The organism is Pseudomonas mangrovi, assembly GCF_003052585.1.
GTDB lineage: Bacteria > Pseudomonadota > Gammaproteobacteria > Pseudomonadales > Pseudomonadaceae > Aquipseudomonas > Aquipseudomonas mangrovi.
Genome location: NZ_QASN01000020.1, coordinates 111,881 through 332,573 on the forward strand (window position 1 = coordinate 111,881; position 220,693 = coordinate 332,573).

A 220,693-nucleotide genomic window follows, 5' to 3' on the forward strand; every position below is an offset into this window, starting at 1 on the left:
CGAGTACAAGGACAGTGAGGGCAAGCCGGAGGTCAAGTCACGCATACGTCAGCTGCAGCGTGAAATGGCCGAACGGCGAATGATGGAATCGGTGCCTTCGGCGGACGTGGTGATTACCAACCCGACGCACTTTGCGGTGGCGCTCAAGTACGACCCGGAAAAGGGTGGGGCACCGTTGCTGCTTGCCAAGGGCGGCGATTTCCTTGCGCTGAAAATTCGCGAAATTGCCCAGGAGCACCGAGTGATACTGCTTGAGTCGCCGCAACTTGCGCGTGCGGTGTATTACTCCACCGAAGTGGATCACGAGATACCTGCTGGCCTCTATCTTGCGGTGGCGCAGGTCCTTGCCTATGTCTATCAATTGCGCCAGTACCAGGCTGGCAAAGGCAAGCGTCCGGGCGCTCTACCGGATCTGCCGATTCCGCCCGATCTGCGTCGCGACGAGTAATGTAACGCGGCGGGGTACGGGATATGCGCCCCCGCCGCGATGGCGCAGACTTGTTTACTCGATCACCCCACAGGCGATGCGCGCACCACCACCGCCCAGTGGCATCGGGTGGTCTGCGTGGTTGTCGCCGCCGGCGTGCAACATGATCGCGTGGCCACGGATCTCGTCCAGGCTTTTCAGGCGCGGCGCCAGCACCGGCTGCTGAGCACTGCCATCGGTGGCGACATGCAACGCCGGAAGGTCGCCCTTGTGGGCGTTGTCATCCCAGGGATGGCCATGCTTGCCGGTTTTCTCCGGGTCCCAGTGGCCGCCCGCACCCTCTGCGGCTGACGGCTTGCCGTCTTTCTCGGCTGGGGCGCAGCTCGGGTTGGTATGAACATGAAAGCCGTGCAGGCCGGGCTCCAGCCCTTTCAATGTCGGCGTAAAGAGCAGCCCGTATGCCGTCTGCTCGATCGTTACCCGCCCCAGCGAGCTACCAACGCCACTGGCGCTGACCTGATTGATTTCAATGCTGAGAGGGGCGGCCTGGAGAGACAGGCTGGTACAGCCTGCCAAAGCGACGAACAGCCACTTGCGCATGAGTTTTTCCTTTTCGCGGTGATTGGGGGTTGCAGGGGTTCAGTGTCTGCGACTGAGCCTTCGGGGAAAGGTTCAGCTACCGATCTGAACCCGCCAACCTAAGCCAAATCCTGCCGTATGCAAAGCTTGCCGGGCGTTGGCCGGGTTCTTGCTGTGCATCGATCACGCGGCGTGTGAACGTCAAAAGATTGAATCTGTGTAGTCGGGAGACATTGCGTGGATCGCGGACAAATGATCGGCAACGTGCGCAGCAATCTCGCGGGTCTGCGCCATGGCAACCTGGGGGTACCCATCCTGCTGCTGGTGATGCTCGGCATGATGATGCTGCCCGTCCCGCCCTTTCTGCTGGACGTGCTGTTCACCTTCAATATCGCGCTGTCCATCGTCGTTTTGCTGGTTTGCGTGTATGCAATGCGGCCGCTGGACTTCGCCGTGTTCCCCACCATTCTGCTGGTCGCCACTCTATTGCGGCTTGCCTTGAACGTCGCCTCGACCCGCGTGGTACTGCTCAATGGCCACGACGGCGGGGCCGCGGCAGGCAAGGTGATCCAGGCATTCGGCGAGGTGGTCATCGGCGGCAACTACGTGGTTGGCGCGGTGGTCTTCGCGATCCTGATGATCATCAACTTCGTGGTAGTGACCAAGGGTGCCGGGCGGATTTCCGAGGTCAGCGCGCGTTTCACCCTCGATGCCATGCCCGGCAAACAGATGGCAATCGATGCCGACCTGAACGCCGGACTCATCGACCAGAACGAAGCCAAGCGTCGGCGCAGCGAAGTTTCCCAGGAAGCCGATTTCTACGGTTCGATGGACGGTGCCAGCAAGTTCGTGCGAGGTGATGCTGTCGCCGGTCTGCTGATCCTGTTCATCAACCTGATCGGGGGTGTCGCTATCGGCATTGCCCAGCATTCAATGGGCTTTGCCGAGGCAGGCAAGGTCTACGCCCTGCTGACGATTGGTGACGGCCTGGTGGCGCAGATTCCTTCGCTGCTGCTGTCTACCGCGGCGGCGATCATGGTGACCCGTGTCTCGACCTCGGAGGACATGGGTGCCCAGGTCAACCGGCAGATGTTCGCCTCGCCCAAGGCCCTCGCCGTGGCTTCGGCGATTCTGATCGCCATGGGCCTGGTGCCGGGAATGCCACATGTTTCCTTCATCGGCCTCGGCATCCTGGCGGGTGCTGGCGCTTACTGGATCGTGATGCGCAAGCGCAAGGTCGCGGAGGAAGAAGCGGCCGAGGTACAGAAACAGCAGGACCTGCTGCCGGCGCAGAAGGTGCAGGAGGTCAAGGAGCTGGGCTGGGACGACGTGACGCCGGTGGATATGGTTGGCCTTGAGGTGGGCTATCGTCTGATTCCTCTGGTTGATCGCAATCAGGGTGGGCAACTGCTGGCGCGGATCAAGGGCGTACGCAAGAAACTGTCGCAAGAGATGGGATTTCTCATGCCGTCGGTGCACATTCGCGACAACCTCGACCTGCTGCCCAATGCCTATCGCCTGACCCTGATGGGGGTCAGCGTGGCCGAGGCCGAGGTCTATCCGGATCGCGAGCTGGCAATTAATCCCGGCCAGGTTTTCGGCTCGCTCAATGGCATCGCAGCCAAGGATCCCGCATTCGGTCTGGAGGCAGTGTGGATCGACGTCAACCAGCGCGATCAGGCGCAATCGCTGGGCTACACAGTGGTGGATGCAAGCACGGTGGTCGCCACTCATCTCAATCAGGTTCTGCACAAGCACGCTCATGAGTTGCTGGGGCATGAGGAGGTCCAGCAACTCATGCAGTTGCTGGCGAAAAGCTCGCCGAAACTGGCCGAGGAGCTGGTGCCGGGACTGATCTCGCTGTCGACCCTGCTCAAGGTTCTGCAGTCGCTGTTGCAGGAACAGGTCCCGGTCAGGGATATCCGCACCATTGCCGAAGCGATCGCGAACGTGGCACCCAAGAGTCAAGATTCCGCCGCGATGGTTGCGGCGGTGAGGGTGTCGTTGGCTCGCGCCATCGTCCAAGGCATTGTGGGACTAGAGCCCGAGCTGCCTGTGATAACCCTTGAGCCAAGGTTGGAACAGATATTGCTAAACAGTCTGCAGAAGGCCGGTCAGGGCGCCGAGGATGGAATCCTCCTTGAGCCCGGCATGGCCGAGAAGCTGCAGCGTTCTCTGGTTGAGGCGGCGCAGCGCCAGGAAATGCTCGGCAAGCCGGCGATTCTGCTGGTGGCCGGTCCGGTCAGGGCGATGCTCTCGCGCTTTGCGCGTCTGGCGGTGCCAAGCATGCATGTGCTGGCCTACCAGGAGATACCGGACAACAAGCAGGTCACCATCGTCGCCACCGTGGGACAGAACTGAGGTCCATAGGCCATGCAAGTCAAACGCTTTTTTGCCGCCGATATGCGCCAAGCCATGAAGTTGGTCCGTGATGAGTTGGGTGCCGACGCATCCATCATCGGTACGCGCCGGGTTGCCGGCGGTGTTGAGCTGACCGCTGCGCTGGACTACGAAATGCCTGCGTCCCCGGCACGCCAGCCGAATCCGGAGCTTGAGCTCGAATTGCGCAAGACTCAGGCGCGAATCGCTGCTGCGCACGCCGAAGTCGCCAGCCCGACGCTGGCCCAGTCGCTGCGCGAGCGCGAGCCGCAGCGTCCGGCCCAGCCCGCGCAGGCTGTTCAGGCATCTGTTGCTGGCGAATCCTCGACTGATCAGCGTGCCCTGGCTGCGATGCGTTCCGAGTTGCATGGCTTGCGCGAGCTGATCGAAGTGCAGTTGGGATCCATGGCCTGGGGGCAGATGCAGGATCGTCAGCCGCAGCAGGCAAATCTCTGGAAGCGCCTGCAACGGATGGGCTTCTCCGCGGAAATTTCCCAGGCCCTGCTGGCGCGCGTCTCCGGTGTTGCCGAACCGCGCCAGACGTGGCGGATGCTGCTGGCGCATCTGGCGCATGCGCTGAAGACTCCCGAGCAGGACCCGCTGGAGGAGGGCGGCTTGATCGCTCTGGTGGGCCCTGCTGGCATGGGCAAGACCACGACGCTGGCCAAGATGGCCGCGCGCTACGTGTTGCAGTACGGCGCGCAGAACGTTGCGCTGGTTAGCCTCGACAGTTTCCGCATCGGCGCCCAGGAGCAACTGAAGACGCTGGGGCGTATCCTCAATGTGTCGGTCACCCAGGTCGATCCGGGCCAGTCCCTGACCCAGGCGCTCGCTCCGCTGGCGCGCAAGCGTGTAGTGCTGATCGATACCGCCGGTCTTCCGACGAGCGACCCGGCACTGCGTCTGCAACTGGAGAGCCTGCGTGGGGTCAAGGCTCGCAATTATCTGGTTCTGGCTGCGACCAGCCAGGCTCAGGTGCTGAAGGCGGCCTATCATGGATACAAGCGTTGCGGCCTGGTGGGCTGTATCGTGACCAAGGTGGACGAGGCGGTTAATCTGGGAGAAGTGCTCGGACTGGCCATCAGCCAGCAGCTGCCGGTAGCCTATCTGGCGGATGGGCCGCGGATTCCAGAAGACCTGCATCGTCCTCGAAGCCATCAGTTGGTAAGCCGGGCGGTAAGTCTTCAGGCTGAAGAAGACCCGAGCGAGGAAACCATGGCGGACATGTTTGCCGGTCTGTATCAGGGTTCGACGCGTCGCGTCGGTTAGCCGGGTAATTCCCCGCGCTACGATTTTGCAAGGTGGTGGCGCAAGGTTTCGATCGCCTCCCGTTAGCAGTCAGAAGGTGTAGAGAACATGGGTATGCATCCCGTACAGGTGATCGCGGTGACCGGCGGCAAGGGTGGCGTCGGCAAGACCAACGTATCAGTCAATCTGGCGCTGGCCCTGGCAGACCTGGGGCGCCGGGTGATGCTCATGGATGCCGACCTTGGGCTGGCGAATGTTGACGTCCTGCTGGGTCTGACGCCCAAGAAGACGCTGGCCGACGTGATCAGCGGTGACTGCGACATGCGCGATGTGCTCATCCAGGGGCCGGGCGGCATTCGCGTCGTGCCGGCCGCATCGGGCACCCAGAGCATGGTGCAGTTGACCCCCATGCAGCATGCCGGCCTGATCCAGGCATTCAGTGACATCAGTGAAAACCTTGACGTGCTCATCGTCGACACTGCGGCCGGAATCGGCGATGCGGTGGTTAGCTTCGTGCGCGCAGCCCAGGAAGTGCTGGTGGTGGTCTGCGACGAACCCACCTCTATTACCGACGCCTATGCGCTGATCAAGCTGCTCAACCGGGACCATGGCATCACGCGGTTCCGGGTTCTGGCGAACATGGCGCACAGTCCCCAGGAGGGGCGCAACCTGTTTGCTAAGCTGACCAAGGTTACGGATCGCTTTCTGGATGTGGCCCTGCAGTACGTGGGTGCCATTCCATATGACGAGTCTGTACGCAAGGCAGTACAGAAACAGCGTGCGGTCTACGAGGCATTCCCTCGGTCCAAATGCTCGTTGGCGTTCAAGGCCATCGCGCAGAAGGTCGATACCTGGCCGTTGCCGGCCAACCCGCGCGGACATCTCGAATTCTTCGTCGAGCGTCTGGTGAAACAGCCTGCTGTGGAATCCGGCGCATGACACCAGCGAGTGGACTGCATATGTACAGCAAGGCACAGGCGCAGGACTCCCAGCACCAACTGATCGAGCGTTACGCGCCTCTGGTCAAGCGCATCGCCTACCATCTGCTGGCCCGTCTACCCGCCAGTGTTCAGGTCGAGGATCTGATGCAGGCCGGCATGATCGGCCTGCTCGAGGCTTCCAAGAAATACGACGCCAGCAAGGGGGCCAGCTTCGAGACCTTCGCCGGCATTCGCATACGCGGCTCAATGCTCGACGAGGTACGCAAGGGCGACTGGGCGCCGCGCTCGGTCCACCGCAATAGCCGGATGGTCAGTGAGGCGATCCGTCGAGTAGAGGCTCGAACTGGAAGAGACGCTAAAGATCAGGAGGTTGCGGCCGAACTCCAATTGAGTCTCGAAGATTACTACGGCATTCTGGGCGACACCTTGGGCAGCCGCTTGTTCAGTTTCGACGACCTCCTTCAGGATGGCGAACATGCAGGTCTGCATCAGGAACACGGCGTTACGCAGCTGGAACCATCCCGTGATCTGGAAACCGAGCGATTTCAGGCAGCCTTGGCTGACGCTATCTCCAATCTGCCTGAGCGCGAGCGGCTGGTTCTGGCGTTGTATTACGACGAAGAGCTGAATCTCAAGGAGATCGGCGAGGTACTAGGGGTCAGCGAGTCGCGGGTCAGCCAGTTGCATAGCCAGTGTGCTGCACGTCTGCGTGCACGTCTGGGCGAGTGGCGGGCACGCTGACGACAACGCCGTTTCCACGATTGAAAGGCGCGCTCGGAGAAGTAGCGCGCTTGGGACTGTATGGAGGTCGACTTGGACAAAAACATGAAAATTCTCATCGTTGACGATTTTTCGACGATGCGACGGATCATCAAGAACCTCTTGCGCGATCTGGGCTTTACCAACACTGCTGAGGCCGATGACGGCACCACGGCCTTGCCCATGCTGCAAAGCGGCAACTTCGATTTTCTGGTCACCGACTGGAACATGCCCGGGATGACCGGCATCGACCTGCTACGCGCTGTGCGGGCGGACGAGCGTCTGAAGCTGCTGCCGGTGCTGATGGTGACCGCAGAGGCCAAGCGCGATCAAATCATCGAGGCCGCACAGGCCGGCGTGAACGGCTACGTGGTCAAGCCCTTCACTGCCCAGGTGCTGAAGGAAAAGATCGAGAAGATCTTCGAGCGGGTTAACGGCTGATGTTCGCCGCGAGGGCGCTATGGATCACAAGGATTCACCAATGGACGAACTCGAGTCGTCCCTGAAGACCCACGCGCAAGCACTGCTCGCCAGCCTTGAACAAGGTAAATTCGGCGATGCGGTTCAGCTGATCCACGAGCTGAACAAGGCGCGTGACCGTGGCCTCTATCTGGAGGTCGGCAAGCTGACGCGCGAGCTGCACAACTCCATTGTCGACTTCAAGCTGGACCCGAGGGTCCCGCACGCGCAGGAAATATCCGAGATCGCCGACGCGACAGAGCGTCTCGACTATGTCGTGCAGATGACCGAGCGTGCAGCTAACCGCACCATGGACCTGGTCGAGCAGAGTGCTCCCATGGTCAATGATCTCAGCGGCGAGGCTCGTCAATTGAGTGTGGAGTGGGGGCGTTTCATGCGCCGCGAGATGAGCGCGGAGAGCTTTCGCGAGCTGGCCAAGCGAATCGAGCTGTTTCTCGCCCGCAGCGAGCGTGACAACGGCAAGTTGTCCGCCAATCTGAATGACATTCTCTTGGCGCAGGACTTCCAGGATCTTACGGGCCAGGTGATCAAACGCGTGACCAAACTGGTCACCGATGTCGAGAGCAATCTCCTCAAGCTGGTGCTGATGGCGAGCAACGTCGACCGCTTCGCTGGCATCGAGCACGACCTGAATTCCATCCATGCCGAGCGTGAAGAACAAAAACAGCCTTCCCGGGGTGAAGGTCCGCAGATCAATGCCGATAAACGGGAAGACGTGGTCGCTGGTCAGGACGATGTCGACGATCTGTTGTCCAGCCTTGGATTCTAGGGAGTACACGCATGAGCTTCGGCGCCGATGAAGAAATCCTCCAGGACTTCCTGGTTGAGGCCGGCGAGATTCTCGAACAGTTGTCCGAGCAGTTGGTCGAGCTGGAAAGCCGGCCTGACGACATGGATCTGCTCAACGCCATCTTTCGGGGCTTCCACACGGTCAAGGGCGGGGCAGGCTTCCTGCAGCTGAACGAGCTGGTAGAGTGCTGCCACATCGCCGAGAACGTCTTCGACATCCTGCGCAAGGGGGAGCGTCGGGTGGACTCGGAGCTCATGGATGTCGTGCTCGAGGCGCTGGATGCCGTCAACGGCATGTTCAGCCAGGTGCGTGAACGTGCCGAACCCACGCCCGCTTCCGCAGAGCTGCTGGCTGCCCTGGCGCGTCTCGCTGAGCCTGCCGGCGCCGCGGAACCAGTCGCCGAGCCCAAGCCTGAGCCTGAGCCTGCACCTGCACCCCAGAGCGCGCAGCCCCAGCAGCCGGTATCTGGTGATATCACCGACAGCGAGTTCGAGAAACTGCTGGATGCGCTCGATGAAGCTGAGCCTGCCGCGCCTGCCGCGGCGTCTGACGAGATCAGCGACGACGAGTTCGAAGCGCTGCTGGATCAGCTCCACGGCAAGGGTAAATTCGAAGCGCCTGCGGCGGGTACGCCTGCTTCAGCGCCTTCGGTTGAAGTCAGTCCGGCGGCCGCCGGCTCCGACGAGATAAGCGATGATGAATTCGAATCACTACTGGATCAGTTGCATGGAAAGGGCAAGTTCGCGGTAGCGGCGGAACCGCAGGCAACTTCGGCTCCCGCTGTGTCCGCTGCGCCTGCATCGTCCGACGAAATTACCGACGACGAGTTCGAAGCCTTGCTGGACCAGCTTCACGGCAAGGGCAAGTTCGTCGAGCCGCCTGCTGCGCCTGCCGCTGAGGTAACTGCCAAAAAAGCGGCACCGGCGAGCAAAGCGGTCGTGCCGCCTGCGACACCTGCCGCTGCGCCCGCAGCGCCTGCTGCAAAGAAAGACTCCGCACCGCGAGCACCTGCTGCCCCTCCCGCTGCAGGCGGCGGCGCGGCGGTCAGCGAGGCGGAAACCACCGTTCGGGTCGATACCGCGCGGCTGGATGAGATCATGAACATGGTTGGCGAGCTGGTGCTGGTACGCAACCGTCTGGTTCGTCTGGGCCTGAACAGCAGTGACGAAGCCATGGCCAAGGCGGTTTCCAATCTGGACGTGGTGACGGGTGATCTGCAAACGGCAGTAATGAAGACCCGCATGCAGCCGATCAAGAAGGTCTTCGGTCGCTTTCCGCGACTGGTGCGAGACCTTGCTCGGACGCTCAAGAAGGAAATCAACCTGGAGCTGGTCGGGGAAGAGACTGATCTCGACAAGAACCTGGTCGAGGCGTTAGCCGACCCGTTGGTCCACCTGGTACGCAATGCCGTTGACCACGGCATCGAGTCTCCCGAGGAGCGCGAAGCAGAAGGCAAGCAGCGTATCGGTCGCGTGGTGCTTTCGGCTGAGCAGGAAGGCGACCACATCCTGCTGATGATCACCGATGATGGCAAAGGCATGGACGCGGACGTCCTGCGGGCCAAGGCTGTGGAGAAGGGCCTGCTGGACAAGGACGCGGCGGATCGGTTGACCGATTTGGAGTGCTACAACCTGATCTTTGCCCCCGGTTTTTCCACCAAGACCGAAATTTCCGACGTGTCCGGCCGCGGCGTCGGGATGGACGTGGTCAAGACCAAGATTTCCCAGCTCAATGGCACCGTGAACGTCTTCTCCAACAAGGGGCAGGGGTCGCGTATCGTCATCAAGGTGCCGTTGACCCTGGCAATCATGCCGACGCTGATGGTGATGCTGGCCAATCAGGCTTTCGCTTTCCCGCTGGTCAGCGTCAACGAAATCTTCCATCTGGATCTGTCGCGCACCAATGTGGTGGACGGGCAGGAGGTGGTGATCGTGCGCGACAAGGCATTGCCGCTGTTCTATCTCAAGCGCTGGCTGATTCGCGAGGCGGCTCACGAAGAGCAGCGCGAGGGGCATGTGGTCATCCTCTCGGTGGGCAATCAGCGAATAGGTTTTGTCGTCGATCAACTGGTCGGGCAGGAAGAGGTGGTAATCAAGCCACTGGGCAAGATGTTGCAAGGCACTCCAGGCATGTCCGGTGCGACCATCACCGGTGACGGTCGCATCGCTTTGATCCTCGACGTTCCGAGCATGCTCAAACGTTACGCGCGACGGATCTGATTCAATTGCGAGCCGGCCCCAGAGCGGCCGGCTTCGTTTAGGAGTGTGTATGGCTGTCAAGGTCCTGGTCGTGGACGATTCCGGCTTCTTTCGCCGGCGAGTCTCGGAAATTCTGTCTGCCGACCCGAATATTCAGGTGGTTGGGACTGCGACCAATGGTCGTGAAGCCATCGATCAGGCGCTGGCTCTGAAGCCGGACGTCATCACCATGGATTACGAGATGCCGATGATGGACGGCATCACGGCAGTTCGGCACATCATGCAGCGCTGCCCGACTCCGGTATTGATGTTCTCCTCGCTGACACATGAAGGCGCCAGGGTGACGCTTGACGCACTCGACGCCGGGGCGGTCGACTACCTGCCGAAGAACTTCGAGGAAATTTCCCGCAACCCGGACAAGGTACGCCAGCTGCTCTGTGAGAAGGTCCATACCATTTCCCGCAGCAACCGGCGCTACAGCGGCTTCAGTGCTCCGGGCAATTCGCCCGCCGCCGCGCCGAGCGCCCACGCATCTTCCGCTCCGGTAGCCCCGAGTCGACCTGCCCATACGGCGGCAAGCGCTGCGCCCAAGCGCAAGAGCTACAAGCTGGTCGCGATCGGCACGTCCACGGGCGGTCCGGTTGCGTTGCAGCGGGTTCTCACCCAGCTGCCTGGGTCCTTCCCGGCGCCGCTGGTGCTCATTCAGCACATGCCCGCAGCCTTTACCAAGGCCTTTGCCGAGCGGCTCGACAAACTGTGCAAGATTCGCGTCAAGGAAGCCGAGGACGGCGACCTGCTGCGCCCCGGCCTTGCGCTACTGGCGCCAGGCGGCAAGCAGATGATGATCGACGGCCGTGGTAGCGTGAAGATCCTGCCGGGGGACGAACGGCTCAACTACAAGCCCTGTGTCGACATCACCTTCGGTTCAGCGGCCAAATCGTTCAACGACAAGGTGCTTGCCGTGGTTCTGACCGGCATGGGTGCTGATGGCCGCGAGGGCGCGCGCCTGCTCAAGCAGAGCGGAAGCCAGGTCTGGGCCCAGGACGAAGCCAGCTGTGTGATCTACGGAATGCCGATGGCGATCGTCAAGGCCAATCTGGCTGATGCGGTGTATGGCCTGGACGATATCGGCCGCCACTTGGTCGAGGCCTGCAGCTGATGGATGTACTCAGCCTCATCGGGATCATTCTCGCGTTCATCGCGATACTGGGCGGCAACTATCTCGAGGGCGGACATGCTGGCGCCCTGATGAATGGTCCGGCGGCACTGATCGTGATTGGCGGAACCCTGGGTGCGGCATTTCTGCAGACCCCCCTGAGCGTCTTCAAGCGAGCGCTGGCGGTGCTGCGCTGGATCTTCTTTCCGCCACGGATTGATCTGGCCGGTGGTATCGATCGGGTCGTCGGCTGGAGCATGACGGCGCGCAAGGAGGGGTTGCTGGGCCTTGAGCCGGTGGCTGAAGCCGAGCCGGACAGCTATGCGCGCAAGGGGCTGCAACTGCTGGTGGACGGCGCCGAGCCGGAGTCGATTCGCAGCATTCTCGAAGTCGATCTGCTGACTCAGGAAGGCCGCGATATCCAGGCGGCGAAGGTATTCGAGTGCATGGGCGGCTATGCCCCGACCATCGGCATCATCGGCGCGGTGATGGGGCTGATCCACGTGATGGGCAATCTCGCCGATCCGAGCATGCTGGGCAGCGGTATCGCCGTCGCGTTCGTCGCCACCATCTATGGCGTCGGTTTCGCGAATCTGCTGCTGCTGCCGGTGGGTGCCAAGCTCAAGAGCATCGCGATGCGCCAGTCGCGTTATCGGGAAATGCTGCTCGAAGGCATTCTGTCCATTGCCGAGGGTGAGAACCCTCGCTCCATCGAACTGAAGCTTCAGGGCTTCATGGACTGACCATGCGCCGGCGCCACCACGAAGAGCACGAGAACCACGAGCGTTGGCTGGTCTCGTACGCTGATTTCATCACGCTGCTGTTCGCGTTTTTCGTGGTGATGTATTCGATCTCCTCGATCAATGAAGGCAAGTATCGGATATTTTCCGAATCGCTCGATGGTGTTTTCAATCAGCCCGATCGCTCGTTCAAGCCGATCAATATCGGTGACGAACGCCCTCGGGCGCATGCTGCCGAAGGGGAGCTCAACCTGGATCAGAACAACCAGGCGTCCGATCTGGTAGTCGATCCCCTGGAACAGATTGCCGCCAGCGTGCGCGACAGCTTTGGTGATCTGATCGACTCCCAGCAGTTGACGGTCCGCGGCAACGAGATGTGGATCGAGATCGAATTGAAGTCCAGCCTCCTGTTTCCCAGTGGCGACGCGCTGCCGCAGGACTCCGCGTTCGCCATTATCGAAAAAATCGCCAAGATTCTGTCGCCGTATGAGAACCCGATCCAGGTCGAAGGGTTCACCGATAATCTCCCCATCAATACCGCCCAATACCCGACCAACTGGGAACTCTCATCTGCGCGTGCGGCGAGCATCGTGCGCATGCTGGCGATGGATGGCGTGAGCCCGCGGCGGCTGGCGGCGGTCGGTTATGGTGAGTTCCAGCCGATTGCCGATAACGCCAGCGCTGAAGGGCGAGCGACGAATCGCAGGGTGGTATTGGTCGTCTCGCGCAATCTTGACGTGCGCCGCAGTGCCAACCCTGCCTCGCGCGCGGCTAGCGGACAATGAGCATGGCGCTGGCATGCAACCTGCAGAGGCGCCTGTTCAGCAGACGCCGCCGTCAGGGATGCGTCGTTCACATTTCACGCGCCTCGAATTGCCGAGACGCGGCATCGGGCTGGTTGCGCAGCAGCGTACCGCGAGGATTGAGAGCATGAGAGTCTGGGCAGTCGCCAATCAGAAGGGCGGTGTCGGCAAGACCACCACGAGCATTGCACTGGCGGGTCTGTTGGCAGACGCTGGCAAACGTGTGCTGCTCGTCGATCTCGATCCGCATGGTTCGATGACCAGCTATTTCGGGCATGATCCCGACAGCCTCGAGCACGGTGTTTTCGACCTTTTTCAGCATCAGGGCGAGGTCCCTAGCGGGCTGCCCCGACAGCTGCTGGTCAAGACCAGTCACGAACGCATCCATCTGCTTCCTGCCAGTACGGTGCTGGCCACGCTGGAGCGGCAGTCGCCGGGCCAGAGTGGGTTGGGACTGGTCGTTGCCAAAGCGCTGGCGCAGCTCTGGCAGGATTTCGACCACGCGATAATCGACAGTCCGCCACTGCTTGGCGTGCTCATGGTCAACGCGCTGGCTGCCAGTCAGCATCTGGTCATCCCGGTGCAGACCGAGTTTCTCGCGGTCAAGGGACTTGAACGGATGGTCAGTACACTGGCGATGATCAACCGCTCCCGACGCCAGGCGTTGCCCTATACCATAGTGCCGACCCTGTTCGACCGTCGGACCCAGGCTTCCATGTCCACGCTGCGGCTGCTGCGCAGCAGCTATCCCGAGCATCTCTGGCCCGCCTACGTGCCGGTCGACACCCGTCTGCGCGATGCGAGTCGGGCAGGGCAGGTGCCGTCGCAGTTCGATGGCGGCAGTCGTGGTGTTCTGGCGTATCGTGCCCTGCTCAAGCACCTGCTCGGCCAGCAGGCCGCGCAGGTTGCCTGAGGATTCAAGTAGAGCGGCGCTGCTGCCGATAATTCACGCAATGCATTTCATCGAGTCAACCAAATGAGCCGCAGTACCCTCAGTGAAACCCGTCCGCAACAGGCGCTCCAGAGCTATCTGGACGCGCTGTTGCAGGACGCGTTCAGCGATCTGCAGGGTACTGTCGCCGCGGAGATGGACGAATTTCAGCGCGCGGTGCTCGAGGAGCAGCAGCGCGACGCGCGTAGCAGCGCGCGTCTGCTGCAGGAGTTGCCGACGGCGCAGCCGCGAGTTCTGAAGACCATCAGTGCGCCGATGCCGGTAGAGGCGCCGCCGGTGCAGCCGGTCGTTGCGCCGGCCCCTGTTGCCGCCGAGGTCCGCATTGCCGAAGTGGTGCCTGCCGAGCCCGTCGTGCCGGTGCAAGCACCGGTCCAGGCGCAACCGGACTGGTCCAGGCAGCCATTCGAGTGCCTGTTGTTCGATGTCGCCGGACTCACCCTCGCGGTACCGCTGGTCAGTCTGGGTACCATCTATCCGCTGGAGGGGCATGAGCTCACTCCGTTGTTCGGTCAGCCGGACTGGTTTCTCGGGCTTCTGCCTTGCCAGTCCGGCAATCTGCGCGTTCTGGATACCGCGCGCTGGGTTCTCGCCGACCGCTATCGGGAAGAGTTTCGCGAGGGGCTGCAGTACGTGATTTCGGTGGAAGGCTTCGAGTGGGGGCTGGCAGTGCATCAGGTCAATCGCTCGATCCGGCTTGATCCTTCCGAGGTCAAGTGGCGTGGAGAACGCAGTCAGCGCCCCTGGCTGGCTGGGACCGTGATAGAACACATGTGCGCATTGCTCGACGTCAGGGCGCTGGCCGAACTGATCGCCAAGGGTGCGCGCCGCGCCTGAGGTTGCATGCGCTGGCGCGAGCCGGCGCTATAGTGATAACGACGGGATATTCCCGCAAATGCCGCGCGTTGCGGTTTTATGACGAGGCTGGGACATGAAGAACAAGTCAGCACAGGGTGCCGAGGATCCGATCCTTCAGTGGGTCACCTTCCGACTCGACAATGAAACCTACGGGATCAATGTCATGCAGGTGCAGGAAGTCCTGCGCTACACCGAGATCGCGCCGGTGCCCGGAGCGCCCAGTTATGTTCTGGGAATCATCAATCTGCGCGGCAACGTGGTGACGGTGATCGACACGCGCCAGCGATTCGGTCTGGACTCGGCCGCCGTGACCGACAACACCCGCATCGTCATCATCGAGGCGGACAAGCAGGTGGTCGGGATCATGGTCGACAGCGTCGCTGAGGTCGTCTACTTGCGCCAGTCGGAAATCGAAACCGCGCCGAATGTCGGCAACGACGAGTCGGCCAAGTTCATCCAGGGCGTGTGCAACAAGAACGGCGAGCTGCTCATCCTGGTCGAGCTGGACAAGATGATGAGCGAAGAGGAATGGTCGGAGTTGGAGAGCATCTGAGTCATGCTCGATCTGGCAGCGATTCTGCTTGGAGTACTTTGCGTCCTCTGTCTGCTGCAGACGGCGTTCTGTTTCTGGCTGTCTTCCAATCAGCGCCGTCAGGCGCTGCTGCAGGCCGAGCGGGATGCCGCCAGGGATCAGCGTATTCGCGAGCTGGCCAAGCGTCTCGATGCCTATCTGACCGGCAGCATCCGCATGGGCGAAGAGCTGCAGGAAGTGCGGCGCACCGTGGCGCCGCTGCCGGACAAGCTTAGTCAGATGGAGCAGCGTGATCCTTCCAGTCTGTCGTTCACCCAGGCCGCGCGGCTGGTCGGAATGGGTGCCAGTGTCGACGATCTAACCCAGTCCTGCGGACTGAGTCGAGCCGAGGCGGAGCTGGTCGCCAAACTCAATCAGAGCAAGCAGCGTTCCTGAATCCGCTCTGCCGAGTCTTGCGGCTGTTCGAGACGGGGCTACTCCCGTGCTCTGCTCCTTCGCGGACTCTCGAGCAGGGGTAGCGGTGGCGCTACCTCCCGCTCTCCCTCCTGCTGCTCGAACCCTGCAGGCGCCTTGCCTTTGAGGTGCCAGGCAAAGGCGATGATCTCGGCGATGGTCCGGTAGAGCGCCTCGGGAATGGCATCCCCCAACTCCAGTCGCGCCAGCAGCTTGACCAGTTCGGCGTTCTCGTAGATCGGTACTTCGTATTCGCGGGCGATGGCCAGGATTGCCTCGGCCAGCTCGTCGTCACCCTTTGCTGTCACAGCTGGCGCGCTGCGGCCATCGTAGCTGAGCGCGATCGCCTGGCGTGGTGGTGCCTTTCTCTTCATGCGGTTTCGTCCACCCAGCGCTGTTCAAGTCCTGTGCGCGGGCCGCGTGGCGGCATCCCCTGACGGCAGGCCAGCTCGCCTACTTCCAGGCCGCTGGCCTGCAGTCGCTCGCGCAGGTGGGTCAGTTCGTGACTGATGAGCGCGGCGGTTTCGCCGCGTTCGGCCCAGAACTGGCTGGAGAGACTTCCGCGCAGCAACTGTGCCTGCACCTGCAGCGGTCCCAGAGGGTCCAGATCGAAGGCCAGGTCCACCCGCCAGAGCGTTTCGCTTTGTTCCCTGCGTTCCTTGTCCGGCTGTTCTTCCGACTGGACCTTGAGTTGCAGGGCAACCATCTGCTGCTGGTCGCGCATCGGGATTTCCATCTGCCAGGTCGTCAGCAGATTGCCTTCGGCGGTGGTCTGGGTCTGCGCCAGGCTCGACAACTGATGAGTCTGCAGTCTCGATATCGCCGCTGCGGCGAGCTTGAGCAGGGTTTCCAGATCAGCTTCGCCGTCGAGCGAGTTCAGCAGGCGTGACGGCAGAGGAAAGCTTGCCGCCTGCTGACGCTGCTGGCCGAGCGCTTCCCGTAGCAGAGCGGGCAGGGCGAGGGCGACGTTCTGAGCACTGGCACTGGCGGTTGGCAGCGCACCGGGCAGGTTGGGTAGCAACTGGCCGACCAGGCGCAGCAGATTGGCCTTGAGGTCGGTGGTCAGGGCCGCGGTCTGTCCTGCCAGTAGCTTGGCTTCGAGCAGGCCGCCGCTGTCGGACATGGCCTGGGCCAGCCCTTTTGCGGTGCTCAACTGGGTCGCCTCAGGGAGCCCGGCGAGCAGACGCTCGATGGCTCCGCGCAAGCCCTCGGGCAGATTGCCGCCGCCGCGTATGTTCTGCATCAGACCGAACAGCCCCTCAAGCGAGCCTTGGCGTGCGGACTGACCGGAAAGCTGATGATTGAGCTCCAGCAGGTCCAGGCGGTTGCCCAGCGGTATGAAGGACAGCGTCTGATGGCCCTGCACCTGAGCGCTGACCAGGCTGCCGGAGGGCAATTGCAGTGGTGTCTCGATGGTCAGCTGCTTGCCTGCCAGGGGCGTGTTCAGCAAGGTCAGAATTACCTGCTGGACAGTCTGGCCGGCCTTGAGCTGGGCAATGGTCTGACTCGACTCTACCTTGCCTTGCAGCAACGTACCGATAGGCACCTGCTGCAGGTCGATACTGGTCAGCGGCATACCGCCAGACTTGCCCTGGGGCTGCAGTGCGGCTAGCAGGCGGGTGTCGGAAAGAGCGGTGACTAGCAATGCGCTGCCCTGATCCACCGGCTTGTTGCTGCTTGCCGTGAGGCTGGCCTGGCGACCGTTGTCCAGGGTCAGGCGCAGGAGCAGCTGGAACTGCTGCGCCTGCTCGCGAATGGCGACCACTTCGGCGCGTGCGGTCTCTCCCGAGGACAACAGTCCGTCCAGCGGCTGGAGCAGTTTGAGTGCCATTTCCACGGGTGCGACAACCGGTCGCGCTGGCGCGGAAGGCGGTGTTGCGGGGCGCGCGCTGCTGATTTCGGCCATGCTTACAACCTGTCGAAAACGCCCCGCTTGAGGCGTGAACTGGGCATGTATAATGCCGCCCCAATCGGTTCGGCCCTGATTTCAACTGCGTCAGTATAGCGGCCAGCCACCTCCGGACTTGAACCTTCCCAGCAGGTAGCTTTTGATCAGCCCCGTCCTTGAAACCCAGGCGCTAAGTTGCGAAAGAGATTGGCGCATGCTCTTCGAGGGGCTCGATCTTCAGCTCTGTGCCGGCGAAATGTTGCAGGTCGCCGGGCCCAACGGCAGCGGCAAGACCAGCCTGTTGCGCCTTCTTTGCGGGCTGATGCAGCCGACCTCGGGCGAGATCCTGCTGCAGGGCGTCGCGCTGACGCGCCAGCGTGACGAGCTGGCCCGTCGTATGCTCTGGATCGGGCACGCGGCGGGCATCAAGGGGCTGCTGACTGCCGAGGAAAATCTCGCCTGGCTGTGCGCGCTGCATCGTCCGGCAAGCCTGGAAGACATACGTGCCGCGCTGGCCGCTGTCGGCCTGCGGGGGTTCGAGGATGTGCCCTGTCATACCCTGTCTGCCGGTCAGCAGCGGCGCGTGGCGCTGGCCCGCCTGCATCTCGACCCGCCGCCGTTGTGGATACTCGACGAGCCATTCACCGCCCTGGACAAGCAGGGCGTGGCGGAGCTGGAGCGACATCTGGCCGATCACTGCGAGGCCGGCGGCCTGGTGGTACTGACCACCCATCACAGCCTGGCGCACCTGCCGGCCGGTTATCGCGAACTTGATCTGGGGCAGCGCCGGGCATGAGCAACGTCTTTACTCTGCTGCTCGTGCGCGAGGCGCGTCTGCTGTTTCGCCGGCCTGCGGAACTGGCCAATCCACTGGTGTTCTTCGCCGTGGTGATCGCTCTGTTTCCGCTGGCCGTAGGTCCCGAGAGCCAGCAGTTGCGCAATCTCTCGCCGGGGTTGTTGTGGGTTGCCGCCTTGCTTGCGGTGCTGTTGTCGCTCGATGGTCTGTTCCGCAGCGACTTCGAGGATGGCTCGCTGGAACAATGGGTGGTTTCGCCTCATCCGTTGTCCCTGCTGGTCCTGGCCAAGGTGGTTGCGCACTGGCTGTTCAGCGGTCTGGCACTGGTGCTGCTGTCGCCCCTGCTGGCACTGATGCTGGGGCTGCCGGCGCACTGCGTGCCGGTCCTGCTGGTGTCGCTGCTGCTCGGTACGCCGGTGCTGAGCCTGCTCGGAGCAGTCGGGGCGGCGCTGACGGTAGGACTCAAGCGCGGCGGGTTGCTGCTGGCGCTGCTGATCCTGCCGCTGTACATACCGGTACTGATTCTGGGAACCGGCGCCCTGCAGGCCAGCCTGCAGGGGCTGCCTGCAGCGGGACAGCTGCTGTGGATGGCCAGTCTGACTGCCCTGGCAGTGACGCTGGCGCCCTTTGCGATTGCCGCCGGGCTGAAGATCAGCATCGGCGAATGACGGATCTGGAGCTCATGAGTAGCGAGAACACGATGAAGTCTGTAGGCGAGTGCCGCGTGCATCTCGGCCGGTTGTGGCGCTGCAGCGGAGACCTGGGCCTATGAACTGGACCTGGTTCCACAAGTGGGGTTCGCCCAAGTGGTTCTACGAGATGAGCGGCCGCTGGCTGCCCTGGCTTGGCGTGGCAGCCATTCTGCTGCTGGCGGTCGGCCTGGCCTGGGGTCTGGCGTTCGCGCCGCCGGAAAAATACCAGCTGGACAGCTACCGGATCATCTACATCCACGTGCCGGCAGCCTTCCTGGCGCAAAGCTGCTACCTGCTGATGGCGATTGCCGGGGTCGTCAGCCTGGTGTGGAAGATGAAACTGGCTGACGTCGCCCTGCAGCAGGCAGCGCCCATCGGCGCCTGGCTGTGCTTCGTCTCGCTGGTGTCGGGCGCGATCTGGGGCAAGCCGACCTGGGGCACCTACTGGATCTGGGATGCGCGGCTGACCTCGATGCTGATCCTGCTGTTTCTCTACTTCGGCGTCATTGCGCTGGGCAACGCGATCAGCAATCGCGACAGCGCCGCCAAGGCCTGTGCCGTGCTGGCGCTGGTTGGCGCGGTGAACATCCCGATCATCAAGTACTCGGTGGAGTTCTGGAACACATTGCACCAGCCCGCCACCTTCACCGTCACCGGCAAGGCCAGCATGAGCGCAGACATGTGGCTGCCGCTGCTGATTTCGGTGCTGGGATTCTACTGTTTCTTCGCCACGGTGCTGTTGATGCGCATGCGCCTGGAAGTGTTGCGTCGCGAGTCGCGGGCCAGCTGGGTCAAAGCTGAAGTGGCGCGCCTGAGCGGGGGTAATCGCTGATGTATTTCGAATCCTTCGCCGAGTTCGTCGCCATGGGCAAACACGGCGCCTATGTCTGGTCGGCCTATGGCATCACGCTGGCGGTACTCGCGTTGAATGTTGTCCTGCCGATCCTGGCGCGGCGGCGTTACCTGAAAGATGAGGCGCGTCGTTTGCGCCGGGAGGAAGTGAAGTGAATCCGGTCCGCAAGAAACGCCTGATGATTGTCCTGGCCATCCTGGCCGGCACCGGGATCGCTGTCGCCCTGGCGCTCACCGCGCTGCAGCAGAACATCAATCTGTTCTACACCCCGACCCAGATCGCCGCCGGCGAGGCGCCGCAGGACGCGCGCATTCGGGCGGGCGGGCTGGTCAAGGAAGGTTCGGTCAAGCGCTCGACGGATTCGCTGCTGGTCGACTTCGTCGTCACCGACGGTGCCGCCGAGGTGACGATTCGCTTCCAGGGCATTCTTCCGGACCTGTTCCGCGAAGGGCAGGGAATTGTTGCGCTGGGCAAGCTGGATGGCGAAGGCGTGCTGCTGGCGGACGAGGTGCTGGCCAAACATGACGAGAACTACATGCCGCCCGAGGTGACTCAGGCGCTGGAGCAGAGCGGCATGATGAAGCACTACGAGGACGGCAAGCAGGGGAGCAAGCAATGATTCCCGAACTTGGCCACCTGGCGCTGATACTGGCCTTCTGTATGGCGCTGATGCAGTCCAGCGTGCCGCTGATCGGTGCCTGGCGCGGCGACCGGCTGTGGATGAGCCTGGCAGTTCCGGCCGCCTGGGGGCAGTTCTTCCTGCTGGCTTTTTCCTTCGGCTGCCTGACCTGGGCATTCATGGTCGACGACTTCACCGTCGCCTACGTGGCGCATAACTCCAACAGCGCGCTGCCCTGGTACTACAAGTTCAGCGCCGTCTGGGGTGCCCACGAAGGCTCGCTGCTGCTCTGGGCGATGATCCTGGGCGGCTGGACCTTCGCCGTGTCGGTGTTCTCGCGACAGTTGCCGGAGGTGATGCTGGCGCGGGTGCTGGCGATCATGGGATTGATCAGCATCGGTTTCCTGCTGTTCCTGATCGTGACCTCCAACCCCTTCGAGCGCCTGCTGCCGAATGCACCGGCGGACGGTCGTGACCTCAATCCGCTGCTGCAGGACTTCGGCCTGATCGTCCATCCGCCGATGCTCTACATGGGGTATGTCGGTTTTTCGGTCGCCTTCGCCTTCGCCATTGCCGCGCTGCTCGGCGGCAAGCTGGATGCCGCCTGGGCGCGCTGGTCGCGGCCCTGGACCATCATCGCCTGGGCCTTTCTCGGCGTTGGTATCGCGCTGGGCTCCTGGTGGGCCTACTACGAGCTCGGTTGGGGTGGCTGGTGGTTCTGGGATCCGGTGGAGAACGCCTCCTTCATGCCCTGGCTGGTCGGCACCGCGTTGATCCACTCGCTGGCGGTGACCGAGAAACGCGGGGTGTTCAAGAGCTGGACGGTATTGCTGGCGATTGCCGCGTTCTCGCTCAGCCTGCTGGGCACCTTCCTGGTTCGCTCGGGGGTGCTGACCTCGGTGCATGCCTTTGCCAGCGATCCGGATCGTGGCCTGTTCATCCTGATCTTCCTGCTACTGGTGGTCGGCAGTTCGCTGGCGCTGTTCGCGGTGCGCGCGCCGGTAGTCAAGAGCAAGGTCGGCTTCGCACTGTTTTCCCGTGAAACGCTGCTGCTGTGCAACAACCTGGTGTTGGTGGTGGCGACCGCGATGATCCTGCTCGGCACCCTCTATCCGCTGATTCTCGACGCGCTGACCGGCGCCAAGTTGTCTGTCGGACCGCCGTATTTCAACGCGCTGTTCGTACCGCTGATGGGCGTGCTGATGGCGGTGCTCGGCGTAGGCGTACTGGTGCGCTGGAAGGGCACGCCCGGCAGGTGGCTGCTGGGCATGCTCGCGCCGGTACTGCTCGCCAGCGTGGTGCTGGCGGTGATTGCCGGGGTGGTCTACGCCGACTTCAATTGGGCGGTCCCTGCGGTGGTCCTGCTGTCTGCCTGGGTGATACTGGCCGGCGTGCGCGATCTGCTCGACAAGACCCGCAACAAGGGCCTGGTCAAGGGCATCCTGGGCCTCAACAGCAGCTACTGGGCCATGCAGCTGGCCCACGCCGGATTTGCTGTCTGCGCCATGGGTGTGGTCTTCACCAGTCTGGGCAGCGCCGAGCGCGACCTGCGTCTGGCTCCGGGCGAATCGATGGATCTGGCTGGCTACGTCTTCGTCTTCGAGGGCGCCGAACACTACGAAGGACCGAACTTCAGCTCCGACAAGGGCACCGTGCGGGTTCTCGACGAGGGTCGGGAAATCGCCGTGCTGCACCCGGAGAAGCGTCTGTATCGGGTACAGGGCACGGTGATGACCGAAGCCGGGATCGATGCCGGCTTCACCCGCGACCTCTATGTCGCGCTCGGTGAGTCGCTGGAGGACGGCGCCTGGGCGGTGCGGGTGCACGTCAAACCCTTCGTTCGCTGGATCTGGCTGGGCGGCCTGATGATGGGTTTTGGCGGCGTCCTCGCAGCACTCGATCGGCGCTACCGGGTCAAGGTCAAGACGCGGGTACGTGATGCCCTGAACATGAACGGAGCAAATGCATGAAGCGATTGCTGCTGCTGTTGCCGCTGGCGATCTTCCTTGGCGTTGCGGTGTTTCTCTACGCAGGCCTCTACCGTGACCCTGCGGAGCTGCCGTCGGCGCTGATCGGCAAGCCATTTCCGGCGTTCAGTCTGCCGGCGCTGGATGATCCGCAGCGCACCATCACCGAGGCCGATCTCAAGGGCAAGCCGGCGCTGGTCAACGTCTGGGCGACCTGGTGTCCGTCTTGCCGGTTCGAGCATCCGGTGTTGAACAAGCTGGCGGAAGCCGGGGTGAACATCCACGGCGTCAACTACAAGGACGAGCGTGCGCCGGCACGGCAATGGCTAAGTGACCTGCACAATCCCTACCAGCTGAACATCGAGGATGCCAAGGGCACCCTGGGGCTGGACCTGGGCGTCTACGGCGCGCCCGAGACCTTCTTCGTCGATGCCAACGGCATCATTCGGCACAAGTACGTCGGAACGATCGACGAGAAACTCTGGCGCGAAAAGCTGGCGCCCATCTACCAGCAACTGCTCGATGAGGCGACGCCATGAGACGACTCCTGCCTGCGCTGGTACTGGGCGTTGCGCTGAGCGGCAACCTGCAGGCCGCCATCGACACCTATGAGTTCGACAACGAGGCTGACCGCCAGCGCTATCGCACCCTGGTCGAGGAGCTGCGCTGTCCGAAGTGCCAGAACCAGAACATCGCCGATTCCAACGCCCCCATCGCCATGGATCTGCGCGCGGAGATCTACCGCATGCTGGAAGAGGGTCGCAGCAACGACGAAATCATCCAGCACCTGGTGCTGCGTTATGGCGACTTCGTTCGTTACAAGCCGCCCCTGGATGCGCGTACCTTCCTGCTCTGGTTCGGTCCGGCGGCGCTGCTGCTGGGCGGCATGGGGGCATTGCTGGTGATCGTGCGCCGGCGTCGGCGGATCGAGTCTTCGCCGGTTGCCACCGAGCTTTCCCCCGAGGAGCGCGAGCGCCTCGCCACTCTGCTGGATAGAAAAGACCCATGATCGATTTCTGGATCGGTGCCGGCCTGCTGCTGCTGGTTGCCCTGGCGTTCCTGCTGTTGCCGCTGCTGCGTGGCCGTGGCGAGCAGACCGAGGAAGACCGTACCGCGCTGAATGTCGCCCTGTATCAGGAGCGCCTGGCGGAAATGCAGGCGCAGCGCGCCGCTGGCGTGCTCAGCGAGGAGCAGTTCGAAGCTGGCCGTGCCGAAGCCGGGCGCGAGCTGATCGAGGATACCGAAGGCGACGCATCTGGCAGAACTCGCGCACCGCTGGGCCGCAAGGTGCCCATGGCCCTGGCGTTGCTGTTGCCCCTGCTGGGTTACGGGCTCTACCTGTACTGGGGGGCGAGCGACAAGGTGCAACTGGCCCGCGAATTCCAGTCCCAGCCGCGCAGTCTCGAGGAAATGGTGGCGCGCCTGGAGCGTACCGTCGAGGCTCAGCCGGACTCCGCCGAAGGCTGGTACTTCCTCGCCCGTGGCTACATGGGCATGGAGCGGCCGGCCGATTCGGCGCGGGCACTGGAACGTGCGATCGAGCTGGCCGGGCGCGAACCGGAACTGCTCGGTCTGCTGGCGCAGGCGCGTTTCTTCGCCAATGACAAACAATGGAACGACGAGCTGCAGACGCTGGCCGATGAAGCACTGGCCGGTGATCCGGACGAGGTGACCACGCTCGGCCTGCTTGGCATCGCGGCGTTCGAAAGCGGGCGCTTCGCCGACGCGGTGCGGCACTGGGAGCGCCTGGCCGCTTCGTTGCCGCCCGGCGATCCGACCCGCGAGGCGATCCAGAGCGGTATCGATGCGGCCCGCGAGCGCGGCAACCTTGCCGCCGAATCCCCGGCTACGCCGGCGGCGGCTGGCGAGCCGGGCGTGCGGGTGCGAGTCAGCCTGGCGCCGGAGCTGGCGGACAAGGTTGCGCCTGGCGACAGCGTATTCGTCTTCGCCCGCGCCGAGTCGGGCCCGGCGATGCCGCTGGCGGTGCGGCGTCTGACAGTCGCGGAGCTGCCGGCCGAAGTGCTGCTCAACGATGCCGACGCGATGATGCCGCAGCTCAAGCTGTCGGCCTACCCGAAGATCACTCTGGTGGCGCGCATCTCGCGCAGCGGCGATGCCACGGCGGGTGAGTGGCAGGGTCGCAGCGACGCGGTCGACAGCAGCGAGCGCTCGTTGCAGGAGCTGGTGATCGACCAGCCCGAGACGCGCTGATCGTCCTCCAGCGGAACGGATGGGGCCTTGCGCAGGTCCATTCCTGCCGCGCGCCAGGGCCACTGTGGCAGGACGGGCAATCCGTAACAGCGGCCGCAGGCCGGAGGAGAAGTCGATGAGTGTGAATGCGGTCCGCCACCTGCCTGCCAGGCTGCTTCTGCTGGCGAGCGTCCTGAGTCTGGCCGCCTGTGCCGGCCGCATCGAGCAGCCTCGGCCGCAGCCGACACCGCTGCCTCCGGTGGTCCAGCCTCCGGAAACCCGCGTGCCGGCCACGCGGATACCGATCCAGGCGCCGCCGACCAGGACGCCTGCGGCGGTCCAGCGCAGCCATCCGCGTTACGCACCGCCGCCCGGCGCGCCGGCCCACTGGAACAACCAGTTGGGCGTGTATGTGGTGGAAGGTTCCGATCTGTATTACCGCGAACGGCTCTACTACCGCTGGGATGGCGACTGGTACTGCGCCGGCCGCCCGGACGGCCCCTGGGAGCCGGTCGAGCTGCACAGCGTGCCTCCGGGGCTGCGCGGCCGCCACCGCTGAGCAAAACGCTGGAAGCTGGCGAGGGAGTGTCTGGCGGCAACGCCTCGTTTGGCGCGCCAGGCCGGGCATCTTTCCGGCCCCGCGGCAGGCTCGTTTACAGAGCTCCAGGGAGTTCTGCATAGGTTCCCGAGGTTCGTCTGCAACCCCTGCAAAGCCGGTTATTGCGCGCAATCAGTAGCGGCCTTGCCTCTGGCGCAACGCCCTGTGGTTCTTGCGCCCTACGGGTTCGTGCAGGGCAGGGCTCTCAGACGGTCCGCGAGAAGCGGCCTTTCTGCTCGCCGCCCAGGTAGGCATCGAAGGCCATGGCGACGTTGCGCATCATCAGCTGACCTTGAGGCAGCAACAGCACCGCGTCGTCGCTGATCTGCACCAGACCGTCGGCCACCGGCTCGGCGAGTTTTGCCAGCGCATCGGCGAAGTACTCGACAAAGACGATGCCGTGATTGCGCTCGATCTTGGCGAAGTCGATGCGGCCGTGGCACATCAGGTCGACGATCACTTCGCGACGCAGGCGATCATCGTCGTTCAGGCGGTAGCCGCGGTGCACCGGCAGCAGGCCCTGGTCGATCCGCGCGTAGTACTGCGACAGCTCCTTGACGTTCTGGCTGTAGCTGTCGGCGACCATGCCGATGGAGGAAACCCCCAGGCCGATCAGGTCGCACTGGGCGTGCGTCGAGTAGCCCTGGAAGTTGCGCTGCAGGGTGCCTTTCTCGCGGGCGATGACCAACTCGTCGTCGGGTAGGGCGAAGTGGTCCATGCCGATGTAGACGTAGCCTGCGGCGGTGAGCCGGGCGATGGTCAGCTCCAGCAGTTCCAGCTTGCGCTCCGGCGGCGGCATGTCCTCGCGCAGGATCAGCCGCTGGGCGCGTACCAGTTCCGGCAGATGCGCATAGCTGTAGGCGGCGATGCGGTCCGGGCGCAGCGCGATGATCTTGCTCAGGGTGGTGTCGAAGCTATCCACCGTCTGCAAAGGCAAGCCGTAGATCAGATCCACCGAGACCGACTTGAACTTGGCCGCGCGCGCGGCGGCGACCAGGTCATAGACCTGCTGCTCGCTCTGCAGGCGATTGACCGCGGCCTGGACCTTCTCGTCGAAGTCCTGCACGCCGAAACTCAGGCGGTTGAAACCCTGGGCGCGCAGCTCGGCAATGCGCGCGATATCGATGGTGCGTGGATCGACTTCGATGGAGAACTCGTGGTTGTCGCTCTCGTCGAGGTTGAACTGCTGGCGCAGCTGGTCCATCAGCTCACCGAGCTGCTCGCCGGTGAGGTAGGTCGGCGTGCCGCCGCCCAGGTGCAGCTGGGTCAGCTTGCGCGACGTGTCGAACAGCGCCGCCTGCATGGCGATCTCGCGCTTGAGGTAGTCGAGGTATTCGACGGCGCGGTGGGTCTTCTGGGTGATGATCTTGTTGCAGGCGCAGTAGTAGCAAAGGCTCTTGCAGAACGGGATATGGATATAGATCGACAGCGGCTTGGCCAGCGGCCCCTGGTTGCTGCGCGTGGCAGCAGCCTGGTAGTCGTCCATGGCGAAGGCGCTGTGGAACTGCGGCGCGGTCGGGTAGGAGGTGTAGCGCGGACCCGGACGGTCGTACTTCTCGACCAGAGCCCGGTCGAAGGTTGGCGCGTGACCCATGTGTGAACTCCCGGATGATCAATGCAGGGGGCAGCCTGCGGCTCAGGTGCGCTATTAAACCTTAACGCTCGACAAGTTTTGCTGGAATTGCGGCGCGGCGATCGGTTGCATTGATCTGCGTCGTCGGCGCTGCGAATTTTCCCTGCCGGCGATACTGCTGCGATGGGCGTGCGCGTGGCGACGCCGGGCGGCGTTGCTGGTAGATTGCCGCCCCTTGGGTGGATGCTCGGAACACAGTGGTATGTACAAGACAGCCAAGATTGCAGCGCGCGCCAGCGCCACGCTGAGGGACCCGCGCTGGAGCAGCGTGATGGCCCGCGATGTCAGCCAGGACGGGCTGTTCGTCTTCGCCGTGGCCACTACCGGCATCTACTGCAACCCCTCCTGCAGCTCGCGCCGCCCGCGTCCGGAGAACGTGCGCTTTCACACCAGCTGCAAGGACGCGGAGCTGGCCGGCTTTCGGCCCTGCCGGCGCTGTCGACCGGAGCAGCCGGCGCATCAGGCGCGGCAGGCCGAGCGCATCGTCGCCGCCTGTCGCCTGATCGAAGCGGCCAAGGTGCCGCTGACGTTGGAGACACTGGCGCGCGAGGTGGGTCTGAGCCGTTTCTACTTTCATCAGCTGTTCAAGAACCACACCGGGATGACGCCGCGCGCCTATGCGCTGGCGCATGGCGCCGGCGCCAACGTCGAGCGGGGCGATGACTTGCCACTTGCGCAGGCGACTCCCTTGCCCGAGCTGCCGGCAGGCTCGGAATGGTTCGCGCGAATCCCGGCCCGTCGCCGCGACGTGGCGGTTGGCTATCTGTGCGGGCAGTGCTCGCTGGGTGAGGTGCTGGTGGCGCGCAGCGAGTACGGCGTCTGCGCGATTCTGCTGGGGGACGATCCGGCAGTCCTGCGCGAGGAGTTGCTGGCGAGCTTTGCCGCTGCGCAGCCGGCGCAGGGAGCTGCCGCCGAGCAGGTCCTGGCGCGGGTGCTGGCGTTTCTCGAGGCGCCGGCCGAGGTTCTCGACCTGCCGCTGGACGTGCGTGGCACGGTGTTCCAGCAGCGCGTATGGCGCGCGTTGCAGCAGATTCCGCCGGGCGCCTTGCTGACTTATGCCCAGCTCGCCGAGCGGGTCGGCAAACCGGGCAGCGTGCGGGCGGTGGCCAACGCCTGCGCGGCCAACCTGCTGGCGGTGGCGATTCCCTGTCATCGCGCGGTGCGCGGCGATGGTGGTCGGTCCGCTTATCGCTGGGGGGCGGCGCGCAAAAAGGCGCTGCTGGAGCGAGAGGCGGGTGAGCCCGCCGCGCAGGCCAGGCTCGGCTGAACATCCTGGAACGGGTTGTTGGGCGCGCTGATGGCCCGCCCGTTGGGCTTCGCTTTGCTCTGCCCAACCTACGAACCTTGCCCAGACTGCAGACTGCGAATCAGCGGCTGACTGCGCTGCGACAAGCGGCCGCGCGGCATCGAACCACAGTTAATTTTCCGTGCGCTGCCCATAAGCTCGACGCATTGCATTGACCCAGATCAATCAATCAGGCCGTACCCGTGCGCTACGGGCATCGAACGCTGGAGGTCTCTCCAGGGTCGGATGCTCTGCTCGGGGCCCGGCGTCCTGTGCTGATCCATTTTTGACGAGGAGCGGGACATGTTCGGATTGGAGGCTCTAGACCTCGCGCGTATCCAGTTTGCCTTCACCATTTCCTTTCACATCGTGTTCCCGGCCATCACCATCGGCCTGGCCAGTTACCTGGCGGTGCTCGAGGGTCTCTGGCTGCGTACCGGCAACACGCTGTACCGCGATCTCTACCATTTCTGGGCGAAGATCTTCGCGGTCAACTTCGGTATGGGGGTGGTTTCCGGGTTGGTGATGGCCTACCAGTTCGGCACCAACTGGAGTGCCTTCTCCGATTTCGCCGGGGCGGTCACCGGGCCCTTGCTGGCCTATGAGGTGCTCACCGCATTCTTCCTCGAAGCGGGCTTTCTCGGCGTCATGCTGTTCGGCTGGAACCGTGTCGGGCCGGGGCTGCACTTCTTCTCGACGCTGATGGTGGCGATCGGCACGCTGATCTCGACCTTCTGGATCCTCGCCTCCAACAGCTGGATGCACACGCCTCAGGGCCACGAGATCATCGATGGCCGGGTGGTGCCGATGGACTGGCTGGCGGTGATCTTCAACCCGTCCTTCCCTTACCGCCTGGCGCACATGGCGGTTGCCGCGTTCCTCGCCACCGCCTTCTTCGTCGGTGCTTCGGCGGCCTGGCACCTGCTGCGCGGACGGGACAATCCGGCGCTGCGCAAGATGCTCTCGATGGCCATGTGGATGGCGCTGCTGGTCGCCCCGGTGCAGGCCTTCATCGGCGATCTGCATGGGCTCAACACCCTTGAGTATCAGCCGGCGAAGATCGCTGCGATGGAAGGGCACTGGGAAAATCGACCCGGTGAGCCGACGCCGCTGATTCTCTTCGGCTGGCCAGACATGGAACGCGAGGAGACCCGCTTCAAGCTCGAGATCCCGGCGCTCGGCAGCCTGATCCTGACCCACAGCCTGGACAAGCAGGTGCCGGCGCTGAAGGAGTTCGCGCCCGAGGACCGGCCCAACGCCACGGTGGTGTTCTGGACCTTCCGCCTCATGGTCGCGCTGGGGCTGCTGATGATCCTCACCGGGGTCATCGCGTCCTGGCTGCGCTGGCGCGGCCGGCTCTACCAGTCACGGCCGTTCCTGCATCTGGTGCTGTGGATGGGGCCGTCCGGGATCATCGCCATCCTGGCCGGCTGGTACACCACCGAGATCGGTCGCCAGCCCTGGGTGGTGTACGGCCTGATGCGCACTGCCGATGCGGTCTCTTCGCACAGCGCGACCCAGCTGGGGGTGACCCTGGCTCTGTTCGTGCTGGTCTACTTCGCGGTCTTTGGCGTCGGCATCGGCTACGTGCTGCGCCTGGTGCGCAAGGGCCCGCAACTGGGCGAAGGCGCCGAGACCGGCAGCGGCGGGCCGGGGCAGCAACGCACGCCGGCGCGGCCGATCTCGGCAGCCGACGAGCACCTGGAACACGAAGGTGGTGATCATCTGGGAGAGAGGAACTGACATGGGTATCGATCTTTCGCTGATCTGGGCCGTCATCATCATCTTCGGCATCATGATGTACGTGGTGATGGACGGCTTCGACCTGGGCATCGGTATCCTCTTCCCGTTCGTGCGCGACGCGGGCAGCCGTGACCTGATGATGAACACGGTGGCCCCGGTCTGGGACGGTAACGAGACCTGGCTGGTGCTCGGTGGGGCAGGGTTGTTCGCCGCCTTCCCGCTGGCCTATTCGGTGGTGCTCTCGGCGCTGTACCTGCCGATCATCCTGATGCTGATCGGGCTGGTGTTTCGCGGCGTGGCCTTCGAGTTTCGCTTCAAGGCGAGCAAGACGCGCCGGCATATCTGGGACAAGGCCTTCATCGGTGGCTCGCTGCTGGCCACCTTCACCCAGGGCGTGGCACTGGGGGCCTTCATCCACGGCTTTCCGGTGCAAGGGCGCGAGTTTGCCGGCGGCCCCTTCGATTGGCTGACGCCTTTCTCGCTGTTCTGCGGCCTTGGCCTGATCGTCGCCTATGCGCTGCTCGGCTGCACCTGGCTGATCATGAAAACCGAGGGCGAGTTGCAAAAGCGCATGCACGATATCGGTATACCGCTGGTGTGGGTGGTGCTGGCGGTGATCGGCATCGTCAGTATCTGGACGCCGCTGACGCATCCGGCGATCGCCGAGCGCTGGTTCAGCCTGCCCAACCTGTTCTGGTTCATGCCGGTGCCGATCCTGGTGCTGCTGTGTGCCTTCGCACTGATGCGCTCGATTCAACGCTATGCGCATTACAGCCCGTTCATCCTCACCCTCGTACTGGTGTTCCTTGGCTACAGCGGTCTTGGCATCAGCCTGTGGCCGAACATCATCCCGCCGAGCGTGAGCATCTGGGATGCCGCCGCGCCGCCGCAGAGCCAGGGTTTCACCCTGGTCGGTGCGCTGTTCATCATCCCGCTGATCCTGGTCTACACCGCCTGGAGCTACTACGTGTTCCGCGGCAAGGTGCGCCCGGGCGAGGCCTATCACTGATGGCCGCAGACAAGCGTGAGGAAGGGACACCAGCGGTTTCCTGGGTGCGCCGGATCGGCTGGCTGGTGGGGATCTGGCTGGCCAGCGTGGCCAGCCTCGGGCTGCTGGCCTGGCTGCTGCGTCAGTTCATGGCCGCGGCAGGTCTTGCAACACCGGGCTGACGCGCACTCCGTAGCCGGAACGCGCCCCGCGTGGGGCGCAATAACCGCAGGGCATTGCGCCAGGGCCTGGTGCGCGACGGTGTCTTCTGGGTACCGGTACCGCTCCCCGGCGGATTACGCCGCGTGGCGGCTAATCCGCCCTAGGCGCTGGAACGTCGGTGTCTGTCGCAGGGCGCAATAGCCAGAGAACATTGCGCCGTTGGCCGTTGGCCGTTCGCGGTTGTCGGCGGCTTGCGACGAACGGTTCCTCAATGCGACCAGATCCAGCCGATCAGCAGGTAACACAGGCCGGTGACCCAGACCACGCCGAACAGGTTGATCACGAAACCGGCGCGGATCATCGACTGGATATGCATCATCCCGGTGCCGAAGACGATGGCGTTCGGCGGCGTCGCCACCGGCATCATGAAGGCGCAGCTGGCGGCAATCGCGGCGGGGATCGCCAGCATCTCGGGCGGCAGGCCCTGGGCCACCGCCAGCGCGCCGAGCAGTGGCAGGAAGGCGGCGGCGGTGGCGGTGTTGGAGGTGACCTCGGTGAGGAAGGTGATCAGCAGGGCGACCAGGCCGATCATCAGGATCAGCGGCAACGTATCCAGCCCTTTGAGGCTGGCGGCGATCCACTGCGCAAGACCGGAACCGTCGATCGCCGCCGCCAGCGACAGGCCGGCGCCGAACAGCAGCAGCACGCCCCAGGGCAGCTTGCCGGCCCAGCTCCAGTCCATCAGGAAAGTGCGCTCGCGCAGGTTCACCGGGATCAGGAACAGGATCAGCGCAGCGGCGATGGCAATGCTGGTGTCGTTGACCCCATCGATCAGCTTGCTCAGCAGCGGCTGGAAGATCCAGGCCGCGGCGGCGCAAACGAATACCAGCGCCACCAGCTTTTCCTCACGGGACATCGGCCCAAGCGCTTCCTTCTCGCGCTCGAGCAGGGCATGGCTGTCGCCGGCGTGCAGGTTGAAGCCACCGCGGGTCAGCCACCACCAGATGAACACCAGCATGCCCAGTGCGACCGGTAGCCCCAGCAGCATCCACTGGCCAAAGCCGATATGCACGTCGTACTGCTTGCTCAGGAAGCCTGCGAGCAGGGCGTTGGGCGGGGTGCCGATCAGGGTGGCGATGCCGCCGACGCTGGCCGCGTAGGCGATGCCCAGCAGCAGTGCGGTGGCGAAGCGTTCGCGCTCGCCTTCCTCGCCATCGCCGGCCAGCAGGCCGATCACCGACAGGCCGATCGGCAGCATCATGATGCTGGTGGCGGTGTTGCTCACCCACATGCTGATGAAGGCAGTGGCCAGCATGAAGCCGGCTATCTGGCGAGCCGGGCTGCTGCCCATCGCGGCCAGGGTGACCAGGGCGATGCGTCGGTGCAGGTTCCAGCGCTGCATCGCCAGGCCGAGGACGAAGCCGCCGAGGAACAGGAAGATGGTCGGGTTGGCGTAGGGCGCGGTGGCCTTGGCCAGGGTATCGATGCCCAGTACCGGAATCAGCAGGATCGGCAGCAGCGCGGTGGCCGGGATCGGGATCGCCTCGGTGGACCACCAGGCGGCCATCAGCAGCGCCAGGCCAACGGTGCTCCAGGCGGCGCGGGACAGCTCGCCCGGCGGGTCGGTGAGCAGGCAGGCAAGCAGCAGCAGGGGGCCGACGGCCAGGCCGATCCAGGCCGCAAGACGCGCGCCGGGCGTGGGTTGCATTTCTTCCGACATCTCTCTTCTCCTTCTCGGGGCTACCTCGGCGGGAACAGGCAGCCCCGCGCATTCATCGAGATATCTGCTGCCTTGCCGCCCTGCGCCAGTGCCTGGACATCCAGCGCCAGCCGAGCCAGGCGGCGGCGGCCAGATAAACCAGGCCGCCGGGCACCCACATGATCAGCCCTGCCAGCTGCTGGTCTGCCAGGCTGCGTTCGGCGCCATAGAAGGACCTGCTGCCGAAGGTCAGCAGCGCACCGAGCAGGCCGGTGTGCATCAGCGTCAGCAGCAGGACCATCAGCGCCTGCGGCGTGCGCGCGGGACTTGCGCGCAGCACTGACCACCAGAATAGCCAGCCACTGAGCAGGAAGCAGGCGTGCTCGATCAGATGCCACCAGAGGTTGTCGAGGGCGAGCAGATAAAGGCGCGGAGTGTGCCATATCCAGATCAGGCTGCCATGCAGCATAGCCAGCGCCACCGGGTAGCGCGCACTGCGCAACAACGGTTGCCAGAGTGGCCGCAGCAGATCGCCGAGCACCGCGCGCCATTGCGGGAAGGGTCGTGCCAATGCCCACAGCGGGGCGATTACCAGCATGAACAGCATGTGCTGGGTCATGTGCCAGCTGCTGCTGGTCTCGGCCCAATCGTCCAATGGGCCGAAGCTTGCGAACACCGCGATCAGCATTGCCGCGTGCAGGCCGATGCGCTCCAGCGGCCGGGGCCTGACCCGGCGCGCGCCGAGCTCGTAGAGCAGCCAGAACAGGCCCAGCAGCAGCGCAGCCAGCAGCAGTGGCAGGCGCTCGCCGAGGTGACCATCGAACAGGCCGTGGGCGGCTGCCGGCATGGAGCAGGCCAGCAGTAGAGCGAGGCAGGTCAGACGCATGGCGGCAGTATCAGCAGCGGGAGGGCGACGAACAGCGTGGCGAGCATGCCGATCACATGGATGCCTGCCCCGGTGAGGGCGACAAAGCGCCGCGCCGACGACTGTTCGATATTGCTCGCGGCGCGCCAGCCACGCAGCGCCAGCCAGCCGCTGAAGGCGAACAGCGGCAGCGCCGAGGCGCCGAGCAGCAGGTTGGCGAGAGTCCACTGGCCCTGGGTGGCGGGCGGCGCGGCAAAGGCGCAGAGCACCGACAGGCCGCCGTAGATCAGCACGAACCACAGGCTCCAGAGCAGCAGCCCGAGTACCAGCTGCAGCGGATGACAGGGAGACAGCAGCGCGCGCATCAGCTTGCGCTCCAGCTGAGCGGGAACAGCAGCAGTGCCACATATCCGCTGGCCAGTACGCCGAGGTTGTACTGCCAGAGTGGCGCTACCACGAACGGCTCGTAGGGACATTCGGCGTTGACCAGGCCCAGACGTACCCGCCAGCTCTGCAGTGCCAGCAGCGCGCAGCCGAGGACGCAGTGCACCAGCAGGTAGATCACCGCGAACATCAGCAGGGCGTCATGCGCCGAGGCACGCGGCGCCAGGCCGGCGTCGAGCAGTGCCCACAGCAGCAGTGCCGATTGCGCCAGGCCGAGCCCGGTGACGGCCGTAAGGTTCCCGGCCAGTTGCGCATCGTCGCCGGCACGCAGGCGTTTCAGGCAGCGCCGCAACCAGAGCACCGCGGCGCTCAGCAGGCCGATGCCGAGTAGCAGCGGCCAGTGTTGCAGGCGCGCCTCGCCGGTCATGCCGCCAGGCGCGACCGTCCACAGGTAGAACCAGCCGAACAGCATCGACAGGTACAAAGAGCCGTTCGCCAGTAGCGTCACGCCCATGCCCCAACGGCCGGGGCCGTCGCAGGTGCGCGAGTGCAGGGGCAGATCGCCCGGCTGGGTCCTGGCGTCTGGCGCCGCGGCCGGATGGGCGCCGTTTTCCCAGGACCAGCGCAGCAGCACGCCGATCGAGGCGACAGTGGCGATCAGCGCGATCCAGTAACCCTTGGCCAGCAGACTGATGCAGACCACGCCGATGCACAGCGCGGCGATGAAGGGCAGCAGGCTGTTGCCGGGCAGGTGGATGATCTCGCTGGGGCGGCCGGTGAGTGCATCGGTGCCCCAGGTCTCGCGCCGGCCATGGTCGGCGGTGGCCAGGCTGTGCTCGCCGCGGGCGATGCTTTGCGGCAGGTCAGGTCGGGTCCAGAGCGGGTGACGATCCTCGATCCGCGGCAGGCTGGCGAAGTTGTACGGGCTGGGCGGCAGGCTGGTGGCCCATTCCAGGGTATCGGCCTGCCAGGGGTTCTGCGCTGCGCGGCGGCCGAAGCGAAAGTGCAGGACGAAGTCCAGCAGTAGCGTGGCGACGCCGATGGCCATGATGAAGCTGCCGACCGAGGAAATCAGGTTGGGCAAATCCCAGCCCAGCCCGGTCTCGTAGGTGTAGATGCGCCGCGGCATGCCGAGCAGGCCGGTCCAGTGCATGATCAGGAAGGTGATGTTGAAGCCGGCGAAGAACAGCCAGAAGCCCCAGCGGCCGAGACGCTCAGAGGGCATGCGGCCGGAGAAGTGCGGCATCCAGTAATAGAGCCCGGCCATCAGCGGGAAGAACATCCCGCCCACCAGCACGTAGTGCATGTGCGCGACCACGAAGTGGGTGTCGTGCACCTGCCAGTCGAACGGCACCAGCGCCAGCATTACCCCGGTCAGGCCGCCACAGACGAACACCAGCAGGAAACCCACCAGCCAGAGCATCGGCAGGCTGTAGCGCGGCTTGCCGAGCCAGAGCGTGGCCAGCCAGGAAAACACCTGCACCGCGGTGGGTATGGCCACCAGCATGCTCGCGGCGGAGAAGAACGCCTGGGCCAGTTGCGGGATGCCCACGGTGAACATGTGGTGGACCCACAGGCCGAAGCTGATGAAGCCGGTGCTGATCACGCCCAGCACCACCCAGCGGTAACCCACCAGCGGGCGGCCGCAGAACACCGGCAGAAGAGTCGAGACGATGCCGGCGGCGGGCAGGAAGATGATGTACACCTCGGGGTGGCCGAACAGCCAGAACAGGTGCTGCCAGAGGACCGGGTCACCGCCGCGGGATGGATCGAAGAACGGCATGCCGGCGGCACGCTCCAGCTCCAGCAGGATGCTGCCGAGGATCAGCGGCGGGAAGCCGACCACGATCATCATCGCCATCACCAGGATGTACCAGCCGTAGATCGGCATGCGGTTGAGCGCCATGCCCGGCGCGCGCGAACGCAGGATCGACACCACCAGCTCGACGCCGGCGGAGACCGCGGAGATTTCCACGAAGGTGATGCCCAGCAGCCAGAAGTCGGAGTGGGCGCCAGGGGTGTGTGCGGCACTCGAAAGCGGCGTGTACATGAACCAGCCGGCCTTGGGCGCCAGGTCCAGGAACAGGCTGGAGCAGAGGATGATGCCGCCGAACAGGTAGCACCAGTAGCCCAGCGACGAGAGACGCGGGAACACCAGGTCGCGCGCGCCGATCATCTTCGGAATCAGGTAGACCGCCAGGCCCTCCATCATCGGCACGGCGAAGAGGAACATCATCAGCGTGCCGTGCATGGTGAAGGCCTGGTTGTACAGGTCCGGCCCCACCACCTCCTGGCCGGGCAGCGCCAGCTGGGTGCGGATCAGCATCGCCAGCAGGCCGCCGATGAGGAAGAACACCAGCCCGGTGATCATGAAGCGCAGGCCGATGGTGGTGTGGTTGACGATGGTCAGCGCGCGCCAGCCGCGCGGGTTGCCCCAGACCGCGTCGAACTGGTCTTCCTGCGGATTGTCGGGCGTCGCTCCGGCTTGACGTTCGGTCATGGGGCGAGGGTCTCCAGCCACTCGGCGATGGCGTCCAGTTGGTTGTCGTCGATATCGTCGTGGGCAGGCATGCCGTTGCCCTGTTTGAGTCGACGGTGTTCATGCAGCCAGCGGGCGATGGCTCCCGGTTCGTTGCGCAGCACGCCAGCGCCCAGCGTCGGGCGGCTGCCGATATCGCTCAGGTCGGGCGCGCGCGCGCCGTCGCTGACCCCGGCGACGCGATGGCAGGTGCCGCAGTGCGTGGCGAAGATCTCACCGGCCGCGCCGGCCAGGGGTGTCACGCGGCGTTTGGCGCGCTCCTCGACCCAGGCCTGGTAGTCGGCCTCGGCGTGGGCGATCACCACGATCTGCATATGGGTGTGCTGGGTGCCGCAGAATTCGGCGCACTGGCCACGGTAGGTGCCGGGCTGGTCCGCCTGCAGGCGCAGCACGTTGGTACGGCCGGGAATCATGTCCAGCTTGCCGCCCAGACGAGGCACCCAGAACGAATGGATGACGTCGGCGCTGCCCAGGTGCAGATCCACCGGCCGGCCGGCCGGAATGTGCAGCTGGTTGGCGGTGACCACGCCGCTGTCCGGATAACGTACCTCCCACCACCACTGGTGCGCGGTGATGTCGATTCGCAGCGGCTGTTCCCCCTCCACCGGCAGCGGCAGCATGCGCTGGCCGACCGGGGTCCCGAGCAGCAGCAGGGCGAGGATGCTTACCCCGGGCAGAATCAGCCCGCCGCCGATCAGCCAGCACTTCTCGATACGTCGGGCCTCGACCACCGTCACTTCGCGCGGGGTCCGGCGCAGCGCGTGAATCCACAGTGCGCCGACCGCCAGCAGCACGAGGCTGAAGAAGATCGCCATCAGCCACCACAGCCAGGCGACACCCTGGGCCATGGGCCCGGCCGGGTCGAGAATCGACAGCGGCCCGCTGCAGCCACCGAGCAGGGGAACCGTCAGCGCCGCTGCGGTCAATGTAGGCAGGCGCCGGCATCCGCGGGCGCCGTTCACGAGAATCCTCCCCGGAGAACCCCATGGCCATAGAAGAGCGTCGTTCCATCATCAGCCGCGCAGCGATTGCCGGGCACCCGCTGCATCCGATGATGATCCACTTCCCGGTGGCGGCGCTGATCGGCCTGGTCGCGGCCGATGCCGCCTGGCTGCTGCTCGAGGACCCGTTCTGGCAACGTGCGGCGCTCTGGCTGTGCGGCACCGGCGCGGCCGGCGGCTGGCTGGCCAGTATTGCCGGGTTGGTCGACTTGCTGTCGGTGCAGCAGATCCGCGAGAAGGTCACTGCCTGGTGTCACGCGATCATCGCCGTGATGATGCTGTCGCTGGCGTCGCTGAACTGGGTATTGCGCTACAGCGCCGGCGACGAGGATCGCGCCCTGGTGTGCTTCTACCTGTCGCTGCTGACCGCGGCACTGATCGGCCTGGCAGCCTTCCTCGGCGGACGACTGGTGTATGAGCATGCCGTGGGGGTCGAGGTGGAATCCTGATCGTCTCATCGCGGTTCGCTCAGAAGGGCTTGGCCAGGACCAGCCAGAGAATGGCGGCCACCAGCAGGGTCAGCAGGCCGCCGAGTAGTGCGCTGGGCAAGGCCAGTGCGCGGCTGCCGGGTTGGCGCTCGGCGCGTAGCAGCAGCACGCCGCAGAAGGCATGTGCACAAACCAGCACGGCGACCAGCGTCAGCTTGGCCACCAGCCAGTTGCCGAAGCGCTGGTCCTGTAGAAAGAGTGCGCTGCCGGAACCGATCGCCAGCAGCGCGGCAGGTGTGGCGACCAGGGTAAAGAGGGTGCGGTTGAGGCGGTGTCCGGCCAGTGGCGCGCTCGGCCGGACGCTGGAGGCAATCAGCGCGGGCAGGTAGAGCAGGCTGCCGCACCAGCAGATCAGTGTGGCGAAATGCAGCAGCTTGAGCAGGATCATCCTCGGCGGCTTTCCTTCGACGCGGGTTACAGACTCTGGTCTGACCCTGGCACGCCTGAGGGGTTCGCCCGAATCAGTCTTCAAGCCGGCTCAGTGCCGCGGCCAGGTTTTCGCGCGCCGGCTTTTCCCAGCCGGCCGCCAGCTCATCGCGCTGATATAGCCGGGGCATCGCCAGGAACTCGCGCAGCAGGCGCGCGCGCCCGGCGCGAAACAGCGGCTCGGGGACCCAGGCGTATTCGGCGCGGACATCTGCCTCGTAACGCGCGTAGACCGCCGGCGCGCTGGCGAGGATGGCCAGGTCGATGTCCACCAGCAGCGCCTCGTCGGGGCTGGTCGCCGGAGCCTGGTGGCAGGTGGCGAGAATCAGTGCCTCGATCTTCGCCGCCAGCGCTTCAAGACCCGCCTGTTCGAGCCAGAGACGGGCCTGTGCGGCGCTGGCGGCCTCGTTATCCTGACGGCGGCTGTCGTAGACCAGGTCGTGCAGCCAGAGCGCCAGCTCGAGCAGATCCGGCTGGGCTGCCAGGGCGCGGTAGCGGTCAAGGTGAGCCAGGCAGGCGAGGATGTGCTGCTCGCCGTGATAGTGACGGGAGGGCTGCCGATAGGCGGCCTGCAGTTCGGCGAAGCTGTTTTCCGGTGCGCTGCCGCCAAGCCGCAGCCAGAGCTGCTGCCAGCGAATCGGATCGAGCTGTCGCGACGGGTGATTCGGCTCGTGCATGGGGGCTCCGCTGGGTGCTGGCGATCACACGGGCGAAAAGTAGCCGGATGTGAGCATTGAAAGTACGGCAATGGCTCAGTAGGGTGCCTGCACTTTCCCGCACCCTTCAAGGAATGCAGCATGGCCGGCAGCAGTCTTCTCGCGCTTCTCGACGATATCGCCACCGTTCTCGACGATGTAGCGGTAATGAGCAAACTCGCGGCGAAGAAGACCGCCGGCGTGCTCGGCGACGACCTGGCGCTGAACGCGCAGCAGGTCGCCGGCGTCAAGGCCGACCGCGAGCTGCCGGTGGTCTGGGCGGTGGCCAAGGGCTCGTTGCTGAACAAGGCGATCCTGGTGCCGGCGGCGTTGCTGATCAGCGCCTTCATCCCCTGGGCGATCGTGCCGCTGCTGATGGCCGGGGGTGCCTTTCTCTGCTTCGAGGGCTTCGAGAAGCTGGCGCATCGCTTCATGCATTCGGCGGAACAGGAAAAGGCCGAGCTGCTGGATGCGGTGGCCGATCCCACGGTGGATCTGGTGGCGTTCGAGAAGAGCAAGATCAAGGGCGCCATCCGCACCGACTTCATCCTTTCCGCCGAGATCATCGCCATCATTCTGGGCATAGTCGCGGAGGCGGAGTTCGTGCGCCAGGTCCTGGTGCTCTCCGGTCTGGCGCTGCTGATGACGGTGGGGGTCTACGGCTTCGTCGCGTTGATCGTCAAGCTCGATGATGCCGGCCTGTATCTGGCCGGGCGGCAAGGCGCTGGGCTAGGCGCACTGTGGCGCATGCTGGGCCGCGCGGTGCTGCGCCTGGCACCCTGGCTGATGAAGGCGCTGTCGGTGCTGGGTACCGCGGCAATGTTCCTGGTCGGTGGCGACATCATCGTCCACGGCCTGCCGCCGGTAGCGGCGTTCATCGAACAGCTGGCGCACGCCCTGCCGGTTGCGCTGCCCGGATTCAAGGCTATCTGCAACGGCCTGTTCGGCGTACTGGTGGGGGCGGCTGTGCTGGCGCTGGTGTTGCTGGGCAAGCGCCTTTTCCGCCGTGGTACTGCCAAGGTCAGCTGAGGCTGGATGAGCCTTCCATCAGTTCGCGCAGCGCTTCTGCAGGCTGCGGCCGTGCCAGCAGGAAACCCTGCGCTTCGGCGCAGTGGTCCAGCTCGAGCATGGCCAGTTGCTGGTCGTCCTCCACGCCTTCGGCGGTGACGCTCAGGCCGAGCGCCTGGGCCAGTCCGACAATCGCCTGGATGATCGAACGATCGCCGCTGGACTGCGTCATCTTGTCGATGAAGCTGCGATCGATCTTGATCCCGTCGAACGGATAGCGGCGCAGATAACTGAGTGACGAGTAGCCGGTGCCGAAGTCGTCCATGGTCAGGCGCAGGCCGAGCGCCTTCAGTTCGTTGAGGGTGGTCCAGGCGCCATCGGCGTCCTCCAGCATCACCCGTTCGGTCAGCTCCAGTTCCAGCCGTGCCGCCGGCAGGCCCGACTCGGCCAGGCAGTCGCGAACATCCTGCAGCAGGTTGCCGCGACTGAACTGCACCGGCGAGACGTTGACCGAGACGACCAGATCGTCCGGCCAGTGCCGGGCTTCCAGGCAGGCCTCGCGCAGCACCCACTGCCCCAGCGGCTGGATCAGCCCGGTTTCCTCGGCCAGTGCAATGAAATGCTCCGGCAGCAGCAGGCCGCGGGTCGGGTGCTGCCAGCGCACCAGCGCTTCGGCGCCGAGCAGCTGCCGGGCCTCGATGCGGTAACGCGGCTGGTAGTGCAGGCGTAGCTGGTTCTCCGCCAGCGCCTGGCGCAGATCGAGCTCGAGCTGGCGGCGCTGCAGCAGGCGTCGGTTCATCTCGGCGGCATAGAAGCGCCAGGTGGCGCGGCCGTCGGCCTTGGCCTGGTAGAGGGCGATATCGGAAAAGCGCAGCAGCTCCTGGGTGTCTTGCGAATCCTGTGGAGCCAGCGCGATGCCGATGCTGGCAGCAACGAAAATCTCCTGCTCCAGGTAGTAATAGGGTTCGGCCAGCTCTTCGAGCAGGCGTGCGCAGAAACGCTCGAGACCCTCCTGGGCGGTCAGGCCGCAGAGGATCAGGATGAACTCGTCGCCACCCAGGCGCGCCACCAGGTCCTCGTCGCGGGTGCGCGCGCACAGGCGTTGGGCCACCTCGCGCAGTACCAGGTCGCCGGCCGCGTGGCCGAGCGTATCGTTGACCGGTTTGAATCTGTCCAGGTCCAGGCTCAGCACCGCGAGCGGCTGCCGGCTCGCCAGGCGCTCGTCGAGAAAGGCGCAGAGCTGGCTGCGATTGGGCAGGTTGGTCAGGCTGTCGTGTTGGGAGAGGTGCTGTATGCGGCGATGGGCTTCGACTTCTTCGGTGATGTCACTGACCGTACCGCGATAGCCGCAGGCACCCCCGGCGCGCCGGGAAACCGGTCGCGAGACCAGACGACAGATGCGCAGATGCTGGTCGCTGGCGCGGTAGGTGCAGCGCAACTCGCCTGGGCGGGCGGCCTTGATCCAGTTTTCCAGGGACTGTTCGCTGCCGGCCAGCAGCTCGCTCAACGGGCGGCCGAGCCAGTTGTGTGCCGGGTATCCGGTGACACTCTCGAAGCGTCCGGACAGATAGCTCAGGCGCAGTTGCTCGTCGGTTTCCCAGAGCCAGTCGGAGGCGGCCTCGGCGATGTCGCGGAAGCGCACCTCGCTGGCCTGGAGGGCTTCGCGGCTACGTTGCAGCTGCCGATAGCTGGCGTCCATCTGCCGCGTACTGCGGATCGCGTTGCGCAGTACCGCCCAGGACAGCAGGGCGAGGACCCCCGCTGCCACTGCCATCCACGGCAGTACCTGTCGGAGCAGCAGAGTACCCGGCTCGGGTGCTCGCCAGGCCAGTTCAAGCGGGTTGCCATTGGCCAGTTGCAGCTGCAGCCTGGTCTGTCCGCGCAAGGGCTCGGGCGGAACGTGCAGGTTGTCCAGGGCATAGCTCTCGCCCAGCGCGCGCAGCTTGGCCGGTGTGAGTCGGTCGACGAATAGCAGCAGCGCCGACTCTTCGCGCAGCGAAACCGACGGATCTCCGCCGGGGCTGATCAGCGCTGCGGCGACCATCGCCGGCTCCCCATCGGCGAGCAGCAGGGCGACTGCGCCCTGGTCGTCCTCGCTGGCGCTTTGCGCCTGTTCCAGCAACTGCGTCAGGCCGCCCTGCAGCCAGAGCCTGGCGTCGGTTTGCGCAAGCTCACCTTCCACGACCGCATAACGCGTCCGCTGAGCGTCGTCGATGACCAGCACGGCTTCGTAGCCGAAGTCGGGGTACAGCGTGCTGCCGAGGTTCTGCCGCTGGTAAGCCCAGTCCAGATCGATGTCGCCGACCAGATGCCGGTAGGCGTCGCCCCAGAATGCGTAGTCGACAATGCTCCGCGCCAACGCTTCACGGCGATTCTCGATTGCCTTGGCGGCAAAGAATTCGCTCTGTTGCAGGGCTTGTGCATCCAGCTCACGAGCAATTTTGACCAGGCTGAGCAAGGCCAGCAGACTGGCCACGACCAGGAGCGCAACGATCGCCGGCAAGGTGCGCCGGGTGAACTGTCGACTCAGACGGGAAGCGGAGGTGACGGGGTGGGGCTCGACGGGCATGCGCTGGAGTCTCCTGCGGGATACTGCAGGATGGGCCGGCAAGCCTGTTATTGCCAATCGTACCCGCCGTGCCGCGACTGTCGGCAGTGGTCGACAGCCTGAGAACGAGGTGCTTGCCTGGTCCGGCCGCTACGCCTAAATTCCGTTCTAGCCCGCAGAGTTGCGCAAGCTAGTTCAGCCATTCACTCAGCAGTCGTCAGTGCTGCGCTAGGTGTAGTGGTGGCGTGCTAACGGATGGTGTTCTCGGCTCGAGCAGCCTGCTCGTCTGCCTGAGCGGCGTTCTTTCTGCTGTCGGTGTGCTGGAGAAATACGGTGAAGAGTGCTGCGAGGATCTGCTGTGCCCTGCTGTTCTGCGCGGCCCCGAGCTGGCTCGTGGCGGAGCCGGCGCAGGTGCGCGTCGGAGGCTACCACTTCCCGCCCTACGTGGTGCGGCCGGAGCAGGGGGGTGACGACGGACTGGTAGCGCCGCTGCTCACGGCGCTCAATCGGACGCAGGACGCGTACTTCTTCACCCTGGTGCCGACCTCTGCGACGCGCCGCTATCGAGATTTCGAACAGGCGCGTTTCGACGTCATCCTTTTCGAATCGCCTACCTGGGGCTGGCAGGAGATCGCCTTCGAAGGTGTGGACATGCTCCTCGAGGACGAAGAGCTGTTCGTGGCCGCGCGGGCGCCGGGCCGAGGTCAGGAGTATTTCGAAGACCTCAGGGGCAAGCGTCTGGCGCTGTATCAGGGCTACCACTATGCCTTCGCCGATTTCAATTCGGACCAGGACTACCTTGCCTCGAACTACAACGCGCTGCTGACCTATTCGCATGACAGCAACCTGCAGATGATCACCCGGGATCGCGCCGATATCGCCCTGGTCACGCGCTCGTTTCTCACCGGCTTCAGTGCCCTGAATCCGCAACATGCCAAGCAATTGCTGGTGTCCCGACGAGTCGACCAGATCTATCGCCACCACGCCCTGGTTCGTCCGGGCGCAACGATTTCCGCTGCGCAATTGCATCAGCTGCTGCAACAGCTGCGTGCTTCGGGGGAGCTTGCGCGTATCTTCGAGCCGTACGCCGTGCGACTCATCCCAGTTTCAGCGGGTAACTCAGCAACAGCAGATGCAGCAGATTGACCGTGCCATGCAGCAGCACCGCCATCCACAGCCTTGCACCCAGATGGAAGAGCAGTCCGTAACCCAGTCCTGCCAGCGCGGCGACCACTGCGAAGCCGCCCGAGAAGGGCAGATGCGCGGCGCCAAACAGGAGTGCGGCGAGGGTTATGCCGGTCGCTGCACCCCAGCGGCGGATCAGCGCTGACTGCAACCAGCCGCGGAAGATGAGCTCCTCGCTGAGCGAGGTAACACACAGGTTCAGGACCAGCCACAGCGGCAGGAAGGCTGGCCATTTCGGCTGCCAATCCACCACATCCAGTGCCAGGGCCAGTAGCGGTACGCTGAGCAGGGTCGAGAGGGCGCAAGCCACCAGAGCCGGCCAACGCCGTGTCTGTCGGCTGTCGTTGTCCCAGATGGCTAGCAGCGTGCTGGCGACCAGCAGGCTCTCCCAGGCCAGCCGCAAGCGATAAGGTGGCGCATCGCTGCTCAGTTGTAGCGCAGGCCACAGCACTCGAGGGGTAAAGCCGGGCAACAGCTGGGCGATCAGTACCAGGCTGGCCAGCAGAGAGAGCCACCACCATAGACGCGGCGCCGCCTTTCTTGGGCCGCACAAGACCCAGCCAGTGTAGGCAGCGCCGGCGAGCAGGGCGTGGGCTTGCAGGTCGCCGAGCAGGGCGCCGGCCAGCAGCACCAGAGCGGGCAGCGACAGGCGTAGTATCGAAAAATGAAGAGGGTGCATGCGCTGTGGTTCGGCAACGGAGGCGCTGATGATAGCGCCGCGACCGGCCGGCGCGGCATCTTGATAGCAGGGGACGGAGTGTCAGTCGGCTGCGGCCGGTCTGGCGGGTCTCGTCCTTACGAGGAGGGCGCTGCCGGGTTCAGCGACGTTCTTCCTTGGCGTCCTTGGCGTCCTGCTCGACGTTGCGTCGCTTGATGCGTTGCAACTGCTCTTCGCTCAACGGAAGTTTCTTCGCGGAGTTGCGCAACAGCAGCAGGCTGCCGATTACCGAACCAAAAACCAGTGCAATCATCAGCCAGACATACCAGGGCATCTTGAACCTCTTGCAAGTGAGTGAAGCGGTGCCATGGCGGCACCGTGATCACCATAGGCGGCCGGAGAGCGGTTGTCACCGGCCGTGGCCGGTTTAGGGCGCTTCGCTACGGCAGGCGGCCAGGCCGGTGTAGAGCCGCTCGCGCAGCTCGACCGGCGGCGCTGTCTGGCGGTCGTTGAGTTGGCGAATCTCTTCGGTGCTGAAATTCTTGCCGATCACGTCGGCGCCGCAGGCACAGTGCTTTTCCGCTTCCGCTGATTCGACGGTCTGACGGGCTGTCGCCAGGCATTCGTCCATGTAGGTTGCGCGGGCCCCGCTGGGCCATTCGGCGTAGGCGGTGCCGGATAGGCTGAGAGCGAACAGAGCGGTGAGTGGCAGGGTGCGCATGCGGAATTCCTCGTTTGAAATGGACCCTGCATAGGAGGGCGACAATCCAGACGGGTTCCCGACGTGATGGGCAGGGGAGGATGACTGGTGCATTTCTGCGTTACGCAGAAACGAAAAAACCGGCCAGTTTGGCCGGTTTTTTTGGGTTTCAGTGCGATCTGCACAGGCTGAAACCGGGATTGGTCGGAGAGACAGGATTCGAACCTGCGACCTTCTCGTCCCGAACGAGACGCGCTACCAAGCTGCGCTACACTCCGAAGTGGGCCAAATTGTACTGAAAAAGTTTTGCACCACAAGGGGTTAGGCCAAAAAAAATTCCATTCCCGGTTTGCCGCCCCTCTCTGGGATCAGAGCTCCTTGACGCCGCGTACCTGATCCTTGTTGATCCGCGCCCGCTTGCCGTCGAGCTGTTCGTATTCGTAGAAGCCGGAATCGTCGTCGTATTCGGGCTGATCCATGGTCTGGATCTCGCGGCCGTCGATCAGGGTGATGACCGACGGGGATGAGCAGCCGGCCAGCAGGCCAATGAAGATCAGAGCGGTCAGGTTCCGTGCAAACATGTTGGATATCCCTCCAAGACATAGATGAGTGCTGTTCAGAGGGCACCGCACCGCTACAAGTTCCGGATCAGGGCTGTCGCAGCAGCTGCGGCGTGTTGAGGTTGGCCAGGCGCGGGTCGCCGGCCGGGCAGTCCAGCGCCTGCGCGGCGTGGCGCAGGAAGAATCGCAACGGACTGCGTTCGCCGCTCTGCCAGGCTGTTTCCAGCTCGTCCGCCAGGGCACGTGGGATCAGGCTCACCAGTGGCTGCCACTGTCCGTCCTCGCGCGCCAGGCAGGGCTGCGCAGGGTGCTGCACGCCAAGCTGGCGCAGCTCGGTGAGCAGGACTGCATCCAGCCCAGGGGTATCGCAGGGCAGCACCAGTAGCCAGGGGTGTCGGGCGATCTGCAAGGCAGCGCGAATCCCCGCCAGCGGACCGGGAAAGCTCGTGTCGGCGTCGCTCACCAGTTGATCGGCGTAGGCGCGGTAGCGGTCGTGGTTGCGGTTGCAGGAGATGATCAGGTCATCGCTCAGCGGGCGTACCAGTGCGTGCAGGTGGGCGATCAGGGGCACGCCCTGCCAGTCGATCAGTCCCTTGTCCTGCCCGCCCATGCGGCTGCCGCGGCCACCGGCAAGCAGGAGGATCGAACAGGGTGGCAGGGTCGACTGGAGCATGGGCTGATCTCGATAAAGGCTGTGATATAACACCGGCCCCGCCCATCCTCAACCGGAACCCGCACCATGAGCCACCAGGCAGAGACCTCCTTCGTCGCGCTGAACATCGCCGTGCTGACGGTCAGCGATACCCGTTCGCTGGAAAACGACACCTCCGGCCAGTTGTTCGTTGATCGCCTGCAGGCGGCAGGGCATCGGCTGGCGGCGCGGGTGCTGCTCAAGGACGATCTCTACCGGATTCGCGCGCAGGTCGCCGCCTGGATTGCCGAAGATGAGGTACAGGTGGTGCTGATCACCGGAGGCACCGGCTTTACCGGTCGTGACAGCACTCCCGAGGCGGTCACCTGCCTGCTGGACAAACAGGTCGATGGTTTCGGCGAGCTGTTCCGGCATATCTCCCACGCCGACATCGGCACCTCGACTATTCAGTCGCGGGCATTGGCCGGGTTGGCCAATGGCACCCTGGTGTGCTGCCTGCCTGGGTCGACCAATGCCTGCCGCACGGCCTGGGACGGCATCCTTGCCGAACAGCTGGATGCGTGCCATCGGCCGTGCAATTTCGTCCCGCACCTCAAGCAGGCCGCACCCTGCGAGTCGCGGGGCTGAGTCATGGCCGCGCTGCTTTCGCTGGATCAGGCACTGGAGCTGTTGCTCCGGCTAGCCGATGAAGAGCCGATCGAGGAGGTCGAGTCGCTGAGTCTGGTCGAGGCCGAGGGTCGGGTACTGGCCGAAGACCTGATCGCCGGAGTCGATCTGCCGCCCTGGCCGAACAGTGCCATGGATGGCTATGCCCTGCGTCTGGCGGACTGGCAGGGGCAGCCGCTGCCGGTCAGCCAGAAGATCTTCGCCGGTCAGGCACCCGCGCCGCTGCAGCCGGGCAGCTGCGCGCGGATCTTCACCGGTGCGCCTCTGCCGGACGGCGCGGACTGCATCGAAATGCAGGAAAACTGCGAGCTGCTCGAAGACGGACGGGTGCGCTTCCTGCAACCGCTGATCGCGCAGCGGCACATTCGCCCGCAAGGCCAGGAAACCCGAGTCGGCCAGCGGGTGCTGGGTGCCGGTACTCGCCTAGGACCCGTGCAGCTGGCGCTGGCGGCGTCCCTTGGCCAGGCGCAACTGGGTGTCCGCCGGCGCTTGCGGGTCGCGCTGCTGTCGACCGGTGACGAGCTGGTCGAGCCCGGCCTGCCGCTGGGTCCCGGGCAGATCTACAACAGCAATCGGGTGCTGCTGGGTGGCTGGCTTCGTCGACTTGGCTGCAGCGTGCTCGACCTCGGTATTCTGCCGGACGACCTCCAGCAGACCCGCGCGCGGCTGCTGCAGGCGCAGGACGTCGACCTGATCCTGAGTAGTGGCGGGGTGTCGGTGGGCGAGGCCGATTTCCTTGGCCAGGTGCTGCGCGAGGAGGGCGCGCTCGAGCTGTGGAAGCTGGCGCTCAAGCCGGGCAAGCCGCTGACCTGTGGTCGCTATGCCGGGGTGCCGGTGATCGGCCTGCCGGGCAATCCGGCGTCGAGCCTGGTCACCTTCGCCCTGCTGGCGCGCCCCTATCTGCTGCGCCGGCTGGGCGTCGAGCGGGTGCAGCCGTTGCGGCTGCAGGTGCCGGCGGGCTTCGCCTGGCCCAAGGCGGGCGGTCGTCGTGAGTATCTGCGGGTGCGACTGGATGGCGGGCAGGCATTGGCGCACCCGAACCAGAGCTCGGGGCTGCTGATCAGCGCCGACTGGGCCGACGGGCTGCTGGAAGTGCCTGAAGGCGTCACCTTCGAGGTTGGCGAACGGGTTGGCTTCATTCCGTTCAGCGAACTCTTCGGTTGAAACATTCGCTCAACTTTCTGTCGCTTGCCGTGGTCTGAAGTCGGTCTTCCCCTTCCTGGTGATCCGCATGAGCGTACGAAAGGCGATGCTGATTCTGCATGGCAAACAGGCACAGAACGATCAGGTGCGCGCCGCGGTCGAGCAGCGTCGCGCGCTGGGCTGGCAACTGGATGTACGGGTGACCTGGGAAGCCGGCGATGCCGCGCGCCTGGTCGACGAGGCGTTGCAGGCCGGTTACCCGACGCTGATCGCCGGCGGCGGCGACGGTACCCTCGGCGAGGTGGCGGCGGCGCTGGCCGATCACCCGCACTCGGCCAGCCTTGCACTGCTGCCATTGGGCACCGCGAACGACTTTGCGACGGCTGCCGGTATCCCTGGCGATCCCATGGAAGCGCTGGTGCTGCTGGATCACGAACCGACTGCCATCGACCTGGGGCAGATGAATGAAGCCCTGTTCCTCAACATGGCCACCGGCGGCTTCGGTTCCAGCGTCACCGCAAACACCTCGGAAGACTTGAAGAAGATGCTCGGTGGCGCGGCCTACCTGATCACCGGGCTCACCCGGCTGGGCGAGGTGCATTCGGTGTCCGGACGCTTTCGCGGACCGGAGTTCGACTGGCAGGGCGAGTTCCTCGCATTCGGCATCGGCAATGGTCGTCAGGCCGGCGGCGGGCAGGTGCTCTGTCCCTCTGCGTGCATCGATGACGGTCTGCTCGATCTGTGCATCGTACCAGCGGCCGCCGACGCGGTAGGGACGCTGGGGACGGTGCTCTCTGGCGGATTGCGTGGTATCGATTCGGTCGCGGTAAGCGCGCGCTTGCCCTGGGTGGAGGTCGAGGTGGTGGAGGGAGTGGACATCAATCTGGACGGCGAGCCGCTGCTGCTGGAGCAGATGCGCTTCAGCGTGCGCCGTCAGGCCCTGAGCCTGCACCTCCCGCTCGCCTGTCCGATGCTCGAGGTGACCCCGGCGCTGGTCTGAGCGGCGCCGGGATCCCCTCGAGCATCAGTCATCGGTGTGGATCAGTCCCTCGCGCAAGGCATACAGAACCAGGCCGGGCAGGTCGTGGATGTCCAGGCGGTGCATGATCTGGGCGCGATGGGCTTCCACCGTCTTGACACTCAGGCCCAAGCCACTGGCGATGCTGCGAGCCGGAACGCCGCGAGTGATCAGGCGTAGAATCTCGATCTGGCGTGGCGTCAGCATGGGGCGAAGACGCGCGGCCGTCAGTGCCTGTTCGACCACGGGGGCGGCGATGGCCGAGCTCAGATAGCGTTCGCCGCGCACCACCGCCTGCAGCGCGGTGCGCAACTCGGTAGCCGCCGCGTCCTTGAGCAGGTAACCGTGGGCACCTCGACGCAGGGCGCTGCTGACGACTTCCGGGTCGCTGTGCATCGACAGCATCAGCACCTTGCTGCGTGGCGCGACTTCCATCAGTCGGTGCAGGGCCTGCAGGCCGTCGACACCCTTCATCGAGACGTCCAGCAGGATCACGTCAGGGTCCAGTCCCACGGCCAGATCAATGGCCTCGGCGCCGTCGGTTGCCTCGCCCACTACTTCGTAGCCGGGCGCGCCGCCGATCATGGCCCTGACCCCGGCGCGAATCAGCGCATGATCATCGGCCAGCAACAGCCGGCAATTCATCCGGCGCTGGCCAGGTCTAGGCCGGAACGGTCGGGTCGATATGGGTTCATGCGAGCTCCCTGCATGCAAAACGCCACGCCCCATGCGTGACGGTTATGAGTCTAGAGTGATTGCTCGAACAAAGGTTCTGCCCCTCGTCGGAAGCTCAGATTGACCGGTCAAGCCAGGCGCGACGGTCCCTGCAGGATTACCCTGGCAAGCGCATCCAGGGGTTCGCAGTACTGCGCCGCCTCCAGCGCCAGTGCTTCCTTGGGCATGCCGAAGACCACGCAGCTGGCTTCGTCCTGGGCAACGGTGCTGGCGCCGGCTTCGCGCATTGCCAGCAGGCCGCGGGCGCCGTCATCGCCCATCCCGGTCATGATGATGCCCAGGGCGTTGTGGCCGGCATGCTTGGCCACCGAACGGAACAGAACGTCCACCGACGGCTTGTGCCGATTGACCGGCGGGCCGTCGATCACCTCCACCAGATACTGGGCGCCGCTGCGCTTGAGCTGCATGTGTCGGCCGCCGGGGGCGATCAGCGCCAGGCCGTTGCGCACCCGGTCCATGTGCTGCGCCTCGCGAACCTCGATGCGACAGAGCCCGTCCAGGCGCCGGGCGAAGGCAGCGGTAAACTTCTCCGGCATGTGCTGGACGATGACCAGGCCCGGAGCATCGGCCGGCAACTGGCGCAGCACCAGTTCCAGCGCCTGGGTGCCGCCGGTGGATGTGCCCAGGGCAACCACCCGGTCCGTGGTGGTCAGGCGCGTACGTGCGCCGGGGTCGGCGTTTTTCGTCGGTCCCGGCGTTGCGGCTGCGGGCGGCGAGGGAGCCGGCGCGCGCGGGCGGCAGCGCGCGGCTGTTTCGATCTGCCGGATCAGGTCGGCGGAGAGTTGCAGCAGGCTTTCCTTCAGTCCCAGCCGGGCCTTGGTGAACACGCCTACCGCGCCGGCGGCCAGGGCTTCCAGGGTGATGCCGGCACCGGCCTCGGTCAGCGTCGAGCAGATGATGGTGGGCGTGGGGCGCTCGGCCATCAGTTTGCGCAGGAAGGTCAGGCCATCCATGCGCGGCATCTCGATGTCGAGCACCAGTACGTCCGGCCACTGCGCCTGCATCTTCTCCAGGGCGAACAGCGGATCGGCGGCCTGGCCGATCACGCGGATGCCGGGATGGCCGTCCAGGCAGGTGGTCAGTACCTGACGTACCAGCGCGGAGTCGTCGACGATGAAGACCTTGATCATGGCGGTGCCCCCCTCACGGACGGGATCGGCATCACTGACGCCTGAGAATGGATGGGGCAAGCGACTTCAGCGGCAGGTCGAAACCCTGCACCGATTCTGCGTGGCCGATGAACAGCAAGCCGCCGGGACGCAACCGCTCGATCAGGCGCGCGACGATGGCGCGCTTGTCCGCCGCGTTGAAGTAGATCAGTACGTTGCGCAGGAAGATCAGGTCGCAGACAGGTACGTCAGAAGGCAGCTCACGCATCAGGTTGAGCTCGCGCACGCTGATGCGCTGGCGCAGCGCGGTGCCGATGCGGAACAGTCCCTGCTGCTCGCCGACGCCCTTCAGACAGTGACGCTGCAACCAGCCGGGCGGGAAGGCGTGGCTGTCGGCGAGGGGGTAGATGGCGGCGCGGGCCTTTTCCAGCATGCGTTGGCTCAGGTCGGTGGCGAGGATACGCCAGTCATCGTGGCCGGCATGCTCGGCCAGCAGCATGGCCAGGCTGTAGGCTTCCTCTCCCGAGGAGCAGGCGGCGCTCCAGACGCGCAGCGGTCGTCGCTGCTCCTGCAGCCAGGTGGCGAGGAAGCGGAAGTGCTGCGGCTCACGAAAGAAGAAGGTCTCGTTGGTGGTCAGCAGATCGATGACCAGGCGCCGTTCGGTCTGCTGTTCCGGCTGATCCAGCAGGCGCAGATAGTCGCTGTAGCCCGACAGGTCCAGCGCGCGCAGGCGACGCAACAGGCGCCCGGCGACCAGGGTGCGCTTGTGCGCGTTCAGACGGATGCCCGAGGCATCCAGCATCAGCTGCTGCAGCCGGGCGAACTCCGCCTCGCCCAGTTGCGGCACCTGCAGCGGGACCTTTTCAGCCGACATCGCCCAGGGCTCGCTCCAGCTGCAGCAGATCATCCAGTGACAGCACATGGCGGACGTCGAGGATGATGGTGAAGCCCTGCTCGTCGCGGGCCATGCCGGCGATGAAGTCGGTACGGATGCCGGCACCGAACGGGGGCGCCGGCTCCACCTGCGCAGGCTCGATGTCGAGGACCGCGTCCACCGCGTCCACCACCAGGCCGATGCGTTGCGCCGTGCCCTCCTGGCTGGTCTCGATGATGATGATGCAGGTGCGCTTGCCCGGGACGGTCAGGCTCATGCCGAAACGCGCTGCCAGATCGAGTACCGGCACCACGTTGCCGCGCAGATTGATCACGCCGTGGATGCAGGGCGGCATCATCGGCACGCTGGTGATCTGCCCGTATTCGATGATCTCGCGGACCAGCTCAATCGGCAGGGCATAGCGTGCCTGGCGTACGCGAAACGACAGGTGCTGCCCGCTGGTGGTCTCCGCTCCGACGTCGGATGTGCTGTTCATGCGCCTTCTCCTAGCTGAAGCGGACGAACTGGCCATCATCGGACGACTCGTCGCCACGCGGCATGCTGCGCCGCGGGCTGGCCGCCTCGCGACGGGGCGCCTGGCGGGCATTATCGTCGAGGCGGAAGTAGCTGATCAGCTCGAGCAGCTGCCCGGCCTGGGCGTTCATCTCTTCGGAGGTGGCGGCCAGCTCTTCGGAGGCCGAGGCGTTCTGCTGGGTGATCTGGTTCATCTGGCCCATGGCGATGTTGATCTGCGCGGCGCCGCTGGTCTGCTCCTGGGACGCCGCCGTGATCTCCTGGACCAGGTCCGAGGTGCGCTGGATGTTCGGCACTATCTGGTCGAGCAGTGCGCCGGCCTGCTCCGCCAGCTGCACGCTGTTGCTCGCCACGCCGCCGATTTCCTGTGCGGCTACCTGGCTGCGCTCGGCCAGCTTGCGCACTTCGGCGGCGACCACCGCAAAGCCCTTGCCATGGTCGCCGGCACGGGCGGCCTCGATGGCGGCGTTCAGCGCCAGCAGATTGGTCTGGTAGGCAATGTCGTCGATGATGCCGATCTTGTCGGCGATCTGCTTCATCGCCACGACCATGTCGCGTACCGCCCGCCCGCCGTCAACCGCGTCATTGGCCGCCTTGCCGGCGATGCCGTCGGTGATCTTGGCGCTCTCGGTGTTCTGCGCGATGGAGGCCGACATCTGCTCGACCGAAGCGGTGGTTTGCTCGACGCTGGCGGCCTGCTCGCTGGCCGCCTGGCTGAGCGACTGCGAGGTGGCGCTGACTTCCTCGGAAGCCGAGGACAGCGAATCGGCGGCGCTGCGCACATCGCCCATCACGCTGCGCAGACGCTCGGTCATGTTCTTCATCGCCTGCAGCAGTTTGCCGGTCTCGTCCTTGCTGTCCACTTCGACCTGCACGTTCAGGTCGCCAGCGGCCAGGCTGTCCGCTACAGCGACGGCGCGGGCCAGCGGGCGACTGATGCTGCGCGTCACCAGCAGGCCGATCGCAAAACCCAGGCCGAGGGCAATGGCGATCAGTACGAACATCTGGGTCCGGGCGCCCAGGTAGATGGTGGTGATTTCATCATTGGCGATGCTGGCGCGCTCCTTCTTGTGGTGCACCAGATCACTCATCAGATCGTCGAAACGATTGCCGGAGGCGCGCATGGGCGCCATGGCCGCGCTGATCTCGTCGGCGCTGCGCAGCTCGTCGGAGCTTTCGCGCAGCTTGAGCACCCGTTCCAGATCGCCGATGTAGGTGAGCATGGGTTGCTCGATCGAGTTGAACTGCGCCTTGCCTTCGGGTGTGACGAAGCTGTCACGCGCCGCCTCCAGCAGTTCCTGCATGCGCTGAATCGCCAGGCGTGTGTCGCTGACCGCTGCGTCGCGTTCCTCGACGGTCGCCGCCAGCAGGCTGCTGCGCAGGGCGCGGCCGGCATAGATCATCTGCATGTTGGCGCTCTGGATCTGCTCCAGCGACACCAGCTCGCGCGAGTACATCAGCTCGGCCAGGTCGTTGACCTCGCCAAGCTTCATCACGCCCATCACGCCGATGACCAGGGTGAGCACGCCGACCAGCAGAAAGCCGGTGATCAGACGCGCGCCGATTTTCATGTTGCGGAGCATTTGCATGGGGGTTTCTCCTACCGACCTTTGACGTCGGGGTGGGGCAGGTTCTGGGTTGGATCGGCGGGGTGCGCGTCGACGGTCTGTTGCAGGTGCCGGAACAGGCTGGGGACGTCCAGGATCAGGGCGACCTGACCGGTTCCGAGGATGGTCGAGCCGCCGATTCCCTGCAGATGCTGGAACAGGCGGCCCAGGGGTTTGATCACGGTCTGCAGTTCGCCATGCAGGTGATCGACGATCAGCCCGGCCTGCTGTCGGCCCTGGCTGACCACGACGATGTTGCGTCTGCCTTCGGTGCTTTCCGGCAAGCCGAAGTGGCTGGCCAGGGACAGGCAGGGCAGGGGTCTGCCACGCAGGCTGATATAGCCGTAGGAAGCGCCGGTAAGTTGCTGACCGTCGACTTCCAGGCACTCGGTGACCATGTCCAGGGGGATCACGAAGTGATCCTCGCCAAGGCTGATCAGGAAGCCATCGATGATCGCCAGTGTCAGCGGCAGGCGGATGCGGAAGGTGCTGCCGAGGCCCGCTCGGGACTCGATTTCCACGGTGCCGCGCAGGGCATCGATGGCGCTGCGCACCACGTCCATGCCCACGCCACGGCCGGACAGGTCGGAAACCGTGTCGGCGGTGGAGAAGCCGGCGGCGAAGATCAGTCGATGAATCTCCGCTTCGGAAAGGTTGGCGGCCGGATCGATCAGCCCGCGTTCCACGGCCTTGGCGCGAATGCGCGCGCTGTTCAGCCCGCGGCCGTCGTCGCGGATCTCGATCACCACCATGCCCGACTCGTGAAAGGCGTCCAGAATCAGCCGGCCCTCGGCGGGTTTGCCGGCGGCCAGGCGCTCAGCGGCGGACTCGATGCCATGGTCCATGGCATTGCGCACCAGGTGGGTCAGCGGATCGCCCAGCTTGTCGATCACCGCCTTGTCCAGTTCGGTGTCGGCGCCGCGGATTTCCAGGCGGATGTTCTTGCCCAGTTGCTCGCTGACATCGCGGACCACGCGGTGAAAGCGGTTGAAGGTGTCGCCGATCTCGATCATGCGCAGCTTCAGCGCCGCCTCGCGGATCTGTTCGACATGCTGGTTGACCAGCCCGGTGGTTTCCATGCAGGCGCCATCGCCATTGGCCCGCGCCCGCAGGTGCGCCCCGGCGGCGCTGATCACCAGTTCGCCGACCAGGTTGATCAACTCGTCGAGCTTGTGCGCCGCGACGCGGATCTGCGCGCTTTCCTGCAGGCGTTTCTCGCGCACCGTCTGCTGCTTGTTCAGGGCTGCGTCCACCGCCTGGGCGACGACCATGCCCTGTTCCACCAGCAGGCTGCCCAGCGGCTGCGGTTGCTCGGGTTGCGCGCCCTGCAGGGCAAGCCCCTCGGCCAGTTCGGTGGCCGTCAGCAGGCCGGCGTTGACGAGAATCTCGCCGATACGCCCGTCGGTTTCCGGCAGTGCCTGGATCAGCTCGAGGTAGTCGGCCAGGGCGCTGTCGGGGGGCAGGATACGCAGCGTGCAGAAGTCGCGGATGAACTCGAAGACCTCCTCGATCTCGGCTTTGCTGGCGGCGCTGCAGAGGCCGATTTCCAGACCCAGGTAGCAGCTTTCCGGATCGAGCTCGGTCAGCGCCGGCAGTGCCTCGTCGATCAGCTGCAGATCGAGGATGTCACCCAGGCGCTGCAGGTAGCGCAGAAAAGCGGCCGGATCGAATCCGTTGCGCAGCAGGTCGGGATGGAAGCGCACCGAGATATGCCAGGCGCCGTCGGCCTCGCAGCTGGCGCAGCGCTGCAGCTGCCCTTTGCTGCTGCAGCCGCTGGCAGCCGCGACGACTGGAATCAGCGCCACTGGCGAGGGCTCGCCGCAATGTTCGGCAAGCGCCTGCAGCAGTTGTTGCTGGTGGGTGGTGTCGACCTCCAGCTGACCGCTGGCCGGGTCTATCAGCTCGATCATCGAGCCGACTTCGTCGACGCAGCGCAGCATGATCGAGATCAGCGTCGGGTCCAGCTGGCGCTGGCCGTCGCGCACCGCCATCAGCAGGTTTTCCAGACGGTGGGTGAAGTCCACCAACGGCGTCAGCGAAAACAGCCCCGCGGAACCCTTGAGGGTATGCATGGCGCGGAACAGGCCGTTGATCGCGTCCTCGTTGCCGGGCTGTGTATCGAGCAGCAGCAGATATTCCTCGGCTTGCCGCGCCAGATCGCGCGCTTCCTCGACGAAGCTTGCCAGCAGCTGGCTCCACTGATCGGCGTCTAGCATTGCGCCCTCGCATCGGCTTGCGCCACGTGCAGCAGATCGAGCAGTTCCAGTACCCCCGAGCCGGCCTCGACCAGCTGCAGGCTGCCGCCAGCGGCATGCAGGAAGTGTCGGGCCGACAACAGCAACTGCACGCCGGCGGTGTCCAGCTCGTCGAGCTGCGCCAGGCCCATCTGCCATTCCTGCACGGGAGCGCTGCCCAGCGCCTCCAGCAGCAGCGTGCGGGCGTCGTTCACTTCGTAGATGGTCAGACTGCCGCGCAGCTCGAGGCGGGGGGCAGCGATATCGCGTTCCAGTTGAAACATGCTCAGCCCACCAGCTTGTCGACGGCGCTGAGCAACTGCTGCGGCTGGAACGGCTTGACGATCCAGGCGCGGGCGCCGGCAGCCTGGCCTTCAGCCTTCTTCGACTGCTCGCTCTCGGTGGTGAGCATGACGATGGGCGTGAAGCGGTAGCTGGCATTCGCCTTGACCGCCTTCACCAGGCCGATGCCGTCCAGGTTGGGCATGTTCACGTCGCTGATGATCAGGTTGATCTTCTGCCCGTCGAGCTTGCTCAGCGCGTCACGCCCGTCCACCGCTTCGATCACCTGGTGGCCGGCCGCGGTCAGCGTCATCTTCACCAGTTGGCGCATGGACATGGAGTCGTCGACGATCAGGATGGTTTTGCCGGCCATGCTGGCCTCCTTGCGAGTCAGAAAAAGGTGATGTCGTCGGACGGCGCGGCATTTCGCTTGCCGTGGCGTTCCTCGTCGGTGGTGAACTGGCGGCGCAGGTCGCTCAGCCAGCGATTCGGTTCGGCGAGGATCGCGTCCTGGTCGGCAAGTGCCCTCTGCAGGCGCTGCAGGTCGTGCTGCAGGTGGTCGAGCATCTGGTCGGTACGGTCCTGGAACTGCAGGTTCACCACGATCTGTTCGATGCTGGCACGGGTCTGCCGGGTTTCCTGCTGCAGTTCGCCCGAGGTGGCGGAGAGGCGCTCCAGGTCACCTCCCAGATCGGTCATCACCTTGCCGGTGGCCTGGTCGAGATAGGCGAGGTTGTCCGCTTCGCTGCTGCCCAGTTCCTCGGCGGCGACCACGGTGGCGCGGATGGCCTGATTGATCTCCTTGACCTTCTCGCTCATGCGCTGGCCGGTTTCGGCCGAGAGGCTGGACAGCTTGCGTACCTCGTCGGCGACTACCGAGAAGCCGCGCCCGTACTCCCCGGCGCGGGCGGCCTCGATGGCGGCGTTGAGCGCCAGCAGGTTGGTCTGGCTGGCGATGTCCTGAACCAGCTTGGACATGCCCTGCAGTTCGCTGGCGTAGTTGTCGAGATGACCGATGGTGGCCAGCAGTCCCTGGCGCCGGGCGCTGGCGGCGTGGAAGGCGACGGTGACCTCGTTGAGACTGCTGCGAGCCTCCCGCAGGCTGCTTGCCAAGCCCTGATCGCCGATGGCAGCGCTGGACTGGTCGAGGGTCGCGGCCAGCCGCTGGTCGAGCGTGGCAAAGCGTTCGAACAGTGCCTGGATATTGTCCTGCACCGTGCGGCGTACCTGCCCGAGGCTGTGATCCCACTCCGGCGCCACCTGCATCAGCAGCGGCTCGAGGTCGATGCGCGAGGGCGGCAGGACCTGCGTCGGGGCGACTTCTGCAGCGACGACCGCGCGCCGTGGCAGCAGGAAGAAGGCCGCCACTGCGCAGATCAGCAGCGCGCCGATCATCAGCCAGGTCAGTTGCAGGCGGTAGGCGAGGGCAGCGAGGATCAGGCCGATCCAGAGAGAGCAGTAAGCGAGCACATTGGTGTCCCGTGGTTTTTTTCTAAAGCGGACGATAATGGGGGGGATGGTTCGCCGATATCGGGGAAACCCCTATGCGGTGAACAGCCCGGCAGGGCTGGTGTGGCGCCGGTCGGCGCGGCATGATGCGTTGACGCGGTTCAGTTCCGGCGCAACGCGCCGATATCCTGCTATTCGCTGCGAGGCTGGGACGCCGGGCAGTCTTTACTCGGAGGAATTCCCTCATGGCCGGCATTCTCGACTCGGTCGATCAGCGCACGCAGTTGGTGGGTGAAAACCGCCTGGAAATCCTGATGTTCCGCCTGACCGGCAGACAGCTTTTCGCGATCAACGTGTTCAAGGTTCAGGAGGTACTACAGCTGCCTCGGCTGACGCTGATGCCGCAGCGTCATCCGTGCGTCTGCGGCGTGATCAACCTGCGCGGCCAGACCATTCCGGTGATCGATCTGTCCCAGGCGATCGGCATGCGCTCGATCAAGCCTGACCAGAACAGCACCATCATCGTCACCGAATACAACCGTAGCGTGCAGGCCTTCCTGGTCGGCAGCGTGGACCGCATCGTCAACCTCAACTGGGAGTCGATCCTGCCGCCGCCGGGTGGTTCGGGTCGCCAGCACTACCTCACTGCCATCACCCGGGTCGATGACAACCTGGTCGAGGTGATCGATGTCGAGAAAGTGCTCGCGGAGATCGTCCCCTACGACGCACGCATCGCTCCCGAACGTCTCGCCGATCCGGTGCTCGCCCGCGCCCGCGGTCGGGAAGTGCTGCTGGTCGACGACTCCAGTGTCGCCATCAGTCAGTTGCGCGACACCCTGGTGCAGTTCGGCGTCAAGCTGCACACCGCCAGCGACGGCCTGAAGGGCTTGCGCATGCTGCAGAAGTGGGCGGACGCCGGTGAGGTCGTCACCGACCGTCTGCTGATGGTCTTCACCGATGCCGAAATGCCCGAGATGGATGGTTACCGGCTGACCACCGAGATCCGCAAGGACCCGCGCCTGCGCGATCTCTACGTGGTACTGCACACCTCGCTGTCCGGCAGTTTCAACGAGGCCATGGTGAAGAAGGTCGGCTGCGACAACTTCCTCTCCAAGTTCCAGCCGGACAAGCTGGTCGACGTGGTCCGCGACCGCCTGATGCGGGATCAGCCCGCCGGCTGATGCCGGCTTGTCTGCCTAGCTCCCGCTACGTATAAAGGCGGCTTCCTCCGGCCACAGGAAGTCGCCCGCATGCTGCGTCTCTCAGCCATCTACCGTTATCCGCTCAAGTCCGGCATGGGCGAGCGCCTTGCCCGCAGCGAGCTGGATGCGCTGGGTCTGCTCGGTGACCGCCGCTGGATGCTGATCGACGCCGACAGCGGGCGCTTTCTCAGCCAGCGCCTGCTACCGCAGATGGCGTTGTTGCAGGCGCGCTGGGTTGACGCCGACTGCCTGCAGCTGGATGCACCGGGAATGCCGCCGCAGCGGGTCTGGTTGCCGGATGCCGACACTGCCCTGCGCGACACGCAACTGTGGGGTAGCGAGTTGAATGTTCCCGACGCCGGTGATGCCGCGGCCGCCTGGCTCGAGCAGTGGCTTGGGCGTCGCTGCCGCCTGCTCTACCAGCCGTCTGCCCGAGCCCGTCAAGTCGACCCCAGGTACACCGTCAGCGGTGAACGCACGGCCTTCACCGATGGCTATCCGCTGCTGCTGATCGGTCAGAACTCGCTCGAGGAGCTGTCGGCCCAGGTCGGTCGGCCGCTGGAGATGTTGCGCTTCAGGCCGAACCTGGTGGTCGAGGGCGCAGCGCCCTATGCCGAGGACGGCTGGAAACGCATCCGCATCGGTGCGGTGGAGCTGCGGCTGGTGAAACCCTGCTCGCGCTGCATCATCACCACCATCGACCCGCAGAACGGCCAGCGGGACGCCGATCGCGAGCCGCTGGAAACGCTCAAACGCCATCGTCTGCGCGACGGTGAGGTGTATTTCGGGCAGAACCTGCTGCACCCCGGGCACGGCGTGCTGGAGGAGGGGGCGCCGGTCGAAATTCTCGAATAGCGCCCGAATTGCATCACTGGTCGAAGTGGCGCTCGTGCCATTCGACCAGGGGTTGCGGGGTGTCCAGCTTGTCGCCGTAGATCACCGCGTAGGTCAGTACGTTCTGCACGTACTGGCGGGTCTCATCGAAGGGAATGCTCTCAACCCAGACGTCGTAGGGCAGGTGCTCGGCATCGCGCAACCACTGGCGCACGCGTCCGGGACCGGCGTTGTAGGCCGCCGAGGCGAGGATGCGATTGCCCTTGAACTGGTTGTGTACCTGGCTCAGATAGGCGGTGCCCAGCTTGATGTTGGTTTCCGGTACCAGTGCCTGCTGGGGCGAGGCCAGCGGAATCGAGTAGCGGCGCGCGGTTTCCTTGGCTGTGGCCGGCATCAGCTGCATCAGGCCCATGGCGCCGGCATGCGAGCGAGCATCGGCCATGAAGGCACTTTCCTGACGGGTAATGGCAAACGCCCAGGTCGAGTTGATGCCGCGCAGCTTGGCCTCGCGCGTCAGCTCGGCGCGGTGCACCACCGGGAAACGCACGTCCAGGTCATCCCAGTACTGCGCCTGGCTGATGCTGCGGATGGCCGGGAAGTACCAGCCCAGCTCGTAGCCCAGCCGCGCCTGGGCAACCAGCTCGTCGCGGCTGAACAGGCGGCTGACGTGATACCACTCGCGTCGGCCATCGACGATCTGCCCGCGGGCATGAAATTCCATCGCCCGACGGATGCCTGCCGTGTTGCGCACCTTCTGCGTCACCTTGGCGTCCAGCGCCAGCGGACGGTTGTTCAGTTGATAGGGCGTCTTCAACTGGTCGGCGGCCATGAATCCGTAGAAGTCGCGCTCGCCGGCCACCGGCTTGTATAGCGACACCGGCTCGCTGCTGTTGGGCTGAGCCAGTTGCAGGCTGCGTGCCTGCCAGTAGCGCCAGCGATTGGTCTGCGTCAGGCTCGCCGGTAGCTGCATGGACAGCTGGTAGGCGTCCTGATACTGGCCCAGGCGCAGCAGCAGGCGCATGCGCCATTCGGATACGGTGTCGTCGCGCAGCTGCGGGTCGTACTGACTCATCACTGCCAGACCGCGGCGGTCGAAGCGCTTGGCCAGGGTCAGGCCGATCTGCCGGGCGATGGCGACCCTTTCGTCGCTGGAGAAGGGCAGTCGCTTGCCGTAGGTGTCGAGCAACGCGAGTGCGCGCTCCGGGTCCTGTCTGGCCAGTCGTCGCAGACCCAGGCCGACCACGTCGGCCATGGCCTCGTCGGCAGGGGCGAAGCGCTCGCTCTGGGCCAGAATCGCCGGCTTCGCGGCGACCTCCAGCAGTAGCTTGCCGTGCTTGTCGAGCTTGACCAGACCTTTGACCAGGTAAGCGGCCAGGCCCTGATTGCCTGCTTCCAGGGCCAAGCGTGCGCGCTTCCAGCGCAGTTGCTCGGTGAGCTGTCCGGCACTGCGCCATTCGCTGAAAAGAGTGTCGCAGGCAGCAGGCTGCGACTTGCCGACCAGCCAGAGTCTTTCGGCGGTGGCGTGAGCGTCGGCGCGGTTGCCATGCTTGTACTGATACTGGCCATAGAGGCAGTCCAGTTCGGTGAAATTCAGTGCGGGGTCATAGTGCTTGACGAAGGTTTCCCACTCGCCGCGTTCGGCCAGCCAGCGCAGCCAGCGCAGTTTCATCCAGCCGATCTGCGGCAGATCGCCATGCTCGACGAGGAACTTCTCGATCTCTTCGTTCTTTGCCCACTTCAGGCGCGCGGTCAGCTCGTCGTAGGCAAGATAGGGTTCCAGCGGATAGTCGCGCAGGGAGTTGGCATGGCGGCGATAGGGAGCGCTGTCGCCTTTGGCCAACGCACGCTTGGCCTCGTCGTACTGCAGGCGCTGTTGCGCGAGGCTGGCGGCTGGGGCGGTGCTCGGCAGGGCAAGGGACAGAAGCAGGCAGCAGGACAGACTGATCAGGCGATCGCGCATGGGAATTCCGGTAGGACAACTGCGATGGCGGCCCATGGCCGCCGTGAAGGCCGGTAGCTTAGCTTTTGGCGTGGCGCGGTGAAAGCGCCAACGGACCGCCAGAATGATGAAAAAATGCCACTACGCATTTCGCCCGAGTCGCTAGAATGCGCGCCTGTTTTCCGGAGAAGCCCATGTCCCTGCTCAAGTTCACCGATGTATCCCTCGCCTACGGCGCCATGCCCCTGCTCGACGGGGTGTCCTGGCAGATCGATCGCGGCGAGAGGGTTTGCATCATCGGTCGCAACGGGACCGGAAAATCCAGTCTGCTGCGCCTGGTCAAGGGTGGTCAGGCGGCGGATGAAGGCGACATCTGGCGTGCACCGGGGCTGAAGATCGGCGAGTTGCCACAGGAGCTGCCGCTGGCCGATGAGCGCACCGTGTTCGATGTGGTTGCCGAAGGCCTCGACGGCGTCGGCAGCCTGCTGGCGCAATACCACCATCTGAGTCAGAACATTCATGACGACGAGGACCTGGACAAGCTGATGCATGTCCAGCAGGCACTGGAAGCCAAGGATGGCTGGCGTCTGCAGCAACTGGTCGAGAGCACCCTCAGTCGCCTGCAGCTGCCTGCCGACAAGACCCTTGCCGAACTGTCCGGCGGCTGGCGTCGACGGGTTCTGCTGGCGCAGGCGCTGGTCGCCGAGCCCGATCTGCTGCTGCTCGACGAGCCGACCAACCACCTCGACATCGGCGCCATCGCCTGGCTGGAAGAGGCGCTGCTGGGCTTTCAGGGCGCGGTGCTGTTCATTACCCACGATCGCTCCTTCCTGCAGAACCTGGCCACCCGGATTCTCGAGCTCGACCGCGGCCGGATGATCGACTGGGATGGCGACTACGCCAGCTTCCTGGTGCACAAGGAACAGCAGCTGGCCGCCGAGGAGGTCGCCAATGCGCTGTTCGACAAGCGCCTGGCGCAGGAGGAGGTATGGATCCGTCAGGGCATCAAGGCCCGCCGCACCCGCAACGAGGGGCGCGTCCGTGCGCTCAAGGAAATGCGCAACGAGCGGCGTGAGCGGCGCGAGCGCCAGGGCAATGCCAACATCCAGCTGGAGTCGGCGGACAAGTCCGGCAAGCAGGTGATGGTGGTCGAGAACGTCAGCTTCGCCCACGCCGGCGGCGAGCCGCTGATCCGCGATTTTTCCATGGTCCTGCAGCGCGGTGACCGTATCGGTCTGCTGGGTGCCAACGGCACCGGAAAGACCACGCTGCTCAAGCTGCTGCTCGGTGATCTTGAGCCCAGTAGCGGCAGCGTGAAGGTCGGCACGCGACTTGAAGTGGCCTATTTCGACCAGTTGCGTCACCAGCTCGACCTGGAAAAGACCGTGATGGACAACCTCGCTGAGGGTCGCGACTTCATCGTGATCGACGGCCAGAGCCGGCATGTCATGAGTTACCTGGGAGACTTCCTGTTCAGTCCGCAGCGCGCCAGAACACCGGTCAAGGCGCTCTCCGGCGGGGAGCGGGCACGCCTCTTGCTCGCCAAGCTGTTCAGCAAGCCGGCCAACCTGCTGGTGCTGGATGAGCCGACCAACGACCTTGACGTGGAAACCCTCGAGCTGCTTGAAGAGGTACTGATGGGTTTCGAAGGTACAGTTCTGATGGTCAGTCACGATCGGGCGTTTCTCGATAACGTGGTCACCAGCACCCTGGTCTTCGAAGGCGAGGGTCGGGTCCGCGAATACGTCGGCGGTTATCAGGACTGGCTGCGCCAGGGGGGCTCGCCGCGTCTGCTCGGCGTTGCGGAGCGCAAGACGGCGGTTGAGCCGGAGTCCTATAAAGAAGTGGAGCCTGCGCCGGTCCAGAGTGAAGTCGCTCCGGTGCGCAAGAAACTGAGCTACAAGCTTCAGCGCGAGCTGGAAGCCATCCCGGAACGGATCGACGCGGTCGAGAAAGAGCTTGCGAGACTGCATGCCGAGTCGAGCGATCCGGCCTTCTACCAGCGTGCGGTCGGGGAAACGGCGCCGGTACTGGAGCGTCTGCAGCAGTTGCAGCAGGAGCTGGATGGACTTATCGAGCGCTGGGCGGAGCTGGAAGCCTTATAAGAAAAGCCTGTCGGAGAAGCAATGGCTATCGAATACCGCATCACCCTGGACGACGGACGCAACCTGCAATACAGCATCGAGAAGGATCGGCCCTATCAGGCCGATCTCTCCGGAAAGCTGCCGAAGTGGACCTGCCTGGACTACAACCAGTGCAGCAACTGTCCGTTGAAGAAGGAACAGTTCAGTCACTGTCCCGCTGCGGTCGATCTGCATCGGGTCATCGAGGACTTTCGCGGCCTGCCGGCTTTTCGCAAGGTCACGGTCCAGGTGCTCACGCCCGAGCGCGAGTACGCCAAGGAGGTCGGCATCGAGGAAGGCCTGCGCTCACTGCTCGGGCTGATCATGGCGACCAGTGCCTGCCCGCTGTCGAACAAGCTGCGGCCGATGGCGCACCAACACCTGCCGTTCGCCAGTTCACAGGAGTTCGTGCTGCGTGCGGTGTCCCTCTATCTGGCAAGGCAGTACTTCAACATGCGTGAGGGGCGCCATGCCGATTGGGAGCTCAAGGGGCTGGTGCGCATGTTCCAGCAGCTGCAGCTGGTCAACCAGGCCTTCTGGCAGCGCATCCATGACACCTGCGAAGGCGACTCCAGCCTCAAGGCCTTCCTTACCTTCTTCTCCATCTCGACCAGCATGACCCACTCGCTGGAGACCCAGCTGCAGAAGATCCGGCCGCTGGTGATGAGCGCCGGAGAGGGCTTCGACTGAGGCTAGTCGGCCTTCTTCAGGCGTACGGCGAGTACGTCGCAGGGCGCGCCATGCAGCAGGTCGTTGGCCGTCGAGCCGAGCAACAGTGCCAGGCCGTGACGGCCATGGCTGCCGACCACGATCAGGTCGCACTGCTGCTCTTCGGCCAGACGGTGAATCTCCTGACGCGGCTGCCCGTAGGCGAGGTGGCGCTGGTCGGCGGCGAGTTCCGGATACTGGCCGCTGAAGGTGTTGAGGCGCTCGCGGGCTTGTTCGAACTGCTGCTGCTGGAGCATCGACAGATCCATCGGCACGTCGCCGCCGAAGGCCATGGCCATCGGCTCGACCACATGCACCAGTGACAGGCGGGCGTTGCAGGCCCGCGCCAGGGTCTGGGCGCGCTGGATGACCGGGTGGCATTCTTCGGTGAAATCCACAGCGACCAGTACGTGCTGGTAGATCATGGTGTCTCCTCCTTAAGTGACGAGCGTTCAGTATGACCGCGTCCCGCGCAGGGTAAACCCCCATGCGGGCGTGATGCGTCGGCGGTTTGGTGGCGTTTTTCCAGGCAATGGTTGAAACTGCCGCGCCAGGGCGGCCTGATTGACAATCGACCGCTTTTCCCTGAAGGTGTGCGCACCCGAATCAAACGGGCGTATGAATTGTGCGTTTGCCGCCGTGCGGCGCCTCTCCAACTCCCCGATTATCGCGCCGGCGGGTATGCCTGGCTGATTGGGGCTATCCTCGACAGTCGCCGCGGGAGAGCCCGCAATCCGGCGTCCGGCGTGTACTGTTCAGCTTCCATACCGTGGAGATCAGTTGATGATTTACGAAGGTAAAGCCATCACGGTTAAGGCTCTTGAGAGCGGCATCGTCGAATTGAAATTCGACCTCAAGGGTGAGTCCGTCAACAAGTTCAATCGCCTCACCCTCAACGAACTTCGCCAGGCCGTCGATGCCATCAAGGCCGACGCGTCGGTCAAGGGCGTCATCGTCAGCAGCGGCAAGGACGTGTTCATCGTCGGTGCCGATATCACCGAGTTCGTCGACAACTTCAAGATGGCCGACGAGGAGCTGGTTGCCGGCAACCTCGACGCCAACAAGATCTTCAGCGATTTCGAAGACCTCAACGTACCCACGGTCGCAGCCATCAATGGCATCGCCCTGGGTGGCGGTTTCGAGATGTGCCTGTCGGCTGACTACCGTGTCATGAGCGCCACCGCTCAGGTCGGCCTGCCGGAAGTCAAACTGGGCATCTACCCGGGTTTTGGCGGCACCGTGCGTCTGCCGCGCGTCATCGGCCTGGACAACGCCATCGAGTGGATTGCCAGCGGTAAGGAAAACCGTGCCGACGCCGCGCTGAAAGCCGGCGCAGTCGATGCTGTAGTCGCCCCGGAAAAACTTCAGGAAGCTGCTCTGGACCTGGTCAAGCGCGCCATTGCCGGCGAGCTGGACTTCAAGGCCAAGCGTCAGCCCAAGCTGGAGAAGCTCAAGCTCAATGCCATCGAGCAGATGATGGCCTTCGAAACCTCCAAGGGTTTCGTTGCAGGCCAGGCCGGCCCGAACTATCCGGCCCCGGTCGAAGCCATCAAGACCATGCAGAAAGCCGCCAACTTCGGCCGCGACAAGGCCATCGAAGTCGAGGCCCAGGGCTTCGTCAAGCTGGCCAAGACCTCCGTGGCACAGAGTCTGGTCGGTCTGTTCCTGAGCGATCAGGAGCTGAAGAAGAAGGCCAAGGCCTACGACAAGCAGGCGCGTGACGTGAAACTGGCCGCCGTACTCGGCGCCGGCATCATGGGTGGCGGCATCGCCTACCAGTCCGCCGTCAAGGGCACCCCGATCCTGATGAAGGATATCCGCGAGGAAGGCATCAAGATGGGCCTGGACGAGGCGTCCAAGCTGCTCGGCAAGCGCGTCGAGAAGGGCCGTCTGAGCCCGGCCAAGATGGCCGATGCCCTCAACGCCATCCGCCCGACCATGTCCTATGGTGATTTCGGCAACGTCGACATCGTCGTCGAAGCCGTGGTCGAGAACCCCAAGGTCAAGCACGCCGTGCTGGCCGAAGTGGAAGGTCATGTTCGCGAAGATGCGATCATCGCCTCCAACACCTCGACCATCTCCATCACCTACCTGGCGCAGGCGCTCAAGCGTCCGGAAAACTTCTGCGGCATGCACTTCTTCAACCCGGTGCACATGATGCCGCTGGTGGAAGTGATCCGTGGCGAGAAGTCCAGCGAGACCGCCATCGCCACCACCGTTGCCTTCGCCAAGAAGATGGGCAAGAGCCCGGTCGTGGTCAACGACTGCCCCGGCTTCTTGGTCAACCGCGTGCTGTTCCCGTACTTCGGCGGCTTCGCTCGTCTGATCGCCCACGGTGTCGACTTCGTTCGCGCCGACAAGGTGATGGAGAAGTTCGGCTGGCCCATGGGCCCGGCGTACCTGATGGACGTCGTCGGCATGGACACCGGCCACCACGGTCGTGACGTCATGGCCGAGGGCTTCCCGGATCGCATGAAGGACAGCACCAAGACTGCCGTCGACGTCATGTACGAGGCCAATCGTCTGGGTCAGAAGAACGGCAAGGGCTTCTACTCCTACGAGATGGACAAGCGTGGCAAGCCGAAGAAGGTTGTCGACCCGCAGTCCTACGAGCTGCTCAAGCCGGTCGTGGCCGAACAGCGCGAGCTGTCCGATGAGGACATCATCAACTACATGATGATCGCCCTGTGCCTGGAGACCGTGCGTTGCCTGGAAGACGGCATCGTCGAGACCGCTGCCGAGGCCGACATGGGCCTGATCTACGGCATCGGCTTCCCTCCCTTCCGTGGCGGCGCGCTGCGCTACATCGATGCCATCGGCGTTGCCGAATTCGTTGCGCTGGCCGACAAGTACGCCGACCTGGGCCCGCTGTACCACCCGACCGCGAAGCTGCGCGAAATGGCCGCCAAGGGCCAGAGCTTCTACGGTTAATCGAGTGAGAGTGAAGATATGAGCCTGAATCCTAGAGATGCAGTCATTGTCGACTTCGGTCGTACCCCGATGGGTCGTTCCAAGGGCGGCATGCACCGTAATACCCGCGCTGAGACCATGTCCGCGCTGCTGATCGACGGCGTGCTGGCACGCAACACCAAGCTGGACCCGGCCGAAGTCGAAGACGTGATCTGGGGCTGCGTCAACCAGACCCTGGAACAGGGCTGGAACATCGCCCGCATGGCGTCGCTGATGACCCGCATTCCGCACACCAGCGCCGGCCAGACCGTCAGCCGTCTGTGCGGCTCCTCGATGAGCGCACTGCACACTGCCGTACAGGCAATCCAGACCGGCAACGGCGACGTCTTCGTCGTCGGCGGTGTCGAGCACATGGGCCACGTCGGCATGATGCATGGCGTCGATCCGAGCCCGCAGCTGTCGCTGTACGCTGCCAAGGCGTCCGGCATGATGGGTCTGACTGCCGAAATGCTGGGCAAGATGCACGGCATCACCCGCGAGCAGCAGGATGCCTTTGGCGAGCGTTCGCACCGTCTGGCGCACAAGGCCACCGTCGAAGGCAAGTTCAAGGATGAAATCATCCCGATGCAGGGCTACGACGAGAACGGTTTCCTGAAGGTTTTCGACTTCGACGAAACCATCCGTCCGGAAACCACCCTCGAGAGCCTGGCTGCACTGAAGCCTGCGTTCAACCCGAAAGGCGGCACCGTGACTGCGGGCACTTCCTCGCAGATCACCGACGGCGCTTCCTGCATGATCGTCATGAGCGCCCAACGCGCCCAGGATCTGGGCATCCAGCCGATGGCCGTGGTTCGCGCCATGGCGGTTGCCGGTGTTGATCCGGCGATCATGGGCTACGGTCCGGTTCCGTCCACCCAGAAGGCGCTCAAGCGCGCTGGCCTGACCATCAACGACATCGACTTCTTCGAGCTCAACGAAGCCTTCGCTGCCCAGGCCCTGCCTGTGCTGAAGGACCTCAAGGTGCTCGACAAGATGGAAGAGAAGGTCAACCTGCATGGCGGCGCCATCGCGCTGGGTCACCCGTTCGGCTGCTCCGGTGCGCGTATTTCCGGCACCCTGCTGAACGTGATGAAGCAGAACGGCGGTACTCTTGGCGTGTCCACCATGTGCGTGGGTCTGGGCCAGGGCATCACCACGATCTTCGAACGCATCTAAGCATTCGCTGATCGACAGCCGGGGCCCAGTGCCCCGGCTTTTTTATTTTCTGTACAAAGATTTTCAGAGGTTCGTCATGCAGCTGCAGCCCGGACGATATCGGCATTACAAGGGACCTGAGTATCAGGTTTTCGGTGTTGCCAGACATTCCGAGAGTGAAGAGCCGATGGTTGTCTATCAGGCTCTCTACGGCGAGCGTGGTTATTGGCTCAGGCCCTTGCAGATGTTCTGCGAGACGGTGGAAGTGGCCGGCGAGAAGGTGCCGCGCTTTGCTCTGGTCGAGCCGGCAGACGAATCCGTTTTTCATTTTTGAGACAGTGGCGGGCGGTCGTCGCGCTTGACCGCACCGCGATCGCCACTATATATAGCGGTGCCGCGCCAGGCGGCTCCCGCCTTCCTTCTCGTATTCAGGAACTCTCCGATTCATGGGTAAATCGCTGGTCATCGTGGAATCCCCGGCCAAGGCCAAGACCATCAACAAGTACCTGGGCAACCAGTACGTGGTGAAGTCGAGCATCGGTCATATTCGAGACCTGCCCACCAGCGGATCGGCCAATGCCAACAAGGAACCGGTGAAGCGCGGCAAGGCAGCCGCGGCCGAGGCGCCGGCGCTTTCGCCCAAGGAAAAGGCCAAACGTCAGCTGTTCGCGCGCATGGGCGTCGATCCCGAGCACGGCTGGAAGGCCAAGTACGAGATCCTTCCGGGTAAGGAGAAGGTGATCGAGGAGCTGCGTCGCCTGGCCAAGGACGCCGACACCATCTATCTCGCAACCGACTTGGATAGAGAAGGGGAGGCCATCGCCTGGCACCTGCGCGAGTCGATCGGCGGCGACGACAGCCGCTACAAGCGCGTGGTGTTCAACGAGATCACCAAGAAGGCCATTCAGGAGGCCTTCTCCAAGCCTGGCGAGCTGGACATCAATCGGGTCAACGCGCAGCAGGCGCGGCGCTTCCTTGATCGGGTGGTCGGTTACATGGTGTCGCCGCTGCTGTGGGCGAAGATCGCCCGCGGCCTGTCCGCCGGTCGTGTGCAGTCGGTGGCGGTAAAACTGGTGGTGGAGCGCGAGAAGGAGATCAGGGCCTTTGTCCCGGAGGAGTACTGGGAGGTTCATGCCGACCTCGGTACGCCGAAGAAGGATCAGGTTCGCTTCGAGGTCGTTCGCGAGAAGGGCGAGGCATTCAAGCCGCTCAACGAATCCCAGGCCATGGCCGCGCTGGAGAAGCTCAAGGGCGCTAGCTACAAGGTGGTCAAGCGTGAGGACAAGCCGACCTCGAGCAAGCCATCCGCACCTTTCATTACCTCCACGCTGCAGCAGGCGGCGAGCAATCGCCTCGGTTTCGGCGTGAAGAAGACCATGATGATGGCGCAGCGCCTCTACGAGGCCGGCTACATCACCTACATGCGTACCGACTCGACCAACCTGTCGGCTGACGCCATCGAGATGGTTCGCGGTTTCATCGGTTCGGAGTACGGCAAGAACTATCTGCCGGCCAAGCCGAACATCTATTCGAGCAAGGAAGGCGCCCAGGAGGCGCACGAGGCGATCCGTCCCTCCGACGTCAACCTGCGGCCGACCCAGCTGTCGGGCATGGAGCGTGATGCAGAGCGCCTGTACGAGCTGATCTGGCGCCAGTTCGTCGCCTGCCAGATGCCCCCGGCCGAGTACCTGTCGACCACTGTCAGCGTCGCGGCTGCGGATTTCGAGCTGCGTGCCAAGGGTCGCATCCTCAAGTTCGACGGTTATACCCGTGCACTGCCGCAGCAGAGCAAGCCGGGTGAGGATGACGTGCTGCCGGATATGGGTGAGGGTCAGGCGCTCGAGCTGCTCAAGCTCGATCCCAGCCAGCATTTCACCAAGCCGCCGGCGCGCTTCTCCGAAGCCAGTCTGGTCAAGGAGCTGGAAAAGCGCGGCATCGGTCGCCCGTCTACCTATGCGGCGATCATCTCGACCATCCAGGAGCGTGGCTACGTGACGGTGCACAATCGCCGTTTTTACGCCGAGAAGATGGGCGACATCGTGACCGAGCGCCTCTCGGAAAGCTTCGCCAACCTGATGGACTACGGGTTCACTGCAGGCATGGAAGAGAACCTGGACGACGTGGCCCAGGGCGAGCGCGACTGGAAGCACCTGCTGGACGAGTTCTATGGCGACTTCCGCAAGAAGCTCGATGTGGCCGAGGCCAGCGATGGCGGCATGCGCGCCAATCAGCCGACCCTGACCGACATTGCCTGCAAGGAATGCGGCCGCCCGATGATGATCCGCACCGCCTCCACCGGTGTGTTCCTTGGCTGTTCCGGCTACAGCCTGCCGCCGAAGGAGCGCTGCAAGTCGACCCTGAACCTTGTTCCGGGCGACGAGATCGCGGCTGATGACGAGGGTGAGTCCGAGTCGTTGGTGCTGCTCGGCAAACATCGTTGTGGCAAGTGCGGCACGGCGATGGACGCCTACCTGCTGGACGAGACCCGCAAGCTGCATATCTGTGGCAACAATCCTGACTGCTCGGGCTACGAGATCGAGCAGGGTCAGTACCGCATCAAGGGCTATGAAGGGCCGAGCCTTGAGTGCGACAAGTGCGGCAGCCAGATGCAGCTCAAGACCGGCCGTTTCGGCAAGTTCTTCGGTTGCACCAACTCGGCCTGCAAGAACACTCGAAAGCTGCTCAAGAATGGCGAGGCGGCACCGCCGAAGATCGATCCGATCAAGATGCCCGAGCTGCGCTGCGAGAAGGTCGACGATACCTACGTACTGCGTGATGGCGCATCCGGTCTGTTCCTGGCCGCCAGCCAGTTCCCGAAGAACCGCGAGACCCGCGCCCCGCTGGTGCTTGAGCTGATTCCGCACCGTGACGAGCTGGATGCCAAATACCACTTCCTGCTCGATGCACCGCGCAAGGACCCGGATGGCCACCCCGCGGTGATCCGCTTCAGTCGCAAGACCAAGGAACAGTATGTGCAGACCGAGGTCGACGGCAAGCCGACGGGTTGGCGAGCCTTCTACGGAAATGGCAAATGGACGGTGGAAGACAAGCGCTAAGCGCTTCTGACTACGTCCAGATATTCATCTGGCAAGGTTCGTGCGCCGCTCGCCGTTGCGGTTGAGCGGTGCACTGCAACCTGACTCGCGGAGAAGTCCCCATGGCCAACGAGCTCTATACCCGCACCAATCAGAAACTCTACTTCGCTGGCGTGACACTGGATGCCTGGAAACAGGCCGAGCAGGCTAGGGGCGCGGGATTCCAGGCCCAGGCAATGGCCTTGCGCGAGGCTACGCTGTTTCATCTGCATGGTGCGGTGCTCGGGCTCTGTCACGAAATCGCCGGGTACTATCGTCTGGCCGGGCGCGAGGCGCCGCGTCTGGAGCTGTTGTTGAACGAGGCAGTACAGGCCAGCTCGCCCAGCCCGGAATTTGCCGAGCTACTGGAGCTGGCGCGTCATCCGCAGACCTGGCTCGGGCAGCTGCTGGCTGCGCATGCGGCGCTTTTCGTTCCTCCCAGTCCCGAGTCCAAAAGCAAGGTTGATCCAGCCACGCCGCTGATTCAGGCAGTGACCCTCGAGGATGAAACCCCGCCATTGACCAGGGACGAGCTGGAACAGTGGCGTCAGCAGCTTAAGCAGCTTGCGTTGCGTTTCCGTGAATCGATGACGGAATGCTGAGCTGAGTCGTCGAGCTGGTACAATGCCGGCCTTTTTTGGACAGAGCAGCGCACATGCCTACTTCGTTTCTTGAGATTGTCGAGCTGTCCGATGGCCGGATCGTGCTGCGTCGAGGCGAAGACGAAGGGGATCTGGTGTCCCTGGAGTTTTCCGAAGAAGCCCGGGCCTTTCTGCAGGGTCAGCATCTGGAAGTTGCCAAGGCGATGCTCAGCACAGGCCTGCAGATGGCAGGGCGTCTGGCCGAGGGTGATCTGAGTATCATCGAGGACGACTCGCCGCGAGTCATCCACTGAGCTCCAGCGTCAACCGCTATCCCAGCACGATGTTGAGGCTCTGGCTTTCACCTTGCCGAGCCGCCGCCAGTAGACGCTGCCGCGAGACTTGTGCCGAGGGCAGCCAGCTGATCACCGTATGGCTACGACCCAGGCGCAAGGCTTCGCATGCCAGTTCCAGCTCCGACTGACCGGTCCGAGGTTGCAGCAACAGAATCCGTTCCCGATGAATGCCGGCTCGGCGCAGCCACTCATGGGTGATGGCCGCAGGCGCTGCGACCATGCTCAGCCAGCGCTGATCCTCAATCTGGCTGAGGTCGCGCAGAATCGAGCCGAGCAATTGCAGCCGATTGCCGCGTGCCGCAGACAGCGAAAGCTCGCTCAGATACTGCTCCTGCAGCTGTCGGTCACACGGAGGTGACAATGCTGCAGGCTGGTTCAGGAAGGCGTCGAACAGCGGAATTTGAGTTCGGCTGGCCGGCTGCGGGAAATGCATGGAACCTCCTTCAGCGGCGAATCACGCCGACACTCAGACCTTCGATGACGACGTCCTGCTGGGTCAGGTCGACTTCAATGGGGGCGAAGTCTTCGTTTTCGGCAATCAGCCAGACCTTGCTGCCGTCCCGCTTGAAGCGCTTGACTGTCACCTCGTCATCGATCCGCGCCACTACCACCTGGCCGTTGCGGGCTTCTCGAGTGGCGTGAACGGCCAGCAGGTCGCCATCGAGTATGCCGATGTCCTTCATGCTCATGCCGCGTACTCGTAGCAGGTAGTCGGCGCGCGGATGAAAGAACTCGGGGTTGATGCGGCAGGAGTCTTCGATGTTCTGCTGCGCCAGAATCGGCGCGCCGGCGGCGACCCTGCCAATCACCGGCAGTCCTTCTTCTTCCTGGTTGGGTTCGAAGCCGGGAATGCGGATGCCACGGGAGGCGCCCGGAGTCATCTCGATAGCACCCTTGCGAGCCAGCGCCTTGAGATGTTCTTCCGCGGCGTTGGGTGACTTGAATCCGAGCTGCTGGGCGATTTCTGCGCGCGTTGGCGGATAGCCGTTGGCCTCCAGGCAGCTTTTGATGAACTCGAGAATCTCGGACTGGCGGGGCGTCAGTTTCAACATGGCTGGGCTCTGGCTTTATATACAGTGACTGGAAGTATATACAGTGTTTGTCGCGTGGCAAGCCTTCAGGCTTTCCTGGTCGCACACATCCGGCTAAGCTCGGATGACTCTCCATTCAGTCGTTGACTGGGCAGGCAGAAGTCGTGGTGATATGAGTTGACAGTCTTTTCGTTTGAAACGTATGTTTCAAACAACTGTTTGTCCGGTATGAATCTCATGGCCCAGTCCGAAACGGTGGAGCGCATTCTTGACGCTGCGGAGCTTCTGTTCGCAGAGAAGGGTTTTGCGGAAACCTCGCTGCGATTGATCACCAGCAAGGCGGGGGTCAATCTCGCTGCGGTCAATTACCACTTTGGCTCGAAGAAGGCGCTGATCCAGGCGGTGTTCTCGCGCTTCCTCGGCCCCTATTGCGCGAGCCTGGAGCGGGAGCTGGACCGGCGACAGGCGAGACCGGAAGGTCGTCCGACCCTGGAGGAGCTGCTCGAGATGCTGGTCGAGCAGGCGCTGGCGGTGAAGCCTCGCAGTGGCGACGACCTGTCCATTTTCATGCGTCTTCTGGGCCTGGCGTTCAGCCAGAGCCAGGGCCATCTGCGGCGTTATCTCGAAGAGATGTACGGCCGGGTGTTTCGTCGCTACATGCAGCTGGTGCACGAGGCGGCGCCCAAGATTCCTCCCATCGAGCTGTTCTGGCGCGTGCACTTCATGCTTGGCGCCGCGGCGTTCAGCATGTCCGGCATCAAGGCTTTGCGGGCCATCGCCGAGAATGATTTTGGCGTCGACACTTCGATCGAGCAGGTAATGCGACTGATGGTGCCGTTCCTGGCTGCGGGCATGCGTACCGACAGCGGGGTTACTGACGCAGGCCTGCTCAAGGCCCAGCTCAAGCCGCGAGGAAAGATCGCCTCGGCAAACGGAAAAGGCTGAAAACCCGATGGGCGGGGGCAGGGCGATCGGCTAAGCTTGCCGCCCATGCTCCAACTAGATCTGCTGCAGATATCCCTCGCCGACCAAATGCTCTATGGCTTTGCCAGGGGTGAACTGTGTCTGCGTCTGGGCGTGTCCACCGCGCTCAATGGTCCCGGCGAACGCAATGGCTCTGGCTGTACGCCGCGCGGCATGCACCGGGTTCGTGCGCGTATCGGCGCGGGTCTGCCGCTCGCGGCGGTGCTGCGCGGACGGCGCTGGACCGGCGAAGTCTGGAGCGCCGAACTGCATGAGCAGCATCCGGGACGCGACTGGATCCTCTCGCGCATCCTCTGGCTGGCCGGCTGCGAGCGCGGATTCAACCTGCTGGGTGACGTGGATACCTTCCGTCGCTACATCTATCTGCATGGCACACCCGACAGCGAGCCGATGGGCATTCCCCGCTCCCATGGCTGCGTGCGCTTGCGCAACGCGGACATGATTGCTCTCTTCGAGCGCGTGCAGGTGGGCTGCGCGGTGAACATCGTCGAGACTGCCTGCCCGCAATGGCGCGATGCGCCACTGAACAAGGAACATGCGTGAGTACAGCATTGAGTGGCTCCCTGATGCTCGATATCCAGGGCATCTGGCTGACGGCCGAAGATCGACACCTGCTACGCCAGCCGCAGGTCGGCGGGGTGATTCTTTTTGCGCGCAACATCGAGCATCCGGCACAGGTCCGGGAGCTGTGCCTGGCGATGCGCGCGGTTCGCCCGGATATCCTGATTGCCGTGGATCAGGAAGGTGGGCGAGTACAGCGTCTGCGCCAGGGCTTCGTGCGACTGCCTGCCATGGGCGAACTGAGCGCTTGCGACGATGCGCCCGCCCTGGCCGAGCAGTGTGGTTGGATGATGGCGAGCGAGGTGCTCGCCGCCGGGCTCGATTTCAGTTTCGCGCCGGTGCTGGACCTGGACTACGGCCATAGCGCGGTGATCGGCAAGCGTTCGTTCGGCGCCGATCCGGCGCAGGTCGTCGACCTGGCAGGCTCCTTCATCCGGGGGATGGCGGCGGCGGGCATGGCCGCCGTCGGCAAGCACTTTCCCGGACACGGTTGGGCAGAGGCGGACTCGCATGTCGCCATTCCGCGCGACGAGCGCTCCCTGCAGCAGATCCGTGACAGCGACCTGATTCCCTTCGCCCGGCTCGCTGCGGGTCTGGCCGGGGTCATGCCGGCGCACGTGATCTACCCTCAGGTCGATGCGCAGCCGGCAGGCTTCTCCCGGCGCTGGCTGCAGGAAATCCTGCGCGGAGAGCTGGACTATCGCGGCATCATCTTCAGCGACGACCTCTCGATGGCCGGCGCGCATGTGGTCGGCGATGCCGCGGCGCGAATTGAAGCCGCGCTGCAGGCGGGCTGCGACATGGGGCTGGTGTGCAATGACCGGGCGGCCGCGGAGCTGGCATTGAGCCGGTTGCAGCAGCTGGAGGTACAGCCTTGTGCCCGGCTCGCGAGCATGCGCAGCCGTGCGGCGGCGGGAGATGAATATCGTCAGCAGCCACGCTGGCTGGCGGCGACCGGCGCATTGCGCGCCGCAGGATTAATCTGAAGGAAAACCAGGAAATGACTGTCTACGCCATCATCGGTGGAACCGGACTCACTCAACTCGAAGGCCTGACCATTCGCCAGGCGCTGCACGTGGATACCCCCTATGGTGCGCCGTCCGGCCCGCTGCTCAAAGGCGTCTACGCGGGCCACGAAGTACTCTTTCTCGCTCGTCACGGCCACCCGCACCGCATTCCGCCGCATCAGGTGAACTACCGCGCCAACCTCTGGGCGCTCAAGCATGCGGGCGCCACCGCGCTGCTGGCAGTCAACGCCGTCGGCGGCATTGCCAGGAGCGCGGGCACCGGCGGGTTCTGCGTGCCGCATCAGGTGATCGACTACACCTATGGTCGCGAGCACACCTTCTATGAGGGCGAACTGGAGCATGTTACCCACGTCGACTTTACCCACCCCTACGACGAGGGACTGCGCCAGCGCCTGATTGCCGCGTTGCGTGAAGAGGGTTATGTCCACGAGGCGCAGGGTGTGTATGGCTGTACCCAGGGGCCGCGCCTGGAGACGGTGGCGGAAATTGCCCGGATGGAGCGCGACGGCTGCGACATCGTCGGCATGACCGGGATGCCCGAAGCGGTTCTGGCACGCGAGCTGGCCTTGCCCTATGCCTGTCTCGCTCTGGTGGTGAACCCGGCTGCGGGCAAGTCCGCCGGAGTCATCACCATGGCCGAGATCGATCGCGTGCTCGGTGAGGGCATCGAGAAGGTCAAGAAGGTTCTGGTGCGGATGCTGCTCGGCTGAGTCGAACCAGCGGGGCGCGTCGGCTACAATGCGCGCCCCCGCCCACCTCGGAATCCTCGTCATGACCTGTGCCTCGCCGATCATCGTCGCTCTCGACTTTCCCAATCAGGCGGACGCCCTCGCGCTGACCGCGCGCCTCGATCCGGCGCAGTGCCGGGTCAAGGTCGGCAAGGAGCTGTTCACCCGTTGCGGTCCGGCGATTGTCGATGCGTTGCAGGGGCGCGGCTTCGAGGTGTTCCTTGATCTGAAATTCCATGACATCCCGAATACCACGGCGATGGCGGTGAAGGCTGCCGCCGAGCTCGGTGTGTGGATGGTCAACGTGCACTGCTCCGGTGGCCTGCGCATGCTGCAGGCCTGCCGCGAAACCCTGGATGCGGCCGGCGGCAGCAGACCGCTGCTGATCGGTGTCACCGTGCTGACCAGCATGGAGCGCGAGGATCTGGCCGGGATCGGTCTGGATGTCGAGCCGGCGCAGCAGGTACTGCGGTTGGCCGGATTGGCTGCACAGGCAGGCCTGGATGGTCTGGTCTGCTCGGCACAGGAAGCGGTGGCGCTCAAGGCGGCGCAGCCAGGACTGCAACTGGTGACGCCGGGAATTCGCCCGGCCGGCAGCGCCGGGGATGATCAGCGCCGGATCCTCACGCCGCGGGCCGCGCTCGACGCCGGTTCGGACTACCTGGTCATCGGCCGTCCGATCAGCCAGGCAGCCGATCCGGCGGCCGCGCTGCAGAACATTCTGGGCGAGCTGGGCTGAGCAGGCCGGCGCCATTGCGGCGCCGGCACGGCATTCAGACCTTGAGGATCAGCTTGCCGAAGTTCTCGCCGGTGAACAGCTTGAGCAGGGTGTCGGGGAAGGTCTCCAGGCCTTCGACGATGTGCTCCTTGCTCTTGAGCTTGCCGCTGGCCATCCAGTCGGCCATTTCCTGCCCGGCGGCTGCGTAGCGATCCATGTAGTCGGTCACTACCATGCCCTGCATGCGGGCGCGGTTGACCAGCAGCGACAGGTAGTTGGCCGGTCCCTTGACCGCTTCCTTGCTGTTGTACTGGCTGATCGCACCGCAGAGCACGACTCGCGCGCCAACGGTGATGCGGGTGAGCACGGTGTCGAGGATCTCGCCGCCAACGTTGTCGAAGTAGACGTCCACGCCCTTCGGGCATTCGCGCTTGAGTGCCGCAGCCAGGTCTTCGTGCTTGTAGTCGATGGCCGCGTCGAAACCCAGCTCGCTGGTCAGCAGACCGCACTTCTCGGCGCCCCCGGCGATACCGACCACGCGGCAGCCCTTGATCTTGGCAATCTGCCCGGCAACGCTGCCGACGGCACCGGCGGCGCCGGAGATGACCACGGTTTCGCCGGCCTTGGGCGCGCCGACATCGAGCAGGGCGAAGTAGGCGGTCATGCCGGTCATGCCCAGCGCCGAGAGGTACAGCGGCAGCGGCGCAAGCTTGGCGTCGACCTTGTAGAAGCCGCGCGGCGAACCGGTGTAGTAGTCCTGTACGCCCAGGGCGCCGTTGACCTGGTCGCCGACCTTGTAATCGGGGTGGTTGGAGGCGGTGACCTCGCCAACGCCCAGCGCACGCATCACCTCGCCGATGCCGACCGGCGGAATGTAGGACTTGGCGTCGTTCATCCAGCCGCGCATGGCCGGGTCGAGTGACAGGTATTGGTTGCGGACCTGGATCTCGCCGTCCGCGGGAGCTGCCAGCGGGCGTTCGACGAACTCGAAGGTTTCCCGGCTGGGCATGCCGACCGGGCGCTGGGCGAGCAGATACTGGCGATTGATGCTGGACATGCGCGGTTCTCGTTCAGGGGAAAGACAGCAGTGATAGACCCCCCAGGCGGTTGGGGCAAGCGAATGCGGCGAATAAATGCCGGTGGATTCGCGCTGCTGATCGCCCGCCGCGGTGTATTGCGCAGACCGATAAGTCATCTGGATGCAGGCTCAACCGTGTTCCGAATGGAGCGTCACGCGGCCTGCTCGACTAGCTAGACTGCCGCCTCGGTTCAATCTCAAGCGAGGGGCTGCAATGGGCATGGTGTTTTCCGGTGAAGTGGCGTTGGTGACTGGCGGTGCGGCTGGTATCGGCAGGGAGACGGCGCTGGCGTTCGCCGCCGAGGGACTGAAGGTGGTGGTGTCCGACGTCGACGTCGCCGGTGGCGAAGGCACCGTGGCGCTGATCCGCAACGCGGGCGGCACGGCGAGCTTCATCCGTTGCGACGTGACCCGGGACGCCGAGGTCAAGGCGCTGATGGAAGCGACCCTGGCAGCCTATGGTCGGCTGGACTACGCGTTCAACAACGCCGGCATCGAGATCGAACAGGGCGACCGTCTGCCGGACGGCACCGAGGCCGAGTTTGACGCGATCATGAACGTCAACGTCAAGGGCGTCTGGAACTGCCTGCGTCACCAACTGCCGATCATGCTTGCCCAGGGCGGCGGCGCGGTCGTCAACACCGCTTCCATTGCCGGCCTCTGCGCCGCGCCGAAGATGAGCATCTATGCCGCCTCCAAGCACGCGGTGATCGGCCTGACCAAGTCCGCGGCGATCGAATACGCGCGCAAGAAGGTGCGGGTCAATGCGGTCTGTCCGGCGGTGATCGACACCGAGATGTTCCGTCGCGCCCATGGCGGTGACGAACAGTACGCCGCCGGTGTGGCCTCGCGTCATCCGATGGGTCGGGTCGGCCAGCCGGGCGAGATCGCCGCAGCCGTGCTGTTCCTCTGCAGCGACGGCGCTGCCTTCACCACTGGCCACGCGCTGACCGTCGACGGCGGCTGGACCGCGATCTGAGTCTCGTCGCGCCCCTTTGTGGGGTGCGTGCCAATGGATGCCTGCGGCACAATGCGGACTTTCCGGTACAGGTAAGTCCGCAATGGACCAAGAGAATCCGTACGCTACGCCCAAGGTTGAACTGATCGAGTCGGTTTCGCTGCGCAGCCTGCCCGGCCTGAGTGCCAGTCACTTGCGTCTGCTTGGCTGGCTAATGTTGGTCTGCTTGTTAGGCGAGCTGATCTCGCTAGCGTTGTTTGCGCTAGGTGACGGATATGACCGTGACGAGCTGGTAGTGGCCAGTGATGTCGTAAGCAGTTCCATCGTTCTGCTTGGCGCCTATTTGCTTCTGCGTCTGAGGATGCTGCTCGTTGCGCGGTTTGCAGCTCAAGGTCTTGACCGCCCCGTCGTTCTGAGTGTCATCCTCAGTGTCCTCGCTCAGGCCATGCTATTGGCGTTGGGTGATGAATGGTGGTCGTCTGGCCGCTGGGCCGTAGCGATGGTCTTAGTGCTGGTGCTGTTCGGAGGAGCCACTCTCTGGCTGGGTATCGCGCTGTTGCGCATTCCGGAGTCCTACGGCCTTTTGCGTACTCTGGCTTGGTTGCACATAGTCTCAGGCGCTATGACGATTTCGGTCATTCTGATGGTCCTGGCATTTCTGCTGCTGCTCGTCGCGCAGTTCGTGATGCTGCTGATCTTCTTTCGGGAAGCTAAAGAAACTCGCTGATCGTGCTCAACTTCCTCCCGGCTGGCGGTTCTGCGCCAGCAGCAGGTTCACCTCCAGCCAGCCGGCGACCGCGGCCTCGCCGGCCTGATCGAAGGTGCGTTGCAGCAGCTTGACCTGTTCGCGGCGTAGCAGGGCTTCCAGTTTCGCGCCTTCGGCGCTCAGCGACAGCAGGCGGCGGCGCTTGTCGTCGGCTGCTGTGCTGCTGTGCACCAGGTCCATCTCCTGCAACTGGCGCAACGGCATGTTCAGCGCCTGCTTGCTCACGCCCAGGCAGGCGAGCAGTTCCTTGACACTGAGCTGCGGCTGGCGGGCGATGAAGAACAGGATGCGGTGATGCACCCGCGACAGCCCGCGGCGCGCGAGTATCTCGTCGGCGCGGGCGGTGAACGCCTGATAGCCATGGAAGAAGGCTTCCATGGTACGCAGCTGGAGGTCGCGGTTTTTTAGGTCAGTCATGTTGACGTATCTGGTCGGGTCGGCGTAGGTTTGGTCAACTAGTTTGACTCAATTGTCCTGATCCTGAAACCGGTGCCCCCATGGCCTTTTCCGCTCGCGTCAGCCGTCTCAAGAGCTCTCTGATTCGTGAAATCCTCGCTGCTGCCCAGCGTCCGGAGGTGATGTCCTTCGCCGGCGGCCTGCCCGCCGAGGCGCTGTTGCCCACGCTGGACTGGAGCGAGCTGCCCGCTTCCGTTGGCCAGTATGGGATGAGCGAGGGCGAACCGGCGCTGCGTGAGCTGATCGCGGCCGAGGCGCGCCAGCTTGGGGTGCCCTGCACCGCGGAGCAGGTGATGATCGTCAGCGGCTCGCAACAGACACTGGATCTGGCCGCCAAGCTGTTCATCGATCCAGGCACCCAGGTGCTGCTGGAGGCGCCGACCTATCTTGCTGCGCTGCAGTCGTTCCAGTTCTTCGGCGCCGATTGCCTGACAGTGCCGCAGGAGGCCGACGGTCCCTGCCTTGCCGCGCTGCGCGAGTGCCTGGAGCAGAACCGCCCGGCGTTCGCCTACCTGATTCCGACCTTCCAGAACCCCTCGGCGGTGCGCTACAGCGAAGCCAAGCGTGATGCGGTCGCGCAATTGCTCGACGCCTATGGCGTGACCCTGCTCGAGGATGAGCCCTACCGCGAGCTGGTGTTCGATGAAGGCAGCGCGACGCCGATAGTCGCGCGCCTGCGCAAGGCCAGCTGGATCTACACCGGTACGGTTTCCAAGACGCTGGTACCCGGGCTGCGCGTCGGTTATCTGATCGCAACGCCTGATCTGTTTCCCCATCTGCTGCGGCTCAAGCAGTCTGCCGACCTGCACACCAATCGCATCGGTCAGTGGCAGGCTCTGCAATGGCTGGGCAGCGAGCGCTACCGCGAGCACCTGGCGCAGCTGCGCTCGTTCTACCGCGAGCGGCGTGACGCCATGCAGCTATCGTTGCAAGCGCACTTTGCCGATCTGGCCGACTGGGAGATCCCGCAGGGCGGGCTGTTCTTCTGGTTGCGCCTGCGCCATGCCCAGGACACTCGGGAGCTGCTGGACGCTGCGCTGGCGCAGGATGTGGCCTTCATGCCCGGCGAGCCGTTCTTCGTCGACCCGGAGCGCAATCCCGGCTACCTGCGACTCAACTTCAGCCATGTCGCACCGGCGCGTCTGGACGAAGGATTGCGTCGGCTGGCTGCGGTGATCCGCAATGCCCAGGCCGAAGCGGCCTGAACAACCAAGCACGGGCGCGCGGCGCCCAAGGGAGGATGCATGTACAAGGTTTACGGCGATAGGCTTTCGGGCAACTGCTACAAGGTCAAGCTGATGCTCGAACTGCTCGGCCTGGCATACGAGTGGGTGGAGGTCGACATTCTCAAGGGCGAGACCCAGACCGAGGCGTTCCTGGCGATGAACCCGAACGGCAAGATCCCGGTGCTGGAGCTGGAGGACGGGACCTTCCTCTGGGAGTCGAATGCCATCCTCAACTTCCTCGCCGACGGCAGCGAGTTCCTGCCGAGCGAGCCGCGCCTGCGTACCCAGGTGCTGCAGTGGCAGTTCTTCGAGCAGTACAGCCACGAGCCCTACGTGGCGGTGGCGCGCTTCATTCGCCTGTACCAGAACATGCCCGCCGAGCGGCAGGCCGAGTACGACTGCTGCATCGCTCGTGGCTATCGCGCGCTACGGGTCATGGAGCAGCAGTTGCAGCGCAGCGAATTTCTGGTCGGCGACCAGTACACGATTGCCGACATAGCGCTCTATGCCTATACCCACGTGGCGGATGAGGGCGGCTTCTCGCTGGAGGAATTCCCGGCGCTGCGCGCTTGGCTGGCGCGCGTGGCCAGTCATCCGCGTCATGTGACCATGCTCGGCTGAGACGACTGCAGCGTCATGCGTAGCGGCATGCGCAACGGCGTGCGCCGGGTCAGCTCGGGGCGAAGCGCTGGTCGAGATAGGCGATGATCGCCTTCGACTCGTACAGCCAGCGCGTGCCGTTTTCCTCGTCGATACGCAGGCACGGCACCTGCAGCTTGCCGCCCTCGGCGAGCAGGGTCTGGCGGTGCTCATCGGCTTTGGCGTCACGCAGGGCCACCGGCAGGTTCAGTCGGTGCAGGGTGCGGCGGGTCTTCACGCAGAACGGGCAGGCGTTGAACTGATAGAGCGCCAGACCTGCCGCTTCGCCGTCCACCCGGGCCTGTAGCTGCGGGTCGCGCTTGAGCTTGCGCGGGCGGGTGATGAAGTCGAGAAAGATGATGATCTGGCCGAGGCCGATCCGCAGCGCCTTGATAAGCATCGCCGGAGTATTCCTGAAGGTGTCGGGAGAAAGGATGTGGCTGCGGGCGGAGCCATGTGTCCGCCCGCAGCTTTTGCGGTGCTCAGCGGATCAGGCTGAGGAACTCGCTGCGGGTGGCGGCATTCTCGCGGAATTCGCCGAGCATCACCGAGGTGACCATCGAGGAGTTCTGCTTCTCGACGCCGCGCATCATCATGCACATGTGCTGCGCCTCGATCACCACGGCCACGCCCAGGGCGCCGGTGACCTGCTGCACCGCCTCGGCGATCTGTCGGCTGAGGTTTTCCTGGATCTGCAGGCGCCGGGCATACATGTCGACGATGCGCGCCACCTTGGACAGACCAAGCACCTTGCCGCTGGGGATATAGGCGACATGCGCCTTGCCGATGAAGGGCAGCAGGTGGTGTTCGCACAGCGAGTACAGCTCGATGTTCTTCACCAGCACCATCTCGCTGCTGTCGGAGCTGAACAGCGCGTCGTTGGTGACTTCCGCGAGTGTCTGTGAATAGCCCTTGCACAGGTACTGCATGGCCTTGGCGGCGCGCTTGGGAGTATCCAGCAGACCTTCGCGAGTCACGTCCTCGCCGAGTTGGCCGAGGATGGCGGTGTAATTCTGTTCCAGGGACATTGAGCTACCTGTCGGTTTCATGGGCGGGTGCAGGGTAGGGGCGGGCGGTTCGGCTGGCAAGAGGAGGGCGGCGCGTAACGCGCCATCATTCGTCACGACCGTCAAGCATCGTTCGCTTGAGGATGACGTAGAGCGCCCCGGTGCCGCCGTGCCGTGGCAGGCAGGAAGTGAAACCCAGCACCTGCGGATGCTGGCGCAGCCAGGTGTTGACGTGGCTCTTGATCAGCGGACGCTTGCCGTCGGTGCGTGCGGCCTTGCCGTGGGTGACGCGCACGCAGCGGATCTCCAGGCGGGTGGCTTCGGCAAGAAACTCCCAGAGGGTGTCGCGGGCCTTTTCGACGCTCATGCCATGCAGGTCGAGGCCGCCCTCGAAGGCGATCTGGCCGGCCTTGAGCTTGCGCATCTGGCCATCCTGCACGCCATTGGCAGCCCAGTAGAGTTCGTCTTCTGCGCCGACATCGATCACGAACTGGTCGGACAGGCCGTCGACCTTGTGCGTCTCGCTGCGCTGGGTTGCCGCCTGGCGCAGGGTATCGATGCGCGCACGGTCGCGTTTCGGCTTGCCGGTGTCGGCGCGATCATGGCTGATCGGCTTCACGCCGCGCATCTGCGCCTGAAACAGGGAAAGGTCGTCGTCTGGTTGCATCGTGGCCTCCGCGAAGGGGCGCCAGTGTAGCAAGGCTGGCAGGCCGCTTTCAGCCGTGCCGGCGCATCAGGTGCGGCGCCAGGCAGAGGTCGCCGTTGCCCTGCTGACGGCGGCGGGCACGGCGGCGCAACAGCAACGCACAGACGATCAGCAGCACACCCGCCAGCAGCAGGCTGAGGGTGACGCCCACCGGCGCGCTCACGTCGCTACGGACACCGCTGAGACTGGTTGTTGCGACGCCCAGCAATGCCAGCCCGCCGAGCCACAGCAGCAGCACGAAGAGACCGACCATACGGCTGCGCCAACTGCGTCGCGGACGCGAGCGCAGACAGCGGGCATCGAAATCGCCGGACAGCTTCATTGAATCTTCCTCCCGTGCATTGGCCGCTATGACTCGATTAGCTGCGCGATGTTCCTGCGCGTGCTCAGTTGGAGCGGATCAGTTCGGCGCAGTCGGCGACCAGAATGGCGAAGTTGTCGGCCAGCGCCGCCATCTCCAGACGGTGGATCTGCTCGGCAGCAATGCTGCCATCGGCAAACGGCAGGTCGCGGGTAGCGCAGGCGCTTTCGACCAGCGTGCAGCGATAGCCGTAGTCCTTCATTGCGCGCACCGTGCTGCTGACGCTGGAATGGGTCATGAAGCCGCAGACCACCACGTCCAGACGGCCGAGGGACTGCAGATAGTCATGCAGTTCGGTGCTGGCAAAGGCGTTGGGCAGCCGCTTTTCGATGATCTTTTCGGCGGCCTGCGGCTGTGCCTCGGCAAGAAATTCGCCGCGCGGCCCCTGTGGATCGAAGAGACCGCCAGGAATGCCGAGGTGGCGAACGTGAATGATCGGCGTGCCCTGCTGACGTGCGGCGTGCAGCAGGCTGGCAATCTCGGCGATGGCGGGCTCGAGACCGGGCAGGCGCAGTGTGCCGCTGCGGTACTCCTCCTGGGCGTCGATGACCAGCAGGGTCGCGCTGTCCAGGCGAGCTGGCGCATAGGTACGACCAGTGAGCTGCAGCAGTGTCTGCGGCGGGTTCATGTCGGGCTCCGCGGTAAATCGATCGGCCATTCTGGACGCTCACCGCGCGTCTGTGAACCCTCGGTCGGAATATGCTGGGCGGGTTCCCTTTTGCTTTCGGCGCCAGTTGGCATTCCGGCGAGATGGCCCGTGGCTGCAAAGGCCGCGATGGCTGGTTACACTGCGCGCCTTTGATCAGAGGTGCTGCCCGTGACCATCGCCAACTCCCGTCTACGCACCCTGCGCGATCACATCCGCTGGGCCGTCAGCCGCTTTCACGCCGAGCAGCTGTTCTTCGGTCATGGCGCGGACAACGCCTGGGACGAGGCCCGCCTGCTGGTGCTGGGCGCGCTGAACCTGCCCTACGAGATGGCCGACGCCTATCTCGACTGCAATCTCGAGGATGACGAGCGCGAATATCTGCAGATGCTGCTCAGCCGGCGTATAGAGGAGCGCGTGCCGACTGCCTACCTGCTTGGCGAAGCCTGGTTCTGTGGCCTGCCGTTCATCGTCGATCCGCGGGTGCTGGTGCCGCGCTCGCCGCTGGCCGAGCAGATCGAGCGGCGCTTCCGCCCCTGGCTGACGACCGAACCGGCGCGGATTCTGGATCTGTGCACCGGTTCCGGTTGCATCGGTATCGCCTGCGCCTACGAATTCCCCGAGGCCGAGGTGGTGCTCGCCGACCTGTCCTTCGATGCGCTCGAAGTGGCCAATCTGAACATCGAGCGGCATGGCCTGGAAGAGCGCGTCTACACGGTCCAGGGTGATGGCTTTGCCGGCCTGCCGGGCCAGCGCTTCGACCTGATCCTGAGCAACCCGCCTTATGTCGACGCCGAGGACTTCGCCGACATGCCGGCCGAATACCAGCACGAGCCGGAGATCGGTCTGGCCTGTGGCGAGGACGGCCTGGACCTGGTGCGGCGCATGCTGGCCGAGGCTGCCGATCATCTGAGCGAGCAGGGTGTGCTGGTGGTCGAGGTCGGCAACAGCGAGGTGCACGTGCGTGCGGCCTATCCGGACGTGGACTTCACCTGGCTGGAGTTCGAGCGCGGCGGGCACGGCGTGTTTCTGCTCACCGCCGAGCAGTGCCGCCGCCATCAAGCACTGTTTGCCAGCCGGATTGCCGGCGCCTGACGCCCGTGTGGCCGCGGGCGTGATCAGGCAACCCTCGCGCTGACCGGCTTGCAGCCGAGCTCAGCGCGTCGCTATCCAGATCAGCAGGCCGGCCTGGAAGGTACAGAAGATCACCAGGCAGGCGATCGAGAAGCGCAGGGTGCTGTCCTCGCGCTTGAGTCCGGCAACCGTCTCATCGCGCTTGCGCAGCTGGCCTTCCAGCTCGCGGATGCCGCGGTCGGCCTGCTGCAGCATGGCGGCGGCTTCGAGCAGCTCGACGAGCTGCACCTTGTCGGTGTTCCAGTTGCCATGCAGCACGCCAACGTGGCTGGCGCTGCAGCGTGCCTTCAGCTGCAGCGGGTCTTCGTAGCTGACTTCGAAGCCGAGCGCCTTGAGGAAATGGTCGCGACGCTCGCGCGCTTCGTCGCTGAAGGCGTCCTTGGACGGTAGCGCCTGACCTTCGACGGCATAGGTGGAAAAGCGCTGCTTCGCCCACTCGATACCCTGGGCCAGCAGGAAGCGGCCCAGTCCGCGATCCTGTGGCTCGACCTGGAAGCCGTCGTCGAGGCCGAAGCGCACTTCGCGGCTGCGATGGTCCACCCAGACTTCCAGGCAATTCTGATTCTTGCGTGTCTGCTGATCAGGCAGCTGCAGGCTCAGCCGCAGCAGGCTCTGCTGTGGCGAATGACGCTCGACGCGGCCGAGCTGGGCGAAGCGCAGGGGCGCCGGCTTGGCGCCGCGTCCGCCCGGCTGCGGCGCCAGACGCAACAGGCGAAAGCGCTCTGCTGCAAGCGCCGCCCAGGGGTGTGGCTTGGCTTCGTCGGTTTCGCTGGGAGCATCGCTGTTCTGTTCGGTCATCGGCGCTGTCCTGTCTGCCGGTTCGCTTGCCAGGAGCCTATCGGCCGGCCGGCGCGTCACTGGAGGGTGGCAGCATGCCTGCATCGATCAGAAAGCGCAGCAGCACCGGTTGCAGGCCGGGTGACAGCGGCCGTGACGGGTCGTTGTAACTGGCCAGTGGGTCGGTCTGCTCGCCGACATCGCGCAGCACGTGGTCCATCCCTTCGATGATTGCCAACTGGACCGCCGGGCGCGCGGAGGCCAATGCCCGTGCATCCGCCACGCCGACCTGGATGTCGCGGTCGCCCTGCAGTACCAGCGCCGGCATCTGCGTGGCCGCGAAGGCGGCGAGGGGATCCTCGCGCAGCAGCGACACCAGATAGGGCTGCACACTGGGGCGGAACAGCCCGCGTAGCGCATCCGGCACCGGTATGCCGCTGCGCCCGGCCAGCAGTTGGTCGAGCAACCGCTCGCTGTAGGCCAGGGGTGCGGCGCTCAGGCGCTGGCGCAGTTGCTCGCGCAGCACCTGATCGATCGGCCGACCGCTGCCGGCGATCAGGATCAGCGCCTGGGCGTCGGCCTCCTGCGCGGCCAGGCTGGCGACCAGCGCGCCCTCGCTGTGGCCGATCAGGATCAGCGGCCCCAGCCTTGCGTCCTGCTTCAGCAGATGGCTCCAGGCGATGACGTCGGCGCGGTAGCGTGCAACCGACAACCGGCTTTCGTCCGGTTCCGCGGCGAGGCTTGCGGCGACGCCGCGCTTGTCATAGCGCAGGCTGGCGATGCCCTGGCTGGCGAGCAGGCGGGCCAGGCGCTTGAGACTGTCGTTGCGCGCCTGCGGCTGGTTGCCGTTGCGGTCGGTCGGGCCGGAACCGGCGACGATCAGCGCCACCGGCGGCGGTTGCTGGCTGCCCGGTAGCAGCAGCGTGCCGTAGAGGATTCCCCCGTTGCTTTGCAGCTGCACGGGCTGCTCGCGCAGCAGCGCCGAGTGGGCGGGCAGAACGAGTAGCGACAACAGCAGGATGAGGATTCTGGGCATGGCGGGACTATACGACGAATGCGCATCCGACACGGGACGCCAGCGGAGGTTCGGGGTGAAGTGGCGCGGCGCCGCGGGTATACTCGCGCCTCTCGTTTTTCAGGCTGATTCCGCGGAGCGTCCTGCATGTCCGGCAACACCTACGGCAAGCTGTTCACCGTCACCACCGCCGGCGAAAGCCATGGTCCGGCCCTGGTCGCCATCGTCGACGGCTGCCCGCCAGGCCTGCCGCTGTCCGCCGAGGACCTGCAGCTTGACCTCGACCGGCGCAAGCCGGGTACCAGCCGCCACACCACCCAGCGCCAGGAAGACGACAGCGTCGAAATCCTCTCCGGCGTGTTCGAAGGGCGCACCACCGGCTGCCCGATCGGCCTGTTGATCCGCAACACCGACCAGAAGTCCAAGGACTACTCGGCGATCAAGGATCTGTTCCGCCCGGCCCACGCCGACTACAGCTACCACCACAAGTACGGCCTGCGCGACTACCGCGGCGGTGGCCGCAGCTCGGCGCGCGAGACCGCCATGCGCGTGGCCGCCGGTGCCATTGCCAAGAAGTACCTGGCCACCCAGGGCATCCTGATCCGCGGCTACATGAGCCAGCTGGGTCCGATCGAGCTCCCCTTCAAGAGCTGGGAGTCGGTCGAACAGAACGCCTTTTTCAGTCCCGATCCGGACAAGGTCGCCGAGCTTGAGGCCTACATGGACCAGCTGCGCCGCGACCAGGATTCGGTCGGCGCGAAGATCACCGTGGTCGCCGAGGGCGTCAAGCCTGGCCTGGGCGAGCCGATCTTCGATCGCCTGGACGCCGAACTGGCGCACGCGCTGATGAGCATCAACGCGGTCAAGGGCGTGGAGATCGGCGCCGGTTTCGCCTGCGTCGCCCAGCGCGGCACCGAGCACCGTGACGAGCTGACCCCGGAGGGTTTTCTCTCCAACAACGCCGGCGGCATTCTCGGCGGCATCTCCAGCGGCCAGCCGATCATCGCCCACCTGGCGCTCAAGCCGACCTCCAGCATCACCACCCCGGGCCGCTCCATCGACCTGCATGGCAATCCGGTGGAGGTCATCACCAAGGGCCGCCACGACCCCTGCGTCGGCATCCGCGCCACGCCCATCGCCGAGGCGATGATGGCGCTGGTGCTGATGGATCACCTGCTGCGCCAGCGCGCGCAGAATGCCGAGGTCGAGGTCTACACGCCGGTGCTGCCGCAGCTGTGAGTCTGGTGTCCGGTCGCCGTTTTCCGGTCGGCGCCGGCGCGGTGGCTGGTGGCTGGCGCAAGGGGTTGCTCGCAGTTGCCCGAACCCTGTCGGCTGCGCCGTCGAACCGCCCGCCGGCGGGCACGCGCAACCCATGAGCGCTGCGGTGCCGTACTGGCGGTTGTCCAACTTCTATTTCTTCTACTTCGCCCTGCTCGGTGCGACAGCGCCGTTCCTCGGCCTGTATTTCGAGCACCTGGGCTTTTCCGCCGCGCGCATCGGTGAACTGGTGGCATTGCCGATGCTGATGCGCTGCATCGCGCCCAACCTGTGGGGCTGGCTGGGTGACGTCAGCGGTCGGCGCCTGGCTATCGTCCGCCTCGGTGCGCTCTGCACCCTGGGCGCCTTCACGCTGATCCTGCTGGGCAAGAGCTTCGCCTGGCTGGCGCTGGTGATGATCCTGCATGCGTTCTTCTGGCACGCGATCCTGCCGCAGCTGGAGGTCATCACCCTGGCGCACCTGCATGAACAGTCGGCGCGCTACGCGCGCATCCGCCTGTGGGGCAGCATCGGCTTCATCTGCACGGTGATCGGCCTGGGCGTGCTGTTCCAGCGGGTCAGCCTGGATGCCTATCCCTGGGCGCTGATCCTGATCATGTGCGGCATCGTCCTGGGCAGCTTCTGGGTGCCGAGTGCGACCCCCACGATGGTGGCCGACAGCTCGCAGGCGGACAGCGGTTTTCTGCGCCAGCTGCGTCGCCCCGGGGTGCTGGCATTCTTCGCCTGCGTCGGGCTGATGCAGCTCAGCCACGGGCCTTACTACACCTTCCTCAGCATCCATCTCGAAGCGCTCGGCTACAGCCGCGGGGTGATCGGCCTGCTCTGGGCGCTGGGGGTGGTGGCGGAGATCATCCTGTTCCTGGTGATGGCGCGGGTGCTGGCGCGCTTCTCGCTGCGCGCCATCCTGGCGGCGAGTTTCCTCCTGGCGGCCGTGCGCTGGCTGCTATTGGGCTATTTCGCCGAGCACCTGGCGGTACTGCTGCTGGCGCAGCTGATGCACGCGGCGACCTTCGGCAGCTTCCACGTCGCCGCGGTGCATTTCGTCCAGCGCAGCTTCGGTTCGCACCAGCAGGGCCAGGGCCAGGCGCTCTATGCCACCCTGGCCGGGGTCGGTGGTGCGCTGGGTGCGCTTTACGCCGGCTACAGCTGGAACAGCCTGGGCGCGGATGCCACCTTTGCCATCGCCAGCCTGGCGGCATTGGCCGCAGCCGTTATCATTGCCATCCCTTTGCAGGAGGAGCGGGCATGACTGCCAGCCGTGACACCCTCAGCCAGGCGATCATCGACGCCGGGCGCTTTCTCTACTCGCGAGGCTGGTCGCCGGCGACCAGCAGCAACTATTCCGCCCGGCTGACCAGCAGCGAAGCGCTGCTGACCGTCTCCGGCAAGCACAAGGGCGAGCTGACGCCGGCCGATCTGCTCGCCGTCGATATGCAGGGGCAGAGCCTCGAGGAGGGCAAGAAGCCCTCGGCGGAAACCCTGCTGCATACCCAGCTGTACCGCTGGAACCCGGATATCGGCGCGGTGCTGCACACCCATTCGGTGAATGCCACCGTGCTGTCGCGGATGACCGCTGGCGACTCGCTGGTGTTCGTCGATTACGAACTGCAAAAGGCCTTCGCCGGCGTCAGCAGCCACGAAGGCGAAGTGCGCGTGCCGATCTTCGACAATGACCAGGACATCGCCCGCCTGGCCGGCAAGGTGCAGCCGTGGCTTGCGGCACACCCGGACTGCGTCGGCTACCTGATCCGTGGCCACGGGCTGTACACCTGGGGGCCGGCGATGAGCGATGCGCTGCGCCAGGTGGAGGCCTTCGAGTTTCTCTTCGAGTGTGAGCTGAAGGTCCGCGCGCTGCAGCGCTGAGCCCGAGAATTCAATGCCGCAGGCCGAGCCGCGGCCCTGCAAGGAGTGATCCCATGAGCAGACTGAGTGTTTATCACGAACATCATCCGGCTTTGCCGAGCAAGGTGCTGAGCCATGCCGAGGACATCGCCAGCACCCTGGCCGAGGTCGGTGTGCGCTTCGAGCAGTGGCAGGCGAGTGCGCCCATCGCGCCCGGTGCCAGCAGCGAGGAGGTGATCGCCGCCTACCGTCCGCAGATCGACAGGCTGATGGCCGAGGACGGCTACGTCACCGTCGATGTGGTCAGCCTGAATGCCGACCACCCGCAGAAGGCCGAGCTGCGTGCCAAGTTCCTCGACGAGCACAGCCACGGCGAGGACGAGGTGCGCTTCTTCGTCGCCGGCCGCGGGCTGTTCAGCCTGCATGTTGGCGAGCAGGTGTTCGAGGTGCTGTGCGAGAAGGGCGACCTGATCTCGGTGCCGGCCGGCACGCCGCACTGGTTCGACATGGGCGAGCATCCGCACTTCGTCGCCATCCGCCTGTTCAACAACCCCGACGGCTGGGTGGCGAAGTTCACTGGTGACGAGATCGCCAGCCGCTTCCCGCGCCTGGAGGACTGACGCCTTGGCCATCCGCGCGATACTCACCGATATCGAAGGCACCACCAGCGCGGTGAGCTTCGTCTTCGACGTGCTGTTTCCGTACGCCCGCCGGCATCTGCCGGGTTTTCTCCACGAGCATGCGTCTGATCTGGCGGTCGCCGCGCAGATCGAGGCGGTGCGCAGCGAGAGCGGCGACACCGAGGCAGATCTGCCACGGGTGACCGATATCCTGCTGCGCTGGATCGACATCGACCGCAAGGCCACGTCGCTGAAGGCGCTGCAGGGCATGGTCTGGGAGCAGGGCTACCGCGCCGGTGCGCTCAAGGGCCATGTCTACCCCGATGCGGTGGAAGCGTTGCGCCGCTGGCATGAGCAGGGTTACGCGCTCTATGTGTATTCCTCAGGCTCGATCCAGGCGCAGAAGCTGATCTTCGGCTGTTCCGAGGCGGGCGATCTGACGCCGCTGTTCTCAGGCTACTTCGATACCACCAGCGGGCCGAAGCGCGAGGCGGATTCCTATGCGCGGATCGCTGCGGCCATTGATCTTCCCGCCGAGGAGATCCTGTTTCTCTCCGACGTGGTGCAGGAGCTGGATGCTGCGCGCGAGGCGGGCATGCAGACCTGCGGTCTGGTCCGCGAGGGCGGGCAGTTGGGCGACCACCCGCAGGTGGCGAGCTTCGCGGTGATCGACCCGGCCGGCTTCTGAGCGTTGCGCTCGGCGCCTGCTGCTGAACCCAGGCGTCGGGTGAAGACTCCCAGTGATACCGGGCCATTGCGCCGGTGCAACCACAAGGAGTCGTCATGGAACTGTTCGGCGGGCTGTTCAGCCTGATCATCCTGGTCCTGGATATCTGGGCCATCCTCAACGTCATTCGCAGCAGCGCCGGCACCGGTGCCAAGGTGCTGTGGATCCTGCTGATCGTCATCCTGCCGCTGGTAGGCCTGATCATCTGGGCGCTGATGGGGCCACGTTCGCGGGTATAGATGCGGCCAATGGGGGCTGCCTTCGGCGCGCCTGTTGGGCCTCGTCATGCTCGGCACCAAGCTACGGCTCTGAAAGGTAGTAGGTTGGGCCGCCAGGCCCAACTGAGCGGGCCTTGCGGTGCGGCGGATTCGTGCAGTGTGCGAGGCCGTTCGTTGGGTACGGGTCGTAATTATGGTCGTCGGGCCCGACGGAGCCAGGCCGGCAGATCGCTCAGCAGCTACAACAGCGAGCCCTGCTGCATTGGCAGTGCGCCTTCGAGCTGCAGCAGGAGTGCCTTGCGCGACAGGCCACCGGCAAAGCCGGTAAGGCTGCCGTCACTGCCGATCACCCGATGGCAGGGCACTATCACCGCGATGGGATTGGCGCCGTTGGCCGCGCCTACCGCGCGAATCGCTTTGGGTCGATCGATGCGCCGAGCCAGTTCGGCGTAGCTGCAGGTGCTGCCAAAGGGTATTGCAACCAGGGCATCCCAGACCGCCCGCTGGAAGGGGGTGCCCCTGGCCGCCAGACGCAGCTCGAAACGCTGGCGGCGGCCGGCGAAGTACTCATCGAGCTGGCGGCAGACCTCGTCCAGCTGCGCGCCGGCAGGCTGCCAGCCCCCTACGGGCGGGTGTGGGTCGTCCTGATCCATGTGCAGCAGGCACAGGCCGGCGTCATCGCCGGCCAGCAGCAGGCGACCGAGTGGGCTTTCATGGTAGCGATGGAACATGGCATGGGCCTCGGGACGGCGAGGTGGACATCCTGCCTGCTCCAGTCCCGGCTCGCCACCGAAGCGGGGCTCTGGCGAGCGCGGTTCGACCTGTAACACCCACGGCAGTAGAATGCGCGCCCTTGTGCCCGATGGCGATCTGCCCGGGCGAGCTTTCAGTGCAGCGGAGACCGACGCCATGAGTGATTATCTGGAAACCCTCTACCAAGGCTATGGCCAGCGTTTCAGCATGGATAAACTGCTGCACGAGGTGCGCACCGAGCATCAGCATCTGGTGATCTTCGAGAACGCCCGCATGGGTCGGGTGATGGCGCTGGACGGGGTGATCCAGACCACCGAGGCGGACGAGTTCATCTACCACGAAATGCTCACCCACGTGCCGATTCTTGCCCATGGCGCCGCCAAGCGCGTGCTGATCATCGGTGGTGGCGATGGCGGCATGCTGCGCGAGGTGCGCAAGCATCGCGGCGTCGAGAGCATAACCATGGTCGAGATCGACGGCACCGTGGTCGAGATGTGCAAGGAGTTCCTGCCCAACCACAGTTGCGGCGCCTTCGAAGATCCGCGCCTGAACCTGGTGATCGACGACGGCATGAATTTCGTCGCCAACACCGAGGAGAGATTCGACGTGATCATCTCCGACTCCACCGACCCCATCGGGCCGGGTGAGGTGCTGTTCTCGGAGAACTTCTATCAGGCCTGTCGCCGCTGCCTGAACGATGACGGCATCCTGGTGACGCAGAACGGTACGCCCTTCATGCAATTGTCCGAGGTGCAGACCACTGCCGGGCGGATGAACGAGCTATTCGCCGATTGGCATTTCTATATGGCCGCGGTGCCGACCTACATCGGCGGCAGCATGACCTTCGCCTGGGGTTCGACCAGAGCCGAGTACCGCCGCCTGCCGCTGGAAACCCTGCGCCAGCGTTTCGCCGGCAGCGGCATCGTCACCCGCTACTACAACCCGGAGATCCACCAGGGCGCCTTTGCCCTGCCGCAGTACGTGCTGCAGGCAATCCACAAGCCTGGCAACGACTGATACGAGAGGGCGCTGGCTGCAACCAGCCAGCGAATTTCTCATCGCGCCTTAGGCGGGGCGGACAACGGCGCCATCTTGTTCGCCCGCGGTCGAGGGGGAGCGCTGGTTCAGGGGCGTATCCGGCCTCCCGGCAAGGGGCCGTCGGCCAGGTGATCCAGCACCGGATTCTTCGGACGGTATTCGGCCACCTGGGCCGCACGGGCCAGCACGCTCGGGTCGATCTTCTCCTGGCCGAAGGACGTGGCGCCGATAGGTCGGTAGTGGCGCGGCTCGACCTTGCTGTAGGCGCCGCCGAGGAAGTGACGCCAGGAGTCGGTGATGTTCGGCAGATCGGCTGGCAGCGCCGGCAGGCGCTGGCGATCGATGCCCAGACCGCATTCGCTGGCCTTTTCGGCCATCCAGCGCAGCGGCAGGTCGGATAGCGGATTGTCCGCGTAGCCGCCACCGACATTGGCATGCGCGCCGGCGAACCAGACCTGTTCGATGGTCTGGTTGGGCTTTTGTTTCGGATCCCAGAGGGTCGCGCAGTAGTTGCGCCTGTGCTCGTCCACCGCAACGGCGTGAAAGGCGTGGCGGACGATGCCGCTCAGTTCGGTGTCGTGGAAGCGATAGAACGCCTGGTTGAACCAGTTGAACGACTGCACCGGAATGCCCAGGGCGCCGACGGTATCCCAGACCCCGAGAAAGTGGATCGGAATCTCCCGCGAGTACTGCCGGCGAAAGAAGCGCGCGTTTTCCGAGTCGGCGCCCTCATCGCGGGTGCGGTAGAGCGAGTAGGCCTCGCTGGTCCGCCGATGGTGCGCCGGCAGGAGCAGCCCGCAATTGCGGATCATCCCGACCAGGCTGCGCGCGGAATAGGCACCGCGACTGAAGCCGAAGATGAATATCTGGTCGCCTTCCTCGTAGAGCTGAACCAGTTGGCGATAGCCCTCCTGGATCTTGCGCGACAGGCCGACGCCGAATACGCCGCCGCGCAGCTTGTCGTACCAGCGCGTGCCGACGCCGGTTTCGTACCACCTGAGCTGGACGCGGCCGTCGGCGCTGTCGGGAATCGCCTGGTGCAGTTTCCAGACATTGGTACTGGCGTCACCGTCCGCCGATGGATTGCGGTCGGGCGTGTTCCAGGTGCCGTCGAAGGAAATGATGATGTTCCTGGCCACGGGCATGCTCCCTGTCGAAAGATTGCCTGCGGCCGGCGCCGCAGATTCGATCAATCAAGCACAGGGAATGGGTGTGTGCTGCCTGGCAGGATACCGGTGGTCGGAAGAATCGGGATACCTCGCTGCCCGTGGGGCAGCGAGGTGTGCAGGCGCCGGTCAGGCCTGACTGGCGGACAGTTCCTGAGTGACACCCCAGCCGTCGAGAACCCCACCGAGTGGTGCGACTATCGACGCCAGGTCCTGACCGAAGTCGTCGATGCAGCCTTCGCTGGCATGCATCACTTTGCTGACCTGGAGATTCCAGCCACCGTCACGGCGGCGACTGACTTGCGCGTTGAGCGATTCGCCACGGAAATTCCGCGCCGCAAGGCGAGCGCGCCCCTCGTCGGGCAGGATGGCGTAGAACTCGATGGGATGAACGCGGGAAAAATCGAAGCCATGGTCTTTCATGCGGTGCAACAGGGTCGGGCTGACATCATCGTGCAAGGACGTGCTCATGGATGGCGCTCCTCTTCAGTGATTAACCGTTGCAATGGCGGAGAACACCGCCATGTCCTCATGGTAGGCACAGGTGGTCGCCTGCGCGCTAGTGCCCGTGGACATTTCCGACATGCCGTGGAATGGCGCAGGACCCCGTCGCAGTTTCCGTGAGGTGCCCCCATTTGGTGCGATTCGTTTCCGGAATAATTTCAAGTCATTGAAAGTAAACATGATTTATCGCTGGCATGAGCCTTGCGATGGCTGCCTTGTCCTGCCGGACCAGGAGCTGTCCAGTGACCCGCACCTTCTATGACGAGATGTACGACGCCCAGGGCGTCTGCCGCCCCCACTACCACGGTTTCGCCAGCTGGCTGGCGCAGACACCCCCCGAGCAACTGGCACAACGCAGACGCGAGGCCGATCTGCTGTTCCATCGCGCGGGCATCACCTTCACCCTCTATGGCGACGAGGAGGGCACCGAGCGGCTGATTCCCTTCGACACCATCCCGCGCAGCATCCCGCTGAGCGAGTGGCGCATGGTCGAGCGTGGCTGCATCCAGCGGGTCAAGGCGCTGAACCTGTTCCTCGATGACCTCTATCATGGCCAGCGCATCCTCAAGGCCGGGATCATTCCGCGCGAGCAGGTGCTGGCCAACGAGTGTTACCAACTGGCGATGCAGGGGCTCGATCTGCATCGCGGCATCTATGCGCACATCGCCGGAGTCGATCTGGTGCGCGACGGCGATGGCACTTACTACGTCCTCGAAGACAATCTGCGCACTCCCAGCGGGGTGAGCTACATGCTCGAGGACCGCAAGATGATGATGCGGCTGTTCCCCGAGTTGTTCGCCGCGCAGCGCGTCGCGCCCATCGATCACTATCCGAACCTGCTGCTCTCCACGCTCAAGAGCGCCAGCCCAGTGGACAACCCCAACGTCGTGGTACTGACCCCGGGGCGGTTCAACAGCGCCTACTTCGAGCATGCCTTCCTGGCACGGGAGATGGGCGTCGAACTGGTCGAGGGCGCCGACCTGTTCGTACGCGACGAGCATGTGTTCATGCGCACCACGGCGGGGCCCAGGCCGGTCGATGTGATCTACCGGCGGCTGGACGACGCCTACCTCGATCCGCTGGCGTTCAACCCGGACTCGATGCTTGGCGTGCCCGGTCTGCTGTCGGCCTATCGCAGCGGCAACGTGGTGCTGGCCAATGCCATCGGCACCGGCGTCGCCGACGACAAGTCGATCTATCCCTATGTCACCGACATGATCCGCTTCTATCTCGACGAGGAGCCGATCCTGCGCAACGTGCCGACCTGGCAGTGCCGCAATCCCGCTGAACTGTCACATGTGCTGGCCAATCTGGAGCAGCTGGTGGTCAAGGAAACCCAGGGCTCCGGCGGCTACGGCATGCTGGTCGGGCCGGCCTCGAGCAAGGCGCAGATCGAGGCGTTCCGTGCCCGGCTGCAGGCCAATCCGGGTGCCTATATCGCCCAGCCGACGCTGAGCCTGTCGACCTGTCCGACCTTCGTCGAGAGCGGCGTTGCGCCACGCCATATCGATCTGCGGCCGTTCGTCCTGACCGGCGAGGAAACGCGCCTGGTGCCGGGCGGGCTGACCCGGGTGGCGTTGCGCGAGGGGTCGCTGGTGGTCAATTCCTCGCAGGGCGGCGGCACCAAGGACACCTGGGTGGTGGAGGACTGAGCCGATGAAACCGATGAGGCCACAACAGAACCCGGAGGTTGCCGATGCTGAGTAGAACCGCTTCCGACCTCTACTGGATGTCGCGCTACCTGGAGCGTGCCGAGAATCTGGCGCGCATGCTCGACGTCAGCTACTCACTCTCGCTGATGCCGCAGGACGGCCGTGGGGCAGGGCTGGACGAGCTGGCCATGCCGCTGATGATCACCGGCACCCTGGAGGACTATCTGCAGCGCCATGGCGAGCTGCACGCCGAGCGCATGCTCAACTACTTCGCCCTGGATGCGGAAAACCCGGCCAGCATCTACTGCTGCCTGCAGGCGGCGCGCAGCAACGCCCACGCGGTGCGTGGACGGATCACCGCCGACATGTGGGAGAACATCAACGCCAGCTGGCTGGAGATGCGGGGCATCGCCGTGCAGGGCCTGGGTCGCTACGGGATGAGCCGCTTCTGCGAGTGGGTCAAGGAGCGCTCGCATCTGTTCCGCGGCGCCACCTACGGCACCATCATGCGTGGCGACGCCTACAGCTTCATTCGCCTGGGTGTGTTCATCGAGCGCGCCGACAACACGCTGCGCCTGCTTGACGCTCGCTACGAGCTGCTCGGCGAGGACGCCGACGAGGTCAGCGACAGCTCTGCGCGTGGCTACTACCAGTGGAGCGCGCTGCTCAAGGCGCTCAGCTCGTTCGAGGCCTACACCGAGCTGTACCGGGGGGCTCCGGATGCGGCGCAGGTGGCCGAGATGCTGCTGCTGCGCCCCGACGTGCCGCGCTCGCTGCACGCCTGTCTGCTCGAACTCGCGCAGATCCTGATCCAGCTGCCGGGCATCAACGGCCGACCGGCACAGCGCATGGCTGCCGAGCTTGAGGCGCGGCTGCGCTACACCGGTATCGAGGAAGTGCTGGCGGTCGGCCTGCACGACTGGCTCAGCGAATACATCCTGCAAGTGCGCCAGCTGGGCGCCGCGATCCACAGTGCCTATCTGGAGGCCGCATGAAACTGTCCATCCGCCACGAAACGACCTACAGCTACGACAACGAGGTGCGCAACAGCATCCAGTATCTGCGTCTGACGCCGCAGGAGAGCGAGCGCCAGCACGTCATCAGCTGGGAGCTGGGGCTGCCGCGCCCGGCGCGGGCCCAGGTCGATCCCTACGGCAACATCCTGCACGTGCTGACCATGGAAGAGCCGCACGCCAGCATCGTCATCAGTGCCAACGGTCAGGTCGAGATCGACGACAGCCGTGAGGTCGAGCATGACGGTCATGAAGTGTTGCCGTATCTGCGTTTCACCCGTCTGACCCAGGCCGACGATGCGCTGCGCGCTTTCGCTCATGAACAGTGCCGCGAGCGCCGCGACCGCAATGGCCTGATCGACCTGATGCACGGGCTGGCCGACCACATGACCTACCTGCCGGGCTCCACCGGCGTTGAAAGCACGGCGGCGGAGGCCTTCGCCGGTGGTGCGGGGGTCTGCCAAGACCATACCCACGCGTTTCTTGCCTGCAGCCGCACCCTCGGCCTGCCGGCGCGCTACGTCTCCGGCTATCTGCTGACCGAGGACAGCGCGCACCTGGCCAGCCATGCCTGGGCGGAGGTGTGGCTGGCCGATGGCTGGTACAGCTTCGATGTCAGCAATCGCCTGGCCCGTCCGGAGCGGCACCTCAAGCTTGCGGTCGGCCTGGACTATCTGGATGCTTGTCCGGTGCGCGGGGTGCGCCGCGGCGGCGGCTGCGAGCAGATGCACGCACGCGTACAGGTGCAGCAGTAGCCTGCGGCGAAACCGAAATCCTGATGGGTGAAACATGACTTACTGCGTTGCCATGTGCCTGGCCGATGGCCTGGTGTTCGTTTCCGACTCGCGGACCAATGCCGGCGTCGACCATATCGCCACCTTCCGCAAGCTCTACACCTTCGGCGTCGAGGGTGAGCGGATGATCGTCCTGCAGTGCGCCGGCAATCTGGCCACCTCGCAGTCGGTGATCAGCCTGCTGCGCCAGCGCCTGCATGGTGAAGGCCCGCACCTGTACAACGTGCCGAGCCTGTTCGACGCCGCGCGGCTGGTGGGCCAGACGCTGCGCGAGGTGGTCGAGCACGACGCCGCACCCAGCATGGCCGCCGGTGTCGACATGGGCTGCTCGTTTCTGCTTGGCGGGCAGATCGCCGGCGAGCCGCCTGCACTCTACAACCTCTATCCGCAGGGCAATTTCATCGCCGCGACGCCGGACACGCCGTACTTCCAGATTGGCGAGAGCAAGTACGGCAAACCGATTCTCGATCGCGCGCTACGCCATGACACGGATCTCGAGCACGCGCTGCGCTGCGCGCTGATCTCCTTCGACTCGACCATTCGCAGCAACCTGTCTGTCGGCATGCCTCTGGACCTGCTGGTCTATGCGCGTGACAGCCTGAAGATTCCCGCCGGCTTCAGGGTCGAGGAGGGCGATCCCTACTACGAAGGGGTGCGCGCCCAATGGTGCGGCAGCCTGCAGCGTCTGCTGCTCGAACTGCCCTGCGCACCGGGCAGCTATCTGAGCTGACCGCGCTGATCAGGCCAGGTTGCCGGGCTCGACCAGCGCGTCACTATCGACGCTTGCGCTGTTGCGTGGGCGTCGCGCCAGACTCAGTTCGGGAAGCTGGCCACCGATGAATTCCAGACTGCGGGTCGGGAAGGCGAAGCGAACGTCGAGGTCGCGCAGACCCTGCAGCAGGCCAAGATTGATCTCCTGCTGGATGTCCATGTAGCGGTTGTAGTCCGAGGTCTGCACGATGTGCACGACCTCTAGGGTCAGCTGGCTGTCGTCGAAGGAGAGGAAATGCGCGCGATCGAAGCGTGTCTCCGGGATTGCTTCGATGACCTTGCGTACCAGCTCGGTGACCTCGCGCACCTTCGCAGTGGGGGTGTCGTAGGCGATACCGAACTTGAAGACGATGCGCCGGGTGTTCATTCGCTTGTAGTTGTGCAGCGTCTGGCTGAGCAGGCTGGCATTGGCGCAGACGATCTGCTCGCCGCTCAGCGAGCGAATGCGGGTGGTCTTCATGCCGATGTGTTCGATGGTTCCGGCGACGCTGCCGAAGACCACGAAATCGCCGATCTCGAACGGTTTGTCGACGCCGATCGACAGCGAGGCAAACATGTCGCTGAGCAGCGTCTGCACCGCGAGGGCGATGGCGATACCCCCCACCCCCAGGCTGGCGACCAGCGCGGTGATGTTGACCCCCAGGTTGGCCAGGATCGACAGCAGCATCACCGCCCAGATCAGGATCAGCACCAGGATCGAGATGATGGTGGTGGTGACCGGGTTCAGATCGCCCGTGCCCTTGCGCTGCAAAAGGCCCGTGGTCCAAAGCCGTACGCCTGTGTCCAGCCAGAGCGCGACTTGCAGAGCCAGGGCAATGAACCAGCCATGGGATAGCGCCGAGTGCCAGTTGGGCGGCAGCTCCGCCAGCTTCAGTGCCAGCAGTAGCGAGAAGGCGAACAGCAACAGACCGTTGGTGCGGCCAAGAATCCGGGAGATGAAGGCTGGCCAGCGGCTACGGGCCTCCGGGATGGCATCCAGATGGCGGCGGACCAGGCCGATAGCGCTGCGTAGCAGCAGATGGAAGATAAGGGTCGCGCCGAGCACGATGGCTAAATTGATCCACAGGTCGGGTTCCAGCCAGTACGTCCAATCCTGCATCGCAATTCCTCCTCCTGAACGAAGATGGCAGGTGTCTGCCGTCCCCATTCGGTAGGCGCAAAGGAGGGATAGTTCCGCAGCGTCTAGCTGCGGCTGGCTCAGCAGTTGCTACAGGGTCTTTGCGTGTCGCCCAGGATCAGCTTGAAGTCTTCATAGCCACCGGCATTGCTGACGTTGCGGTAGCCAAGAGCCTGCAGGGCATCCTGGGCGATGGAGGAACGGCGGCCGCTGCGGCAGTAGAGAACGATGGGCGTGTCCTTGTCCGGGGCGAGCGTGGCGATCTGCTCGGCGATGTCTTCGTGGCCGATCCGTGTGGCGCCTGGCAGCGAGCCCGCAGCGAACTCTTCGGCGCTGCGTACGTCGATCAGCAGCGCGTTGGGATGCTGCAGTGCCTGTAGTGCAGCGTCGTCGTCGATCGGGGCGGCCAGTGTGGGCAGGCTCAGAATGGCTAGGGTCAGGGCGAGAATGCGCATGCTGGTCGGCTCCGGAATGGGGTCAAAGGGGCGACGTCCATCATCGCGCATTTTCGTCTGTACGAAAGCCGGCAGCGGCGTGCATTCATCGGGTGCTGTGCTTCGACCGAGCGGACTAGCCGAACAGTCGGCTGAGATTGGGCAGGATCAGCACCACTGCGGTAGCGAAGAGGATCAGGCCTGCTTGACGGAATTTCGGTTGCTTGGACATGGCGTTCGCCTTCTTGTTCTTGAGTGACGCACAGCACCTCCGAACAACTCGAGGGCGGGCGTTACCGGTAAGGAGACTGAAATCCGTATCGACGAAAAAGGGGTCGATCACGGTACCCACTTTCAATCTAGGAGCGGGCAGAGACAGTCCTTAGAAGACTTGGTCGCAAGAAGCCAGTTCCTTCATAGCGCAGCCTATCGACGCCGATCCATCCGCACCATCCGACCTTGGTGCTAGAGCAGTTTCGTCGCTTACTGTCATCACCCGTTCGGGATCTACCGTTCATCGGTTTTTTTCTGGGGATCATGCGCCGGTCGTCAGTGTCGGGAGCACGGCGTCATCGGACTGCCTGTCCACTGCGGCGTACTGATCAATCAGGAGAAGAATCATGCGCAAGCAAAAATTTGCAATTTCTGCCATCGCTCTCGGGCTGATGTTCAGCGGCGCCTCGTTCGCCGAGTCCGAAACTGACGGCATGACGCTGGGTCAGGAGCGCCAGCAGATCGGGCGAGACATGGAGCAGAACCGCGACCAGATCGGCCGTGACATCAACCAGATTCGTGACCCGGCCGGCGGCCTGGACAACGGCAACAACACCGCTGACCCGGCGTCGAACAACAACACGAATACCGGTCCCAACGCCACCAACACTGGCGTCGGTGGCAATGCCGGAACTGCTCCGGGTACAGGAAGCGGAACCGGAACGGCGCCTGGAACGGGCGTGGGCACCACTCCTGGCTCAACCACGGCGCCAGGCACGCCGACTACCGGGCAGGGCGCACCTACTACTGCACCCGGCACACCCACCACGACTACGCCGGGTGCGCCGGGCAGCAGCAATAACAGCGGCCCGGGTACCGGTACAGGTGCGGGTACCGGCACAGGCCCAGGAGGCGCGGCCGGCGGCGGCATGTAGGTCAGACGAGGGGCTGCCCGAGCAGCCCCCTCATTTCACATGCTGTTGCCGAGGATGATGACCAGGATGGTCAGCAGGACTATTACTGCGGAGAAGATGGTGCCCAGTACGCCGAAGATCTTGTTTCGACCGCTCTGGCAGAGAGCGCCGATGCCCAGTCCCAGGGCAATCAGCTCGATGAACATGCACAGTATGATCAGCAGGCCGAGCACCACGGCGCCGACAGATTCTTCATCGATACCGCCGGGCGTCGACGCCTCCATTGCCCCGGCAGCGATGAACAGGACGAAGATCAGCAGCGCTGCGCCGGTGCTGATGATGAACGAGGCGAGGCCCAGACCCGAATGCTTCAGTTGTTCCATGGGGAGGTAGATCCTTGTGGCAGCGTCCGCTGCCGTGAGTATTGGAAAGGCGCCTGTGCGCACCTGTGATTCGAGCCGCTATTGCGGCTCAAGGCAACCTTCGCCGACGGTTATTGCTGAACTTCCCACATAAAGGTGCTGCCGTCGTAGGTGACTTCCACGGTGTAGGTGAATTTTTCACCGCTCTCCATGGTGTTCAGCAGTCCCTTGTACTTCTTGCCGTCCTCGTGAATCAGTGTGAAGTCCTTGATCTGTATGTGCCGGGTAGCGGCATCCTGGGCGAAGGTTTCCTCCATGCTGGCGCGTACCTCCTTGGCCAGGTCTTCGGTGGATGAGCCACAGCCGCTGAGTGCGAGGGTCATGGCCAGAATCAGGGTTGCGAACAGCTGCTTGATCATGGGGTTTGCTCCGGTTTGATTGAGTTCTGCGTGTTCGGCGCGGATGCGCCGTGCCTCTCGAGATAACCCCTGCACAGGGCCAGCAGCGGCTCATGGCCAATGTCCAGGGCTGTGGCCGATACCACCACTGGACTGCCCAGGGTCTTGAGGTTCATGTTCAGGCTCGCGCGGCGCCAGCGGTGCCCGCAGTTGATATAAGCCTGCGGATCACGTACGCGGATGACCAGCATCCGGTTGCCGACAATATCGGTAGAACCGATACCCAGTATTTCGCTCCAGGGAATCAGCCCGAAGCCGTTACGGGCATGGTCGACGAGGCCCTGTCCGTTCAAGCTCAACGCAAGCCTTGGGCGAGCCAGCTGTAGCAGGGCGGCGATGGTTGCGGCGCCAAAGAGCAGGGCACCAAGCCCGCCGAAGAACACTACCAGCAGGGGATAGCTGAAACGATGCCGCGCCTCGCCGAGCAGCAGCCAGGTCGCGGTGGCGGTCAGGCAGAGGCTGGCTAGCAGCAGGAACAGCAGTTTTGTGCGGCTTTGACGAATGAGTGTTTCAGAAGGAAGCATGTAGCTGGCTTTTGCAGGTTGGAAAGAAGTGCCGGTTTATTGTGCGTCCGTTTTCTGACGCGGTTCGGCAAATCTATCAGGAAGTGCTAGCCATTTGCTATCGGAAGGGGCTGTTCAGAGTGCTTCGACCTCGCCGACGGGTGCCTGCAGCTGCGCGTCCAGATCGCGAATACAGTCGTGCATGCGGCTGCGGCAATCCTCCATCAGTTGACCAAGGTCGGCGCTGGTGAGGCTGCTGGTTTCGATTGGCGCAAGACTGCGTATGGCAATTCGCGCCGCCACACAGCGGTTTGCATCCAGGGTCCCGGCGTAGCTGCTGACACAGAGCGGAACAATGGGCACGCCGGCAGCAAGGGCGAGCTGGAACGCGCCTTTCTTGAACGGCAGCATGCCTTCGCCCGGATGTCGCGTCCCTTCGGGGAAGACGAAGATCGAGGTGTCTCGCTCCTGCAGAATCCTGGCGGTCGCCAGCAGCGAGCGGCGGGCGTTGCGGGGATTGTCGCGGTCGATCAGAACGTTGCCAGCAAGCCAGTACAGCTGGCCGAACAGGGGCAGCCATTTGAGACTCTTCTTGCCCATGCTGACGGTGCGCGGAGGGATCAGGCCACCGATGACGAACAGGTCGTAGTTGGACTGATGGTTGGCAATGATCACGCAGGGGCGTTTCAGCTCAAGCAGTGCCTCGATGCGAATGTCCATGCGCAGCCCCATGATGCGCAACGCCGGCCAGGCGAACAGCTTGGCGCACAGGCGACTGTTGTCCGGATGGAACGGGCGGCAGAGAGTCAGCAGTAGTCCAAAAGCGCTGGCGAATGCGCAATGCAGGCCGAGCAGGGTCAAGCGCAGAAAGGCGAGCATGAAAAAGAAACCGATGCGTTGGCGAAAGCTCGGGAGTGTACGGGTGTTCACTGAGTGCGGCAATTACGCCGCAGCGAATTTGCCAATCAGATCAAGCCAGGTCGAACGCTTCCAGCGCCAGACCGTCGTCGTCAACTTGTAGCGCCCAGCCTTGTCGGTCCCAGTCGCCTAGCACCAGGCGTCTTGCCGGTGTGCCGTCGAGGACCAGCTGATGGACGGCGGGACGGTGCGTATGGCCGTGGATCAGGGTGTGAACCTGATGTTGGCGCATTACTGCCTCAACCTCGCTCGGGGTCACGTCGACGATCTCGCTGGCCTTCATGCGTGTTTGTGCCCGGCTCTCGTCGCGTAGCTTGCGCGCCAGCTTGCGTCGGGTCTGCAGCGGCAGATGGCGGAGGATGAACAGGCTGAGCGGATTGCGCAGCAGTCGGCGCATGCGCATGTAGGCGTGATCTGCGGTGCACAGGCTGTCACCGTGCATCAGCAGTACCTTCTCGCCTGCGAGGTTGACGATGCTGGAGTCGCGCAGCAGTTGGCAGCCGGCTTCCCGGCAGAAGGAACTGCCGAGCAGGAAGTCGCGATTGCCGTGCATCAGGAAGATCTGCGTGCCGGTCTCGCTGCACCTGCGCAAGGCCGACGCGATGCTGCGCTGGAAATCGTCCATGGCGTCATCGCCGATCCAGACCTCGAAGAAGTCGCCGAGGATGTACAGCGCCTGCGCCTTGCACGCGCGCGTCTCGAGGAAATGCATAAACGCCCGGGTAATGTCCGGGCGATTTTCTTCGAGATGCAGGTCGGAGATCAGCAGGATCATGCGTTCGGCCTTGCACGGGGTAGGGCGGAAGACCGACGCAGCGCGCCGAGCCTTCCGTGTGTCGCAGGGCTCGGAGTCAGACGATCTCGGCCTTTTCGATGATCACGTCTTCGACCGGAACGTCCTGGTGGCCTGAGCGCATGGTGGTGGCGACACCCTTGATCGCTTCGACCACATCCATGCCTTCAACCACTTCGGCAAAGACGGCGTAACCCCAACCTTGGGTGGTGGGCGCGCTGTGGTCGAGGAAGCTGTTGTCGGAAACGTTGATGAAGAACTGCGCCGAGGCCGAGTGCGGGTCCATGGTGCGGGCCATGGCAACGGTGCCGACCTTGTTCGACAGGCCGTTGTTGGCCTCGTTCTTGATCGGTGCGCGGGTGGTCTTCTGCTTCATGCCAGGCTCAAAACCGCCGCCCTGGATCATGAAGGTGCTGATGACCCGGTGAAAGATGGTGCCGTCATAGTGGCCGCTCTTCACGTATTCGATGAAGTTGGCTGCGGTTTCCGGCGCCTTGTCTTCGAACAGTTGCAGGCTGATGACGCCATGGTTGGTGTGCAGTTTGATCATCTGGCTATGCGCTCTTGGTGGTGGCAGTGCGCCTGGGGGCTGCGGTTCGAGCCGGTACAGGGCGCTGCGGCTGTCAGGGGGTTGACGGGTTGGGTATGATACGGCCTTTGTTTTGACCGGCCTACCCTGGAGCCGTCCCTGTCTGGCGCATGCCGGCGATGAGACGTTTGAGTGGATTGGCGTTGCGCGTATGCGTCTCGCCGTCCGCTTTCGAGTCTTCTTCGCCAGCTACCGGATCGGTGAGAGCTTCGCGTGGCGCATCGTACCTAAGGACATCATGAGCAAGCCCACCGTCGAAAAAGCCGCCAACTTTCTGCGTCCCATCGTTCAGGCTGACCTGGACAGCGGCAAGCACGCCAAGGTCATCACCCGTTTTCCGCCGGAGCCCAACGGTTACCTGCACATCGGCCACGCCAAGAGCATCTGCCTGAACTTCGGCCTGGCCGAGGAGTTCGGTGGTGCCTGCAACCTGCGTTTCGACGACACCAATCCGGCCAAGGAAGACCAGGAATACATCGACGCGATCAAGGCTGACGTCGAATGGCTGGGCTTTCGCTGGGCAGGCGAGGAGCGTTACGCCTCCAACTACTTCGACCAGTTGCACGACTGGGCCGTCGAGCTGATCAAGGCTGGCAAGGCCTACGTCTGCGACCTGTCGCCGGACGAGGCGCGCGAATACCGCGGCACCCTGACCACACCCGGCAAGGACAGCCCGTATCGCGAGCGCAGTGTCGAGGAAAACCTCGACCTGTTTGCGCGCATGAAGGCCGGCGAATTCCCCGACGGTGCCCGTGCCCTGCGCGCCAAGATCGACATGGCCTCGCGCAACATGAACCTGCGGGATCCGATCCTCTATCGCATCCGCCATGCCCATCACCACCAGACCGGTGACAAGTGGTGCATCTATCCCAGCTACGATTTCACCCACGGTCAGTCGGACGCCATCGAGGGCATCACTCACTCCATCTGCACCCTGGAGTTCGAGGATCATCGCCCGCTCTACGAGTGGTTCCTGGCCAACCTGTCGGTGCCGGCGCAACCGCGCCAGTACGAATTTGCCCGGCTCAACCTGAACTACACCATCACCAGCAAGCGCAAGCTCAAGCAACTGGTGGACGAGAAGCATGTCAACGGCTGGGACGATCCGCGCATGTCGACCCTCTCCGGCTATCGCCGTCGTGGCTATACCCCGGCGTCGATCCGTACCTTCTGCGACATGATCGGGGTGAACCGCGCTGGCGGCGTGGTCGATATCGGCATGCTCGAGTTCGCCATCCGTGAAGACCTGGATGCCAACGCTGCACGTGCCATGTGCGTGCTCAAGCCCTTGAAGGTGGTCATCAGCAACTACCCGACAGGCAAGGTCGAGAACCTCGAACTGCCGCGCCATCCCAAGCAGGACATGGGCGTGCGCGTGCTGCCGTTCAGTCGCGAGATCTACATCGACGCCAGCGACTTCGAGCAAACCCCGCCGGATGGCTTCAAGCGCCTGATCCCAGGTGGCGAAGTGCGTCTGCGCGGCAGCTACGTGATTCGCGCCGACGAGGCGATCAAGGATGCTGCGGGCAATATCGTCGAGCTGCGCTGCAGCTATGACGAAAACACCCTGGGCAAGAACCCCGAGGGGCGCAAGGTCAAGGGTGTGATCCACTGGGTGCCGGCGGCCGAGAGCGTCGAGTGCGAAGTGCGCCTGTACGATCGTCTGTTCCGCTCAGCCAATCCGGAGAAGGACGAGGAGGGCGGCAGCTTCCTCGACAATATCAACCCCGAGTCGCTGGTGGTGCTCAAGGGGTGCCGCGCGGAGCCGTCGCTAGCCCAGGCCGAACCCGAGGAGCGCTTCCAGTTCGAGCGCGAGGGTTACTTCTGCGCCGATCTCAAGGACAGCAAGCCGGGCGCGCCCGTGTTCAACCGTACCGTCACCCTGCGCGACTCCTGGGGTCAGTAAATGGCACTGAGCATCTACAACACCCTGAGCAAGACCAAGGACGTCTTCAAGCCGCTTGAAGGCAACCATGTGCGCATGTACGTCTGCGGCATGACGGTTTACGACTTCTGTCATATCGGTCATGCGCGGGTGATGGTGGCGTTCGATGTGGTGACTCGCTGGCTGCGTGAGCGTGGCTATGACGTGACCTACGTGCGCAATATCACCGACATCGACGACAAGATCATCCGCCGTGCCAACGAGAACGGCGAGCCGTTCGAGGCGCTGGTCGAGCGCATGATCGCTGCGATGCACGAGGACGAGGCGCGGCTGAACGTGCTGCGCCCGGATCTGGAGCCACGCGCGACCGGGCACATCGATGGCATGTTCACCATGATCCAGACCCTGATCGACAAGGGCTTTGCCTATGCGCCGGGCAATGGCGACGTGTACTACCGCGTTACCAAGTTCGAGGGCTACGGCAAATTGTCCCGGCGCAAGATCGACGAACTGAAGATCGGCGCGCGCATCGAGGTCGACGAGATCAAGGAAGATCCGCTGGATTTCGTCCTGTGGAAAGCCGCCAAGCCGGGCGAGCCGAGCTGGGATTCGCCCTGGGGCAAGGGCCGGCCGGGCTGGCATATCGAGTGCTCGGTGATGTCGACCTGCTGCCTGGGCGAGACCTTCGACATCCACGGCGGCGGTCCGGACCTGGTGTTCCCGCACCATGAGAACGAGATCGCCCAGAGCGAGGCGGCCACCGGCAAGCCCTACGCGGCAGCCTGGATGCACGCCGGTGCGGTGCGCGTGGATGGCGAGAAAATGTCCAAGAGTCTGGGCAACTTCTTCACCATTCGCGAGGTGCTGGAAAAGTACCACCCGGAAGTCGTGCGTTATCTGCTGGTTTCCAGCCATTACCGCAGCCCGATCAACTACTCCGAAGACAGCCTCAAGGAGGCGCGCGGCGCCCTGGAGCGCTTCTACACCGCACTGCGTGGACTGCCCGAGGCAGCGCCGGCGGGTGGCGAGGCGTTCGTCGAGCGTTTTGTCGCGGCGATGGACGACGATTTCGGTACGCCCGAGGCTTGTGCGGTGCTGTTCGATCTGGCGCGCGAGATCAACCGGCTGCGAGAGGTCGATGCTCAGGCTGCTGCCGGTCTGGCGGCTCGTTTGCGCTCGCTGGCTGCTGTGCTCGGGGTTCTGCAACTGGCGCCCGAGGCCTTCTTGCAGGCCGGCAACCGCAAGGTCGATGCGGCGGAGGTGGAAGCGCTGATCGCGGCGCGTCTGCAGGCGCGTTCGGGGAAGAACTGGGTCGAGAGTGACCGCATTCGCGACCAGCTGGCGGCGCTGGGCGTTGTGCTGGAAGACGGTAAGGGCGGTACCACCTGGCGTCTGGCCGACCAGTAGCTGTCTGGCTGTCAGGCCGGCGCTCAGGAGGCTCGGCTGAGCTGCTCGATGATCCGGTTGCGCCCGCTCTGCTTGGCCAGGTACATGCGCTGGTCCGCCAGATCGAGCAGTTCGCGACAGTCGCTGGCATTGTCCGCCAGGCGTTCGGCAATGCCGATGCTGGCGGTCAGTGGTCGGCCATCCGGGCGCAGTCCCAGTCCGCTGCTGATGATCCGCTCGAGTGCCTGACGTGCCTGCTTAAGATCGGCCCCCGGCATGATCAATAGAAACTCCTCTCCGCCCCAGCGCAGGAGGCTGTCCGATTGCCGCAAGCTCTTCTGCAGGCGGCGGGCCAATTCGCGCAGGACGTTATCTCCCGCCTCGTGGCCGAACTCATCGTTGATCGATTTGAAGTGATCGACGTCGATGAATACCACGGACAGGCGCGTGTCGTTGCGCTTGGCGCCGTGCCAGTGCAGGTCGAGGATTTCCTCGCCACTGCCGCGAGACAGGACGCCGGTCAGTGGGTCGTGAATTGCCTGTCGTACCAGCGCGATCATGAACGCCAGTTGACTCATGCTCGCCAGGGCAGTGACGCCAGCGATCAGGATCAACAGCCAGAAGCCACCAGCGAAGGAGGGCCAGCTCAGCGTGGACCAGCTCAGGTAACCGGCAATCAGCTGCGCGGCGAGCAACAGCGCGACCAGAAGCAGGTTTTCCTGCAGCGTCAGTGGGAAGATCGCCAGCCCGGCCATCAGCACGAACGGCAGAAAGGCATAACCCGTGGCCACGGCCGCCGAGACCTGGTCATGATGCTGGCCGCCAAGCAGGGTGTGCGAGGCGATATAGAAGAGAGTCGGGATCGCGAACAGAATCGCGATGGCGCGGTAGGCGTCAAACAGCTTGCCGTTCGGGCGATACAGCAGGAGCAGGCAGGCGAAGGCTGCGCAGGTCACCACTCGGCAGGCGGCAAGACTGATCCACAGGTCGCGGTTGAAGACCATCAGATCGATCAGGCTCCACAGGGGTGTCAGCACCGCGAAGAGAAAGGCGAATAGGCGCACGCGGTTGACGATCATGGTTGCCCGGCGCTGGCTCAGCAGCAGCGAGTGGCCGCCGGGTGCAAGCAGTTGTCGTAGTTCGTGCAGGCGCAGTTCGCTTGGAAGGAGAAGGGCGAGGCGTCTGGCGAGTGCGTAAAGGATCGAGGTCATGGCATGGCCGATGCGGCAGGAGTGCGGACTCGAGTGGAGTCTGCCACTGCGCTTGAGGGCATATGCTGACGCGGATCAGTGGTTGTGATGGCAGCTTGATGGCGTGACGAGGGCTTGCGCCAGGGGCGAGCCCTCGCTTTGTCAGCGGTGCAGTTGCTCGGCTGCCTGCAGGGTGTTTTCCAGCAGTCCCGCGCGGGTCATGGGGCCTACGCCGCCCGGCACCGGCGTGATCCAGGAGGCGCGTTCGCAGGCGGCCTGGAAATCGACATCGCCGACCAGTCGCCCATCGGCCTGGCGATTGATGCCGACGTCGATGACGATGGCGCCAGGCTTGATCCACTCACCCTTGACCAGACCTGGCTTGCCTACCGCAACGACCAGCAGATCGGCGCGCCTTACGTGTTCCTCAAGGTTCCTGGTGAAGCGATGCGTGACAGTGGTGGTGCAGCCCGCGAGCAGCAGCTCCAGGGCCATTGGCCGGCCGACGATGTTCGATGCGCCGACGATTACAGCGTCCAGTCCGTGCAGATCGATGCCGGTGCTTTCCAGCAGCGTCATGATGCCTTTCGGGGTGCAGGGTCGCAGCAGGGGAATGCGTTGGGCCAGGCGGCCGATGTTGAAAGGATGGAATCCATCCACGTCCTTGTCCGGGCGGATGCGCTCGAGAATCCTGGATGCGTCGAGCTGGGCTGGTAGCGGCAACTGGACCAGGATGCCGTCAATGGCCGGATCATCGTTGAGTGCATCGATCAGTTCAGTGAGCTGCTGTTGGGTCGTCTCGCTGGACAGGTCATAGGCGCGGGAGACAAAGCCTACTTCTTCGCAGTCCTTGCGCTTGTGCGAAACGTAGACCTGGGAGGCTGGATCGCTACCGACCAGAATCACCGCCAGACCTGGCGCGCGCTGGCCGAGTTGGAGGCGTTCGGCGACGCGTTTGGCGATCTGCTGGCGGAGGGAGGCGGCGATCGCTTTGCCGTCGATCAGTTGTGCGGTCATGACGCTCGATTAACCATTGGAAAAGATAGGAAAAAGGTCGCGCATTCTCGCACGGCGAATCATCAGGGCAAAGCTGCGCCGCCCGGATTTTCCCGTAAGCCCTTTATGTCGCTGATTTTTTTCATTTTCCGTGTTGACGGTTGGAAATCGCCTCTATAAGATTCGCCCCGCTTGTCGAGCACAGCCTGCTGCTGGGTAAGAAGGTACGGAGAGTCGCCATAAGGCTCGAAATACCAAGCTTTTTTGGTTTGCGCTCCGTACAGAATGCAGATTGATAAGCGCCCGTAGCTCAGCTGGATAGAGCATCCGCCTTCTAAGCGGATGGTCGCAGGTTCGAGTCCTGCCGGGCGTGCCATTCGGCGCTTGGCTCAAGTGATGTAGATATGGTGGGCGTAGCTCAGTTGGTAGAGCACAGGATTGTGGCTCCTGGTGTCGTGGGTTCGATCCCCATCGTCCACCCCATATTTCCGAAAGCGCCAGGCCATGTGCCTGGCGCTTTTGTTTCGGGTTGACCGAATGCGGACGTGGTGAAATTGGTAGACACACCAGATTTAGGTTCTGGCGCCGCAAGGTGTGAGAGTTCGAGTCTCTCCGTCCGCACCATCTTTCTTTTCAGTATCCGTCGCGTTTCTCCGCCTATGGGCGGGGTGACTTCTGAGTCGTGTGCCTCTAGAATGCTTGCCCTTGATTCTGGGGCCGGTATGGCCGACTAACGTCTGTGCAACGAGGAATATCCATGCAAGTTTCTGTTGAAAACACTTCTGCTCTCGAGCGCCGCATGACCATCGGCGTTCCGGCCGAGCGCATCGAGACTGAAGTCAACAAGCGTCTGCAGCAGACTGCGCGTCGCGCCAAGGTTCCCGGCTTCCGCCCCGGCAAGGTGCCGATGAGCGTGATCCGCCAGCGCTATGAGGACTCGGCTCGCCAGGAAGCCCTGGGTGAACTGATCCAGGCCACCTTCTATGAGGCTATCGTCGAGCAGAAGCTCAATCCTGCCGGCACCCCGGCTGTGGAGCCGAAGGTTTTCGAGAAGGGCAAGGATCTCGAGTATGTGGCGACTTTCGAGGTGTTTCCGGAGTTTGAAGTCGGTGGTTTCGAAAGCATCGAAGTGGAGCGTCTGGAAGCTGAAGTGACTGACGCCGATCTGGAGAAAATGCTGGAAACCCTGCGCAAGCAGAATACCCGTTTCGAGCAGGTCGAGCGTGCTGCGCAGAATGACGATCAGTTGAACATCGACTTCGTCGGCAAGATCGACGGTGAGGCCTTCGCCGGCGGCTCGGCCAAGAGCACCCCGCTGGTGATCGGCTCCGGCCGCATGATTCCGGGTTTTGAAGAGGGTCTGGTCGGCGCCAAGGCCGGTGAGGAGCGCGTCGTTGCTGTCACCTTCCCTGAGGATTACCAGAATCTTGACCTGGCGGGTAAGGCGGCCGAGTTCACCATCACGGTCAATAGTGTTTCCGAGCCGCGCCTGCCAGAGCTGGATGACGAGTTCTTCGCACTGTTTGGCATCAAGGAAGGCGGTCTGGAAGGCTTCCGTACAGAAGTGCGCAAGAACATGGCGCGCGAGCTGCGTCAGGCGCTGAAGGGCAAGGTCAAGAGCCAGGTCATGGACGGTCTGCTGGCCACCAACCCGATCGAGGTGCCCAAGGCGCTGGTCGGTAGCGAAGTTGATCGTTTGCGTGTTCAGGCGGTTCAGCAGTTTGGCGGTAACATCAAGCCGGATCAGCTGCCTGCCGAGCTGTTCGAGGAGCAGGCGCGTCGCCGTGTTTCGCTGGGTCTGATCATCAGTGAGCTGGTCAAGCAGTTCGAGCTCAAGCCGGACGAGGCGCGTGTTCGCGAGCTGATCGAAGAGATGGCCTCTGCTTACCAAGAGCCCGAGCAGGTTGTCTCCTGGTACTACAAGAATGACCAGCAATTGGGCGAAGTGCGCTCGGTTGTGCTGGAAGAGCAAGTTGTAGATACTGTTCTCGGCAAGGCCAAAGTGACCGACAAACAGGTATCTTACGAGGAAGCGGTCAAGCCCGCGGAAGCTCCTCAGGCGGCCTGATTCAGTACGATAGACCGAGAAACCATAAGCCAGCCTTCGTGCTGGCTTGTGCGTCTTTGAGACATGATCTTTTAGGGAGCGACCATACGCATGTCCCGCAATTCCTTTATGCAGCAAATGCCTGACATTCAGGCGGCCGGTGGTCTGGTGCCCATGGTGATCGAGCAGTCAGCCCGCGGCGAGCGCGCTTACGACATCTATTCCCGTCTGTTGAAGGAGCGTGTGATCTTCCTGGTCGGCCAGGTCGAGGACTACATGGCCAACCTGGTGGTTGCCCAGTTGCTGTTCTTGGAAGCGGAGAATCCCGACAAGGACATTCACCTGTACATCAACTCGCCAGGTGGTTCGGTAACGGCCGGCATGTCGATCTACGACACCATGCAGTTCATCAAGCCCGACGTGTCCACCATCTGCATCGGTCAGGCCTGCAGCATGGGTGCGCTCCTGCTGGCGGGTGGGGCGGCCGGCAAGCGGTACTGCCTGCCGCACTCGCGGATGATGATTCACCAGCCGCTCGGCGGATTCCAGGGCCAGGCTTCGGATATCGAGATTCACGCTCGTGAGATTCTCACCATTCGCGAACGCCTCAACAAGGTGCTGGCGGAACATACCGGTCAGCCGATGGAAGTGATTGCTCGCGACACTGATCGTGACAACTTCATGAGCGGTGAAGATGCGGTCAAGTACGGGCTTATCGACCAGGTTCTGAACAAGCGTATCATGGCGTCGTAGAGCTCTTTTGCAGCTCTGACCAGGCAACACCCGGACGCTGCGCGGGCTTGAAAAAGCCCGCGTTTGCCTTCATCTTGTGTGCATGCCCTACCGGATTGGATCGATCTAATGAGTGATACCCGCAACGGCGAGGACTCCGGCAAGCTGCTCTATTGCTCCTTCTGCGGCAAAAGCCAGCACGAAGTGCGCAAGCTGATCGCCGGCCCCTCCGTATTCATCTGCGACGAATGCGTCGACCTGTGCAACGACATCATCCGCGAGGAGGTGCAGGAGGCACAGACCGAGAGCAACGCGCACAAGCTGCCCGCTCCGCGTGAGATCAGCAATATCCTCGATCAGTACGTGATCGGGCAGGAGCGTGCCAAGAAGGTTCTGGCTGTCGCCGTATACAACCATTACAAGCGCTTGAATCAGCGTGAAAAGAAGGAAGAGGTCGAGCTCGGCAAGAGCAATATCCTGCTGATCGGTCCCACCGGTTCGGGCAAGACGCTGCTGGCCGAGACGCTTGCAAGACTGCTCAACGTTCCCTTCACCATCGCCGATGCGACCACGCTGACCGAAGCGGGTTATGTGGGTGAGGACGTTGAAAATATCATCCAGAAACTGTTGCAGAAGTGCGATTACGATGTCGAGAAAGCCCAGATGGGCATCGTCTACATCGACGAGATCGACAAGATTTCGCGCAAGTCGGACAACCCGTCGATTACGCGCGACGTGTCCGGTGAGGGTGTGCAGCAGGCGCTGTTGAAACTGATCGAAGGCACGGTTGCGTCGGTTCCACCGCAGGGTGGCCGCAAGCACCCGCAGCAGGAATTCCTGCAGGTGGATACGCGCAATATCCTGTTCATCTGTGGCGGTGCGTTCTCCGGTCTGGAGAAGGTCATTCAGCAGCGCTCGACGCGTGGCGGAATAGGCTTCAACGCCGAGGTGCGCAGCCAGGATCTGGGCAAGAAGGTCGGTGAATCCTTGCGTGAGGTCGAGCCGGATGATCTGGTCAAGTTCGGTCTGATTCCGGAATTCGTCGGTCGCCTGCCGGTCATCGCTACGCTGGACGAGCTTGACGAGGCTGCGCTGGTGCAGATTCTTACCGAGCCGAAGAATGCCCTGACCAAGCAGTACGGTCGTCTGTTCGAGCTGGAAGGCGTCGAGCTGGAATTCCGTCCGGATGCGCTGCGTGCCGTCGCGCATCGCGCACTTGAGCGCAAGACGGGAGCTCGTGGCCTGCGCTCGATTCTCGAAGGCGTGCTGCTCGACACCATGTACGACATTCCCTCGCAGGAGTCGGTCAGCAAGGTGGTCATCGATGAAAGCGTCATCGAGGGAACATCCAAGCCGCTGTTGATCTACGAGAATGCAGAGCCGCCTGCCAAGGCAGCGCCTGACGCATGACTCGACACAAAGGGGCCTTCGGGCCCCTTTGTGTTTCATACCTTGTTTTTTGCCGGGGCCGGCTCCATCTTAGCCTTGCTGGTGCCTTTTCCGTTTACGACCGTTTGCGGTCGCTGCAGAGCTGAATCTATGAAGACAACCATCGAACTGCCCCTCCTGCCTTTGCGCGATGTTGTGGTTTATCCGCACATGGTCATCCCGCTTTTCGTCGGCCGCGAAAAGTCCATCGAGGCGCTCGAGCAGGCGATGGCGGGTGACAAGCAGATTCTACTGGTGGCGCAACGCAACCCGGCAGATGACGATCCTGACGAAGCGGCTCTGTATCGGGTAGGCACGGTTGCCACCGTCCTGCAGTTGCTCAAGCTGCCCGATGGTACGGTGAAGGTGCTGGTCGAAGGCGAGCAGCGAGGTCGTATCGAGTCGTTCGGCGAGGATGACGGGCACGTCAGGGTCGAGGTATCGCTGGTTGATGAAGCTGCCTGCCCCGAGCGTGAAGCGGAAGTCTTCGTGCGCAGTCTGATGAGCCAGTTCGAGCAATACGTCCAGCTGGGCAAGAAGGTTCCCGCGGAGGTGCTGTCGTCGTTGGCGGCGATTGACGAGCCGTCGCGCCTGGTCGACACCATGGCTGCGCACATGGCGCTGAAGATCGAACAGAAGCAGGACATCCTTGAGATCATCGAGCTCGACCCTCGAGTCGAGCATGTGCTTGCGCTGCTCGACGCGGAAATCGACCTGCTGCAGGTAGAAAAGCGTATCCGTGGCCGAGTCAAGAAGCAGATGGAGCGTAGCCAGCGCGAGTACTACCTCAACGAGCAGATGAAGGCGATCCAGAAGGAGCTCGGTGACGGTGATGAAGGCCACAGTGAGCTTGAGGAGCTGAAGAAGCGTATCGATGCCGCCGGCCTGCCCAAGGACGCCTACACCAAGGCCCAGGCAGAGCTGAACAAGCTCAAGCAGATGTCGCCCATGTCTGCCGAGGCGACCGTGGTGCGCTCGTACATCGACTGGCTGGCCAACGTACCCTGGAAAGCACAGAGCAAGGTGCGACTGGATCTGCTCAAGGCGGAGGAAATCCTGGATGCCGACCACTTCGGGCTGGAGGAGGTCAAGGAGCGCATTCTCGAGTATCTCGCGGTGCAGAAGCGGGTCAAGAAGCTGAAAGGGCCGGTGCTCTGCCTGGTAGGGCCGCCTGGTGTGGGCAAGACCTCGCTGGCAGAGTCCATCGCGCGCGCGACCAATCGCAAGTTCGTGCGCATGGCCCTCGGCGGTGTGCGTGACGAAGCGGAGATCCGCGGCCACCGTCGTACCTATATCGGCTCGATGCCTGGCCGTCTGATCCAGAAGATGACCAAGGTCGGTGTGCGCAACCCGCTGTTCCTGCTCGACGAAATCGACAAGATGGGGAGCGACATGCGTGGAGATCCCGCGTCGGCGCTGCTCGAGGTGCTCGATCCGGAGCAGAACCACAACTTCAATGATCACTACCTTGAGGTGGACTACGATCTGTCAGACGTGATGTTCCTCTGCACCGCCAACTCGATGAATATCCCGCCGGCGCTGCTCGATCGGATGGAGGTCATTCGTCTGCCGGGTTACACCGAGGACGAGAAGGTCAGCATCGCCATCCGTTATCTGGCGCCCAAGCAGATCAAGGCGAATGGCCTGAAACTCAGCGAGATTGAGTTCGAGGAAGCCGCGATCCGCGACATCATTCGCTATTATACGCGTGAAGCTGGCGTACGCAGTCTGGAGCGGCAGATTGCCAAGGTCTGTCGGCGTGCGGTCAAGCAGCACATTGGCGAGAAGCGTTTTAGCGTGGTGGTCGGCGCAGATCAGCTCGAACACTTCCTCGGGGTGCGCAAGTTCCGCTACGGGCTGGCCGAGCAGCAGGATCAGGTTGGGCAGGTCACAGGGCTTGCCTGGACCCAGGTAGGGGGCGAGCTGCTGACCATCGAGACTGCAGTGGTGCCGGGCAAGGGCACCCTGATCAAGACCGGCTCTCTGGGCGATGTCATGGCCGAGTCCATGACCGCTGCACTAACCGTGGTCCGTAGTCGGGCCAGAAGCCTGGGAATTCCTCAGGACTTTCATGAGAAACGTGATGTCCACATCCACATGCCGGAGGGTGCGACCCCCAAGGACGGTCCGAGCGCCGGCATCGGGTTGTGCACGGCGCTGGTTTCGGCGCTGACGCAGATTCCGGTGCGTGCCGATGTAGCCATGACGGGCGAGATCACTCTGCGCGGGCAGGTGCTGGCCATCGGTGGTCTCAAGGAGAAGTTGCTTGCTGCTCACCGTGGCGGGATCAAAATCGTGATCATTCCGGAGGAGAACGTTCGCGATCTGAAGGAGATCCCGGAGAACATCAAGCAGGACCTGCAGATTAAACCGGTCAAATGGATTGACGAGGTCCTGCAAATTGCGCTGCAATACGCGCCGGAGCCCTTGTCTGATGCGGCTCCCGAGCTGGTTGCAAAGGATGAGACCCGCGAAGCTGATTCCAAGGAGCGAATCAGTACGCATTAGCCTGGCGGCTTCCTTGACACATTTTTCAGGGCCTTGTTATAAAGCCGTACTTTATGTGTCTGTAGGCTGTACAGAACCCGCTTTGCTTACACCAAAAATTAAGAAACATCTCAACAGGAATAAGGGGACTTAGAGTGAACAAGTCGGAACTGATCGATGCAATCGCCGCATCTGCTGATATCCCGAAAGCTGTCGCTGGCCGTGCGCTGGACGCGGTGATCGAATCCGTCACTGGTGCTCTCAAGGCTGGTGATTCCGTTGTGCTGGTAGGCTTTGGCACCTTCGCTGTCAAAGAGCGCGCTGCACGCACTGGCCGCAACCCGCAGACCGGCAAGCCGATCAGCATCTCTGCCGCCAAGATCCCTGGCTTCAAGGCTGGCAAGGCTCTGAAAGACGCTGTCAACTAAGCGTCTTTTCCCAGGTGGTGCGTTTGATGTGCCACCTGACAGTGAAGCCTGCTCTGGTCCCCTCGCGGTAGGTTACTGCTCTCGGTAGCCAGCACTTCCAGGCTTCACCAGTTACGAGAAAGGCGCATCCCTGGATGCGCCTTTCTTCTATATGGATTCTTTACCCAAGCTGCGCAGCCGGTTCTTCGGAACGGGCTGCTCTGGGGGAAAAATGCTGCAGAACATCAGGGACAATTCCCAAGGCTGGATCGCCAAGACCATCATCGGCGTGATCGTGGTCCTGTTGTCGTTTACCGGTTTCGAGGCGATCACCAATTCCGCCAGCAATCGCGACAACGCTGCCGAGGTCAACGGCAAGCCGATCCTCAAGACCGAGCTGGCGCAGATGGTTGATATGCAGCGCAGGCAATTGCTCCAGCAATTGGGCCCGGATTTCGATCCTTCCCTGATCGAAGACAAGTTTCTTCGCGAGTCTGCTCTGAAGTCGCTCATCGATCGGCAGATCCTCCTCCAGGGATCGCGCGATGCCGGCTTGGTCTTCCCCAGTTCGGCAATGGATCAGTTGCTGCTGAAAACGCCGGAGTTTCAGGTCGATGGCGAATTCAGTCGCGAGCGTTTCGACCAGTTCGTGCGCGAGCGCAACATGAACCGGCTGCAGTTCCGTCAGCGTCTGGAGGAAGAGATTCTGGTCGGTCAGCTTCGTGCTGGCGTCGCCGGAAGTGCCTTCGTCACGTCGGACGAAATCGAAGCCTTCGTTCGCCTGGAAAAGCAGACCCGAGATTTCGCCAGCATCACGATCAACGTCGCCCCTGATGCGGTGGTGGTCGAAGATGCCGACATCAAGGCTTTTTACGATGAGCACGCCAGGCGTTTCATGACCGAGGAACAGGTGGTTGTGGAGTATGTCGAGCTGCGCAAGGACGAGTTCTTCGACCAGGTGAAAGTGGAGGCCGGGCAGCTACAGGAACTCTATGAACAGGAGATCGCCAATCTTGCCGAACAGCGTCAGGCAGCGCACATCCTGATCGAGACCAGTGACTCAGTGACTAGCGAACAGGCCAAGGCGAAGCTCGAGGAGCTGGCCCAACGTATCGCGCAGGGCGAGGATTTTGCCGCTCTGGCTAGCGAGTTCTCGGACGATTTGGACTCCAAGGGCGACGGTGGCGACCTCGGGTATGCCGGCCCCGGCGTGTACGAACCGCCTTTCGAGACAGCGCTGTATGCGCTGAAGGAGAAAGGTGAGGTTTCTGCCCCGGTACGTACCGACTATGGCTGGCACCTGATCAAGCTGCTGGATGTGCAAGCGCCGGAGATTCCGTCCTTCGCGAGCCTCGAGGAGAAGCTCACGGCCGATCTCAAGTCGCAGTTGGTGGAACGTCGTTTCGTCGAAGCAGGTGAGCAGCTGGAAAGCTCGGCCTATGAAGCGGCAGATCTGTCGCAGCCAGCGCAGGATCTCGGCTTGGCGGTACAGACCACCCCAGCATTCGGCCGTGCCGGCGGAGTGCAGGGCGTTAGCGCCAATCGTCAGGTCGTTCGTGAGGCTTTCGGTGACACGTTGCTGGTCAATCGTCGCAACAGCAAGCTGATCGAGCTGGACCAGAACACCCAGGTCGTCATCCGCGTAAAGGATCACCTCAAGGCTGAGCCGCTGCCGCTGGACGCGGTGAGCGAGCAGATTCGTGCCGAGCTGGTTACCGAGCGCGCCCGCGACGCAGCACGTGCCGAAGGCGAAAAACTGCTGACTGCGCTGCGTGCTGGTGAAGCGCAAGGTGAAGGTTGGCTGCCCGTCGAGGCAGCAACGCGCTCTCAGGATGGTGTTGATCCGGCAGTGCTGCAGACGCTTTTCCGCATGCCGCGGAGCGCTTCGCCGGAGGCGCCTGCCTACGCTGGTGTGAGCACCGGCAATGGCGACTTCGCGGTCATTCGTCTGACGGCCGTCAGTGAGCCGGAGGGTGAGCTGAGCGAAGAAGAAAAGGTCATGTACGCCCGGTTCCTGGCGTCGCGCAGCGGCGAACAGGACTATGAGGCACTGACCCAGCACCTGCGAGCCAGCGCAGATATCGAGAAGTTCTGATTGCTTGGCCCGGCCCGGACGCTTTCCGGGCCACGCACAAAAAAGCCGCGTATCGACGCGGCTTTTTTGTTGAGCGGATTTCTTCAGTCTTCCAGCGCACCCATTGCAGTGGTGTTGAAGCCGCCATCGACATAGAGGATTTCACCGCTGATGCCTGAGGCCAGATCGGAGCAGAGGAAGGCACCGGCGTTGCCGACTTCCTCGATGGTCACGTTGCGGCGCAGCGGGGTCTGCTTCTCGTTGGCAGCCAGCATCTTGCGGAAGCTCTTGATGCCGGAGGCGGCGAGAGTGCGAATCGGTCCTGCCGAGATGCAGTTGACCCGCGTGCCTTCCGGGCCAAGGCTGCCAGCCAGGTAGCGGACACCGGCTTCCAGGCTGGCCTTGGCCATGCCCATCACGTTGTAGTTGGGCATGGTGCGCTCGGCACCCAGGTAGGAAAGCGTCAATACGCTGCCATTGCGGCCCTTCATCAGCGGGCGACCGGCCTTGGCCAGGGCGACCAGGCTGTAGGCGCTGATGTCATGGGCGATCTTGAAGCCTTCGCGTGTGGTCACTTCGGTGAAGTCGCCGTCGAGCTGATCGCCGGGAGCGAAGCCCACCGAATGAACGATGCAGTCCAGACCGTCCCACTTCTTCGCCAGTGCTTCGAAGACACTGACAATCTGCGCATCGTCGGCGACATCGCAGGGGAAGCACAGCTCGGGGTTGGAGCCCCAGCCCTGGGCGAATTCCTCGACGCGACCCTTGAGCTTGTCGTTCTGGTAGGTAAAGGCGAGTTCGGCGCCTTCACGGTGCATGGCGGCGGCAATGCCGGAAGCGATGGAGAGTTTACTGGCGACGCCGACGATCAGTACGCGCTTGCCTGCGAGAAATCCCATGTTGTGTTACCCCTCTTGATTAATCGTTGGCTACCGGAGCCATGAAGGCAGCTTCCAGAAGCTGCCGCGTGTAGTCATGTTGCGGTGCCGAAAAGACTGCTTCCGCCGGGCCCTGTTCCACCACCTTGCCTTGCCTGATCACCATCAACTGGTGACTGAGGGCTCTGACCACCGCCAGGTCATGGCTGATGAACAGATAGGTGAGGTTGTACTTCGCCTGCAGTGAACGCAACAGCTCGACCACCTGCCGCTGCACCGTGCGATCGAGCGCGGACGTCGGCTCGTCGAGCAGTATCAGCGCCGGCTTGAGCACCAGGGCTCGGGCGATGGCGATACGCTGCCGTTGCCCGCCGGAAAACTCGTGTGGATAACGATGCCGGGTCTGCGGGTCGAGACCCACTTCCACCAGCGCATCGATGATCGCCTGCTCCCGCTCGGCACGGGTTCCCATGCCATGGATATCCAGCCCCTCCCCGACGATCTGGCCCACCGACATCCGTGGACTCAGACTGCCATAGGGGTCCTGGAACACCACCTGCATCTGCCGTCGCAGCGGCCGCACCTGCTTCTGGCTCAGGCCATCGATGGCCTGGTCCTGAAAGCGAATGGCGCCTTGGCTGCCGATCAAACGCAACAGCGCCATGCCTAGCGTCGATTTGCCGGAGCCACTTTCGCCGACAATCCCGAGCGTCTGACCGCGCGGCAGGCTGAAGTTGATTCCGTCGACTGCCTTGACATGGTCCACGGTGCGGCGCAGAACGCCTTTCTTGATCGGGAACCACACGCGCAGGTTGTCCACTTCCACCAGCGGCGCCGCCGCTTCTGCGGTGACGGGCGAGCCTGACGGCTCGGCGTCGAGCAACTCCTGGGTATAAGGATGCTGCGGCGACTGGAACAGCTTTTCACACGACGCCTGTTCGACGATGCAACCGGCGCGCATGACACATACCCGATGCGCAATTCTGCGGACCAGGTTGAGGTCATGGGTGATCAACAGGATGGCCATGCCCAGGCGAGCCTGCAGATCCTTTAGCAGATCGAGAATCTTCAGCTGGACGGTGACGTCCAGCGCGGTGGTCGGCTCGTCGGCAATCAGCAGCTCCGGCTCGTTGGCCAGAGCCATGGCGATGACCACCCGCTGGCGCTGGCCGCCGGAGAGCTCATGGGGATAGGCACGCAGGCGCTTGCGTGGCTCGGGAATGCCGACCAGCTCGAGCAGCTCCAGCGTGCGCGCGGTCGCCGCCTTGCCGCTGAGTCCCTTGTGCAGGCCGAGCACCTCGTTGATCTGCTTGCCGATGGTGTGCAGCGGATTGAGCGAGGTCATCGGCTCCTGGAAGACCATGGCGATGCGGTTGCCGCGCAAGCTGCGCATCTGCCTTTCATTCAGGCTGAGCAGATCCTTGCCGGCGTAGTGGATGCTGCCGGCCGGATGGCTGGCGATCGGGTAGGGCAGCAGGCGCAGGATCGAATGCGCAGTGACCGATTTGCCTGAGCCACTTTCGCCGACCAGGGCCAGGGTCTCGCCGCGGCGAATCTCGAAGGACACGTCCTGCACGGCACGCTGGCGCTGGTCGCCGCTCTGGAACTCGACGGCGAGATTGCGTACTTCGATGAGGTTCTCTGCGTCGCTCATGTCATTTCCTGGGGTCGAAGGCATCGCGCACCGCCTCGCCGATGAAGACCAGCAGCGTCAGCATCAGGCCGAGCACTGCAAAGGCAGTCAGGCCCAACCAGGGTGCCTGCAGGTTGGCCTTGCCCTGGGCGACCAGCTCGCCCAGCGAGGGCGAACCGGCGGGCAGGCCGAAGCCGAGGAAGTCCAGTGAGGTCAGGGTGCCGATGGCACCGGTGAGGATGAACGGCATGAAGGTCAGGGTAGAGACCATCGCGTTGGGCAGGATGTGGCGGAACATGATGCCGCGATTGCCCATCCCCAGGGCCCGCGCGGCGCGCACATACTCGAGGTTGCGGCCGCGGAGAAATTCGGCGCGGACCACGTCGACCAGGCTCATCCAGGAAAACAGCAGCATGATTCCCAGCAGCCACCAGAAGTTCGGCTGCACGAAGCTGGCGAGAATGATCAGCAGGAACAGCACTGGTAGCCCGGACCATATCTCCAGAAAACGCTGACCAAGCAGGTCGACCCAGCCGCCATAGAAGCCCTGCAGGGCGCCGGCGACTACGCCGATGACCGAGCTGACCAGGGTCAGGGTGAGTGCGAAGAGGATGGAGATGCGAAAGCCGTAGATGACCCTGGCCAGCACGTCACGGCCCTGGTCGTCGGTGCCGAGCAGGTTTTCCAGCGAGGGTGGCGCGGGGGAGGGCACCTGCAGCTCGTAGTTGATGCTCGAATAGTTGTAGCGGATCGGCGGCCAGATCATCCAGCCATCCTTGGCCGCGATCAGGTCCTGGATGTACGGGCTCTTGTAGTTGGCCTGCAGCGGGAATTCGCCGCCGAAGGTGGTCTCCGGATAGCGCTCAAGCACTGGGAAGTAGAGACCGCCGTCATAGCTGATCAGCAGCGGCTTGTCGTTGGCGATCAGCTCGGCGCCGAGGCTGAGCACGAACAGCACGCCGAAGATCCACAGCGACCAGCGACCGCGCTTGTTGGCCTTGAAGCGCTGTAGCCGGCGCTGATTCATGGGTGAAAGGGCCATCGTCTCAACCCTCCCTGCTGTCGAAGTCGATGCGCGGATCGACCAGGGTGTAGGTGATATCGCCGATCAGTTTCACCACCAGTCCGAGCAGGGTGAACATGAACAGGGTGCCGAACACCACCGGGTAGTCGCGGCTGATCGCCGCCTCGAAGCCGAGCAGGCCGAGACCGTCGAGGGAGAAGATCACCTCGATCAGCAAAGAGCCGGTGAAGAAGATGCCGATGAAGGCGCTGGGAAAGCCGGCGATGATCAGCAGCATGGCATTGCGGAACACATGCCCGTAGAGCACGCGATTCTGGGTCAGGCCCTTGGCGCGCGCGGTGACCACGTACTGCTTGCCGATCTCGTCGAGGAAGCTGTTCTTGGTCAGGAAGGTGAGGGTGGCGAAGTTGCCGATTACCAGCGCGGTGATCGGCAATGCCAGGTGCCAGAAGTAGTCGAGCATCTTGCCGGTCAGGCTCAGCTCGTCGAAGTCGTTCGAGGTGAGTCCGCGTGAGGGAAACCAGCTGAAGTAGCTGCCGCCGGCGAACAGCACGATCAGCAGCACGGCAAACAGGAAGGCGGGAATGGCGTAGCCGACGATGATCGCCGAGCTGGTCCAGACATCGAACGAGCTGCCGTGACGGGTGGCCTTGGCGATCCCCAGCGGGATGGAGATCAGGTACATGATCAGCGTGCTCCACAGCCCGAGCGAGATGGACACCGGCATCTTTTCCAGGATCAGGTCGGTGACCTGGGCATCGCGGAAGAAGCTCTTGCCGAAGTCCAGCTGGGCGTAGCTCTTGAGCATGATCCAGAAGCGCTCCGGTGCGCTCTTGTCGAAGCCGTACATGACGCGGATTTCTTCGATCAGCTTCGGGTCCAGGCCCTGGGCGCCGCGATAGTTGGCGCCCGCAGCGCCGGCCTCGGCGCCGCCTCCGGAAATTCGGCTGGTGGCGCCGCCGGTAGCGGCATCGAAGCCTTCCAGCTTGGCGATCATCTGCTCGACCGGGCCGCCTGGCGCGGCCTGGATGATGATGAAGTTGAGCAGCAGGATGCCGAGCAGCGTGGGGATGATCAGTAGCAGGCGGCGGACGATGTAAGCCAGCATTGCCTATTGCTCCGGCGCGGCGCTGGGCGCCGCTTCCGCCGCCGTGTTAGCTGGCTCTTTCGCTTCGGGTTTCATCCACCAGGTGTGCAGGCCCACGTCGTACAGCGGCGTGCGCTCCGGCCGCTGCAGGTGATCCCAGTAGGCTACGCGCCAGGTATCGATGTGCCAGTTCGGTACTACGTAGTGGCCCCAGAGCAGGGCGCGGTCCAGCGCACGGGTATGGGTGACCAGCTTCTTGCGCGAGTCGGCGTTGATCAGCTGTTCCACCAGGCTGTCGATGGCCGGATCCTTGAGGCCGATGAAGTTGCGACTACCCGGGCTGTCGGCGCTGCTCGAGTGCCAGTAGCCAATCTGCTCGTTGCCCGGCGTGCTGGACTGGCCGAAGCCGCCGACCAGCATGTCGTAGTCGCGCGAGCGAATGCGGTTGACGTACTGGGAGGTGTCCACGCGACGGATGTTGAGGGTGATGCCCAGATCCTGCAGGTTGCGCTTGAACGGTAGCAGCACCCGCTCGAACTCGGTCTGCACCAATAAAAACTCGATCTCCACTGGCTTGCCTTCGGCGTCGAGCATGCGGTCGTTCTCGACCCGCCAGCCAGCCTGCTGGAACAGCTGGAAGGCGCGCCGTTGCTGCTCACGGATGATGCCGCTGCCGTCGGTCTTGGGGCTGCGGTATTCCTCGGTGAATACCCGCGGCGGCAGCTGCTCGCGCAGTGGTTCGAGAATCTTCAGCTCGTCCTTGTCCGGCAGGCCGCTGGAGGCCAGTTCGGAGTTGTCGAAGTAGCTCTGGCTGCGGGTGTAGGCGCCGTAGAACAGGCTGCGATTGGCCCATTCGAAGTCGAACAGCAGACCGATAGCTTCACGCACCCGCGGATCCTGGAACTGCGCTCTGCGGATATTGAAGACGAAACCCTGCATGCCGCTGGGGTTGTGGTTCTTCAGCTCCACCTTGACCAGCTTTCCGGCCTTCAGCGCGGGTGTGTCGTAGGCGGTCGCCCAGTTCTTCGCGCTCATCTCAAGTCGATAGTCGAACTGGCCTGCCTTGAAAGCCTCCAGTGCGACGCCGCCGTCTAGGTAGTAGTCGACGCGAATGGTGTCGAAGTTGTACATGCCGCGGTTGACCGGCAAATCGGCGCCCCACCAGTCCGCGACCTTCTCATAGCGCACGCTCTGCTTGGCGTTGAGCCTGGCGATGCGGTAGGGGCCGCTGCCCAGTGGCGGCTCCAGGTTGCCGCTCTCGAAATCGCGCTCGGCCCACCAGTGCTTGGGCAGTACCGTCAGTTGGCCGAGGATCAGCGGCAGCTCGCGGTTGCCGCCGTGCTTGAAGTTGAAGCGCACCACCAGGGGCGCCTCCACCTCGACCGTCTCGACGTCCGCATAGTAGGAGCGATAGTGCGGATGGCCCTTGGTGGTCAGTGTCTCGAAGCTGAACTTGACGTCTTCGGCGGTCACCGGCTGGCCGTCATGGAAGCGCGCCTTGGGGTTGAGGTGGAAGCGTACCCAGCTGTGGTCGCTGGCGCGCTCCATGCGCTCGGCCAGCAGGCCGTAGATGGTGAAGGGCTCGTCGGGGCTCTGGTAGGTCAGGGTCTCGTAGATCAGCCCGATGTTCTCCTCCGCGACGCCCTTGTTGATGAACGGATTGAAGCTGTCGAAGTTGCCGTTGCCAGAGAGTCGCAGGGTTCCGCCCTTGGGGGCGTCCGGATTGACGTAGCCGAAATGCTTGAAGTTCGCCGAGTAACGGGGGGGCTCGCCATACAGTGTCATGGCATGCTGCGGCGCGGCCTGTGCTGCCTGGGCCAGCATCAGCAGCGCGGCGGCAAGGGGCAAGAGACGGCGAGTCAGAACTGTCATTGCGTGGTCTCCGAAGGTTTCAGCCACCAGCTGCGCAGGCCGAGGGTATAGGGTGGCGTTTTCACGAAGGCGAAACGGTCACGGTAGGCCACCCGATGGTGGTCTATGTACCAGTTGGGAATGCTGTAGTACTGCCAGAGCAGCACCCGGTCCAGTGCCCGGGTGGCGGCGACCTGTTCGTCGCGGGTGCTGGCGGCAAGCAGCTTTTCGATCATCGCATCCACCGCCGGGTTCGCCACCCCGGCATAGTTGCGCCCGCCCTGGACCTGCGCCTGGCTCGAGTGGAAGTACATAGACTGCTCCAGGCCGGGGCTCAGCGTCTGTGGCAGGGTCAGCAGAACCATGTCGAAGTCGAAATGGTCCAGGCGCTGTTTGTACTGGGCGCGATCGACCGTGCGCAGGCTGACGTCGATGCCGAGCCGGGACAGATTTTCCCGGTAAGGGGTGAGGATGCGCTCCAGATTCGGGTTGACCAGCAGTATCTCGAAACGCAGCGGGCGCCCGCTGGCATCGCGCATGCCCTCATTGGTGGGTGTCCAGCCGGCCTTGGCGAGCAACGCCATGGCGCGCCGCAGACTTTCGCGCGGTATGCCCTGGCCCTCGGTGCGCGGCAGTTCGAAGGGTTGAGTGAACAGCTCGGCCGGCAACTGTTTGCGGAACGGAGAAAGCAGCAGCCACTCGGCGCCCTCGGGTATCCCGGTGGCGGCGAACTCGCTGTTGGGGTAGTAGCTGGTGGAGCGGCGGTAGGCACCGTTGAACAGTGCGCGGTTGCTCCATTCGAAGTCGAACATCAGCCCCAGCGCTTCGCGCAGTTCGCGGCGGGCGAACAGCGGGCGACGGGTGTTCATGAACAGTGCCTGGGTCTGGGTGGGAATGCTGTGGGCGATCTCGGCCTGGATGACCTCGCCGCGCAGGACCGCGGGGAACTGATAGCCATTGGCCCAGTTCTTCGCCTGGTTCTCGATGTAGATGTCGAATTCGCCGGCCTTGAATGATTCAAAGGCCATGCTGCTGTCGCGATAGAACTCGACCTCGACCCGCTGGAAATTGTATTTGCCGCGATTCACCGGCAGCTTCTCGCCCCACCAGTTGCGCACGCGCTCGAACACCAGGCGCTTGCCAGGCTGCACCTGGGTAATGCGATACGGGCCGCTGCCCAGCGGTGGCTCGAAGCTGGTCAGGGTGAAGTCGCGATCCTTCCAGTAGTGCTGCGGCAGAACCGGCAGCTCGCCCATGCGCAGGATCAGCAGCGGATTGCCGGAACGGCGGAAAACGAAGCGAATGCGGTGGCGACCGAGAATGTCGACGCGCTTCACTTCCTGCAGCTGGGTGCGGTACAGCGGATGGCCCTTCTTCAGCAGGGTTCGGTAGGAAAAGGCGACGTCGTAGGCGGTGATCGGCTTGCCATCATGAAAGCGCGCCTGCTTGCGCAGGTTGAATACCACCCAGCTGCGGTCGGTGCTGTATTCGACGCTCTCGGCAATCAGTCCGTAGCTGCTGGCGGGCTCGTCGCCGGAAGGGTCATAGATGCCGGTGCCGGCCATCAGCGTTTCGTTGAGTTCGCTGACGCCGTACTGCAGGAAGTTGCCGGTGCCCGACGGGCTGGTGCCCTTGAGCGTATAGGGGTTGAGGGTGTCGAAGGTGCCGGAGGCCATCATTCGCAGTGTGCCGCCCTTGGGAGCGTCCGGGTTGACCCAGTCGAAATGGCTGAAGCTGGCGGGGTACTTGAGGGTGCCGAACTGGGCATAGCCGTGGCTGCGGATGACCTCGGCGCGAGCCGGCAGGCAGCTCAGCAGAAGCAGGATCGTGAAAGTGGTGAGACGCATCAGCAAGAGTGGTCCGATCCGTGGCAGCTTTGGCTTCGGGGCCCTACAGTAACAGCTTGTATAGACAGGAAAAAGCATGCCCGAGCGGAGCTGCTGCGGGTGTAAGCTGGTAATAATTTGAAAAAACATGAGGGTGCATCTTGGGCGATCGAAGTTTCGGACTTGAGGCATGGATCGCCAAATTGGGCCAGGCCGAGTTACCGGCCCTGGCCTCCGTCGTAGGGGAGTTGCAGCGCCTGGCGCGCGAAGAGAAGTCCTCGGTGCAGCAGCTGGCCGATGTCCTGCTGCGCGACGCGGCACTGACTGCCAAGGTTCTGCGGGTCGGGGGCAGTGTGTATTTCAACCCGGCCTGCGAACCGATCAGAACCATCTCCCGGGCCATCGTGCTGATCGGCTTCGAGAATGTGCGGCTGATTGCGTTGTCGGTCAGCCTGATCGACGGCCTGCTCGGCAAAACCAATCGCGATCAGTTGCTGGAGCTGCTGGCGCGCTCGTTTCACGCCGCCGTGCAGGCGCGCAATATTTCCGACTACGTCCTGGCTCGCGACAAGGAAGAGGTGTTCATTGCGGCGTTGCTCTTCCACCTTGGCGAGCTGGCTTTCTGGGGCTGTGCCGGAGATCAGGCGGAAGAGCTTGCGCGCAACCTCGAGCAGCCGGGAGCCCGCTTCGAGGAGGCCGTGCAGCAGGTCCTCGGAACCAGTTTCCGCCAGTTGACCCTGGGACTGCTCAAGGCCTGGAATCTCGGCGAGCTGGCCACCCTGTCGCACAGTGGCAATGCATCGGATCCGGCGGTGCGGGCGATTGCGCTGGGTGAGCGAATCAGCGCGGCGGCGCTGGATGGCTGGGATTCCCCGGAAATGGAGACGCTGGTCGCACAGCTTGCCGAGTTCATTGGCGTCAGCCCGGAGGATGCTCTGGCTCAGGTGCTGGCCAGCGCCGACGAGACCGTTGCAGTGGCTGCCAGCTTCGGCGCCGAACGTCTGAGTGCATTGATACCCAGTACCGATCCGGAGCAGGTGCGTTTGCGCCAGGCCGCGCGCAAGGCCAGCCTGCTGCAGCCGAACCTTCTGATCATGCAGCAGGCACTGCAGGACCTTGGCCTGATGGTTTCAGCCAAGGCAGATCTCGGCTTGATCCTCGACACCCTGATGCGCGGTCTGCATGAAGGCGCAGGCCTGGAGCGAGTGATGCTGTCGGTCCTGGCGGACAAGCAGACGCGCTTTCGCTGCAAGCTGGCGGTCGGCGAGGGCAGTGCGCAGTGGCGGGAGGCATTCGTCTTGCCGGTGGAGCAGCCCGAGCAGCCGCACATCTTCAGCTACGTGCTGCGTGCCCGCGAGACTCTGTGGATGGGGGTCCCGGCCAGCTACAGCCTGGATGAACTGGTACCGCTGCCGCTGCGTGGGCTGCTCGGGCAGGGCATGTTCTTCATTGCCCCGGTGCTTGCCGGCAATCGCGAGGTTGGCGTGCTGTATGCGGACTGCCGGATCAGCGGCAGAGCGCTGAGGCACGAGCAGTTCGTTGCCTTTCAGCGCTTCACCCAGTTGGCCGGGCGCTGTCTGGACGCGCTCGGCCGGCGCTGAGGCGCAGTCAGTTGGCCAGATACAGGGTCAGGGTCTGGCCTGGCTTGAGGCTGCTCGGGCCTGTGCGCGGGTTCCAGCGTTGCAGGTGTGCCAGATCGACCTTGAAGCGCTTGGCGATCAGGTACAGCGAGTCGCCCCGACGCACCTGGTAATAGGTAATGTTCTGGCGGGCGGCGTTCTGCCGGCTGGCCACGTTGCCGGGCAGGCTAGTCGCAGGGCTGCCGCTCTCGATGCGCAGCACCTGGCCAAGCTTCAGCGCGTTACCTTGCAGGCTGTTCCAGCGCTTGAGATCCGTTACCGAGACGCCGTTGTCGCGCGCGATCTGCCAGAGGTTGTCGCCACTTTTCACCTTGTACTGCCGACTTGCGGGCGCCGGGCTGCTGTTGCTGGCAACCCGCTCCAGACTGCTGCTGCCGGGTATGGCGGGAATGCTGAGGACCTGGCCGATGCGCAGGTGGTTGCCCTTGAGCTCGTTGATCTCCTTGAGGGTGTTGACCGTGAGCTGGTGGCGATAGGCGATGGCGTGCAGGCTGTCCCCGGGCCGTACGGTGTATTGCTGCCAGTCGACCAGTTCCTTGTCGCCGAGCAGACTCAGGTTGGCGGCGAGTAGCTCGGCCTTGGCGGTCGGCACCAGCAGGTGATCCGGGCCGTCCATGGTGATGCGCTGCTTGTAGGCCGGATTCAGTGCCTGCAGTTCGTCCAATTCCAGTTCGGCCAGCTTGGCTACCCGATTCAGGTCCAGGCGCTGCTTGATCTGCACCTGTTCGAAGTAGGGTTCGTTGGCGATGGGTGCTAGGTTCAGCCCGTAGGCTTCCGGCGTACGTACCACCTGGGACAGGGCCAGCAGCTTGGGCACGTAGTCCTGGGTTTCCTTGGGCAGCGGCAGGTTCCAGTAGTCGGTGGGCAGTCCGAGCTTCTGATTGCGCTCGATTGCCCGGCTGACCGTGCCTTCGCCGGCGTTGTAGGCCGCCAGTGCCAGCAGCCAGTCACCGTTGAACATCTCGTGCAGACGGCCCAGGTAGGTCAGGGCTGCGTCGGTGGAGGCGGTGATGTCGCGACGGCCGTCGTACCAGTTGGTCTGGCGCAGATTGAAATGCCGACCGGTGGAGGGAATGAATTGCCAGAGCCCGGCGGCGTGGGCATGCGAGTAGGCGAGCGGGTTGTAGGCGCTCTCGATTGCCGGCAACAGGGCCAGCTCGAGCGGCATGCCGCGCTCCTCGAGACGTTCGACGACATAGTGCAGATAAAGGCTGCCGCGCTCGCCGAGGACCTGCATATGCCGCGGATTGCTGGCGAACCACAGCCGCTGACGCTCGATGCGCGGATTGCTGGCAATCTGCTCCTGCAGCTGGAAGCCGATACGCATGCGCTCCCAGACGTCGGTCGGCAGGCTGCTGACGGGCTCTTCCAGCCACTCGCGCCGATCATCCAGGGCCAGCGCCCGATCGGTGTCCAGCCCCGGATCTTCCGGCGCGCCGACCTGCAGGTTCTGGCAACCCGCCAGGGTGAGAAGGGCGGGTAGGATCAGGGCGCGTGCGCACCGTGCCAATACTACGAGTCGAGGTGTTCCGTTAGTCGGCGACCACATTGGCTTGGGGTGAGTTCCGGGCGTTGGGGACCGGCGATTCTAGGAACGCACCCCTGGAGGGTCAAGCTTTGAGCGCCAAGGATGTGACGTGACCGAATGGTCAGAATCCATCCTTCCAGCGACGCAGGCGGGTGAAGACTTCCTCCGCGCCCAGTGTCTGCGGGTCTTCCGGCTGGCGAACACTGGCGATCACTTCAGGCTGCGTGCAGCGCAAAAAAGGATTGGTGGCAAGCTCCAGCGCAAGGTTGCTCGGCAGGCTGCAGCCTCCCTGCTCGCGCAGTGACTGTACCTGGCTCAGGCGATTGCCGACCAGACGGTTGCCGGGCTCGACGGTAGCGGCGAAGCGCAGGTTGGCCAGGGTGTATTCGTGGGTGCAGTAGATCCGCGTCAGTTCCGGTAGCGCCGCGAGGTGTTGCAGGGAGGCATGCATCTGCGCCGCGCTGCCTTCGAACAGGCGCCCACAGCCGGCGGCGAACAGCGTGTCACCGCAGAACAGCAGCGGTGTCCGGGCATGGTAGTAGGCGATGTGGTCAAGAGTATGTCCCGGCACTTCGAGCACCCGCAGCTGCATGCCGAGCACGTCCAGCGTGTCGCCCTCCTGCAGCGTCTGATCAACGAGGTGGGCAATCTTGTCGCCAGCAGGGCCATGGACGCGTGCGCCGAATGCCTGCTTCAGCGACTCGACGCCATTTACGTGGTCATAGTGGTGATGGGTGATCAGGATGTCGCTGAGCTGCCACTGCGGATGCTCGGCCAGCCACTGGCGAACCGGGGCGGCATCGCCGGGGTCTACGACCGCGCAGCGTTGGCTGCCGGGGTCCTGCAGCAGCCATATATAGTTGTCGGTGAACGCGGGCAGGGCGTCGATCTTGATCACGGCTGGACTCGTCATGGCGCAGGCTTTGGCGCAATCTTAGAGCCTGCTGCCGATCTGGCAAGCCGACCTCATGCGCAACGGGCAGCAGCAGGGTGGGGAGGCTGGGCGATCAGCCAGCCTCTGCCGGCGGATCTTCAATGCGGCAGTGCCGGCACCGGTGGATCCTCAACGGATTTGCCGGAAATCGCCGATAGCGAACAGGGTGGAGCACTCGATGAGCGACGCAAGCGACAAGATCGACCTGGCGCAGAATCATGCCGAGCGAGTGCGTGACTGGCTCGAATCACCACTGGGCAATCTGTTGCTCGCTGAGGAACACCGTCTGCTCGAGGAGGAGCTGGCCCGATACTTCGGCGGTTTTCTGGTGCACTACGGCATGCAGCGTGCTTCCGCCGCGCAGGCCACGCAGATTCAGCGCAACGTGCGCCTTGGTCCCGACGGCTGTGCTGCCGATGTCATCTGCGATGAAGAGTCCTGGCCGCTGTGCGAGCATGCGGCCGATGTGGTGGTGCTGCAGCATGCGCTGGACTTCTCGCTCTCGCCCCATGCGCTGCTGCGCGAAGCGGCGCATTCGGTGCGGCCGGGAGGGCACCTGCTAATAGTCGGGATCAATCCGTTCAGCACCTGGGGGCTGCGCAGCGTGCTGGCGCAGGATGTGCTCGGTGAAGCACGCTGCATCTCCGCCAGTCGCCTGGTGGACTGGCTGAACCTGCTGGGCTTCGCTCTGGAGAAACGCCGCGTCGGGTGCTATCGTCCGCCGCTCGCTTCGCCGGCCTGGCAGTCTCGCCTGGCCTGGCTCGAGCGTTTCGGCAGCAGCTGGCAGGCGCCAGCGGCCGGATTCTACATTCTCGTGGCGCGCAAGCTGGTGGTCGGCCTGAGGCCGTTACGCCCCAGCCGCCGCGAGCCCAGGGGCAAGCTGGTGCCGATGCCCGTAGCCAAGGTCAGCAGGCACCAATCGGAAAAGTGATTCAAGCGTCGATGAGCGATTACGTCGAGATCTATACCGACGGGGCCTGCAAGGGCAATCCCGGTCCGGGAGGCTGGGGCGCCCTGCTGGTGTGCAAGGGTGTCGAGCGCGAACTCTGGGGTGGCGAGCCGGCCACCACCAACAACCGCATGGAACTGATGGCCGCCATTCGTGCGCTGGGCGAGCTCAAGCGTGCCTGCCAGGTGCGTCTGGTCACCGACTCCGAATACGTCATGCGCGGCATCCAGGAGTGGATGCCCGGCTGGAAGAAGCGCGGCTGGAAAACCTCCGCCCGCCAGCCGGTGAAGAATGCCGATCTCTGGCAACTGCTCGACGAGCAGGTCGGTCGTCACCAGGTGACCTGGGAATGGGTGCGCGGACATACCGGCCACCATGGCAATGAACGGGCCGACCAGTTGGCCAACCGCGGCGTGGACGAGGTGAGAAGAGCATGATTCGCAGTGTCGTACTGGATACCGAAACCACCGGCATGCCGGTCGGCGATGGGCACCGCATCATCGAGATCGGTTGTGTCGAGCTGCTCGGCCGCAAGCCGACCGGTCGCCACTACCATGTCTACCTGCAGCCGGATCGCGAAGTCGACGAGGGCGCGGTGGCGGTGCACGGCATTACCGATGACTTCCTCCTCGACAAGCCGCGCTTTCGTGATATCGCCGACGAGTTCTTCGAGTTCATCGAGGGCGCGCAGCTGATCATCCACAACGCCGCGTTCGACATCGGCTTCATCAGTAACGAGTTCGCTCTGCTCGGGCAGCGCGAGCGTGCCGATGTCAGCGACTACTGCAGCATTCTCGATACCCTGCTGATGGCGCGCGAGCGTCACCCGGGGCAGCGCAACAGCCTGGATGCGCTGTGCAAGCGCTATGGCGTCGACAACTCCGGCCGTGATCTGCACGGCGCCTTGCTCGATGCCGAGATTCTCGCCGACGTCTACCTGACCATGACCGGTGGCCAGACCAGCCTGTCGCTGGCCGGTAACGCCTCCGACGGACAGGAAGGTGGCGGTACCGCTGCCAGCGAGATTCGCCGCCTGCCGGCCGAGCGTCCGCGAACGCCAGTGCTGCAGGCCAGTGCCGCGGAGCTCGAGGCGCATCAGGCGCGGCTGGCGGCGATCGCCAAGGCGGCCGGTGCGCTCGCGCTCTGGGCTCGTCTCGAGGGTGAAGCCGCCGAAGCCTGAGGCGTGGCTGGGAGTCACGGCGGTGCTGGAGTAGTCTCAGGCAGAGTATCTCTGCCCAGGGGCCAGGCCCATGCATGCCGACCTGCAATTCCCGATTCTCATCGTTCATCGCGACATCAAGGCCGACACGGCGACCGGCGAGCGTATTCGTGCGATTGCCGCAGAGCTTGAACGCAGCGGTTTCGCCGTGCTGTTCGCGGTGCATGCGCAGGAGGCGCGCCTGGTGGCGGCGACCCACCACGGGCTGGCTTGCATTCTGGTCGCGGCCGAAGGCGCAGGGGACAGCCAGCAGCGTTTGCGCGAGGTGCTTGAGCTGATTCGCATCGCCCGGGCGCGGGCCCCGCAACTGCCGATCTTTGCCGTGGGCGAGCAACTGACCATCGAGAACGCGCCGGCCGAAGCCTTCCCCGACCTCAATCAGCTGCGCGGCATCCTCTATCTGTTCGAAGACACCGTGCCTTTCCTCGCGCGTCAGGTGGCTCGTGCCGTGCGGGTCTATCTGGACGGACTGCTGCCACCGTTTTTCAAGGCACTGGTACAGCACACGGCGCAGTCGCACTACTCCTGGCATACCCCCGGTCACGGCGGTGGCGTGGCCTATCGCAAGAGCCCGGTCGGCCAAGCGTTCCACCAGTTCTTTGGCGAGAACACGTTGCGCTCGGACCTGTCGGTTTCAGTGCCGGAACTGGGCTCGCTGCTCGATCACAGCGGTCCGCTGGGCGAAGCCGAAGCGCGGGCAGCGCGCAATTTCGGCGCCGACTTCACCTTCTTCGTCATCAACGGCACTTCCACCGCGAACAAGATCGTCTGGCACGCCATGGTCTGCCGTGATGATCTGGTACTGGTCGATCGCAACTGCCACAAGTCGATCCTCCACGCGATCATCATGACCGGCGCGATCCCGCTGTACCTGACGCCGACCCGCAACGAGCTGGGCATCATCGGCCCGATTCCGCCCAGCGAATTCACGGCCGAGTCGATCGCCCGCAAGGTCGCCGCTTGCCCGCTGGCCGCAGGACGGGAGGCCCGGGTGCGCCTGGCGGTGGTGACCAACTGCACCTACGACGGGCTCTGCTACAACGCCGAGATGATTCGCAGCGGGCTGGGTGATGCGGTTGAGGTGCTGCATTTCGACGAAGCCTGGTTCGCCTACGCCGCCTTTCATGAGTTCTACGCCGGTCGTTACGGCATGGGCACCTATGGTGACGAGCAGGGCCCGCTGGTGTTCAGCACCCACTCCACGCACAAGCTGCTTGCTGCCTTCAGCCAGGCGTCGATGATCCACGTGCAGGATGGCGGCAAGCGCCGCTTCGACGCCGACCGCTTCAACGAGGCCTTCATGATGCACATCTCGACCTCGCCGCAGTACAGCATCCTGGCTTCGCTGGACGTGGCCTCGGCGATGATGGAAGGGCCGGCCGGGCGGTCGTTGATCCAGGAGACATTCGACGAGGCGCTGAGCTTTCGCCGAGCGCTGGCGAGCCTGGGCCGCAACCTGGCCGAAGACGACTGGTGGTTCGCCATCTGGCAGCCGCCGACGGTGGACGACGCGGGACCGCTGCCGCAGGACTGGTCGCTGCGCCCTGACGAGGACTGGCACGGCTTCGGCGACCTGGCCGAGGATTACGTGCTGCTCGATCCGATCAAGGTGACCCTGGTGATGCCCGGCCTCACCGCAGGCGGGCGGCTGGACGAGCGCGGCATCCCTGCGGCGGTGGTCAGCAAGTTCCTCTGGGAGCGTGGACTGGTGGTGGAGAAGACCGGTCTGTATTCGTTCCTGGTGCTGTTCTCGATGGGTATCACCAAGGGCAAGTGGAGCGCGCTGCTGACCGAGCTGCTCGAATTCAAACGCCAGTACGACGCCAATCTGCCACTGGTCGAAGCGCTGCCCAGCATTGCCCGCGTGGCGGCGCGCTATCAGGGCATGGGCCTGCGCGATCTGTGCGATGCGCTGCATCATTGCTACCGCGAGAACGCCACCGCCAAGGCACTGCGGCGCATGTACAGCCAGTTGCCGGAGCTGGTGATGAAGCCAGCCGATGCCTACGACCAACTGGTGCGCGGCAATGTCGAGGCGGTGCCCATCGATCGTCTGCAGGGGCGTATCGCCGCCGTCATGCTGGTGCCGTATCCGCCAGGCATACCCCTGATCATGCCGGGCGAGCGGTTCAGTGCAGGCGCCCAGGCGATCATCGATTACCTTCTGTTCGCGCGGAACTTCAACCGCGAATTTCCTGGCTTCGATGCCGATGTGCATGGTCTGCAGCCCGACGAGAAGGATCCGCTGGCACCCTATACCGTCGACTGCATTGTTGAGCCCTGACCGGGCGGCCAGGATTTTTCCGCCGCCATGCGTGGCGGCTTGTCTGTAGCGCGTTTGAAAGCCGCGCTCAGGTATTCAGGCGTGCCGCGCGTCACAGAGGCCAGCATCGACTTTTGCGCCTCGCTTGTTATAGTTGCGCGGCTAATTATCAATAAGATGCACGGACATCCGCAGATGCTCCGTTGCCGTTTCGAGGTTCCCCTGCCCGTGTCCGACTACAAAGCCTTTCGTGTCGAGTTGGCAGATAAGATCGCCCATGTTGCGATCAATCGCCCGGACAAGATCAACGCCATGAATGCTGACTTCTGGCCGGAGATCATCGAGATCTTCAACTGGATCGAAGCGACCGACGAAGTCCGCGCCGTGGTGATTTCCGGTGTCGGCAAGCACTTTTCTTCCGGCATCGATCTGATGATGCTGGCCCAGGCCGGCAACCAGCAGGGTCGCGACGTCGGCCGCAATGCCGAAAAGCTGCGGCGGATGATCCTGACCCTGCAAGCGTCCTTCAACGCCGTCGACAATTGCCGCAAGCCGGTCCTGGCGGCGGTGCATGGCTACTGCCTGGGCGGTGCGATCGATCTGATCTCGGCCTGCGACATGCGCTACGCGGCAGCTGACGCACAGTTCTCGATCAAGGAAATCGACATGGGCATGGCCGCCGATGTCGGCACCCTGCAGCGTCTGCCGCGGATCATCGGCGATGGCCAGATGCGCGAGATGGCCTACACCGGGCGCATGGTCGGCGCCGAGGAAGCGCGCGAGATGGGCTTGGTGAACCGGGTCTATGCCGATCATGCGGCGTTGCTCGAAGGGGTCATGCAACTGGCCCGCGAGATCGCCGCCAAGTCCCCGGTGGCGGTGCGCGGCACCAAGGAAATGATTCGCTACATGCGTGACCATCGTGTCGATGACGGCCTCGAATACATCGCTACCTGGAACGCCGCCATGCTGCAGTCGGAGGATCTGCGGATCGCCATGGCTGCGCACATGAGCAAGCAGAAGCCCGAATTCGCCGACTGACGTCACCTGTAATACCGCGCGGGAGGCGCAACCCTATGGCCACTGGAGCTACATCGCTCAATCTGGTTCGTGACGAGCTGTTCGCGACCATGGAAGAGGCCGAGCTGAGCCTGGAGCATTTCATTGCCGATCGGCACAACGGCAGTCTGCTGCAGCAGGCGGTCGAAAGCCTGAAGCAGGTGCGTGGCACCCTCAGTCTGATCGAGCTGGCCGGTGCCGAGTTGCTGGCGCAGGAAGTCCTCGACCAGGCTACCGACATTCCTGCCGGCGCAGGCGAGGAGCGCGACGTTCAGCTCGCGGCGCTGAGCAACGCGCTGCACGTGTTGCGTCAGTACCTCGAAGGCATGGATTCACATCGCCAGGAAATCCCCGAGTTGCTGTTGCCGGCGATCAACGCGCTGCGCGGCGCCGGTGGCCAGCCGGCGTTGCCGGAGAGCTTCTTCTTCAGTGTCCGCCTCGATCAGGCCAGGCCGCGGACGCCGCCCAGTCCGCTGGATTCCGCAGAGCAGGCGCATGAAGGCCGGCGCATGCGGCACATGTACCAGCTCGGCCTGCTGGGCTTCATCCGCGACCAGTCGCAGGCCGGTCTGAAACTGATGGCGCGCGCCTTGGCACGACTCGACAGCCTGTTTTCCAACGAGCCGCGGGCGCGCCTGTGCTGGGTCGGTGCCGCGGCCCTGGAAGCGCAGATCGATGGTCAGCTGCTGCCGCGCAAGTCGCGCAAGCAGCTGTTTTCGCGGATGGATCGCGAGCTCAAGCAGATGCTTGCCAACAGTCAGTACGAAGCACCGCGCAGCCTGCTCAAGGAGCTGCTCTATCTGGTCGCCCTGGCCGACAGCCAGGGTCCGCTGGCCAGCCAGTTGCGCGAGGTGTTCGGCCTCACGCCGCTGCCGTTCACCGACCATATGCTCGAGGAGGGCTATCAGCGCCTCACCGGCCCGGGCCAGACAGTCATGCGCTCGCTTTCCTCGGCGATCCGCGAGGAGCTGGCCAGCGTCAAGGACATGCTCGACCTGATGGAGCGCGGCAACCTGCCGAACGAAAGCCTGGTCGCCCTGCACAGCCTGCTGGGCAAGCTGAGCAAGACTCTGAGCATGGTTGGCCTGACTTCCGCGGCGAATTCGCTGGCAGCCCAGCTGCCAGCGGTCAGCGCCTGGGCCGAAGGCGCGACGCCAGAGCCGGGTACGCTCAATGCACTGGCCGAAGCGGTTCTCTACGTCGAGAGCATGGTGGCGAGCCTCGAGCGCGGCGAGCGTCGCGATCAGCGCAACGGTCGTGCCGATGAAGCCCAGCAGAGTCGTTCCTTCGCCGAGCATCAGCTCAACGAGGCGCGAATCGTCGTGGTGGACGAAGCGCAGGCAGGACTGTCGATGGCCAAGCGGGCGATCACCTCCTACCTGGAATCCAATGGCGACAAGCTGCACCTGGCCAACGTGCCCTACAGTCTGCAGGCGGTGCGTGGCGGTCTGGCGTTCCTTGAGCAACCGCGTGCGGCGATGCTGGTCAACGCCTGCGGCCAGTACATCGAGCGGCATATGCTCGAGACTACCCAGATGCCGTCGGAGCAGATGCTGGAGACCCTCGCCGATGCCCTCAGCAGCCTGGAGTACTACCTCGAGGCCGGTGCGGTGCTGCGTCCCGAGACCCAGCCCAGCGTGCTCGATCTGGCCGAGGAGAGCGTTCGCGTCCTCGGCATGGAGGCCAGCGCCTGATGCAGCGCTGGGTCTCCGGCCATCCGCAGGAGTCTGGCGGCTGGGCGCTGGCTCATTATCGTCAGAGCTTCCTTGCCGACGCCAACGGACTGCTGTTTCCGCGTGAATGGCTGAGGCGCCAGGAGCTGCCGCTGCTGGCGGAGCAGCCGCTGGGCTGGTTCGAGGGGCAACCGGTGCATCTGTTCGAGCTGGATCGACCGGTCGAGATGCCCGGCTGTTCCTGGCAGGGCCTTCGCCAGTTCCTCATGGGCGCCGAACAGGACACCTTTCGCATGCTCGGCTATGCGACGCAGATCGGCACCTGGCTACGCCAGCATCGTTTCTGCGGCAGCTGCGGTGGACGCATGCAGGCAACTGCCGGCGAGCGGATGATGCATTGCCCCAACTGCGATCTGCAGCACTATCCGCGTCTGTCGCCGAGCATGATCGTGCTGATCACCCGCGGCGATGAAATTCTTCTGGCGCGCTCCGAGCGTTTTCCGCCGGGGATGTACAGCACCCTGGCCGGCTTCGTCGAGCCAGGCGAGTCGGTCGAGCAGTGCGTGCATCGCGAGGTGCAGGAAGAGGTCGGCCTGCAGGTGCGTGATCTGCAGTACGTCGGCAGCCAGGGCTGGCCGTTCCCGCATTCGCTGATGCTCGGTTTCCATGCCCGCTATGAATCCGGCGACATAGTTCCCGAGCCCGGCGAGATCGAGGATGCGCGCTGGTTCTCCCCGGACCAGCTGCCGATGCTGCCACCGCCGCGCTCGATCTCGCGCTATCTCATCGACCTTTATCTGGCGCGCCGCTCAGGCTTGCCCGATCCAGTGCTGCCAGACTAGCCGCAGCGTCAGCGCCATCACCATCAGAATGAACAGCGGGCGGATGAAGCGCGCGCCGCCGCCGATGGCTGCGCGCGCGCCCAGGTAGGCGCCGGTCATCAGTGCCAGCCCCATGCTGATGCCCAGCAGCCAGGCGACCTGGCCGTGCAGGGCGAAGACCGTTAACGCCGCGGCGTTGCTGACGAAGTTCATGCTGCGTGCCACGCCACTGGCGCGCAGCAGATCGAGCGGGTAGAGCAGCAGGCTGCTGACCGTCCAGAAAGCGCCGGTGCCCGGCCCGGCCACGCCATCGTAGAAGCCCAGGCCCAGGCCTTGCGGCCATTGCCGCCGGGCGGCTGGTCGGCAGTCTGCATCGGCAACGGCAGTCGGGGTACGTGCCAGCAGCATGTACAGCCCGCAGCAGAACACGATCACCGGCAATGCCTGGTTCAACCAGCTGGCCGGCAGGTGATGGGCGAACAGGGCGCCCAGCGTTGCTCCAATGCCGGTCGCAACAAGCCCGTGGCGCCACGCGCCGGGGGAGAACAGCCGACGCCGGAAGAAGGTGAAACTGGCGGTGGCAGAGCCGAAGGTGGCGCACAGCTTGTTGGTGCCCAGCACCAGGTGCGGCGGCAGTCCGGCGGTGAGTAACGCCGGAATGGTCAGCAGTCCGCCGCCGCCGGCGATGGCATCGATGAAGCCGGCGAGGAAGGCTACACCGGCAAGCAGCGCCAGCGTGGTCGGATCGAGGAAGAGTTCCGCAGAAAAAGGCATCAAAAGATCGACTTGTGTGACGATTGTGAAGGCGTCGGCTGGTGGGCGTTCGGGTGGCTGAGCATAATGCCGGCTTGTTCTGACAGAAGGAATCGCGTGTATGCAGTACGACGGATTGGCCTGGGCAATTGCCCTGATCGCTGCATTGGTGCTGTGGATCGCCTTGCGCATCCTGCTCAACAGCAGCTGGTTCTTCGGCTGGCTGCGCGGCACCTTCGGCCTGGCTTTCCTCGGCCTGGCCGCCCTGGTCGGCGTGATCGCCTGGGACCTCACCAGTTACAGCGCCCTGCCGGTGGACAAGCCGCTGGTAACCCTGAGCTTCAAGTCCGAAGGCGGCCAGCGCTACCGGGTCAATCTGCTCGAAGGTGCCCACGAGCGCTCGGTCACCCTCGAGGGCGATCTGTGGCAACTGGATGCGCGGCTGTTCGGACTGCGCGGCCTGGCCGAGCTGATCGGGCTGACCTCCGGCTATCGACTGGAGAAACTGTCCGGGCGTTTCCTCGCCATCGAACAGCAGGCACTGGCACAACGGCCGAAGGCCGAGCTTGCGCAAAGTCCCTACGGCATCGACCTCTGGCGCTGGTTGCGCCTGGGGCAGCGGGATCTGTATCTGTTCGATCCGCAGGCGCTACGTGTGCCTTATCTGCCGATTGCCGACGGCGCGGTCTACAGCGTGCGCCTGACACCCACCGGCCTGCTCGCCGAACCGCTCAACGAGCCTGCGCGGCAGGCGCTCAAGGACTGGCAGTGAGGGCCTGGGTTCGAGTGGGGCCCTGTTGGGCCTTGCGGCCCAACCTACCGTAGATGAGTTCCGAGTAGCGCGAGGCCCAACGGGCAGGGCGTGTCGGACGACTGCCATCCTGCGCGAATCGCGCCGTGGATGACGGCAGGCAAGAGCGAAACCCAATACCGGTCCCTGTCAGCCAGTGCTATGCAGCAAGTATGAAAAAGGGGAGCCGAAGCTCCCCTTTTTCATGACCTGCCGGCAGATCCTCAGATGAGGAAGCCGCCATCCACGTTCAGTGAAACACCGGTGGTGTAGCTGGACGCTTCGCTGGCGAAGTACAGCACGGCACCACCCATCTCGCTCGGGTCGGCCACGCGCTTGAGCGGGATGTGCTGCAGCGCGGCTTCGCGGATGCTGTCGTTCTTCACCAGGGCCGAGGCGAACTTGGTGTCGGTCAGGCCCGGCAGCAGGGCGTTGACGCGGATGCCGAAGGGCGCGCATTCCTGGGCGAAGGCCTTGGTCATGTTGATCACGGCGGCCTTGGTCACCGAGTAGATGCCCTGGAAGTTGCCCGGGGAGATGCCGTTGATCGAGGCGACGTTGATGATGCTGCCGCCGCCGTTCTCGCGCATCAGCTTGCCGGCTTCGACCGACATGAAGAAGTAGCCGCGGATGTTCACGTCGACGGTCTTCTGGAAGGCCGACAGGTCGGTATCCAGGATGTGAGCGAACTGCGGGTTGGTGGCGGCGTTGTTGACCAGGATGTCGAGGCGGCCGAACTGCTCGCGGATCTGCGCGAAGACGCTCTGGATCTGTTCCATCTCGCCGATGTGGCAGGCGATGGCGGTGGCCTTGCCGCCTTCGGCAGTGATGGCGTCGGCGACTGCCTGGCAGCCATCGATCTTGCGGCTGGAGACGATCACGTGGGCGCCCTGCTGGGCGAGCAGCTTGGCGATGGCCTCGCCGATGCCGCGGCTGGCGCCGGAAACGAAGGCGATCTTGCCGTCGAGGTCGAACAGGTTGGTCTTGGACATGCAGTATTCCCCTTGTTGGATGCGCCGGATTACAGCGTCGATTTGTTGATGACCTGCAGGCTGGTCTGCTCCAGCAGGGCGTTCATCTGGACGAACTTGGCGAAGCGCTGATCCTTGGTCTGGCCATGGAAGTAGCGGTAGTAGATCTGCTGGATGATCCCGGCCAGGCGGAACAGGCCATAGGTGTAGTAGAAGTCGATGCTCTTGATCTCGATGCCGGCGCGCTCGGCGTAGTAGTCGACGAACTGCTGACGGGTGAGCATGCCCGGTGCATTGCTCGGCTGCTTGCGGGTCAGCTGCATCGGTTGCGGGTCGTCGGCCTGGATCCAGTAGGCGAGGGTGTTGCCCAGGTCCATCAGCGGATCGCCGATGGTGGTCATCTCCCAGTCGAGCACACCGATGATCTCCATCGGGTTGTTCGGGCTGAGGATGACATTGTCGAAGCGGTAGTCGTTGTGCACGATGCCCGGCTTGTGGTGGTCGGCCGGCATCTTGTCACGCAGCCAGGCCTTGACCTCGGTCCAGACCGGGGCGTCGGGGGTGGCGGCGCGCTCGTAACGGTCGATCCAGCCACCGATCTGGCGCTGCACGTAGCCCTCGGGCTTGCCCAGGTCACCCAGGCCGCAGGCCTGGTAGTCGACGTTGTGCAGGTCGACGAACTTGTCGATGAAGCTCTTGCACAGCGCGGTGGTCTGCTCTGGCGTGAAATTCAGCTCGGCCGGAATGTCCTCGCGCAGGATGATGCCGCGCACCCGCTCCATGACGTAGAACTCGGCGCCGATCACCGACTCGTCGGTGCAGTAGGCGTAGGCCTTCGGGCAGTAGGGGAAGCCGGCGTTGAGCTGGTTGAGGATGCGGTACTCGCGGCCCATGTCGTGTGCCGACTTGGCCTTGTGGCCGAACGGCGGGCGACGCAGAACGAATTCCTGGTTCGGGTATTCGATCAGGTAGGTCAGGTTCGAGGCCCCGCCGGGGAACTGGCTGATCTTCGGGCTGCCGGTGAGGCCGGGGATGTGCGCCTTCAGATAGGCATCGATGACGCCGGCATCGAGTTCTTCGCCTTCGCGGCTGCGGATGGTCTGATCGCTGAGGGTCATGCTTATCCCTTTTGTTTATGACAGAGGGCCGAGACTATTGGTTAATCTAATGCGCCACGGGCGCTGCTCACAAGCATCAGAGGCCGTTATTGGTGCGGCTGTTGCACGCCAATCACGCCGCCTGATTCGACCAGATGGCAGCAAGTTCGGCGCAAAAAAAACCGGAGTCCATGGACTCCGGTTCGGCGCTGCATAAGCAGTCTAGACGGGATCAAGCAGGGAACAGCTCGCTCAGCTTCATCGCCAGCATCATGTCGCCTTCGGCGCGCAGCTTGCCGCCCATGAAGGCCTGCATGCCGTCGGTTTCGCCGGTCATGATGCCGACCAGGGTTTCGCGATCCATGATCAGGGTGACGTTGGCGGCATCGGAGTCGCCCTTCTGCACGTCCAGGGTGCCGTCCTTGACGACCATGAAATAGTTCTCGTCGTCGGTGATGTTGAACTGGAAGACCAGGTCCAGGCCAGCGGCGGCACCGGCGTTGAACTTGGACTGCATGCGGCTGACGATATCGGCTACGGAGGTCATGGTGTTTTTCCTGTGTTGGGAGGTTGTCGCACGGCTCGCGCCGTCAGGGGCCGGTCTCAGCGATAGGTGATGAGATCCGGTTTCTTCAACAGTTCCAGATGCGCATGGCTGTTGAATGAAGCCAGGGCCAGATCGTCGCCACGGAATTTCACCAGGCTCAGCGAGGTGTTGACGATCTGCCAGTTGAGCTCGAACGCCTTGATCGCCGGCATGCCGATGATCAGTTGCAGCACGGCGGTGATGGTGCCGCCGGAGGTGAAGATGGCAATGCGGTCCTTCTTGTCGGCCTGGGCGAGAAGTCTGCGCAGCGCGGTCTCGACCCGGTCGAGAAAGCTCTGCCAGCTCTGCAGGCCTTCCTTCTCGTGCTCGCCGGAAACCCAGCGGCCGATGATGATCGAGAAGATGCGCTGAAACTCGGCGCGATGCTGGGCGGCATTCTCGAGGATATGCAGTGCTTCGGGTTCGTCCTTGAGCAGGTCCGGCAGGTGGGCCTGAATCACTTCGTCGGCGACGAACTCGTTGAACGCGGCGTCGATTTCCAGCTCGGGCGAATCTGCCAGGCGGCCCATGATTGCCCGGCCGGTATCCTGCTGGCGCTTGAGGTCACCGCTGATGCAGCGATCGAAGCGTACGCCCAGCCCGGCAAGATGTTCGCCGAGGATTTCTGCCTGGCGAACCCCGAGCGGCGACAGGACGTCATAGTTGTCGGCGCCGAAGGAGGCCTGGCCGTGACGGATCAGATAGATGCTGCCCACTGAAATGAGTACCCGGCGTTCGTGAAGTCTCGGGAGGTTATGGGCATAGGGTAGGACTGTCAAACAAAAAACATACGCTTGTTTGAATTTTCCCGTGACTTTTTTGCGACTCGCTGCACGGGCCGCCAGGCCGCATTCCAGGCACCTTTCGGACGCCTCGTACTGGCCCGGCGCCAGGCGCGTGGGTATGCTGACCGCTTGTCCGGGCGCTCGCCCGGCGTGTTTCGATCCTTGCAGCGAGGGGTGCGTGTGGAGTTCTTGATGGATTACGCGGGGTTTCTGATTCGGGCCCTGACCGTGGTAGTGGCCATAGTCGTGGTGCTGGTGGCTTTCGCAGCGGTGCGCCAGCGCGGCCGGCGCAAGGGTGACGGTCAGTTGCAGGTGACCCGCCTCAACGACTTCTACAAGGCACTGCGCGAACGTCTGGAGCAGAGCATCCTGCAGAAGGACCAGCTCAAGCAGGTGCGCAAGGAAGAGGCGCGTCAGCTCAAGGCCGAACGCAAGGCCGGTACGCAGAAGGCGCGGGTCTACGTGCTGGACTTCGATGGCGACATCAAGGCGTCTGCGGTCGAAAACCTGCGGCACGAGATCACCGCGCTGCTGACTCTGGCGACGCCGCAGGACGAGGTGGTGCTGCGCCTGGAAAGCGGCGGTGGCATGGTCCACAGCTACGGCCTGGCGGCCTCGCAACTGGCGCGCATTCGTCAGGCCGGGGTGCCGCTGACCGTGTGCGTCGACAAGGTCGCCGCCAGTGGCGGCTACATGATGGCCTGCATCGGTGAGAAGATTCTGTCGGCGCCCTTTGCCGTGCTCGGCTCGATCGGCGTGGTGGCGCAGCTGCCGAACGTGCATCGCCTGCTGAAGAAGCATGATGTCGACATGGAAGTGCTGACCGCCGGTGAATACAAGCGCACGCTGACGGTGTTCGGCGAAAACACCGAGAAGGGCCGGGAGAAGTTCCAGGAGGACCTGGAAACCACCCATCAGCTGTTCAAGAATTTTGTCGCCCGCTACCGCCCACAACTGGCCATCGACGAGGTCGCCACCGGCGAAGTCTGGCTCGGGCAGTCGGCTCTCGGTTTGCAACTGGTCGACGAGTTGCGCACCAGTGATGAATATCTGGCCGAGCGTGCCCGCACGGCCGAGCTTTTCCAGCTCCACTACGCGCAGAAGAAGAGCTTGCAGGAACGCTTCGGCATGGCCGCCAGCGTCGCCCTGGATCGCTTCGTGCTGACCTGGTGGAGCCGTCTGAATCAACAGCGTTTCTGGTAGAGGAGTAGCAGATGAGCAGCTTCAAGGCATTGCAAGTCAGCGAGACGGCGCAGGGCGTCTTCGAGCGGCGGATCGTCGAGCGTGAGCTGGCCGAGCTGCCGGCCGGCGAGGTGCTGATTCGGGTGCGCTACTCCTCGCTCAACTACAAGGACGCGCTCTCCGCCAGCGGTAACCGCGGCGTGACCCGCAACTACCCGCACACCCCGGGCATCGATGCGGCCGGCGTGATCGAACAGTCGTCGGTGGCGGAGCTTGCGGTCGGTGACGAGGTGATAGTCACCGGCTACGACCTGGGGATGAACACCTCCGGGGGGTTTGCCCAGTACATCCGCGTGCCGGCTGCCTGGGTGATCCGCCGACCGGCCGGATTGAGTCTGCGCGAGGCCATGCTGTTGGGTACTGCTGGCCTTACCGCGGCGCTCTGTGTCGACAAGCTCGAGCAGGCCGGCCTGACTCCGGTGGCAGGTCCGGTAGTGGTTACCGGCGCCAGCGGCGGCGTGGGCTCGATCGCGGTGGCGCTGCTGGCCAGCCTCGGTTACGACGTTGCGGCATCCACCGGCAAGCCCGAGCAGGCCGAGTTCCTGCGTCAGCTCGGCGCACGCCAGATCGTAGCGCGCAGCGAGCTGCAGGAAGGCTGCGAGAAGGCCCTGCTCAAGGAGCGCTGGGCTGGTGCGGTGGATACCGTCGGCGGCGACATCCTGTTCAATGTGGTCAAGTCGCTGCGCTATGGCGGCAGCGCCGCCTGCTGCGGTCTGACCGCCGGCATGAGCTTCAAGGGCAGCGTCGCGCCGTTCATCCTGCGCGGGGTCAATCTGCTCGGCGTCGACTCGGTCGAGTTGCCGCTGGTGGTCAAGGCCTCCATGTGGGACAAGCTGTCGCTGCAGTGGAAGCTGGGTAACCTGGAAAGCCTGGCCGAGGAAGTCACCCTGGAGCAGCTGCCGGCAGCGATAGAGCAGATTCTTGCCGGCCAGATGGTTGGCCGGGTGCTGGTGCGGTTGGACTGATCCGAAACCCGTAACCGGCTCGTGACATTCAACAAAACGCCGCGATTCCATTGACGGAATCGCGGCGTTTTTGGCTCTTGCGAGCTGGGGCGCAGTTCCTGTCAGGGGCTCTTGTCAGTGCCAGGAAGCCCTTCAGCGTAATGCAGCTGCCCATTTGGCCGTCCTGGTAGGTGGCTGGTCATCCACTAATGCGTCGCTCAAGCCTGGCTGACGTACATGGTGATCTCGGCACGAAAGACAGCGGTGTCGCCGACGTAGGCAAGGACTGGAACCTTGATGTCGCCGGTCTGGCTCCAATCGATGGCGCTGCCATCAGCCACCGCGCGGACATCGCCATTGGCTTTGGCCAGGTATTCCACCGTCATGCCGCGCGGAATCCAGCGGCAACCCGCGGGAATGGATGCATCGGTCATGGTACCCGCGGCCAACTCGGCGGCGTTGCACAGGGCGATGGCGTGCACGGTGCCGAGGTGGTTGAGCACTTCGCGGCGTTTGGGGAAGGTCACTTCGGCATAGCCGGCGCGCAGCTCAACGAACTGCGGGGCGATGCTGGCGAAGTAGGGGGCGACCTGGCCGATCATGGTGCTGAACTGGGCGGGGCCGACCTGCTGATACATCTGCATCATCTGACTCATGGGGTGCTCCTGAAAGGACATTGAAGAGAAGCGCGCGCCGAGGCAGTATACGAATTCTAGAAAATAATTCTAGAAAAATATTCTAATCTGATTGGGGGAGCTGATGGCTCGCCGTTCCCGTAAAGACGAAATCCTCCAGGCCGCTCTGGCCTGTTTCACCGAACACGGCGTTGACGCGACCACCATCGAGATGATTCGCGATCACTCCGGCGCCAGCATCGGCAGCCTCTATCACCACTTCGGCAACAAGGAGCGGATCATCGCCGCTCTTTATCTGGAAGGCACCGAGCAGTACGCCCAATTGCTTGCCGATGGCTTCGCCAGCGCGAAGGACGCCCGCGACTGCGTGCGTTTGCTGGTGACCAGCTATATCGACTGGGTGGTGGCCAATCCGGACTGGGCGCGCTTCATCCTGCACAGCCGCGGCAGGGTGGAGGCGAGTGAGCGCGCCGATGACCTGCGCGAGGCCAATCGTCGGCATTACCAGCGCATTCTCGAAGCCTTGGCGGAGTACCGCGCGAAGGGCGTGTTTCGTGAACTGCCGATCGATTGTTTTGCCTCGCTGGTAATCGGGCCGACCCATGACTTTGCCCGCAACTGGCTGGCAGGGCGGACCCAGAGCGATCTGGGCGCCTGCCGCGAGCTGTTCGCCGAGAGCGCCTGGCAGAGCGTGCGCAGCGTCTGAGTGGCTTGTTCTTTCCAGTGCGACGGTTGGTGATTCGGAATTGACTTGAGCTGGGCCTGGCAAGGCCTCCCGCAGGTCCAGCCATCCCTTATCCGGCGCCGCAGCTGTCCTTCTCCCGGGGGGAGAAGGACAGCTGCGGGGCGATGGCGCGGTTTGGGTGTCATGCAGAGCTCAAGCACAGATCGTTTTGCCCGCTCATCTGGGAGCGGGTGCCGCAGGCGGGTGAGGGGTGATTCGGCCAGGCGGATCGGCGCAGCGCAAAGCATGGTCGGCGCAATGCACGGTGCTTGTTGCGCCCTGGAAGGTGAGCGCATAAAAAAAGCCCCGCAATGGAGGGGCTCTTTTGCTCTGACGCGGACGGCTCAGCCGCGACGCAGGAACAGCGGGCGCGGATCGTCGGCGGCGGCCTGGTAGGTCACCGAGAAGTCCTTGAGGCCTTCCAGGGCATCGTACGGATCACGGTCGGCACGCACGGCGAAGGCGTCGAAGCCGCAACGACGCATCAGGAACAGCTGGTCGCGCAGTACGTCACCGATGGCGCGGATCTCGTCCTTGTAGCCGTAGCGCTCGCGCAGTAGGCGCGCACTGGAGTAGTGGCGGCCGTCGGTGAAGGCGGGAAAGTTGAGCGCGATGACCTTGAAGTGGGCCAGGTCCTCGGCGATTTCCTCGATCTGCTCGTCGGCATCCAGCCACACGCCCAGGCCGCCGTCGCGGGCCTTGAGCGCATGGGCGTGCTCGCGCCACAGGGCCAGCGGCACGATCAGGTCGTCACAGTTGCTCAGGCCGTCGAGGGTCGCGTCCTTGGGCAGCAGGTGCCAGGATTCGTCGACGACCTGGTCGTTCTTAATGATTCGCTGCATAGACGCGCTCCTTGAAGGGGTCGAGGCCGATGCGCCGGAAGGTGTCGAGGAACTGTTCATCTTCGCTGCGGCGCTCCACGTAGACGGCAATGATCTTCTCGATCACGTCGGGCATCGCATCCTGGGCGAAGGATGGGCCGAGGATCTGACCGAGGCTGGCGTTGCGCCCGGCGCTGCCGCCCAGCGACACCTGATAGAACTCCGCGCCTTTCTTGTCCACGCCGAGGATGCCGATATGGCCGACGTGGTGGTGACCGCAGGCGTTCATGCAGCCGGAGATGTTCAGGTCCAGCTCGCCGATGTCGAACAGGTAGTCGAGATCGTCGAAGCGCCGCTGGATCGATTCGGCGATCGGGATCGACTTGGCATTGGCCAGCGAGCAGAAATCGCCGCCGGGACAGCAGATCATGTCGGTCAGCAGGCCGACATTGGGGACGGCCAGACCCAGTTCGCGCAGCTCGTTCCACAGCGTGAACAGCTGGCTCTGCTCGACGTCAGCAAGAATGATGTTCTGCTCGTGGGAGTTGCGCACCTCACCGAAGCAGTAGCGGTCGGCCAGCTCGGCAACCGCGTCCAGCTGCTTGTCGGTGATGTCACCCGGAGCGACGCCAGTGGGCTTGAGCGACAGGGTCACTGCGGCATAGCCGGGCTTCTTGTGTGCCACGACGTTGCGCGAGCGCCAGCGGGCAAAGCCCGGATGCTCGGCATCCAGCGCGGCCAGGGCGGCGTCCTGATCTTCCAGCGCCTTGTAGGCCGGGTCGATGAAGAAGCGGCTGACGCGCTCGACTTCGGCCTCGGTCAGGGTCGCCGGACCATCCTTCAGATGGGCCCACTCGGCCTCGACGCGCTCGGCGAAGACTTCCGGGGTCAGCGCCTTGACCAGGATCTTGATCCGCGCCTTGAACTTGTTGTCGCGGCGGCCATAGCGGTTGTACACGCGCAGGATGGCGTCGAGATAGGTCAGCAGATGCTTCCACGGCAGGAATTCGTTGATGAAGCTGCCGACGATCGGCGTGCGGCCCAGGCCTCCACCGACGGAGACGCGGAAGCCCAGCTCACCGGCAGCGTTCTGCACCGCCTCCAGGCCGATGTCATGCACCTCGATGGCGGCGCGATCACTGACCGCGCCATTGACGGCGATCTTGAACTTGCGCGGCAGGAAGGCGAACTCGGGGTGGAAGGTCGACCACTGGCGGATGATCTCGCACCAGGGGCGCGGGTCGATCAGCTCATCGCGGGCGACGCCGGCGAACTGGTCGGTGGTGGTGTTGCGGATGCAGTTGCCGCTGGTCTGGATCGCGTGCATTTGCACGGTGGCCAGCTCGGCCAGGATGTCCGGCACGTCTTCCAGCTCGGGCCAGTTGAACTGCACGTTCTGCCGGGTGCTGATGTGGGCGTAGCCCTTGTCGTAGTTGCGGGCGATCTCGGCGAGCTTGCGCAGCTGGCGCGAGGAAAGCAGGCCATAGGGCACGGCGACGCGCAGCATGGGTGCGTAACGCTGGATGTACAGACCGTTCTGCAGACGCAGCGGACGGAATTCCTCACCGCTGAGCTCGCCGGCAAGGTAGCGCCGGGTCTGGTCGCGGAACTGGCGTACGCGATCCTCGATGATGTGTTGATCGTATTGGTCGTATACGTACATGAAAGGTCCTGTCACAGGCAGCTTGCAGCACCGATTGCACGCACGGCCGCGCAATCATGGGAGCCGGGCAAGATACCAGCTCAGGGTTATGCGCAAAAGTGAAGTTTGAGCATATGGACTGAACTTTCCGACCTAAAGAACCCGCCTTTAGGGTGCTTGAGCCATTTGCAGCACTGGTCTTAAATGCTTGGGCGTACCGCCCCAACAATCACAAGAAGGTAAGCCATGACCGATTCCGATAATCGCGACAGCGTCGTCGACGCCTACGCCATCCTGATCCTGATCTCCATTGTGGTTGCTACCGCAGTGTTCTGGGTCTCCAGTCAGTAGATCCACCAGGGCCTCATCCCCTGCGCATCAACCCGGTTCGTCGAATGCGCGAGCCGGGTTTTTTACTGCGCGGCCGCTCGGGCTCTGGGCAGGTCGGATGGCGTAAACGCGCGGTCTGACGCTTTTGCCTGATTTCGCTACAGACCGGCGAAGTACAGGACCAGCCGTACCACTCCGAGTACCACGAGCACGAAGAGCAGGGTGAAGCCGACCCCGAGCAGGATGAAGTGCGAGGGTTTGCCGCGGGAAAAGTCGCGCGAGCGGTTCTTGCCGCTCTGCACGCCCAGCGCGGCCGCCAGTACGCTCTGCAGCATCTCCTTGAAGCTCAGCGGTTGCTCATCGTCTTTCATGGTTTTCCTCTGAATGCGTGAAGCCGGCGACCGTGTCGAAGACTCAGCCGATGAGCTTCAGAACGATGGCCGGCACCAGGCCAAAAAACAGAATCAGCAGCTTGTAGATGGCCATCGCCGAGTAGTGAATCGCATCGAACTGGTTCTCGCTCAGGCGGAACCAGCGCCCGTGCAGGCGCAGGATTCGCTCTCGGGCACAGACGAAGCCTGCGAACCACAACAGCAGGATCACGTAGTGGGCCAGGCTGCACCAGAGCAGCAGTTCGGCGAGGGCGTCGGTGGTCATCATGCGTTTCTCCTGACCGGCATCGCTTCAAGGCTAGTCGCTTTTCCGCCTCACGCTCACCGCCACTCGAGGATCTCCCAGCCGCGGGTGGCCGCCTCTGCGCGCAGCAAGGCATCCGGGTTCACCGCATGGGCGTGGGCCACCGCCTCCAGCAGCGGCAGGTCGTTGATCGAGTCGGAGTAGAAGTGCGCGCCGATACTGGACTCGCCGTTGGCCTGCAGCCATTGCTCGAGCTTGCGCAGCTTGCCTTCGCGGGCACAGGCCAGGCCGTCGATGGCGCCGCTGTAGTGCCCGTGAGCCAGCGCCAGGTCGCTGCCGAGCACGTCGGCGATGCCAAGGCGTTCGGCAATGGCCTCGACCAGGAAAGTCGGCGTCGCGGAGATGATCAGGATGCGCTCGCCCCGGCTGCGGTGGGCACTGACACAGCGCATCGCGTCGCTGTGGATCAGCGGCTCGATGACGTCCTCGACGAAGGGAGCGGCGATGTAGGCGACTTCCTCCGGCGTGCGTCCCACCAGCGGCTGCAGGGTGTGCGCCAGGTACTCTTCGAGCGTTGCGCGACGCTCGGCATAGAGCGCGACCAGTTCCTGCTCGCGGGGAATGAAGGAGTCACGGTCGACCCAGCCCAGCTGGGCCAGGTGTTCGCTCCAGAGGCTGGGGCTGTTGCCGTCGATCAGGGTGTCGTCGAGGTCGAAGATCGCCAGGGTCATGGGCTGTCTCAACCCAGCTCGCGGCAGGCGAAGAAGGCGCCGAGGACCTTGAGCAGGTGACTCAGGTCATGGCTGCCGGCCAGCTCGCGGATCGAGTGCATGGCAAAGGTCGGCACCCCGATGTCCAGGGTGCGAACGCCCAGCCGGCTGGCGGTAATCGGGCCGATGGTCGAGCCACAGCCCAGATCGCTACGCACCACGAAGCTCTGCACCGGAACCTCGTTTTCCAGGCACAGCTGGCGGAAGAACCCTGCGGTTTCGCTGCTGGTGGCGTAGCGCTGGTTGCTGTTGACCTTGATCACCGGGCCGGCGTTGAGCTTCGGGCCGTGATTGCCGTCGTGCTTGTCGGCGTAGTTGGGATGGACGCCATGGGCGTTGTCGGCGGAGATCAGCAGCGAGCGCTGGGTCACCCGCACGCGCTCCTCGCCGTCGGGGATCAGGCGCGCGAGGACCTGCTCGAGGAAGGGGCCGTCGGCGCCGCAGGCCGAGCAGGAGCCGACCTCTTCATGGTCGGTGCAGACCAGCATGCAGCTTTCTTCGTCGTCCGCCGTGAGCAGCGCCTGCAGCCCGGCATAGCAGGAGAGCAGGTTGTCCAGGCGTGCACCGGCGATGAAGTCGCGATTCAGGCCGATAACGGCCGCGGACTGGGTGTCGTAGAAGCTCAGCTCATAGTCCAGCACCGCATCGGCGACCAACCCGTGCTCCAGGCTCAGCTGCTCGGCGAGCAAGGCGCGGAAATCGGCGCGTTCTTCGCCCGGCACCTGGGCCAGGATCGGTGGTAGCTCGTTCTGCGCGTTGATCGCCCAGCCCTGATTGGCTTCACGGTTGAGGTGGATGGCCAGGTTGGGAATGCAGGCGATCGGGTCGCGGAAATCGATCAGCTGGCTTTCCACCTTGCCGTCACGGCGGAAGGTGACGCGCCCGGCCAGCGACAGGTCGCGGTCAAACCAGGGCGCCAGCAGTGCGCCGCCGTAGACCTCCACGCCCAGTTGCAGGAAACCCTGGCGCTGCAGCTCCGGCTGCGGCTTGACGCGCAGGCAGGGGCTGTCGGTGTGCGCGCCGACCAGGCGAATGCCTGCGTCGAGCAGTTTTCGTCGGCCCACCCGGAAGGCGATGATCGAGGAGTCGTTGCGGGTGGCGTAATAGCGCTGGCCGGCTTCCAGATGCCAGGCGTCGCGCTCGTCGAGGCGGCGAAAACCGGCGGCGTCGAGCTGACGGGCGATGCTGTGGGTGGCGTGGAAAGGGCTGGGCGAGGCCTTGAGGAAATCAATCAGGCCCTGGTTGGTTCGTTCGCGCATAGGGACTCCAGACGGCAAGGGCTGAAGTCTATCCCATCGGCGAAGGGAGGTCGTAGCCGGAGAGTCTCAGGTTCCCACGCGGGAGCGTGGGAACCATAAAAGCCATCGGGATTCGAGGCTGTGCTGTGGCGTTCTTCTGGCGCAATGCGCTGCGCTTGTTGCGCCTGCGTGGTGTTCGCGCTCCCGTAGGGTGGACCGCCCAGCGGCGTAATCCGCCACCGTGGCGGCTTAGAGCTGGCATCGGGAATGATCGGGGCTACCCCGACTGCAGGGTTGCAGGCCAGCCCGGCTTGCGCTTCTCACGTCCGCCGGGCGATCACCTCGAACAGGTGCCAGTGCTTGCGCTGGCCGACGGCCGTCTTGCCGTCCCACTCGTGCTCCTCGAAGTGCACGGTTTCCCAACTATCGAACAGCCGCAGCAGCGCCGTCCGATCATGAACTGTCAGCGGTCGCTCGCCGGCCCAGGCGTCACGATCAGCGAAGAAGTGCCCGACGAACAGTCCATCTGCGCAGAGCGCACCCGCGATGCGCTGCCACAGGGCGGGGAAAGCCGCGGGCGGACAGAAGGGCAGTGCAAAGCTCGCATTGATCAGGTTCGCGGCAGGTAGCGGGCCGGCATCTTCGAAGCTGCGCTGGAGCAGTTGCAGGCGCGGTCGATCTTCGTCCGGACACTCCAGTGCCAGTGTGCTCAAGGCCTGGGGGTCCCGATCCAGAGCTGTGACCCCCCAGCCCTGAGCCAGCAGGTGCAGGCTGTCGCGTCCGGCGCCGCAGCCCAGATCGAGCGCGAAACCGGGTTCAGCCGACCACAGGCGCAGCGCCCGGGTCAGGCTTGGGTGAGCCGGCGCGCCGCGGGTCGCAGCCAGAAAATCCGCCATCAGAACGGTGCGGGCGACTCGAAGCGCAGCCGCTCACCGCTCTGCGGATGGGTCAGCGTCAGCATGCAGGCATGCAGGCAAAGGCGATCGAAGGCAGCCAGCGCCTCGGCGTGGGCGTAGAGACCGTCGCCCAGCAGTGGATGGCCGATGGAAAGCATGTGTACACGTAATTGGTGCGAGCGGCCGGTGATGGGGGTGAGCTCGACGCGGCTGTAGTGCCCGCAACGCTCGAGTACGCGCCAGAAGGTCAGGGCGTGCTTGCCCAGCTCGTGGTCCACGACATGCCGCGGTTTGCTCGGCGGATCGTAGCGTAGCGGCAGGTCGATGCTGCCGCTGTCCAGCTCCGGTTCGCCCCAGCACAGCGCGGTGTACGCCTTCTCGGTTTCACGGTCGTGGAACTGGCGCGACAGCTCGCGGTGGCTGTCGGGGTCGCGCGCGAGCACGATCAAGCCCGAGGTTTCCCAATCCAGGCGATGAACGATGCGCGCCTCCGGGTAGCCGTTTTCCTGCAGTCGGGTCACCAGGCAGTCGCGATTGTCCTCCGCACGGCCAGGCACCGAGAGCAGCAGGGTCGGCTTGTTGATGACCAGCAGGGCGGCGTCCTGGTGGACGATCTGGATGTTGGAAAGCGGCATGGGGTGACCCAAATGAAATGGCGGCCCGTCAGGCCGCCATTGTTCAAGATCTTCACAGGGGAAAACGTAGCGAGCGAAGGTCAGGCAAGGCGAAATCAGGCGAAGAAACGGGGTTTACCTGTCGTAAATGACGGTTCTGAGCCTGATTTCAACGCAGCCTCACCGAGCGCAGTGGTTTTCAGCGATCCGGCAGGGTGATGTTGAGTTCCAGGATCGAGCAGTTGCCCTGATTCTCCAGGGCGACCTGGACCTGATCCTGATCGATGTTGACGTACTTGCGGATCACCTCGACCAATTCTTTCTGCAGTGCTGGCAGATAGTCTGGCTGGCTGCGCTGGCCACGCTCGTGGGCAACGATGATCTGCAGTCGCTCCTTGGCGATCGAGGCCGGGGTGTCCTTCTTGCGCGAGCGCAGGAAGTCGAAGATGTTCATTCCTTACCTCCAAAGAGGCGCTGCAGCAGGCCTTTCTTCTGCACATCGAGGAAGCGGTGCGGCACGTCCTTGCCGAGCAGGCGGTCGACGGCATCGCTATAGGCCTGGCCGGCGTCGCTTTCCTCGTCGAGGATCACCGGGATGCCCTGGTTGGAAGCCTTGAGCACGGCCTGGGATTCGGGAATCACGCCGAGCAGATTGATCGCCAGGATCTCGCCGACGTCCTCGACGCCGAGCATCTCGCCCTTGGTCACGCGTTCGGGGTTGTAGCGGGTCAGCAGCAAACGTTCCTTGATCGGCTCCTCGCCGTTTTCGGCGCGGCGCGACTTGCTTGCCAGCAGGCCGAGCATGCGGTCGGAGTCACGTACCGAGGAAACTTCCGGGTTGGTCACGACGATGGCCTCGTCGGCGAAGTACATGGCCATGTGCGCGCCCTGCTCGATGCCGGCTGGGGAGTCGCAGATGACGTATTCGAAGGTCTTGGACAGTTCTTCGATGACCTTGCCCACGCCTTCCTTGGTCAGGGCGTCCTTGTCGCGGGTCTGGCTGGCGGCGAGGACGAACAGGTTCTCGATGCGCTTGTCCTTGATCAGCGCCTGGTTCAGCGTGGCTTCGCCGTTGATGACGTTGACGAAGTCGTACACCACGCGGCGTTCGCAGCCCATGATCAGGTCGAGGTTGCGCAGACCGACGTCGAAATCGACGAGAACGGTCTTGTGGCCGCGCAGGGCCAGGCCCGTACCGATGGCGGCGCTGGAGGTGGTTTTACCTACGCCTCCCTTGCCGGAAGTGACGACGATGATCTTGGCCAAGCTGTTTCACCCCAAAAAATAATGAAGGACAAGGTGCTGAAGCCCTTGAATGGCGGGCTTTCGGCTACCTTTGCGCCTCTGCGAGAAAATTCGCGGAAGTATCCGTTAAAGGCGGGTGATGTTCAACACATCCCCGGTCAGACCGACCTGTACCGGCTCGCCCCAGAGCGGCTCGCGGCGAAGATCTTCGGCGACCTTGTAGTGGCCGGCGATGGACAGCAGTTCGGCGCCCATCTGCTGGCAGAAAATCCGTGCCGAAACATTGCCCTTTACGCCGGCCAACGCGCGGCCGCGCAGCGGCGCGTAGACATGGATGTTGCCATCGGCGAGAAGTTCCGCGCCGGCACTGACTGGCGCCAGCACGATCAGATCACCCCCCGCGGCATAGATCTGCTGGCCGCCACGGATGGGTGTAGTGATCACCCGGCTGGGGCGGAACTCGGGTTCTTTGGGCTTTTCCGGGGCCGCGGCGGGTGCCAGTTCGATGATCCGCTCGCGTGCCCCGGAGGGCGGCAATACCGGCAGGTCGAGGGCCGCGGCGGCGGCGATGTCTTCCTCGCGGTTGGCACGGATCGCCAGCGTGCGCAGGCCGTGGTTGCGGCACAGGGTCATCAGTTCGGCAAGCTCCAGGCTGCCTTCACCGCTCGGCAGCTTGTCCAGCGCCAGGACCAGCGGGGTGTTGCTGAAGAACCCCGGCGCCTGCGCGACTTTCGCCGCCAGCTGTTGGTCGAGGCGCGTCAGGTCGTTGTGCGCCAGCTCCAGCACGGTGATCGCGAGCATGCTGCCCTTGAGCTGGAATACGGGGTCCTGATCGAGTAGGTCTGCTTGGCTCATGGTTCGCCCAACTGCTGTGAATGGCGACGACTTATAGCGATCCGCTCCCCTGCCTGCAAGCAGGCCGGTGTGGCTGTGCGCCATCGGTCGGCGATCTCGCTTAGAATGCCGGCCTTCATCGAGTTCGGATCTGTGCATGGATAGTCCCGCTTTCAAGGCCGCCTACCTTCATCCGCGATACTGGCTGCTATGGCTGGGCCTCGGCCTGCTGTGGCTGTTGACGCTATTGCCGTACCGCGTGCTGATGGCGCTCGGCCGCCTGCTAGGTGGCCTGCTTTACCGTCTGGCCGGATCACGCCGCAGAATTGCCGAGCGCAATCTCGAACTCTGCATGCCCGAGCTGGATGCTGCGGCCCGCGCGCGCCTGTTGCGCGAGAACTTCGCCTCGATGGGCATGACCTTCTTCGAGATGACCATCGCCTGGTGGTGGCCCGCCGAGCGTCTGCGCCGACTGGGTCGCTTCGAAGGCCTGGAATACCTGCACAAGGCTCAGGCCGAGGGGCAGGGCGTGATCCTGATGGCGCTGCATTTCACTACCCTGGAAATGGGCGGTGGACTGCTGGGGCTGGAGCAGCGTGCCTACGGCATGTACCGGCCGCACAAGAACCCGGTGTTCGACTTCATTCAGCGGCGAGGCCGCGAGCAGCGTCTGGAGGGTGTCATCGAGCGTGACGACGTTCGCGGCATGCTCAAGATGCTGCGGGCCGGCGCTACCATCTGGTATGCCCCCGATCAGGATTACGGTCCCAAGCAGAGCATCTTCGTGCCATTGTTCGGCATTCCGGCGGCCACCGTGACGGCTACCAGCAAGTTCGCCCGCCTGGGCAAGGCGCAGGTCATACCCATGACGCAGATGCGCCTGGCCGACGGTTCCGGCTATCTTGTGCGAATCCATCCGCCGTTGACGGACTTTCCTGGCGCGAGCGAGGAAGAGGACTGCCGGCGGATCAACGGTTTGATCGAAACGGCGATTGGCCAATGTCCGGAGCAGTATCTCTGGGCTCATCGACGCTTCAAGACCCGCCCGCCCGGCGAGCCGAAGCTTTACCAGAAGAATAAAAAATAGAAGGAAAGCCATGACAGCAGAGGGACCACCGCAGGCTACGCATACCACCGGCCTGATCCTTTCCGGCGGCGGCGCACGGGCGGCCTACCAGGTTGGCGTGCTGTCGGCCATTGCCGATCTGCTGCCAGATGCGGCGCGCAATCCCTTTCCGGTCATCGTCGGTACTTCGGCCGGCGCGATCAATGCAGTGGGGCTGGCTTGCGGCGCCCTGCATTTCACCGAGGCGATCCGTCGCCTGACGTCCGTCTGGCAAGGGTTCAGCACTGATCAGGTGTACCGTTCCGACTGGCCCCGGCTGCTGCGTCAGGCGTCGCGTTTTGTCGGTCACAGCCTGCTTGGCCTGGGCCGCGAGCTGCCGGTTGCGCTGCTCGACAATACGCCGCTACGCGGACTGCTCGAACGCGAAATGGATTTCTCCGGGATTGCTGCCGCGGTGCGCATGCGCCAGTTGCGCGCGGTTGCCATTACCGCGTTCGGCTACGAGTCGGGGCAGGCAGTGACCTTCTACCAGGGCCGCGCGACCATCGATCCCTGGTTCCGCCACAGACGCGTCGGCGTACCGACCCGGCTGACTCTCGAGCATCTGCTGGCCAGCGCCGCCATCCCGCTGGTATTCCCGCCAGTGCGGGTCAATCGCGAGTACTTCGGCGATGGTGCCCTGCGTCAGTCGGCGCCGATCAGCCCGGCATTGCACCTGGGTGCGACCCGGGTGCTGGTGGTCGGTGTCAGCGGCAACCCCACCGGTGAGCTGGCCAACGCGCGGGTGGCGCGCAATCAGACCGGGCATCCGCCGAGTCTGGCGCAGATCAGCGGACACATGCTCAACAGCACCTTCATCGACAATCTGGAAACCGACATCGAGCTGCTCGAACGTCTCAACATGCTCGGCAGCCTGGTTCCGCCGCACCTGCAGGGCAATGGCCTGGGACTCAAGCCGGTCGACGTGCTGGTGATCAATCCGAGCCAGCCGCTCGACCAGATCGCGGCACGTCACCGGCACGAACTGCCGCGCTCGATGCGCACTTTCCTGCGCGGGCCAGGGGCAACACGCTCCAACGGTGCCGGTGTGCTCAGCTACCTGCTGTTCGAACAGGGTTACTGCAACGAGCTGATCGAACTGGGCTATCAGGACGCCATGGCGCGCAAGCAGGCGCTTAGCAGCTTTCTCGGTCTGCCTGCCGAGATCCAGCCGGTCCTCGCCGAACCCGTGTCGCTGGCCAACGGCGCCTGATTCGACGCCGCTGCTCCAGGCTCCTGTGACGCCTGTGCTCAGTCGGCGATCTGCAGCTTGCGTGCTTCGGTGTAGACGTAGCGGATCTTCTCGTACTCGAACGGCGAATTGAGCTGACCGTAGCGGAAGTTGGTGCCGTAGCGCGCATCGACCAAGCGCAGAGCGGTCAGTTCCGGGTGATCGGTGCCCAACTGGCTGGCGCCGAGGAAGTTGATCTGGTCCTGGGCAATGAAATCCACCGCCAGTCCGCCGGTGTCGCGCAGGTTCGAGGGGCCGAGCAGCGGCAGCATCAGATAGGGGCCCTCAGGGACACCATAGAAGCCCAGGGTCTGGCCGAAGTCCTCGGGTTGGCGTGGCAGGCCGACGCGGGTCGCCGGATCCCACAGCCCGACCACACCGATGGTGGTATTGAGCAGCAGGCGCCCGGTGGTCTGCAGCGAGCGCTTGCCCTTGAGCTGCAGCGCGCTGTTGAGCAGGTTGGGCACGTCACCCAGGTTGTCGAAGAAGTTGCCCACGCCGGTGCGTACGAAGCGCGGCGTGACGTACTGGTAGCCGCGCACCACCGGTAGCAGCACCCACTCGTCGGCACGGTAGTTGAAGTGGTAGACCCGTCGGTTCCAGCGCTCCCAGGGGTCGTCGACATTCAGCGCATCCAGGGTCGCACGCTCGAACTCGCGCTGATCCAGGCCCGGATTGAATTCCAGATTGCGCATCGGTCGGGTGAAGCCGTCGGCATCCACCTCGTCGGCGGCGTTCGCGCTGCCCAGGGCGACGCTGAACAGCAGGCCCAGGCAAAGATGCGCAGCAAATCCTTTTTGGCGTAGTTCAGTCACGGAATAGCTCCAGCATGGCTTGGCTGTTGACCTTGTAGTTGAGGTTGCCGCAGTGCCCGCCGCTCGGGTAGAGGATCAGGCGATCCCCCAGGGTCCGGCGCAGAAAGCCCAGATCGCCCGGCCCGAGGATCAGGTCGTCGGCGTTGTGCATCACCACCACCTTGTCGTTGTCGCGCAGATAGTCCTCGACGGCGTACAGGCTGATTTCCTCGATCAGTTGTTCCAGGCCGCCGCCTTCGTGGCGCACCTGCCAGAGCGGAACCAGCTGCTCATTCATGTAGCACTCGAAATCGCACTGCAGCGCGCGCTTGAAGAAGGGCGTCAGCACGGTGCTTTCGCGAATCGGATAGCCCGGTGGGGTGATCAGGCCGCGCTTGTTGATCAGGTCGGAGGTGAAGGCGATGTCGGCGGCGGAGAAGCGGAAGGAAGCGCCGATCAGCATCGCCATCTGCTCGTCGCTGAGTGCCTGCCGGGACTGCTGGAAATCGAACAGCACGGCGTCGTTGAGATCGATGAAGCCATGCTGGCGGAAGTAGCGGGTCAGTTTGCCCAGCACCAGCTCGTAGAAGTTGGTGCTGTTGTTGACGCCATCGACACGGGCCTGCACCAGGCGGTCCAGGTTGCTGATCGAGGTATGCAGGTTGACCGGCGGATTGAGCATCAGCACGCGCTTGAAATCGAAGCTGCGTCGGGTCTGGTCGAGCTGGCTGACGAAGGCTGCATGCAGTGCGCCGAGGCTGTACCCGGTGAGGTGGTACTCGCTGATCTCAAGCTCAGGATGGTTGGCGCGAATCGCCTGCATGGCGCGGTACAGATCGTCAGCATCCTCACGCGACAGACCGGGCGTGGCATGCCGCGAGGCGGCGGCCATGAAGTCGTAGCTGGTCGGTGAAGACAGCTGCACGACATGGAAGCCGGCGCCGTAGAACAGGCGCTTGAGATACTCCGAATGACTGGCCGAATAGTGCGCGCCGGTGCCGGCGATGATGAAGATCAGTGGCGCCTCGTCCTTCTGCCGGGCCAGGCGGTAACCCATGCGGTTGACCGCCCAGAAATTGTCCGGGATGAGGAACTCGCGCTCCGGCCGCAGGCGCACGCGGTAGTCGCGCTGATCGATTTCGTCGTCTTCCGGCAGCTGCGGACGTAGTTCCAGCGGGGTGGTGGCAATGGTGGCTTCGAACGGATTCAGCAGGGGGAATTCGTAAGGCTCGGGTGGCTGTGTCGCTGCGTGCAGTGTCGCACTGCCAAGCAGGCAGAGCGGGGCGAGCAGGCAAAGGAGGAGGCGCATGTGCATGTCCCTGTCGTGAAAGGTGTTTCCAGTGTGTCTGGCAAGCCGTTGGCGCCGCGCGCTTCGCACTTGCGTGGCAATCGACCGCTTCGCTCAGTTTGCTATGACCGCAACGAGCGTTCCGGGTGCCATGCTGGCGTTTGGCTTTGTTTCAAGGAGTGCAAGAGCGTGAAGAACGCTGGCGAGCCGGGTTGGTTTGCCGGCTGCGGCTGCAAGAATGGGGCTTGCGCTGACAAATGAACAGGTCGAATACCGTCCGCGGAGAAAGTCCCGGTGTTGCTCATGGCCGGCGATATCGGCTCAGTCGAGTATCTGCAGCTGTTCGACCCAGATCAGCTCGCAGGCGCCGTTGCCGGTATCTTCGCGGCTGAGCGAGCTGACCCAGCGAAAGCCGTCGTCGCCGTCGACCCGAACCAGTTGGCCAGAGAGACGGAGCAGTTGTCCAGGTCGGACCTGGCCGAGTACTCGAGCTACCTCGGGGTTGGCCGGGATCAGGTGCATGTTGGCGCTGTGACGCTCGATCTCGCGGCGGGGTATCGGGAAGGTTTCGGTGCGCCAGTAGTACCAGCGATTGCTCTGGCGGATGTCGATCTGGCGAAGCAGTTGCGGGTCGGCCATCGGCCCCCAGCCCAGCGCAAGGTCGGTAGGCGAGATGCGTGCGCCGCGGTCGAAACGATAGTCCTCGCGCCCCAGCACCCGCGCCTCGATGCTGAGGGTTTCCAGCGCGGTGACGCGATGGTCTTCGACGCGCAGACTGCCAGTCGCCAGATCGCCGCTGCTGCTCGGCGCGTGCGGGGCGGGCGAGAAAAGTGGCCAGATCAGCCACAGGCCGAGCAGCAGTGCGACGAGGTACAGCAGGCGTTGTGCAGTCATGGCGAGAGTCTGGGGTCGGGTGCCGTTTCGCGACCGTGTGCGAAAGGGCAGCAGACCTTAGCAGCGCCGCTGCGCTTTGCCTACGGACTCAAGCCTGGTGGTGCAGCCAGGCATGCGCGGGGCGCTTTGAGTCGGCTGCTTTCGGCTGCTCGATGCGCTGCCAGATGCGCTCATGGAGGTAGAAGCCGACCGAGTTCACCAGCGGTTCGATCGCGGCCACCAGCCCGCCGACCGCGACGCTGCCGGTCAACAGATAGGCGACCGAGAAGGCGATGCAGAAGTGCATGAGGGTGAAGGTAAGGGTCTTGGTCATGATTGCGTCCACCTGAGAATGTTTTGCATTCGCCGTCAGGATGGCTGCGCCGGCGCGGATGGGGAAATGCAGTCTGGCGATGGCCGCCATAGGGTCCGGCTATGCCCCCTGGGGCGAGCGCAAAGTGGCGTCGCAGAGGCCTACGACTTAGGTCGCGAGTACGACTAAGGTCGTCTGGGAGTAAGTCCGGCCGAGCTTAGAGTGCCTCCACCAGCGAACCTGCTGAGGAGGACAATAAAATGCACGACCAGACTTATGCGCTCATCCAGAAGAATCCCCGCTTCCAGGAACTGGTGAGCAAGCGCGACCGTTTTGCCTGGGGCCTATCCGCTGTGGTGCTGGGGCTCTATGTCGGCTTCATCCTGCTGATCGCCTTCGAGCCTGCGCTGCTCGGCACGCGTATCGGCGACAGCTCGATCACCTGGGGCATTCCCCTGGGCGTGGGACTGATCCTTTCTGCCTTCCTGCTCACCGGTGTGTACGTGGTCCGCGCCAACGGCGAATTCGACCGCCTGACTTCGGCCGTGCTGAAAGAGGTGCAGAAATGATCCGCCGCATTCTTGCAGCCTGCGCGCTGTTGCTGGTCGCCCCGGCTCTCTGGGCCGCCGGTGCCCTGGAAGGCGAGGTGCAGCGCCAGCCGCTCAACGTCTCAGCCATCCTGATGTTCCTCGCTTTCGTCGGCGGCACGCTCTACATCACCTACTGGGCGTCCAAGCGCAACACCTCGACCTCCGACTTCTACACCGCCGGCGGCAGCATCACCGGTTTCCAGAATGGCCTGGCCATCGCCGGTGACTACATGTCGGCGGCGTCCTTCCTGGGCATTTCCGCGCTGGTGTTCACCTCCGGCTACGACGGCCTGATCTACTCGATCGGCTTTCTGGTCGGCTGGCCGGTGATCCTCTTCCTGATCGCCGAGCGCCTGCGCAACCTGGGCAAGTACACCTTCGCCGACGTCGCCTCCTATCGTCTCGGGCAGAAGGAAATCCGCATTCTCTCCGCCTGCGGCTCGCTGGTGGTGGTGGCCTTCTACCTGATCGCGCAGATGGTCGGTGCCGGCAAGCTGATCCAGCTGCTGTTCGGCCTCGACTACCTGGTGGCGGTGGTGCTGGTGGGCATCCTGATGATGCTCTATGTGCTCTTCGGCGGCATGCTTGCCACCACCTGGGTACAGATCATCAAGGCGGTGATGCTGCTCTCCGGCGCCAGCTTCATGGCCATCATGGTGATGAAGCACGTCGACTTCGACTTCGCCCGCCTGTTCAGCGAAGCCATCGCCGTGCATCCCAAGGGCGAGGCGATCATGAGCCCCGGCGGCCTGGTCAAGGACCCGGTGTCGGCGATCTCGCTCGGTCTTGCGCTGATGTTCGGCACCGCCGGCCTGCCGCATATCCTGATGCGCTTCTTCACCGTCTCCGACGCCAAGGAAGCCCGCAAGAGCGTGTTCTACGCCACCGGCTTCATCGGCTACTTCTACATCCTGACCTTCATCATCGGCTTCGGCGCGATCCTGCTGGTCAGCACCAACCCCGACTTCAAGGACGCCACCGGCGGTCTGATCGGCGGCACCAACATGGCCGCGGTGCACCTGGCCAATGCGGTGGGCGGCAACCTGTTCCTCGGCTTCATCTCGGCGGTGGCCTTCGCCACCATCCTCGCGGTGGTCGCTGGCCTGACCCTGGCCGGTGCCTCGGCGGTGTCGCATGACCTCTACGCCAGCGTGATCAAGAAGGGCAAGGCCAACGACAAGGAGGAGATGCGCGTGTCACGGATCACCACCATCGCCCTGGGCATCCTGGCGATCTTCCTCGGAATCGCCTTCGAGAAGCAGAACATCGCCTTCATGGTCGGCCTGGCGTTCTCGATCGCCGCCAGCTGCAACTTCCCGGTGCTGTTCCTTTCGATGTACTGGAAGAAACTGACCACCCGCGGTGCGCTGATCGGCGGGTCGTTGGGCCTGCTGACCGCGGTGGTGCTGATGATCCTGGGGCCGACCGTATGGGTGCAGGTGCTCGGCCATGCCGAGGCGATCTTCCCCTACGAATACCCTGCGCTGTTCTCGATGCTGGTGGCGTTCAGTGGTATCTGGCTGTTCTCCATCACCGACAAGTCCAGTGCCGCAGCCAGCGAGCGCGCGCTGTTCCTGCCGCAGTTCGTCCGCTCGCAGACCGGCCTGGGGGCCAGCGGTGCGGTGGCGCACTGATCGACGACTCTCTGCGTGAACCTTGGGCAGCCTTCGGGCTGCCATTTTTTTTGCTGCTTTTTCCTTCTCCGTGGGGAGAGGGTGCCGGAAGCGGGTGAGGGAAGCCTCGGTGTGCAGGGTCTCCATCCGTAGGGTGGATGACGCCTTGTTCATCCACCGGGGATTGTCTGGTGGATGGGGAAAGCGCCATCGACCCTAGGGTCGAGACCAGCCGGCGTGCAGCCGCGGTTTTCCTTATCCGGCTGCGGGGTGATGGTTTGCGGTGGTTGTCATGCAGAGCTTGAGCACACACCGCTTTCCCTCTCCATCGGGAGAGGGTGCCGAAGGCGGGTGAGGGATGCTTCAGGCGACTCGCAGCCAGCGTGCAGCGACGGGTCACCCACGTCGCTGATCGTCATGCCCTCCGGGCAGATGCTCCTCGCAGTAGCGCTCGAACTCGGTAACCGGCATCGGCCGGCCGAACAGGTGGCCCTGGAAGCGACGGCAGCCGTTGTTCAGCAGCAGCGCGTGCTGTGCCCGGGTTTCTACCCCTTCGGCGATCACCTGCAACTGCAGGCTCTGCGCCAGCGCGCCTATGGTGCGGGTGATGGCCAGGCTGGCGGGGCTGTCGACCAGGTGATCGATGAACGACTGATCGATCTTCAACTGGTCCAGTGGCAGGCGCTGCAGGTAGAAGATCGACGAGTAGCCGGTACCGAAGTCGTCGATCGAGAAACGCACGCCCCTGGCGCGCAGGCGCTCCATTCGTTCGCAGGCGCTACCGATGTCGTCGAGCAGCAGGGTTTCGGTCAGCTCCAGACACAGTCGGACCGGCTGCGCGTGGTGCCGCTCGAGCATCCCCAGGAGGGTGTCGACGAAGTCGTCGCGGTACAGCGATGCGGCGCTCAGGTTGACCGACAAACTCAGGCCGGCCAGGCGCGGATCCTCGGACCAGAGCGCAAGCTGGCGGCAGGCCTGCTCCAGTATATGCAGGTCCAGACGCTGGATCAGCCGTGCGCGGCGCGCCGATTCGAGGAACTGTTCGGGCGCCAGCAGGCCCCGTTGCGGGTGCTGCCAACGCAGCAGGGCTTCGCCGCCGACCAGGCCGAGGTCCTCGTCCATCTGCGGCTGGATGTGCAGGGTGAATTCCTCGCGTGCCAGCCCGTCGAAGATGTCCGCCTCCAGGCGCATCCGCTCGCTGACCAGTTGCTGCATGCCGGCGTCGAAGAAGCGCAGTGCGTTCTTGCCGGCACTCTTGGCTTCGTACATGGATATGTCGGCGCGGGTCAGCAGCTCTTCGACCTCGGCGCTGGCATCGCTGAACAGCACCACGCCGATGCTGGCGCTGCTGTGCAGTTGCAGGGCGCCGATGCGGTAGGGGGCGTCCATTGCCGCGAGGATCTTCTTGCCCAGCTTCTCTGCCTGGTCTGCGGCTTCGTCGGGCTGCTGCGCCAGGTTCTCCAGCATCACCACGAACTCGTCGCCACCCAGGCGCGCGACCGTGTCGCTGGTTCTGACCTGTTCCTGCAGACGCGTCGCTGCGGCCTGCAGCAGCAGGTCACCGGTCTGGTGGCCGTGCAGGTCGTTGATGTTCTTGAAGCCGTCCAGATCGATGAACATCAGTGCGCTGCAATGCGCCAGGCGTTCGGCGGCGAAGATCGCCTGCTGCAGCCGGTCGAGCAGCAGGCGGCGGTTGGGCAGCCCGGTCAGCGGGTCGTAGAAGGCCAGGGTGCGGATGCGTTCGTCTGCCGCGCGCCGCTCGGTGATATCGGTGAGCGCGGCGACGTAATGGCTGATCTGTCCTTGATCGTCGCGCACCGCGCTGATCGACAGCCACTCGGGGAAGATCTCGCCGTTCTTGCGCCGGTTCCAGATCTCGCCCTGCCAGCTTTCGTGCTCCTGAATCGCATGCCACATCTGCTGATAGAAAGTGGCGTCCTGGCGGCCCGAGCCGAGGATGCCGGCCTGCTGGCCGAGCACGTCTTCGGGCTGGTAGCCGGTGATGGCGGTAAAGGCCTTGTTCACCCGCAGGATGCGGGTCTGCGCATCGGTGACGAACATGCCCTGCTGCGATTCGAAGGCGATCGCAGCGATGCGCTTTTCCAGCTCGAACTGCTTGCGCTCGGTGATGTCGCGGCCCAGCCAGAGGATCGCCGGGCGGCCATCGATGTCGCGCTCCAGGCGTCTGGCTCGGCCCTCGTAAACGCGCTCGCCCAGGGCTGTCTGCAAGCGGTACTCCACCAGCGGCGGCTGACGATGCTCCAGCGCCAGTTGCAGGTAGTCGCGGATGCGCGCCGCTTCCTTGTCACCGAGCAGATCTTCCAGGTGCCGGCCTTCCAGCTTGGCTGACGTCAGTTGCGGATCGCCGGAGGAGAATTCGAGGATGCGTCCGTCCAAGTCGAGTACCGCCAGCAGGTCGGGGATGGACTGGGTGATGGCACGATGGCGCGCTTCGCTCAGATGCAGGGCACGCAGGGTCTCGGCGCGGCGGCGCATGTCATCCAGCAGCAGGCCGAGGGCCGCGACCACCAATGGAAAGAACAGCAGCAGCGGCAATGCCACCTGTTCCAGCACGAACGGGCCCAGGCGCCCCGGCAGCAGCAGCTGAATGCTCAATATCGCCACATGCAGAACCAGGCCGAAGCCGAGCAGTTGCCAGACGCCGATACGCAGATGCCCGGAGAGAAAAAGGTGGCGGTAGGCCAGACCGAACAGAACCGGCAGGATCACGCTACCGATGCCGACGAAGACGCCGCTGCCGCCGATCCATACGCGGTACGCGCCTGCTATCAATGCAGCCAGCCCGCCGACCAGCGTCCCGCCGAACAGCGCCGCCATGCTCAGCACCACGCTGCGTGCGTCGAAGATCAGGCCGGGAGCGAGCTCCAGCGGACGGCTCATGCCGATCACGCAGGCCACGCCGAACCACAGCCCGGCGAAGAGCTTGCCGCGGTTGCAGGCGCTTCGTTGCCAGAGAGATTTGTTGAAAGTCAGCAGCCAGCAGAGGCTGAACAGCAGTAGGGCGTTTTCGATCAGAGCATGGGTCATCGAGAGCGTCGCTTGGCGGTGGCAGCGATCCGTGCGTGCTCCAGGCCGATAGTGGCTACTGGCCAGAGTATCGCACAGGCATGCGGCCGTTGCTGATCTGCGGCACATCTCCCGATTTGACCGGGCTGGCCGGAATATATAGGGCGACGAACGGTTGTCGATTGCCGGCGGCGTCATTCGACCAGATGACAGAACCGGCCGTGCAGCGGCGGGTCTGCAGCATTCGACCCAACCGATACTCCCCCCCTGGAGGCAACCATGAAAACGCAAGTGAACGACAGTGCAGCCGAGCAGGAGCTGCGCCAGCTCATCTCTACCTGGAGTCAGGCGGTAAAGCGCCAGGACATCGAGCAGATCCTCGCCATCTATGCCAAGGAGGTGGTCGCCTTCGATGCGATCGGCCAGTTGCAGTTCAAGGGCCTGGACAGCTACGCCGCGCACTGGCGCGCGTGCATGGAGCACTGCCCCGGTGAGGGCGTGTTCGAGCTGCATGAGGTCGCCGTGCAGGCCCAGGGCGATCTGGGCTTCGCCCACTGGCTGGTGCGGTGCGGTCCGCCAAGCACCGATGGCAGCGAACCGCAGGTCTGCTGGATGCGCGCCAGCGCCTGCTACCGCCGCGGCGCCGAGGGCTGGCGGGTGGTGCATGAGCACTGGTCGGCACCCTGCGATATGGAAACTGGCAAGACCCTGTTCGACCTGCAACCCTGAGCTGGCGAACCGGCCTTTGCGCCGGTTCCTGCCCCAACCAGATGTCGGGCCTGGCCCGCTGGAGTCTGCAATGAAATATCTCTGCCTGGTCTACTGCGACGAAGCGCTGCTGCACAGCCTGCCGGACAGCCCGCAGGACGAGGAATGTCACGCCTTTGCCGAGTCGGTGCAGAACAGCGGCCGACTGGTGGCCGCGCAGGCGCTGCAGCCGGTGAGCAGCGCCACCACCTTGCGCGTGCGCGGGGGCCAGCTGTCGATCACCGACGGACCCTTTGCCGAAACCAAGGAACAGCTGGCCGGCTTCTACCTGATCGAGGCGCGCGACCTGAACGAGGCGATCCAGATCGGCTCGCGGATTCCGCCGGCCCGCGTTGGCAGCATCGAGGTACGTCCGGTGCGTGAGCTGGACGTGGAGCAACCGTCGGGCACGCAGGTGTCAGCCTGAGTGGAAGGCCAGGCTCGATGAGCGGGTCGCCTCCGGACAGCGTTGCGATCGAGGCGATCTACCGCCACGAGTCGCGGCGTGTGTTGGCGACCCTGATTCGCCTGCTCGGCGATTTCGACCTGGCCGAGGAAGCGCTGCAGGATGCGTTCTGCGCGGCCCTGCAGAGCTGGCCGAATGATGGGCTGCCAGCCAGTCCGCGCGCCTGGCTGGTTTCCACCGGGCGCTTCAAGGCGATCGACGCGCTGCGCCGCCGGGCGCGCTTCGACCGCTCCGATGCCGGCCAGCTGGCGCTGCTCGCAGCCACCGTCGAGGATGATTTCTCGACCGAGGTGCTGGAAGACGATCGCCTGCGGCTGATCTTCACCTGCTGCCACCCGGCGTTGGCCGCTGAGGCGCGCGTGGCATTGACCCTGCGCGAGGTCTGCGACCTGAGTACCGAGGAGATTGCCCGTGCCTTCCTGCTGCGCAGCCAGACCATGGCGCAGCGCATCGTCCGCGCCAAGGCAAAGATCCGCACCGCACGCATTCCCTACGAAGTGCCGGGTCTTGCCGAACTGCCGGAACGCCTGGATAGCGTTCTGCAGGTGATCTACCTGATCTTCAACGAAGGCTATGCCGCGGCCAGTGGCGAGGCGTTGACGCGTGCGGATCTGTGCGCCGAGGCGATCCGCCTGGCGCGGCTGCTGCTCGAATTGCTGCCGGACGCCGAAGTGATGGGATTGCTGGCGCTGATGTTGTTGCACGAGTCGCGACATGCGGCGCGGGCGGACCAGGAGGGCGAACTGGTCCTGCTGGATGAGCAGGATCGCTCGCTGTGGGACCAGGCGCTGATTGCCGAGGGTGGCGCACTGGTCGAGCAGGCGCTGCGCAGCCGGCGATTCGGCGTCTACACGCTGCAGGCGGCGATTGCTGCGGTGCATGCCGAAGCGCCGAGTGCTGGGCAAACCGACTGGGCACAGATCGTCGGTCTCTACGATGTACTGCTGCGCATGGCGCCGTCGCCGGTGGTAGCGCTCAACCGCGCGGTTGCCCTGGCAATGCGCGACGGGCCCCAGGCCGGGCTGGCGGTACTCGAACGCCTGCGCGAGCGGGGCGAACTGCTGGACTATCCGCCGGCGCTGATCGCCCGCGCCGAACTCTGCCGCAAGCTCGACCGCCTGGACGAGGCGCGTGAAGGCTACCTGGCGGCCCTCGGACTGCCCCTGGCCGAGCCCCAGCGACGCCTGCTGCAGCGGCGCATCGAGTCGCTCGATTGCCTGGTGGGTGTCTGATCGGGCTGGCGGTTTCATGGGGCCGTCGGCGCGATGCACTTTGCTTATTGCGCCCTACGCGGCGCGGCGTCGTTCCGTAGGGTGGATTAGCCGCAGGCGTAGTCCACCCTCTTCGCGGCGCAGAGTCGGCGGTTGTCTGGGTGGTGTCGTCCCATTCGGCGCAAAGGCCTTTAGAATGCCGGCTCGGCAGATTCTGGAGGTGGGCGGTGCACGAGGATTTCTGGCAGGCGCGCTGGGCGCGCGACGAGATCGGCTTTCATCAGGAGCAGGTCAATCCCTATCTGCAACGCTTCTGGTCGCAGCTGCAGCTGTCCGCGGCTAGTCGGGTGCTGGTGCCCTTGTGCGGCAAGTCGCGCGACATGCTTTGGCTCGCGGCCCAGGGGCATCGCGTGCTCGGCATCGAGCTGGCGGAGAAGGCGGTGGTGGATTTCTTCGCCGAACAGCAGCTGGAACCGCAGATCGGCCAGCGGGGTGCGTTTCGTACCTTCTCGGCCCAGGGCATCGAGCTGTGGTGCGGCGACTTCTTTGCGCTGCGTCCCGAGGACGTCGCCGACTGCGAGGCGCTCTATGACCGCGCGGCGCTGATCGCTCTGCCGCCCGCGATGCGCAGCGATTATCTGGCGGCCCTGGGGCGGTTGCTGCCTGACGGGTGCCGCGGGCTATTGGTTACCCTGGACTACGACCAGGCGCAGATGGAAGGGCCACCCTTCGCCGTGCCCGATGCGGAAGTGCATGCCGGTCTGGGTGATGCATGGCAGATCCAGCTGCTCGAGCGTGAGGACGTACTGGGCAGCAACTGGAAATTTCTCAAGCGCGGTATCGAGGCGCTACACGAGAGCGTGTATGCGCTGACCAGAGCCGGCTGATCGAGGTGCGGATGGTTCCCACGCCGGAGCGTGGGAACCATCGGGATTGCGCACTGCGAAGGCTGCGGTCCGCCGCATCGGCTTTCGTAGGGTGGACGACGCTTCTTCCGTCCACCGTTGTGCCATCGCGACGGTGGATGAAAAGAGCGTCATCCACCCTACGTCGGGCTGGTGCCGCCGATCAGCGTGAAGCGCCAAGGCTGGATCAGCCACACGCAAAACCTGCCCCTCAAGGCCCGCTCTGGGCGAAGACCGCTTCGATGTTCATGCCGATGGTCAGGGTGCCCAGTCGGGTGCGGCCGCCTGCGTCGAACAGCGGCAGGTGCAGCTGGACCAGGAAGCTCTGGCTGGAGGCGTCGTAGCTGAGTGCTTCGATGACCGCCTCGCCCTCTGCAAGCCCCCGGGTCTGCAGGAACTTGGCCTCGTCGCCCTGCCAGTAGTCGCTGGTCGGCTGGCTCATCGCGACCACCAGGCCCTGCTCGTCGGCGATGAATATCTCGCCGAACAGCGGCGCATAACGCTGCTGCACCTGGCGCAGGTAGGCCGAGGCGGGGTGGCTGGCAATACGTTCGCCGAGCAGGGTCGACTGTCCTTGCTCACGAGCCGCTACCCACTGCCGGTCGAGCGCGATGATGCTGTCCTGCTCCAGCGCCGGTCGTGGCTCCTGCAGCGCGGCGAGCAGCAGCTGGTGCTTGCCCCAGCGCTGCAGGTGATGCGCCGCCAGCTGGCGCAGCAGGCGCTGCTCCGGCTCTTCCAGCGGAGCACCGGGTTTCGCGCAATCCTGCACCTGGCGATTGAAGGCCTTGAGAAAGCCGGGATGCTGGTCGAGAAACTCGCGGGCGAAATAGACGCCCAGCGGCGTGTAGCGGGCGAAGCGCTGGTGCAGGGGCGGCTGTACGTCTGCCGCCACGCTGCGCATGACCTGCTGATCGGCGAGAAACAGGTCGATGCGCCCGCGTTCCAGCAGCTTGACCAGTTGTTCATGTCGGCTGACCGTCTGCGTCACCTTGATGCCGCGCATCTCGAGCCAGGCCAGGCTGTTGCTGCCCAGCACCCCGCCGATGCGCAGTTCGCCCTCCCAGGGTTGCCGGTTGAGCACCTGCGCATCGCGGGCGTACCAGTACCACTTCTCGATCAGCAGCGGCGCGGACAGCTCGGCATAGGCGTCGCTTTGCGGATCGGGTGCGGCGCTGAAGAAGCCTTCGGCCAGTTGCTGGCGCACGTTCAGGCGGGCGCGGTTGAGGGAAGTGAGTTCGATGCTGTGCGGCTGCTGCAGCCGCTCGAAGATGCAATCCACCACCTCGACCGCCAGGCCGCCGAGCTGACCATCTACCAACATCTGGTAGGGCGGCTCCTGGCTGGTGTCGAGACGGATGTTCGTCGGTACGGCGGCGGGGGCGGCAGCCAGCGCAGGCAGGGCAAGCAGGCAGCCCAGGCCGATAGCGAGGGTCTTGAGCATGGCAGAGCGTCCTTGATCCGGGCAGGGCCGGAAATCGCCGACCCGAGCGCACAGCCTAGCCTAGCCGATCGCGCCTTGCCGTGCTCTCAGGCACTGATGGCCAGGACCGCCTCGCGCGCGGCGGTTGCCACGTCGCCGATCACCAGCACCGCCGGGCTCTTCAGGGCGAAATCCGCCGCGGCCTGCTGCATGCCGGCCAGGTCGCAACGGCATTCGCGCTGCTGCGGCAGTGAAGCGCTTTCGATCAGCGCCACCGGCATGTCCGCACGCATGCCACCGGCGATCAGCTGGTCACGCACCTCGCCGAGCTTGGCCACGCCCATGTACACCACCAGCGTGGTGCCACTGGCCGCCAGTGCAGCCCAATTGAGGCTGCTGTCGTCCTGGGTGTGGGCGGTGACCAGGGTCACGCCGCGGGAAACCCCGCGCAGGGTCAGCGGAATGCCGCACTGGGTCGCGCCGGCCAGCCCGGCGGTGATGCCGTTGACGACTTCGGCCTCTATGCCGTGGGCCGCCAGCCAGTCGGCTTCCTCGCTGCCGCGGCCGAAGATCATCGGGTCGCCGCCCTTGAGGCGGACCACGCAATGGCCCTGGCGCGCATAGCGCAGCATCAGCCGATGGATGAACGCCTGCGGCGTGGAGCGGCAGCCGCCGCGCTTGCCGACGCCGATCACCCGCGCTTGCGGGCAGTGTTCCAGCACCGCCGGGTTGACCAGGTCATCGATCATCACCACCGCGGCCTCGCGCAGCGCGCGCACCGCTTTGAGGGTCAGCAGTTCGGGATCACCGGGGCCTGCGCCCACCAGCCAGACTTTTGCACTCATCTTGATCTTCCTCTTCAGGCGCTGACGGCAACCGGCTGGGTGACCAGCAGGCGCTTGATTTCGGGGACGCAGGAGCCACAGCTGGTGCCGCATTTGAGTTCCTGCTTGAGGCCGTCCAGATCCAGCCCGCGGGCAATGCCGGCGCAGACCGCCGCCTCGCTGACGTTGAGGCAGTTGCACAGGGTCTTGCCGGCGCTTCTGCTGCCGCCGGGTGGCGCGGAGAGCGGGGCGAGCAGCCAGCGGCGCAGGCTGTCGTCGGCGCTGCCTTCGCTCCAGAGCGCGCGCAGCCAGTCGCGGGCGGCGGTCTCGCCGGCCAGGCGGATCGCGGTGATGCGCCCCTGCTCGATGCGCACGCGCTTGCCGACGGTGCGGCGTGGATCGTCGTAGGCCAGCACCGGGCCGTGATCGACGCCCAGCAGCACATCGAGGCGAGCCAGCAGTTCGGCTGCGGGGGCCTCGGCGCGGGCAGCGCGAATCAGCAGGGCCGGGCGCTCGCGGCCGGTGAGGGTCAGGCTGGCATAGGCGAAGTCCTCGAACAGCGGGCGCAGGGCCTCGAAGCGCTTCTGCACATCACCTTCGACCAGGGCGAACAGCTGCCAGGGCAGCTCGGCCTTGCTCACCTCGATGCCGGCGTGCTTGAGCTCCGGCTGCTTGGACAGCGGATCGAAGGCCGGCAGGGTCAGCAGATTGCTGCCCAGACCCTTGAGGAAGCGATCACCCCAGTGCATCGGCAACCAGGCCTGGCCGGGACGCAGGCTGTCGTCGGCCTGCACCGGTAGCACCAGGCTGCCGCGACGGCTGCGCACCTTGACCAGATCACCGCTGCTCAACCGGCGGCGGCTCAGCTCGTCCGGGTGCAGGCCGAGCACCGCCGCTTCGACGTGGCCGAAGGCGCGGGCGCTGGTGCCGGTGCGGCTCATGCCGTGCCACTGGTCGCGCAGGCGGCCGGTGTTGAGGGTCAGCGGGTAGCGTGCGTCGCGCTTCTCCTTCGGTGCGCGGTAGGCGTCGGCGATGAAGTGCGCGCGGCCATCGCTGGTCGGGAAGATGCCATCGGCGTACAGCCGGGCGCGGCCTTCGCTGGCGCCTTCGGGGAACGGCCACTGCTGCGGGCCGCGGGCGTCGAGCAGGGCGTAGCTGAGGCCGGTCAGGTCCAGGTCGCGGCCACGGGTGAGCTGCTTGTATTCCTCGAACAGCGCCTCGGGCGCGGCGAAGTCGAACAGGCTCGGCTGGCCGGGACGCAGGCGCTGTTCCAGGCGACGGGCGAAGTCACAGGTGATGGCCCAGTCCGGGCGCGCCTCGCCGGGTGCCGGCACCGCACGGCGCACGTGGCTGACGCGGCGCTCGGAGTTGGTCACGCTGCCTTCCTTCTCGCCCCAGCTGGCGGCCGGCAGCAGCAGGTCGGCGTAGCGGCAGGTCTCGGTGGTGAAGAAGGCTTCCTGCACCACGACGAAGGGGCAGGTTGCCAGCGCCTCGTGGATACGGGTCTGGTCGGGCAGCGACTGGGCCGGGTTGGTGCAGGCGATCCAGAGTGCCTTGATGCGGCCGTCATGCACCGCGTCGAACAGTTCGATGGCGCTCAGGCCGGGCGCCTCGGGCAGCGTCTCGACGCCCCAGTAGCCGGCGACCTCGGCGCGGTGCTCGGCATTGCCGGTCTCGCGGTGGCCGGGCAGCAGGTTGCTCAGGCTGCCGGTTTCGCGGCCACCCATGGCGTTGGGCTGGCCGGTCAGCGAGAAGGGGCCGCTGCCGGGTTTGCCGATCTGTCCGGTGGCCAGGTGCAGGTTGATCAGCGCGCTGTTCTTGGCGCTGCCGGCGGTGGACTGGTTCAGGCCCATGCACCACAGCGACAGGAAGCTCGGCGCGCTGCCGATCATCCGCGCGCAGGCCTGCAGCTCGTCCACCGAGATGCCGCACAGCTCGGCGACCAGTACCGGGGTGTAGTCGCGCACCAGCGCCTTGAGCGCGTCGAAGCCGTCGGTGTGGGCCTCGATGAAGGCGCGGTCGATCCAGCCTTCCCACATCAGGATGTGCAGCAAGCCGTGGAACAGCGCCACGTCGCTGCCCGGCTGGATCGCCAGGTGCAGGTCGGCCAGCTCGCAGGTATCGGTGCGGCGCGGGTCGATGACGATGATCTTCATCTCCGGACGCCGCGCGCGGGCTTCCTCCAGGCGGCGGAACAGTACCGGGTGGGCGTAGGCCATGTTGCTGCCTGCGATCAGCAGGCAGTCGCTCAGCTCGATGTCCTCGTAGGAGCAGGGCGGGGCGTCGGCGCCGAGGCTGCGCTTGTAGCCGACCACCGCGCTGGACATGCACAGGCGCGAGTTGGAGTCGATGTTGTTGCTGCCGACCAGCGCACGCGCCAGCTTGTTGAAGGCGTAGTAATCCTCGGTCAGCAACTGGCCGGAGATGTAGAAGGCGACGCTGTCCGGACCGTGTTCGGCGATGGTCTCGGCGAACACGCTGGCGGCGTGATCCAGGGCGCTGTCCCAGTCGCTGCGGCTGCGCGCCAGCTGCTTGCCCAGGCGCAGTTCGGGGTAGAGCGCGCGGGCGTCCAGATCGCCGGTCAGGTGCAGGGTCGAACCCTTGCTGCACAGGCGGCCGAAGTTCGCCGGGTGGTCCGGGTCGCCGCGCACGCCGAGGATCTGCTGCGCGTCGTGCTCGATCAGCACGCCGCAGCCGACGCCGCAGTAGCAGCAGGTCGAGGCGGTGGTTTGGATATCAGGCATGGCAGGTGCTCTCGTCGGACGCGGTCAGCTGGGACTGCATTCTTCTTTGCTGTTCAGGGCCAGCTGCACGCGGCCGCCTTCGATCCTTGTCAGGTGGCGGTGGGCGCAGCCGACATCCGGGGCCAGGGCCGCGCCGCTGGCCAGGTCGATCTGCCAGTTGTGCAGCGGGCAGGCCACGGTGTTGCCGAAGACCAGCCCCTGGGACAGCGGGCCGCCCTTGTGCGGGCAGCGGTCGTCGAGGGCGAACACCTCGTCGCTGGCGGTGCGGAAGATCGCGATGTCGCCGCCAGGGGCGGCCACCACACGTGAGCCCAGTGGATTGATCTCGTCCAGGGCACAGATATCGAGCCAGTTCATTTGCAGTTCTCCTTGGCCGGCGAGGGGGTCAGACGCTTTCCAGCGGGCGCACGTCGATACGCTGGTACTGCCGGTTCAGCGCCGGCTGCTCGATCTGCTGCTTCCAGGGGTCGGACTGCAGCGACAGGGCGAACACCAGGTTGCGGTGCAGTTCCTTGCGCCGTGCCTCGTCATGCAGCACCGCCTTCTTGATGTGCTCAAGCCCCACGCGGTGCATGTAGTGCACGGTGCGTTCGAGGTAGAAGGCTTCCTGGCGGTACAGCTCGATGAAGGCCAGGCTGTATTCCATGACTTCCTCGGCGGTCTTGACCTTGACGAAGAACTCGCCGGCCTCGGTCTTGATCCCGCCGTTGCCGCCGATGTACAGCTCCCAGCCGGAGTCGACGCCGATGATGCCGACGTCCTTGATGCCCGACTCGGCGCAGTTGCGCGGGCAGCCCGAGACCGCCAGCTTCACCTTGTGCGGCGACCACATGAAGCTCAGCGCGCGCTCCAGGTCGATGCCCATCTGGGTCGAGTTCTGCGTGCCGAAGCGGCAGAACTCCTGGCCGACGCAGGTCTTCACGGTGCGGATCGACTTGCCGTAGGCGTGCCCGCTGGGCATGTCCAGATCCTTCCAGACCTTGGGCAGGTCTTCCTTGCGGATGCCGAGCAGATCGATGCGCTGGCCGCCGGTGATCTTCACCATCGGCACCTGGTACTTGTCGGCGACGTCGGCGATGCGGCGCAGCTCGGCCGCATTGGTGACCCCGCCGAGGATGCGCGGCACCACCGAGTAGGTGCCGTCCTTCTGGATGTTGGCGTGGGCGCGCTCGTTGATGAAGCGCGACTGCGGGTCGTCCTTGGCCTCACCCGGCCAGGTCGAGATCAGGTAGTAGTTGAGCGCCGGGCGGCAGGTCGCGCAGCCATTCGGCGTGCGCCACTGCATGGCCTGCATGGCCTCGCTGATGCTGGTCAGGTGGTTGTCACGGATCGCCTTGCGCACCTGGCCGTGGTTGAGGTCGCTGCAGCCGCAGATCGCCTTCTCGCTCTTGGGCTTCACATCGGCGGCGCCGCCGACGGTGCTGATCAGGATCTGCTCGACCAGGCCGGTGCAGGAGCCGCAGGAGCTGGCGGCCTTGGTGTGCTTCTTGATGTCGTCGACCGAGAACAGCCCGTTCTCCTGGATTGCCTTGACGATGGTGCCCTTGCACACGCCGTTGCAGCCGCACACTTCCATGTCGTCGGGCATGTTCGCGGTGCTGTTCTGGCCCTGGTGGCCGACATCGCCGATGGCGTTCTCGCCGAACATCAGGTGGTCGCGGATCTCGCTGATGTTGGCGCCTTCGCGCACCTGGCGGAAATACCAGCCGCCGTCGGCGGTGTCGCCATACAGGCAGGCGCCGACCAGCACCTCGTTCTTGATCACCAGCTTCTTGTACACGCCGCCGATGGGGTCGGAGAGGGTGATGGTCTCGGTGCCTTCGCCGCCGAGGAAGTCGCCGGCGGAGAACAGGTCGATGCCGGTGACCTTGAGCTTGGTCGAGGTCACCGAGCCCTTGTAGATGCCGATGCCGAACTGCGCCAGGTGGTTGGCGCAGACCTTGGCCTGCTCGAACAGCGGCGCGACCAGGCCATAGGCGGTGCCACGATGGTTGGCGCACTCGCCGACCGCGTAGACGCGCGGGTCGAAGGTCTGCAGGGTGTCGCTGACCAGGATGCCGCGGTTGCAGGGAATGCCGGCCTTCTCGGCCAGTTCGGTGTTCGGGCGGATGCCGGCGGCCATCACCACCAGATCGGCGGCAAGCACCTCGCCGTCCTTCAGCCGCACCGCGCAGACGCGGCCGTCACCGTTGTCCATCAGCTCCTCGGTGACGCCACCCAGGCGGAAGGCGATGCCGCGGCCTTCCAGCGCGGTCTGCAGCAGGCGCCCGGCGGTCTCGTCGAGCTGGCGTTCCAGCAGCCAGCCGCCCAGATGCACCACGGTGACGTCCATGCCGCGTTGCTTCAGGCCATTGGCCGCTTCCAGGCCGAGCAGGCCACCGCCGATGACCACCGCGTGGCGATGAACCTTGGCGGTTTCCATCATCATTCGGGTGTCGGCGATGTCGCGATAGCCGATCACCCCGTCGAGCTTGTGGCCCGGCACCGGCAGGATGAACGGGTTGGAACCGGTGGCCAGCAGCAGGCGGTCGTACTCGGCGCGGCTGCCGTCATCGGCGATCACCACCCGGTTGCGCCGGTCGATGTCGACCACCTTGCGGCCAAGCTTCAGCTCGATGCCGTTCTGCGCGTACCAGTCCAGGTCGTTGAGCACGATCTCCTCGAAGGTCTGCTCACCCGCCAGCACCGGCGACAGCAGGATGCGGTTGTAGTTGGGGTGCGGCTCGGCGCCGAAGACGGTGATGTCGTACAGGTCGGGGGTGAGCTTGAGCAGCTCCTCCAGGGTCCGTACCCCGGCCATGCCGTTGCCGACCATTACCAGTTTGAGTTTCTGCATGTTCTTCTCCGTCGCCGTACCGGAAGCTGGAAAACAAAAAAGCGCCCTGCCAGTTGCCTGACAGGACGCCTTTGTCCTGATCCCGATCTGTCGGGGGAGGAGGGTGGCTCGCCATTGAGCCGCCGACCTCTATGATGCTGTTGCAGCGGACAAAGCAGATGCCGTGCCAGGTGCCGGGGCAGGGCGCAAATGCTGGGCTGGCGGGGTTCTGCTGGTTTTCGTTGCCTGGCTTCTTGCACCTGATGGAGGCGGGCTGCGCTGTTTCGGTGCGGTGGTGAGCCTAGTCCCTGGCTATAGGGTCGGCTCTGAGCGGACGGACGACGAAGCGCCTGGGCAGCGCAAAGAAATGCGTACCGCTACCGGTTTTCTGCGTGGACCATGGCCGGGGCTTGGCATAAGGTCGGCAACTCGGTTTTGTCATTGCGGAAGAACTGGACCTGCCATCCATGGTGCATAACTCCCCACTTCTGTGCCGCTCCGGCGCAAGGCTGCGGTCTAGAGAGGGAAACCCCAAAATGACAGGAATGTTATCCACCAAATGGTGCGTTTAAACACACCACTTGATGTCTAATAATAGTTAGGCAAAGGCTGAATATGAACCAGCATAAAGAGTATCTAATAAAAATATTTGAAGTTGGCGCGGCGAAATTTGGCATATGCTGCTTCATAATTGCGCTCATAACGCCATCACTTGGAAAGCTTGGCATATACGCAGCCTATGCAACATATCTCGCAGCATTAGCCTGCTTCTATTTTGCTACGTTTAAAATATGGTCGTCAGAGCAAGTTAAGAAATCTGAGACGCTCACAGTGCAGATACTGGAGGCAAGCGGGCGATTCTCAAGTGGTAATGGGCACTCCTTCAACAAGGCAAGCTTAAAAGCAGAGCTCTGCATAATAAATAACCAATCCACGCCGACCAGTCTAAGCGACCTTATCTTCACCATAGAAGAAGACAAAAAATACAAGATCAAACTGTTAACCCCAGTGAAAGCCTTTAATAAAGTAGACTCCAGCCCAATACAGAACTCCGCTGTTCTCGCACCTAATTCATCTCTACTGGTCACGCTGCAAGGAGAACTCGAAGGTAATTTCAGCAGCGCAGAAGAGCAGGCAATGTTTTTAAGAGACCACAGGCACCTGAGCGGAACGCTTAAATACAAAACAACTACAACCACAGCAACAAATGTGCTTACTCAACCAGCTGACTTCGACTTGACATATGTCAGAGAGCGCTTTGAGGGAGAGTGGCAAAAGCACAACCTTAAAGAGGCTCTAGCCATACTTTGTGCCTCAAATGCCTAACAAATGGTTCAAATCGCTCGCTCCGCTCGCTGGGACGGGCTAAAGCCCGCCCCTTAACCAAACGTTAGGTACCACATGCCTCAATCCCAACTACCATCCGAAGAGCAAAGAATTGCGCTGTGCGATCTGATGCACAACGCATTTATAGAACTTCGTTATCTGGATGGTGAGCAAGCGCATGATCTGGCTTATGCTTTTCACAACTTACCAAAAGAAATGTACGGCTGGGGCAGCTGGAGTAGTGAAGGGTTTATATCTCGCTTACGTTACTACCAGTCTAAACACGCTGAAAACATCGGGTTTAATTATGTCAGCGCAGCAGAAACAATATTCCATAGCGGCACCTAACATATGGTTCAAATCGTTCGCTACGCTCACTGGGACCGGCTAAAGCCGGCCCCTTAACCAAACGTTATATGCAGGCAGAACATGGATGCTGACGAGCTCTTCCTAAAAGGCGATGAACTCTACGAGAAAGGTGATTTCGTAGGTGCGTTCTCAGCCTTCATGCAGGCAGCAAAGAAAGGAAGCACCTCCTGTATGACGCGTGTGGCGTCAATGTACACATGTGGCGAAGGTGTCAATTGCGACTATGACAAAGCAATTGAGTGGGAGCTCACGGCAATAGAAGGCGGTGAAATAACCGCCCTCGTCAATCTAGGTATTTCTTACCGAATAAAAGGCGACATCAGAAAAGCCAAACATTGGTTTGAGCGAGCCATTGAGTCTGGAGACGGTAGCGGCGCTTTGGAGCTAGCCAAACTCTACATGGTAAGCCCCAAAGAAAAAGAAAGAACGATTGAGTATTTAAACCTCGCCATCATCAGCAGCAACATGTGCGAGGCCGACATTGAAGAAGCACAAGAGTTACTATCCGAGCTGCGAGGCAGCATATAACAATGCGCTCAACTACCGCTCACTTCGTTCGCTGGACGTCCAAAAGCTGCGCTTTTGGCCGCCCGTTAGCTTAATCGTTAGGCAATCCAAATGAGCGCATCCGAGCGAGATCAGGATCTATGGGAAATGCGGGAAATCTCAAAAACCAAGAGAGCACTCTTCCCACGCCCCTGCTCTCCGGAGCAAGAGCAGTGTATCCGCAGCTCAGAGCAGTACAAATCTCTGCAGGCAAAATTTGATGCCATTTTTATCAAATACGGCAACAACCCGAACATCTTCAAAGACAGTGAAAGAGCGAATTCAAAAAGAAACTCTGGGAAGATTATTAAGTGCACTGTCAACAGAAGCAAGAAACGAGCAGAGAAACAAAAGAAAAATCTTGAAATCAAGCAGTCCACCATGGAGCCGAACGCCTAACCACTGGTTCAAATCGTTCGCTACGCTCACTGGGACGGGCTAAAGCCCGCCCCTTAACCAAACGTTAGGCATTAAATGAAACGTGCAATCGAAGTACTTGTGGATGGCCAGCGAGTAAAGCTTCTCCAAGCACCAGACGGCGGCCCTGCCAGTGTCCAACTTGCAAATGTGCCAAGAGACCATATGCGAGTGTGGGCACACGCAAGCAGTGACGATGAGACCTGGCTGTGGCAGCTACCAGACATACAAGACGGGCAGACAATCTCATTTCGTGTTATCCAAGCTGAACAGCACGAAATTACTCCTCCTCAGGAAGTAGAGAAACGAGATCCCGAGCAGGTCGCAGAGGGAAAGCAAAGAGCCAAAGAATGGTTGAAGGCGGCCATGCTGAGAAAAGCCCAAAGCAGCGGCAGTGAAGATGCCTAACAAATGGTTCAAGTCGTTCGCTTCGCTCACTGCGGGACCGGCTAAAGCCGGCCCCTTAACCAAACGTTGGGCCGCATATCAGAGAGGTGAGCCATGACTGATCCAACTCCTTTTGAGCGCGAACTCGGAAGGGCTCTCAGGTCAGCCTTCGGACTAGAGACTAAGGTCGTACGCTTTGCAGATGACGATGGGGCCTATAACTGCTTCATTGTAAGCGGACAGGACTGTCCCGCTATTGGGGTGTCTTCATATGCCTCCGTAGGCTTAAGCAGTCGCGATCAGCGTGCTGGGACAGAAGTCGTTAACGTGGAGGTGGTTGCTGCTTGCGCGTCCGCAACGCCGTACGTAGACAATTTAGTAGCAAGTTGTGTTTTTGAGAGCGTGAAGAATGGAGCGAACATTACCTACGGTGCTCATATCGAAAATATCCTAGTCCAATACGGGATCTCAAAAACTCTAAAGCATGTCGCATTCGTCGCCCCCTTCCCATGGCGCGGATTAGGTAACTTTACGGTCGACGGTCAGTCTGTCCATTGTCTCTTGATGTTGCCAATCTCAGATGCAGAGAAAGACCATCTTGTAGAGTTTGGCATTGATGCCTTAGAGAACCTCTTCAATGAAAAGCAAATTGACATATTCGATATTCAAAGGCCCTCGGTAATTTCATAATGTTCATACGAGGCATGTCATGCGGCAGTTGGCTTTATGAAAGGCCGTAAAAATGGTGTGCTGCGGCCCAACCATTCGTTGCAGACGCGACGGCCCTGTCGGGCCGCGGCCTGAACTCAAACGTTAGGCGCAAGAGGTATCCCGTGAATAATGAAGTTGCTGAAAAAATCAGCATCCTGATGATGCAGATCAATGCTCAACTAAACGATAGCATTGCACTTGTCCGTGATAACTGCACACAAGAAGAATTTGACTCTTATCGCCGAGGCGCCGCTAAAGTCATGGCCGAAATTCTGCTGAAAATAGTAAATCCACTATATTCCGAGCATCCAGAACTGATGCCGGAAGCACTTGACGGAACTTACAAAGTAAACCCCAAAATATTTGAGCCCCGCTTTTACGAATGGTGAGTGTCGTACGACTCGGCTCCGATTAAATATGTGTGACTACCCGTCAGTTGGAGTAAGCGTGCAAGCTGTGGAAAAAGGGGACGGAGTTGTTTATAGGGTAGATCGGCGGCTTCTGAAATAAATCTGTTCCCTTTGATTGCGGTTTGCTCAGCGGTGGATCGCCCAGCGATTCGACCGGCTACCTCGGCAGGTGATCGGAGCTTTGCCGCGGAAGGCCAGGCACGTTAGTCAGCGCAAGCCTTTGACGGGTTTCCGTTTCCAGCGTCGGGAATCCCATTTGGGACGCGGTTCGCGTCCGCTGGCTTGTACGAATAACTGTATATAAATACAGTATCCAGGTGCCGTTCTCGCACATATCCCCCTCAAGGAGCTTTGCATGCTGGATCACATGACTTTTCGCGTCGTCGATATCGCCCGCACCAAGGCGTTTTACAGCGCCGCTCTCGCCCCGCTGGGTTACAGCCTGTGTTTCGAAGGAAATTACGGTTCGAACATGCTTGGATTCGCCTACCCCGATGCGTCCGAGCCCGACGGCAAGAAGGCGGATGTCTGGTTCATCGATGGTCCTTCGCCTCATGGCGGCCCGGCGGCCACGTCCGGTTGTCACCTGGCCTGGCGAGCGGCGAATCGTGCCCAGGTCGATGAGTTCTACCAGGCGGCGATTGCGGCGGGCGGCAAGGACAACGGTGCGCCGGGCCTGAGGCCGGACTACCACGAGAACTATTACGGAGCCTTCGTCATCGACCCGGAAGGCAACAATATAGAGGCGGTTTGCCACTTGCCCGAGTAACGGTATGTAGAAACTGGGCTGGTTCAGCAGATGAGTCTGCCCTGTTTTGTTCGTGCTTTTATCGGCTTTGCTTGCCTCAGAGGGCGCCGTGAAAACCATTACCGACTACGTCTTTTCCAATTCCTGGCAGTTGAACGAGCTGAATATGCGTCCGGGTGACGAGTATTCCGTGCTGGCAGACTTGTGCGATCTCAGGCAGGGCGAGGTGGTCAGGTTCATTGGATTTGATGATGTGGACAACCACTACGGGATATTTGTCTTTATCCGCGCTGATGGCGCGGTTCTGGAGGTGAGTGGCGATTTCTCCGGGCCCGGGCACGCGCATCTGCAAGGGCTAAGGGCTTCGCTGGCAAAGGTTTAACCAGTTGCTTCAACTCTCGCGATTTTATCCTGTGGCGCCGGCCGGCCGGCTGGCTGTCGCAAGCGGCCAGACGCTCTTCGCTTTCCCTGAATCCCCGGAGCCTCCGCAAATGAAACCAGCAATCTGTCAGCTCTGCCAAAGCAACTGTGGTGGCGCTAGCGTCCGGGCAGGAGGCGCCGGGGGGTATGTGGAGTTTGCGGATTTCAGCTGCCTGCCCGATGGAATGCTTGGGCACCCCGGTGGTTTCGAGTGGTTCTGCTCCGCACATCTGTCTGCCGCTCAGGCGTTGGCCTATCTGCCGCTGGATGAAGCGCTGGCGAGATTGCAGGCGGCCCTTGCTGACGTTCGTCGTTGAGTCGTTTGGCGCCAGCCGGCAAGCACTAGCGTGCGCGGCGCCATCCTTTCAGAGCAGAAGCAGTAGCAGCAGATTTCCCAGTAGCGAGACCAGCGCCAGGGTGCGCCAGACCTTGACCGGTTCGCGCTCCAGCAGCGGTTTTGCCCGTACCGAGAGTGACTGTCGCTCACCTCGCTCCAGTACCAGCAGCCATTCCTCTGCCGTCTCGAAGCGTTGGCGCGGGTCGGCGCTGATGGCGCGGGTCATCAGTTCGTCGATCCAGGCGGGCAGGTCGGGCCGATAGCGGCTGGCCGGTACCGGGGTACCGAAGCGGGGGTGCTGGAAGGCCTCGATCTCGCCGTAGGGATAGTGCCCGGTGAGTAGCTGATACAGGGTGACGCCGGCGGCGTAGAGGTCCTGGCGTGCGTCCGGGGCGGCGCCGGCAAAGGCTTCCGGGGCGATGAAGCTGGGGGTTCCCGGCAGGCTGTTGGGCGCATCGCGCGACAGACCGGGGCAGTAGGCCAGGCCGAAGTCGAGCACGCGCAGGTCGCCGTCGTCACCCCAGTGCAGGTTGTCCGGCTTTATGTCGCGATGGAGGATGTTGCGCCGGTGCAGCAGGCCCAGCGCGCGCAGCAGACGCGGAGCGATGTCGAGCCACTCCGGCAGCGCCAGGGTGCCGCTCAGGCGCAGGTGCTCGGCCAGGGTCTGGCCCTGGTATTCGCGCATCACGTAGTACAGGTGCTGGCGTTGCGGCAGCGGATGGACCTCGGGGAAGTGGCGTCCGGCAACCCGGCGCAGGAACCACTCTTCCAGCAGCAGCGCCTGGCCGGCGGCCGGGTCGTCCTGGCGTGCCGGCGGCAGGGTCTTGAGCAGCCAGGGTCGTTGCTGGTTGTCACGTACCCGCAGCAGGCGTGACTGGCGCGACTCGGCGACGCTGCGCTCGATGTGCCAGCCCTCGAACCACTGGTTGGCACGCAGCGGCGGCGGCGCCGGCCAGTGTTCCAATTGCGCCAGGCTGTCGCCCAGGTCGCCGTCGGGCAGGCTGTCGACCTGCAGCAGCAGGGCGCTAGCGTTGTCCTGGCTGCCGGCCAGGTGGGCGGCGCTGACCAGGGCGCGAGCGGCGGCGCCGAGATCGGCTTCATCGCGCAGGATGGAGCGGATGCCGGCGTCGGCCAGCACGCTCCAGACGCCGTCGCTGACCAGCAGGAAACGATCGCCCAGGGCGAGTTCGTCGTCGCGGTAATCCACCACTAGATGCTGATCCAGCCCCAGCGCGCGCTTGAGCACATGCTGCATGCCCGGCTGTTCCCAGACGTGATCTTCGCTGAGTCGATCCAGGGCGCCGTTGCGCCAGCGGTAGACCCGGCAATCGCCGACATGGGCGAGGGTGAAGCGGCGGCCGCGCAGGACCATGCAGCTGAGTGTGGTCAGCAGCGGCTGGCCGTTGCTGCCAGCCTGCAGCCAGCGGTTCTGCGCCATCAGCAGGCGTTCCAGGGCCTGGGTGGCGGTCCAGGTCTCGGGCGTGGAGTAGTAGTCGAGGGCCAGTGCCTGCAGGGTGGCGCGCGCCGCCAGGCCGCCATCGGCGCACTGGCTGACGCCGTCGGCGATGGCGAACAGGTAGCCCTTGCTCGCCGCCAGCAGCGGTGCCGGGGTGACCACGCGGATGGCGTCCTGGTTCTCCTCGCGCGGGCCGGCGCCGCTGGCTTCGCCGAAGCTCAGTTGCAGCGGCATGGGACCGCCTCCGGTGTGGCGCGCTCCGGCAGGCGACGGGGCAGGCCGCGCATCAGACTCGCGCCACCGTCATGGCTGCCGAGCCCCAGGTGGTCCGCCAGCGACGCTTGACGCCGTACAGGCCGACCCAGGCCAGCACGCCGAGGCTGGCGAACAGCCACAGGCCCAACTGGTAGTCGCCGGTGGATTGCTTGATTGCGCCGAGCCCCGCGGTGAGGGCAAAGCCGCCGATGCCGCCGGCCATGCCGATCAGCCCGGTCATCACGCCGATCTCGCGGTGGAAGCGCTGCGGTACCAGCTGGAATACCGCGCCGTTGCCGGCACCCAGGCTGAGCATGGCAACGACGAACAGGCCCAGTGCCGCCAGCGAGCTGGACAGGTTGAAGCCCACGCCGGCGATGCAGAGGGCGGCCACCGTGTACATCACCAGCAGCGCGCGGATGCCGCCGACGCGGTCGGCCAGGGCGCCGCCGAGCGGGCGCATCAGGCTGCCGGCGAAGACGCAGGCGGCGGTGTAGTAGCCGGCCTTGACCGGGTCGAAGCCGTACTGGTCGTGGAAGTAGCCGGGCAGGGTGCTGGCCAGGCCGAGGAAGCCGCCGAAGGTCACGCTGTAGAAGAACATGAACCACCAGCTGTCGCGGTCACCCAGCGCCTTGAGGTAGTCCGCGGTGGACTTGGGCGCGGGTCGCTGCGGCGCATTCTTCGCCACGCTGGCGAAGATCACCAGGGTCAGCACCAGCGGAATCAGCGCCAGGCCGAAGACGTTGCCCCAGCCGAACAGGGCGGCCAGGCCGGGAGCGAACAGGGCGGCAAGCACGGTGCCTGAGTTGCCGGCCCCGGCGATGCCCATCGCCTTGCCCTGGTGCTGCGGCGGGTACCACTGCGAAGCCAGCGGCAGGGCGACGGCGAAGGAGGCGCCGGCAAAGCCGAGGAACAGCCCGAGCAACAGCGCCTGGCCATAGCTGTGGATGCCGTGCACCCAGGCGACGCTCAGTGCGGTGATGACGATCACCTGGCCGACGATGCCGGCGCTCTTGGGTGAAGTACGGTCGGCCAGCATGCCCATGAGGAAGCGCAGCACGGCACCGGCGAGGATCGGCGTGGCGACCATCATGGCGCGTTGCTGGGTGGTCAGGCCGAGGTCGGTGGCGATCTGCACGCCCAGCGGGCCGAGCACGTACCAGACCATGAAGCTCAGGTCGAAATAGAGGAAGGCGGCGAAGAGCGTCGGCGTGTGGCCGGCTTTCCAGAAACTGCTGTTCATGGGCGACTCCTTGGGGGCGTCCGTCTGGCAGGCACTTGCTTGCCGATTGATCGGTTGTGTGCTGCCCCGACGACGGGGCGAAACGAAAAAGGCGTCGCAGCACGCCTGCTGTTGGGCAGGGTGATGCGACGCCTTTGTCACGTGCCGATGACCGCCGTTGGTTACCGATGAACAGGGCCTAGCATCTACTGTGCCAGGCAGCGGGAGACCAGCGTTCGCGGGGCTGGGCACGGGTTTTTGCTTTGGGTTGATGGACTTTTTGCACGCTGCTGGAGCAGTGCTGCGCCATATCGGGGCGGGGCGATTGCAGGAGGTGGCCGCGTATCTGGTCACACCCAGCATCCCGAACTATCCCTCATCCGGCGCGTTGCGCCACCTTCTCCCGGAGGGAGAAGGAAAAGCCGCATGGCGCTGCCACGCGAAGTGCCAAGCCGGACCGCGCACGCTTTTTCCCTCTCCATCGGGAGAGGGTGCCGAAGGCGGGTGAGGGATGGCCCGGTGTGCTGGGTGCAGCGAGATTCTGGCGGAGTTGCCGCATGCAATACCGCCGAGGGGATGCCCTCTGCAGATCAGCCAGCTGTTCGCTGTTCATCGACAATGCCGGGGGGGAGATAAAAGACACCGGCGCGCCGGCCTTTGCCCGATCGTGGGCAGGCGCCGGCCGGCACCCGGTGAACGCACGGCTTGTGGCCGGCGCAGAAATGGCTTTCGCCACAACAGGAGTTGAGAAACAACCCGGCAGTCGTCCGGATCGCGGTCCGGCTACCGTCTCCGTCAGAACGGAGCGCAAACGAAAAAAGCGTCGAGTGATCCTGCCTGAGCAGATTCACGCGACGCCTTTGTCGGGGTTGAGGGGGACCGGCTTTGGTCGACCCATGGCCCAGCCTAAGCAAACTACGGGCCAGCAGCTGGAGGGCCCGTAGAATGGCTTTCGCAGGACGAGCAGACGCTCTGCGGCGGGCAAAAAGGGTGCATTTGCAGCTGGCGGTGGTCGCTGCTGGTGCGCTCAGTCCAGCCAGTTGACCTTGCTGAATTTGCTGGCGAAGGTTTCCGGCATCGCCACCACCTTGCTGGTGATGTAGTTGAAGAACACGAAACCGGACTTGGCCATGGCGATCAGGCGGCCGTCGGCGGGGCGGGTGATGCGAAAGGTGATATCGCCTCCGTAGCGATTGAAGTCCATCACGCCGACCTCGAACAGCAGTTGATCGCGCGCGTGGGCTTCGGCTTTGTAGGTGGTGGCGAGGTCGGTGACGATGATGCCGGTGCCGTCGGCCTGGTTTTCCTGGATGCCGAAGTCGAACAGGAAACGTGCGCGGGCCTCGGAGATCATCGAAATCATCGAGTCGTTGGCCAGGTGGTTGGCCGAGTTGATGTCGGTGATGCGCACCGTCAGGTGGGTGGAAAAACAGAACTGGTCTTCGGGAAACTGCAACTGCATGCGGGCCATGGCGGGGTGCATCCTCTACTACTGGATCGGAGGCGCCGCTGGGCTGCGGCTGGCGCAATTCTACGCCGCCGCAGGCTGACTGGCGCGTCAGGAATGATCCGCCAGTCGCCGGGTTTATCGGCCCGCGCCGTGCCAGTTCGGGGCACGTCCTGCCCGCGCCATCGGCGCACCCGACGACCCTGCGGTCGACCGCCGCGCAGGACGACCACAGGGCACCCGTGCTCAGCGGTGCGCGCTGTCCAGCCAGTGGAAGGTCACGCGGCCGCCTTCGGTGGAGGGTCCCTTGTTGTCCAGCACATAGAGCCCGGCCTTGAAGTACAGACTCTGCTTCTTCCAGCGCGGGTCGACTTGCTGGCTGAACTTGCTGCTCTGGCCATTTGCGCTCGACGCGGCCACCTGCAGTTTTCCGCGGCTATCGAGATCGATGCGATAGCCGAACTGGTCTCCGGGACCTACTCCGTCCAGCAGCAGGTGGCTGTCGCAGGCCTTCTCGCCGGGTCGGCGACGGACCACGGCCTCGACCCGGCCGATGCCATCGACCTTGCGATAGCGGATCTTCAGCAGCGGGTCGCGCATGCTGCCGGGCTCATCCTTGCTGTGAATCTGGCCGACGATGAGTTTCTCGTTGCTGGGCAGGCGCTCCACGGTCAGCACCGCGGCCAGGCGGTCGTTGGCGCGGTCGTATTTCCAGAACACCGGTTTGCCGTCGCGGCTGGTTTCACGCAGTTCGCTGCGCGGGTAGGAGGAGCCGGAGGTGGTGCTGCCGGTCACCGGTGCCCAGAAGGTCAGGCTGCCATCGGCGTTGCGCCGAAAGTAGCTGCTGCGGTAGCCGTTGTTCAGTTGTTGGGTGGTTATCAGGGGATTTTCCTGGGTAGCTGGAGTAGTCAGGTTCCAGGTGCTGAGGTCGATCATTAGGTCGGGTTCCTGCGGCCGGATGATTCCGGCCTGGGGGCGCGACTCCTGTCAGTGCTTCGCCATGAACGGACCCCCGGCCGTCCCGCCAGGGGGTGCCGGCCTTTGGTAGCCAAGCGGCGCGCTTGTTCCCCGCCGTTTATCGAGCGCAACGGCAAACGCCGCGATGGTCGGGGTGGCCATCACGGTGCAGGTCACGGAGTGCCTGGGTTTTCCGGCTAGGTGGCGTCTGCCTGACTGAGCTCAGGCAGACGACCGACGGTCAGGCAGCGTCGCGTGTTTGCGCCATCAATTCCTTCTTGCGCTGCGCCATCGCCTCACCGAGGGTCTTCAGCACGCCCTCACCGAGCAGCTTGCGTGCTTCGGGAAACATGCTTTTTTCTTCCTCTTCGGCGTGGTGTTCCACCAGTTCCTTGAGAACCTTGGCACGGCCGGCGAAAGCGGTGCTGGAGGGATCGGTCTTGAGCAGGTCCGGCAGCACCAGGGCCTCGACGGCGCGATGCTCCTCGGTGGCCTCGTGGAACATCTTCTCGTCCTCGCGCTTGCCCGCCTCATGGCCTGCCTGGCGAAACGCCGGATAGAAGATTTCTTCCTCGATCTGGGTGTGGATCTGCAGTTCCTTTTCGATCTTCGCCAGCAGTTCGGTACGGGTCTTCTCGGCGCGGTCGGTGGTGTCCGCGAGCTTTTCGAGCATTCCCAGGACCTTCTGGTGATCGTCTTTCAACAGTTCAATGGCATTCATGGCATTTCCTCGTCAGACGTGGAGCTCGTGCTTGGCTCCTTGCGTACTGAACTGACCGGTGCCCGGTTACCAGCGTTCTCCCTGGCGGGACGGGCGGTAGCGCCGCTCAGCGGGCGCTGCGCTCGTGGGCACCGAGGTCGCAGCGGGCGATGCCGTCGCCATCGCCGTCCTGGGGGCGGGCGGCGCCTCGCTGGTCCTGGCTGGCGCAGCCGCCGACGCCGGCATCGACCGCCGGGCTGCCGGGCAGGGGCTCGTAACTGGGTGCGATCGAGCCATGGAAGGCCACCTGATCCAGCACCTCGGTGAAGATCGTTTCGTTGGCGACCGGCGGCAGGTCGGCCAGGCAATTGCCGATGCCTTCGCTGAGCAGCAGGCCGCGGGCCTCGAAGCGTGCGCCTGGACCCTGGCTGCGACAGCCCTGGTAGCGCTGCGTTTCGGGGTTGTAGCCGCTGAACACCAGGCTGTTGCGCACCTGCATCAGGCCGCGGTTGTCCAGCGCATAGCCGCCCTGGCTCCAGGCAACGGTGACGTGGACGAGCCGCATGAAGGGCGTGCTGTCCGGGTAGAGACCCAGTGTGCCGTTGCCAATGATGGAGGAGTCGAGCGAGGCGCCGGTGCGACCGGTCCGCACGGTGCAGTTGCTCATCTGCACGACACCGTGATGCTCATTGTTCAGCGCGCCGCCTATGCCGCGCTCGGTGTAGCCGCCGAGCGTGCAGCGGGCCAGGCTGGCCAGGCCCAGGTTGTAGATGTCTGCACCGGCGGAGTTGCGACCTTCGCCGTCTCTGCCGTGTGCGGCGTGATTGGACGCCGCGGCGCTGTCGCGCAAGACCAGCACGCCGCTGTTGTGGATGGCACCGCCCAGCGCCCAACTGCTGCCTGCCGTGCGTACCGCGTTTTCGCTGAACAGCGAGTGCCTGACCAGGAGCGCGCCCTGGTTGGCCACCGCGCCACCACGGGCGTGCGCAGTGGCGCCTTCGACCCTGTTCAGGAGAAAGGTCACCTGCTCGACCTGCAGCCGTCCGCGGTTGCGGATCGCGCCGCCCTGGCGCGGGTGCAGACCGTTCTCCAGGCGCAGTTTTTCCAGGCGCAAGCGAGCGCCGGGGTGCACGTCGAAGAGCCGATCCAGCGCGCCGCCGTCGATCCTGCTGGCTTCCAGGGTGATTTCCGGATAGTCGGCCGCGCCAACGATGGTCAATTGGCCGAAGAGGTCCAGATCGCCATGGCGGACGTCTTCATCCTCGAGCCCCTGCGCCGGTTGCTCGAGCAGGTAATGCCCGGCAGCGAGCCTGATGCGATGGCTGCCCGGCGTGGCATTGGCCAGGGCCACGGCTTCGCGTAAGGAGCAATCGCTGTCGCACACGCCGTCGAAACGATCGTCGGTTCTGCTCACGTTGATCTCCAGGGCATGCGCGGCGGGCGTCAGGCAGAGGGCGCAGAGAAGCAGTTCGCGGACGGTGTTCATCGGTATGCCTCCGTTGGGTCGAGGTGCGCTGATGTGACAGCGTTGCAGATACCCGGGGCGCGCTCGGTGGCACGCCGCTTGTCTGCGGAAGGGCAGGGGCAGCCTGTCTGCCCCGCTGAGGGTGTGCCGCTAACGGCTCTGCCTTGCCGCCGCGGCGAGCGGGTGGTTCAGGGCTTCATCCGCTCATAGGCGCCCAGGTCGCACTTGGCTACGCCATCGCCGTTCCCATCGCGCGGGCGGCTGAAGCCGCGCTGGTCATGGCTGGCGCAGCTGCCGACACCGGCATCCACCGCCGGGCTGCCGCGGCGCAGGGCGTGGCTGGGGATGGCCGAGTTGTTGTCCGCCAGCGGGTAGAGGACCTGGCTGAAGATCTGCGCATCGCTGACCGGAGGCAGATCGCCGACGCAGTTGCCGTCTCCTTCGCTGAGCATCAGGCCACGGGCGTTGAAAGTGGCGTTGGCGCCTCTGTTGATGCAGCCCTGAAGTTGGTCCCACTCGCCATTCAGCCCGCTGAAGATCAGGCTGTTGCGCACGTTCAGCGCGCCGTGGTTTTCCACGGCGTAGGTGCCGCTGTTGGCGGCGATGGTGACGTGGATGAGCTGCATTTGCGGAGCGCGCACTGGCGTAGGGTAATTGCGGTTGTAGGGGTAGCCGCTGCCATTGTTGATCGCGCCGGCATCGTACAGGCCATAGGTATCGTTGCCGGTGACGGTGCTGTTGCTCAGTTTGAGTATCCCGCCGTCCTCGTTGCTGATGGCACTTCCAGTGCCATCGCTGGCGGAGTTGCCGTCGAAAAGACTGCGGGCGATGTCGGCGCGGCCCAGGTTGAAGAGCGCACCGCCACTGCTGATGACATCGTCGGTGGAGACCGAGTTGTCGCTGAAGCGGCTGTCGCGAATCATCAATTGCCCTTCGTTGAACACTGCGCCGCCGAGTGCCCAGGAGGTATCGCCGGTACCTACCGAGTTGTTCAGCAGGTTGGCGTGCAGAATCACCAGCGATCCGTAGTTGGCGATTGCGCCGCCGCGCGCCTGGTTGAACGCGTTGGTCGCGCGATTGCGCAGTAGATCGACCTTGCCGAGCGACAGGGTGCCGTGGTTGCGGATGGCGCCGCCGTCGTAGCTGTGGCGTCCATTGCGCAGTTGCAGGCGCTCCAGGGTCAGCGAGGCGCCATCGAAGACCTCGAAGATGCGGTCTATTCCTCCCCCATCGATGATCGTCTGGTCAGGGCCCGCGCCGACGATGCGCAGGCTGTTGTACACGTCGAGGTCGCCGTCGAGGTTGAAGTCATCGTCGAGTACCGTGGTGGTCCAGCCATCATCTTCCGTCATGGGCGCAAGGCTCAGCTGGAAGACTCCGGCAGGCAGGCGGATGAGATGCGAACCCGCGGTGCTGCTCGCCAGGGCGACGGCTTCGCGCAAGGAGCAGTCGCTGTCGCAGCTGGCGTCGTAGCTGTCTTCGTTTTTGCTGACGATGATCTCCAGTGCCTGGGCGGCGAGGGGAGCGCAGAGCAGAGCGCCGAGTAGCAATGGTTTGCTGATGTGAGATGCACGCATGGGAAGCTCCTTGAGTTGCGACCTGGTCGTTTTCCTGGGGTGTGTACAGGCAGCCATGGCTGCGGTGTCAGAGCTCGTAGGCGCCCAGATCGCAACGCGCGACGCCATCGCCGTCGCCATCGCGTGGGCGCGCCACGCCGCGCTGGTCATGGCTGGCACAAGCGGATGTACCCGCGTCCACTGCCGCGCTGCCGGGACGCAGAAGATGGGCCGGCAGGCCAGTGGCGTTGGTATCGATCGGGTAGAGCACCTCACTGAATACGCTGGCGCTATCGACCATGAAGTCGGCCTGGCAACCATAGGGGGAGAGGTCGCTGAGCAGCAGGCCCTGGGATTCGAACTGGGCATAGATGCCTGAACTGCTGCAGTTCGAGCCCTGGTTGCCTACGATCACGCTGTTGCGCACCCGCGCGTGACCGGTGTTGTGCAGGCCACGGCCGTGGTTGGCAACGATGCTCAGGTGCACCAGATAGGCCTTCGGGCTGGAGGGTTCTGCGGAGTAATCGACGCCGTTGGCGAGGGCGCCGCCATACAGGGTGATGTTGCTGCTCAGGGTGCTGTTGCTCATGCCCAGTACGCCGTTGTCGGCGTTGGACACCGCGCCGCCGTTGCCGGTACTGCCGTTGCCAATGAACGCACTGCGGGCAACGTCGGCGAAGCCGCTGTTGTACAGCGCGCCTCCCCCGGATTCGTAGTCGGCCGCGGCGCGGCTGCCGCGGAATACGCTGTCGCGCACCAGCAGGTCGCGAGCGTTGTAGATGGCTCCGCCATGGGCCACCGCCGTGTAGTTCATGCCGCCCCTGCCTTCGAGGTGATTGCGGATGAATTCGCTCTGCAGCACCCGCAGGCTCTGGTAGTTGGCGATGGCGCCGCCTCGCCCGAACGGCTGGGCGAAGCTGACTCTGTTGTTGATCAGGCGCACCCGTTTCAATTCGGCCACTCCGTAGTTGCGCAACACGCCACCTTCGCTGGAGTGAAAGCCGTTGCGCAGGCTCAGATCCTGAATGAGCAGGCTGGCGCCTGCGACGACATCGAAATGACGGTCCAGCTGCCCGGCGTCGATGACGGTGCGGGTCATGCCGGCGCCGAGCAGGGTTATCGCCGCGTAGCGAACGTCCAGGTCGCCATTGTGGTTTTCATGCTCTTCCAGCGGATTGCCCGCGGTGTCCTGGGGCGGTGCGAGGCTCAGCTGATAGACCCCGGCTCCCAGGCGGATGCGCTGGCTGCCCTGGCGCTGGGAGGCGAGTGTGATGGCCTCGCGCAGCGAGCAGTCGCTGTCGCAGACGCCATCGAAGCTGTCACTGGTCTTGCTGACGATGATGTCCGGATGCTGGGCCTGGGCGCCGATGGCCAGCAACAGGAGCCCGCAACCGACGAGAAATCGGGAGCTGTGCATGTCCTTCTCCTTGGTGGTGGAAGGCGGACAAGGCATGGCTTCCGCTGCAATGCATGGGGGTGTGGCGTCGTGCAGTGTAGGTAGCGCAGGAGAGGATTCAGCTACCGTTCGGCGCCTTGCACGTTCGTGCTGACGCTGCGCACCGAACGCTGTCTGCCAGGCGTTCTGTTGGCTGCGCAGAACCAGGGAGTTCTGAAGGATGAAAGGCGGCGCGCCGTCGTGATCGCGCCGCCCGAGAGTCAGATTCCCGGCAACTCGAAGGCGCCCAGATCGCAGCGCGCCTGGCCATCGCCATTGGCATCCTGCGGGCGCAGTGTGCCCACCTGATCGTGTCCGGCGCAGCTACCCACGCCGGCCCCCAGTGCGGGGCCTTCGACCTGAGGAAGGAACCCGGTACGCACGCCGTTGCCGTCATGGGAAGGCTGCAGCACCCGGGTGAACAGCTCGCCGTCGGCGACGCGCAGATCGGCCGGACACAGACTTTCAGCGCCGAGCAGCAGCCCGCGGGCCTTGAAGGTCGGTTCGCCCAGGTTGTCACGGCAGTTGCTGACCTGGCCGTCTGCACTGCGGTTGCCGAGGATGATGCTGTTGCGCGCGTCGACGTCGCCATGGTTGTCCAGGCCGTAGCCGAGGTTGTCCGCCAGGGTGACGTGGACCAGTCGCAGCGACGGTCGGCCGGAGCCCTGCAGGCCGTTGCTGATTACCGCGCCCGGACGCGCAGTGCCCGTACCGTTGCGGAACAGGCTGCTGTTGGACAGCTTGAGGATGCCCAGCTGGCGGTTGCTGATGGCGCTGCCTTCGCCGTCGCTGTGATTGTCGAGCATGGCACTGCGGGCGATGTCGGCATGGCCGAAGGTGTAGACCGCGGCGCCACTTGCCCGCGTTTGCGAACCGCCAAGCGTGCGGTTGTTCTGGAAGCGGGAATCGCGCACCTGCAGCACCAGGGCATTGAAGATCGCGCCGCCGCGCGAGTAGCTGCCGTTGGCCGATTCGCTCTGGTTGTTGATCAACTGGCTGCTGAACACATCCAGCACGCCGTAGTTGGCGATCGCGCCGCCCTGGGTCGGCGAGGTCTGGCTGACCACGCGGTTGTCGCGCAGGTGCACCGAGCGCAAGGCCAGGAACCCGCTGTTGCGGATGGCGCCACCGTCGACCGGGTGCATGCCGTTGCGCAGCCCGAGGTTGCGCAGGTCGAGCTGGGCATAGTCGAGGACATCGAAGATGCGATCCTGGCCCTGCGCGTCGATGATCGTCCGATCCGGCCCGGCGCCGCGGATGACCAGCGAGCCGATGATGTCCAGATCACCGTTGTGCCCTTCGTCTTCGTCCTGGATGAGGCCTTTTTTCATCGGCGGCGGCAGCGACAGGCGATAGGTGCCGATGTCGAGGATGATCCGGTAGTCTCCGGGGTTGGTGTTGACGACATGGATGGCTTCGCGCAGCGAACAATGGGCGTCGCAGGCGCCATCGAAGCTGTCTTCGGTGGTGGTGACACGGACCTGCGTGACGGCATTTGCCGCACCGGCGAATCCGAGCAATGAAATCAGGGCGAGGGTGAAACGGCTTATCGGCATGTCCGGCTCCACTGAGTGGGTTCTATTGGATAGGTGAGGTCGGCGGACTGCGTTGGATCGCCGCGCCGGGAGATGGACCCGGCCGTCTTCAGGAAATTCGTCGCCGTCGGGCGGGCTGATCGACGGCTGAAAGAAGAGGGCCGCGTTGCGCGGCCCCTTGCCCGTCAGGGCTGGACGACGATGGAGAATTTCTTGGCGAAGGTGGCGCCGTTGGCGTCGCGTACCTTGACCATGAAGTCATCGACCTTGCCATTGCCGCTGGCAGGCACGCCACTGATCACGCCGTCTGCGGACAGGCTCAGGCCGGCCGGCGGGAAGCCGCTGGCAAGACTCCAGGTGCCACCGCCGACACCGCCGCGCGATTGCAGCTGCACGCTATAGGCTTGCCCGGCCCGCGCGCGCGGCAAGGATGCCGAGGTGGTGATCAGCAGGCCGTTGGCCGGATGGCTGGCAGCCAGACGGTAGAACTTGACCAGGGCACCGTCGGTGGCACTGTCACCGTAGGTGTGCAGGTAGGAGCCGGCCTTGAAGTAGAAGGTTTCCAGGTCCCAGGAGGGCTCCATGACCATTTCCGCAGGCGTGCCGTTGTTGACCGAGGACGAGGCGATCGCCGGGCCGCCGTTGGGCTGGCGCTCGACCTTGATCTGGTAGGTGAAACGCTCGCCCAGCCTGATATCGGTGGCGATGGTGTTCTGGGTGAAGGGCGGGCCCTGTACCGGGGTGCCCTGCAGCTTGGCGATGACGCGGCCGGTCTGCTTGGTCTGGTCATACTTGTAGTACAGCAGCACCAGGGGTGCAGAGCCGTGACCGTGGACCTGGCCGATGATGACGATGCCGTCGTCGGCCGGCACCTTCATCACCCGCACCTGCGCGTCGAGGATGGCGGTGCCGAAGCTGTCCCAGTTCACCGCGTTGCTGACGCCGTCGATCATCTCGCGCAGTTCGGAGCGTGGATGCTTGGAGCCGCCGGTCGTGGCGCCGTTGAGCGGCGCCCAGAAGTTCATGGCACCGTCGCTGTCGGTGAAGAACGCCGGCATGTGGCTGTAGCCGTTGGGGCCAACCAGATTGACCGGCAGAATGGTCAGTGGTTTGCCGACGGTGTCGTTCTCGGCATCGAACGGAATGGTGATGTTCCAGTTGCCGAGATCGAAGTTGCCGCCTGGCGGCAGCGAGGGGTCAAGTGCCGCGAAGCTGTGGACAGAAAGCAGGCTGCTGGCGAGCAGCGTGCTGGCGAATAGGCGACGCGCGGCCGTCCTGCAAAGTGTTGAAGGCGTCATGCGGATATCCCCGAAGTATGGTGGTGGGGCAGAGTGCCCCTCCCGATGGCGGTGGCGTCATGCCTGTGCATGGCTTGGCCATGGACGACTTCGCAGGATCGTTCCCTCCCGCAGCGCAGACAGCGCCGTGCGACCTTTGTTCCGGTTTTCGCGAGGGCAGGCGACCAGCGTGACCGGTCGGTCAGGCTGGTCGCCGCCAGGATCAGGCCGCCGGGCGCTGCTGGCGCTGGTAGAGAAACTCCAGCACGGCGCTGCGGTACTCGTGGTAGCGGCTGTCATGCGCCAGTTGCAGCCGTTCGCGCGGGCGCTCCAGGTCCACCTTGAGGATCTCGCCGACGGTCGCTGCCGGGCCGTTGGTCATCATCACGATGCGGTCGGAAAGCAGCACCGCTTCGTCGACGTCGTGGGTGATCATGATCACGCTGTTGCCCAGCTCGGCATGAATGGCCATCAGCGAGTCCTGCAGGTGGGCGCGGGTCAGCGCGTCGAGCGCGCCGAAGGGCTCGTCCATCAGCAGTACCTTGGGCTGCATGGCCAGCGCACGGGCGATGCCGACCCGCTGCTTCATGCCGCCGGAGATCTCGCCGGGACGCTTGTCGCGGGCGTGGGTCATGTTCACCAGGGCCAGGTTGTGCTCGATCCACTCGCGCATCTGCGCCCGCGACTTCTGCCCCTGGAACACCTGGCGCACCGCCAGTTCGACGTTCTCGTAGCACGACAGCCAGGGCAGCAGGCTGTGGTTCTGGAACACCACTGCGCGCTCCGGGCCGGGTTCATTGACTTCGTGACCATCGAGGATGACGCCGCCGGTGGTCGCCTGGTAGAGCCCGGCAACGATGTTCAGCACGGTGGATTTGCCGCAGCCGGAGTGGCCGATCAGCGAGACGAACTCGCCCTTGGCGATCTTCAGGTTGACGTTCTGCAGGGCGCAGAACAGGCCCTTGTCGGTGGGGAAGTCGATGCCCACGCCGGTCAGTTCGAGATGTGCGTTGCTCATGGTGGTTCTCCTAATTGGGGAACCTCTGAAAAGGTAGCGAGCGAAGGTCTGGCGAGGCGAAATAATCCGAAAAAGCGCAGTTTACGTAGGGTAAATGAGCATTTTGAGGGTGATTTCAACGACGTCAGACCGAGCGCAGTACTTTTCAGAGGTTCAGCGCAGTACGGCGTTCCTGTCCCAGCTAAACAGGCGCTGGAGCAGAAGCATCAGACGGTCGAGGGCGAAGCCGATCAGGCCGATGACGATCACCGCCACCATGATTCGACCGAGGGAGTTGGAGCTGCCGTTCTGAAACTCGTCCCAGATGAATTTGCCCAGGCCGGGGTTCTGCGCCAGCATCTCGGCGGCGATCAGCACCATCCAGCCGGTGCCCAGCGACAGGCGCAGGCCGGTGAAGATCATCGGCAGCGCGGCCGGCAGGACGATCCGCCGCACGTGGGTCAGCGGCGACAGGCGCAGTACCTTGCTGACATTGTTCAGGTCCTGGTCGATGCTGGCCACGCCGACGGTGGTGTTGATCACGGTCGGCCACAGGCAGCACAGCGCCACCGTGAAGGCCGAGGTCAGGAAGGACTTGGCGAACAGCGGGTCCTCGCTGACATAGAGCGCGCTGACCAGCATGGTTACCAGCGGTAGCCAGGCCAGCGGCGAAACCGGCTTGAACACCTGGATCAGCGGGTTGATCGCGGTGTAGGTGCTCTTGCTCAGGCCGCAGAGGATGCCCAGCGGGATGGCGATCAGCGAGGCGATCAGGAAGCCGGCCATCACCGTGTAGAGGCTGGTGAAGATCTGCTGCACGAAGGTCGGTTTGCCGGTGTAGGGGCGGGTGCGCACCTCGGCGTCGGGGTTCTTTGCCAGGATCTCGGCGTTGCGCTTCTCCTGGCGCTCGTGGAAGGCGGCGGCCTTCTCGCGTTCGCGCATGTGCGCGCTGACCAGTCCGCCGAACTGCTCGGAGACCTGCAGCGGGCCGGGGAACTGACCCAGGCTGGTCTGGATGTTGTTGGCCATCCCCTGCCAGCACAGCAGGAACAGCAGTATGCCGAGCAGCGGCAGGATCACCGGCGGCGCCCAGCGCTTGATCAGCGCGCTGCTGCGCGCCGCCTTGAGCGTCTGCTGGATCGGGGTGGCGATGTTCGGATTGCTCATCGTCCTTTCCTCTTGAAAGCGAAGGTGAGGAGCCGGCGCACCGGCTCCCTGGGTGAGTCAGAGCTTGCTGTCGCCCTTCAGGCCGATGGCGAACTGCTCCAGGTAGGCGTTCGGTGTGCGGCCGTCGTAGACCACGCCGTCGATGGTGTCGGCCAAGGGCGCGCGGAAGCCGTCTTCATCGGCCGGCGGGAAGTCGCTGGCTGCCGCCTTGCCTTCGGCGATCAGCTCGGCGGCCGCTTCGCGGTAGATCTGCGGCAGGTAGACGCTCTTGGCGGTGTCGAAGTACCAGCTGTCCGGCTTGGCGTCGGCGATCTGACCCCAGCGGCGCATCTGGGTCAGGTACCAGACTGCGTCGGAGTAGTAGGGATAGGTGGCGTGGTAGCGGAAGAACACGTTGAAGTCGGGTACCTCGCGCTTGTCACCTTTCTCGAACTCGAAGGTGCCGGTCATCGAGTTGGCGATCACCTTGGCGTCGGCGCCGACGTATTCGGGGCGGGAGAGAATTTCCACGGCCTCGGCACGGTTGGCGTTGTTGTCCTCATCCAGCCACTTGCCGGCGCGGATCAGGGCCTTGACCAGGCGCTTGTGGGTTTCGGGATTGGCATCCGCCCAGCTTTTGGAAACGCCGAAGACCTTTTCCGACATGTTCTTGCGGATCGCGTAGTCGGCCACCACCGGGACGCCGATGCCCTTGAACACCGCGGCCTGGTTCCAGGGTTCGCCCACGCTGTAACCGTGGATGGTGCCGGCTTCCATGGTCGCCGGCATCTGCGGCGGCGGGGTTACCGAGAGCAGTGCCTGGGCATCGATCTGACCGCTGATGTCGCCCTTGTGCGGCGCATAGAACCCGGGATGGATGCCGCCTGCGGCCAGCCAGTAGCGCAGCTCGTAGTTGTGCGTGGAGACCGGGAACACCATGCCCAGGTTGAAGCTCTTGCCGCTGCTGGCGAACTGGTCGATCACCGGTTTGAGGGCATCGGCCTTGATCGGGTGTACCGGCTTGCCGGCTTCCATCGGCACGTTCTTCTTCATCTCTTCCCAGACGGCGTTGGAAACGGTGATGGCGTTGCCGTTGAGGTCCATGGTGAAGGCGGTAACCACGTCGGCCTTGGTGCCGAAGCCGATGGTGGCGCCGATCGGTTGTCCGGAGAGCATGTGCGCGCCGTCCAGCTCGCCGTCGATCACCCGGTCGAGCAGCACCTTCCAGTTGGCCTGGGCCTCGAGAGTGACGTAGAGACCTTCGTCCTCGAAGTAGCCCTTTTCATAGGCGATGGCCAGGGGGGCCATGTCGGTCAGCTTGATGAAGCCGAGCTTGAGTTCTTCCTTCTCCGGCTCGGCGGCCAGGGCCAGTTGCGTGGCCAGCGGGGAGAGCGCCAGCAGGGTGGCGCCAAGCAGGGTCTTGAGTGGGTTGCGGCGGGTCTTGCGCATCGATGAATCCTCGCGGTCAGAAACGAAAAAAGACGTCGCAGCGAGCCTTCCCTGGAAAGGGGGCTGCCGTGACGTCTTTGTCAGTTCGTCCCGATCACCGCCGTTGGCGACCCGAAGACGGATGTGGCTGAGAGGGTTCTAGCAAAGGCCTTGCCAGCTTTCTGAAAGGCTCTTGTCGATTGGATATATTGCTTTTGAATCAGTGGTTTGAGCTCGCCAGTCGGCGTGGCCGACGGGTGTAACGGGGGCTCAGAGAGGGCAGCGGCCAGCAGTGAGTGGAGCGCGCAGCGAGCACGTCAGGGGCAGACTGCTTCTTTCGGGTGCGCAATCGGTGCGCTCCTCTGCACGTCTGTCCAAGTCGTCGCGCAGCCAGCGCAATACTTCCACTTCTGTGAAGCGGCTCGGGTCATAGAGGGCGTAGACGCGCGCCTGGTAGCCGGCGAACTCCAGCGCATGTGGATAGCCGGCCGCGCGCAGCAGCGCGCGGATCTCGTCGAAGCGGGTGTTCAGCCGCGCAGGTTCCAACGGCGCCTGGCCGGCGCGGATGCGCCCTTCGCTCGACAACGTCTGGGCCGCCTGGATCAGGCTATTGGCGGGTGGGGCGATTGAGAGGCTCATCTATGGCTCCTTGAAGCGCTGGATCGCGTCGTGAAAAAGTACTGTACAAATAAACAGTATCTGGCGATAGTACTTTCACTCCCGGTTCACACCGGCGCGATCTTCAGCACAAGGAGCTCATCCCATGTCGAAAATCCTCTTTGCAAGTCTGTTCCTGGCCCTGCTCGGCGGCTGCGCCCAACCCCAGCAGCTGGAACGCCCGATGCCCAACGGCGCCTATCTGGTGATCGAGGGCAGCGAGGCCTGGGCGGTACTGGTACAGGATGGTCAGCGCATGGAAGAGCGCGGAAGGGTGCTGGATGTGGTCAAGCTGCCCGGCCAGCATTCGCAGATCGCTGCCAGTTATGTGATCGAGACGACCAACTGCGGCAAGCTGCAGTGGCTCACCGAGCGCAGCGGTGCGCTGGAGGGCGAGACCCGTCTGTTGTCGCAACAGTACAACGTCGATCTGGATAGCCCGGGTTGCGTGATCAGCGACGGCCTGAGCCGCGCCTGGACGGCGCTGGACTACTCGGGCTCGGCGGTGCCGGCCGGCTGATCCTCAGGACATCTCTGAATAATTACTGCGCTCGGTCGGGCATCGTTGAAGTGATCCCCGACCGTGGGCCCGGTCAAGTGTTCATCCATTCTGCTGCGCTTTTCCCGCTCATTGCGCCTCGACCAGGCGTTGCTTCCAGGCCTTCGCTCGCTACCTTGGCTTCTTAGCGAAGAGGTCGCCGCCACAGCTGAAAGCGGCAGCGGTTTTGGCAGGAAAGGCTGAATGCATGCGGCCGAGTGATTGCTGTAAGCGAGCCGAGCAGTTCTTCTGGCTCGGCTCACTGACCGTGTTCACACACGCACTTCAAGTACACGGGCGGGCAATTGTTCGCACCCTGCGCGCTTGCCGCAGACAACCTGATGGGATTGTCCGCCGCACTGGGCAGCTCGGTCTGACTGGCAGCTTGGCAAAGCCCGGCCAGAGACCGGCCCCGTGGCGGGCTCGTTGCCAAACCTGCAGCATCTGGTCAGCTCGAGGGCGTGCGCCGGGCTTTGGGTTCGGCCGGCGGCAGCAGGCCGTCGGCGCGGAACATCGCCTTGATCCCGCGAATCGCCTGACGTGTGCGGTCCTGGTTCTCGATCAGGGCGAAGCGCACGTGGTCATCGCCATAGTCACCGAAGCCGATACCGGGCGAGACGCAGACCTTGGCCTCCAGCAGCAGCTTCTTGGCGAACTCCAGCGAGCCCAGATGGGCATAGGCCGGCGGGATCTTGGCCCAGATGTACATCGAGGCCTTGGGGTTCTCGACCATCCAGCCGAGCTCGTGCAGCCCTTTTACCAGCACGTTGCGGCGCTGCCGGTAGTGCTCGGCGATGTCGTGCACGCACTGCTGATCGCCTTCCAGCGCGGCGATGGCCGCCACCTGCAGCGGGGTGAAGGTGCCGTAGTCGTGATAGCTCTTGATCCGCGCCAGGGCGCTGACCAGTTCGGGGTTGCCGACCATGAAGCCGATCCGCCAGCCCGCCATGTTGTAGCTCTTGGACAGGGTAAAGAACTCCACCGCGATGTCCTTGGCGCCTTCGACCTGCATGATCGAGGGGGCCTTCCAGCCGTCATAGACGATATCGGCGTAGGCCAGGTCGTGTACCACCAGCACGTCGTACTGCTTCGCCAGGGCGACCACGCGTTCGAAGAAGTCCAGCTCGACGCACTGCGCGGTCGGGTTGGAAGGAAAACCCAGGATCATCATCTTCGGCTTGGGAATCGACTCGCGGATCGCCCGCTCCAGTTCGGCGAAGAAATCCACCCCCGGTACCAGTGGCACCGAGCGCACCTGGGCGCCGGCAATCACCGCGCCGTAGATGTGGATCGGGTAGCTCGGGTTGGGCACCAGCACGGTATCGCCATGATCCAGGGTTGCCAGCATCAGATGCGCCAGGCCTTCCTTGGAGCCGATGGTGACGATGGCTTCGCTGTCGGGGTCGATTTCCACCGCGTAGCGCTCCTGGTACCAGCGCGAAATGGCCCGGCGCAGACGCGGGATGCCGCGCGAGGTCGAGTAGCCGTGAGTATCTTCGCGGCGTGCGGTGGTGCAGAGCTTTTCGACGATGTGCGGCGGCGTGGCGCCGTCGGGGTTGCCCATGCTGAAGTCGATGATGTCCTCGCCGCGGCGGCGGGCAGCCATCTTCAGCTCGGCGGTGATATTGAAAACGTAGGGGGGCAGGCGGTCGATGCGCGCAAAACGGCGCCCGGGACGGGAGTCGGTCATGTCTTCCTCGATGTACGTAAGCGCCCGGAACCGTCCGAGCGACGCTGGCCGACTGAGCGGCCTGGCGGGAAGATAAACGCGCGAGCGCCGGGCTTCAAGCGGGCGATCGCTGGTTTGCGTGGTTTATTGGGGAATTTTGCAGTTGGTGCGTGGCGCTGTGCCTTTTCCTCGCCAGCCGGGACAATTCGCCGAGGGCGGGTGAGGGGGTGTTGCAGCGATCTCCCTCTGATCATGGGTAGGCCTTGTCAGGGCACCCTGCAAGCTGGCGCATCCTTCATCCGGCGCTGCGCGCCACCTCCTCCCGGAGGGAGAAGGACAGCTGTGGGGCGACGGCGCTGTATGGTTCTACAGAGCTGCAGGGCATGCACCGCTTTTCCCTCTCCATCGGGAGAGGGTGCCGAAGGCGGGTGAGGGATGGTTGGCGTAACTCGCAGCCCTGTGAGTGGCTCAGGCGGTGTTCGGTACCTTGCACTCCGCCTCATCTCATCCGGCGCCGCGGGTGAGCGATGTTTTGGCTGCGGAGTGTGCTTGTCGGTGGCCCGAACCCCGAAAGCTTCCAGCCTGCGCTGAAAGCGACGCCTAGCCGCCCAGCATGTCGTGCATGGCGATGATCTGTTCGGCCACCTGGATCAGCTTCTGCTGCCGGCTCATCGCCTGACGGCGCATCAGGGTGTAGGCCTCTTCCTCGTTGCAGCTTTTCATCTTCATCAGCAGGCCCTTGGCCAGTTCGATGCGCTTGCGTTCGGCCAGTTGTGCCTCGCGCGCCTGCAGCTGTGCGCGTAGCGCCTGCTCACTCTCGAAACGGGCCATGGCGACGTCGAGAATCGGTTGCAGGCGTTCGGCCTGGATGCCTTCGACGATGTAGGCGCTGACCCCGGACTGGATCGCCTGGCGCATCACGTTGGGGTCGTGCTCGTCGGTGAACATGACGATCGGCCGGGGCTGGTCGCGACTGACCAGGACCACCTGTTCCATCACGTCACGGCCTGGCGACTCGCTGTCGATCAGCACCACATCGGGGCGTACGGCCTCGACGCGGGCGGGCAGGTCGATGACCAAGCCTGACTCGTCGATGACCTCGAAACCCGCTTCGCTGAGGGCGTTCTTCAGCCGGCCGACCTTCTTCGGTGTGTCGTTGATCAGGAGAATGCGTAGCATGCGGCCCCCTTATCGAGCGACGTGAGCGGCGGCGACAGTAGCACGCGCGTGGATGTCGAAGCTGGCGGCGTAGCCTGCCGGGTCATTGCCGTCCCAGACGCGTCCGTCGATCAGTGTCGAGCGTCGCATCTGCTGCTCGGGCACGGCGATGTCGAGCGCGGCACAGGCATCGCGATAGATATCCAGGCGGTGGATCTGGCGAGCCAGGCCGAGATAGTCCGGATCTTCCCTGAGCAGGCCCCAGCGGCGGAACTGGGTCAGGAACCAGATGCCATCGGACAGCCAGGGGAAATTGACTTCACCGTTGGCGAAGAAACGCAGTGGATGAGCGTCGAGCCAGGCGTGACCGAGGCCATCCTCGTACTGGCCGAGAAAGCGCGGCTGAATGGCGGAGAGCGGGGCGTCGACATACTCGCTGCCGCTGATCAGCTGTGCGGTGCTGCGCTTGTTTTCCTCGCTGGCTTCGATGAAGCGGCTGGCTTCCAGCACCGCCATGCTCAGTGCGCGGGCAGTGTTCGGATAGGCCTCGGCAAAGGCTGCGGTAACCCCCAGGACCTTTTCCGGATGGTCCGGCCAGATCATCTGGCTGGTAGCCAGGGTGAAACCCTGGTTCTGTTCCACTGCGACTGCGCCCCAGGGGCCGCCCGCGCAGAAACCGTCGATGCGGCCGGCCTGCAGGTGGGCCACCATCTGCGGCGGCGGCACCACCAGGGTACTGACGTCTTCCAGCGGATGGACGCCCTGGCTGGCCAGCCAGTAGTTCAGCCACATGGCATGGGTGCCGGTCGGAAGGGTCTGGGCGAAGGTCAGTTTGCGCGCACCGCTCTGGTGCGCACGGGCACGCAGCGCCTCGGCAGTGACCACGCCTGCGTCACGTAACGCAGCGGACAGATTGATCGCCTGGCCGTTCTGGCTCAGGGCCATGAGGATGGCCATTTCGGCAGGCGCGCCGGAAAGGCCCAGATGAATACCGTAAACCTGGCCGTAGAGCATCTGCGCTGCGTCCAGCTCTCCACTGAGCAACTTGTCACGCAGTACCGCCCAGGACGCCTGGCGCTTCAGGTTCAGGGTCAGGCCGTAGGGCTGGGCAAAGCCTTGCGTGGCGGCGACTATCAGCGACGCGGAGTCGGTCAGGGCCATGAAGCCTAGGTCGAGAGCGCTCTTTTCCGGCGCGTCTGAACCGGCCACCCAGGCCAGGGGATTGCTCGTCGTATTGCAGTGCTGTTCGCTCATCGCCTATTCCGCCAGTGAACAAAAAAACGCCGCCCCGACGACCGTTTACCGGAGGTCGAGAGCGACGCCATTGTCGATGAAGCGCTCCGCCGTTGGAACGCTTTCCATGTTCGGCTTGAAGCAAGCGATGTGCCATAACGTGAAAACCCCGCCGGAGCGGGGTTGCCTGGTCATGCGCAAGGAACTCAGCGCTCGATCACGCTCCTCACGGTGTTCTGCGGAATCTGGTGTTTGCGGCCGTCGCTGTCCTCGAACTCAAGCAGCCCACTGTCGCTGTCCATGTACGGTTTGCCCTCGCTGGTATGGACGGTACCGTCGTCGGTGATGATCAGGTATTCGCTGGCGCAGCCAGCCAGACCGACTGCGAGGAATGCGGCAAGAATCAGATGCTTCATGGCGATGCTCCTTGGTTGAATGGCCGCCTGTCGGCCTTGCTTGCACTAAAGCCGCTGGTCGAACGCCCAGCAAGGCGATTTCCGAAAAATCGTCCAACCGCAGCGGGCGGGCAGATGACCGCTCATTTGCGATCTTCCGGCCGTACAGGCAAAGACAGCAGGGCATCTGTCTGCGTTCCGCTTGCAGTGGATGCCGGGGCAGGTCGAAGCCTGAGTGAGGGTGTGGCGCTTGAGCAGAGTGGATAGGACGGGCTGCTGTTGGCAGGGGGCGGGAATCGCCACCCGGACGAAATCATTCGCGGGGGGACGCGTTGATCGGGCCCCGCGCTGCCACAAATCGACGCAGTGCTTTGCGGCGGCGCGATAGCGGTGGGTCAGGAATGAAAAAGCCCCGCGCTGGCGAGCCAGGCGGGGCTTTTCGTTACCGCGAGAGGATTACAGCTGCAGGGCCGGGATCTTGGCCTTGGCAGCAGCGTCCTTGTACTCGGCGATCTGGTCGAAGGACAGGTAACGGTAGATATCGGCAGCCATGCTGTCGATGTTCTTCGCGTATTCCATGTACTCCGCAACCGTCGGCAGCTTGCCGATGATCGAGGCGACCGCCGCCAGCTCCGCCGAGGCTAGGTAGACGTTGGTGGCGTCACCCAGGCGGTTGGGGAAGTTGCGGGTGGAGGTCGAGACCACGGTGGCACCGGTCTCTACGCGAGCCTGGTTGCCCATGCACAGCGAGCAGCCTGGCATTTCCATGCGCGCGCCAGCCTTGCCGTAGATGCCGTAGTAGCCTTCCTCGGTCAGCTGGTGCTGATCCATCTTGGTCGGCGGAGCCAGCCACAGACGGGTCGGAATGCCGCCCTTGACCTGATCCAGCAGCTTTCCGGCAGCGCGGAAGTGGCCGATGTTGGTCATGCAGGAACCGATGAATACTTCGTCGATCTTCTCGCCAGCGACGCTGGAGAGCAGACGGGCATCGTCCGGGTCGTTCGGCGCGCAGAGCACAGGCTCCTTGACGTCGGCCAGATCGATTTCGATCACGGCGGCGTACTCGGCGTCCTTGTCGGCTTCCAGCAGCTTCGGATCGGCCAGCCAGGCTTCCATGGCCCGGGCGCGTCGCTCGAGGGTGCGGGGGTCGCCGTAACCTTCGCCGATCATCCAGCGCAGCATGGTGATGTTCGACTTCAGGTACTCGGCGATGGCGCTTTCCGGCAGCTTGATGGTGCAACCGGCAGCCGAACGCTCGGCGGAGGCGTCGGACAGCTCGAACGCCTGCTCGACGGTCAGCTCGTCCAGACCTTCGATCTCGAGGATGCGGCCGGAGAAGATGTTCTTCTTGCCCTTCTTCTCGACGGTCAGCAGCCCAGCCTGGATGGCGTAGTAGGGGATGGCGTGGACCAGGTCACGCAGGGTGATGCCCGGTTGCAGCTTGCCCTTGAAGCGCACCAGTACCGACTCCGGCATGTCCAGCGGCATGACGCCGGTGGCAGCGGCGAAGGCGACCAGGCCGGAACCGGCTGGGAAGGAGATGCCCATCGGGAAGCGGGTGTGCGAGTCGCCACCGGTGCCGACGGTGTCCGGCAGCAGCATGCGGTTCAGCCAGCTGTGGATGATGCCGTCACCCGGACGCAGGGACACGCCGCTGCGGTTCATGATGAAGTCCGGCAGGGTGTGGTGGGTGGTGACGTCGATCGGCTTCGGATAGGCCGCGGTGTGGCAGAAGGACTGCATCACCAGATCAGCGGAGAAGCCCAGGCAAGCCAGGTCCTTCAGCTCGTCGCGGGTCATCGGGCCGGTGGTGTCCTGGGAACCGACGGTGGTCATCTTCGGCTCGCAATAGGTGCCCGGACGCACGCCCTGGCCTTCCTGCAGGCCGCAGGCACGACCGACCATCTTCTGGGCCAGGGTGAAGCCCTTGCCACTGTCAGCCGGGGCTTCCGGCTTCTTGAACAGGGTCGACGGCGCCAGGCCCAGTTCGGCACGCGCCTTCTCGGTCAGGCCGCGGCCGATGATCAGCGGAATACGGCCACCGGCGCGTACTTCGTCGAGCAGCACGTCGGTCTTCAGCTGGAAGGTGGTGACCAGCTCGTCGCTGCCATTGCGACGTACTTCGCCCTTGAGCGGGTAGACGTCGATGACGTCGCCCATGGCCAGGTTGCTGCAATCGAACTCGATCGGCAGGGCACCGGCGTCTTCCATGGTGTTGTAGAAGATCGGGGCGATCTTGGTGCCGAAGCAGAAACCACCGGCGCGCTTGTTCGGTACGAACGGAATGTCGTCACCGAAGAACCACAGCACCGAGTTGGTGGCGGATTTGCGCGAGGAGCCGGTACCGACCACGTCACCGACGTAGGCGACCGGGAAGCCTTTGGCTTTCAGTGCTTCCATCTGCTTGATCGGGCCAACCGAGCCGGGAACGTCCGGGTTGATGCCGTCACGAGCCATTTTCAGCATGGCCAGGGCGTGCAGCGGGATGTCCGGGCGCGACCAGGCGTCAGGTGCCGGCGACAGGTCGTCGGTGTTGGTTTCGCCGGTGACCTTGAATACGGTCAGGCTGACTTTTTCGGGCACTGCCGGGCGGCTGGTGAACCACTCGCCGTCGGCCCAGGACTGCATGACGGCCTTGGCGGCAGCATTGCCGGCCTTGGCTTTTTCGGCGACGTCGTGGAAGGCGTCGAACATCAGCAGGGTGTGTTTGAGTTTCTCGGCGGCCACTTGCGCCAGATCGGTGTCCAGCGCTTCGACCAGGGTGGCAATGTTGTAGCCGCCCTGCATGGTGCCGAGCAGCTCGACGGCGTGCTGCTTGCTGACCAGCGGCGAGGTGGCCTCACCGTTGACGATGGCAGAGAGGAAACCGGCTTTGACGTAGGCGGCTTCGTCAACGCCCGGCGGGACACGATTGGTCAGCAGATCAAGCAGATAGGCTTCTTCGCCAGCGGGCGGGTTCTTCAGCAGTTCAACCAGACCTGCAGTCTGCTCGGCGTTCAGCGGCTGGGGCACGATGCCCTGAGCGGCACGCTCTTCTACGTGTTTGCGATAGGCTTCAAGCACAGTATTTCCCTCATCAGTAGTCCCAAGGGGTGTCCGGGACGTTTTGCGAAATTCCCAGGAGTCCTGCGCGCACAGCGACTTTTTGAGTCGCCCGGCCAGGGCTGCAAGGGACTTCCACCAAAGAAGCTGCTTTCAAAGTTTTACGCAGGGGCTGGGTGCGATGGGCGCACCCGCTGGGCCTGATGACTGTGCTCGTGACGCTTTGAAAACAGCTTCGATCGGACAGTGGCGCCGAAAACGGCGGAGCGATTCTAATGGAATTCGCTGCCAAAGGTAAGCTAAAAGCCCCGAACCGGACGGGGTGATAGACCCTAGACAAAGGGCTAAGATGGCGCCCTTCGCAAAGCTGCGCCGTCGTTCGAAATTCCTCATGTCCGAGTCTCCCATCAGCACCCCCTGCGTCGGCCGCTGTTCGACCGTGTTCGGTGATCTGGTCTGCCGCGGCTGCAAGCGCTTCCTGCACGAGGTCGTGGACTGGAATCGCTACCCGGATACGCAGAAGCAGGCCGTCTGGCAGCGCCTCGATCAGTTGCTCGATCAGGTGATGCGAGCGCACGTCGAGGTCTTCGCGCCGCAGCGGCTGGCGGAGGCGTTGCAGAGTCATCGTCTTGACGGGAGCGGGCGGCCGGCCTACTGCCAGGCGTATCTGCTGATCAGTCGCGTGCAGCGCCTGGGCTCGCTCGCCGCTTGCGGCATCAGCCTGCTGCCGGCCTTCGCCGACTGGCCGCTGCCGCGCCTGCGTGATGCCATCGACGACGCCTATTTCGTTCTGTCCGAGGCGCACTACCAGCGCTATATCGTCCCGGCAGCGCCAGCGAAAAAACGTCCCTAGCCGCCGGCGAGGCCCCGGCGGATTGCGCCGCGGGCGGCTAATCCGCTCTACGAAAGCGACGTGGCTGCTCTGTAGGGCGCAATAAGCGCAGCGCATTGCGCCGGTGCTTCTGTCTTTTGCGTTCGGTCGCTGGCTTTGCGGGAGGTCCCGACGGTTTACGGGGCAGGCGGCTAATCCGCCCTACGAAAGCGACGTGGCTGCTGCGTAGGGCGCACTAAGTGCAGTGCATTGTGCCGGGGGGGTCGAGCCCATAAAAAAGCCGCCCGGTGGGCGGCTTCTTCTGTTGCGGTTGGGTCAGCGCTGGGCGACCACTTCCTCGAGGCGGTCGAGGATGTCGTCAGGCTTGACCACCAGTACGTCACTTTCCAGCGAGTCCAGTACTACTTCGGCCGTGTTGCCCAGCAGCGCGCCGGAGATGCCGGTGCGGGCGACGGTGCCGATGATGGTGACCACGGCGCCCAGCTTGTGCGCCATGTGCGGAATCAGCACGTCGGCTGGGCCTTCCTCGACATGCAGGCACTCGTCGGGGATGTCGCATTCGCGTTGGAAGTCGCGGCACTTGGCCAGGTACGAGGCCCTGATCGACTCGGCGACCTGGAAGGTCGGGTCGGCTGCGGAGAGCATCGGCGAGGGGTGGGCGCTGAGCACATGCAGGGCGCCTTTGGCCAGGCGGGCGATCTCGGAGCCGTTGCTGACGATGCCAGCGTGTAGGGTGCGGTGCTCGCCGTCCTTGTTACCCACGTCGACGGCCGCCAGGATGATGCCGCCGGTCCACGGGCGGTCGGTCTTGACCATTAGCACCGGGGAGGGCGAGTAGCGCAGCAGCTTCCAGTCATCCGGGGTAATCAGTGCTTTCTTCAGCGGGTTGTCCGGGAAGTGCTGCTTGACCACCAGGCCGCAGCCTTCCTCCTGCTGCACGGTGATGATGGTCTGGTGAACGCTGTCGAACCAGGCCTGCTGGGTGGTGACGTTGAAACCTTCCTGGCGCAGTCCGGCGGCGGCGCCTTCGAGGAACGCGGCGTGGTCGTTCTTCTTGTCACACACCAGCAGGTGCAGATGCGACTGAGTGACGCCAGCGAGCAGACGCGCCCGGTTCAGCGCGAGGTTCTCCGGATGTCCGGGCTCCATGACTACGAGAATGCTGCGAATGGCTTGCATGGCCGTCTCCCTGTATGAATTGCTTATGTTTTACACGCTATAGAAGGTGCTGTTGGCAGGTGTTGATATATATCAAAGCACGCGGGTAGGCACCTATTCTTTATTCCAGCGTGCTGTGCAGACTGCCAGAAAATGTCCTGACTGCCACCTGCCAGCGTGCTGCTGAATGTCACAGTATGGAACGCAGGGCAGGCGCGTCCAGCAAGGCGGACCGATCGTCTCGGCTTGCGCGCGCCCGGCGTTGCCGTAGACTGCCGCGCGCCGCGGCTGACGCGGTCGACCGTACCAATCTTCCGGAGGCCGCTGCGCGGCGGATGAGCCGATGCTCGATGAGATTCTCGAATTCCTCGGTGGCCAGGCCACGCCCGCGGCCTGGGTGGATGAGGCGCTGCAGCAGCAGGAACTGCTGCTGCTTGATCACCGCATCCTCGAATACAAGGCGGCGCAGACCGCAATGACCCTGATGGGGCGGCACCTGATGCGACCCGAGCTGGTGGCGAAGATGTCGCGCCTGGTGCGCGAGGAGCTGGTGCATATGGAGCAGGTCACCCGGATCATGCTCAAGCGCGGCATCCAGCCGCGCGCGCTGTCTGCTTCGCGCTATGCCGCCGGCCTGCGCGAACTGCTGCGCCCGAACGAGCCGCAGAGGCTGACCGATACGCTGGTGGTCGGCGCCTTCATCGAGGCGCGCTCCTGCGAGCGCTTCGCCGCTCTGGCGCCGCACCTGGACGAGGAACTGGGTAGGTTCTACACGGGATTGCTGGAGAGCGAGGGGCGCCACTATCGCGGCTATCTGCAGCTGGCCTATCTCTATGGCGAGCGCGAGGACGTCGATGCGACGGTGCTACGAGTACGCGAGACGGATAACCACCTGATCGCCACGCCGGACAGCCAGTTCCGCTTTCACAGCGGCGTACCGGCCTGAACAAGGGTGCGGGCCCGAAGGCCCGCACCAGAGCGCCTTACACCAACTGCTTCTTGTCCAGTTCGATGCTGCGATCGAGGGTTTCCAGCAGGTCCTTGCGCACCTTGAGCTTGGTGGCGCCGTGGGCCTTCATGTTGATCTTCTTCAGTTGCTCGGCGGCGGCACGGGCCGCGGGCAGCAGTTGCTCGGCCGGCACGATCTTGTCGAGGAAGCCGGCGTCGACGGCGGCCTGCGGATCGAACATCTCGCCATTGATCACCGAACGATGGAAGGCCGACTTGCGCAGGCGATCACGCGCCAGCTCGATGCCGACGTGGTGCATGGTCATGCCGATCTGCACCTCGTTCAGGCCGATGCTGAACGGGCCTTCGGTGCCGATGCGGTAGTCCGAGGACAGCAGGATGAACGCGCCCTTGGCCACGGCATGGCCGGGGCAGGCGGTGATGATCGGGAAGGGGTGGGCGAGCATGCGTCGCGCCAGGGTCGAACCGGCTGCAACCAGGTCGGTGGCGGCCTGGGGGCTGGAAGTCATGATCTTGAGGTCATAGCCGCCGGAGAGGATGCCGGGGCGGGCCGAGGTGACGATTACCACGGCGCGGTCCTGCTCGGCCTGGTCCAGCGCCTTGTTGAAGGCGGCGATCAGGTCCGGGGACACGGCGTTGACCTTGCCGTTGTCCAGGGTCAGGGTGGCAATGCCGTCTTCGAGCTGATAGGTGACGAGTTCGCTCATGAGCTTGGATTCCTTGTGCGTGAAGTGGCGCAGACGTTACTCAGGAGCGGCGGGCAGGTAAAGGGGCATGACTGACCGGCAGGTCAGCCAGTCCGCCGGCTGGCTGATCCGGCGTTGCCTGTGCCCGCGTCTGGCGGCAGAGTACGCCTCCTTCTAATCAGCACGCGGAGCGAACATGGGCGAGGAACTGCAGGTCACCGATCTCGAACTGGGCGAGGGCCGCGAGGTGGTCAAGGGTGCGTTGATCACCACCCAGTACCGCGGCACCCTGGAAGACGGCAGCGAGTTCGACTCCTCCTTCGCCCGCGGCAAGCCGTTCCAGTGCGTGATCGGTACTGGCCGGGTGATCAAGGGCTGGGACATCGGCCTGATGGGCATGCGCGTCGGCGGCAAGCGCCGGCTGTGGGTGCCGGCGCCGCTGGGCTATGGCGAGCGCGCCGTGGGCAGCATTCCGCCCAACTCGAATCTGGTTTTCGAGATCGAACTGCTCGAGGTGCTCAGCCGCGACGATTGATAGACGCAGGCGGCCGGCGCCGACAGGTCTGCGGGTCGACCACGTCGTCCAAATCCCACTGTGCAGGGACCTGTACCCGGTAGCCGTGGCGGCGTGCGATGCAGGTCTGCTCGGGCCCCTGCAGGGCGTTCAGGCGGGTGCTGAGCAGCCAGTCGAAGCCGTTCGCTTCGTACCAGTCGTAGTAGTCCGCTGAGTGGATGAAGGCCTGCAGTCGTGCCTCGTCGCGCCAGATCGCTTCGTCCAGTGGCTGGCGCAGCGGCAGGCGGGCGAACAGCCATTCGCGGTCAGCCAGCGTCAGGTAGCCGGGGAAACGGTAGAAATCGCGCGGATCGGGCTCGCCAGGCAGCGGCTCGCGGGCGGGGAAGCGCAAATAGCTCAGGCCCATGCCGATGTTGCTCTGCCAGTCGATCAGGCCGCCGGATTCGAGATAGCGGTACAGCAGCAGGGTCGGAAAGCGCTGCCAGAAGATCTCCTGACGCTTGTCTTCGGGCTGCGTCAGCACGCCGCTGTCGAGCAGCCGCTGGGCGCGATCCAGCTGCTCCAGGGCTGCGCCCGGGTCGTGGCCTTCGGCGGCGACCATGTGCGCGCGGTACAGCGCCTCCGGCGCCACCGCCTGGCCACGAGCATGCGCAGCGAGCAGTATCTGCGCGGCCTGGGCGTGCAGTTCGCTCAGGCTGGGGCCGGGAATCTGGTTGGAGCGATGGCGAAAGCGCGAGCCGGTGATGAAGCCTTCGGCCGCGTCCACATCACCGCGTGCCAGCGCCGCCTCGGCACGGGCATGGCTGTTGTGCAGGACCAGCTCGCCGGGGAAGGTGACGATCGGCTCGAACAGGAAGCAGCTGCCGAGGCTGGCGCACAGCAGCAGGAGCGTGAGGCGGGGCAGCAGGGGCAAGGCAGGTCTCCGAGACGGCGAGACGGCAGCCTGCGCTCTCTGGGCGCGTGGCGCCAGCAGCCCGGAGGCAACCTGCGAGCTGGCTCGCAAAGTCGAGGTGAGACCTCTAGTGCGCGAGCTTGCGCTCGGTCATGTGCCGCAGGTATTCGATCAGCGCAGCCAGTTCCTGCTCGCTCAGCACGGCTTCGATGAAGCCGGGCATCCGCCCTTGTGGCCATTTCCTCAGGCCCTGCGGGTCGCGGATGTAGCGGGCGAGAAAGTCGCCGGCGAAGTACTCGGTGGGGTTGTAGGGCAGGTTCAGGTCCGGGCCGAATTGCGAGTCGCCGGCGCCATTGAGCCGATGGCAGGCCAGGCAGTGTTTCTGGAACTGGGCGAAGCCGGCCTGCACATTGGCGCTGGCGTCTTCTGCGGGCAGCAGCGCGGGGAAGCGTTCGGCCAGCGAAGCCAGTTGGCGGATGCGCACGACCTGGAACGGCCACTGCTCGGGCCCGATGCCGGCGGCCTGCGGGTTTTCCCAGACCAGGTAGAAGGGCCCGGCGCTCGGCTTGTTCCGCCCCAGCGCAGGCCAGGGCCGGGAGGGGTCTTCTACGGCCAGCCAGGCCCGGCTGCCATCGCTTGTCAGCAGCGGCGCAGCTGCCAGTTCCGCAGCGAAACCATCCAGTGCCACTGCCTGCAGATGATCCCCTGACGCAATGCCCTCCAGCAGTGTCGCCAACGGCACCGCCTGATAGCGCATCTTGCGCTGGTAGGCGACATCAGCGGGAATCTCGATCTCGCTCAGTTGTGGGTGAGCCAGCAACGCCTCGCTGCTCAGCGTCCGCGTGCCGGAGCCCAGTTCCAGGGTCAGCTCTGCAGCGAGCACGGGCCAGCTCAGCAGGCTGGTGAGAAGGACAAACGTAAGGCGCACAGACGAGCTCCGGTTGGTTCGATTGGCGGGCGCGTGACTGCTCCGCGTCTTGGACGCGACTAGGCCGCAGTGGCGCCGGCCCTGTCTGGGCTGTTGCAGCGTTAGACAGACGCGGTGGGCCCACAAGTGTGCCCGTTGCAATAGGCGCTGCAGCTGCGCTGGCAATCATCGGTTGTAAAAAAGCGATCGGGAACCGGAACCGCTTTGCAAAGAAGCATCCTTGCGTCCGCGCCTGCTGAAGCCTTGCCGCATCGTAATGGGCTGGTTTCTGCTCTGGCTAGTTGCGCCTTTCGCTAGCGTGATCATCTACATCGTGATGTGGGATGCAGTGAAGGTAGTGAGAGGTCGGGCGGTTGCAACAGCCTCGGAAAATTATGGAATGCCCGCTAAGCGAGGATGATGCTCATGCAGCGGGGTTGACTTAGCGTTCTCTGCGCAATAGGGGCAGGTGGCGGGGATGCTTTGCAGGTCCCTATCTTTTCCATCCCGCAACGGTTCTTGCTGACGCGGGTGCGGGTGCGGGTGCGAGTTTCCAAGGTTTCACATCCCAAGCGAATGGGGCGCCGAAAGGAGCGGCATGCGTAGCCGCTCCAGAGTCCGAAGGCCTTGCTTACTGGGGCGCCGTGGCAGGATTGATGCTGCGATGTAGCGCCAGATGGTTAGCAATACACATGTCGAATGCTTCGACGAGAAAGAGGTTGGGTTTTCCTGTAACGGGCGGCACAAGGCAACGACTAGCCACACGTTTTCCAAGAATTTCTGCGTCGATGTAGATCACGTTTACTGGCGACTTGCTTGGATTCTCCTGTTCGGTGAAGTAAGCACGTGTGTGTTCTTGATCTCCGGCGGTTCTCTCCAGCTGTTCGCTGTTGATCGCAGACGTAAGCACTTCGCTGGATGGATAGGATGGCGAGCCTACGAGCGCCATGCCGACTGGCCCGATCAGCAGTCCCTGCGTCACGCTTCTGCGCAGGTGCGACTGCATGTTGGCGTATGTCACGAAGTGCAGCACTTTGATACTCGGTTGCTCAGCGAGCTGCGGAAACGCCTCGTAAGCACGGTGGGCGAGCAGGCGGGGGCCGGTAGGGTCTGTAGCGTTGTCCGCTACTCGATAGATTGCGTACGCGTCACTGCTAACCATCAAGCTGAAAATCTTTTTCTCTGATTCGCTTGCGGGACGTAAATCTTCAATGGCGATCTTGTTCGATTGCTCAATGCCGGGGAAGGTTGGCGGCGGCAGCGTAGGTGCGGTGGTGCATCCGGAAAGGGCAACTGCAGTAACGACGAGAAGGCTTTTTATGAGGTGCACGAGGACATCCTATTTGTCATGCGGAAGGATTTTTAGCATACAGATGCTCGCTTAAACGATTGTGATGTTCAATTGCCATTGCGGGTGCGTTCATGGGGTATCTCTGCCGCCCAGATTGGGTTGCTCTTGCACTTCGGTGGCTTCCAGATGCTCCGAGACAAGGACGTGTTTCCGGGTGAGCGCGACGCCTCAACGGCTCTACGATCCAGCAATGTCTTGGCGACGGGGTATGGGTTGTGTTGCCGCGGCCAGATCAAGGCACCAGAAAGAAAAAAGCCCCAAAAGCTTTTCAGCTTTCAGGGCTTTGCTGTATCGATCTGGCGGTGAGGGAGGGATTCGAACCCTCGATACGATTTCTCGTATACACACTTTCCAGGCGTGCTCCTTCAACCGCTCGGACACCTCACCGGATCTCGCCGAACCGTGGGTCCGTCGAGGCGCGCTAATG

219 protein-coding genes and 5 tRNA genes (1 of these 224 only partly in view) are annotated in these 220,693 nt (G+C 64.0%); 111 read left to right on the forward strand and 113 right to left on the reverse strand.

Translation table 11 applies throughout. The features are described from left to right. On the forward strand, positions 1–448 hold the 3' portion of the coding sequence (flhB, locus tag DBO85_RS13170; protein ID WP_108107737.1) for a flagellar biosynthesis protein FlhB. Its footprint begins 689 nt before the window's first position; 448 of the gene's 1,137 nt are visible here — the last part of the coding sequence; its start codon lies beyond the left edge, outside the window; it ends in the stop codon at positions 446–448. A 54-nt stretch (positions 449–502) separates the two neighbouring features. On the opposite strand, the gene sodC is transcribed toward flhB, so the two are convergent. Next, on the reverse strand, positions 503–1,027 hold the full coding sequence (sodC, locus tag DBO85_RS13175; RefSeq protein WP_108107738.1) for a superoxide dismutase family protein: 525 nt from the start codon (positions 1,025–1,027) through the stop codon (positions 503–505). A 216-nt stretch (positions 1,028–1,243) separates the two neighbouring features. Here sodC and flhA point away from each other — a divergent pair, with 216 nt between their 5' ends. The 14 genes from flhA (at position 1,244) to DBO85_RS13245 (ending at position 15,274) form a co-directional block, all read left to right on the forward strand. After that, entirely contained in the window at positions 1,244–3,367 is a 2,124-nt protein-coding gene (flhA, locus tag DBO85_RS13180; protein WP_108107739.1) for a flagellar biosynthesis protein FlhA, read from the forward strand. 12 nt (positions 3,368–3,379) lie between these two features. Then, entirely contained in the window at positions 3,380–4,654 is a 1,275-nt protein-coding gene (gene flhF / locus DBO85_RS13185) for a flagellar biosynthesis protein FlhF (protein WP_108107740.1), read from the forward strand. Positions 4,655–4,741: 87 nt separating this feature from the next. Continuing rightward, a complete protein-coding gene (gene fleN / locus DBO85_RS13190; RefSeq protein ID WP_177429775.1) occupies positions 4,742–5,572 on the forward strand; it encodes a flagellar synthesis regulator FleN in 831 nt (276 codons plus the stop codon). Then, positions 5,569–6,315: an RNA polymerase sigma factor FliA gene (gene fliA, locus DBO85_RS13195; protein WP_108107742.1), complete on the forward strand. Its 747-nt coding sequence runs from the start codon at positions 5,569–5,571 to the stop codon at positions 6,313–6,315. The genes fleN and fliA overlap by 4 nt, the downstream gene beginning before the upstream one ends. A gap of 84 nt (positions 6,316–6,399) precedes the next feature. Further along, on the forward strand, positions 6,400–6,774 hold the full coding sequence (locus DBO85_RS13200) for a chemotaxis response regulator CheY (protein ID WP_177429786.1): 375 nt from the start codon (positions 6,400–6,402) through the stop codon (positions 6,772–6,774). A gap of 19 nt (positions 6,775–6,793) precedes the next feature. After that, positions 6,794–7,582, forward strand: a complete 789-nt coding sequence (locus tag DBO85_RS13205) for a protein phosphatase CheZ (protein WP_108107743.1) — start codon at positions 6,794–6,796, stop codon at positions 7,580–7,582. An 11-nt stretch (positions 7,583–7,593) separates the two neighbouring features. After that, positions 7,594–9,822, forward strand: a complete 2,229-nt coding sequence (locus DBO85_RS13210) for a chemotaxis protein CheA (RefSeq protein WP_108107744.1) — start codon at positions 7,594–7,596, stop codon at positions 9,820–9,822. Between the two features lie 49 nt (positions 9,823–9,871). Next, complete coding sequence (locus DBO85_RS13215; protein ID WP_108107745.1) at positions 9,872–10,960, forward strand: protein-glutamate methylesterase/protein-glutamine glutaminase; 1,089 nt, start codon at positions 9,872–9,874, stop codon at positions 10,958–10,960. Continuing rightward, entirely contained in the window at positions 10,960–11,700 is a 741-nt protein-coding gene (locus DBO85_RS13220; RefSeq protein WP_108107746.1) for a flagellar motor protein, read from the forward strand. The genes DBO85_RS13215 and DBO85_RS13220 overlap by 1 nt, the downstream gene beginning before the upstream one ends. Beyond that, entirely contained in the window at positions 11,697–12,482 is a 786-nt protein-coding gene (motD, locus tag DBO85_RS13225; RefSeq protein WP_177429787.1) for a flagellar motor protein MotD, read from the forward strand. Before DBO85_RS13220 ends, motD begins: the two co-directional genes overlap by 4 nt. A 145-nt stretch (positions 12,483–12,627) precedes the next feature. Continuing rightward, positions 12,628–13,413, forward strand: coding sequence for a ParA family protein (locus DBO85_RS13230; RefSeq protein ID WP_108107748.1), 786 nt, complete (start codon positions 12,628–12,630; stop codon positions 13,411–13,413). Between the two features lie 63 nt (positions 13,414–13,476). Then, complete coding sequence (locus DBO85_RS13235) at positions 13,477–14,286, forward strand: chemotaxis protein CheW (RefSeq protein ID WP_108107749.1); 810 nt, start codon at positions 13,477–13,479, stop codon at positions 14,284–14,286. Between the two features lie 94 nt (positions 14,287–14,380). Continuing rightward, entirely contained in the window at positions 14,381–14,860 is a 480-nt protein-coding gene (locus tag DBO85_RS13240; RefSeq protein ID WP_108107750.1) for a chemotaxis protein CheW, read from the forward strand. Positions 14,861–14,863: 3 nt separating this feature from the next. After that, positions 14,864–15,274 carry a DUF2802 domain-containing protein gene (locus tag DBO85_RS13245; RefSeq protein ID WP_108107751.1) on the forward strand — a complete coding sequence of 137 codons (411 nt, stop codon included), beginning with the start codon at positions 14,864–14,866 and terminating at the stop codon, positions 15,272–15,274. Positions 15,275–15,312: 38 nt separating this feature from the next. On the opposite strand, the gene DBO85_RS13250 is transcribed toward DBO85_RS13245, so the two are convergent. Both DBO85_RS13250 and fliK read right to left on the reverse strand, forming a co-directional pair. Then, on the reverse strand, positions 15,313–15,666 hold the full coding sequence (locus DBO85_RS13250; RefSeq protein WP_108107752.1) for an EscU/YscU/HrcU family type III secretion system export apparatus switch protein: 354 nt from the start codon (positions 15,664–15,666) through the stop codon (positions 15,313–15,315). Beyond that, positions 15,663–17,198, reverse strand: coding sequence for a flagellar hook-length control protein FliK (gene fliK / locus DBO85_RS13255; RefSeq protein WP_108107753.1), 1,536 nt, complete (start codon positions 17,196–17,198; stop codon positions 15,663–15,665). Before fliK ends, DBO85_RS13250 begins: the two co-directional genes overlap by 4 nt. A gap of 142 nt (positions 17,199–17,340) precedes the next feature. Here fliK and ccmA point away from each other — a divergent pair, with 142 nt between their 5' ends. The 10 genes from ccmA to DBO85_RS13305 all read left to right on the forward strand — a co-directional run bounded on the left by ccmA (position 17,341) and on the right by DBO85_RS13305 (position 24,856). Then, on the forward strand, positions 17,341–17,976 hold the full coding sequence (gene ccmA / locus DBO85_RS13260; RefSeq protein WP_108107754.1) for a cytochrome c biogenesis heme-transporting ATPase CcmA: 636 nt from the start codon (positions 17,341–17,343) through the stop codon (positions 17,974–17,976). Continuing rightward, entirely contained in the window at positions 17,973–18,644 is a 672-nt protein-coding gene (gene ccmB, locus DBO85_RS13265; RefSeq protein WP_108107755.1) for a heme exporter protein CcmB, read from the forward strand. Before ccmA ends, ccmB begins: the two co-directional genes overlap by 4 nt. A gap of 100 nt (positions 18,645–18,744) precedes the next feature. Next, positions 18,745–19,500, forward strand: coding sequence for a heme ABC transporter permease (locus tag DBO85_RS13270; protein WP_108107756.1), 756 nt, complete (start codon positions 18,745–18,747; stop codon positions 19,498–19,500). Continuing rightward, a complete protein-coding gene (gene ccmD / locus DBO85_RS13275) occupies positions 19,500–19,676 on the forward strand; it encodes a heme exporter protein CcmD (protein WP_108107757.1) in 177 nt (58 codons plus the stop codon). The genes DBO85_RS13270 and ccmD overlap by 1 nt, the downstream gene beginning before the upstream one ends. Continuing rightward, the gene (gene ccmE, locus DBO85_RS13280; protein ID WP_108107758.1) at positions 19,673–20,140 is read left to right on the forward strand and encodes a cytochrome c maturation protein CcmE; all 468 of its coding nucleotides are present in this window, start codon (positions 19,673–19,675) and stop codon (positions 20,138–20,140) included. Before ccmD ends, ccmE begins: the two co-directional genes overlap by 4 nt. Continuing rightward, the gene (locus tag DBO85_RS13285) at positions 20,137–22,110 is read left to right on the forward strand and encodes a heme lyase CcmF/NrfE family subunit (protein ID WP_108107759.1); all 1,974 of its coding nucleotides are present in this window, start codon (positions 20,137–20,139) and stop codon (positions 22,108–22,110) included. The genes ccmE and DBO85_RS13285 overlap by 4 nt, the downstream gene beginning before the upstream one ends. Next, entirely contained in the window at positions 22,107–22,646 is a 540-nt protein-coding gene (locus DBO85_RS13290) for a DsbE family thiol:disulfide interchange protein (RefSeq protein WP_108107760.1), read from the forward strand. Before DBO85_RS13285 ends, DBO85_RS13290 begins: the two co-directional genes overlap by 4 nt. After that, entirely contained in the window at positions 22,643–23,116 is a 474-nt protein-coding gene (locus tag DBO85_RS13295; protein ID WP_108107761.1) for a cytochrome c-type biogenesis protein, read from the forward strand. Before DBO85_RS13290 ends, DBO85_RS13295 begins: the two co-directional genes overlap by 4 nt. After that, positions 23,113–24,318, forward strand: coding sequence for a c-type cytochrome biogenesis protein CcmI (ccmI, locus tag DBO85_RS13300; protein WP_108107762.1), 1,206 nt, complete (start codon positions 23,113–23,115; stop codon positions 24,316–24,318). The genes DBO85_RS13295 and ccmI overlap by 4 nt, the downstream gene beginning before the upstream one ends. 115 nt (positions 24,319–24,433) lie before the next feature. Further along, positions 24,434–24,856: a hypothetical protein gene (locus DBO85_RS13305; protein ID WP_108107763.1), complete on the forward strand. Its 423-nt coding sequence runs from the start codon at positions 24,434–24,436 to the stop codon at positions 24,854–24,856. Between the two features lie 244 nt (positions 24,857–25,100). On the opposite strand, the gene hemN is transcribed toward DBO85_RS13305, so the two are convergent. Further along, a complete protein-coding gene (gene hemN, locus DBO85_RS13310; protein WP_108107764.1) occupies positions 25,101–26,489 on the reverse strand; it encodes an oxygen-independent coproporphyrinogen III oxidase in 1,389 nt (462 codons plus the stop codon). 241 nt (positions 26,490–26,730) lie between these two features. On the opposite strand from hemN, the gene DBO85_RS13315 reads away from it, so the two are divergent. From DBO85_RS13315 to DBO85_RS13330, 4 genes are all read left to right on the forward strand, one after another. Further along, a complete protein-coding gene (locus DBO85_RS13315; RefSeq protein ID WP_108107765.1) occupies positions 26,731–27,795 on the forward strand; it encodes a methylated-DNA--[protein]-cysteine S-methyltransferase in 1,065 nt (354 codons plus the stop codon). A 321-nt stretch (positions 27,796–28,116) separates the two neighbouring features. Beyond that, complete coding sequence (locus tag DBO85_RS13320) at positions 28,117–29,556, forward strand: cytochrome ubiquinol oxidase subunit I (protein ID WP_108107766.1); 1,440 nt, start codon at positions 28,117–28,119, stop codon at positions 29,554–29,556. A 1-nt stretch (position 29,557) separates the two neighbouring features. After that, entirely contained in the window at positions 29,558–30,565 is a 1,008-nt protein-coding gene (gene cydB / locus DBO85_RS13325; RefSeq protein ID WP_108107767.1) for a cytochrome d ubiquinol oxidase subunit II, read from the forward strand. Continuing rightward, positions 30,565–30,726: a DUF2474 domain-containing protein gene (locus DBO85_RS13330; RefSeq protein WP_108107768.1), complete on the forward strand. Its 162-nt coding sequence runs from the start codon at positions 30,565–30,567 to the stop codon at positions 30,724–30,726. Before cydB ends, DBO85_RS13330 begins: the two co-directional genes overlap by 1 nt. Positions 30,727–30,974: 248 nt before the next feature. Here the strand turns inward: DBO85_RS13330 and DBO85_RS13335 are convergent, their stop codons facing one another. Genes DBO85_RS13335 through coxB form a run of 5 tightly spaced genes read right to left on the reverse strand, consistent with a single transcriptional unit; the run spans position 30,975 to position 37,041 of the window. Next, positions 30,975–32,426, reverse strand: coding sequence for an SLC13 family permease (locus DBO85_RS13335; protein ID WP_108107769.1), 1,452 nt, complete (start codon positions 32,424–32,426; stop codon positions 30,975–30,977). A 52-nt stretch (positions 32,427–32,478) separates the two neighbouring features. Further along, positions 32,479–33,291: a cytochrome c oxidase assembly protein gene (locus DBO85_RS13340; protein ID WP_108107770.1), complete on the reverse strand. Its 813-nt coding sequence runs from the start codon at positions 33,289–33,291 to the stop codon at positions 32,479–32,481. Beyond that, positions 33,282–33,635, reverse strand: coding sequence for a hypothetical protein (locus DBO85_RS13345; RefSeq protein ID WP_108107771.1), 354 nt, complete (start codon positions 33,633–33,635; stop codon positions 33,282–33,284). Before DBO85_RS13345 ends, DBO85_RS13340 begins: the two co-directional genes overlap by 10 nt. Further along, complete coding sequence (ctaD, locus tag DBO85_RS13350) at positions 33,635–36,154, reverse strand: cytochrome c oxidase subunit I (protein ID WP_108107772.1); 2,520 nt, start codon at positions 36,152–36,154, stop codon at positions 33,635–33,637. Before ctaD ends, DBO85_RS13345 begins: the two co-directional genes overlap by 1 nt. Further along, positions 36,151–37,041, reverse strand: a complete 891-nt coding sequence (gene coxB / locus DBO85_RS13355) for a cytochrome c oxidase subunit II (RefSeq protein ID WP_108108328.1) — start codon at positions 37,039–37,041, stop codon at positions 36,151–36,153. The genes ctaD and coxB overlap by 4 nt, the downstream gene beginning before the upstream one ends. 137 nt (positions 37,042–37,178) lie before the next feature. Here coxB and DBO85_RS13360 point away from each other — a divergent pair, with 137 nt between their 5' ends. Next, entirely contained in the window at positions 37,179–37,643 is a 465-nt protein-coding gene (locus tag DBO85_RS13360; RefSeq protein WP_108107773.1) for a DUF2231 domain-containing protein, read from the forward strand. Positions 37,644–37,662: 19 nt separating this feature from the next. Here DBO85_RS13360 and DBO85_RS13365 read toward each other — a convergent pair whose 3' ends face one another. Together DBO85_RS13365 and DBO85_RS13370 are read right to left on the reverse strand one after the other, a co-directional pair. Continuing rightward, positions 37,663–38,070 (reverse strand): CopD family protein, encoded by a 408-nt coding sequence (locus DBO85_RS13365; protein ID WP_108107774.1) that lies wholly within the window; start codon positions 38,068–38,070, stop codon positions 37,663–37,665. A gap of 73 nt (positions 38,071–38,143) precedes the next feature. Further along, positions 38,144–38,785, reverse strand: a complete 642-nt coding sequence (locus DBO85_RS13370; protein ID WP_108107775.1) for an HD domain-containing protein — start codon at positions 38,783–38,785, stop codon at positions 38,144–38,146. Between the two features lie 120 nt (positions 38,786–38,905). Here DBO85_RS13370 and DBO85_RS13375 point away from each other — a divergent pair, with 120 nt between their 5' ends. After that, positions 38,906–39,832 (forward strand): DUF808 domain-containing protein, encoded by a 927-nt coding sequence (locus DBO85_RS13375; protein WP_108107776.1) that lies wholly within the window; start codon positions 38,906–38,908, stop codon positions 39,830–39,832. On the opposite strand, the gene DBO85_RS13380 is transcribed toward DBO85_RS13375, so the two are convergent. Continuing rightward, positions 39,825–42,380 (reverse strand): bifunctional diguanylate cyclase/phosphodiesterase, encoded by a 2,556-nt coding sequence (locus tag DBO85_RS13380; RefSeq protein WP_108107777.1) that lies wholly within the window; start codon positions 42,378–42,380, stop codon positions 39,825–39,827. The two genes, DBO85_RS13375 and DBO85_RS13380, sit on opposite strands and share 8 nt — an antisense overlap. A 312-nt stretch (positions 42,381–42,692) precedes the next feature. Here DBO85_RS13380 and DBO85_RS13385 point away from each other — a divergent pair, with 312 nt between their 5' ends. Further along, positions 42,693–43,505, forward strand: coding sequence for a transporter substrate-binding domain-containing protein (locus DBO85_RS13385; protein ID WP_233356608.1), 813 nt, complete (start codon positions 42,693–42,695; stop codon positions 43,503–43,505). On the opposite strand, the gene DBO85_RS13390 is transcribed toward DBO85_RS13385, so the two are convergent. From DBO85_RS13390 to mobA, 6 genes are all read right to left on the reverse strand, one after another. Next, a complete protein-coding gene (locus tag DBO85_RS13390; RefSeq protein ID WP_108107778.1) occupies positions 43,456–44,223 on the reverse strand; it encodes a CPBP family intramembrane glutamic endopeptidase in 768 nt (255 codons plus the stop codon). The two genes, DBO85_RS13385 and DBO85_RS13390, sit on opposite strands and share 50 nt — an antisense overlap. Positions 44,224–44,362: 139 nt before the next feature. After that, positions 44,363–44,536 carry a DUF2897 family protein gene (locus DBO85_RS13395; protein ID WP_108107779.1) on the reverse strand — a complete coding sequence of 58 codons (174 nt, stop codon included), beginning with the start codon at positions 44,534–44,536 and terminating at the stop codon, positions 44,363–44,365. A gap of 93 nt (positions 44,537–44,629) precedes the next feature. Further along, positions 44,630–44,923: a hypothetical protein gene (locus tag DBO85_RS13400; protein ID WP_108107780.1), complete on the reverse strand. Its 294-nt coding sequence runs from the start codon at positions 44,921–44,923 to the stop codon at positions 44,630–44,632. Between the two features lie 180 nt (positions 44,924–45,103). After that, positions 45,104–45,180, reverse strand: a tRNA-Pro gene (locus tag DBO85_RS13405). A 90-nt stretch (positions 45,181–45,270) separates the two neighbouring features. After that, a complete protein-coding gene (locus DBO85_RS13410; protein ID WP_108107781.1) occupies positions 45,271–45,483 on the reverse strand; it encodes a YgdI/YgdR family lipoprotein in 213 nt (70 codons plus the stop codon). A gap of 67 nt (positions 45,484–45,550) precedes the next feature. Further along, positions 45,551–46,135 (reverse strand): molybdenum cofactor guanylyltransferase MobA, encoded by a 585-nt coding sequence (gene mobA / locus DBO85_RS13415; RefSeq protein WP_108107782.1) that lies wholly within the window; start codon positions 46,133–46,135, stop codon positions 45,551–45,553. 66 nt (positions 46,136–46,201) lie between these two features. On the opposite strand from mobA, the gene moaB reads away from it, so the two are divergent. The 3 genes from moaB (at position 46,202) to yegS (ending at position 48,923) form a co-directional block, all read left to right on the forward strand. Then, on the forward strand, positions 46,202–46,741 hold the full coding sequence (gene moaB / locus DBO85_RS13420; RefSeq protein WP_108107783.1) for a molybdenum cofactor biosynthesis protein B: 540 nt from the start codon (positions 46,202–46,204) through the stop codon (positions 46,739–46,741). 3 nt (positions 46,742–46,744) lie between these two features. Further along, the gene (locus DBO85_RS13425) at positions 46,745–47,944 is read left to right on the forward strand and encodes a molybdopterin molybdotransferase MoeA (protein ID WP_108107784.1); all 1,200 of its coding nucleotides are present in this window, start codon (positions 46,745–46,747) and stop codon (positions 47,942–47,944) included. 67 nt (positions 47,945–48,011) lie between these two features. Next, complete coding sequence (gene yegS / locus DBO85_RS13430; RefSeq protein WP_108107785.1) at positions 48,012–48,923, forward strand: lipid kinase YegS; 912 nt, start codon at positions 48,012–48,014, stop codon at positions 48,921–48,923. Between the two features lie 24 nt (positions 48,924–48,947). Here the strand turns inward: yegS and DBO85_RS13435 are convergent, their stop codons facing one another. The 9 genes from DBO85_RS13435 to DBO85_RS13475 all read right to left on the reverse strand — a co-directional run bounded on the left by DBO85_RS13435 (position 48,948) and on the right by DBO85_RS13475 (position 57,711). After that, positions 48,948–49,586, reverse strand: a complete 639-nt coding sequence (locus DBO85_RS13435) for a response regulator (protein WP_108107786.1) — start codon at positions 49,584–49,586, stop codon at positions 48,948–48,950. A 158-nt stretch (positions 49,587–49,744) separates the two neighbouring features. Next, positions 49,745–50,806, reverse strand: coding sequence for a protein-glutamate methylesterase/protein-glutamine glutaminase (locus tag DBO85_RS13440; protein WP_108107787.1), 1,062 nt, complete (start codon positions 50,804–50,806; stop codon positions 49,745–49,747). A gap of 31 nt (positions 50,807–50,837) precedes the next feature. Continuing rightward, positions 50,838–51,659: a CheR family methyltransferase gene (locus DBO85_RS13445; protein WP_108107788.1), complete on the reverse strand. Its 822-nt coding sequence runs from the start codon at positions 51,657–51,659 to the stop codon at positions 50,838–50,840. Continuing rightward, the gene (locus DBO85_RS13450; protein ID WP_108107789.1) at positions 51,649–52,155 is read right to left on the reverse strand and encodes a chemotaxis protein CheW; all 507 of its coding nucleotides are present in this window, start codon (positions 52,153–52,155) and stop codon (positions 51,649–51,651) included. Before DBO85_RS13450 ends, DBO85_RS13445 begins: the two co-directional genes overlap by 11 nt. A 10-nt stretch (positions 52,156–52,165) precedes the next feature. After that, a complete protein-coding gene (locus DBO85_RS13455; protein WP_108107790.1) occupies positions 52,166–53,782 on the reverse strand; it encodes a methyl-accepting chemotaxis protein in 1,617 nt (538 codons plus the stop codon). Positions 53,783–53,793: 11 nt separating this feature from the next. Beyond that, a complete protein-coding gene (locus DBO85_RS13460; protein ID WP_108107791.1) occupies positions 53,794–56,016 on the reverse strand; it encodes a chemotaxis protein CheA in 2,223 nt (740 codons plus the stop codon). Then, positions 56,010–56,318 carry an STAS domain-containing protein gene (locus DBO85_RS13465; protein ID WP_108107792.1) on the reverse strand — a complete coding sequence of 103 codons (309 nt, stop codon included), beginning with the start codon at positions 56,316–56,318 and terminating at the stop codon, positions 56,010–56,012. The genes DBO85_RS13460 and DBO85_RS13465 overlap by 7 nt, the downstream gene beginning before the upstream one ends. 2 nt (positions 56,319–56,320) lie before the next feature. Further along, on the reverse strand, positions 56,321–56,689 hold the full coding sequence (locus DBO85_RS13470) for a response regulator (protein ID WP_108107793.1): 369 nt from the start codon (positions 56,687–56,689) through the stop codon (positions 56,321–56,323). A gap of 17 nt (positions 56,690–56,706) precedes the next feature. Next, positions 56,707–57,711 (reverse strand): methyl-accepting chemotaxis protein, encoded by a 1,005-nt coding sequence (locus DBO85_RS13475; protein WP_177429788.1) that lies wholly within the window; start codon positions 57,709–57,711, stop codon positions 56,707–56,709. Positions 57,712–58,010: 299 nt separating this feature from the next. Between DBO85_RS13475 and DBO85_RS13480 the strand changes: the two genes are divergently transcribed. Further along, on the forward strand, positions 58,011–58,946 hold the full coding sequence (locus DBO85_RS13480) for a chemotaxis protein CheV (protein ID WP_108107795.1): 936 nt from the start codon (positions 58,011–58,013) through the stop codon (positions 58,944–58,946). Between the two features lie 69 nt (positions 58,947–59,015). Next, positions 59,016–59,822, forward strand: a complete 807-nt coding sequence (locus DBO85_RS13485; protein WP_108107796.1) for an MOSC domain-containing protein — start codon at positions 59,016–59,018, stop codon at positions 59,820–59,822. A gap of 13 nt (positions 59,823–59,835) precedes the next feature. Here the strand turns inward: DBO85_RS13485 and DBO85_RS13490 are convergent, their stop codons facing one another. Beyond that, a complete protein-coding gene (locus DBO85_RS13490; RefSeq protein ID WP_108107797.1) occupies positions 59,836–61,761 on the reverse strand; it encodes a transglycosylase SLT domain-containing protein in 1,926 nt (641 codons plus the stop codon). Positions 61,762–61,934: 173 nt separating this feature from the next. Here DBO85_RS13490 and DBO85_RS13495 point away from each other — a divergent pair, with 173 nt between their 5' ends. Together DBO85_RS13495 and DBO85_RS13500 are read left to right on the forward strand one after the other, a co-directional pair. After that, entirely contained in the window at positions 61,935–63,845 is a 1,911-nt protein-coding gene (locus DBO85_RS13495; protein ID WP_108107798.1) for an ATP-binding cassette domain-containing protein, read from the forward strand. A gap of 21 nt (positions 63,846–63,866) precedes the next feature. Continuing rightward, a complete protein-coding gene (locus DBO85_RS13500; protein WP_108107799.1) occupies positions 63,867–64,553 on the forward strand; it encodes a DUF6901 family protein in 687 nt (228 codons plus the stop codon). 2 nt (positions 64,554–64,555) lie between these two features. Here DBO85_RS13500 and DBO85_RS13505 read toward each other — a convergent pair whose 3' ends face one another. Further along, the gene (locus DBO85_RS13505; protein WP_108107800.1) at positions 64,556–64,996 is read right to left on the reverse strand and encodes a universal stress protein; all 441 of its coding nucleotides are present in this window, start codon (positions 64,994–64,996) and stop codon (positions 64,556–64,558) included. A gap of 358 nt (positions 64,997–65,354) precedes the next feature. On the opposite strand from DBO85_RS13505, the gene fadB reads away from it, so the two are divergent. The 6 genes from fadB to DBO85_RS13540 all read left to right on the forward strand — a co-directional run bounded on the left by fadB (position 65,355) and on the right by DBO85_RS13540 (position 72,644). Further along, positions 65,355–67,502, forward strand: coding sequence for a fatty acid oxidation complex subunit alpha FadB (gene fadB, locus DBO85_RS13515; RefSeq protein ID WP_108107801.1), 2,148 nt, complete (start codon positions 65,355–65,357; stop codon positions 67,500–67,502). 18 nt (positions 67,503–67,520) lie between these two features. After that, positions 67,521–68,696, forward strand: coding sequence for an acetyl-CoA C-acyltransferase FadA (fadA, locus tag DBO85_RS13520; RefSeq protein ID WP_108107802.1), 1,176 nt, complete (start codon positions 67,521–67,523; stop codon positions 68,694–68,696). Between the two features lie 76 nt (positions 68,697–68,772). After that, entirely contained in the window at positions 68,773–69,009 is a 237-nt protein-coding gene (locus DBO85_RS13525; RefSeq protein ID WP_108107803.1) for a DUF1653 domain-containing protein, read from the forward strand. 112 nt (positions 69,010–69,121) lie between these two features. Beyond that, the gene (topA, locus tag DBO85_RS13530) at positions 69,122–71,731 is read left to right on the forward strand and encodes a type I DNA topoisomerase (RefSeq protein WP_108107804.1); all 2,610 of its coding nucleotides are present in this window, start codon (positions 69,122–69,124) and stop codon (positions 71,729–71,731) included. 101 nt (positions 71,732–71,832) lie between these two features. Further along, a complete protein-coding gene (locus DBO85_RS13535) occupies positions 71,833–72,351 on the forward strand; it encodes a DUF6586 family protein (RefSeq protein ID WP_108107805.1) in 519 nt (172 codons plus the stop codon). A 53-nt stretch (positions 72,352–72,404) separates the two neighbouring features. Further along, positions 72,405–72,644, forward strand: coding sequence for a hypothetical protein (locus DBO85_RS13540; RefSeq protein WP_108107806.1), 240 nt, complete (start codon positions 72,405–72,407; stop codon positions 72,642–72,644). 16 nt (positions 72,645–72,660) lie between these two features. Here the strand turns inward: DBO85_RS13540 and sulA are convergent, their stop codons facing one another. Further along, the gene (gene sulA / locus DBO85_RS13545; protein ID WP_108107807.1) at positions 72,661–73,119 is read right to left on the reverse strand and encodes an SOS-induced cell division inhibitor SulA; all 459 of its coding nucleotides are present in this window, start codon (positions 73,117–73,119) and stop codon (positions 72,661–72,663) included. A gap of 10 nt (positions 73,120–73,129) precedes the next feature. Further along, positions 73,130–73,738 (reverse strand): transcriptional repressor LexA, encoded by a 609-nt coding sequence (lexA, locus tag DBO85_RS13550; protein ID WP_108107808.1) that lies wholly within the window; start codon positions 73,736–73,738, stop codon positions 73,130–73,132. Between the two features lie 216 nt (positions 73,739–73,954). Between lexA and DBO85_RS13555 the strand changes: the two genes are divergently transcribed. The 5 genes from DBO85_RS13555 (at position 73,955) to pyrF (ending at position 77,757) form a co-directional block, all read left to right on the forward strand. Further along, on the forward strand, positions 73,955–74,662 hold the full coding sequence (locus DBO85_RS13555) for a TetR/AcrR family transcriptional regulator (RefSeq protein WP_108107809.1): 708 nt from the start codon (positions 73,955–73,957) through the stop codon (positions 74,660–74,662). A 45-nt stretch (positions 74,663–74,707) separates the two neighbouring features. Next, positions 74,708–75,244, forward strand: a complete 537-nt coding sequence (locus DBO85_RS13560; RefSeq protein ID WP_108107810.1) for a L,D-transpeptidase — start codon at positions 74,708–74,710, stop codon at positions 75,242–75,244. A gap of 23 nt (positions 75,245–75,267) precedes the next feature. Beyond that, entirely contained in the window at positions 75,268–76,248 is a 981-nt protein-coding gene (gene nagZ / locus DBO85_RS13565) for a beta-N-acetylhexosaminidase (protein ID WP_407681477.1), read from the forward strand. 14 nt (positions 76,249–76,262) lie between these two features. Beyond that, the gene (locus tag DBO85_RS13570; protein WP_108107812.1) at positions 76,263–77,000 is read left to right on the forward strand and encodes an S-methyl-5'-thioinosine phosphorylase; all 738 of its coding nucleotides are present in this window, start codon (positions 76,263–76,265) and stop codon (positions 76,998–77,000) included. A 61-nt stretch (positions 77,001–77,061) separates the two neighbouring features. Then, on the forward strand, positions 77,062–77,757 hold the full coding sequence (gene pyrF, locus DBO85_RS13575; protein ID WP_108107813.1) for an orotidine-5'-phosphate decarboxylase: 696 nt from the start codon (positions 77,062–77,064) through the stop codon (positions 77,755–77,757). A 34-nt stretch (positions 77,758–77,791) separates the two neighbouring features. Here the strand turns inward: pyrF and DBO85_RS13580 are convergent, their stop codons facing one another. Beyond that, positions 77,792–78,793, reverse strand: a complete 1,002-nt coding sequence (locus tag DBO85_RS13580) for an NADP-dependent oxidoreductase (protein WP_108107814.1) — start codon at positions 78,791–78,793, stop codon at positions 77,792–77,794. A gap of 235 nt (positions 78,794–79,028) precedes the next feature. Here DBO85_RS13580 and DBO85_RS13585 point away from each other — a divergent pair, with 235 nt between their 5' ends. Then, the gene (locus DBO85_RS13585) at positions 79,029–79,793 is read left to right on the forward strand and encodes an SDR family oxidoreductase (protein ID WP_108107815.1); all 765 of its coding nucleotides are present in this window, start codon (positions 79,029–79,031) and stop codon (positions 79,791–79,793) included. A gap of 82 nt (positions 79,794–79,875) precedes the next feature. Then, a complete protein-coding gene (locus tag DBO85_RS13590; protein ID WP_108107816.1) occupies positions 79,876–80,499 on the forward strand; it encodes a hypothetical protein in 624 nt (207 codons plus the stop codon). Between the two features lie 6 nt (positions 80,500–80,505). On the opposite strand, the gene DBO85_RS13595 is transcribed toward DBO85_RS13590, so the two are convergent. Next, the gene (locus DBO85_RS13595; RefSeq protein WP_108107817.1) at positions 80,506–80,955 is read right to left on the reverse strand and encodes a MarR family winged helix-turn-helix transcriptional regulator; all 450 of its coding nucleotides are present in this window, start codon (positions 80,953–80,955) and stop codon (positions 80,506–80,508) included. Positions 80,956–81,035: 80 nt separating this feature from the next. Here DBO85_RS13595 and DBO85_RS13600 point away from each other — a divergent pair, with 80 nt between their 5' ends. Further along, positions 81,036–82,199 carry an aminotransferase-like domain-containing protein gene (locus DBO85_RS13600; RefSeq protein WP_108107818.1) on the forward strand — a complete coding sequence of 388 codons (1,164 nt, stop codon included), beginning with the start codon at positions 81,036–81,038 and terminating at the stop codon, positions 82,197–82,199. 39 nt (positions 82,200–82,238) lie between these two features. Further along, positions 82,239–82,841 carry a glutathione S-transferase family protein gene (locus DBO85_RS13605; protein WP_108107819.1) on the forward strand — a complete coding sequence of 201 codons (603 nt, stop codon included), beginning with the start codon at positions 82,239–82,241 and terminating at the stop codon, positions 82,839–82,841. 49 nt (positions 82,842–82,890) lie between these two features. Here the strand turns inward: DBO85_RS13605 and DBO85_RS13610 are convergent, their stop codons facing one another. The 5 genes from DBO85_RS13610 to DBO85_RS13630 form a co-directional block, all read right to left on the reverse strand. Next, on the reverse strand, positions 82,891–83,259 hold the full coding sequence (locus tag DBO85_RS13610) for a glutathione S-transferase N-terminal domain-containing protein (protein WP_108107820.1): 369 nt from the start codon (positions 83,257–83,259) through the stop codon (positions 82,891–82,893). 82 nt (positions 83,260–83,341) lie between these two features. Next, positions 83,342–83,887, reverse strand: coding sequence for a GTP cyclohydrolase I FolE (folE, locus tag DBO85_RS13615; RefSeq protein WP_108107821.1), 546 nt, complete (start codon positions 83,885–83,887; stop codon positions 83,342–83,344). Positions 83,888–83,972: 85 nt separating this feature from the next. Further along, positions 83,973–84,533, reverse strand: coding sequence for a Smr/MutS family protein (locus tag DBO85_RS13620; protein ID WP_108107822.1), 561 nt, complete (start codon positions 84,531–84,533; stop codon positions 83,973–83,975). Positions 84,534–84,582: 49 nt separating this feature from the next. After that, a complete protein-coding gene (locus tag DBO85_RS13625) occupies positions 84,583–84,894 on the reverse strand; it encodes a hypothetical protein (RefSeq protein WP_108107823.1) in 312 nt (103 codons plus the stop codon). 64 nt (positions 84,895–84,958) lie between these two features. Then, on the reverse strand, positions 84,959–85,561 hold the full coding sequence (locus tag DBO85_RS13630) for a cysteine hydrolase family protein (protein ID WP_108107824.1): 603 nt from the start codon (positions 85,559–85,561) through the stop codon (positions 84,959–84,961). A gap of 195 nt (positions 85,562–85,756) precedes the next feature. On the opposite strand from DBO85_RS13630, the gene prmB reads away from it, so the two are divergent. After that, positions 85,757–86,674 carry a 50S ribosomal protein L3 N(5)-glutamine methyltransferase gene (gene prmB, locus DBO85_RS13635; protein WP_108108332.1) on the forward strand — a complete coding sequence of 306 codons (918 nt, stop codon included), beginning with the start codon at positions 85,757–85,759 and terminating at the stop codon, positions 86,672–86,674. A gap of 60 nt (positions 86,675–86,734) precedes the next feature. Here the strand turns inward: prmB and DBO85_RS13640 are convergent, their stop codons facing one another. Beyond that, positions 86,735–87,511: a hypothetical protein gene (locus tag DBO85_RS13640; protein WP_108107825.1), complete on the reverse strand. Its 777-nt coding sequence runs from the start codon at positions 87,509–87,511 to the stop codon at positions 86,735–86,737. 37 nt (positions 87,512–87,548) lie between these two features. Beyond that, positions 87,549–88,526 (reverse strand): alpha/beta hydrolase, encoded by a 978-nt coding sequence (locus tag DBO85_RS13645; protein WP_108107826.1) that lies wholly within the window; start codon positions 88,524–88,526, stop codon positions 87,549–87,551. A 126-nt stretch (positions 88,527–88,652) separates the two neighbouring features. Between DBO85_RS13645 and aroC the strand changes: the two genes are divergently transcribed. From aroC to DBO85_RS13675, 6 genes are all read left to right on the forward strand, one after another. Further along, positions 88,653–89,744 (forward strand): chorismate synthase, encoded by a 1,092-nt coding sequence (gene aroC / locus DBO85_RS13650; protein ID WP_108107827.1) that lies wholly within the window; start codon positions 88,653–88,655, stop codon positions 89,742–89,744. Between the two features lie 133 nt (positions 89,745–89,877). After that, positions 89,878–91,032, forward strand: a complete 1,155-nt coding sequence (locus DBO85_RS13655) for an MFS transporter (protein ID WP_108107828.1) — start codon at positions 89,878–89,880, stop codon at positions 91,030–91,032. After that, positions 91,029–91,646, forward strand: a complete 618-nt coding sequence (locus DBO85_RS13660; protein WP_108107829.1) for a methylthioribulose 1-phosphate dehydratase — start codon at positions 91,029–91,031, stop codon at positions 91,644–91,646. Before DBO85_RS13655 ends, DBO85_RS13660 begins: the two co-directional genes overlap by 4 nt. A gap of 53 nt (positions 91,647–91,699) precedes the next feature. Next, positions 91,700–92,245 carry a 1,2-dihydroxy-3-keto-5-methylthiopentene dioxygenase gene (locus DBO85_RS13665; protein ID WP_108107830.1) on the forward strand — a complete coding sequence of 182 codons (546 nt, stop codon included), beginning with the start codon at positions 91,700–91,702 and terminating at the stop codon, positions 92,243–92,245. 4 nt (positions 92,246–92,249) lie between these two features. Continuing rightward, positions 92,250–92,933: an acireductone synthase gene (gene mtnC, locus DBO85_RS13670; RefSeq protein WP_108107831.1), complete on the forward strand. Its 684-nt coding sequence runs from the start codon at positions 92,250–92,252 to the stop codon at positions 92,931–92,933. Between the two features lie 95 nt (positions 92,934–93,028). Continuing rightward, a complete protein-coding gene (locus DBO85_RS13675; RefSeq protein ID WP_108107832.1) occupies positions 93,029–93,211 on the forward strand; it encodes a PLDc N-terminal domain-containing protein in 183 nt (60 codons plus the stop codon). A gap of 218 nt (positions 93,212–93,429) precedes the next feature. Here DBO85_RS13675 and DBO85_RS13680 read toward each other — a convergent pair whose 3' ends face one another. After that, positions 93,430–93,921 (reverse strand): methylated-DNA--[protein]-cysteine S-methyltransferase, encoded by a 492-nt coding sequence (locus DBO85_RS13680; RefSeq protein ID WP_108107833.1) that lies wholly within the window; start codon positions 93,919–93,921, stop codon positions 93,430–93,432. A 178-nt stretch (positions 93,922–94,099) separates the two neighbouring features. Here DBO85_RS13680 and speE point away from each other — a divergent pair, with 178 nt between their 5' ends. Then, positions 94,100–94,960 (forward strand): polyamine aminopropyltransferase, encoded by an 861-nt coding sequence (gene speE / locus DBO85_RS13685; protein ID WP_108107834.1) that lies wholly within the window; start codon positions 94,100–94,102, stop codon positions 94,958–94,960. 107 nt (positions 94,961–95,067) lie between these two features. On the opposite strand, the gene DBO85_RS13690 is transcribed toward speE, so the two are convergent. Further along, positions 95,068–96,120, reverse strand: a complete 1,053-nt coding sequence (locus DBO85_RS13690) for a DUF2235 domain-containing protein (protein WP_108108334.1) — start codon at positions 96,118–96,120, stop codon at positions 95,068–95,070. 156 nt (positions 96,121–96,276) lie between these two features. Continuing rightward, positions 96,277–96,618, reverse strand: a complete 342-nt coding sequence (locus DBO85_RS13695) for a ribonuclease E inhibitor RraB (protein ID WP_108107835.1) — start codon at positions 96,616–96,618, stop codon at positions 96,277–96,279. A gap of 275 nt (positions 96,619–96,893) precedes the next feature. On the opposite strand from DBO85_RS13695, the gene DBO85_RS13700 reads away from it, so the two are divergent. Genes DBO85_RS13700 through DBO85_RS13715 form a run of 4 tightly spaced genes read left to right on the forward strand, consistent with a single transcriptional unit; the run spans position 96,894 to position 100,840 of the window. Next, a complete protein-coding gene (locus DBO85_RS13700; protein WP_108107836.1) occupies positions 96,894–98,303 on the forward strand; it encodes a circularly permuted type 2 ATP-grasp protein in 1,410 nt (469 codons plus the stop codon). A 44-nt stretch (positions 98,304–98,347) separates the two neighbouring features. After that, positions 98,348–99,298 (forward strand): alpha-E domain-containing protein, encoded by a 951-nt coding sequence (locus tag DBO85_RS13705; protein ID WP_108107837.1) that lies wholly within the window; start codon positions 98,348–98,350, stop codon positions 99,296–99,298. After that, positions 99,295–100,071 carry a transglutaminase family protein gene (locus DBO85_RS13710; protein ID WP_108107838.1) on the forward strand — a complete coding sequence of 259 codons (777 nt, stop codon included), beginning with the start codon at positions 99,295–99,297 and terminating at the stop codon, positions 100,069–100,071. Before DBO85_RS13705 ends, DBO85_RS13710 begins: the two co-directional genes overlap by 4 nt. A 34-nt stretch (positions 100,072–100,105) precedes the next feature. Then, positions 100,106–100,840: a proteasome-type protease gene (locus tag DBO85_RS13715; RefSeq protein WP_108107839.1), complete on the forward strand. Its 735-nt coding sequence runs from the start codon at positions 100,106–100,108 to the stop codon at positions 100,838–100,840. 9 nt (positions 100,841–100,849) lie between these two features. Here the strand turns inward: DBO85_RS13715 and DBO85_RS13720 are convergent, their stop codons facing one another. Together DBO85_RS13720 and DBO85_RS13725 are read right to left on the reverse strand one after the other, a co-directional pair. Then, positions 100,850–101,980, reverse strand: a complete 1,131-nt coding sequence (locus DBO85_RS13720) for a mechanosensitive ion channel family protein (RefSeq protein ID WP_108107840.1) — start codon at positions 101,978–101,980, stop codon at positions 100,850–100,852. Between the two features lie 98 nt (positions 101,981–102,078). Beyond that, entirely contained in the window at positions 102,079–102,453 is a 375-nt protein-coding gene (locus tag DBO85_RS13725; protein WP_108107841.1) for a rhodanese-like domain-containing protein, read from the reverse strand. Between the two features lie 599 nt (positions 102,454–103,052). On the opposite strand from DBO85_RS13725, the gene DBO85_RS13730 reads away from it, so the two are divergent. Next, positions 103,053–103,580, forward strand: coding sequence for a hypothetical protein (locus tag DBO85_RS13730; RefSeq protein WP_233356610.1), 528 nt, complete (start codon positions 103,053–103,055; stop codon positions 103,578–103,580). A gap of 35 nt (positions 103,581–103,615) precedes the next feature. Here the strand turns inward: DBO85_RS13730 and DBO85_RS13735 are convergent, their stop codons facing one another. From DBO85_RS13735 to DBO85_RS13760, 6 genes are all read right to left on the reverse strand, one after another. Beyond that, a complete protein-coding gene (locus DBO85_RS13735) occupies positions 103,616–103,942 on the reverse strand; it encodes a hypothetical protein (RefSeq protein ID WP_108107842.1) in 327 nt (108 codons plus the stop codon). Positions 103,943–104,052: 110 nt separating this feature from the next. Beyond that, entirely contained in the window at positions 104,053–104,340 is a 288-nt protein-coding gene (locus DBO85_RS13740; protein ID WP_108107843.1) for a hypothetical protein, read from the reverse strand. Beyond that, positions 104,337–104,903: an STM3941 family protein gene (locus tag DBO85_RS13745; protein WP_108107844.1), complete on the reverse strand. Its 567-nt coding sequence runs from the start codon at positions 104,901–104,903 to the stop codon at positions 104,337–104,339. The genes DBO85_RS13740 and DBO85_RS13745 overlap by 4 nt, the downstream gene beginning before the upstream one ends. Before the next feature lie 114 nt (positions 104,904–105,017). Further along, a complete protein-coding gene (locus DBO85_RS13750; protein ID WP_108107845.1) occupies positions 105,018–105,761 on the reverse strand; it encodes a lysophospholipid acyltransferase family protein in 744 nt (247 codons plus the stop codon). Positions 105,762–105,852: 91 nt separating this feature from the next. Beyond that, positions 105,853–106,575: a UDP-2,3-diacylglucosamine diphosphatase gene (lpxH, locus tag DBO85_RS13755; protein ID WP_108107846.1), complete on the reverse strand. Its 723-nt coding sequence runs from the start codon at positions 106,573–106,575 to the stop codon at positions 105,853–105,855. Between the two features lie 76 nt (positions 106,576–106,651). Beyond that, complete coding sequence (locus DBO85_RS13760; RefSeq protein WP_108107847.1) at positions 106,652–107,143, reverse strand: peptidylprolyl isomerase; 492 nt, start codon at positions 107,141–107,143, stop codon at positions 106,652–106,654. A gap of 277 nt (positions 107,144–107,420) precedes the next feature. On the opposite strand from DBO85_RS13760, the gene DBO85_RS13765 reads away from it, so the two are divergent. Then, a complete protein-coding gene (locus tag DBO85_RS13765) occupies positions 107,421–109,088 on the forward strand; it encodes a glutamine--tRNA ligase/YqeY domain fusion protein (RefSeq protein WP_108108338.1) in 1,668 nt (555 codons plus the stop codon). Further along, positions 109,089–110,474, forward strand: coding sequence for a cysteine--tRNA ligase (cysS, locus tag DBO85_RS13770; RefSeq protein WP_108107848.1), 1,386 nt, complete (start codon positions 109,089–109,091; stop codon positions 110,472–110,474). It abuts the gene before it with no gap. 23 nt (positions 110,475–110,497) lie between these two features. Here the strand turns inward: cysS and DBO85_RS13775 are convergent, their stop codons facing one another. Then, a complete protein-coding gene (locus DBO85_RS13775; protein ID WP_108107849.1) occupies positions 110,498–111,664 on the reverse strand; it encodes a GGDEF domain-containing protein in 1,167 nt (388 codons plus the stop codon). Between the two features lie 141 nt (positions 111,665–111,805). After that, a complete protein-coding gene (gene folD / locus DBO85_RS13780) occupies positions 111,806–112,660 on the reverse strand; it encodes a bifunctional methylenetetrahydrofolate dehydrogenase/methenyltetrahydrofolate cyclohydrolase FolD (protein ID WP_108107850.1) in 855 nt (284 codons plus the stop codon). Positions 112,661–112,938: 278 nt separating this feature from the next. On the opposite strand from folD, the gene DBO85_RS13785 reads away from it, so the two are divergent. The 9 genes from DBO85_RS13785 (at position 112,939) to DBO85_RS13825 (ending at position 121,835) form a co-directional block, all read left to right on the forward strand. Beyond that, positions 112,939–113,015, forward strand: a tRNA-Arg gene (locus DBO85_RS13785). A gap of 31 nt (positions 113,016–113,046) precedes the next feature. After that, positions 113,047–113,122: transfer RNA gene (locus tag DBO85_RS13790), tRNA-His, on the forward strand. 56 nt (positions 113,123–113,178) lie between these two features. Continuing rightward, a tRNA-Leu gene (locus DBO85_RS13795) sits at positions 113,179–113,263 on the forward strand. Between the two features lie 133 nt (positions 113,264–113,396). Beyond that, positions 113,397–114,707: a trigger factor gene (gene tig, locus DBO85_RS13800; RefSeq protein ID WP_108107851.1), complete on the forward strand. Its 1,311-nt coding sequence runs from the start codon at positions 113,397–113,399 to the stop codon at positions 114,705–114,707. A gap of 90 nt (positions 114,708–114,797) precedes the next feature. After that, positions 114,798–115,439, forward strand: a complete 642-nt coding sequence (clpP, locus tag DBO85_RS13805) for an ATP-dependent Clp endopeptidase proteolytic subunit ClpP (protein WP_108107852.1) — start codon at positions 114,798–114,800, stop codon at positions 115,437–115,439. A gap of 108 nt (positions 115,440–115,547) precedes the next feature. Further along, positions 115,548–116,828 carry an ATP-dependent Clp protease ATP-binding subunit ClpX gene (gene clpX / locus DBO85_RS13810; protein ID WP_108107853.1) on the forward strand — a complete coding sequence of 427 codons (1,281 nt, stop codon included), beginning with the start codon at positions 115,548–115,550 and terminating at the stop codon, positions 116,826–116,828. Between the two features lie 129 nt (positions 116,829–116,957). Beyond that, positions 116,958–119,354: an endopeptidase La gene (lon, locus tag DBO85_RS13815; protein WP_108107854.1), complete on the forward strand. Its 2,397-nt coding sequence runs from the start codon at positions 116,958–116,960 to the stop codon at positions 119,352–119,354. 134 nt (positions 119,355–119,488) lie between these two features. Continuing rightward, complete coding sequence (hupB, locus tag DBO85_RS13820; RefSeq protein WP_108107855.1) at positions 119,489–119,761, forward strand: nucleoid-associated protein HU-beta; 273 nt, start codon at positions 119,489–119,491, stop codon at positions 119,759–119,761. Between the two features lie 211 nt (positions 119,762–119,972). Further along, on the forward strand, positions 119,973–121,835 hold the full coding sequence (locus DBO85_RS13825; RefSeq protein WP_108107856.1) for a SurA N-terminal domain-containing protein: 1,863 nt from the start codon (positions 119,973–119,975) through the stop codon (positions 121,833–121,835). Between the two features lie 83 nt (positions 121,836–121,918). Here DBO85_RS13825 and fabI read toward each other — a convergent pair whose 3' ends face one another. From fabI to DBO85_RS13855, 6 genes are read right to left on the reverse strand one after another with little or no spacing between them, the layout of a single operon-like run. Continuing rightward, positions 121,919–122,713 carry an enoyl-ACP reductase FabI gene (gene fabI, locus DBO85_RS13830; protein WP_108107857.1) on the reverse strand — a complete coding sequence of 265 codons (795 nt, stop codon included), beginning with the start codon at positions 122,711–122,713 and terminating at the stop codon, positions 121,919–121,921. Positions 122,714–122,732: 19 nt separating this feature from the next. Beyond that, the gene (locus DBO85_RS13835; RefSeq protein WP_108107858.1) at positions 122,733–124,346 is read right to left on the reverse strand and encodes an ABC transporter ATP-binding protein; all 1,614 of its coding nucleotides are present in this window, start codon (positions 124,344–124,346) and stop codon (positions 122,733–122,735) included. Between the two features lies 1 nt (position 124,347). Then, positions 124,348–125,367 carry an ABC transporter permease gene (locus DBO85_RS13840; RefSeq protein ID WP_108107859.1) on the reverse strand — a complete coding sequence of 340 codons (1,020 nt, stop codon included), beginning with the start codon at positions 125,365–125,367 and terminating at the stop codon, positions 124,348–124,350. A 4-nt stretch (positions 125,368–125,371) separates the two neighbouring features. Continuing rightward, the gene (locus tag DBO85_RS13845; RefSeq protein WP_108107860.1) at positions 125,372–126,457 is read right to left on the reverse strand and encodes a microcin C ABC transporter permease YejB; all 1,086 of its coding nucleotides are present in this window, start codon (positions 126,455–126,457) and stop codon (positions 125,372–125,374) included. 3 nt (positions 126,458–126,460) lie between these two features. After that, positions 126,461–128,308, reverse strand: coding sequence for an extracellular solute-binding protein (locus DBO85_RS13850; RefSeq protein ID WP_108107861.1), 1,848 nt, complete (start codon positions 128,306–128,308; stop codon positions 126,461–126,463). After that, on the reverse strand, positions 128,305–130,134 hold the full coding sequence (locus DBO85_RS13855; protein ID WP_108108340.1) for an extracellular solute-binding protein: 1,830 nt from the start codon (positions 130,132–130,134) through the stop codon (positions 128,305–128,307). The genes DBO85_RS13850 and DBO85_RS13855 overlap by 4 nt, the downstream gene beginning before the upstream one ends. Before the next feature lie 140 nt (positions 130,135–130,274). On the opposite strand from DBO85_RS13855, the gene DBO85_RS13860 reads away from it, so the two are divergent. Beyond that, entirely contained in the window at positions 130,275–131,714 is a 1,440-nt protein-coding gene (locus DBO85_RS13860; protein WP_108107862.1) for an HDOD domain-containing protein, read from the forward strand. 7 nt (positions 131,715–131,721) lie between these two features. Here the strand turns inward: DBO85_RS13860 and DBO85_RS13865 are convergent, their stop codons facing one another. Together DBO85_RS13865 and gloB are read right to left on the reverse strand one after the other, a co-directional pair. Continuing rightward, positions 131,722–133,302, reverse strand: coding sequence for a lytic transglycosylase (locus DBO85_RS13865; protein ID WP_108107863.1), 1,581 nt, complete (start codon positions 133,300–133,302; stop codon positions 131,722–131,724). A gap of 100 nt (positions 133,303–133,402) precedes the next feature. After that, complete coding sequence (gene gloB / locus DBO85_RS13870; protein ID WP_108107864.1) at positions 133,403–134,179, reverse strand: hydroxyacylglutathione hydrolase; 777 nt, start codon at positions 134,177–134,179, stop codon at positions 133,403–133,405. A 214-nt stretch (positions 134,180–134,393) separates the two neighbouring features. Between gloB and DBO85_RS13875 the strand changes: the two genes are divergently transcribed. From DBO85_RS13875 to nudC, 7 genes are all read left to right on the forward strand, one after another. Continuing rightward, a complete protein-coding gene (locus DBO85_RS13875) occupies positions 134,394–135,146 on the forward strand; it encodes a class I SAM-dependent methyltransferase (RefSeq protein ID WP_108107865.1) in 753 nt (250 codons plus the stop codon). Positions 135,147–135,157: 11 nt separating this feature from the next. Then, positions 135,158–135,601, forward strand: a complete 444-nt coding sequence (gene rnhA, locus DBO85_RS13880) for a ribonuclease HI (protein ID WP_108107866.1) — start codon at positions 135,158–135,160, stop codon at positions 135,599–135,601. Continuing rightward, complete coding sequence (dnaQ, locus tag DBO85_RS13885; RefSeq protein WP_108108342.1) at positions 135,601–136,344, forward strand: DNA polymerase III subunit epsilon; 744 nt, start codon at positions 135,601–135,603, stop codon at positions 136,342–136,344. The genes rnhA and dnaQ overlap by 1 nt, the downstream gene beginning before the upstream one ends. Positions 136,345–136,414: 70 nt before the next feature. Then, a complete protein-coding gene (locus DBO85_RS13890) occupies positions 136,415–138,667 on the forward strand; it encodes an Orn/Lys/Arg family decarboxylase (protein WP_108107867.1) in 2,253 nt (750 codons plus the stop codon). Positions 138,668–138,874: 207 nt separating this feature from the next. Beyond that, positions 138,875–139,687 (forward strand): crotonase/enoyl-CoA hydratase family protein, encoded by an 813-nt coding sequence (locus DBO85_RS13895; RefSeq protein ID WP_108108344.1) that lies wholly within the window; start codon positions 138,875–138,877, stop codon positions 139,685–139,687. 35 nt (positions 139,688–139,722) lie between these two features. After that, complete coding sequence (locus DBO85_RS13900) at positions 139,723–141,399, forward strand: ferrous iron transporter B (protein ID WP_108107868.1); 1,677 nt, start codon at positions 139,723–139,725, stop codon at positions 141,397–141,399. Beyond that, positions 141,399–142,220 carry an NAD(+) diphosphatase gene (nudC, locus tag DBO85_RS13905; RefSeq protein WP_108107869.1) on the forward strand — a complete coding sequence of 274 codons (822 nt, stop codon included), beginning with the start codon at positions 141,399–141,401 and terminating at the stop codon, positions 142,218–142,220. Before DBO85_RS13900 ends, nudC begins: the two co-directional genes overlap by 1 nt. Here nudC and DBO85_RS13910 read toward each other — a convergent pair. Then, complete coding sequence (locus tag DBO85_RS13910; protein ID WP_108107870.1) at positions 142,188–142,973, reverse strand: TSUP family transporter; 786 nt, start codon at positions 142,971–142,973, stop codon at positions 142,188–142,190. The two genes, nudC and DBO85_RS13910, sit on opposite strands and share 33 nt — an antisense overlap. 100 nt (positions 142,974–143,073) lie before the next feature. On the opposite strand from DBO85_RS13910, the gene DBO85_RS13915 reads away from it, so the two are divergent. Further along, complete coding sequence (locus DBO85_RS13915; protein WP_108107871.1) at positions 143,074–143,724, forward strand: hypothetical protein; 651 nt, start codon at positions 143,074–143,076, stop codon at positions 143,722–143,724. 242 nt (positions 143,725–143,966) lie between these two features. Here the strand turns inward: DBO85_RS13915 and DBO85_RS13920 are convergent, their stop codons facing one another. The 4 genes from DBO85_RS13920 to DBO85_RS13935 all read right to left on the reverse strand — a co-directional run bounded on the left by DBO85_RS13920 (position 143,967) and on the right by DBO85_RS13935 (position 147,112). Next, on the reverse strand, positions 143,967–144,734 hold the full coding sequence (locus DBO85_RS13920; protein WP_108107872.1) for an SDR family oxidoreductase: 768 nt from the start codon (positions 144,732–144,734) through the stop codon (positions 143,967–143,969). 29 nt (positions 144,735–144,763) lie between these two features. Next, the gene (locus DBO85_RS13925) at positions 144,764–145,831 is read right to left on the reverse strand and encodes a phosphotransferase family protein (RefSeq protein WP_108107873.1); all 1,068 of its coding nucleotides are present in this window, start codon (positions 145,829–145,831) and stop codon (positions 144,764–144,766) included. A 211-nt stretch (positions 145,832–146,042) separates the two neighbouring features. Then, positions 146,043–146,357 (reverse strand): SCP2 sterol-binding domain-containing protein, encoded by a 315-nt coding sequence (locus DBO85_RS13930; RefSeq protein WP_108107874.1) that lies wholly within the window; start codon positions 146,355–146,357, stop codon positions 146,043–146,045. A 56-nt stretch (positions 146,358–146,413) separates the two neighbouring features. Then, complete coding sequence (locus DBO85_RS13935) at positions 146,414–147,112, reverse strand: histidine phosphatase family protein (protein WP_108107875.1); 699 nt, start codon at positions 147,110–147,112, stop codon at positions 146,414–146,416. 249 nt (positions 147,113–147,361) lie between these two features. Between DBO85_RS13935 and sohB the strand changes: the two genes are divergently transcribed. Beyond that, on the forward strand, positions 147,362–148,384 hold the full coding sequence (gene sohB / locus DBO85_RS13940) for a protease SohB (protein WP_108107876.1): 1,023 nt from the start codon (positions 147,362–147,364) through the stop codon (positions 148,382–148,384). Positions 148,385–148,395: 11 nt separating this feature from the next. Then, complete coding sequence (locus DBO85_RS13945; protein WP_108107877.1) at positions 148,396–149,388, forward strand: YhdH/YhfP family quinone oxidoreductase; 993 nt, start codon at positions 148,396–148,398, stop codon at positions 149,386–149,388. 197 nt (positions 149,389–149,585) lie between these two features. On the opposite strand, the gene DBO85_RS13950 is transcribed toward DBO85_RS13945, so the two are convergent. Continuing rightward, positions 149,586–150,023, reverse strand: coding sequence for a hotdog fold domain-containing protein (locus DBO85_RS13950; protein ID WP_108107878.1), 438 nt, complete (start codon positions 150,021–150,023; stop codon positions 149,586–149,588). A gap of 103 nt (positions 150,024–150,126) precedes the next feature. Here DBO85_RS13950 and DBO85_RS13955 point away from each other — a divergent pair, with 103 nt between their 5' ends. After that, positions 150,127–150,708 (forward strand): TetR/AcrR family transcriptional regulator, encoded by a 582-nt coding sequence (locus tag DBO85_RS13955; protein ID WP_108107879.1) that lies wholly within the window; start codon positions 150,127–150,129, stop codon positions 150,706–150,708. A 362-nt stretch (positions 150,709–151,070) separates the two neighbouring features. Here the strand turns inward: DBO85_RS13955 and DBO85_RS13960 are convergent, their stop codons facing one another. From DBO85_RS13960 to minC, 11 genes are all read right to left on the reverse strand, one after another. Next, entirely contained in the window at positions 151,071–151,568 is a 498-nt protein-coding gene (locus DBO85_RS13960) for a DUF934 domain-containing protein (RefSeq protein ID WP_108107880.1), read from the reverse strand. Further along, positions 151,552–153,210: a nitrite/sulfite reductase gene (locus DBO85_RS13965; RefSeq protein ID WP_108107881.1), complete on the reverse strand. Its 1,659-nt coding sequence runs from the start codon at positions 153,208–153,210 to the stop codon at positions 151,552–151,554. Before DBO85_RS13965 ends, DBO85_RS13960 begins: the two co-directional genes overlap by 17 nt. 467 nt (positions 153,211–153,677) lie before the next feature. Next, positions 153,678–153,890, reverse strand: a complete 213-nt coding sequence (locus DBO85_RS13970; protein WP_108107882.1) for a DUF2970 domain-containing protein — start codon at positions 153,888–153,890, stop codon at positions 153,678–153,680. A 43-nt stretch (positions 153,891–153,933) separates the two neighbouring features. Further along, positions 153,934–154,179 (reverse strand): DUF6868 family protein, encoded by a 246-nt coding sequence (locus DBO85_RS13975; RefSeq protein WP_233356612.1) that lies wholly within the window; start codon positions 154,177–154,179, stop codon positions 153,934–153,936. Between the two features lie 53 nt (positions 154,180–154,232). Next, positions 154,233–154,886 carry an HAD family hydrolase gene (locus DBO85_RS13980; RefSeq protein ID WP_108107883.1) on the reverse strand — a complete coding sequence of 218 codons (654 nt, stop codon included), beginning with the start codon at positions 154,884–154,886 and terminating at the stop codon, positions 154,233–154,235. Between the two features lie 8 nt (positions 154,887–154,894). Then, positions 154,895–156,184: a M18 family aminopeptidase gene (locus tag DBO85_RS13985; protein ID WP_108107884.1), complete on the reverse strand. Its 1,290-nt coding sequence runs from the start codon at positions 156,182–156,184 to the stop codon at positions 154,895–154,897. 299 nt (positions 156,185–156,483) lie between these two features. Beyond that, a complete protein-coding gene (locus tag DBO85_RS13990; RefSeq protein ID WP_108107885.1) occupies positions 156,484–157,059 on the reverse strand; it encodes a class I SAM-dependent methyltransferase in 576 nt (191 codons plus the stop codon). Next, entirely contained in the window at positions 157,059–157,694 is a 636-nt protein-coding gene (locus tag DBO85_RS13995; RefSeq protein WP_108107886.1) for an RluA family pseudouridine synthase, read from the reverse strand. Before DBO85_RS13995 ends, DBO85_RS13990 begins: the two co-directional genes overlap by 1 nt. A 178-nt stretch (positions 157,695–157,872) precedes the next feature. Further along, entirely contained in the window at positions 157,873–158,127 is a 255-nt protein-coding gene (gene minE / locus DBO85_RS14000; protein ID WP_108107887.1) for a cell division topological specificity factor MinE, read from the reverse strand. Continuing rightward, complete coding sequence (minD, locus tag DBO85_RS14005; RefSeq protein ID WP_108107888.1) at positions 158,124–158,939, reverse strand: septum site-determining protein MinD; 816 nt, start codon at positions 158,937–158,939, stop codon at positions 158,124–158,126. The genes minE and minD overlap by 4 nt, the downstream gene beginning before the upstream one ends. Before the next feature lie 105 nt (positions 158,940–159,044). Next, positions 159,045–159,773, reverse strand: a complete 729-nt coding sequence (minC, locus tag DBO85_RS14010) for a septum site-determining protein MinC (RefSeq protein ID WP_108107889.1) — start codon at positions 159,771–159,773, stop codon at positions 159,045–159,047. A 136-nt stretch (positions 159,774–159,909) separates the two neighbouring features. Between minC and DBO85_RS14015 the strand changes: the two genes are divergently transcribed. Continuing rightward, positions 159,910–160,839: a lipid A biosynthesis lauroyl acyltransferase gene (locus tag DBO85_RS14015; RefSeq protein ID WP_108107890.1), complete on the forward strand. Its 930-nt coding sequence runs from the start codon at positions 159,910–159,912 to the stop codon at positions 160,837–160,839. 10 nt (positions 160,840–160,849) lie between these two features. Continuing rightward, positions 160,850–162,070 carry a patatin-like phospholipase family protein gene (locus DBO85_RS14020; protein WP_108107891.1) on the forward strand — a complete coding sequence of 407 codons (1,221 nt, stop codon included), beginning with the start codon at positions 160,850–160,852 and terminating at the stop codon, positions 162,068–162,070. A gap of 38 nt (positions 162,071–162,108) precedes the next feature. Here the strand turns inward: DBO85_RS14020 and DBO85_RS14025 are convergent, their stop codons facing one another. From DBO85_RS14025 to DBO85_RS14040, 4 genes are all read right to left on the reverse strand, one after another. Continuing rightward, complete coding sequence (locus DBO85_RS14025; RefSeq protein WP_233356627.1) at positions 162,109–162,861, reverse strand: MlaA family lipoprotein; 753 nt, start codon at positions 162,859–162,861, stop codon at positions 162,109–162,111. Between the two features lie 34 nt (positions 162,862–162,895). Next, a complete protein-coding gene (locus DBO85_RS14030) occupies positions 162,896–164,191 on the reverse strand; it encodes an alpha/beta fold hydrolase family protein (protein WP_108108350.1) in 1,296 nt (431 codons plus the stop codon). Between the two features lie 300 nt (positions 164,192–164,491). Then, on the reverse strand, positions 164,492–165,064 hold the full coding sequence (locus DBO85_RS14035; RefSeq protein ID WP_108107892.1) for a hypothetical protein: 573 nt from the start codon (positions 165,062–165,064) through the stop codon (positions 164,492–164,494). Positions 165,065–165,152: 88 nt separating this feature from the next. After that, positions 165,153–165,377, reverse strand: coding sequence for a DUF2061 domain-containing protein (locus DBO85_RS14040; RefSeq protein ID WP_108108352.1), 225 nt, complete (start codon positions 165,375–165,377; stop codon positions 165,153–165,155). Positions 165,378–165,616: 239 nt separating this feature from the next. Between DBO85_RS14040 and DBO85_RS14045 the strand changes: the two genes are divergently transcribed. Further along, positions 165,617–165,925 carry a DUF485 domain-containing protein gene (locus DBO85_RS14045; RefSeq protein ID WP_108107893.1) on the forward strand — a complete coding sequence of 103 codons (309 nt, stop codon included), beginning with the start codon at positions 165,617–165,619 and terminating at the stop codon, positions 165,923–165,925. After that, positions 165,922–167,580 (forward strand): cation acetate symporter, encoded by a 1,659-nt coding sequence (locus DBO85_RS14050; RefSeq protein ID WP_108107894.1) that lies wholly within the window; start codon positions 165,922–165,924, stop codon positions 167,578–167,580. The genes DBO85_RS14045 and DBO85_RS14050 overlap by 4 nt, the downstream gene beginning before the upstream one ends. 375 nt (positions 167,581–167,955) lie before the next feature. Here DBO85_RS14050 and DBO85_RS14055 read toward each other — a convergent pair whose 3' ends face one another. Further along, positions 167,956–170,607, reverse strand: coding sequence for an EAL domain-containing protein (locus DBO85_RS14055; protein WP_108107895.1), 2,652 nt, complete (start codon positions 170,605–170,607; stop codon positions 167,956–167,958). Positions 170,608–170,865: 258 nt separating this feature from the next. On the opposite strand from DBO85_RS14055, the gene DBO85_RS14060 reads away from it, so the two are divergent. The 4 genes from DBO85_RS14060 (at position 170,866) to DBO85_RS14075 (ending at position 173,897) form a co-directional block, all read left to right on the forward strand. After that, a complete protein-coding gene (locus DBO85_RS14060) occupies positions 170,866–171,315 on the forward strand; it encodes a YybH family protein (protein ID WP_108107896.1) in 450 nt (149 codons plus the stop codon). A gap of 70 nt (positions 171,316–171,385) precedes the next feature. Continuing rightward, positions 171,386–171,760, forward strand: coding sequence for a YciI family protein (locus DBO85_RS14065; RefSeq protein WP_108107897.1), 375 nt, complete (start codon positions 171,386–171,388; stop codon positions 171,758–171,760). A gap of 17 nt (positions 171,761–171,777) precedes the next feature. Next, complete coding sequence (locus DBO85_RS14070) at positions 171,778–173,031, forward strand: RNA polymerase sigma factor (protein WP_108107898.1); 1,254 nt, start codon at positions 171,778–171,780, stop codon at positions 173,029–173,031. Between the two features lie 206 nt (positions 173,032–173,237). Then, on the forward strand, positions 173,238–173,897 hold the full coding sequence (locus DBO85_RS14075; RefSeq protein ID WP_108107899.1) for a thiopurine S-methyltransferase: 660 nt from the start codon (positions 173,238–173,240) through the stop codon (positions 173,895–173,897). Positions 173,898–174,126: 229 nt separating this feature from the next. On the opposite strand, the gene DBO85_RS14080 is transcribed toward DBO85_RS14075, so the two are convergent. The 5 genes from DBO85_RS14080 to nirB form a co-directional block, all read right to left on the reverse strand. Next, positions 174,127–175,356 (reverse strand): transporter substrate-binding domain-containing protein, encoded by a 1,230-nt coding sequence (locus DBO85_RS14080; protein ID WP_108107900.1) that lies wholly within the window; start codon positions 175,354–175,356, stop codon positions 174,127–174,129. Positions 175,357–175,442: 86 nt separating this feature from the next. Then, entirely contained in the window at positions 175,443–176,180 is a 738-nt protein-coding gene (gene cobA / locus DBO85_RS14085; protein ID WP_108107901.1) for a uroporphyrinogen-III C-methyltransferase, read from the reverse strand. Positions 176,181–176,194: 14 nt separating this feature from the next. Further along, positions 176,195–178,903 (reverse strand): nitrate reductase, encoded by a 2,709-nt coding sequence (locus tag DBO85_RS14090; protein ID WP_108107902.1) that lies wholly within the window; start codon positions 178,901–178,903, stop codon positions 176,195–176,197. 24 nt (positions 178,904–178,927) lie between these two features. Next, positions 178,928–179,260, reverse strand: a complete 333-nt coding sequence (gene nirD / locus DBO85_RS14095) for a nitrite reductase small subunit NirD (RefSeq protein WP_108107903.1) — start codon at positions 179,258–179,260, stop codon at positions 178,928–178,930. A 28-nt stretch (positions 179,261–179,288) separates the two neighbouring features. Then, the gene (gene nirB / locus DBO85_RS14100) at positions 179,289–181,739 is read right to left on the reverse strand and encodes a nitrite reductase large subunit NirB (protein ID WP_108107904.1); all 2,451 of its coding nucleotides are present in this window, start codon (positions 181,737–181,739) and stop codon (positions 179,289–179,291) included. A gap of 594 nt (positions 181,740–182,333) precedes the next feature. Here nirB and DBO85_RS19130 point away from each other — a divergent pair. From DBO85_RS19130 to DBO85_RS14130, 9 genes are all read left to right on the forward strand, one after another. Beyond that, positions 182,334–183,044: a hypothetical protein gene (locus DBO85_RS19130; protein ID WP_146168208.1), complete on the forward strand. Its 711-nt coding sequence runs from the start codon at positions 182,334–182,336 to the stop codon at positions 183,042–183,044. A 75-nt stretch (positions 183,045–183,119) separates the two neighbouring features. Then, complete coding sequence (locus DBO85_RS19135; RefSeq protein ID WP_146168209.1) at positions 183,120–183,392, forward strand: hypothetical protein; 273 nt, start codon at positions 183,120–183,122, stop codon at positions 183,390–183,392. Positions 183,393–183,473: 81 nt separating this feature from the next. After that, on the forward strand, positions 183,474–183,941 hold the full coding sequence (locus DBO85_RS14105) for a tetratricopeptide repeat protein (protein WP_108107905.1): 468 nt from the start codon (positions 183,474–183,476) through the stop codon (positions 183,939–183,941). A 90-nt stretch (positions 183,942–184,031) separates the two neighbouring features. Then, the gene (locus tag DBO85_RS14110; RefSeq protein ID WP_146168210.1) at positions 184,032–184,358 is read left to right on the forward strand and encodes a hypothetical protein; all 327 of its coding nucleotides are present in this window, start codon (positions 184,032–184,034) and stop codon (positions 184,356–184,358) included. A gap of 75 nt (positions 184,359–184,433) precedes the next feature. Then, a complete protein-coding gene (locus DBO85_RS14115) occupies positions 184,434–184,784 on the forward strand; it encodes a hypothetical protein (RefSeq protein ID WP_146168211.1) in 351 nt (116 codons plus the stop codon). A gap of 93 nt (positions 184,785–184,877) precedes the next feature. Then, complete coding sequence (locus DBO85_RS14120) at positions 184,878–185,453, forward strand: suppressor of fused domain protein (protein WP_108107908.1); 576 nt, start codon at positions 184,878–184,880, stop codon at positions 185,451–185,453. A gap of 143 nt (positions 185,454–185,596) precedes the next feature. Beyond that, a complete protein-coding gene (locus tag DBO85_RS19140) occupies positions 185,597–185,863 on the forward strand; it encodes a hypothetical protein (RefSeq protein WP_139203102.1) in 267 nt (88 codons plus the stop codon). Positions 185,864–186,239: 376 nt separating this feature from the next. Then, positions 186,240–186,653: a VOC family protein gene (locus DBO85_RS14125; RefSeq protein ID WP_108107909.1), complete on the forward strand. Its 414-nt coding sequence runs from the start codon at positions 186,240–186,242 to the stop codon at positions 186,651–186,653. 88 nt (positions 186,654–186,741) lie between these two features. Then, positions 186,742–187,014 carry a hypothetical protein gene (locus tag DBO85_RS14130; RefSeq protein WP_146168212.1) on the forward strand — a complete coding sequence of 91 codons (273 nt, stop codon included), beginning with the start codon at positions 186,742–186,744 and terminating at the stop codon, positions 187,012–187,014. 403 nt (positions 187,015–187,417) lie between these two features. On the opposite strand, the gene DBO85_RS14135 is transcribed toward DBO85_RS14130, so the two are convergent. The 14 genes from DBO85_RS14135 to DBO85_RS14200 all read right to left on the reverse strand — a co-directional run bounded on the left by DBO85_RS14135 (position 187,418) and on the right by DBO85_RS14200 (position 204,904). Next, positions 187,418–189,079, reverse strand: coding sequence for a bifunctional protein-serine/threonine kinase/phosphatase (locus tag DBO85_RS14135; RefSeq protein WP_108107911.1), 1,662 nt, complete (start codon positions 189,077–189,079; stop codon positions 187,418–187,420). A 52-nt stretch (positions 189,080–189,131) separates the two neighbouring features. Continuing rightward, positions 189,132–190,343: an MFS transporter gene (locus DBO85_RS14140; protein ID WP_108107912.1), complete on the reverse strand. Its 1,212-nt coding sequence runs from the start codon at positions 190,341–190,343 to the stop codon at positions 189,132–189,134. Positions 190,344–191,349: 1,006 nt separating this feature from the next. Further along, a complete protein-coding gene (locus tag DBO85_RS14145; RefSeq protein ID WP_108107913.1) occupies positions 191,350–191,793 on the reverse strand; it encodes a thioesterase family protein in 444 nt (147 codons plus the stop codon). A gap of 222 nt (positions 191,794–192,015) precedes the next feature. Next, on the reverse strand, positions 192,016–192,705 hold the full coding sequence (locus DBO85_RS14150; RefSeq protein ID WP_108107914.1) for a polysaccharide lyase family 7 protein: 690 nt from the start codon (positions 192,703–192,705) through the stop codon (positions 192,016–192,018). A 262-nt stretch (positions 192,706–192,967) separates the two neighbouring features. After that, positions 192,968–193,447 carry a hemerythrin domain-containing protein gene (locus DBO85_RS14155; protein ID WP_108107915.1) on the reverse strand — a complete coding sequence of 160 codons (480 nt, stop codon included), beginning with the start codon at positions 193,445–193,447 and terminating at the stop codon, positions 192,968–192,970. Between the two features lie 106 nt (positions 193,448–193,553). Continuing rightward, the gene (locus tag DBO85_RS14160) at positions 193,554–194,912 is read right to left on the reverse strand and encodes a CSLREA domain-containing protein (RefSeq protein WP_108107916.1); all 1,359 of its coding nucleotides are present in this window, start codon (positions 194,910–194,912) and stop codon (positions 193,554–193,556) included. 167 nt (positions 194,913–195,079) lie between these two features. After that, positions 195,080–196,468 (reverse strand): choice-of-anchor Q domain-containing protein, encoded by a 1,389-nt coding sequence (locus DBO85_RS14165; RefSeq protein ID WP_108107917.1) that lies wholly within the window; start codon positions 196,466–196,468, stop codon positions 195,080–195,082. Between the two features lie 67 nt (positions 196,469–196,535). Then, complete coding sequence (locus DBO85_RS14170) at positions 196,536–197,864, reverse strand: CSLREA domain-containing protein (RefSeq protein ID WP_108107918.1); 1,329 nt, start codon at positions 197,862–197,864, stop codon at positions 196,536–196,538. A gap of 239 nt (positions 197,865–198,103) precedes the next feature. Continuing rightward, entirely contained in the window at positions 198,104–199,438 is a 1,335-nt protein-coding gene (locus DBO85_RS14175) for a CSLREA domain-containing protein (protein ID WP_108107919.1), read from the reverse strand. A 164-nt stretch (positions 199,439–199,602) separates the two neighbouring features. Then, on the reverse strand, positions 199,603–200,715 hold the full coding sequence (locus DBO85_RS14180) for a polysaccharide lyase family 7 protein (RefSeq protein ID WP_108107920.1): 1,113 nt from the start codon (positions 200,713–200,715) through the stop codon (positions 199,603–199,605). Between the two features lie 202 nt (positions 200,716–200,917). Next, positions 200,918–201,712, reverse strand: coding sequence for an ABC transporter ATP-binding protein (locus tag DBO85_RS14185; protein ID WP_108107921.1), 795 nt, complete (start codon positions 201,710–201,712; stop codon positions 200,918–200,920). Positions 201,713–201,865: 153 nt separating this feature from the next. Then, complete coding sequence (locus DBO85_RS14190) at positions 201,866–202,858, reverse strand: ABC transporter permease (RefSeq protein ID WP_108107922.1); 993 nt, start codon at positions 202,856–202,858, stop codon at positions 201,866–201,868. A gap of 57 nt (positions 202,859–202,915) precedes the next feature. Next, on the reverse strand, positions 202,916–204,286 hold the full coding sequence (locus tag DBO85_RS14195) for a CmpA/NrtA family ABC transporter substrate-binding protein (RefSeq protein ID WP_108107923.1): 1,371 nt from the start codon (positions 204,284–204,286) through the stop codon (positions 202,916–202,918). A gap of 249 nt (positions 204,287–204,535) precedes the next feature. Continuing rightward, positions 204,536–204,904 carry a transcriptional regulator gene (locus tag DBO85_RS14200; RefSeq protein WP_108107924.1) on the reverse strand — a complete coding sequence of 123 codons (369 nt, stop codon included), beginning with the start codon at positions 204,902–204,904 and terminating at the stop codon, positions 204,536–204,538. 124 nt (positions 204,905–205,028) lie between these two features. On the opposite strand from DBO85_RS14200, the gene DBO85_RS14205 reads away from it, so the two are divergent. Continuing rightward, positions 205,029–205,442: a hypothetical protein gene (locus DBO85_RS14205; RefSeq protein ID WP_108107925.1), complete on the forward strand. Its 414-nt coding sequence runs from the start codon at positions 205,029–205,031 to the stop codon at positions 205,440–205,442. A gap of 466 nt (positions 205,443–205,908) precedes the next feature. Here the strand turns inward: DBO85_RS14205 and alaC are convergent, their stop codons facing one another. From alaC to acnB, 5 genes are all read right to left on the reverse strand, one after another. After that, positions 205,909–207,150, reverse strand: a complete 1,242-nt coding sequence (gene alaC / locus DBO85_RS14210) for an alanine transaminase (RefSeq protein ID WP_108107926.1) — start codon at positions 207,148–207,150, stop codon at positions 205,909–205,911. 579 nt (positions 207,151–207,729) lie between these two features. Next, the gene (locus tag DBO85_RS14215) at positions 207,730–208,308 is read right to left on the reverse strand and encodes an ANTAR domain-containing response regulator (RefSeq protein WP_108107927.1); all 579 of its coding nucleotides are present in this window, start codon (positions 208,306–208,308) and stop codon (positions 207,730–207,732) included. A gap of 9 nt (positions 208,309–208,317) precedes the next feature. Then, a complete protein-coding gene (locus DBO85_RS14220; RefSeq protein WP_108107928.1) occupies positions 208,318–209,541 on the reverse strand; it encodes a CmpA/NrtA family ABC transporter substrate-binding protein in 1,224 nt (407 codons plus the stop codon). A 185-nt stretch (positions 209,542–209,726) separates the two neighbouring features. Next, the gene (locus DBO85_RS14225; protein WP_108107929.1) at positions 209,727–209,936 is read right to left on the reverse strand and encodes a YgdI/YgdR family lipoprotein; all 210 of its coding nucleotides are present in this window, start codon (positions 209,934–209,936) and stop codon (positions 209,727–209,729) included. Positions 209,937–210,371: 435 nt separating this feature from the next. After that, positions 210,372–212,978, reverse strand: a complete 2,607-nt coding sequence (gene acnB, locus DBO85_RS14230) for a bifunctional aconitate hydratase 2/2-methylisocitrate dehydratase (RefSeq protein ID WP_108107930.1) — start codon at positions 212,976–212,978, stop codon at positions 210,372–210,374. Positions 212,979–213,348: 370 nt separating this feature from the next. On the opposite strand from acnB, the gene DBO85_RS14235 reads away from it, so the two are divergent. After that, positions 213,349–213,810 carry a DUF1289 domain-containing protein gene (locus DBO85_RS14235; protein ID WP_108108354.1) on the forward strand — a complete coding sequence of 154 codons (462 nt, stop codon included), beginning with the start codon at positions 213,349–213,351 and terminating at the stop codon, positions 213,808–213,810. A 294-nt stretch (positions 213,811–214,104) separates the two neighbouring features. On the opposite strand, the gene DBO85_RS14240 is transcribed toward DBO85_RS14235, so the two are convergent. Further along, positions 214,105–214,968 carry a universal stress protein gene (locus DBO85_RS14240; RefSeq protein ID WP_108107931.1) on the reverse strand — a complete coding sequence of 288 codons (864 nt, stop codon included), beginning with the start codon at positions 214,966–214,968 and terminating at the stop codon, positions 214,105–214,107. Positions 214,969–215,290: 322 nt separating this feature from the next. Between DBO85_RS14240 and miaE the strand changes: the two genes are divergently transcribed. Beyond that, a complete protein-coding gene (gene miaE, locus DBO85_RS14245; RefSeq protein ID WP_108107932.1) occupies positions 215,291–215,893 on the forward strand; it encodes a tRNA-(ms[2]io[6]A)-hydroxylase in 603 nt (200 codons plus the stop codon). A gap of 37 nt (positions 215,894–215,930) precedes the next feature. Here the strand turns inward: miaE and DBO85_RS14250 are convergent, their stop codons facing one another. Next, positions 215,931–216,623, reverse strand: coding sequence for a crotonase/enoyl-CoA hydratase family protein (locus DBO85_RS14250; RefSeq protein WP_108107933.1), 693 nt, complete (start codon positions 216,621–216,623; stop codon positions 215,931–215,933). Positions 216,624–216,798: 175 nt separating this feature from the next. Here DBO85_RS14250 and DBO85_RS14255 point away from each other — a divergent pair, with 175 nt between their 5' ends. After that, a complete protein-coding gene (locus tag DBO85_RS14255) occupies positions 216,799–217,137 on the forward strand; it encodes an FKBP-type peptidyl-prolyl cis-trans isomerase (protein WP_108107934.1) in 339 nt (112 codons plus the stop codon). On the opposite strand, the gene DBO85_RS14260 is transcribed toward DBO85_RS14255, so the two are convergent. The 4 genes from DBO85_RS14260 to DBO85_RS14275 form a co-directional block, all read right to left on the reverse strand. Beyond that, complete coding sequence (locus tag DBO85_RS14260; protein WP_108107935.1) at positions 217,121–218,029, reverse strand: hypothetical protein; 909 nt, start codon at positions 218,027–218,029, stop codon at positions 217,121–217,123. The two genes, DBO85_RS14255 and DBO85_RS14260, sit on opposite strands and share 17 nt — an antisense overlap. Positions 218,030–218,135: 106 nt before the next feature. Continuing rightward, positions 218,136–218,936, reverse strand: a complete 801-nt coding sequence (locus DBO85_RS14265; protein WP_108107936.1) for a c-type cytochrome — start codon at positions 218,934–218,936, stop codon at positions 218,136–218,138. Positions 218,937–219,546: 610 nt separating this feature from the next. Then, positions 219,547–220,245 (reverse strand): hypothetical protein, encoded by a 699-nt coding sequence (locus tag DBO85_RS14270; RefSeq protein ID WP_108107937.1) that lies wholly within the window; start codon positions 220,243–220,245, stop codon positions 219,547–219,549. Positions 220,246–220,563: 318 nt separating this feature from the next. Then, positions 220,564–220,653, reverse strand: a tRNA-Ser gene (locus DBO85_RS14275). Between the last annotated feature and the right edge of the window lie 40 nt (positions 220,654–220,693).

What these genes read in the sequence shown, in the direction of transcription:
- sodC (WP_108107738.1), bottom strand. Translation starts at nt 1,027, where the DNA reads ATGCGCAAGTGGCTGTTCGTCGCTTTGGCAGGCTGTACCAGCCTGTCT.
- flhF (WP_108107740.1), top strand. Translation starts at nt 3,380, where the DNA reads ATGCAAGTCAAACGCTTTTTTGCCGCCGATATGCGCCAAGCCATGAAG.
- fleN (WP_177429775.1), top strand. Translation starts at nt 4,742, where the DNA reads ATGGGTATGCATCCCGTACAGGTGATCGCGGTGACCGGCGGCAAGGGT.
- fliA (WP_108107742.1), top strand. Translation starts at nt 5,569, where the DNA reads ATGACACCAGCGAGTGGACTGCATATGTACAGCAAGGCACAGGCGCAG.
- DBO85_RS13200 (WP_177429786.1), top strand. Translation starts at nt 6,400, where the DNA reads ATGAAAATTCTCATCGTTGACGATTTTTCGACGATGCGACGGATCATC.
- DBO85_RS13205 (WP_108107743.1), top strand. Translation starts at nt 6,794, where the DNA reads ATGGATCACAAGGATTCACCAATGGACGAACTCGAGTCGTCCCTGAAG.
- DBO85_RS13210 (WP_108107744.1), top strand. Translation starts at nt 7,594, where the DNA reads ATGAGCTTCGGCGCCGATGAAGAAATCCTCCAGGACTTCCTGGTTGAG.
- DBO85_RS13215 (WP_108107745.1), top strand. Translation starts at nt 9,872, where the DNA reads ATGGCTGTCAAGGTCCTGGTCGTGGACGATTCCGGCTTCTTTCGCCGG.
- DBO85_RS13220 (WP_108107746.1), top strand. Translation starts at nt 10,960, where the DNA reads ATGGATGTACTCAGCCTCATCGGGATCATTCTCGCGTTCATCGCGATA.
- DBO85_RS13230 (WP_108107748.1), top strand. Translation starts at nt 12,628, where the DNA reads ATGAGAGTCTGGGCAGTCGCCAATCAGAAGGGCGGTGTCGGCAAGACC.
- DBO85_RS13235 (WP_108107749.1), top strand. Translation starts at nt 13,477, where the DNA reads ATGAGCCGCAGTACCCTCAGTGAAACCCGTCCGCAACAGGCGCTCCAG.
- DBO85_RS13240 (WP_108107750.1), top strand. Translation starts at nt 14,381, where the DNA reads ATGAAGAACAAGTCAGCACAGGGTGCCGAGGATCCGATCCTTCAGTGG.
- DBO85_RS13245 (WP_108107751.1), top strand. Translation starts at nt 14,864, where the DNA reads ATGCTCGATCTGGCAGCGATTCTGCTTGGAGTACTTTGCGTCCTCTGT.
- DBO85_RS13250 (WP_108107752.1), bottom strand. Translation starts at nt 15,666, where the DNA reads ATGAAGAGAAAGGCACCACCACGCCAGGCGATCGCGCTCAGCTACGAT.
- fliK (WP_108107753.1), bottom strand. Translation starts at nt 17,198, where the DNA reads ATGGCCGAAATCAGCAGCGCGCGCCCCGCAACACCGCCTTCCGCGCCA.
- ccmB (WP_108107755.1), top strand. Translation starts at nt 17,973, where the DNA reads ATGAGCAACGTCTTTACTCTGCTGCTCGTGCGCGAGGCGCGTCTGCTG.
- DBO85_RS13270 (WP_108107756.1), top strand. Translation starts at nt 18,745, where the DNA reads ATGAACTGGACCTGGTTCCACAAGTGGGGTTCGCCCAAGTGGTTCTAC.
- ccmD (WP_108107757.1), top strand. Translation starts at nt 19,500, where the DNA reads ATGTATTTCGAATCCTTCGCCGAGTTCGTCGCCATGGGCAAACACGGC.
- DBO85_RS13285 (WP_108107759.1), top strand. Translation starts at nt 20,137, where the DNA reads ATGATTCCCGAACTTGGCCACCTGGCGCTGATACTGGCCTTCTGTATG.
- DBO85_RS13290 (WP_108107760.1), top strand. Translation starts at nt 22,107, where the DNA reads ATGAAGCGATTGCTGCTGCTGTTGCCGCTGGCGATCTTCCTTGGCGTT.
- DBO85_RS13295 (WP_108107761.1), top strand. Translation starts at nt 22,643, where the DNA reads ATGAGACGACTCCTGCCTGCGCTGGTACTGGGCGTTGCGCTGAGCGGC.
- ccmI (WP_108107762.1), top strand. Translation starts at nt 23,113, where the DNA reads ATGATCGATTTCTGGATCGGTGCCGGCCTGCTGCTGCTGGTTGCCCTG.
- DBO85_RS13305 (WP_108107763.1), top strand. Translation starts at nt 24,434, where the DNA reads ATGAGTGTGAATGCGGTCCGCCACCTGCCTGCCAGGCTGCTTCTGCTG.
- hemN (WP_108107764.1), bottom strand. Translation starts at nt 26,489, where the DNA reads ATGGGTCACGCGCCAACCTTCGACCGGGCTCTGGTCGAGAAGTACGAC.
- DBO85_RS13315 (WP_108107765.1), top strand. Translation starts at nt 26,731, where the DNA reads ATGTACAAGACAGCCAAGATTGCAGCGCGCGCCAGCGCCACGCTGAGG.
- DBO85_RS13320 (WP_108107766.1), top strand. Translation starts at nt 28,117, where the DNA reads ATGTTCGGATTGGAGGCTCTAGACCTCGCGCGTATCCAGTTTGCCTTC.
- cydB (WP_108107767.1), top strand. Translation starts at nt 29,558, where the DNA reads ATGGGTATCGATCTTTCGCTGATCTGGGCCGTCATCATCATCTTCGGC.
- DBO85_RS13330 (WP_108107768.1), top strand. Translation starts at nt 30,565, where the DNA reads ATGGCCGCAGACAAGCGTGAGGAAGGGACACCAGCGGTTTCCTGGGTG.
- DBO85_RS13335 (WP_108107769.1), bottom strand. Translation starts at nt 32,426, where the DNA reads ATGTCGGAAGAAATGCAACCCACGCCCGGCGCGCGTCTTGCGGCCTGG.
- DBO85_RS13340 (WP_108107770.1), bottom strand. Translation starts at nt 33,291, where the DNA reads ATGCGTCTGACCTGCCTCGCTCTACTGCTGGCCTGCTCCATGCCGGCA.
- DBO85_RS13345 (WP_108107771.1), bottom strand. Translation starts at nt 33,635, where the DNA reads ATGCGCGCGCTGCTGTCTCCCTGTCATCCGCTGCAGCTGGTACTCGGG.
- ctaD (WP_108107772.1), bottom strand. Translation starts at nt 36,154, where the DNA reads ATGACCGAACGTCAAGCCGGAGCGACGCCCGACAATCCGCAGGAAGAC.
- coxB (WP_108108328.1), bottom strand. Translation starts at nt 37,041, where the DNA reads ATGGCCCAGGGTGTCGCCTGGCTGTGGTGGCTGATGGCGATCTTCTTC.
- DBO85_RS13360 (WP_108107773.1), top strand. Translation starts at nt 37,179, where the DNA reads ATGGCCATAGAAGAGCGTCGTTCCATCATCAGCCGCGCAGCGATTGCC.
- DBO85_RS13365 (WP_108107774.1), bottom strand. Translation starts at nt 38,070, where the DNA reads ATGATCCTGCTCAAGCTGCTGCATTTCGCCACACTGATCTGCTGGTGC.
- DBO85_RS13370 (WP_108107775.1), bottom strand. Translation starts at nt 38,785, where the DNA reads ATGCACGAGCCGAATCACCCGTCGCGACAGCTCGATCCGATTCGCTGG.
- DBO85_RS13375 (WP_108107776.1), top strand. Translation starts at nt 38,906, where the DNA reads ATGGCCGGCAGCAGTCTTCTCGCGCTTCTCGACGATATCGCCACCGTT.
- DBO85_RS13380 (WP_108107777.1), bottom strand. Translation starts at nt 42,380, where the DNA reads ATGCCCGTCGAGCCCCACCCCGTCACCTCCGCTTCCCGTCTGAGTCGA.
- DBO85_RS13390 (WP_108107778.1), bottom strand. Translation starts at nt 44,223, where the DNA reads ATGCACCCTCTTCATTTTTCGATACTACGCCTGTCGCTGCCCGCTCTG.
- DBO85_RS13395 (WP_108107779.1), bottom strand. Translation starts at nt 44,536, where the DNA reads ATGCCCTGGTATGTCTGGCTGATGATTGCACTGGTTTTTGGTTCGGTA.
- DBO85_RS13400 (WP_108107780.1), bottom strand. Translation starts at nt 44,923, where the DNA reads ATGCGCACCCTGCCACTCACCGCTCTGTTCGCTCTCAGCCTATCCGGC.
- DBO85_RS13410 (WP_108107781.1), bottom strand. Translation starts at nt 45,483, where the DNA reads ATGTTTGCACGGAACCTGACCGCTCTGATCTTCATTGGCCTGCTGGCC.
- mobA (WP_108107782.1), bottom strand. Translation starts at nt 46,135, where the DNA reads ATGCTCCAGTCGACCCTGCCACCCTGTTCGATCCTCCTGCTTGCCGGT.
- moaB (WP_108107783.1), top strand. Translation starts at nt 46,202, where the DNA reads ATGAGCCACCAGGCAGAGACCTCCTTCGTCGCGCTGAACATCGCCGTG.
- DBO85_RS13425 (WP_108107784.1), top strand. Translation starts at nt 46,745, where the DNA reads ATGGCCGCGCTGCTTTCGCTGGATCAGGCACTGGAGCTGTTGCTCCGG.
- yegS (WP_108107785.1), top strand. Translation starts at nt 48,012, where the DNA reads ATGAGCGTACGAAAGGCGATGCTGATTCTGCATGGCAAACAGGCACAG.
- DBO85_RS13435 (WP_108107786.1), bottom strand. Translation starts at nt 49,586, where the DNA reads ATGAATTGCCGGCTGTTGCTGGCCGATGATCATGCGCTGATTCGCGCC.
- DBO85_RS13440 (WP_108107787.1), bottom strand. Translation starts at nt 50,806, where the DNA reads ATGATCAAGGTCTTCATCGTCGACGACTCCGCGCTGGTACGTCAGGTA.
- DBO85_RS13445 (WP_108107788.1), bottom strand. Translation starts at nt 51,659, where the DNA reads ATGTCGGCTGAAAAGGTCCCGCTGCAGGTGCCGCAACTGGGCGAGGCG.
- DBO85_RS13450 (WP_108107789.1), bottom strand. Translation starts at nt 52,155, where the DNA reads ATGAACAGCACATCCGACGTCGGAGCGGAGACCACCAGCGGGCAGCAC.
- DBO85_RS13455 (WP_108107790.1), bottom strand. Translation starts at nt 53,782, where the DNA reads ATGCAAATGCTCCGCAACATGAAAATCGGCGCGCGTCTGATCACCGGC.
- DBO85_RS13460 (WP_108107791.1), bottom strand. Translation starts at nt 56,016, where the DNA reads ATGCTAGACGCCGATCAGTGGAGCCAGCTGCTGGCAAGCTTCGTCGAG.
- DBO85_RS13465 (WP_108107792.1), bottom strand. Translation starts at nt 56,318, where the DNA reads ATGTTTCAACTGGAACGCGATATCGCTGCCCCCCGCCTCGAGCTGCGC.
- DBO85_RS13470 (WP_108107793.1), bottom strand. Translation starts at nt 56,689, where the DNA reads ATGGCCGGCAAAACCATCCTGATCGTCGACGACTCCATGTCCATGCGC.
- DBO85_RS13475 (WP_177429788.1), bottom strand. Translation starts at nt 57,711, where the DNA reads ATGATCGGCGCGCTGCTGATCTGCGCAGTGGCGGCCTTCTTCCTGCTG.
- DBO85_RS13480 (WP_108107795.1), top strand. Translation starts at nt 58,011, where the DNA reads ATGGCCGGCATTCTCGACTCGGTCGATCAGCGCACGCAGTTGGTGGGT.
- DBO85_RS13485 (WP_108107796.1), top strand. Translation starts at nt 59,016, where the DNA reads ATGCTGCGTCTCTCAGCCATCTACCGTTATCCGCTCAAGTCCGGCATG.
- DBO85_RS13490 (WP_108107797.1), bottom strand. Translation starts at nt 61,761, where the DNA reads ATGCGCGATCGCCTGATCAGTCTGTCCTGCTGCCTGCTTCTGTCCCTT.
- DBO85_RS13495 (WP_108107798.1), top strand. Translation starts at nt 61,935, where the DNA reads ATGTCCCTGCTCAAGTTCACCGATGTATCCCTCGCCTACGGCGCCATG.
- DBO85_RS13500 (WP_108107799.1), top strand. Translation starts at nt 63,867, where the DNA reads ATGGCTATCGAATACCGCATCACCCTGGACGACGGACGCAACCTGCAA.
- DBO85_RS13505 (WP_108107800.1), bottom strand. Translation starts at nt 64,996, where the DNA reads ATGATCTACCAGCACGTACTGGTCGCTGTGGATTTCACCGAAGAATGC.
- fadB (WP_108107801.1), top strand. Translation starts at nt 65,355, where the DNA reads ATGATTTACGAAGGTAAAGCCATCACGGTTAAGGCTCTTGAGAGCGGC.
- fadA (WP_108107802.1), top strand. Translation starts at nt 67,521, where the DNA reads ATGAGCCTGAATCCTAGAGATGCAGTCATTGTCGACTTCGGTCGTACC.
- DBO85_RS13525 (WP_108107803.1), top strand. Translation starts at nt 68,773, where the DNA reads ATGCAGCTGCAGCCCGGACGATATCGGCATTACAAGGGACCTGAGTAT.
- topA (WP_108107804.1), top strand. Translation starts at nt 69,122, where the DNA reads ATGGGTAAATCGCTGGTCATCGTGGAATCCCCGGCCAAGGCCAAGACC.
- DBO85_RS13535 (WP_108107805.1), top strand. Translation starts at nt 71,833, where the DNA reads ATGGCCAACGAGCTCTATACCCGCACCAATCAGAAACTCTACTTCGCT.
- DBO85_RS13540 (WP_108107806.1), top strand. Translation starts at nt 72,405, where the DNA reads ATGCCTACTTCGTTTCTTGAGATTGTCGAGCTGTCCGATGGCCGGATC.
- sulA (WP_108107807.1), bottom strand. Translation starts at nt 73,119, where the DNA reads ATGCATTTCCCGCAGCCGGCCAGCCGAACTCAAATTCCGCTGTTCGAC.
- lexA (WP_108107808.1), bottom strand. Translation starts at nt 73,738, where the DNA reads ATGTTGAAACTGACGCCCCGCCAGTCCGAGATTCTCGAGTTCATCAAA.
- DBO85_RS13555 (WP_108107809.1), top strand. Translation starts at nt 73,955, where the DNA reads ATGGCCCAGTCCGAAACGGTGGAGCGCATTCTTGACGCTGCGGAGCTT.
- DBO85_RS13560 (WP_108107810.1), top strand. Translation starts at nt 74,708, where the DNA reads ATGCTCCAACTAGATCTGCTGCAGATATCCCTCGCCGACCAAATGCTC.
- nagZ (WP_407681477.1), top strand. Translation starts at nt 75,268, where the DNA reads ATGCTCGATATCCAGGGCATCTGGCTGACGGCCGAAGATCGACACCTG.
- DBO85_RS13570 (WP_108107812.1), top strand. Translation starts at nt 76,263, where the DNA reads ATGACTGTCTACGCCATCATCGGTGGAACCGGACTCACTCAACTCGAA.
- pyrF (WP_108107813.1), top strand. Translation starts at nt 77,062, where the DNA reads ATGACCTGTGCCTCGCCGATCATCGTCGCTCTCGACTTTCCCAATCAG.
- DBO85_RS13580 (WP_108107814.1), bottom strand. Translation starts at nt 78,793, where the DNA reads ATGTCCAGCATCAATCGCCAGTATCTGCTCGCCCAGCGCCCGGTCGGC.
- DBO85_RS13585 (WP_108107815.1), top strand. Translation starts at nt 79,029, where the DNA reads ATGGGCATGGTGTTTTCCGGTGAAGTGGCGTTGGTGACTGGCGGTGCG.
- DBO85_RS13590 (WP_108107816.1), top strand. Translation starts at nt 79,876, where the DNA reads ATGGACCAAGAGAATCCGTACGCTACGCCCAAGGTTGAACTGATCGAG.
- DBO85_RS13595 (WP_108107817.1), bottom strand. Translation starts at nt 80,955, where the DNA reads ATGACTGACCTAAAAAACCGCGACCTCCAGCTGCGTACCATGGAAGCC.
- DBO85_RS13600 (WP_108107818.1), top strand. Translation starts at nt 81,036, where the DNA reads ATGGCCTTTTCCGCTCGCGTCAGCCGTCTCAAGAGCTCTCTGATTCGT.
- DBO85_RS13605 (WP_108107819.1), top strand. Translation starts at nt 82,239, where the DNA reads ATGTACAAGGTTTACGGCGATAGGCTTTCGGGCAACTGCTACAAGGTC.
- DBO85_RS13610 (WP_108107820.1), bottom strand. Translation starts at nt 83,259, where the DNA reads ATGCTTATCAAGGCGCTGCGGATCGGCCTCGGCCAGATCATCATCTTT.
- folE (WP_108107821.1), bottom strand. Translation starts at nt 83,887, where the DNA reads ATGTCCCTGGAACAGAATTACACCGCCATCCTCGGCCAACTCGGCGAG.
- DBO85_RS13620 (WP_108107822.1), bottom strand. Translation starts at nt 84,533, where the DNA reads ATGCAACCAGACGACGACCTTTCCCTGTTTCAGGCGCAGATGCGCGGC.
- DBO85_RS13625 (WP_108107823.1), bottom strand. Translation starts at nt 84,894, where the DNA reads ATGAAGCTGTCCGGCGATTTCGATGCCCGCTGTCTGCGCTCGCGTCCG.
- DBO85_RS13630 (WP_108107824.1), bottom strand. Translation starts at nt 85,561, where the DNA reads ATGAACCCGCCGCAGACACTGCTGCAGCTCACTGGTCGTACCTATGCG.
- DBO85_RS13640 (WP_108107825.1), bottom strand. Translation starts at nt 87,511, where the DNA reads ATGACCGAACAGAACAGCGATGCTCCCAGCGAAACCGACGAAGCCAAG.
- DBO85_RS13645 (WP_108107826.1), bottom strand. Translation starts at nt 88,526, where the DNA reads ATGCCCAGAATCCTCATCCTGCTGTTGTCGCTACTCGTTCTGCCCGCC.
- aroC (WP_108107827.1), top strand. Translation starts at nt 88,653, where the DNA reads ATGTCCGGCAACACCTACGGCAAGCTGTTCACCGTCACCACCGCCGGC.
- DBO85_RS13655 (WP_108107828.1), top strand. Translation starts at nt 89,878, where the DNA reads ATGAGCGCTGCGGTGCCGTACTGGCGGTTGTCCAACTTCTATTTCTTC.
- DBO85_RS13660 (WP_108107829.1), top strand. Translation starts at nt 91,029, where the DNA reads ATGACTGCCAGCCGTGACACCCTCAGCCAGGCGATCATCGACGCCGGG.
- DBO85_RS13665 (WP_108107830.1), top strand. Translation starts at nt 91,700, where the DNA reads ATGAGCAGACTGAGTGTTTATCACGAACATCATCCGGCTTTGCCGAGC.
- DBO85_RS13675 (WP_108107832.1), top strand. Translation starts at nt 93,029, where the DNA reads ATGGAACTGTTCGGCGGGCTGTTCAGCCTGATCATCCTGGTCCTGGAT.
- DBO85_RS13680 (WP_108107833.1), bottom strand. Translation starts at nt 93,921, where the DNA reads ATGTTCCATCGCTACCATGAAAGCCCACTCGGTCGCCTGCTGCTGGCC.
- speE (WP_108107834.1), top strand. Translation starts at nt 94,100, where the DNA reads ATGAGTGATTATCTGGAAACCCTCTACCAAGGCTATGGCCAGCGTTTC.
- DBO85_RS13695 (WP_108107835.1), bottom strand. Translation starts at nt 96,618, where the DNA reads ATGAGCACGTCCTTGCACGATGATGTCAGCCCGACCCTGTTGCACCGC.
- DBO85_RS13705 (WP_108107837.1), top strand. Translation starts at nt 98,348, where the DNA reads ATGCTGAGTAGAACCGCTTCCGACCTCTACTGGATGTCGCGCTACCTG.
- DBO85_RS13710 (WP_108107838.1), top strand. Translation starts at nt 99,295, where the DNA reads ATGAAACTGTCCATCCGCCACGAAACGACCTACAGCTACGACAACGAG.
- DBO85_RS13715 (WP_108107839.1), top strand. Translation starts at nt 100,106, where the DNA reads ATGACTTACTGCGTTGCCATGTGCCTGGCCGATGGCCTGGTGTTCGTT.
- DBO85_RS13720 (WP_108107840.1), bottom strand. Translation starts at nt 101,980, where the DNA reads ATGCAGGATTGGACGTACTGGCTGGAACCCGACCTGTGGATCAATTTA.
- DBO85_RS13725 (WP_108107841.1), bottom strand. Translation starts at nt 102,453, where the DNA reads ATGCGCATTCTCGCCCTGACCCTAGCCATTCTGAGCCTGCCCACACTG.
- DBO85_RS13730 (WP_233356610.1), top strand. Translation starts at nt 103,053, where the DNA reads ATGCGCAAGCAAAAATTTGCAATTTCTGCCATCGCTCTCGGGCTGATG.
- DBO85_RS13735 (WP_108107842.1), bottom strand. Translation starts at nt 103,942, where the DNA reads ATGGAACAACTGAAGCATTCGGGTCTGGGCCTCGCCTCGTTCATCATC.
- DBO85_RS13740 (WP_108107843.1), bottom strand. Translation starts at nt 104,340, where the DNA reads ATGATCAAGCAGCTGTTCGCAACCCTGATTCTGGCCATGACCCTCGCA.
- DBO85_RS13745 (WP_108107844.1), bottom strand. Translation starts at nt 104,903, where the DNA reads ATGCTTCCTTCTGAAACACTCATTCGTCAAAGCCGCACAAAACTGCTG.
- DBO85_RS13750 (WP_108107845.1), bottom strand. Translation starts at nt 105,761, where the DNA reads ATGCTCGCCTTTCTGCGCTTGACCCTGCTCGGCCTGCATTGCGCATTC.
- lpxH (WP_108107846.1), bottom strand. Translation starts at nt 106,575, where the DNA reads ATGATCCTGCTGATCTCCGACCTGCATCTCGAAGAAAATCGCCCGGAC.
- DBO85_RS13760 (WP_108107847.1), bottom strand. Translation starts at nt 107,143, where the DNA reads ATGATCAAACTGCACACCAACCATGGCGTCATCAGCCTGCAACTGTTC.
- DBO85_RS13765 (WP_108108338.1), top strand. Translation starts at nt 107,421, where the DNA reads ATGAGCAAGCCCACCGTCGAAAAAGCCGCCAACTTTCTGCGTCCCATC.
- cysS (WP_108107848.1), top strand. Translation starts at nt 109,089, where the DNA reads ATGGCACTGAGCATCTACAACACCCTGAGCAAGACCAAGGACGTCTTC.
- DBO85_RS13775 (WP_108107849.1), bottom strand. Translation starts at nt 111,664, where the DNA reads ATGACCTCGATCCTTTACGCACTCGCCAGACGCCTCGCCCTTCTCCTT.
- folD (WP_108107850.1), bottom strand. Translation starts at nt 112,660, where the DNA reads ATGACCGCACAACTGATCGACGGCAAAGCGATCGCCGCCTCCCTCCGC.
- tig (WP_108107851.1), top strand. Translation starts at nt 113,397, where the DNA reads ATGCAAGTTTCTGTTGAAAACACTTCTGCTCTCGAGCGCCGCATGACC.
- clpP (WP_108107852.1), top strand. Translation starts at nt 114,798, where the DNA reads ATGTCCCGCAATTCCTTTATGCAGCAAATGCCTGACATTCAGGCGGCC.
- clpX (WP_108107853.1), top strand. Translation starts at nt 115,548, where the DNA reads ATGAGTGATACCCGCAACGGCGAGGACTCCGGCAAGCTGCTCTATTGC.
- lon (WP_108107854.1), top strand. Translation starts at nt 116,958, where the DNA reads ATGAAGACAACCATCGAACTGCCCCTCCTGCCTTTGCGCGATGTTGTG.
- DBO85_RS13825 (WP_108107856.1), top strand. Translation starts at nt 119,973, where the DNA reads ATGCTGCAGAACATCAGGGACAATTCCCAAGGCTGGATCGCCAAGACC.
- fabI (WP_108107857.1), bottom strand. Translation starts at nt 122,713, where the DNA reads ATGGGATTTCTCGCAGGCAAGCGCGTACTGATCGTCGGCGTCGCCAGT.
- DBO85_RS13835 (WP_108107858.1), bottom strand. Translation starts at nt 124,346, where the DNA reads ATGAGCGACGCAGAGAACCTCATCGAAGTACGCAATCTCGCCGTCGAG.
- DBO85_RS13840 (WP_108107859.1), bottom strand. Translation starts at nt 125,367, where the DNA reads ATGGCCCTTTCACCCATGAATCAGCGCCGGCTACAGCGCTTCAAGGCC.
- DBO85_RS13845 (WP_108107860.1), bottom strand. Translation starts at nt 126,457, where the DNA reads ATGCTGGCTTACATCGTCCGCCGCCTGCTACTGATCATCCCCACGCTG.
- DBO85_RS13850 (WP_108107861.1), bottom strand. Translation starts at nt 128,308, where the DNA reads ATGACAGTTCTGACTCGCCGTCTCTTGCCCCTTGCCGCCGCGCTGCTG.
- DBO85_RS13855 (WP_108108340.1), bottom strand. Translation starts at nt 130,134, where the DNA reads ATGCGTCTCACCACTTTCACGATCCTGCTTCTGCTGAGCTGCCTGCCG.
- DBO85_RS13865 (WP_108107863.1), bottom strand. Translation starts at nt 133,302, where the DNA reads ATGTGGTCGCCGACTAACGGAACACCTCGACTCGTAGTATTGGCACGG.
- DBO85_RS13875 (WP_108107865.1), top strand. Translation starts at nt 134,394, where the DNA reads ATGAGCGACGCAAGCGACAAGATCGACCTGGCGCAGAATCATGCCGAG.
- rnhA (WP_108107866.1), top strand. Translation starts at nt 135,158, where the DNA reads ATGAGCGATTACGTCGAGATCTATACCGACGGGGCCTGCAAGGGCAAT.
- DBO85_RS13890 (WP_108107867.1), top strand. Translation starts at nt 136,415, where the DNA reads ATGCATGCCGACCTGCAATTCCCGATTCTCATCGTTCATCGCGACATC.
- DBO85_RS13900 (WP_108107868.1), top strand. Translation starts at nt 139,723, where the DNA reads ATGGCCACTGGAGCTACATCGCTCAATCTGGTTCGTGACGAGCTGTTC.
- nudC (WP_108107869.1), top strand. Translation starts at nt 141,399, where the DNA reads ATGCAGCGCTGGGTCTCCGGCCATCCGCAGGAGTCTGGCGGCTGGGCG.
- DBO85_RS13910 (WP_108107870.1), bottom strand. Translation starts at nt 142,973, where the DNA reads ATGCCTTTTTCTGCGGAACTCTTCCTCGATCCGACCACGCTGGCGCTG.
- DBO85_RS13915 (WP_108107871.1), top strand. Translation starts at nt 143,074, where the DNA reads ATGCAGTACGACGGATTGGCCTGGGCAATTGCCCTGATCGCTGCATTG.
- DBO85_RS13920 (WP_108107872.1), bottom strand. Translation starts at nt 144,734, where the DNA reads ATGTCCAAGACCAACCTGTTCGACCTCGACGGCAAGATCGCCTTCGTT.
- DBO85_RS13925 (WP_108107873.1), bottom strand. Translation starts at nt 145,831, where the DNA reads ATGACCCTCAGCGATCAGACCATCCGCAGCCGCGAAGGCGAAGAACTC.
- DBO85_RS13930 (WP_108107874.1), bottom strand. Translation starts at nt 146,357, where the DNA reads ATGACCTCCGTAGCCGATATCGTCAGCCGCATGCAGTCCAAGTTCAAC.
- DBO85_RS13945 (WP_108107877.1), top strand. Translation starts at nt 148,396, where the DNA reads ATGAGCAGCTTCAAGGCATTGCAAGTCAGCGAGACGGCGCAGGGCGTC.
- DBO85_RS13950 (WP_108107878.1), bottom strand. Translation starts at nt 150,023, where the DNA reads ATGAGTCAGATGATGCAGATGTATCAGCAGGTCGGCCCCGCCCAGTTC.
- DBO85_RS13955 (WP_108107879.1), top strand. Translation starts at nt 150,127, where the DNA reads ATGGCTCGCCGTTCCCGTAAAGACGAAATCCTCCAGGCCGCTCTGGCC.
- DBO85_RS13960 (WP_108107880.1), bottom strand. Translation starts at nt 151,568, where the DNA reads ATGCAGCGAATCATTAAGAACGACCAGGTCGTCGACGAATCCTGGCAC.
- DBO85_RS13965 (WP_108107881.1), bottom strand. Translation starts at nt 153,210, where the DNA reads ATGTACGTATACGACCAATACGATCAACACATCATCGAGGATCGCGTA.
- DBO85_RS13970 (WP_108107882.1), bottom strand. Translation starts at nt 153,890, where the DNA reads ATGAAAGACGATGAGCAACCGCTGAGCTTCAAGGAGATGCTGCAGAGC.
- DBO85_RS13975 (WP_233356612.1), bottom strand. Translation starts at nt 154,179, where the DNA reads ATGATGACCACCGACGCCCTCGCCGAACTGCTGCTCTGGTGCAGCCTG.
- DBO85_RS13980 (WP_108107883.1), bottom strand. Translation starts at nt 154,886, where the DNA reads ATGACCCTGGCGATCTTCGACCTCGACGACACCCTGATCGACGGCAAC.
- DBO85_RS13985 (WP_108107884.1), bottom strand. Translation starts at nt 156,184, where the DNA reads ATGCGCGAACGAACCAACCAGGGCCTGATTGATTTCCTCAAGGCCTCG.
- DBO85_RS13990 (WP_108107885.1), bottom strand. Translation starts at nt 157,059, where the DNA reads ATGGCGGATTTTCTGGCTGCGACCCGCGGCGCGCCGGCTCACCCAAGC.
- DBO85_RS13995 (WP_108107886.1), bottom strand. Translation starts at nt 157,694, where the DNA reads ATGCCGCTTTCCAACATCCAGATCGTCCACCAGGACGCCGCCCTGCTG.
- minE (WP_108107887.1), bottom strand. Translation starts at nt 158,127, where the DNA reads ATGAACATCTTCGACTTCCTGCGCTCGCGCAAGAAGGACACCCCGGCC.
- minC (WP_108107889.1), bottom strand. Translation starts at nt 159,773, where the DNA reads ATGAGCCAAGCAGACCTACTCGATCAGGACCCCGTATTCCAGCTCAAG.
- DBO85_RS14015 (WP_108107890.1), top strand. Translation starts at nt 159,910, where the DNA reads ATGGATAGTCCCGCTTTCAAGGCCGCCTACCTTCATCCGCGATACTGG.
- DBO85_RS14020 (WP_108107891.1), top strand. Translation starts at nt 160,850, where the DNA reads ATGACAGCAGAGGGACCACCGCAGGCTACGCATACCACCGGCCTGATC.
- DBO85_RS14030 (WP_108108350.1), bottom strand. Translation starts at nt 164,191, where the DNA reads ATGCGCCTCCTCCTTTGCCTGCTCGCCCCGCTCTGCCTGCTTGGCAGT.
- DBO85_RS14035 (WP_108107892.1), bottom strand. Translation starts at nt 165,064, where the DNA reads ATGACTGCACAACGCCTGCTGTACCTCGTCGCACTGCTGCTCGGCCTG.
- DBO85_RS14040 (WP_108108352.1), bottom strand. Translation starts at nt 165,377, where the DNA reads ATGACCAAGACCCTTACCTTCACCCTCATGCACTTCTGCATCGCCTTC.
- DBO85_RS14045 (WP_108107893.1), top strand. Translation starts at nt 165,617, where the DNA reads ATGCACGACCAGACTTATGCGCTCATCCAGAAGAATCCCCGCTTCCAG.
- DBO85_RS14050 (WP_108107894.1), top strand. Translation starts at nt 165,922, where the DNA reads ATGATCCGCCGCATTCTTGCAGCCTGCGCGCTGTTGCTGGTCGCCCCG.
- DBO85_RS14055 (WP_108107895.1), bottom strand. Translation starts at nt 170,607, where the DNA reads ATGACCCATGCTCTGATCGAAAACGCCCTACTGCTGTTCAGCCTCTGC.
- DBO85_RS14060 (WP_108107896.1), top strand. Translation starts at nt 170,866, where the DNA reads ATGAAAACGCAAGTGAACGACAGTGCAGCCGAGCAGGAGCTGCGCCAG.
- DBO85_RS14065 (WP_108107897.1), top strand. Translation starts at nt 171,386, where the DNA reads ATGAAATATCTCTGCCTGGTCTACTGCGACGAAGCGCTGCTGCACAGC.
- DBO85_RS14070 (WP_108107898.1), top strand. Translation starts at nt 171,778, where the DNA reads ATGAGCGGGTCGCCTCCGGACAGCGTTGCGATCGAGGCGATCTACCGC.
- DBO85_RS14080 (WP_108107900.1), bottom strand. Translation starts at nt 175,356, where the DNA reads ATGCTCAAGACCCTCGCTATCGGCCTGGGCTGCCTGCTTGCCCTGCCT.
- cobA (WP_108107901.1), bottom strand. Translation starts at nt 176,180, where the DNA reads ATGAGTGCAAAAGTCTGGCTGGTGGGCGCAGGCCCCGGTGATCCCGAA.
- DBO85_RS14090 (WP_108107902.1), bottom strand. Translation starts at nt 178,903, where the DNA reads ATGCCTGATATCCAAACCACCGCCTCGACCTGCTGCTACTGCGGCGTC.
- nirD (WP_108107903.1), bottom strand. Translation starts at nt 179,260, where the DNA reads ATGAACTGGCTCGATATCTGTGCCCTGGACGAGATCAATCCACTGGGC.
- nirB (WP_108107904.1), bottom strand. Translation starts at nt 181,739, where the DNA reads ATGCAGAAACTCAAACTGGTAATGGTCGGCAACGGCATGGCCGGGGTA.
- DBO85_RS19130 (WP_146168208.1), top strand. Translation starts at nt 182,334, where the DNA reads ATGAACCAGCATAAAGAGTATCTAATAAAAATATTTGAAGTTGGCGCG.
- DBO85_RS19135 (WP_146168209.1), top strand. Translation starts at nt 183,120, where the DNA reads ATGCCTCAATCCCAACTACCATCCGAAGAGCAAAGAATTGCGCTGTGC.
- DBO85_RS14105 (WP_108107905.1), top strand. Translation starts at nt 183,474, where the DNA reads ATGGATGCTGACGAGCTCTTCCTAAAAGGCGATGAACTCTACGAGAAA.
- DBO85_RS14110 (WP_146168210.1), top strand. Translation starts at nt 184,032, where the DNA reads ATGAGCGCATCCGAGCGAGATCAGGATCTATGGGAAATGCGGGAAATC.
- DBO85_RS14115 (WP_146168211.1), top strand. Translation starts at nt 184,434, where the DNA reads ATGAAACGTGCAATCGAAGTACTTGTGGATGGCCAGCGAGTAAAGCTT.
- DBO85_RS14120 (WP_108107908.1), top strand. Translation starts at nt 184,878, where the DNA reads ATGACTGATCCAACTCCTTTTGAGCGCGAACTCGGAAGGGCTCTCAGG.
- DBO85_RS14125 (WP_108107909.1), top strand. Translation starts at nt 186,240, where the DNA reads ATGCTGGATCACATGACTTTTCGCGTCGTCGATATCGCCCGCACCAAG.
- DBO85_RS14135 (WP_108107911.1), bottom strand. Translation starts at nt 189,079, where the DNA reads ATGCCGCTGCAACTGAGCTTCGGCGAAGCCAGCGGCGCCGGCCCGCGC.
- DBO85_RS14140 (WP_108107912.1), bottom strand. Translation starts at nt 190,343, where the DNA reads ATGAACAGCAGTTTCTGGAAAGCCGGCCACACGCCGACGCTCTTCGCC.
- DBO85_RS14145 (WP_108107913.1), bottom strand. Translation starts at nt 191,793, where the DNA reads ATGGCCCGCATGCAGTTGCAGTTTCCCGAAGACCAGTTCTGTTTTTCC.
- DBO85_RS14150 (WP_108107914.1), bottom strand. Translation starts at nt 192,705, where the DNA reads ATGATCGACCTCAGCACCTGGAACCTGACTACTCCAGCTACCCAGGAA.
- DBO85_RS14155 (WP_108107915.1), bottom strand. Translation starts at nt 193,447, where the DNA reads ATGAATGCCATTGAACTGTTGAAAGACGATCACCAGAAGGTCCTGGGA.
- DBO85_RS14160 (WP_108107916.1), bottom strand. Translation starts at nt 194,912, where the DNA reads ATGAACACCGTCCGCGAACTGCTTCTCTGCGCCCTCTGCCTGACGCCC.
- DBO85_RS14165 (WP_108107917.1), bottom strand. Translation starts at nt 196,468, where the DNA reads ATGCGTGCATCTCACATCAGCAAACCATTGCTACTCGGCGCTCTGCTC.
- DBO85_RS14170 (WP_108107918.1), bottom strand. Translation starts at nt 197,864, where the DNA reads ATGCACAGCTCCCGATTTCTCGTCGGTTGCGGGCTCCTGTTGCTGGCC.
- DBO85_RS14175 (WP_108107919.1), bottom strand. Translation starts at nt 199,438, where the DNA reads ATGCCGATAAGCCGTTTCACCCTCGCCCTGATTTCATTGCTCGGATTC.
- DBO85_RS14180 (WP_108107920.1), bottom strand. Translation starts at nt 200,715, where the DNA reads ATGACGCCTTCAACACTTTGCAGGACGGCCGCGCGTCGCCTATTCGCC.
- DBO85_RS14185 (WP_108107921.1), bottom strand. Translation starts at nt 201,712, where the DNA reads ATGAGCAACGCACATCTCGAACTGACCGGCGTGGGCATCGACTTCCCC.
- DBO85_RS14190 (WP_108107922.1), bottom strand. Translation starts at nt 202,858, where the DNA reads ATGAGCAATCCGAACATCGCCACCCCGATCCAGCAGACGCTCAAGGCG.
- DBO85_RS14195 (WP_108107923.1), bottom strand. Translation starts at nt 204,286, where the DNA reads ATGCGCAAGACCCGCCGCAACCCACTCAAGACCCTGCTTGGCGCCACC.
- DBO85_RS14200 (WP_108107924.1), bottom strand. Translation starts at nt 204,904, where the DNA reads ATGAGCCTCTCAATCGCCCCACCCGCCAATAGCCTGATCCAGGCGGCC.
- DBO85_RS14205 (WP_108107925.1), top strand. Translation starts at nt 205,029, where the DNA reads ATGTCGAAAATCCTCTTTGCAAGTCTGTTCCTGGCCCTGCTCGGCGGC.
- alaC (WP_108107926.1), bottom strand. Translation starts at nt 207,150, where the DNA reads ATGACCGACTCCCGTCCCGGGCGCCGTTTTGCGCGCATCGACCGCCTG.
- DBO85_RS14215 (WP_108107927.1), bottom strand. Translation starts at nt 208,308, where the DNA reads ATGCTACGCATTCTCCTGATCAACGACACACCGAAGAAGGTCGGCCGG.
- DBO85_RS14220 (WP_108107928.1), bottom strand. Translation starts at nt 209,541, where the DNA reads ATGAGCGAACAGCACTGCAATACGACGAGCAATCCCCTGGCCTGGGTG.
- DBO85_RS14225 (WP_108107929.1), bottom strand. Translation starts at nt 209,936, where the DNA reads ATGAAGCATCTGATTCTTGCCGCATTCCTCGCAGTCGGTCTGGCTGGC.
- DBO85_RS14235 (WP_108108354.1), top strand. Translation starts at nt 213,349, where the DNA reads ATGTCCGAGTCTCCCATCAGCACCCCCTGCGTCGGCCGCTGTTCGACC.
- DBO85_RS14240 (WP_108107931.1), bottom strand. Translation starts at nt 214,968, where the DNA reads ATGCAAGCCATTCGCAGCATTCTCGTAGTCATGGAGCCCGGACATCCG.
- miaE (WP_108107932.1), top strand. Translation starts at nt 215,291, where the DNA reads ATGCTCGATGAGATTCTCGAATTCCTCGGTGGCCAGGCCACGCCCGCG.
- DBO85_RS14250 (WP_108107933.1), bottom strand. Translation starts at nt 216,623, where the DNA reads ATGAGCGAACTCGTCACCTATCAGCTCGAAGACGGCATTGCCACCCTG.
- DBO85_RS14255 (WP_108107934.1), top strand. Translation starts at nt 216,799, where the DNA reads ATGGGCGAGGAACTGCAGGTCACCGATCTCGAACTGGGCGAGGGCCGC.